The sequence below is a fragment of the Pseudomonas sp. 43mfcvi1.1 genome (assembly GCF_900115935.1).
Lineage (GTDB): Bacteria > Pseudomonadota > Gammaproteobacteria > Pseudomonadales > Pseudomonadaceae > Aquipseudomonas > Aquipseudomonas bijieensis.
In genome coordinates this window covers 228,700-459,385 of sequence record NZ_UETT01000001.1, presented here as the reverse complement: position 1 = coordinate 459,385, position 230,686 = coordinate 228,700, and the positions used below count along the sequence as shown (strand labels likewise).

Here is a 230,686-nt window from a genome sequence, read left to right as displayed (position 1 = left end):
TGATCGATGTCCAACTGGGCACGCTTCGCAACTGGGAGCAGGGACGACGCGAGCCTACCGGCCCCGCTAAAGCACTGCTGCGGGCGATTCATAATGATCCGAAACACGTGATCAGCGCCCTAGCCGTTTAAGCATTGCCGAAATGAACAGAACCTCTCAAGCACTGCTTCCATGGGCGAAGGTGCTCGCTCCCGACACCACCCCATGACCCAGCGCAAATGAACACCCCGCCCCATCAGCTAAGCTCAACCTATCATCACGACAGGGAATCGACATGAGCAAGGCAGACGAGCTAGCGGCCAAACTGCGGAGAACCCAGCAAACCCGCGCCGATACCGACAACTGCGCCGACCTGGCGATCGAGCATTGGCCCGCCCAGGTCTACGAACTGTACCGCCAGATCGAAATCTGGCTGGCGCCGGTGTGCGAGGCTGGCCTGGACATTCGGCGCAATCCCACCCACGTATTTGAAAGTCATTCCAGCGGTTCGACGTATAACTACGCCATCGATCAACTGGTGATCGAAGGCAATCATCACCGCATTTCATTCGATCCGATTGCGCGTTTTTCTCCCCAGGGAGAAGGATGCATCGAGGTCCATATGAAGGGACAGGAGCACTGCATCGTGCGCACACTCGGCGAGCATGGGGAATCGCTATGGCATCTCCAGCCGCTTCGGTTGACCGGGCAACAACCTGACCCAGTGACACTGGACGAGGACGCCCTGCTCTCCCTGATAGAGGAAGGTCTCGGGCTATAACGCCAATGGGCGACCTTAAGGTCGCCCATTGTTGACGGGTTTACGCCCGCGTGGATTCGCCTTCACGGGCACGCTTTTCCCGTATTCATCCCACCACGCCGTCAGCGCCTCCATCGTCGGCCCGAGCCCACGGGCCTTTTGCGTGATCTCGTATTCAACCCGCGGCGGTACTTCGGCGAAGACAGTGCGCGACACCAGGCCATCCCTCTCCAGTTCACGAAGCTGCGCCGTCAGCATGTGTTGAGTAACGCCGGGAATGGCCTTGCGCAGCTCCCCGAAGCGATAGATCCGCTGATGCAGCAACCACATGATTTCCAGCTTCCACTTGCCCGAGAGCAACGCAAACGCACGGCGCATTTCCTCGTGCATGTTGACCTCGGCATTTTCATTAGCCTGGTTTTCCATACTAACCATCACTTTTTCATCCTTCTTGCGGGCTTTCATGTTAGGCGACATTCTCGCTCTATGTCGATTCAACCCAGCCCACTCAGGAAAATACTCATGATTGAACACTCCCTCTATTGGATCAGTACGACGGCGCTGGCCCTGCTTTACCTGGCGTCCGCAACGCTATACGTCACCAAGAAGGCATGGGTAAGCCAAGCGCTGGCCGACCTCGGTTACCCCAGCTACCTGGTACCGATGCTCACCGTCCTGAAAATCCTCGGAGTAGTTGCCATTCTGTCGCGCACAAGCGTAGCGCTCAGCGACCTGGCCTATGCAGGCATGCTCTATCATTTGCTGCTGTCGGCGTCCGCGCACCTGAGTGTGCGCAAACCGCGCGGCGCCCTTCCGGCGGCAATAGGCATTCTGTTGCTGATCGCCTCCTTCCTGACCCAGAACACTGTCCGCGAAGTGCCGTCGCCCTATGCTCCTGGCGCGGCGCAGCACCAGGTCCTCCCCGACTGACGGACTTTGCCTCAACCCATCGTGCTATAGGGCGTTGCGTGCGAAGTCGATGAAGACTCCCGAACCGCTGACCGAGCGGCCAGCGCAGTAAGGACAGCGGCAACGCCCAGCACGGCCGCACTGGTTTCGAAGGTCGCACGATAGCCACTCAGATCAAACAGAACACCGCCCACTGTCGCGCCCGCCGCGATGGCGAGCTGGACGATCGCCACCATCAAGCCACCCCCGGCTTCGGCATCGTCCGGTAGCGTACGCGCCAGCCAGGTCCACCAGCCTACGGGAGCCGCGGTGGCCACCAGGCCCCAGAGGCCGAGCAACAGGGCCGTGATCGTCACTGAACCGCCGAACCAAACAAGGGCAATGGCGATGACGGCCATCAACAGGGGAATGACGACGAGCGTCCGATACAGACCGTTTTTCAGGAATGCGCCGATCAGGAATGTTCCCAGGAAGCCTGCCACCCCGATCACCAGCAACAGGATGGAAAGCATGGACACACTCACCTGTGTCACCGTTTCAAGGAACGGTCGCAGATACGTGAACAGCATGAACTGGCCCATGAAAAATGTGCTGACCGCCAGCATGCCCAGCGCGACCGGAGCCCGGGTCATCAACCTGAAGACATTGGTACTGCCCTGCTTCGCCTGCGAAGGCATGGCCGGCAGGCGTAACAGCAGCCAGACCAGAGCGACGGCAGCAACGGGCACGATGCAGAAAAACGCGCCACGCCAACCGATGATCGCCCCAAGGAAGCTGCCCAGCGGCGCAGCAATCACGGTTGCCAGGGCATTGCCACCATTGACGACGGCCAGTGCCTGCGGAACCTGGTCGTCCGGCACCAACCGCATGGCCGTGGCCGCCGACAGCGACCAGAAGCCACCAATCGCAACACCGATCAACGCGCGCGCCACCATGAATGTGGCGTAGTTGGGCGCCAGTGCGGCCACCGTTCCAGAAACGATCATCAACAGGGTCAATCCTGACAGTAACCACTTACGGTCGACCCGGGCGGCAATCGAAGCAATGAACAGACTGGTGATCAGGGCAAAGGCACCAGAGATGGCAATGCCTTGGCCGGCCTGCCCTTCGCTGACCTGCAGAGCAGCCGCGACCGGCGTCAGCAGGCTGACTGGCATGAACTCCGAAGCAACGAGCACGAACGCGGCAAGGGCCATGGCAAATACTGCGCCCCAGGCGGGCTGGCCTTGTGGCAATGAGTTATCGGTCATTGGGAGAAAATCCTGTGTTTCTTGTGTGGTAGCGAGCCTGCTCGCGATGACGAGGGCACAACCGACATCACCGTCTCAGGCAGGCTGCTTTCGCAAGCAGTTGGCGAGCGGTCCGGCGGCTGTCTTCAGCCGGCCAAGGTCGCGTTATCGATCACGAAGCGATACTGGACGTCGCCCTTGAGCATGCGCTCGTAGGACTCGTTGATCTGGTCGGCGCGCACCAACTCAATGTCGGCGACAATGCCGTGTTGCGCGCAAAAATCGAGCATCTCCTGGGTCTCGGGGATGCCGCCGATCATCGACCCCGCAAGGGTGCGTCGCTTCATGATCAGGTTGAAGACATTCGGCGAAGGATGCGCAGTGGCCGGGGCGCCCACCAGGGTCATCGTGCCGTCACGCTTGAGCAACACCAGCAACGCGTCGAGATCGTGAGGAGCCGCCACGGTGTTCAGGATGAGATCGAAGCTCTTGGTGTGCGCGGCCATTTCTTCGACATTGCGCGACACGACAACTTCGTCAGCCCCCAACTGTTTGGCCGCCTCGCGCTTGGACTCGGAAGTGGTGAACGCCACGACATGAGCGCCCATCGCATGAGCAATCTTGATGCCCATGTGACCTAGCCCACCGATGCCGACCACACCGATCTTCTTGCCCGGCCCTGCGTTCCAATGGCGCAGCGGCGAATAGGTGGTGATGCCGGCGCAGAGCAGTGGCGCAACGGCGGCCAGTTGCTCTTCGGGGTGACGAATGCGCAACACATAGCGCTCATGCACCACGATATTTTGCGAATAGCCCCCCAGCGTCCAGCCGGGCTCATCCGGGGTCGGAAAATTGTAGGTCCCGATCATCCCGTCACAGTAGTTTTCCAGGCCGCTGTCGCAGTCGTCGCAGTGCTTGCAACTGTCGACGATGCAGCCGACGCCGACCAGGTCGCCGGTCTTGAAGCCGGACACGTGGGCGCCGACCGCCGCTACCCGGCCGACGATCTCGTGGCCCGGCACGCAAGGGAATTGGGTACCCGCCCACTCGGCACGCACCTGGTGCAGGTCCGAATGGCAGATGCCACAGAACGCGATATCGATCTGGACGTCGTGCGCGCCCGGCGTGCGACGAGTGATCTGCAGGGGTTCAAGGGGCTTGTCGCCCGCGTGGGCGCCATAGGCTTGTACACGCATCATAAGACTCCATGCTGGATTGAGTGAGGTTCCATCTTCAGGGCCCAGCCTGGCCGACCAGTAGCGCATTACGCTGAGATGCTTGCCTGATCCTATGAGTTCTTCCATCGCGCGTAGGCAGCGCTTCGTTTGGCAGGTTAATGTTCTGCCTATTGCGCTTGAACCGAGATGACACCCGGACCCGACATGGCCACCCAACGCAGACCCGTACAAGAGACACTGGCGGCCATCATTGGCGCTCGGACCCCACACCCGGGCGACGTTGAAACGCCCATCGCCGGCCTCGCCTTCTTTCGACGGGAAGCGCCGGCCGCACCGGTCATTTGCATGATCGAACCGAGCATCGTGCTGGTGGCCCAGGGCGTGAAGCAGGTATGGATCGGTGGCGAGGCCTATGGCTACGACCCCGGACGATTCCTCATGACCTCCCTGGACATCCCGGCCAATTCCGAAGTGCTGCAGGCAAGCGCGGAACAGCCCTGCCTGGGTCTGGTCCTGAGACTCGACCTGCGCATGGTGGCCGATCTGATCGCCCAGGGCGGCCTGTCGCCGCCCCGTGATCGAGCGGTGGGGATCGGCGCAGGGATCGGCACCGCGACGCCTGACCTGCTGGCGCCGTTCGCACGCCTGCTGGCGTTGCTGGATGAACCCGAAGCGATTCCCATACTGGCACCGCTGATCCAGCGTGAGATTCACTACCGACTGTTGCTCAGCGACCAGGCGGCCCGGCTGCGGCAGATTTCCTCGGTCGATAGCCAGGGTTACCGGATCGCCAAGGCTATCGACTGGTTGAAATTGAACTACACCGAGCCCGTGCGCGTAGACGACCTCGCGGCGCGGGTGCAAATGAGCACGCCGACGTTTCACCACCACTTCCGTCAGCTCACGGCGATGAGCCCGCTGCAATACCAGAAGTGGCTGCGGTTGAACGAAGCCAAGCGCCTGATGCTCAACGAGCATGTGGACGTGGCGAGTGCAGCCTACAAAGTGGGCTATGAAAGCCCTTCCCAGTTCAGCCGCGAATACGCCCGTTTGTTTGGCCTGTCGCCCAAACGGGACATCGCCGCGTTGCGCGAGCCAGCCAAGGCTGTTTGATTCATCAGTGGGAGCAAAGCTTGCTCGCGATGCAGGCACCTTGGCCTTCGGGAGACCGCGTCGGCTTCATCGCGGGCAAGCCTTGCTCCCACAGAGCTGTGCCTTCTGCGCCAACGCCACACACTTCAACGCCAGGATCATCGTCGGGTCAACAAGCGCCACCGTGTGCCCATTGATATCGAACGCCTCGCAATGCTCCAGTACCAGCGGCAACTCTGTACACCCCAGGATCAATACCCCCGCCCCCAACTCGCACAGGTGCTCAGCCGCCAGCAACAATTGCTCCCTGCAGAGCCCTTGCGTGAAGCCAGCCTTGATACCGCGCGGTCCGTAGATGGCGTCCATGACCATCGCCTGATAGTCGACACCTGGCGTGAGCACCTGGAGCCCGGCGTGGCGCGCCGCCTGATGATAGACCTGGCTCTGCACCGTACCGGAAGTCGCCAGCAGGCCAATCGCCTTGCCCGAACCGTACTTGTGCACAATCCACTCCACCGTCTCGGTCAGCATGTTGACGATGGGTACCCTCAGGTGCGGCTGGATGCGCTCGACGAAGGCGTGGGCGGTGTTGCAAGGAATCGCGATGGCGTTGGCACCCGCGCTTTCAAGGCGCTTGCAGGTGGCGTACATCGCCATTGTCGGATCGGTTTCATCCCGTAGCAGGTTCGCCGTCCGGTCCGGTATCTGCGGGTTTTGCTCGACCACCATCTTGATGTGATCCTGGTCCTTTCCCGCTGGTGTATTGGCCACTACCTTGGCCATGAAATCTACCGTAGCGGCAGGACCGACACCGCCGACGATGCCCAATTTGAACGGCGGGCGCCTGGGCTGCTGCTGATCCAGCGTCGCGAAATCGGCGTAGATCTCGTTGATGTCCAGCACGGTAATTCCGCGGCGCTGCAAGTCGGCACAGACCAGGGAAAGCTCGGTCATGCCGGGCAGGATCACCGTCGCCCCCTGGGCCTGCAACGAGAGGCATGCCTGGTAGACCGCTTCAAGCGGCATGCCTTCGAGATGGCCGTCCTTGATGCCGTTGACGCCGTACATCGCCTCCATCAATCCTGCTTGAGCTTCTGGGTCGGGATAAACAATCTGGAAGTGCTGCCCAAAATGTTGTTCGAACAATCCGCAGTGGCGCACGAAGTCGGAGGCAATCACCCCCAACGTCGTCCGGGGCAGCACCGTTTGGCTGACGTACCGGGTCAAGGCGGCCATCATGTCCAGCACGGGAATGCCCAATTCCTCCTCGATTTCAGCGCGAAAGGTATGGCTGGCGAAGCATGGGAGCATCACCGCATCGAAGCCACTTTCCTCGAACGACTTGCACACCTGGAACACATAAAACTTGCGCGACGTCATGCTCGCCCCCTGGTCCAGTGGCAGCAGCACATCCTTGAACGGGTGCTGCTCGAACAGGAAGTGATAGCGGCCCTGGTCCTCGAGCACCGCCCGGGACTTGATCAACTTGTAGAACAGATCGCCTCCGGCCAGTGAGCCAAGCCCACCGACGATGCCCAACTTGCGCACAACAGAGGCCTTATGGCTCGACTTCACTTTAGCCTTCATGACCCTCTCCTCAAGCCACCGGCACCGGCTCGGATCGCGACCGAACGGGGGAATGTGCCCTTTCGTCCTCGGCGGCTTCTTCGTGTGGTTCGGACTTGGCGACCACCGCCGTCGCGATGCTGTTACCCACCACGTTGGTGGCCGTGCGGGCCATGTCGAGGAACTGGTCGATACCGATGATCAACAGCAGCCCCGCCTCGGGAAGATTGAACATCGGCAACGTGGCCGCGACCACGACCACCGAGGCCCGCGCGACACCGGCCATGCCCTTGCTAGTGATCATCAACGTCAGAAGAATCAGAATCTGCTGCGTGAAACTCAAATCAATGTTGTAGGCCTGGGCGATGAACAGGATGGCGAACGCCTGGTACATCATGGAGCCGTCGAGGTTGAACGAGTAACCCAGGGGCAACACGAAGCTGGACACCCGTTTTGGCGCACCGAACTTCTCCAGCGCCTCAATGGTTTTCGGGTAGGCGGACTCGCTGCTGGCGGTGGAAAAGGCCAGGAGAATCGGTTCGCGAATAAGCTTGCCGAGCTGGAAAACAGAGCGACCGAGAAACAGGTAGCCGGCGCCGAACAGCAGCGCCCAGAGGATCAGGATCCCCAGGTAGAACTCGGCAATCAGCTTGCCGTAATCCACCAGCAAGCCAAGCCCCTGAGTGGTAATGGCCGAGGCGATGGCGGCAAAAACCCCGATCGGCGCGAAGGCCATGACGTAGTCGGTGATCTTGAACATCACCTTCGCCAGCTCTTCGATGGAATCGGTGATCCGGGTGTAGCCCGCCCGTTTCACGCCCGCCAGCGCAAAGCCGAAGAACAGCGAGAACACCACGATCTGCAGGATCTCGTTGTTGGCCATCGCTTCGGCAATGCTGCGCGGAAACACGTGGCCGATAAACGCCTTGAGGCTGAAGTCGCCGGTGTTGACTGGCACCGCAGCGGTTGCGTGCTGGGCCACGTCCATATTCAGCCCGGCACCGGGTTGAAACAGGTTGACCAAGCCCATTCCGATCAGCAGCGATACCACCGAAGCGGTAACGAACCAGGCCATCGCCCGAGCACCAATCCTGCCTACGGAACGGGAATTACCCATGCTGGCGATACCACCGACCAGCGTCGCAAAGACCAGCGGCGCGATGATCATCTTGATCATGCGCAGGAAAATATCAGTGACCATCGAGAAGTAACTGGCGATCTCTTTGGCACTTTGCTCGCTCCCTGCGAAATGGTGACACGCCCAACCCACCAGCACGCCCAGGGCGATACCCATTGCAATTCGACGTGGGAGCTTATTCTTCTTCACGGTGCTGTCCTCAAGTAGTTATTGGAGTTTTTTACTTGGCAGGGATCAAGTGGATGTACCGATACTCTTGGCGGCATGGGTACTACGGTAATGATTCTAAGGAGCGGATCCGGGGAGATGATGAGTAATCCTGCTAGCTCCATGCGCTTTTGGAATAGTTAACGAAAAGCCGCGCTGGGCCGGGGAGTTGCGACATAAAATGGCGCTCTCACAGCGGGGATCCTGATATGCAACTCAAGTGGCTGGACGATCTACTGGCGATCGCCGAATGGAAAAACTTCTCCCGCGCCGCCGAAGTCCGCTGCGTGACGCAATCGGCCTTGTCGCGCCGAATCCAGTGCCTCGAGGAATGGGTGGGGGTCAAGTTGGTGGACCGGGGCACTTATCCCGTCCAGCTCACTGCCGCAGGCATCACCTTCTGCGACGAAAGCAGAGAAGCCCTCGCCGGCTTACTGAGATTGCGCTCGATGCTGCGTGACGTAGAACGGATGCCGGGACGCTCCATCCAGATCACCGCAGGTCACAGTCTCTCGATGACCTTTCTGCCGAAATGGCTCTCGCAGTTCCAGCAAAACACCGAGCAGTTCAACGCTCGGGTGGTCGCCGCCAATATTCATGACGCCGTTATCGCGCTGGAGGAAGGCAGTTGCGATTTGATGATGGTCTACCACCATCCGCTGGCACCGATCCTGCTGGACGCCGAGCGCTTCGGCAGCCTGACCCTCGGCCACGACGCGTTCATCCCCCTATGTGCACCCAACCCTAAAGGCGAACCGCTGTTCCCCTTGCCGGGCCGCTCCGGCAAACCCGTCCCTTACCTGGCCTACACGGCCACGACATTCCTGGGCCGCGTGGCCGATATCGTCATCAAGAACGGCCCGGCACCGACTGCGCTGGAGCGTTGCTATGAAGCCGACATGGCGATGCTGCTGATGCGCATGGCCATCGAGGGCTACGGCGTGGCCTGGCTGCCGCAAAGCGCGGTGGCCGATGAGTTGGAGCGTGGGTTGCTGGTTCGGGCTGGCAGCGAGGAATGGAGCACGCGGCTGGAGATTCGCTCGTATTGTGCGATTGCCAATCGGAATCCGACGATGCGCAAGCTGTGGAAGACGTTGGAGGGGGCTTCGTTGCATCGCTCGGGCAGCGTACCCGCTGCGCCAGAAGGTACGAACTGATCTTTGAAGGCTATGCGTACAAACCGATCCAGCCGTGGATACCCACGTAGAGACCGACGCCGATGATCAACACGCTGGACAAATAAGGTGCCCGACGCGCCACAGTGCTCAGCCAAGGCCAGCGATTGGAAGCCTGCCTTGCACCCATGGCCGCCGCAGCCCCCACGGTCACCAGGGTAATCGCCAGGCCGATGCTGAAGCACAGGACAAGCAGGCCGCCCAGCGCGACCTCTTTGACCTGCAGGCACAACAGCAGGACGGTAATGGCCGCAGGACAAGGAATCAGCCCGCCCGTCAGGCCGAACAGGATGATCTGGCCCGTGGAGACCTCCCGATTGGTGAAGCGCTTGCGGATGTCGTCGGCATGCGCCTGTTCGTGGGCATCCTGATAGCCCTCCAGCGACAGGCCTTTGGATTCGGGATGCTCGTGGTCGTGTTTGTGGTGATGATCGTGATGATGGTGGTGGTCATGACCTTGCGCGAATCTGAACATCTGCTCGCCACGCCAGGTACGCCACAGCATCCACAGCGCGATGGCAATGATCAGCGCGGAAGACGCCAGTTGGAAATAAGGCTCGGTGGTTTCGGCGTCCAACCCCTGGCCCAGATACATGCCACCCACGGCGACGAGCCACACCACGGCGGTGTGGGAAAGGGTCGCCGCCAAACCCAGCAACACCGCTTGTTTGACCGATCCCCGAATCGCCACGATAAACGCCGCCATCATGGTTTTTGAATGGCCCGGTTCAAGGCCATGCAAGGCGCCCAGCAAGATAGCGCTGGGGAAATACAGCCAGGCGTGAGCGCCACCCTGTTGCAGCAATTCAGCAAAATTGGGCATGTCTGGCCTAGAGGTACTTGGTGATTTGTTTGAAGGCTTCCAGCGGCGCGCGCTCACCCTTGTCCAGCGCCGAAACGGTGTCTTCCAGGCAGTGATCGATATGATCCTGGATCAACGTGCGCTTGGCCTGGCACACCGCTTTCTCCACCGCATGCAACTGCTGGGCGATATCCACGCACTCACGCCCTTCTTCAATCATGGCGATGATGCTGCGCAAATGGCCGTCCGCGCGCTTGAGACGCTTGATGATCGCCACATGGCTTTGGTGGGGATGTTCGTGGTCGTGCTCACTCATGACTTGAGCCCTGGATTTCGGTGAATCAACACCGCCATCCTATCCCCCCAAGGGGGATACAAGCAAACCCATCGAAACGCTGATTAACCTGTGGGAGCGAGCCTGCTCGCGATGACCGCAGCACATCCGACATTTTCATCAAATGACCCACCGCTATCGCGAGCAGGCTCACTCCCACAGAGGATTGAGGGTGTACGCAACATTTGTGTACCCACCAAACCCTGTGGGAGCGGGCTTGCTCGCGAAGGCGTCGGCACGGCCAGCATCCTGCAAACTGACACACCGCTTTCGCGAGCAAGCCCGCTCCCACAAATCGCTGCCTGCAAGGGATGGTGAGTCAGGCAGGAGACCTTATGAGATCACCCACTTCCCTTACGACGCCAAAACCTGTGCCTGCAATCGCCGCCCGATCACATCCAGCAAATCACACCCGTCGCGCAGGGGGATCGCTAGCACTTGGGCGAAATCATGGAGTACCACCGCGTCCGTACTGATGTCGGAACGCATGGCGAGGTTTTCCAGCAACTGCGTGACGGCGGCGATGCGGTAAGCGGCGGTGTCGTGCAGCACGTCCAGCGGCGCTTCCGTGTCGATCAGGAGCGCGTGGAAATTATTTTCGATACCGGTGATGGGCATGTAGCGGGACATGAGGGGTTACTCCTGCGGGGATGGAAAGTCAGTGGCGGATTGAAGGACCGCTGATGGAGGGGCCGAATCCGGATTCGGAGCTCGAGGATTGAGCAGGAGGTTGGAATTGATAGATTGGGTGAGGCTGGACGAGAGCCGCTTTTGATTGACTGCGGTACTCGGAGGATTAGGTGTGATCTTCTTCATTGGCAAACTTCCTGAGTTATAGAACGATCTGCCGACATCACTTCCACATGATGGGTGGCAGCTGCACGCGGGTGTGGAAGACCAGCACTCAGGATACCGGCGCGCCCTAGGACGCCCCGCGTACAGCCGCCATAATTTAACAGCAGACATAAGAAAAGCGCCTGCTTTAAATTTTGCGGCGCTACGCGCCTGAGAAGATAAGGGCTTCCACACCCTGTCGCTGAATTTGCAGCGACGGAGAGAACTTAGCGCACGGGTGATTGGGTGGATAGTCAGCGGGGAACGACACAGCGTGAGGGAAACTTCCGATGGGAATGTCCGGCGATGGATTCAGAACTTGTTTAATCCTCAACAACAGCACCAACAACTATCCGCTTACCCACTTGCGCCCCTACCTCCAACGCCTGCCCATCCCGCTGCTTGCCCCGCCGCGCCAAACCCACCAGTCGAGGAATCAATTCTCCCTCCGGCAAGTGCTGCCAGAATCGCCCCGGCATGTGCTGACGCAACGCCAGGGGATTGAGCCGCGCCGGGTTGAAGATGTGCTTGTAATAAGTTCGCCACAGCTCAGCGCCAGGATCTTCGGCGTGACGTGCCCAGTGCTGCCATTGCTCGGGACAACGTCGCTGGTAATCCAGCGACTGTCCATCAAAACGGATGCCGTCGCGCGGCGTTGCGATCAGCCAGCGTTGCTGTCCCAACCGCTCGGCAAAATGGCCACTGGCGCTTTCGAGGATGTCATGGGCCGGCTGGTGAAAGGCGACCAGGTCCAATTGCAGTTGCTCGGCCAATGCCGGCGGCAGGGGGATAAAGCGCACAAAAGCATGCAGGTGATGAGCCTCGCGCTGGACCTGCTTGATCCGCCGCTGCAGTTCACTGCCCAGGCGGTCGCCCGCGAGCATGGCTGTGCGGTCACCATGGGCAACCCGCCAAAGCACTTCGTACAGCAGGTTCCAACGCTGTTCGCCCTGGTAACGGCCAGCCTGTTCGAGCTGGCTCAGCAAGGCCGCGGGGACCCGTGTACGAAACGGACCCGGCCCTTGAGGCAGCGGCGTCGGCATGGCCAACAGGTCGGCCATCGGACCTTGGGCCCAGGTGACATCGCTCGGGTCGATGCCGTGGCCAAGCAGCGTTCGAGCCTGATCGCGCCAGGTGGAGAAATCATCGTCACAATCCAGGGCAATCATCACCAAAGCCCCATTTGCACCGGACGTTGGGGATCGCGCAACCGCGCCCGCAGCAGGCCACTGCGCACCTGATCGTCGGCCGGCCGGTAATCGCTGGTGACAATAAACGGTCGCGCCTTCTCCAGCACGCACCGCAACTGCACCAGGTCGTCATAACGCACCCGCCGCTCCCGGCGCAGTGCAACCAGACGCTGCACGCTACGCAGGCCGATACCCGGAATACGCGCCAGCAATGCGGGTTCGGCGCGATTGACGTCCAGCGGGAACACCTCACGATTGGCCAGCGCCCACGCCAGCTTGGGGTCGATGTCCAAGTCCAGGTTGTGGGTTTCGCTCAACAGCTCGCCTGCCTTGTAGCCGTATCCACGCATGAGAAAATCGGCCTGATAGAGCCGGTGCTCGCGCAGCAACGGCGGTGCTGCCAGGGGCACGCTGGCGGGGCTGTCGGGAATCGGGCTGAACGCTGAATAATAAACCCGTCGCAAACCGTACCCCAGGTAGAGCGACTCGGCGTTGCTCAGGATGGCGTGATCATCAGTGGCATCCGCCCCCACAATCACCTGCGTGCTCTGCCCGGCCGGGGCGAAGCGAGGCGCCCGCGGCTCACCGGCCACCGCCTGTTGCCCCTGGTGGATGGTGCCCATGGCCTGGCGGATGGTCGTCAACTGCTTTTCCGGTGCCAGACGCTTGAGGCTGATGTCGGAGGACAACTCGATATTCACACTCAAGCGATCAGCCAACCGCCCCGCCTCCTCGATCAACAGCGGATCGGCATCGGGAATGGTCTTGAGGTGAATATAGCCACGAAACTGGTGCTCCTCGCGCAACAACCGCGCCACCCGTATCAACTGCTCCATGGTGTAATCCGCCGAGCGAATGATGCCGGAACTCAAAAACAGCCCACTGATGCAGTTGCGACGATAGAAATCCAAAGTCAGCCGCACCACCTCCTCCGGCGTAAAACGCGCCCTTGGCACATTGCTGGAACGACGGTTGACGCAATACTGGCAGTCGTACAGGCAAAAGTTGGTCAGCAGCACCTTCAGCAACGAGACGCAACGCCCATCCGGCGTATAGCTATGGCAAATGCCCATGCCATCGGTGGCCCCCAGCCCCTCACGGCCTCGGGAGCTACGCTTGGGCGCACCGCTGCTGGCGCAGGAGGCGTCATACTTGGCAGCGTCGGCAAGAATGCCGAGCTTGGCGATAAGCTGCATGAAGTGATCTCAAATACTGGATATAAACACAGTATTTTGAGACGCGCCGCGATGCAAGCGCCATTGGTCAATTCAATGCCTCATATGAGTCGCCAGGCCACGACGTAGGCCATGCCAACGGGATGGGCTATAATCGGCCAATCAACGCGATTGAGGTCCAGCCCCATGGGCAATGTCAGCCTTGAAACCAAAAAGGCCTATGCCGCCAGGACGCGCAGATCCAACTACGCGGCCAGCCTTCGCCTGGAAGGCTTCAAAGTGACCTTCGCGGACGGCGAACGCAAAATGCCAACCCGTGAGGAGGTCTTGAAGGCCTTCACCCAGACCCGAACCTGATGCCTGACAAATATGGGGTCGGCGAGGACGCTTATTGCTATCCCGGCTCCACGGTCCTTCGCAACAAACTCGACATCCATGACGAAGCGACCCTAAGCGAAGCCGAACAACAACTCTCGGCCATCGCAGCGGACAACGTCGAATTCAGCCCTCCCCCCTACAGCCTGGCTTACCTTCAAAACATTCATCGAATTCTCTTTTCTGACCTGTTCGAATGGGCCGGAGAGCTGCGCACCGTCGGCATGTCCAAACAAGCCACCCGTTTTTGCCAACCCGAATACATGGAGAAAGAAGCCAGCAAGATCTTCACGGCCATGGCCGCGGCAAACTGGTTCGAGGGCATGGAACGGGCTGAGCTGATAGCTGCTGTGGCAGAGGCCTATTCCGACATCAACGTCGTACACCCCTTCCGCGAAGGCAATGGCCGTGCGCAACGCATCCTGTTTGAACACCTCATCATGAATGCCGGGTTTGAAATCAGCTGGTGGGGGATTGAGAAAGACGAATGGATTTTTGCCAACATTGCGGCTTACAACTGCGTCATGGAACCTATGGAACAGGTTTTTGAGAAGTGCATCGGGCAGATGATTCAACCTTGACCCCATGACGGCACGCTCAGCGCCTTACGGTTTATTTCGCCAAGTGATACAGTCGCCGTCAATTAACGTCTGCTAAAGCCGCTGAAAATGTACAGGACGAAATCATTCCCATCTAACAAGGAAGGTCGAGACTTTGTGGTGGGCGACATTCATGGGCATTTCAAACTTCTAACAACGGCCTTAGACAAACTAGACTTTAACACCGAACTGGATCGTATTTTTTCCGTGGGAGACCTCATCGACCGAGGCCCTGACTCCATAGACGTATTGAGTTGGCTTGAGAAGCCGTGGTTGCACGCCGTGCGCGGTAATCATGAGCAGATGCTTATTGACTGTCTCTCCGGCCATGGGGACATACCTCGACATATCCGAAACGGTGGTGCCTGGCTCTACGAGTTACAACCACCCATCCAACACGAACTTTTGAAAGCCTTGCAAGCACTCCCATTGATCATTGAAATCAATTTATCAAGCGATCAAACAATTGGAATAGTCCATGCCGAAGCCCCTGTCATCAGGAGTGACGATGGCTGGCAGGAAGCCAAAGACGCTATCACTGGAAGTTTTGGAGAGCAACATCAGCGGCAAGCCTTGAAAACTGCGCTGTATGCAAGAGAGAAAATCGAGCAGCAAGATCACACTTCCATTAAAGGAATAGACCGACTCTATGTAGGGCACTCTTCAGTACCCGGTGTTATACGCTTGGGCAATGTTGTCTATATCGACACCGGCTGCTCATTTTCTGATGGTGCGTTAAGCTTGGTAGAAATTCAAACCGAAACCATTATTAGTTTAAGCATGAGCCAGTGACGTAAGGACCAGTTTGTTATTTTGCCTCCCGACGCGAGATCAGTCGCGTTCACTCCATCCCATACCTGATAAACTGTGCCCCCTCCGCAATTTGCATCCCTGATCTCCCATGCCTCTACAAAAAACTCCACCTCAGCCCATCTCTCGACGTTTCTCCGTCGCGCCGATGATGGATTGGACCGACGCCCACTGTCGCTTCTTCCTCCGCATCCTCTCCAAACACGCCCTGCTCTACACCGAAATGGTCACCACCGGTGCCCTACTCAACGGTGACCACGAGCGTTTCCTGCGTCACCACGAGTCCGAACACCCCCTGGCCCTGCAACTGGGCGGCAGCGTCCCGGCTGACCTGGCCGCCTGCGCCCGTATGGCCCAGGAGCACGGCTACGACGAGGTCAACCTCAACGTCGGCTGCCCCAGTGACCGAGTGCAAAACAACATGATCGGCGCCTGCCTGATGGGGCATCCGGATTTGGTGGCTGACTGTGTGAAGGCCATGCGCGATGCGGTGTCGATTCCGGTGACGGTCAAGCATCGCATCGGGATCAATGGGCGGGACAGTTACGAGCAGTTGTGTGAGTTTGTCGGGACGGTGCGTGAGGCCGGGTGTACGAGTTTTACCGTGCATGCGCGGATTGCGATTCTGGAGGGGTTGTCGCCGAAGGAGAATCGGGATATCCCGCCGCTGCGTTATGACGTGGCCGCGCGGTTGAAGGCGGATTTTCCGGAGTTGGAGATTGTGCTCAACGGTGGAATCAAGACGCTGGAGGCCTGTCACGAGCATTTGCAGACTTTCGACGGCGTGATGCTGGGGCGCGAGGCCTATCACAACCCGTATCTGCTGGCCGAAGTGGATCAGCAACTGTTCGGCAGCACCGCGCCGATCATCACCCGGGCCGAGGCGCTGGCGCAGTTGCGGCCTTATATCGCCGATCACCTGGCGGCTGGCGGGGCGATGCACCACATCACCCGTCACGTGTTGGGGCTGGGGACCGGGTTCCCGGGAGCGCGGCGGTTTCGGCAGTTGTTGTCGGTGGATATTCATAAAACCAAGGATCCGCTGGCGTTGCTGGATCAGGCGGGACAGTTGCTGGAAGGACGCTGACCGTCACTTGCTTTGAACCTGCGAGCTGTTTTGGCATCGTATCTACCGATACCGCCCCGACCTTTCAAACAACCGTTTTCAGGTTGTTGCCACCGGGGCCGTCGATACCTATTCACGCCCTTGAGTGGCTGCCGGCCCTCGGGTAATGTCAACAGACCCATAGGACAGAGCACGCTCATGACTTCCAAGCTGGAACAACTCAAGCAATTCACCACCGTCGTGGCCGATACCGGCGACTTCGAGGCCATCGCCCGCGTCAAACCCGTGGACGCTACCACCAACCCTTCCCTGCTGCTCAAGGCCTCGGCCATTCAAGGTTATGCCGAGCAACTGAACGCCTGCGTGGCGGACTGCAAGGGCGATGTGGGCCTGGCCAGCGACCGTTTTGCCGTAGCGGTCGGGCAAGAGATTCTGAAAGTGATCCCGGGGCGTATTTCCACTGAAGTGGATGCACGTCTGTCATTCGACACCGAGGCCATGTTGAAGCGTGCGCATCGTCTGATCGATCTGTACGAAAAAGCCGGCGTTGGCCGGGATCGCGTGCTGATCAAGATCGCTTCCACCTGGGAAGGCATTCGTGCCGCCGAGCAACTGGAGCGTGAAGGCATCCAGTGCAACCTGACCCTGCTGTTCTCCTTCGCCCAGGCCGCGGCCTGTGCCGATGCCGGGGTGTTCCTGATTTCGCCGTTCGTGGGCCGTATCTACGATTGGTACAAGAAAGCCAATGGCAACGACTACACCGGCGCCGATGACCCGGGCGTGCAGTCGGTGACGCGTATCTATAACTACTACAAGGCCAATGACTACAAGACCGTGGTCATGGGTGCGAGCTTCCGCAACCTCAACCAGATCGAACAACTGGCCGGCTGCGACCGCTTGACCGTCAGCCCGGACCTGCTGGAAAAACTGGCCGCCGATGAAGGCAAGCTGGAGCGCAAGCTGGCGCCAGGGCAAGCCGGGGAAGCGCGCTTGATTCTCAATGAAGCGCAGTTCCGCTGGTTGTCCAACGAAGACGCCATGGCGACCGAGAAACTGGCCGAAGGTATTCGTCAGTTTGCCCGGGACCAGGAGAAGCTGGAGGCGTTACTGCAAGCCAAGCTTTGAGCGGATTCATGTGAAAAAGGGCGAACCTTGGTGGGTTCGCCCTTTTTATTGGTTTTGCGCACGGAATGCACTGGCCGGAACGGCCTCATCGCGAGCAGGCTCGCTCCCACAGGGGGTCAGGGTGAATCAGGTATTGCGGCAAAAACAAGTCCTTTGCGGGAGCGAGCCTGCTCGCGACGGGACCTGCTTAGCCGACACAAGACTCAAGCGTCAGGGCCGCTCCAGCGCATTCACCAAGTCGTGAAACGCTTCACGATTGGAGTCATTGAGCCCCATGAGAATCTTGTGGGCTTCGAGCACCTTGATCCGCACTTCTTCTTCAGACTGGTCCTGGTCAGGCAGGTCGTCCAGGCATTCAGGGCATGGCACGGGGTCGCCAACGATGTTGAACACCTGGTCAAAACCCATGGACTGCAGCAGACGGGTGATATCGTTGTGGGTGGTGACAACGGTCGGCAGCAAGCCGACCTTCTGCCGTGACAGGATCGACAACTTGGCCAGCAGGCCCAGGGTGGTGCTGTCGATGCTGCGGGTTTCGGTCAGGTCGATCACGATGGCGCTGAAGTTCAGCGCAGTGAAGATCCGCTCAATAGTCGCATCCAGCGCCGAACACAGGGTCAGGCGCACTTCACCGACAAACTTCAGGACAAAGGTGCCGTCCTGCTCGGCGAACTGGATTCTACCGGTACTCATCAAAGGTTCCTGCTCAACACTAACAGGGCGATATCATCCGGCATCTCCCCGAGCGTGGCTAATCCAAACACTTGACGCAAGCCTTCCAGGCTGCCGCCCGCTGCGCTTACCCGTTCAGGCAAGGCCGCTTCTTTCTCTTTGAGTGTAGGTTCTGTCAAAAGGTCCAAAATGCCATCAGACATCAGCGTCAGGCTGAATGTCGGTGGCAATTCCAGTACGTGGTCTTCGTAGGTGGCCTCGTTGAACAGGCCCACCGGCAAACCTCGCCCTTCCAGGTAACGAACGCTGTCTGGCGTATACAACACAGGCAAAGGCAGGTGACCGCCGATGCTATAGGTCAACAAACCAGTCTCCTCGTCGATGACTCCACCGACCATTGTGACGTGTTTGCCCAGCTTACAACTGATCAGGCCTCGGTTGATATGCCCAAGGACTTCTGACGGCTTGAATTCTGGCAATGTGCCATTGCGCTTGGATTCGAACAACAGGCGCGTGGTCATGAACTTCAACAACACCGTCACGAACGCCGAGGAAGCACCATGGCCGGAAACATCGGCCAGGTAAAAGGCCACTCGTCGTTCGTCGACCCGGAAATAGTCCACGAAATCGCCCGACAGGTACAACGACGGAATGATCTGGTGGGCAAACCGGAAATCGTCGACGGTCCAGGGGCTGACCGGCAGCATGTTCATCTGTACCTGGCGCCCGGCGTTCTGGTCTTCCTGCAACAGGTTCAGGCTGGCTTCCAGCTCGCGGTTGGCGGTTTCCAGCTTTTCACGATAGCGCTGGTTTTCCAGCAACAGCCGCGAACGGTCCAAGGCCCGGCGCACCGAGTGTTCGAGTACCGCGAGGTCTTCAAGGGGCTTGATCAGGTAATCCGCCGCGCCCAGGCGCAACGCCTCGACCGCGTCGTTCATTACGCCCGCGCCCGAAACCACGATCACCGGGGTCTGCGAGGAAATCTCGGTGACCTGGCGAATGAGTTCGAGTCCGCCCATCTGCGGCATGCGCAGGTCGCAGATGACCAGGTCGGGCTTGTCTTGCTCGAATACCTGAAGACCCTGTTGGCCATTGCTGGCCTGCAGGACGCTGAAACCACTGTCTTCCAAGTAGGCTGCGAGGCTGGCTCGCACCACTTCGTCATCATCGATTATCAGCAGCGTGGCACTGGTTTTTGGCATGTGGGCAAACGGCGCCAGAATTAGGTTGGCGTAGCGGGCTGGGCTGTCTGGCCTGGCACGCACTACTGGATTCGCTTTCTAGCCTCTCTGTCGTACCGGTTTCAGGCCTTTGCCCTACACGCAAATACATCAGAGGTGCCCTTCTAAGGCGCAGACGGTACTCCCATCCGCCGGGCGTTTCAAGCTCATGCAGATAGCCGCTTGCCGTCTTTATTTGTCAAAGTACAGAGAGTTATAAGAACCGAGCGAAGCGTAACTCAATGGAAGGATCAAACCACCTCCAAAGCACAGAAGGCGGCCTTTCGGGCCGCCTTCCAGATCTACGAGACGAAATCAGAAATCGTCTTCAACCTGGCCATCCTTGACTTTGAATTCGCGGTTTTGCAGGTAAGCGTTGCGGATGAAGACGTACTTGTCACCGCTCACCATCTTCTCGGCCGACAACAGGCTGGCACGGGTGTCGACGACGTTCAGGCCTCGAATGGAGTTACGCACCGAGACGTTATCGATATAACGATACGGAGCCGTGTAGTCATCGACCAGCTTGGCTGGCGCGTCACGCAGGGTGCTTGGCCCCAACAGCGGCAACATCAAATACGGACCACTGCCCAGGCCCCAGTAGCCCAGGGTCTGGCCGAAATCTTCATCGCTGCGCTGCAGGCCCATCTGGGTGCCCACGTCGAAGAAGCCCAGCAGGCCGAAGGTGGTGTTGAAGATCAATCGGGCGGTGTCGACACCGGCAGCGGCCGGCTTGGCTTGCAGCACGTTGTTGGCCAGGTTGCCCACGTCGCCGATGTTGCGGAACATGTTATGGATGCCGTCTTCGAGGAATTGCGGCGTCACGTATTGATACCCCTGGGCCAGTGGCTTGAGCGCATAGGTATCGAGGGTGTCGTTGAAAGTGAAGATTGGACGGTTGATGCTTTCCCAAGGATCTTCTTCCGTGGCGGCCTGGGCAGCGAACGGAACCAGCAAGACGCTGGCAGATAAACACAGCAGAGCTAGACGATGGCTCCAGCGCATAGGGAAAACTCCTTGGATTATTCAGGCAAGGGCGCCGAGCCCAGGCGGTAAGCTGGCTAGTATAAGACGGAACGCGTAGATAGGCAGCACCGAAAAGCACGCAGATCGTAGGACTTTTCCGCGACCGGCACCCTTCATCTCACTGTCACCGGACTGTCATCGAGGCCCATTAGGCTGCTGGTTATTTCAAGGACGTTCCCATGCCCCGCGCCGAAGCCCTGCCCCTCCCCGCCTCCAGCCTGACCGCCGTACTGTTTGGCCTGAGCGGATGCCTGGTGGATTTCGGCGCACGCATCCGTCAACCAGGGGCTGGGCCAGTCGAGCATGCGCAGCCCACACCTGGCGCCCTTGAGAGCTTGCAGCAGTTGCAGCGCCAGGAAATCCCCTGCGCCTGGCTCGACGAGTTGCCACCTGCCATCAGCCACGCCCTGGCGGCTTCATTGCCGACATGGATCAAACCACCGCAACTTCCTGCAACAAATAATCCTTGGCCGGCGCCGCATGCCTGCTGGCAAGCCTTGATGGCGCTGAACGTCCAGCAACTGGACGGCTGCGTATTGGTCAGTGGCGAACCCAGGCTGTTGCAGTCAGGGCTCAACGCCGGCTTGTGGACCATCGGCCTGGCGTCCTGCGGCTCGCTGTGCGGCTTGGCGCCTGACCAATGGCAGGCGCTGAGCCAACAGGAACGGGAAAACAAGCGCGCCAAGGCCACCGTGCAATTGTTCGGCCTGGGGGTGCATTCGGTGATCGATCACTTGGGCGAACTCGACACCTGCCTGGCGGACATCAGCCAGCGCCGACTCAAAGGCGAGAAGCCATGACCGGGATCATGCAGGGAGCGCGAGGGTAGATTACTCTTAAGGCAAGCCACGGATTTTTGACGCACTGTCGCGGTCCATGGCTGTGCCTATCAATAAAGGGAGTACGCCAATGCCTGCCCGCGAATTGCAAGAACAGCTCAACAAACTGCGCGAGCAATTGGAACAGAATCCACCACTTTCCGAAGCCGAGCGCGATGACCTGCAGGCGCTGATGCAACAGATCGAACTTGAGCTCGAGCTGGAGACCCAGACACAGGATGCCAACCTCGCCGATAATGTGAACTTGGCCGTCGAGCGCTTCGAACTGGAACACCCGACGCTGGCCGGGACCTTGCGCAACATCGTGCAGGCCTTGGGCAACATGGGGATCTGAACCCTTTAAATGCAAAAAGCCCTGCTATCGATAGCAGGGCTTTTTTATGTCGGCAATCTGAAATGCAATCCATTGTGGGAGCGGGCTTGCTCGCGAAGGCAGTGTGTCAACCAAATGGACGTCGACTGACACACCGCCTTCGCGAGCAAGCCCGCTCCCACATTAGATACTCATTGGCGGACCAAACGATGGTTCGGCAATTGCACCGCTTCAGTACTGCGATACGGGTTGATGTCCAGCCCACCACGACGCACATACCGCGCGTACACGGTCAACTTCTCCGGTTTGAGCAAGCGCTGCAGGTCGAGAAAAATCCTCTCCACGCATTGCTCATGGAAATCCGAATGCTGGCGGAAGCTGACGATGTAGGCCAGCAGGCTGGCCGGGTCCAGGGCCGGGCCGCGATACTCCACCACCACGCTGCCCCAGTCCGGCTGACTGGTCACCGGGCAGTTGGACTTGAGCAGGTGGCTGTGCAGGCTTTGCTCGACGATGCGCGATGCATCGCAACGCAACAGCTCCGGGCGCGGGTGCGCGTAGGAATCGACGCTGATGTCCAAATCGTCGATGCACGTACCGGGCAACGCCACGATGCCTTCGCTTTCCACATCCGTGAGGCTGCGGATCCGCACGCCCACCGCTTTGCCGGCGGCTGCCGACAGGTCCTGGCGCAGGGTCGCTTCCAGGCTCGCGGTATCGGCGAACGGCGTCTGGTTCAGGGAATTGAGGTACAGCTTGAAGGATTTGGACTCGATGATGTTCGGCGAGTCCGCCGGGATCGCGAACTCACCGATGGCCACCACCGGCTTGCCGGACGGCAACAGCCACGACAGCTCGAAACAGTTCCAGAAATCCACGCCCTTGTACGGCAAGGTCTCGGCCGTCAGGCCCAGTTCCGCCCATTTCGCGGTGCGCGGGATCGGAAACAGCAGTGACGGCGTGTACGTGGCGATGTATTCGCTGGACTTGCCCAGCGGCGAGTGTTCGGCTGCGGGATGCATGACAGAAACCTGACTGAAGAATCAGCGGATTCTATCAGCCTTTGCCGTAGCCTTTGAGTGCTTACTGACTGACTGTCAGGTCGCCCTTCATCCCGGCCTGGTAATGCCCGGGAATATTGCAGGCAAACTCCAGGCGCGTGGCCTTGCTGAAGGTCCAGGTCAGCTCGGCGGTTTTGCCCGGCTCCACCAATACGCTGTTGGGGTCATCGTGGCGCATGCTCGCCTGGTCGTGGCCCATGGCGCCATGGTCCATCCCCGGCTTCATCGCGGTCGGCATCAACTGGCCGCTCTGCTGCATCTTGAGCATTTCCTGTTGGTGGTCGGCGTGCATGGCGGCGTCGCCCAGGTTGAATTCGTGGAGCAACTGGCCTTTATTGATCAGCACGAACCGAACCGTCTCGCCGGCCTTGATATCAAGGGCACCGGGATCGAACGTCATGTCGCCCATCACCACCTCGATGCTGCGACTGGCCTTGGCTGCCGGTGCAGGCTGGCCAAAATCGAAATGGCCCGGCGATGCCCACGACGACGCACTGAGGGCCAGTGCGCAAGCGGCCAGGATCAAGCGGTTTCCCATCAACATGTCCATACTCCAATCAGTTTCAGCTTGTGGGAAACTCTATCGCTACAGGCCTGCCAGTCGGCTGACAGTTCGATTACAACTTTGTCAGGTTACACCACGAGCCCGCCTGCCACGGTATAACGCCCTCGTTCCAACCCAGCATTGAGCCGCCCATGAAACTGCTGATCGTCGAAGACCAAACCAAAACCGGCCAATACCTGCGCCAAGGCCTGGGCGAAGCCGGGTTCAACGCCGACCTGGTAGCCGACGGGATCACCGGCCAGCAACTGGCCTTGAGCGGTGAATACGCCTTGCTGATCCTCGACGTGATGTTGCCCGGCCGCGATGGCTGGCAGATCCTGCAAGCCGTCCGCGGAGCCGGGCTGGATACACCGGTGCTGTTCCTCACTGCGCGGGACGCGGTACAGGATCGGGTCCACGGCCTGGAGCTGGGCGCTGATGATTACCTGGTCAAGCCCTTTGCTTTTTCCGAGTTGCTGGCACGGGTGCGCAGCCTGCTGCGTCGAGGCAGCTCGACACAACAGGAAACCGCCCTGCAACTGGCCGACTTGCGCCTGGACCTGATCCGCCGCCGCGTCGAACGCAGCGGTCGGCGCATCGATCTCACCGCCAAGGAATTCGCCTTGTTGGAAATGCTCCTGCGCCGTCAGGGCGAAGTGCTGCCCAAGTCGCTGATCGCGTCCCAGGTCTGGGACATGAACTTCGACAGCGACACCAACGTCATCGAAGTCGCGATACGGCGCCTGCGAATCAAGATTGACGATGAGTTCCCCAGCAAACTCATCCACACCGTGCGGGGCATGGGTTATGTGCTTGAAGAGCGCAGCCTGTGAGGGGCCGGTGGTCACTGAGTAGCCGCCTGGCGCTGCTGTTCGCTGCCTGCACCGCCGTGGTGTCATTGTTCGCCGGCATCCTGTTCAGCCGTGGCAGCGAGGCGCACTTCATCGAGCTGGACCAGCAACTGCTCGAAGGCAAGCTGATCGGCCTGCGCCGGACCCTGCAAGATCTCGACGCCGAACAGATCCAGGGCCGCCTGGAAGATGAACTGAGCCGTCAGGCCGATCTGGCGCTGCGCATCAAGGGCAGTGATGGTGTGCGTTGGTACGACAGCTCGATCCGGATCCCGGCTCAATTGCCGGAGCGGCCCGGCCTGTCGACCCTCAGCGATGCCGACAACGACTACCGGGTGTTGAACGCGCCGCTGTATCCCGATCGAGCCAATTCACCACAACTGACCCTGTTGCTGGACATCACTCATCACCAGCATTTCCTGCAACGCATGCAGCGCCTGATCTGGCTGACCGTCGGCCTCTCAGCCCTGGCCACGGCCCTGCTCGGTGCCTGGGCCGCCCGGCGGGCCTTGCGCCCATTGCGACGCATGGGCGCCATCGCCGGCAGCGTCTCGGCCCGCTCTCTCAACGCCCGACTGCCCGAAGAGCAAATGCCTACGGAACTGGCGGAATTGGCCCACAGCATCAATGCCATGCTCGGACGCCTCGACGATGCGTTTCAGCGACTCTCGGCGTTCTCGGCCGACATCGCCCATGAGTTGCGCACGCCGCTGTCCAATTTGCTGACCCATACCCAGGTCACCCTCACCCGCGAGCGCTCCCTGGAGGATTACCGCGAGGCATTGCACAGCAATCTCGAGGAACTGCAATGGATGGCGCAATTGGTCAATGACATGCTGTACCTGGCCAAGGCCGACCACGGCCTGCTGGCGATCAATCGCGAACCGCTGCAATTGGCCGAAGAAGTGGACTTGCTGCTGGACTTCTTCTCGCCCCTGGCCGAAGACACCAACGTACGCCTGAACCGCGAGGGCGAGAGCCGCATCGAGGGTGACCGCAACATGTTGCGCAGGGCCCTTTCCAACCTGCTGGACAACGCCCTGCGCTTCACCCCCGTTGACGGCGAAGTGCGGGTACGAATTGTCGATGAGGTTCAAGGGGTGAGCGTAAGCGTGGAAAACAGTGGCGAGGGGATTCCAGCGGACCTGCTGCCGCGCCTGTTCGACCGTTTCTACCGCGCCGACCCGGCTCGCCAGGAAGGCAGCAGCGAACACGCGGGGCTCGGGCTGGCGATTACCCGCTCGATCATCCGCGCCCATGGCGGGCAGATCCACTGTGAGTCAGCCGATGGCTGGACGCGGTTTGTGATCGAGTTGCCGAAAGAGAATTGAAGGCAGCACACAAACCTGTGGCGAGGGGATTTAGCGAAACGTCGCACCGCCCCGCTGGGCTGCGAAGCAGCCCCAATACAGTCAACTCAACCTGCCTACTACCCCCAGGTGCCAGGGTTTAGGGTCGCTTCGCGACCCAGCGGGGATAAATCCCCTCGCCACAGAGAGCATCCATTTGACACGAGGTTGTGCGACCTCAAGAGTAGCGCAACGCCTGCGCCGGTTCGATCTTAGCCGCGCGCCACGCCGGGTACACGGTGGCGAGGAAGCTCAGGATGAACCCGGCCGAGCAGATCAACAGAACATCGGCGCGCTGAAGCTCCGACGGCAGGTTGCTGACAAAGTACACATCAGAACTGAAGATGTGCTGGCCACTGACCCGCTCCAGCCAGCCCACCAGCTCACTGACGTTCAACGCCGCGATCACCCCCAACACGCCGCCGATCAGCGTGCCGACGACGCCAATCACCGTGCCCTGGACCATGAAAATCGCCATGATCTGCCGCGGTGTGGCACCGATGGTGCGCAGGATCGCGATGTCCGCGCCTTTGTCGTTCACCACCATGATCAGCGTGGCGATGATGTTGAACGCCGCCACGGCGACGATCATCAGCAACAGCAAGCCGATCATGGTCTTTTCCATCTTCATGGCACTGAACAGGCTGCCCTGGGTGTGGGTCCAGTCGTCGGCCTTGTAGTTCGCGCCCAGACCGGTGGCGATGTCCCCGGAGACCTTCGGCGCCGCGTACAAATCTTTCACCGCCAGGCGCACGCTTTGCACCTGGTTCGGCTGCCAATGCTGCATCTGCGCGGCGTCGGCCACGTGGATCAGGGCCATGGAGCCATCCAGTTCGGCACCGACCTTGAATACACCCACCACGTTCAGCCGCTGCATGCGCGGAGTGATACCACCCGGCGCGGTGCTGACTTCCGGCACGATCAGGGTGATTTTATCGCCGACGTTCAGGCGAAAACGCCGCGCGGTGATTTCACCGATCACCACGCCAAACTCGCCCGGCTTCAAGGCATCGAGACGGCCCTGAACGATGTGCTGCGCGACGATGGACACCTTGCCTTCCTGGGCCGGATCGATGCCGCTGATCTGGATCGGCTGCATCGAACCCTTATGGCTCAACATCCCTTCCATCTCGGTGAACGGCACGGCGGCGGTCACCTCGGGATTTTTCAGCGCCGCGGCGGCCACTGGCTGCCAGTCGTCGATCGGATTGACGCCGACGATGGTGGCGTGGGGCACCATGCCGAGGATGCGCGAGCTCATTTCGCGCTGGAAGCCGTTCATCACCGACAACACCACGATCATCGCCAGCACACCCAGGGCGAGGCCGATCATCGAGGTCATGGAGATGAACGAAACAAAGCGATTGCGGCGCTTGGCGCGGGTATAGCGCGTGCCGATAAAGATCGATAACGGTCTGAACATTCGCGGGGCACCGTATGAAAATAAAAGACCCGGCACGGGTTTCAAGTGCCGGGTTTCGGTCGGTCAGATGGGCGTCAGGCAACCTTCCTGCAAGTGCAGGACGCGGTCCATCTGCCGGGCCAGGTTCATGTCGTGGGTCACCACCAGGAACGCCGTGCGCATCGAGGTGCTGAGTTCCAGCATCAGGTCCTGAATGCCTTGGGCGGTGTGGGAGTCGAGGTTACCGGTCGGCTCGTCGAGCATCACCAGGCCAGGCTTGTTGACCAGGGCGCGGGCAATCGCCACACGTTGGCGCTCGCCACCGGACAGTTCCGCCGGCTTGTGCTCCAGGCGATGGCCCAGCCCTACCCGCTCCAGCAACGCCGTGGCGCGCTGACGGGCTTCAGGAATCGCTGTGCGACCGATCAACAGCGGCATGCAGACGTTTTCCAGCGCCGTGAACTCTGGCAGCAAGTGGTGGAACTGGTAGACGAAACCGAGGGAACGGTTGCGCAGCAGGCCACGAGCCTTCTCGTTCAGCGCCGAAAGCTCTTCGCCGGCCAGCCAGACACTGCCGGCGGTCGGCGTGTCGAGGCCGCCCAGCAGGTTGAGCAAGGTACTCTTGCCCGACCCGGAGGTGCCGACAATCGCCACGCGCTCGCCAGGGTGCAACTCCAGTTGCAGGCCCGACAGCACCACCACCGACTCTGGACCTTCCTCGTAGGATTTGCCCAGGTTGCGGCAACTCAAGATAGCTTTTTCACTCATGCCCGACTCACTCATAACGTAACGCCTCCGCAGGCTGGGTGCGCGCGGCACGCCAGGCTGGATACAGGGTGGCGAGGAAACTCAGGACCAACGCAGCGCCGCAGACCATCAACACGTCATCGGCCTGCAATTGCGACGGCAGGTAGTCGATGAAGTACACGTCGGCGTTGAGAAACTTGTGCCCGATCAGGCCTTCGAGGGCAGCAATCGCGGCGCTGACATTCAGCGCGGCGAACATCCCGACCAGGGCGCCGACGAACGTGCCGATCACGCCGATGACCGTGCCCTGGACCATGAAGATCCGCATGATCTGCCCCGGCGTGGCGCCGAGGGTGCGCAGGATGGCGATGTCGCCCTTCTTGTCGTTCACCACCATCACCAGCGTGGAGATGATGTTGAACGCCGCCACGGCGACGATCAGCAACAGCAGCAGGCCGATCATGGCCTTTTCCATGCGGATCGCCTGGTACAGGTTGCCATGGGTGCGGGTCCAGTCCCGGGCGTAGTAACGGTCTTCGCCGAGCTGCTGGGCGATGGTCCATGCCACACGCGGGGCCTGGAACAGGTCGTCGAACTTCAACCGCAGGCCCTGGACCTGATCCGGTTTCCAACGATGCAGGCGCGCCAGGTCCTGGAGATTGGTGACGCCCAGGTAACCGTCCAGCTCGCCGGCGCCGACATGGAAAATACCAACCACGGTAAAGCGCTTCATGCGCGGGAACATGCCGCCCGGGGTCACGGTGACCTCCGGGGCGACGAAGGTCAGTTTGTCGCCAATGGCAACGCCGAGCTTCGCCGCGGCCTTGTCGCCAATGACGATGCCGAAACCGCCTGGCGCCAGGTCGTCGAGTTTGCCCTGCTGCATGAAGTTATCGATGATCGATACCTGCCGCTCGAGCTCTGGGTCGATGCCGTTGAGCAACACCTTGGACACCTTGCCGTCGTTGGTCAGCAGCCCCTGCATCTGGGTGAACGGCGCCACGGCCAGCACCTGCGGGTTCTGCTTGACCTTGGCGGCCAGGCTCGGCCAATCACTGATGGCTTCGCCGGTTTCGAGGGTCGCGTGGGGCACCATGCCCAGCACGCGGGTGCGCATCTCATGGTCGAAGCCGTTCATCACCGACAGTACGACGATCATCACGACCACGCCAAGGGCCAGCCCGATGATGGACGTCAGGGAAATGAACGATACGAAATGATTGCGACGCTTTGCACGGGTATAACGCGTGCCGATAAATACGAAGAGAGGTCTGAACATGTCGGGGCTTGTTCGGAGGGAAAAGGAACGTCCTTGTGGCGGGGGTCTCAAACCAGCTTTACACTCAGACCACCGCCGCTACCATGGGTTCGCCATGTCGACATTAGATGAAGAAGATCGCCGCGAATACTACCGTATCGAGGACACGATCGCACTGGAAATTCGGCCCCTGTCCATTCCTGAAGCTGCTGGCCAGGAAGTGTTGCAGGATGCTTCTCCATTGTTCAATCTGCTCAGCGAACTGCACCTGAGCGAATTCGAGTCACAGCACCTGCTGCGCCAGATCAGCGAGCGCGAACGCAGCATCGCGGCGTACCTCAAGGCAATGAACAAACGCATCGACCTGCTCAGCCAGGTCATTGCCCTGACGGTGCTCGGCGAAATCGGTGAACCGCAGCCGGTGATCATTTCCGAAGGCGGCGTCGACTTCCAGTACCCCACACCGATCGCGGTTGGCGCCCATCTGTCGATCAAACTGGTGCTGATGCCGCAAGCTCTCGGCTTACTGCTCCGGGCACGGGTCACCCACTGCGACCCCAAGGGCGACGGTTACGACGTGGGCACCGAGTTCGAACGCCCGACCGACGCCCAGCGCCAGTTGCTGGCCCGCTACATCCTGCAGAAACAGGCGCAAGAACGACGCCTGGCCCGGGAACTGAACGAATCAGGTATCAATAAGGAAGAACCGTGACCCTCATTTATGGCCACCGCGGCGCCAAGGGCGAAGCGCCGGAAAACACCCTGACCGGTTTTCAGGAGTGCCTCAAGCACGGCGTACGCCGTTGCGAGCTGGACCTGCATCTTTCGATGGACGGCGAGTTGATGGTGATCCACGACCCGACCCTCAAGCGCACAACGGATCGCCGGGGCAAGGTGGTGGAGCATTCCGCCGCCGAACTGGTGACCTACGATGCGCGCAAGGGTGGCCCGGGCTGGATCAAGCCGTGCCCGATCCCGCGCCTGGAAGAGTTGTTCGAGAAGTGTGATTTCGAGCATTGGCAACTGGAGGTCAAGAGCGCCTCGCGCACCCGCGCCGCAGCCACGGTATTGGGCATCCGTGAAATGGCCCAGCGTTTTGGGCTGCTGGACAAGATCACCATCACCTCCAGCTCCCGGGAAGTGCTCAAGGCGGCCCTGGACCTGACCCCGGACATCTCTCGCGGACTGGTGGCCGAGTACGCCTGGCTCGACCCGTTGAAGGTCGCCCAGAGTTACGGCTGCGAGATTCTGGCGTTGAACTGGACCCTGTGCACGCCGGAACGCCTGGCCAAGGCGCAGCGCCAGGGGCTGCATGTGTCGGTGTGGACCGTCAACGAGCCCGCGCTGATGCGCAGGCTCGCCGACTTTGGCGCTGACAGCCTGATTACAGACTTTCCCGGTTTGGCCACTGCCACGCTCGAGAACTGCTGAAATCGGTCTCCCCGGCCGGCTCAGGCCACCGGCCGGAGCCGCTCAAAAAAGCCGGTTGAGCCCGTCATAGGCCGCTACCCGATAGGCTTCGGCCATGGTCGGGTAGTTGAACGTGGTGTTGACGAAGTACTTCAGCGTGTTCAATTCGCCCGGCTGGTTCATGATCGCCTGGCCGATGTGCACGATCTCCGACGCCTGATAGCCGAAGCAGTGCACGCCCAGCACTTCCAGGGTCTCGCGGTGGAACAGGATCTTCAGCATACCTTGCGGCTCACCGGCGATCTGCGCCCGCGCCATGCTCTTGAAGAACGCCTTGCCCACTTCGTAAGGCACCTTGGCCTGGGTCAGCTCCTGCTCGTTCTTGCCGATCGAGCTGATCTCCGGAATGGTGTAGATGCCGGTCGGCACGTCGTTGACGAAGCGCCAGCTGCCATTGTCGACAATGCTGCCAGCGGCCGAACGGCCCTGGTCGTGGGCGGCACTGGCCAGGCTCGGCCAGCCGATCACGTCACCGGCACCGTAGATGTTCGGTACGCAAGTGCGGTAGTTCTCGTCGACTTCGATCTGGCCACGGCTGTTGACCTTCACGCCGATGTTTTCCAGGCCCAGGGTGTCGGTGTTGCCGGTACGGCCGTTACACCAGAGCAAGGCGTCGGCCTTGATCTTCTTGCCGGACTTGAGGTGCAGGATCACGCCATTGTCGACGCCTTCGACGCGGTCGTAGTCTTCGTTATGGCGCACGGTGATGTTGTTGTTGCTGAAGTGATAGCTCAGGGCCTGGGAGATTTCCGAGTCCAGGAAGCTCAGCAACTGACCACGGTTATCCACCAGCTCCACCAGCACACCCAGGCCGCTGAAGATCGAGGCGTATTCGCAACCGATCACCCCGGCGCCGTAGACGATCAGTTTGCGCGGGGTGTGGCCCAGGCTCAGGATGGTGTCGCTATCGTAGATGCGCGCGTGGTTGAAATCGATGTCGGCCGGGCGATACGGGCGTGAACCGGTGGCGATGATGATGTGCTTGGCCACCAGTTTCTCGACCACACCATTGCCGCAGACCACTTCAACCGTCTGCTCATCGGCGAAGCTGCCGGTGCCGAAGAACACGTCGACACGATTGCGGGCGTAGTAACCGGTGCGCGAGGCCACCTGCTTGGAGATCACCTTCTCGGCACTCTTGAGCACGTCCGGGAAGGAGAACCAGCGCGGCTCGCCGATGGCCCGGAACATCGGGTTGGTGTTGAACTGCATGATCTGCCGGACCGAGTGACGCAAGGCCTTGGACGGGATGGTACCCAAGTGGGTGCAGTTGCCGCCGACCTGCCGACGGCTGTCGACCATCGCCACCTTGCGCCCTGCCTTGGCCGCGTTCATTGCCGCGCCTTCCCCCGCCGGGCCGGAGCCCAGTACCACCACGTCGTAGTTGTAGACAGCCATGCGTACTCCTCAGAACAGGCCGTGGCGCCTCACTTGGCACCGACGGCTAAATCATGCCGGCCTGCGGCATGAAGGAACAATTTGGGGCCGGTTCACGAGCCCGGCCACAGTCTATAGAAGCGTCAACGCCGCGCACATTACCCCTTGGTCGCGTCGTAGGCTAGTTTTGCCTGCGCTATTTCGCCACAGGTAGCCTTTCACGGCGCTGTCATCATTGCATGACCTTATCTCAAGTTCGCCTGAATCAATGTGGCGAGGGAGCTTGCTCCCGCTTGAGTGCGAAGCGCTCAAAAAGAGGGTTGCTGCGCAACCCAGCGGGAGCAAGCTCCCTCGCCACGGATTATTTACGCCCTAAGCGAACAACATTGCTGGCATCACTGGTTTGTTCCACGAATGATCCGTTCAAACACATCGTTGGTGCGGGTGACAAAACGATTGCCATCGCGCACCACGAAAAATACCCCGATACCGTGCTTTTCGGCATAGTCCCAACCCCGTTCAGGCCCGAGAATCAACAACAGCGTCGATAGTCCATCGGCCATCAACGCCGAAGGATGAATCACTGTGACCGACGCGAGGTTGTGTAGGACTGGTGTACCGGTGCGCGCATCAAACGTGTGGGAATAACGCCTGCCACCCTGTTGGAAATATTTGCGGTAGTCACCCGAGGTGGAAACCCCGTAGCCATTGACCTCAATGACACGCTCGGCCACTTGCCGATCATCCCGGGGTTCTTCCAGGGCGATACGCCAGGCCGAGCCATCGGGTTTGCGCCCGACGGCCTTGAGCTCACCGGTGGCTTCGGCCAGGTAACTGTCGACGCCCAAGGCCTGGAGCCTGGCGGCGATGCGGTCGACGGTATAACCGGCGGCGATACTGTTGAAGTCGACCTCCACCGCGGCGTCCTTGCACAACCGGTCGCCCTCAATACGCAAATGACCGTGACCGACGCGCTGGCGCACCAAGGCCAACGCCTCGGTACTCGGCACTTGTTCTTCCCGGGACTGGGGCCCGAAGCCCCACAGGTTCAGCAACGGCTCCACGGTCAGGTCGAAAGAGCCATCGCTTTGAACCGACAACTGCTCGCCCACGCGGATCAACTCCAGGATCGGGCCAGGCATGATCTGACAGCTATTGGCCGGCAACGCATTGAAACGTTCGACGTCCGAGTCGCTGCGATAGGTCGAGAATTGCCGATCCACTTCGGCAAGGATGTTTTCCACCTCGGCCTGAACCTCTTTCGGACCCGGCCCGGCGGAATGCCTGACGTACTGAATGGAATAATGACTGCCCATGGTCGGCCCATCGAAGCGTTCCAGCGTGTCGCCGTTGCCGCAACCGGACAACACGCCGGCCAGCACCACAACCCCAATCCATCGTCCAGTTAACAAATCTTCATCTCCCCTCAAAACCGCGCCGGCCATTATGGGCTTCAGCGCACGCAAAAACCTGTGGGGGCCGATGGAACCTTGTGGGAGCAAAGCTTGCTCGCGATGAACGATGACACGGTCTCGCAGTTAAACCGTGTCGACTGCATCGCGAGCAAGCTTTGCTCCCACAGGTTCCCACAAGGCTTCCACTGGGGTACGGCGCTTTCATACAAGATTGTCAGAGTGAGTACCTACACATGCCTTCCAATACGAGCAACGGCAAGGCGATTTTTCGCGTTGTCAGCGGCAACTTCCTGGAGATGTTCGACTTCATGGTCTACGGCTTCTACGCCACGGCCATCGCCAAGACGTTCTTCCCCGCCGACAGTGCGTTCGCCTCGCTGATGCTGTCCCTGGCCACGTTTGGTGCAGGGTTCTTGATGCGCCCCCTCGGGGCGATTTTTCTCGGCGCCTACATCGACCGCCACGGACGCCGCAAAGGCTTGATCATCACCCTGATGCTGATGGCCATGGGTACCATACTGATCGCCTGCGTACCGGGCTACGCAGTCCTCGGCGTGGCGGCCCCCTTGCTGGTCCTGCTGGGCCGCTTGCTGCAAGGCTTCTCCGCTGGCGTGGAACTCGGAGGCGTATCGGTTTACCTGGCGGAAATTTCCACGCCCGGGCGCAAGGGTTTCTTTGTCAGTTGGCAATCGGCCAGCCAGCAGGCTGCCGTGGTGTTTGCCGGCCTGCTGGGGGTTGGCCTCAATCACTGGCTGAGTCCCCAGGAGATGGGCGACTGGGGCTGGCGCGTACCGTTCCTGGTGGGCTGCATGATTGTGCCGGCAATATTCATGATCCGTCGTTCACTGGAGGAAACACCTGAGTTCCAGGCGAGAAAACATCGTCCTAGCCTGTCAGAAATTGTCCGCTCCATCGGTCAGAACTTCGGCATCGTCTTGGCAGGCATGGCGCTGGTGGTGATGACCACCGTATCGTTCTACCTGATCACCGCTTACACACCGACCTTCGGCAAGGCCGAGCTGAACCTGTCGGACCTGGATGCACTGCTGGTCACGGTGTGCATCGGCTTGTCGAATTTCTTCTGGCTGCCGGTGATGGGGGCGTTTTCCGACAAGATCGGACGCAAACCCCTGTTGCTCGGTGCGACTGTCCTGGCGATCCTGACGGCCTATCCGGCACTGTCCTGGCTGGTGGCGAACCCCAGCTTCAGCCATTTGCTGATCGTCGAGCTGTGGTTGTCGTTCCTGTATGGATCCTACAACGGCGCCATGGTCGTGGCCTTGACGGAAATCATGCCGGTCGAGGTGCGCACCACCGGTTTCTCCCTGGCATACAGCCTGGCGACAGCGACGTTCGGCGGGTTTACTCCGGCGGCCTGTACCTACCTGATTCATGTGCTCGACAACAAGGCTGCACCGGGGATATGGCTCAGTGGCGCGGCGGTGCTGGGGTTGATTGCGACCCTGGTGCTGTTCAAGGGCAATCGGCATGAACTGCGCACTGAACAAGCCTCGATAGTCGGCCGCGCCTGAAAAATCGTCATCGCGAGCAAGCTCGCTCCCACAGGATGTACGCGTACAAACTGTGGGAGCGAGCCTGCTCGCGATGAGGCCAGCCCAGCCAACACAAAACCTGCAGACAAAAAAACGCCCCGACAAGTCGGGGCGTTTTCACAAGCGGCTAAGGCTTAGCGCGGGAACGCTGGCGGGTTGACCCCGGCCATGTCTTCCATCACGCGAACCACCTGGCAGCTGTAACCGAATTCGTTGTCGTACCAGACGTACAGGACAACGCGGTTGTCTTGGCTGATGGTGGCTTCAGCATCCACGACACCGGCGTGGCGCGAGCCCACGAAGTCGGTGGAGACCACTTCTTGGGAATTGACGAAGTCGATCTGCTTATGCAGCTCGGAGTGCAGCGCCATGTAGCGCAGGTACTCGTTCATCTCTTCACGGGTGGCGGCTTTCTCAAGGTTCAGGTTGAGAATGGCCATCGACACGTTCGGCGTCGGCACGCGGATCGCATTGCCGGTCAGCTTGCCGGCCAGTTCAGGCAGGGCCTTGGCGGCGGCGGTGGCGGCACCGGTCTCGGTGATGACCATGTTCAGCGCGGCGCTGCGACCACGGCGGTCGCCCTTGTGGAAGTTATCGATCAGGTTCTGGTCGTTGGTGTACGAGTGAACCGTTTCAACGTGACCGTTGACGATGCCGAACTTGTCGTTCACAGCCTTGAGCACCGGCACGATGGCGTTGGTGGTGCAAGAGGCGGCGGAGACGATCTTGTCGTCAGCGGTGATGTCGCCGTGGTTGATGCCGTGGACGATGTTCTTCAGCTTGCCCTTGCCAGGCGCGGTCAGGACAACGCGGTCGATACCCGGGCAGGCCAGGTGCTGGCCCAGGCCATCGGCGTCACGCCATACGCCGGTGTTGTCCACCAGCAGTGCGTCCTTGATACCGTACTGGGTGTAGTCCACCTCGGTCGGGTTCTTCGCGTAGATCACCTGGATCAGGTTGCCGTTGGCGGTGATGGTGTTGTTTTCTTCGTCGATGGTGATGGTGCCGTTGAACGAACCATGGACCGAATCGCGACGCAGCAGGCTGGCACGCTTGGTCAGGTCGTTCTCGGCGCCCTTGCGCACCACGATGGCACGCAGGCGCAGGCCGTCGCCACCACCGGTTTTTTCGATCAGGATGCGCGCCAGCAGACGGCCGATACGACCGAAGCCGTACAGGACCACGTCGGTGCCTTTGCGAGCCGAAACGTTCTGCTGGCCAACCACATCAGCCAACTCTTCACGAACGAACTGCTCGGCGCTACGGCCGTTGCCTTCGTTGCGGAACTTGAACGCCAACTTGCCCAGATCCACCGAAGCCGCGCCGAGCTTGAGCTCGCTCATGGCTTTGAGCAGAGGGAATGTTTCGTGGACGGAGAGTTCGCTGTCGTCGGAAGAACGGTGGCGAGCAAAGCGGTGGGCTTTGAGGATCGCGATGACAGACTGGTTGATCAGGCTGCGGCCATAGATCGAGCTCACCACGTTGTTATTGCGGTAGAGCTGACCGATGAGAGGGATCATCGCTTCTGCGAGAGCTTCACGATCAATCCATTCACCAAGACACTGGTCGGGCTTCTGAGTCACGGTAACCTTCCACATGTAGGGGCTGAAAAAAGGGGCTACATTATGCCGCCGAGTCCTCGGCTGAGCAATGCGCGCCTGTCGCACCGTGGTTTTCCTGTCTGCCTGGGTAGTCTGCGACTGACAGCAGCCCCCTTCCCCCGCTACAATTGCCGACTTTGTCGCAACGCTGGAGCTCAACCTTCCGTGCCCGTTCTGCGTCTTCCGCTTCTCCCTGCCGCGGCAGGTAAACAGCACTGGGGCAACCTGCCCGGTGCCGCCCTGAGCCTGGCCATCGCCGAGGCTGCCAGCGCTGCAAAGCGTTTCACCCTGCTGCTGACCGCCGACAGCCAAAGCGCCGAGCGGCTGGAACAGGAGCTGAGTTTCTTCGCTCCGGATTTGCCGGTCTTGCATTTCCCGGACTGGGAAACCCTGCCCTACGATCTGTTTTCGCCACACCAGGACATCATTTCCCAGCGAATCGCCAGCCTTTATCGGCTGCCGGAGCTCAGTCATGGCGTTTTGGTAGTGCCGATCACCACGGCCCTACATCGCCTGGCACCGACCCAGTTCCTGCTCGGTAGCAGCCTGGTGCTGGACATCGGCCAGAAGCTCGATGTCGAGCAAATGCGCACCCGCCTCGAGGCCAGTGGCTACCGCTGCGTCGACACGGTGTACGAGCACGGCGAGTTCGCGGTACGCGGCGCCTTGATCGATCTGTTCCCGATGGGCAGCAAGCTGCCTTATCGCATCGACCTGTTCGATGACGAAATCGAGACCCTGCGCACCTTCGATCCGGAAAACCAGCGCTCCATCGACAAAGTGCAGTCGATCCGCCTGTTGCCGGCCAAGGAATTCCCGCTACAGAAGGAAGCCGTGACCCGCTTCAAGGCACGCTTTCGCGAGCGCTTCGATGTGGATTTCCGCCGCTGCCCGATTTTCCAGGACCTGAGCAGCGGGATTACTCCCGCCGGCATCGAGTACTACTTGCCACTGTTTTTCGAAGAAACCTCCACCCTGTTCGATTACCTGCCCCAGGACACCCAGGTGTTCTCCCTGCCGGGCATCGAGCAAGCAGCGGAAAACTTCTGGAACGACGTGCGCAACCGCTACGAAGAGCGTCGCGTCGATCCTTCCCGGCCTTTATTGCCGCCAGCCGAGCTGTTCCTGCCGGTGGAAGACTGTTTTGCCCGCCTCAAGAGCTGGCCGCGGGTGGTGGCGAGCCAGCAGGACGTGGAAACCGGCGTCGGTCGTGAACGCTTCCCGGCCAAAGCGTTGCCGGACCTGGCCATCGAAGCCAAGGCCACGCAGCCACTGGCAGCGCTGGCTGGCTTTCTCGACACATTCCCCGGTCGCGTATTGTTCACCGCCGAAACCGCGGGTCGTCGCGAAGTGCTGTTGGAGCTGCTTGAACGCCTGAAGCTGCGACCGAAGACGGTGGACAACTGGCCGGACTTCGTCGCCGGCAAGGATCGCCTGGCGATTACCATCGCCCCGCTGGACGAAGGACTGGTACTCGATGACCCCGCCCTCGCGCTGGTCGCCGAAAGCCCGTTGTTCGGCCAGCGCGTCATGCAACGTCGCCGTCGCGAGAAACGCGCCGACGCCGCCAACGACGCCGTCATCAAGAACCTCACAGAACTTCGCGAAGGTGCGCCCGTGGTGCACATCGACCACGGCGTGGGCCGCTACCTGGGCCTGGCGACCCTGGAGATCGACAATCAGGCCGCTGAATTCCTCACACTGGAATACGCCGAGGGCGCCAAGCTCTATGTGCCGGTGGCGAACCTGCACCTGATCGCCCGCTACACTGGCAGCGACGACGCCCTGGCCCCACTGCATCGCCTGGGCTCGGAAACCTGGCAGAAAGCCAAACGCAAGGCGGCCGAACAGGTGCGCGACGTGGCCGCCGAACTGCTGGACATCTACGCCCGGCGCGCAGCTCGTGAGGGCTATGCCTTCGCCGATCCGAAAGCCGACTACGAAACCTTCAGCGCCGGTTTCCCGTTCGAAGAAACCGTCGACCAGCAGACCACCATCGAAGCAGTGCGCGCCGACATGCTCGCGCCCAAGCCCATGGACCGGCTGGTGTGTGGCGACGTCGGCTTCGGCAAGACCGAAGTGGCGATGCGCGCCGCGTTCATCGCCGTGCACGGTGGCAAGCAGGTGGCGATCCTGGTGCCGACCACCCTGCTCGCCCAGCAGCACTACAACAGTTTCCGCGACCGCTTCGCCGACTGGCCGGTGACCGTGGAAGTCATGAGCCGTTTCAAATCCACCAAGGAAGTGAATGCCGCCGTGGCCGACCTGGCCGAAGGCAAGATCGACATCGTCATCGGCACGCACAAGCTGCTGCAGGACGACGTGAAGATCAAAAACCTGGGGCTGGTGATCATCGACGAGGAGCACCGCTTTGGTGTGCGCCAGAAAGAACAGCTCAAGGCCCTGCGCAGCGAAGTCGACATCCTGACCCTGACGGCCACGCCGATCCCACGCACATTGAACATGGCCGTGTCGGGCATGCGCGACCTGTCGATCATCGCCACGCCGCCGGCCCGGCGCCTGTCAGTGCGCACGTTCGTGATGGAGCAGAACAAAAGCACGGTCAAGGAAGCCTTGCTGCGTGAGCTGCTGCGTGGCGGCCAGGTCTATTACCTGCACAACGACGTGAAGACCATCGAGAAATGTGCCGCCGACCTGGCCGAGCTGGTGCCGGAAGCCCGTATCGGCATCGGCCACGGGCAGATGCGCGAACGCGAACTCGAGCAGGTGATGAGCGACTTCTACCACAAGCGCTTCAATGTGCTGATCGCCTCGACCATCATCGAGACCGGCATCGACGTGCCGAGCGCCAACACCATCATCATCGAGCGCGCCGATAAATTCGGCCTGGCCCAGTTGCACCAGCTGCGCGGCCGGGTCGGGCGTAGCCACCACCAGGCCTATGCCTACCTGTTGACCCCGCCACGCCAGCAGATCACCCCGGATGCGGAAAAGCGCCTGGAAGCCATCGCCAATACCCAGGACCTCGGCGCCGGTTTCGTGCTGGCCACCAACGACCTGGAAATCCGTGGCGCCGGCGAATTGCTCGGCGACGGCCAGAGCGGCCAGATCCAGGCCGTCGGTTTCACCCTGTACATGGAAATGCTCGAACGGGCGGTCAAGTCGATCCGCAAGGGCGAACAGCCGAACCTCGACCAACCCCTGGGCGGCGGGCCAGAAATCAACCTGCGGGTGCCGGCACTGATCCCGGAAGACTACCTGCCGGATGTCCACGCGCGGCTGATTCTCTACAAACGCATCGCCTCGGCCAGCGACGAGGAAGGCCTCAAGGACCTGCAAGTGGAGATGATCGACCGCTTCGGCCTGTTGCCGGAACCGACCAAGAACCTGGTGCGCACCACGCTGCTCAAGCTCAAGGCCGAACAGCTGGGCATCAAGAAAGTCGATGGCGGCCCCAACGGTGGCCGGATCGAGTTCGAGGCCCAGACGCCGGTCGACCCACTGGTGCTGATCAAGCTGATCCAGGGCCAACCCAAACGCTACAAGTTCGAAGGCGCCACGATGTTCAAGTTCATGGTGCCCATGGAACGCCCGGAAGAGCGTTTCAATACCGTAGAAGCGCTGTTCGAGCGCCTCACTCCGACCACTGCTTGAAGGACGCCACATGCGCCTGTTTCGCTCACTGACCTTGCTGTTGACCCTGGTCGCCCCCCTGGCGTTTGCCGACGACCTGTATCAGGTTGAAATGATTCTGGTGCGCCAGAACGCCGAGCCGGCGATCATCAGTCGCGCCGCACCGGAAGACTGGGACGCCGGCGCGCAACGCCTGGGTGCCGATAGCCAGCGTACACCGGCCCTGGGCAACATCGTCGAGAAACTCAACGCCAGCGGCCAATACACGGTATTGATGCACAAGGCCTGGCAACAGACCCTCGGTGAACAGGGCCGCAAAGTCGCCATCAGCGACGGAGCCGAGCAGTTCGGGCAATTCCCTATCGAGGGCACCCTGGAGCTGAAACTGGGTCGTTTCACCGACGTGGATGCCGATTTCTGGGTCAACCAGATCAACACCAATGGCCTGGTCACCGCCAGCGAGCGCCTCAAGCAACAGAGCCACACCAAGAATGGCCAACTGAACTTCCTCGACAACGGTCATCTCGGCCTGTTGATCAAGATCACCTCGCTGACCGCGCCCGCGCCACGGCAGGCACCTGAAGTCATTCCGGACTGATTGGCGCGCCTATGCCCTCGCCCCTGAGCAAACCCCTGGCACCTTCCTGGGTCAATCGATTCAAGGAACAGAGCCTGGAGCGCGGGCGCCGTTATGCGCTGGAAAACCGCGTCAGGATCGTCGAGGCCGGCGACAGCACCATCACCGCCAGTTGCGAAGGCTCTGGCGGCAACGTCTACCGTCAGACCATTCGCCTTAAAGAGTCAGCCAAGGGCGCGCTGATTCTGCTCGAAGCCGCTTGCTCCTGCCCGGTGCGTATCAACTGCAAGCATTGCGCGGCAGTGTTGCTGCAAGTCCAGGAAACCCTGGCCTACCCGGCCGCCGAAAAAGACGCGCAGTTGCTGGAGAAACTCCAGGCGGTGCTGGACAACCGCAGCCCCAAGGCCCCGCCGCAAGTGCTGGTGGATAACGTGCAGCCGGTACCGCGGCTGTGGCTGGCCAGCATCGAGTTCAGCGCCTTCGAGCCACGCAACGGCAAGATGCAACGCTACATCCAACACCGCGCGGCCCTGTCCTTCAGTTACCTGGACGAATACGTCAGCGGCCAGCGCAACACCGACGTGCTGATTCGCCAGGAAACCCAGACGCTGCGGATAAAACGCCACACCGATGTGGAGCAGTCCTACCGCGAACAGCTGCGAATCCTCGGTTTCAAGGTCGCGACCCGACAAAGCAAGGCCTTGCCGGAAAGCGCCGGGGAACTGTACGAGATGGTCAACGACAGCGCCTGGTTGACCTTCACCCTCAACGACCTGCCGAAACTCCGTAGCCAGGGCTGGGAATTGCAGATCGACGAGGACTTCGGCTTCGACCTGACGGCGGTGGACGAGTGGTACGCCACTGTCGAGGAAACGCCGGAGCGGGACTGGTTCGACCTGGAACTGGGGATCATCGTCAACGGTGAGCGCCTGAGCCTGTTGCCGATCCTGCTGAACCTGATGCGTTCGCACATCGAACTGTTCAACCCGGAACGCCTGGCCCGGCGCCGTGACGACGAACTGATCCTGGTCAACCTGCCCAACCGCCCGAACTCGGAGTTCGGCCCACAGCAAGTGGCGCTGCCCTACGGCCGGCTGAAACCGGTGCTGGCGACCCTGGGCGAGTTTTACCTGCAAGAACCCGGCACCACCAAACTGCGCCTCAACAGTGCGGACGCCTTGCGCCTGAACCCACTGCAGGACATGCCGCTGACCTGGGAAGGTGGCGAACACATTCGCGGCCTGGCCCAACGCCTGCGGGATATCAAGGATTACACCGCCACCGCGCCAGAAGGCCTGAACGCGACACTGCGGCCTTATCAGCTCGAAGGCTTGAGCTGGATGCAATCGCTGCGTCAGCTGGAAGTCGGCGGTATTCTCGCGGACGACATGGGTCTGGGCAAAACCCTACAGACTCTGGCGCACATTCTCAGCGAAAAGAACGCCGGACGCCTCGACCGACCGTGCATGGTGGTCATGCCCACCAGCCTGATTCCCAACTGGCTCGACGAAGCGTCCCACTTCACGCCGCAACTCAAGGTGCTGGCGCTTTATGGGGCCGGGCGCAAAAAACACTTCGACCGACTGGCCGACTACGACCTGATCCTGACCACCTATGCGCTGCTGCCCAAGGATGTCGAACGTCTCGCCGCGCAGCCATTGCACGTGCTGATTCTCGATGAAGCCCAGTACATCAAGAACCCCACCAGCAAAGCCGCCCAGGCCGCCCGCGAGCTCAACGCCCGCCAGCGGTTGTGCCTCTCCGGTACACCACTGGAGAATCACCTGGGCGAATTGTGGTCGCTGTTCCACTTCCTGCTGCCGGGGTGGCTTGGGGACGTCAAGAGCTTCAACCGTGATTACCGTGTGCCTATCGAAAAACGTGGCAGCGATGTCAGACTCCAGCACCTCAACGGTCGGATAAAACCTTTCCTGTTGCGCCGGACCAAGGAACAAGTGGCGACGGAACTGCCACCCAAGACCGAGATCATCCATTGGGTCGAACTCAGCGATGCCCAGCGGGACGTCTACGAAACCATGCGCCTGGCGATGGACAAGAAAGTCCGTGACGAGATCACCCGCAAAGGCGTGGCCCGCAGCCAGATCATCATTCTTGAAGCGCTGCTCAAGCTGCGCCAGGTGTGTTGCGATCTACGCCTGATCAACGACGCCGCCCTGCCTGCCCGAGGCAGCACCTCGGGCAAGCTCGACAGCCTGATGGAAATGCTCGAAGAGTTGTTTGAAGAAGGCCGTCGGGTGCTGCTGTTTTCTCAGTTCACGTCCATGTTGGCGCTGATCGAAGATGAGCTGAAAAAGCGCGGGGTCGATTACGCGATCCTGACGGGTCAAACCCGGGACCGACGCACGCCAGTCAAGGAATTCCAGAGCGGCAAGCGTCAGATCTTTCTGATCAGCCTGAAGGCCGGGGGTGTAGGCCTGAACCTGACCGAGGCCGACACGGTGATTCACTACGACCCGTGGTGGAACCCCGCCACCGAAAACCAGGCGACCGACCGTGCCTACCGTATCGGCCAGGAAAAACCAGTGTTCGTCTACAAGCTGATTGCCCGAGGCACGGTGGAAGAGAAAATCCAGCTGCTGCAAAAGGAAAAATCCGACCTCGCGGCCGGCGTGCTGGACGGACGCGTGGCCGGGGATTGGAAATTGCAGAGCGACGATATCGAAGCGTTGTTCGCGCCGCTGCCGGACAAACTGGAAAAGCGCTGATTCACAGCGCTCCCCCATTGCTCAGCGCTAGTCGATCAGTTGGGCAGCTCTCAACGCGCCCAGTGCCGCCAGCCAGCGCGGGTCTTGGCGATATTCCGTGGAAGCGTAGGCCTGGCCGCGCATGCGGGCGATCCGCGCCGAAGGCTTGACCTTCAGGCGTTGGGCGGCGCTCAAGGCCAGCTCCGCGGCAGCGCGGTCATTGCACACAAGGCCCATGTCGCAACCCGCCGTCAACGCTGCCTCGATACGACTGGCAGCATCGCCGACCACATGAGCTCCAGCCATCGACAGGTCATCACTGAAGATCACACCCTCGAATTGCAACTCCCCGCGCAGGATGTCCTGCAACCAGCGACGGGAAAATCCGGCTGGATTGGTGTCAACCTGAGGATAAATGACATGGGCAGGCATGACCGCCGCAAGCTGCTTGCTCAGCTTGGCGAACGGCACCAGGTCGTTGGCGCGAATCTGCTCGAGACTGCGCTCATCGTTGGGAATAGCCACGTGGGAATCGGCCTCGGCCCAGCCATGCCCCGGGAAGTGCTTGCCGGTGGCCGCCATCCCCGCGGCGCTCATGCCACGGATGAAGGCACCGGCCAGCAACGCCGCGCGCTCGGGGTCGCCTTCAAAGGAACGACTGCCGACGACGGCGCTGCGCTGGTAATCGAGGTCCAGCACCGGGGCAAAACTCAAGTCGAGACCGACCGCCAGCACTTCGGTGGCCATGATCCAGCCACACTGCTCGGCCAGGTATTCGGCATTCGGGTTGTCGGCTATCGCCCGCATCGCCGGTAACCGCACAAACCCCTGGCGCAGGCGCTGCACGCGACCACCCTCCTGATCGACCGCCAGCAAAAGGTCGGGACGGATGGCACGGATCGAGGCGCTCAATTCGCGCACCTGCCGTGGATGTTCGATGTTGCGCGCGAAAATAATCAGGCCACCCACTTCGGGCTGGCGCAACAGGTGGCGATCTTCGGCCGTCAGCCAGGTACCGGCGACATCCACCATCAACGAGCCTTGCAGGCCAGCAGTCATAGTATTTCCTTAATAACGATGAACCCCACAGGCACGACCGTGCCGCCGGGCTGCAGGGCCGGCAGGCAACGATTGTGGAATAAAATACAAAGCAGGTTCGAAACGAGAGTCGGCATGGGCGGCTAGCTTAGCGGATGTAGGCTGTCGCGCCCACCCGTCAAGCCTTGGCCAACACCGGGGCCGGGGCCGATTTGCTACGAGGGCGTAATTGTGCGGCAGCCATGGCCTCATCGGTGACACCGCTTTCGGCACGCATGCCGGCCGCCAGGAACGGCACCATCAGGCGCATCACCTGCTCGATCGACGTGTTCACGCCAAAATCGGTTTCAGCGATGGCCCGCAATGCCTTGATACCGGACATGCTGAACGCTGCAGCACCGAGCATGAAGTGCACCCGCCAGAACAACTCGATCGGCGGAATGCGCGGCGCGGCCTCATTGACCAGCAGCATGTAGCGGCGGAACACCTTGCCGTACATGTCTTCCAGATAACGCCGCAAGTGGCCCTGGCTCTGGCTGAACGCCAAGCCTAGCAAACGCATGAAAATGGAAAGATCGTTACCACTGCGTGGCTGCACGGCAAGCGCTTGCTCGACCAGCATTTCCAGCAGTTCTTCCAGGGTCGGCTTGACGTCAGGCTTGGCCTGGCGCCGCTCCAGCTCGCGATCGAGGCTGAGGCAGAAAGGCCCGAGGAAACGCGAGAAAACCGCCTGGATAAGGGCTTTTTTCGAACCGAAGTGATAGTTCACCGCTGCCAGGTTCACCCCGGCCTTGCTGGTGATCAGACGCAACGAGGTTTCAGCGAAACCTTTTTCCGCGAACAACTGCTCGGCAGCATCGAGAATGCGTTCAACGGTTTCCGACTGGGCCATGGTTACTCCGCCTGACAAACACTTGTTTGAAACATACGTTTCAGACCATGGGTTGTCAAGCCTGCCGGGGCGTTTTGCGAACGCCCGGTCACGTATTTAACCACACCTTTTCACGGGTGGTAGCCATGTCGCGTCCAACAGTCCGACCGACCGTCCAGCGGCCTGTGAAAAAAGGAGGATTGCCAAGCGGCGTCCACTGTATATAATCCCAGTCACTGTATAAAAAGACAGAGCGATCAATATGCTAAAGCTGACGCCACGCCAAGCAGAGATTCTGGCCTTCATCAAACGCTGCCTCGAAGACAACGGCTACCCGCCAACCCGTGCGGAAATCGCCCAGGAACTGGGTTTCAAGTCGCCCAACGCGGCTGAAGAACACCTCAAGGCGCTGGCGCGCAAGGGTGCGATCGAAATGACCCCGGGCGCATCCCGTGGCATTCGCATCCCCGGCTTCGAAGCCAAGGCCGACGAAACCACCTTGCCAATCATCGGCCGGGTGGCGGCAGGCGCACCGATCCTTGCCCAACAGCATGTCGAGGAATCCTGCAACATCAATCCTTCGTTCTTCCATCCTCGGGCCGATTACCTGCTTCGTGTACACGGCATGAGCATGAAGGACATCGGCATCTTCGACGGTGACCTCCTGGCCGTCCACACCACCCGCGAAGCCCGCAATGGCCAGATCGTAGTGGCGCGAATTGGCGACGAAGTGACCGTCAAGCGCTTCAAGCGCGACGGCAGCAAGGTCTGGCTCATCGCCGAGAACCCTGAGTTCGCGCCCATCGAAGTGAACCTGAAAGATCAGGATCTGGTCATCGAAGGCTTGAGTGTCGGCGTCATTCGCCGCTAAAGGAGGCTTTATGCAGTTCCCTCACACACCACAACACACACAACTTCCGCTGTTCGAGGCATTCATGGCTCAACCGCTGGTTCCAGTCCTGAAAGAGGTCATCGAGTCGCCGTGGAGCGTCGAGCCCGAGGCTTTCAGCGAACTGTCGTTACGTGGTGCGGCTGGAAACTGCCTGAACCTGTTGGCGCCGATTCTGCGGGAACTCAGCCAGGACCAGGACGCTCGCTGGTTGACGCTAATCGCGCCGCCGGCCAGCGTTACCCAGGCCTGGCTGCGGGATGCCGGCCTGAACCGTGAACGCATTCTACTGTTGCAGCCGCGAGGCGCCCAAAGCGCCCAACAGTTGACCTGCGAAGCATTGCGCCTGGGCCGTAGCCACACCGTGGTCAGTTGGCTCAATCCACTGACCACGACCGCACGGCAACAGTTGATCAGCGCCGCCCGTATTGGGGACGCACAAAGTCTGAATATTCGATTGGGTTAAAACAAACGCGGGGCTTCTCCAAGACAGAGAAGCCGGCCAGTCATACTATTCAAAAAAGCCGACAGGCGGGATCAATGAAGAACCCGCGGCCCCTCTTCCTTGTTGAATTCGCCTTCAACCAGGCGACCTGCCATCTGGACGCCCACGCTCAGCATCGCCTTGGCGACTTCGACGTGTTGCCCCTGGAGGAATACCTTGGCATCTTCGGAGAAGTTCAGGGTAACCAGAGACCCCTCGTCCTCAGCCCTGCGCAGTTCGATGCGGCCATCAGGAAGTTCGACAATTTCTAGAAAGGACGTTGGCATAAAAGTCTGTTCTCCACGAAAGGCGAGGATTATATAGTCATCGGCCAGGCTCCGCTCGGGATCTTGACCAAGCGTCATCAACGAGCGTAACGGGCCGTGGGGAAACTCAGCACTCGTTCAACCCTTCACGAAAGCGTATCGCCAGGCTCTTGAGGTTCTGGCGCCAGCTCTCCAGCTCCTCCCGGCTCAACTCCTGCTCAGGTTCTTGCTCATCCAGATTGACCGCCACGATCAACGGCTGGGTCACGTCCCCCTTGGGCTTGCGCGGGGCTCGGGGCGGCTCGAACAGCGCCGCATGGGCCGCCAATAGCTTCGCCAGCCAGGTTTCCGGATTGTGCGCCAGCTCGACCATTTCGGCCAATTCCGGAATAGCGATGGTTTCCAGCACCTCGCGGGTCAACAACAACTCGGCCCGCGACGCGTTCGCTTGCGGCAGGCGATAGAAACCGGCGATTTCATGGCACAACCCCAACAGCGCACCGTAAAGGTGAAACAGCGCGGATTCGCGTCCTGCCTGGAGCAACGCCGGGGAATTCATCGCACGCCCATCCTCGGCCCTGGTGAGCGCTTCAAGCGACAGACCGGCGAAATAAATTTTCTGATTGGTGCGGGTATAGAGTTCGTGGGCCATGGTGGCGTCTCCCCAACGAAATGAAAGCTTCAAGCAAGTGGGACAGTGTCGTGGATCAACCGAGGCCACTGCAAGCCAAAAACAAGAAGGCCGCATGAAAACCTACGGGTTGTCATGCGGCCTTTTGCTCAGTTCAGGCTATAGGGACGGCTACGTCGCCCAGCGAGAGCAAGCTGCCTCGCCACGGGGAGCCCCCTAACTCAGGCAAGCGCCAGCGATCAGCGCTTGTCTTCAACCGTCCACTTACCGCCGTCGTAGTAGGCTTTCCAACCGGTCGGCTTGCCGTCGACTTCAGTCTGCACATACTGTTCCTTGGTCTTGCGGCTGTAGCGAATGACCGCTGGACGCCCTTCCGGATCCTTCTGCGGCGCGTCACAAAGAAAATGGTACTTCGGATCGATCTCGTCCTTGTGCGGCACGATCTCCATTACCAACGGTGCACGGGTCTCACGGTTTTTCGGGAACTGGCTGGCCGCCAGGAACAGGCCGGAGGCGCCGTCGCGCAGGATGTAGGTGTCATTGACCTTCTCGCACTTGAGTTCAGGCATCTTCACCGGGTCCATCTTCGGCGGCGCCGCGTCACCGCTCTTGAGCAGTTTGCGGGTGTTCTTGCAGGTCGGATTGGTGCACCCGAAGAACTTGCCGAAACGACCGGTCTTGAGCTGCATCTCACTGCCACACTTGTCGCATTCCAGACTCGGACCTTCGTAGCCCTTGATGCGATAGGTGCCCTCTTCAATCTCGTAGCCGGCACAGTCCGGGTTGTTACCGCAGATGTGCAGCTTGCGCTTTTCATCCAGCAAGTAGGCATCCATTGCCGTACTGCAGATCGGGCAGCGATGCTTGCCGCGCAGCACCAGGGATTCCGACTCGCCCTCGTCGTCCGCGGCGATTTCGTCGCCCGGTACCAGGTTGACCGTCGCCTTGCAGCGCTCCTTGGGTGGCAGGCTGTAGCCCGAGCAACCGAGGAAGACACCTGTCGATGCCGTGCGAATTTGCATCGGACGCCCGCAGGTCAGGCACGGAATGTCGGTCATGACCGGCTGATTGGCCCGCATGCCATTATCGGCGCTTTCAGCCACTTCGAGTTTTTTCTTGAAGTCGCCGTAGAACTCGTCGAGGACGTTTTTCCAGTCCCGCTCGCCCTGGGCCACATCGTCGAGGTTCTCTTCCATGCCGGCGGTGAAACCGTAGTCCATCAGGTTCGAGAAGCTCTCGGACAAACGTTCGGTAACAATGTCGCCCATCTTTTCCGAATAGAAACGACGGTTGTGCAGCGCTACATAGCCGCGATCCTGGATGGTGGAAATGATCGCCGCGTAGGTCGAAGGACGACCGATGCCGCGTTTTTCCATTTCCTTGACCAGGCTGGCTTCCGAATAACGAGCCGGTGGCTTGGTGAAGTGCTGGGTCGGATCAAGCTTGATCAGCTTCATCACGTCACCCTGGGCCATGTCCGGCAGGACGTCGTCATCCCCGGGCTTGGTGATTTGCGGCATGACGCGGGTGTAGCCGTCGAACTTCAAGATGCGGCCCTTGGCGCGCAGCTCGAAGTCGCCAGCACCGACGCTGACGGTAGTCGACAGGTATTGCGCCGGCAGCATCTGGCAGGCCAGGAATTGGCGCCAGATCAACTCGTAGAGACGCTCGGCGTCGCGCTCCATGCCCGACAGCTTGCTTGGCTCGGTATTGGCATCGGACGGACGAATCGCTTCGTGAGCCTCTTGTGCGCCTTCCTTGCTGCTGTAGACGTTCGGCGTGTCCGGCAGGTATTTCTTGCCGAACTCGCTTTCTATATAAGTGCGCGCCATCGCCACGGCATCGGCCGAGAGGTTGGTCGAGTCGGTACGCATATAAGTGATGTAGCCGGCTTCATATAGACGCTGGGCCATCATCATGGTTTTCTTCACGCCAAAACCCAGGCGGTTGCTCGCAGCCTGTTGCAGCGTGGAAGTGATGAACGGCGCCGACGGTTTGCTGCTGGTCGGCTTGTCCTCGCGCTTGACGATGCTGTAGCTGGAAGCCTTGAGCTTCTCCAGCGCAGCCATGGCCTGGGCTTCGTTGAGCGGCTTGAAGGCCTCACCCTTCTCGCGGGCCACCTCGAAACGCACGGTAGCGCCCTTGGCAGTGCCAAGGTCGGCGTGGACTTCCCAGTATTCTTCAGGGATAAACGCGCGGATCTCCCGCTCGCGCTCCACCACCAGCTTCACCGCGACCGACTGCACACGACCGGCAGACAGCCCGCGGGCGATCTTGGCCCACAACAGTGGCGAGACCATGTAGCCCACCACGCGATCGAGGAAACGACGCGCCTGCTGGGCGTTGACCCGATCGATATCCAGCTCGCCCGGCTGAGAGAAGGCTTCCTGGATGGCTTTCTTGGTGATTTCGTTGAACACCACGCGCTTGTAGCGGCTGTCGTCCCCACCGATGGCTTCGCGCAGGTGCCAGGCAATGGCTTCCCCTTCGCGGTCCAAGTCCGTTGCGAGATAGATGGTGTCAGCATCCTTGGCGAGCCGACGCAGCTCTTCGATGACCTTTTCCTTGCCTGGGAGGATCTCGTACTTGGCTTTCCAGCCATGTTCCGGATCGACCCCCATGCGTGAGACCAGCTGCTTGCGCGCCTTGTCTTTCGGCGACAGCGCCGGCGCTTCACCGGCAGCAGCCTTGCCGCGCTTGGCGGCTGGCTCCTTGCTGGCGCTAGCCGAACCGCTGGTGGGCAGGTCTCGGATATGGCCGATACTCGACTTCACCACGTATTGGTTGCCCAGATACTTGTTGATGGTCTTGGCCTTAGCCGGGGATTCCACAATGACCAGCGATTTGCCCATGGATCAGAAAATTCCTGAATTCTAAAAAGTGAAAGGCGGTTGGCGCCTGACGCGGCACCGCTATATATAGTGGCTGCAAGGTGAGGTCAAGCGCAGGGTTGCCCGCATACCGGCCTCAAGGCTTGGAAAAAATGCTCTCCTCGGCCTGCACCAAAGCAAAGCGTGGCACCTGTTCGCCGTCAACCTCGACGGACTCCTGGAACATGCTCAAGGGACGTACCCAAAAGCCGTAATCGCCATACAGGGCTTGATAGAAGACCACTTCTTCCTCGGTCTCGGAATGCCGCGCAATGCTGAATACGCGGTACTGCGGACCTTTATAATGTTGGTAGAGCCCAGGTTGTATCGGCATGCTTTGGCCCTCACTGAAATCTTTTCAAAATAAAAACAAAAATCTTTTTTACTAAACCCGGAAAAACAAAAACCGGGGCACTTGGCCCCGGCTTCCATCGACGCAACGCTTAGACGCGTTCGAAGACAGTGGCGATGCCCTGGCCGAGGCCAATGCACATGGTGGACACACCAAAGGTGCCGCCATTCTGCTTCATGACGTTGAGCAGCGTGCCGGAGATACGCGCACCGGAGCAACCGAACGGGTGACCCAGGGCGATCGCGCCGCCGTGCAGGTTAACCTTCTCGTTCATCTTGTCGAGCACTTTCAAATCTTTCAGCACTGGCAGGGCCTGTGCGGCGAAAGCTTCGTTGAGCTCGAAGAAGTCGATATCAGCAATACCCAGGCCTGCACGCTTCAAGGCTTTCTGCGTGGCCGGTACTGGACCATAGCCCATGATCGCCGGATCCACACCCGCCACGGCCATCGAACGAATCACCGCCATCGGCTGGATACCCAGGTCCTGGGCGCGCTGGGCCGACATCACGATCATGCACGAGGCACCGTCGGTGATCTGCGACGAAGTACCGGCTGTCACGGTGCCGCCCTTTGGATTGAATGCCGGCTTGAGGGCCGCCAGGCTTTCCAGGGTGGTTTCCGGACGAATGGTTTCGTCGTAGTCGAACAGTTTCAGGAAACCGTTCTCGTCGTAGCCCTGCATCGGGATGATCTCATCCTTGAACTTGCCTTCCACGGTCGCCTTGTGGGCGAGCTGGTGGGAGCGCACGCCAAAGGCGTCCTGCTGCTCGCGGGTGATGCCGTGCATCTTGCCAAGCATTTCCGCGGTCAGGCCCATCATGCCCGAAGCTTTTGCCGCGTACAGCGACATGTGTGGGTTCGGGTCGACACCATGCATCATGCTCACGTGGCCCATGTGCTCGACCCCGCCGACGACGAACACGTCACCGTTGCCAGTCATGATCGCCTGGGCGGCGGTGTGCAACGCACTCATGGACGAACCGCACAGGCGGCTGACAGTCTGGCCGGCCGCCGTGTGAGGGATCTGGGTCATCAGCGAGGCCATGCGGGCGATGTTCCAGCCCTGCTCCAGGGTCTGGTTCACACAGCCCCAGATCACGTCTTCGACTTCGTTGGGGTCGACCTTGACGTTGCGCTCCAGCAGCTTGCTGATCAGGTGCGCCGACATGTCTTCGGCGCGGGTGTTGCGGTGCATGCCGCCCTTGGAGCGGCCCATCGGCGTACGACCGAAGTCGACAATCACGACGTCTCTAGGATTCAAGCTCATAAATGTTCTCTCGCTCTAGTCGTTGGGCGCTTAACCGAAGAAGCTCTGGCCGTTCTTGGCCATTTCACGCAGCTTCGCAGTCGGGTGGTACAGCGCGCCCAGATCAGCGTACTGGTCAGCCAGGGCAACGAACTCGGCCACACCGATCGAATCGATGTAGCGCAGCGCACCGCCACGGAATGGAGGGAAACCGATACCGTAGACCAGACCCATGTCGGCTTCGGCGGCGGTTTCGACAATGCCGTCTTCCAGGCAACGCACGGTTTCGAGGCACAGCGGGATCATCATCCAGTTGATGATGTCCTCGTCGGTGACTTCGCGCTGCTCGTAGACGATCGGCTTGAGCACTTCCAGTACCGACGAGTCGGCGACTTTCTTCTGCTTGCCGCGCTTGTCGGTCTCGTAGGCGTAGAAGCCCTTGCCGTTCTTCTGGCCCAGGCGCTTGGCCTCGTAGAGCACGTCGACGGCCGAACGGCGGTCGTCCTTCATGCGATCCGGGAAGCCTTCAGCCATGACGTCGCGACCGTGGTGGCCGGTGTCGATGCCGACCACGTCCATCAGGTACGCCGGGCCCATCGGCCAGCCGAATTTTTCCATGATCTTGTCGATGCGCACGAAGTCCACACCGGCGCTGACCAGCTTGGCGAAACCGCCGAAGTACGGGAATAGCACACGGTTGACCAGAAAGCCCGGGCAGTCGTTGACGACGATCGGGTTCTTGCCCATTTTCTTCGCGTAGGCGACGGTGGTGGCAATCGCATGTTCGCTGGACTTCTCGCCACGGATCACTTCCACCAGCGGCATCATGTGCACCGGGTTGAAGAAGTGCATGCCGACGAAGTTTTCCGGACGCTTGAGGGCCTTGGCCAGCAGCGAAATGGAAATGGTCGAGGTGTTCGAGGCAAGGATAGTGTCCTCCTTGACCTTGTCTTCGACTTCGGCCAGTACCGCTTGCTTGACCTTCGGGTTCTCGACAACGGCTTCGACCACCAGGTCGACATGGCCGAAATCGCCATATGACAGGGTCGGACGAATGCCATTGAGCACTTCGGCCATCTTCGCAGCGGTCATGCGACCTTTGTCGACGCGGCCGACCAGCAGCTTGGCGGCTTCGGCCAGGCCCTGCTCGATCCCGTGTTCGTTGATGTCCTTCATCAGGATCGGCGTGCCCTTGGACGCCGACTGGTAGGCGATACCGCCACCCATGATGCCGGCGCCGAGCACGGCAGCCTGCTTCACATCACTGGCGATTTCGTCGTAGGCCTTGGCCTTTTTCTTCAGTTCCTGGTCATTGAGGAACAGACCGATCAGGCTTTGCGCAGCCGAGGTCTTGGCCAGTTTGACGAAGCCTGCGGCCTCGACTTCCAGGGCCTTGTCGCGACCGAAGCTCGCGGCTTTCTGGATGGTCTTGATCGCTTCGACTGGTGCCGGGTAGTTCGGGCCTGCCTGACCGGCCACGAAACCCTTGGCGGTTTCGAAGGCCATCATTTGTTCGATGGCGTTGAGCTTGAGCTTCTCCAGCTTCGGCTGACGCTTGGCCTTGTAGTCGAACTCGCCGCTGATAGCGCGCTTGACGGTTTCAAGGGCTGCTTCCTGAAGCTTGCCAGGTTCGACCACGGCATCCACGGCGCCGACTTTCAGCGCGTCTTCAGCACGGTTTTCCTTGCCCGCGGCAATCCATTCGATGGCGTTGTCGGCACCGATCAGGCGCGGCAGGCGCACGGTTCCGCCGAAGCCCGGGTAAATGCCCAGTTTGACTTCCGGCAGGCCGATCTTGGCCGTGGTGGACATGACGCGGTAATCCGCCGCCAGGCACATTTCCAGGCCGCCACCCAGGGCGATGCCGTTGATGGCCACGACGGTCGGTACGTTGAGGTCTTCGAAGTCGCTGAAAATACGGTTGGCTTCGAGGTTGCCAGCGATCAGTTCGGCATCGGGCAGCTTGAAGTTGTCGACGAATTCGGTGATGTCGGCACCGACGATGAATACGTCCTTGCCGCTGCTGACGATCACACCCTTGATCGAAGCATCTGCCTTGATAGTGTCCACGGCCTGACGCAGTTCATTCAGGGTTAGACGGTTGAACTTGTTGACGGACTCACCCTTGAGGTCGAATTTCAGTTCGACGATGCCACTTTCAAGAGCCTTAACCGTGATGGCTTTACCTTCGTAAATCATCAACTGATCTCCACGATATGGAAGCTGAACAGTACACGTTGAACGCTGACCGCAGGTATGGCATTGACGTTTACCGTCGATGCTACGCCAATCCGCCAGGCACACCCGTCAACGCGATAGTCGGGGTCTGTAGGAGCATTCTGAAAATACAAACGCTCAATTCATACGCCCGTTTGATTTGGGTACGTCACCTTCACGGAATTTCCGACAATTGTCAATCGCCCTAAACACAGGCATGAACGCGACTTTACGGTCATTTCCGTACCGTACGGATCCGCAACACGGCCCCGCATGAGCAGCTATTCATAGAATCAATAATTAGAAAAATCGCCCTAATTCCACACATAACGGATCCAACCGACTACGCTGTCGGGTGCGCGATTGAAAATTCAGGAATGAAGGGCGTTACGAACGCACGCCCTGGCACAGCTTGATTACCGGCCTGCCTGGCCAACCCGCCCGATGAGACTGTCGGGCTTTTTTATGTCTCAGGCCAATGCCTTGAGCACATCGGCAATGGCCAGCAACACACTGGCTTCGCCCTTCTCGCCCCAGTACAAGGCAATCATTTGTCGGTCGGCTTCGACCTTGTAGACGTTGGCCGGCAATTTTTCGAAATGATTGAGCAGAGATTCATCCAGGCAGACTTCCCGCCACTGATTGACCCAGACGCCCGGCGCAGTTTGCCAGTAGCTCCAACAGGCTGGTTGGCTGCCTCGCCGAGGCCGGTGGTACTGGGCGCAGGGGTTGGGCGGCTGCTGGCCCAGCCAGTGCGGCCACTCCTGCGGCGCCAGTTGCATGGCCAGGCCCAGGCGTCGTGCTTCCATGCGCAAGGCCATGCGCCCGCTCTGGACACGGGACGGACGCAACCATGCCAGTGGACTTAACACCACCAACAGGATTGACAGCACTATCCAGACCGTCATATTCGTACTCCCCGATTCTGATGAGCCCATTGACCCAGGTCGCGTCAATGCGCTTGAAACCAGCCATACTTACCGTATCGCAATTCTCTGGAGTGCTTTCCATGTACTACAACCACATCCTGGTCGCCGTTGACCTCACTGAAGAATGCGATCCGGTCGTCAAGCGCGCCCTCGCCCTTTGCGAAGGCCGAGACACCCAGCTGTCACTGGTGCACATCGTCGAACCGATGGCCATGGCCTTCGGCGGCGATGTACCGATGGACCTTTCCCAGTTGCAGCAGCAGCAATTCGACCAGGCCAAGGAACGCCTTGACCGACTGATCGTGAAATACCCGGCCCTGAAGAAGGAGTTCAGCCACCTGACCTACGGCCAGCCACGCCAGGAAATCCATCACCTGGCCAAGGAACAGGGTTGCGACCTGATCGTCGTCGGCAGTCATGGCCGCCACGGCCTGGCACTGTTGCTAGGCTCGACCGCCAACGACGTACTGCATGGGGCGCCTTGCGATGTGTTGGCGGTGCACCTGGTCAAGCGCACATAACCCCATACCCTGTGGGAGCGAGCCTGTGGGAGCAAAGCTTGCTCGCGATGAAGGCATCCCAGCCTGTCGAATGACCGCGTTATCGTTCATCGCGAGCAAGCTTTGCTCCCACTGGCTCACCCCTACAGGGGAATAGCGTTTCAAGTAAAAATCCCGGCGTCCATTGCTGAACGCCGGGATTTTTCTCAACGATGGATCAAGCGTCCAGTTCAGCCCAACGCTCGACCAGCGCGTCCAGCTCGGCCTGCAATTGCTCCAGATGCGCGATCACCTTGGCGGTTTCGGCGGCAGGTCGCTGGTAGAACCCGGTGTCGGCCATTTCGGCTTCTACCGCTGCGATCTGCTGTTCCTTCGCGTCAATATCACCCGGCAAGGCTTCCAGTTCACGCTGCAGCTTGTAGCTGAGCTTTTTCTTCGCCGGAGCCGGGGCCGCTGCGGCGGTAACCGGGGCTGGCTCAGCCTTGACCACGGCCGAATTCAGGTCGGCCTTGCCGGACTTGCTTTCGGTCACGCCCAAAAGACGCGGCGAGCCGCCCTGGCGCAGCCAATCCTGATAACCACCCACGTATTCGCGAACCAGGCCTTCGCCTTCGAATACCAGGGTGCTGGTAACCACGTTGTCGAGGAATGCCCGGTCGTGACTGACCATCAGCACAGTGCCGTTGAAGGTCAGCAGCACCTCTTCCAGCAACTCGAGGGTTTCCACGTCCAGGTCGTTGGTCGGTTCGTCGAGCACCAGCAGGTTCGCCGGCTTACTGAACAACTTGGCCAGCAACAGACGGGCGCGCTCACCACCGGAGAGCGCCTTGACCGGCGTGCGGGCCCGCTGGGGGCTGAACAGGAAATCGCCGAGGTAGCTCAGCACGTGGCGGCTCTGGCCGTCGATATCGATGAAATCGCGACCTTCGGCCACGTTGTCGATCACGGTCTTCTCCAGGTCCAACTGATGGCGCAACTGGTCGAAGTAGGCGACGTCGATCTTCGTGCCCTCTTCCACCTTGCCACTGGTCGGTACCAGGCCACCGAGCATCAGTTTGAGCAAGGTGGTCTTGCCGGTGCCGTTGGCGCCCAGCAGGCCGATGCGGTCGCCACGTTGCAGGACCATGGAGAAGTCCTTGACCAGGAACGGACCGCCTGGATGGGCGAAGCTGACGTTCTCCAGCACCATCACCTGCTTGCCAGACTTGTCAGCCGTTTCCAGCTGGATATTGGCCTTGCCAGTGCGTTCGCGTCGTTCGCTGCGCTCCACGCGCAAGGCCTTGAGGGCCCGTACACGGCCTTCGTTGCGGGTGCGACGGGCCTTGATGCCCTGGCGGATCCAGACTTCTTCCTGGGCCAGACGCTTGTCGAACAGCGCGTTGGCGGTCTCTTCCGCCGCCAGTACCGCTTCCTTGTGCACCAGGAAACTGGCGTAGTCGCCGTTCCAGTCGATCAGCCCGCCGCGATCCAGCTCGAGGATGCGGGTCGCCAGGTTTTGCAGGAAGGACCGGTCGTGGGTGATGAACAGCACCGCCCCCTGGAAGTCTTTCAGGGCCTCTTCAAGCCAGGCGATGGCGCCAATGTCCAGGTGGTTGGTCGGCTCGTCGAGCAGCAGCAGGTCCGGCTCGGACACCAGGGCCTGGGCCAGCAGGACGCGACGACGCCAACCGCCGGACAACTCGGCGAGGGTCTTGTCGGCCGGCAATTGCAGGCGGCTCAGGGTGCTGTCGACCAGCTGCTGCAGGCGCCAGCCATCGCGGGCTTCGAGGTCGTGCTGCACGTGCATCAACTTGTCCAGGTCGGCATCGGTGACGATGTTCTGGCTCAGGTGGTGATACTCGGCCAGCAGCGCGCCGACACCGTCCAGGCCTTCGGCAACCACGTCGAACACGGTCCGCTCGTCGGCCACCGGCAGTTCCTGGGGCAATTCGCCGATTTTCAGGCCTGGCGCGCGCCAGACCGAGCCGTCGTCGGGCTTCTGATCGCCCTTGACCAGCTTCATCATGCTGGACTTGCCAGTGCCGTTGCGGCCGATGATGCACACCCGCTCACCACGGGCGATCTGCCAGGACACCTTGTCCAACAACGGCATAGCGCCGAAAGCAAGGGACACATCGCTGAATTTGAGCAGGGTCATGAGCTTCTCCAAAAACTGGGCGCGCATTCTACCTGAGATGAGCCCTCAAGGGTCCGCCAATTTCGCCACTGAAGCACTCTGCACAACAAATGTTGCGAACTTGCGCCGACAGCCCCGCAAAGCTTTCGCCGGCTGCTGGCAAAAGGCTAAGCTACAGGCAGTTACCCTGGGTTAACCCTTGGGCTTGTCATGTTTTTTTCTGCCCGGACGTATCATGCGCAGTCGCCTTTTCAGTGCTTTATCTTGTCTTTTCATCTGTGCCACTGCCTTTCAAACCGCTCAGGCGGTGGATATTTCCACCCAGCGCCAGTATTACGACGAAGCCAAGCGCGCCTTGGCCAAGGGTGATTCCGGCCCCTATTTTCGCTACAGCCAGGCCCTGCGCGATTATCCGCTGGAGCCCTATCTTGCCTATGACGAATTGACCGCTCGCCTCAAGAGCGCCAGCAACGCCGAGATCGAGAAATTCCTCGCCGAGCATGGCGACCTGCCCCAGGCCAACTGGATGAAGCTGCGCTGGTTGCGCTGGCTGACCGAACGCGGCGACTGGGAAACCTTCGTCAAGTACTACGACCCCAAGCTCAATTTCACCGAACTGGACTGCCTCAACGCCCAGTACCAGCTCACCCATGGGCTGAAGGCCGAGGGCTACGCCAACACCGAGAAGTTGTGGCTCACCGGCAAATCCCTGCCCCAAACCTGCGATGCGTTGTTCGGCCTGTGGGCCGGCCAAGGTCAGTTGACCGAACAGAAACGTTGGGAGCGGACAAAACTGGCCGCCCAGGCGCGCAATTATCCCCTGGCCAACAGCCTGGTCAGCGGCCTGACCACCCTCGCCCCCCGTGGCAAGTTGCTGGTGGACGTGGCGCAAAAGCCCGAGTTGCTCAACCAGCCCTCGCGCTTTAGCCCGGCCGATGAACCGATGTCCGACATCGTCAGCCTTGGCCTGCGTCGCCTGGCCCGCCAGGACCCGGAAAAAGCCATGGCGCTGTTGGATGGCTACGCCAGCACCATGCATTTTTCCCGGGATGAAAAAGTCGCGATTGCCCGGGAGATCGGCCTGACCCTGGCCAAGCGCTTCGACGGTCGGGCCCTGGACGTGATGACGAAATACGACCCGGAACTGCGCGACGACACCGTTTCGGAGTGGCGCCTGCGCCTGCTGCTGCGCCTGGCCCGTTGGGACGATGCGTACCAATTGACCCGCCGCCTGCCCGAGTCGCTGGCCAGCACCAACCGCTGGCGGTACTGGCAAGCCCGCACCCTGGAGTTGGCGCAGCCGCAGAACCCCGAGGCCCTGACGCTCTACAAGCACCTGGCCCGTGAGCGGGACTTCTATGGTTTCCTGGCCGCCGACCGTTCCCAGTCGCCGTATTCGTTGGTGAACAAGCCGCTGGTGATGAGCCAGGCATTGATCAATAAGGTGCGCAACACCCCCGGCGTGCGTCGGGCGCTGGAGTTCCATGCCCGCGGAGAGATTGTCGACGGACGCCGCGAGTGGTATCACGTCAGCCGGCATTTCAACCGGGACGAGATGGTCGCCCAGGCGAAGCTGGCCTACGACCTGAAATGGTATTTCCCGGCCATTCGCACCATCAGCCAGGCCAAGTACTGGGACGACCTGGACATCCGCTTCCCGATGGCCCACCGCGACACCCTGGTGCGCGAAGCCAAGATCCGTGGCTTGCATCCAAGCTGGGCGTTCGCCATTACCCGGCAGGAAAGTGCGTTCATGGATGATGCCCGCTCCAGCGTCGGCGCCGCCGGCCTGATGCAATTGATGCCAGGCACCGCCAAGGAAACCGCGCGCAAGTTCAGCATTCCCCTGGCCTCCCCCCAACAAGTGTTGAACCCGGACAAGAACATCCAGTTGGGCGCGGCCTACCTGAGCCAGGTTCACAGCCAGTTCAACGGCAACCGCGTCCTGGCCTCGGCGGCCTACAACGCCGGCCCCGGTCGCGTGCGCCAGTGGCTGCGCGGCGCCGACCACTTGAGTTTCGACGTCTGGGTCGAAAGCATCCCGTTCGACGAAACCCGCCAATACGTGCAGAACGTGTTGTCGTACTCGGTGATCTACGGCCAGAAACTCAACTCGCCGCAACCGCTGGTGGATTGGCATGAGCGGTATTTCGATGATCAGTGAGGGTTAGCGGCAAGCGTTGAGCTTCAAGCGGCAAGCTGTTCCTGAAAAACAAAAAAATGCCCGTTTCGAAAGATACGGGCATTTTTTGTCGGTTACTTGGCCGGGTGCTGGACCCTGTGGGAGCGAGCCTGCTCGCGATAGCGGTGTAACAGTCGACATCATTGTCACTGATCTGACGCTATCGCGAGCAGGCTCGCTCCCACATTGGTTTCGACTCGTCAGGATCTCAACATCAGACTCACTGAACCGCATCACTCTGCTGATTGAACTGCAACGCCGCCAACCGCGCATACAGCGCATTGCTGGCGACAAGTTCCTGGTGAGTGCCCACGGCAACCACCTTGCCCTGGTCCATCACCGCAATCCGATCGGCGTTTTTCACCGTGGCCAGGCGGTGGGCGATCACCAACGTCGTACGGTTTTTCATCAGGCTGGGCAAGGCTTGCTGGATCAGGTGTTCGCTTTGCGCATCGAGGGCGCTGGTGGCTTCGTCCAGCAGCAGGATCGGCGCGTCCACCAGCAAGGCCCGGGCGATGGCCAGGCGTTGACGCTGGCCGCCGGATAGCCCGAGGCCACCGTCACCCAGGTGAGTCTGGTAGCCGTCGGGCATTTTTTCGATGAAGTCGTGGGCGTAGGCGATCTGCGCGGCCTCGCGCACCTGCTCCGACGACGCCTGCGGGTTGCCATAGCGGATGTTCTCTTCGACCGTGCCGAAGAACAGTGCCGGGTTTTGTGAAACCAGGGCGAAGTGGCGGCGCAGGTCCAGTGGATCGAGTCGAGTCAATGGCACATCGTCGATCAGGATCTGCCCTTGCACCGGATCATAGAAACGCAGCAGCAAATCGTAGACCGTCGACTTGCCCGCACCGGAAGGCCCGACCAGGGCCAGGGTCTCACCGGCCTTGATACTCAGGTCGAGACCGTCGACCGCGTAACTGTCCGGCCGGGACGGATAGGAAAAACGCACGCCTTCGAGGCGCAAATCGCCGCGGACCCGCGCCGGCAAGGTCACCAGGCCTGAAGCCGGCGGCTGGATGATGTTTTCCGAACGCAGCAACTCGGCAATACGCTCAGCCGCACCCGCCGCCCGTTGCAGCTCGCCGATCACTTCACTCAGGGTACCGAAGGCGCTGCCGACGATCAGGCTGTAGAACACGAATGCCGCCAGCTCACCGCCGGAAATCCGTCCGGCGATCACATCCATGCCGCCGACCCAGAGCATCACCCCCACCGCGCCCAGCACCAGCACGATCACCAGGGTGATCAGCCAGGCCCGCTGGGCGATGCGTTTGCGAGCGGTATCGAAGGCCTGCTCCACCGTCACGGAGAATCGCTGCTCGTCCTGGACCTGGTGGTTATAGGCCTGCACGGTCTTGATCTGGCCGAGGGTTTCGGAAACGTAGCTGCCTACGTCGGCAATGCGGTCCTGGCTCTGGCGCGACAAACTGCGCACCCGGCGACCAAATACCAGGATCGGCGCCAAGACCAGCGGCAGGGCAATCACCACAATGCTGGTCAACTTGGGATTGGTGATGAACAGCAGCACGATGCCGCCAACCACCATCAAGGCGTTGCGCAAAAACAACGACAGCGACGAACCGATCACCGATTGCAGCAAGGTCGTATCGGCGGTCAACCGCGACTGGATTTCCGAACTGCGGTTGTTTTCGTAGAACCCCGGGTGCAAGTACACCAGATGGTTGAAGACCTGCCGCCGGATATCGGCCACCACCCGCTCGCCGATCCAGGACACCAGGTAAAAACGCGAAAACGTACCGATCGCCAACCCAACCACCAGCACCATGAACAGGCCGATGGATTGATTGAGCAGGTGTGGTGAACGGGTCATGAAGCCCTGGTCCACCAGCAAGCGGATACCTTGGCCCATGGACAAGGTAATACCGGCGGTGACAATCAGGGCCAGCAAAGCGCCGGCGACCTGTTTGCGATAGGGGGCGATGAAGCCGCTGGCCAGGCGTATGGCACGGCGATGTCGGGAAGAAAGCATCAAGAGCATCCGTTAATGCAGCAGGGAAAAGGCCGGCCAGCGACGCCAAAGCGCAGCGGAACCTATTTGAATCAGAATGAGTCAGGTTAAATATGACCACAACGACTAGGGGCTAGATGTTATCGGTCTAAAGTCTGGCTGGAAACGCAACTGTGTTTCTGATTGAGTGGAGGTGTCGCCATGAACCTACAAGGAGTGTCATGGCTCGGTCACCTGGCGACATTAAAGTAGGCACACAACCTGATGAGGAGACAGGCCATGTCCTTGCAACACAGCAGCGACGACAAGATTCAAGTAATCCGCACGCAACCGGATCAGTCTCTGGGCTGCTCGTTCATCGATGCCCAAGGGCGCGAAGTACCGATCACCGAGGACATGATCCAGAAAGCCTGCAGCGAGCTGGAAAAACGACTGGTCAAGCCTGCCGAACAAAAGTGATACAGCCCGTCTCGATTGAACCCGACCTTGATGTCGGGTTTTTTATGCCTGGAAGACAAGGCTGCCATTGATCTCTGGTCCGACACAAAACCTGTGGCGAGGGGATTTATCCCCGCTGGGGTGCGAAGCACTCCCTGAAATCTGACGAATCCGGTGTGTCAGTTTTGAACCATGGGGCTGCTGCGCAGCCCAGCGGGGATAAATCCCCTCGCCACAAAAGGCGTCTAGACGATGGTGGCGCCCAGCGCGGTGACGATCTGCTGCAAGGTCGGGGACTGCCCTTCGATACGAACCTTCAAGCTGTCGATCTCCCGCCGTGGCGGATAATGCTTGCGCAAAGCATCGAACGCGCTGCGTTGCTCGCTGACCGTGCCCACCAGACTGCGACGAAAGTTCGCGTCGTCAACACGCGGGTCGTACACGCTCCGGCACAGCGCCGCCAAGGCCCAGGCCGGGTCGGTTTCGGCGTCCAGGGTGATACCGCCCAGCCAGGGCCGAGGCAACAGGTCGCTGAGGCTGACTTCAACCGGCCGCTCCAGGAAAGCACACAAGGCCTGGTAGATCTGGGCGGTGCCACGCTGGCGACCATCGAGGCTGTAACCGGCAATATGCGGGGTGGCGATCACGCACAAGTCCGCCAGGTCCACGTCCACGGTGGGCTCCTGCTCCCAGACATCCAGCACCGCCTGCAAGTCTTCGCGCTCCAGCAACACCTCGCGCAGCGCAGCGTTATCGATCACCGGCCCACGGGCCGCATTGATCAGCCAGGTCCCGGGCTTGAGTTGGTTCAGACGCGCTTCGTCGAACAGGTGCCAGGTCGGTTGCTCGCCGTCGCGCGTCAACGGTGTGTGCAGGCTGATCACATCGCACTGTTCGATGATCTGTTCCAGGCTCACATAGTCGCCCCCTTCGGCAGCCTGACGCGGCGGATCGCAGACCTTCACGGTCCAGCCAAGCCCCTTAAGCACCTCGATCAACCGCCCGCCCACCTGGCCTGCACCGACCACGCCGAATGTGCGCTGCTTAAGCTGCACGCCTTCGATTTCCGCCAGGGTCATCAGGCTGCCCAGCACATAGTCCACCACGCCACGGGCATTGCAGCCGGGTGCGCTGGCCCAGCGAATGCCGGCCTCGGCCAGATAATCCAGGTCCAGGTGATCGGTGCCGATGGTGCAGGTGCCGACAAAGCGCACTTTGCTGCCTTCCAGCAAGGCTCGATTGACCTGGCTGACCGAACGCACCAGCAGCACATCGGCTTGCTCGACCATCGTCCGGTCGATCCCCCGGCCCGGAACCCGGCGAATTTCGCCGAACCCTTGGAAAAATGCATCGAGCAGGGGAATGTTTTCGTCGGCGACGATCAGCATGGCGAAGCTCCTTTGGCGGGATGGGCAGTGTAGGCGTTCCGTTGGACCTGTGCATTACCCGGAGCGAATGATGTTGTGGCGAGGGATTATGTGGGAGCAAAGCTTGCTCGCGATGCAGGCGCCTCGGTTCCTTGGGAGGCCGCATCAGCTTCATCGCGGGCAAGCCTTGCTCCCACAGGTGCTCGAAAACTGAAAAAGCGATTACAAATCCACAACACAGGTTTTTTCCTGACCACTGCGTCAAAGCGTAGAATTCGCCGCCTTGCGCTTAACCTTTTCGGACGCTTGCCCTGTGAATCCTGTGATCGACACCCCCACCACCCTCTCCCGCCCGGCCCGGGTTCACCTGGAATTCAAGACGTTGCTGGCCCTGGCCCTGCCGATCATGGTCGCGCAGTTGGCGACCACCGCCATGGGCTTCGTCGATGCGGTGATGGCCGGTCGGGTCGGTCCACGAGACCTGGCGGCGGTGGCACTGGGCAACTCGATCTGGGTGCCGGTGTTCCTGTTGATGACCGGCACATTGCTGGCGACCACGCCAAAAGTTGCCCAGCGTTTCGGTGCCGGGACGTTCAACGAGATCGGGCCGCTGGTACGCCAGGCGCTGTGGTTGGCATTGGTGGTGGGGTTGATCGCGACGCTGGCGCTGTTCAGCGCCGAACCGATCCTGCACGTCATGAAGGTCGATCCTGAATTGATCGGCCCGTGCATGGAATACCTGCGAGGCATCGGCACGGGCCTGCCGGCCGTGGCGCTGTATCACGTGCTGCGCTGCTTCAGCGACGGCCTGGGTCGCACGCGGCCGGCGATGGTGCTGGGGTTGTGCGGGCTGGCGCTGAACATTCCGCTCAATTACATCTTCATCTATGGGCACCTGGGCGTGCCCGCCATGGGCGGCGTCGGGTGTGGCTGGGCCACGGCCATCGTGATGTGGGTCATGGCCCTGGGCATGGCCGGTTGGGCCCGGTGGGCACCGGCCTATCAGTCGAGCCGGTTGTTCAGCCGTTTCGACTGGCCGCAATGGGCCGTCATCAAGCGCCTGCTGGGCATCGGCTTGCCGATCGGCATCGCGGTGTTCGCCGAATCGAGTATTTTCGCAGTGATCGCGTTGCTGATCGGCAGCCTCGGCGCCACGGTGGTGGCCGGGCACCAGATCGCGCTGAACTTCAGTTCATTGGTGTTCATGATCCCCTATTCCCTGGGCATGGCTGTCACCGTGCGGGTCGGCCAGGCGCTGGGCCGGCGCCAGCCCCGCGAAGCGCGCTTCGCCGCCGGGGTGGGGATGGGCACGGCCTTGGCGTACGCCTGTCTGTCGGCAAGCCTGATGTTCGCACTGCGCGGACCTATCGCGGCGATCTATACCGCCGATCCGGTGGTGATCGAGGTGGCGTCGATGCTGATCGTCTACGCGGCGCTGTTCCAGTTTTCCGATGCGATCCAGGTCACGGCGGCGGGCGCGTTGCGCGGCTACCAGGACACCCGGGTGACGATGATCCTGACCTTGTTCGCCTATTGGGGCATCGGCCTGCCGGTAGGTTACGCCTTGGGCCTGACCGACTGGCTCGGCGCAGCCAGCGGCCCGAGCGGGTTGTGGCAAGGCCTGATAGTGGGCTTGAGCTGCGCGGCGCTGATGCTGTCGATCCGCCTGGCACGTAGCGCGCGCAAGCAGATCCGCCTCAGCCGCTCGATGGATTAAGCGAGTTTCTTACGGATCCAGTAGAGGTAAGTGCCCGCCTCTTCCTGCTGGGCCACCAGTTCGTGGTCCAGGAACACGCAAAACTTGGGGATGTCGCGGCGAGTCGAGGGGTCGGTGGCGATCACTTTCAGCAGCCCACCGGGAGCCAGGTCGCGGATATGCTGGTGCAACATCATCACCGGTTCCGGGCAATTGAGACCGGTGGCATCCAGCGTGCCGTCGACCGGCGTGTTGTTCATTTCACTCATGTTCTACTCCTGAAACTGGCCGGTATTGTCGCGCAATGTCGGGTGAGAGCAAAGCCTGTGGAATCGCAAACATGTGAAAGCCAAACTGTGGGAGCAAGGCTTGCCCGCGATGCAGGCACCTCAGTTGCCAGACCGTGTCACCGTTCATCGCGAGCAAGCTTTGCTCCCACAGCTTTGCTCCCACGGGGCTTATTGGTATCCAACCGCCGCAGATGGCACGTCACTTCCTCGCGGTCGTGGTACAGCTGCTTGCAACCGATCTCGACCTTGATACCCCGGGCCTTGAAGCCCTCGGCGATGCGTTCGAGCAGGCGTTTGACCTCGGCGTAGCGCTGTTTCATCGGCAGCTTGAGATTGACCACCGCCTCGCGGCAATGCCCTTCGCCAATCCACTCTTCCAGCATCGCCGCGTTGCGCGCCGGTTTCTCGACGATGTCGCAGACCATCCAGTCCACCGGCTGCTTGGGCTTGAATGTGAAGCCATCCGCCATCAGATGCTGCACCAGGCCGGTGTCCATCAGGCTTTCGGCCATCGGACCATTGTCGATGGCCGTCACCAACATGCCCCGGTTGACCAGTTGCCAGGTCCAGCCACCCGGCGCGGCACCAAGGTCCACACCGGTCATGTCACTGTGCAGGCGCTCGTCCCACTGGTCCCGGGGGATGAAATGGTGCCAGGCTTCTTCGAGCTTGAGGGTCGAGCGGCTCGGCGCTTCCCTGGGGAACTTCAAGCGCGGGATGCCCATCGGCCACATCGCCGAATTATCCGCGTCCGCCAGGCCCAGGAAGACTTCGCGGCCACTCTTGAAGGTCAGCAGCAGGCGCGGCTTGCACGGATCGTCCATCAACTTGCCGGCGCCACTCAATGCCTTGCGCAGCGGGCCTTCGAATTTCTTGCAGAAGTTCGACAGTTCCTTGCCGTCGTTGGTGTCTACCACCTCCAGCCAGAGGCTGCCGCAGGTCGGGAAGTCAGCCATGTGAGCCAGAATCACGCTGATACGGTCGGTTTCCGGTAAATCAATGAACGTGCCACGGGCCCACTGGCGCGGAAAAATCAGCTCGGCAAAACGCTGCCCACGCATCAACCGCTCGGCGCCGTCCTCCTCAGTGCAGACAAATTCGGCGCAGGCGCTGGCCGGTTTGGCCTTGGCGTAGCCGGCCACGTTGAGCCGGGCCGCGTGTTCGGCGATCTCGGAACAGACCTCGCCTTCGAAGCCCGGCCGGCAGTGCATAAAAAGCGTGTTCATTGAAACTCCGTAGCAAAGCCTGTCACGAAAACCGGCGCATCATAGCGGAGTTCGGAACCCCGAACCTGCCTATAGAGTCCAGTGATTAGTCATACGCTCAAAACAGGGCTAGGTTAAAGGCTCTGTCCGTTCCGTCAGTCCGTAGCCGTGCGGACTCAAAGGAGTCATTTCAATGCCGTCCCTCGATAGCCTGAAAACCCTTAAAACCCTGCAAGTCGACGCCAGGACCTACCACTACTTCAGCCTGCCGGATGCCGCCCGAAGCCTGGGCGACCTGGACAAACTGCCCATGTCATTGAAGGTACTGCTGGAAAACCTGCTGCGCTGGGAAGATGAAAAAACCGTCACCGGCACCGACCTCAAGGCCCTGGCCGGGTGGCTCAAGGAACGTCGTTCCGAGCGCGAGATTCAATACCGCCCCGCCCGGGTGTTGATGCAAGACTTCACCGGGGTTCCCGCCGTGGTCGACCTGGCCGCCATGCGCGCCGCCGTGGAAAAGGCCGGCGGCGATCCCCAGCGGATCAACCCGCTGTCGCCGGTGGACCTGGTGATCGACCACTCGGTGATGGTCGACAAGTTCGCCAGCAGCCAGGCGTTCGAGCAGAACGTCGACATCGAAATGCAACGCAACGGCGAACGCTACGCCTTTCTGCGCTGGGGCCAGAGCGCCTTCGACAATTTCAGCGTAGTGCCGCCGGGCACCGGCATCTGCCATCAGGTCAACCTCGAATACCTGGGCCGCACCGTGTGGACCAAAGAGGAAGACGGCCGCACCTACGCCTTCCCGGACACGCTGGTGGGCACCGACTCCCACACCACCATGATCAACGGCCTCGGCGTACTGGGCTGGGGCGTCGGCGGGATCGAGGCGGAAGCCGCCATGCTCGGCCAACCGGTGTCGATGCTGATTCCCGAGGTCATCGGCTTCAAACTCGTCGGCAAGCTGCGCGAAGGCATCACCGCCACCGACCTGGTGCTGACCGTCACGCAGATGCTGCGCAAGAAAGGCGTGGTGGGCAAATTCGTCGAGTTCTATGGCGACGGTCTTGCCGACCTGCCCCTGGCCGACCGCGCCACCATCGCCAATATGGCCCCGGAATATGGCGCCACCTGCGGTTTCTTCCCGGTGGACGATGTGACCCTGGACTACTTGCGCCTGTCGGGGCGGCCAGCGGAAACGGTGAAACTGGTGGAAGCCTATTGCAAGGCCCAGGGCCTGTGGCGCCTGCCCGGCCAGGAGCCGGTGTTCACCGACACACTGGAGCTGGACATGGGCAGCGTAGAAGCCAGCCTCGCCGGCCCCAAACGCCCTCAGGACCGAGTCTCGCTGCCGAATGTCGGCCAGGCTTTCAGTGATTTCCTGGGGTTGCAGGTCAAACCCACCAGCAAGGAAGAAGGTCGTCTGGAAAGCGAAGGTGGCGGTGGCGTCGCGGTAGGCAACGCCGATCAGGTGGGAGAAACCGAATACGAGTTCGAAGGCCACACTCATCGCCTGAAAAACGGCGCGGTGGTGATCGCAGCCATCACTTCCTGCACCAACACCTCCAACCCCAGCGTGATGATGGCCGCCGGACTGCTGGCGAAAAAAGCCGTGGAAAAGGGCCTTACCCGCAAGCCTTGGGTCAAGAGTTCCCTGGCGCCGGGTTCCAAGGTGGTCACCGACTACTACAAGGCGGCCGGCCTGACCGAGTACCTGGATAAACTCGGCTTCGACCTGGTGGGCTATGGTTGCACCACCTGCATCGGCAACTCCGGGCCGCTGCCAGAGCCCATCGAAAAGGCCATCCAGAAAGCCGACCTGACCGTGGCCTCGGTACTGTCGGGCAACCGCAACTTCGAAGGCCGGGTGCATCCGCTGGTGAAGACCAACTGGCTGGCCTCGCCGCCGCTGGTGGTCGCCTATGCCCTGGCCGGCACCGTGCGCATCGACATCAGCAGCGAGCCGCTGGGCAACGACCGGGACGGCAACCCGGTGTACCTGCGGGACATCTGGCCCAGCAGCCAGGAAGTGGCTGCCGCCGTGGCCCAGGTCAACACCAGCATGTTCCACAAGGAATACGCCGCCGTGTTTGCCGGTGACGAACAATGGCAGGCCATCGAAGTGCCGCAAGCGGCGACTTACGTCTGGCAGGACGACTCGACCTACATCCAGCACCCGCCATTCTTCGACAACATCGACGGGCCGCCACCGGCCGTGAGGAACGTCGAGGGCGCCCGGGTCCTGGCCCTGCTGGGCGATTCAGTGACCACCGACCATATCTCCCCGGCGGGCAACATCAAGACCGACAGCCCCGCCGGTCGCTACCTGCGCGAACAGGGCGTAGAGCCGCGAGACTTCAACTCCTATGGCTCCAGACGCGGCAACCACCAAGTGATGATGCGCGGCACCTTCGCCAATATCCGCATTCGCAACGAAATGCTCGACGGCGAAGAAGGCGGCAACACGATCTACATCCCCAGCGGCGAACGAATGCCGATCTACGATGCCGCCATGCTGTACCAGGCCACGGGCACGCCACTGGTGGTGATCGCCGGCCAGGAATATGGCACCGGATCGAGCCGGGACTGGGCAGCCAAGGGCACGAACCTGCTGGGGGTCAAGGCGGTGATCGCCGAAAGCTTCGAGCGCATCCATCGCTCCAACCTGGTGGGCATGGGCGTGCTGCCGCTGCAGTTCAAGCTCGACCAGAACCGCAAGAGCCTGAACCTTACGGGCAAGGAAACCCTGGACATCCTGGGACTCAATGACGTCGAACTGACCCCGCGCATGAACCTGCCCTTGGTCATCACCCGCGAGGACGGCAGCCAAGAGCGAATCGAAGTGTTGTGCCGGATCGATACCTTGAATGAAGTGGAGTATTTCAAGGCCGGCGGGATCCTTCACTATGTCCTACGGCAATTGATTGCAGCGTAAAAAGACCTGTCCTACGAAAACACCGCCGCTTAAGGGCGGTGTTTTCGTTTGGGCCTGCCTATAATCCCGCCGGTTCCGACCGCCCTGCCCGCTACAACTGTTCATCAGCCTCAAAAGGATGTGATATGCCTGCCCTACCCTGGCCCTACCTGGCCCTCCTCTCCATTGGCTATACCCTGGCCCTGGCCTACGGCCAGCTGGCCTGGACCGCGGTCATTTCCATTGCGCTGTTGCTGTTTGCCGGGTATGCGGTTCGTCAGCAGCAAATGCCGGTGGGTCGGTTTCTCGGACACGTCCTTTTCGCGGTGATGGCATTGGCGTTGGCCATGCACTGGATGCCCGGGTTCTTCAATGGGCGCGTGATCCCGGCGCAACGCCTGACCGACGATGCCGCACCGTTCGCGATGTACCTGAACCAGGACAAGCCGCTGATCGGTTTCTGGCTGTTACTGGCCTGCCCCTGGATCGTCGGCCGGCGCCCATTGCGCCTGTCGGTCCAGGCCACGGCGCTGGGCCTGGCGGTGAGTGCGCTGCTGGCCCTCGGCGGAGCCGTGCTGCTGGGCATGGTCCACTGGGCGCCGAAGTGGCCGGATCACGCCTGGTTGTGGATGCTCAATAATCTTTTATTGGTGACGCTCGTGGAGGAAGCGCTGTTTCGTGGCTACATTCAGGGGAGCTTGATCCAGCGCTTCAAACATTTGGCCCATGGCGACACTCTGGCGTTGCTCCTGGCCTCGCTGCTGTTCGGCCTGGTACACGCCGGCGCAGGGTGGCAATGGGTGCTGCTGTCGGGCTTGGCGGGGGTCGGTTATGGCCTGGCGTATCGTTTTGGTGGCCTGGGAGCGGCGATTGCCACGCACTTTCTGCTCAACCTGCTTCATTTCGCCCTATTTACCTACCCGATGCTCGCGTGATAGCGACAGGCAAAAATAACTTCAACTAAAACCTGACGACGCCGACAACCTTTCATAGCCTTTCAAAGCCTTGCGGATCTACACACCATGCGTAATAACCAACCCGTCACACAACGCGAAAGGACCTTCCCGGCCCAGCAACGACTTATTTCTACCACCGACACCAAGGGCGTAATCACCTACTGCAACGACGCGTTCGTCGAGATCAGCGGGTATTCGAAGGAAGAACTGATCCGTTCGCCGCACAACCTGGTGCGCCATCCCGATGTCCCATCCGCTGTGTTCGCGCACATGTGGGGCATGCTCAAACAAGGCTTGCCATGGATGGGCATCGTCAAGAATCGCAGCAAGAACGGTGACCATTACTGGGTCAACGCCTACGTCACGCCCGTGTTCGAGGGCAATCAGGTGGTCGGCTACGAATCGGTGCGGGTCAAACCTTCCGCCGAGCAGATCAGCCGCGCCGAAGCCCTTTACCTACGCATCAACCAAGGCAAGTCCGCGGTTCCGGGCAGCGACAAATGGCTGCCGATGCTACAGGACTGGCTGCCGTTCATTCTGGTCAGCCAACTGAGCTTCGTCGTGGGTGCCTTCCTGAATTCCCACTGGGGCTTTGCCCTGGCGGCCGTGCTGTCAGTGCCCTTGGGGCTGATGGGCCTGCAATGGCAGCAACGCGGGATCAAGCGCCTGCTGCGCCTGGCCGAACAAACCACGTCCGACCCGCTGATCGCCCGGATGTACACCGACAGCCGCGGCGTCCAGGCACGCCTGGAGATGTCGATCCTCAGCCAGGAAGCGCGCCTGAAGACCTGCCTGACCCGTCTGCAGGACACCGCCGAGCACCTTAACGAACAGGCTCGCCAGTCCAACAACCTGGCCCATGACAGCTCCAACGGCCTGGAGCGCCAGCGGGTAGAGACCGAACAGGTCGCCACGGCTGTCAACCAGATGGCGGCAACGACCCAGGAAGTCGCCAGCCACGTGCAGCGCACCGCCGATGCCACCCAGGAAGCCAATCGCCTGACCAGCCGCGGCCGCGATATCGCCGGGGAAACCCGTGACGCCATCGAGCGTCTGTCGGTGGTGGTCGGCGAAACGGGCCAGACCGTGACCCAACTGGCCAAGGACAGCGACGAGATCGGCGGCGTGGTGGACGTGATCAAAGGCATCGCCGACCAGACCAACCTGCTGGCCCTCAACGCCGCCATCGAAGCGGCCCGCGCCGGGGAAATGGGCCGCGGCTTTGCCGTAGTGGCCGATGAAGTGCGGCAATTGGCGCAACGCACCAGCGAATCCACCGGGCAGATCCACGCCCTGATCGCCAAGCTCCAGCAGACCGCCACCAACGCCGTGCAGACCATGGACGCCGGCCATCGGCAGGCCGAAGAAGGCGTGGCGCGGGTCATGGAGGCGGACGCGGCGCTGGTGGGGATCAGCGAAGCAGTGGCCAACATCACCGACATGACCACACAGATCGCTGCCGCTACCGAAGAGCAGAGTTCGGTGGCCGAAGAGATCAGCCGCAACATCAGCAACATCTCGGAACTGGCCGACCAGACCTCGGGCCAGGCCCACAGCTCGGCGCTGCTCAGCGAAGAACTGACCCGCACGGCCAATACGCAGTATTCGTTGGTGGAGCGGTTTAACCGCTGATCGTTGGCTGGAACAGAAAAACCCGGACAGCGAAAGCGTCCGGTTTTTTTATTGCCTGGCGGGCCGCCATCGCGAGCAGGCTCGCTCCCACAGGGGTTGTGAGTCGCTCATTCAAATGCATTCCACTGCGGGAGCGAGCGTGCTCGCGATGAGGCCATGACTGGCAGCATCAGTCTTGAGACAGGAACCCGGCCACTCCCTGCGCCGCCGCCTCCAGATGCTGCTCATGGCTAAACCCCGAAGCCTTCAGCGGTTTCAAATCATGATCGCCCGCCACCAACCACATCACCTCGATGCTGGGTGACAATGTATATCCCTGCACCGCCCCACGATTGCCCAACGCATCGCGCTCGCCCTGGACGATCAAGGCCCGGGTCTTCAACGTCGCCAGGTGCTCGACTCGCGGTTTCTGCGGCTTGCCCACCGCATAGAAGGGATAGCCCAGGCACACCAACGCGTCGGCCCCCAATTCGTCGGCCAGCAAACTCGCCATCCGCCCGCCCATGGACTTGCCGCCAATGGCCAGCCGTCCAGCGACATAAGGCCGCACCGTGGCGTACACCTCACGCCAGCATTCCAGCAGCTTAGGTGTCGGGTTGGGTGGGCGCCGGCCCCCATCCAGGCGCCGCAGGGCCATGTAGGGGAACTCGAAACGCAACACGTTGACCCCATGCGCGGCAAGGCGCGCGGCCATTTCTTCCATGAAACCGCTGTCCATCGGAGCACCGGCACCGTGGGCCAGGATCAGGGTCGCGGGCGTGGCGCGAACGCCCGGCTGCGCGGCCGTCCACAGCCAGCCATGTTCTTCCACGCACCGCACCCATTGATCCCCGTCAATACTGGCCTTGTGCTGTTTGTCCATGCTTGCCTCGCTTTTAGTCTGCCTATAACTCCAGGCGAAGACGCCGCACTGCCTTGCGCAGGCGCTCACTTCGGCTGAACCGTGGATGGGGAACCATGAACACTTCTATCAGTACCGCCTACAACTACAAGGTGGTCCGCCAATTCGCCATTATGACGGTGGTGTGGGGCATCGTCGGCATGGGGCTCGGGGTTTTTCTCGCCGCCCAATTGGTCTGGCCACAGCTCAACTTCGATTTGCCCTGGACCAGCTTCGGCCGACTGCGCCCACTGCACACCAACGCAGTGATCTTCGCCTTTGGCGGCTGTGCGTTGTTTGCCAGTTCGTTCTACTCGGTGCAACGCACCTGCCAGACACAGCTGTTCGCGCCGAAAATCGCCGCGTTCTGCTTCTGGGGCTGGCAACTGGTGATCCTGCTGGCGGCCATCAGCCTGCCACTGGGCTACACCAGTTCCAAGGAATACGCCGAACTGGAATGGCCGATCGACATCCTGATCACCATCGTCTGGGTGGCCTACGCCATCGTGTTCTTCGGTACCGTGGCCAAGCGCAACACCAAGCACATCTACGTCGGTAACTGGTTCTTCGGCGGCTTCATCCTGACTGTGGCGATCCTGCACATCGTCAACAACCTGGAACTGCCGGTGAGCTTCACCAAATCCTACTCGGTGTACGCCGGGGCCACGGATGCGATGGTGCAATGGTGGTACGGCCACAACGCCGTGGGCTTTTTCCTCACCGCAGGCTTTCTGGGGATGATGTACTACTTCGTGCCGAAGCAGGCCGAACGTCCGGTGTATTCCTATCGCCTGTCCATCGTCCACTTCTGGGCGCTGATCACCCTGTATATCTGGGCCGGCCCACACCACCTGCACTACACCGCGCTGCCGGACTGGGCACAGTCCCTGGGCATGGTGATGTCGCTGATCCTGCTGGCGCCAAGCTGGGGCGGCATGATCAACGGCATGATGACCCTGTCGGGTGCCTGGCATAAGTTGCGCAGCGACCCGATCCTGCGATTCCTGGTGGTGTCCCTGGCGTTCTACGGCATGTCGACCTTCGAAGGTCCGATGATGGCGATCAAGACCGTCAACGCCCTCTCCCACTACACCGACTGGACCATCGGCCACGTACATGCCGGTGCACTCGGCTGGGTGGCGATGATTTCCATCGGTGCGCTGTACCACATGATCCCGAAAGTCTTCGGCCGGCCACAGATGCACAGCATCGGCCTGATCAATGCGCACTTCTGGCTCGCGACCATCGGCACCGTGCTCTACATCGCCTCGATGTGGGTCAACGGCATCGCCCAGGGCCTGATGTGGCGCGCAGTGAACGAGGACGGCACGCTCACCTACTCCTTCGTCGAAACCCTGGTGGCCAGCCACCCTGGCTTCATCGTACGGCTGGCGGGCGGGGCGATCTTCCTCCTCGGCATGCTGCTGATGGCCTACAACACCTGGCGCACCGTGCGGGCCTACCAGCCTGCCGAAGCCGCCGCTGCCGCGCAGATGGCCTGAGGAGTCCACCATGAAACACGAAACAATCGAAAAAAACGTCGGCCTGCTGATGCTGCTGATGGTCCTGGCCGTGAGCATTGGTGGCCTGACCCAGATCGTCCCGCTGTTCTTCCAGGACGTGACCAACAAGCCGGTGGACGGCATGAAGCCCTACACCGCCCTGCAACTGGAAGGCCGCGACATCTACATCCGCGAAGGCTGCGTCGGCTGCCACTCGCAGATGATCCGTCCGTTCCGCGCCGAGACCGAGCGCTACGGCCACTACTCGGTGGCCGGCGAAAGCGTCTGGGACCACCCGTTCCTGTGGGGTTCCAAGCGGACCGGACCGGACCTGGCCCGGGTCGGCGCGCGTTACTCCGATGACTGGCACCGCGCCCACTTGTACAACCCGCGCAACGTCGTGCCCGAATCGAAAATGCCGGCCTATCCGTGGCTGGTTAGCCAAGCGGTGGACAGCAGCCACACCGAAGGCAAGCTGCGCGCCATGCGCACCCTGGGCGTGCCGTACACCGACGACGACATCACGGGCAGCGTGGCCTCGCTCAAGGGCAAGACCGAAATGGACGCGCTGGTGGCCTACCTGCAAGTGCTCGGCACTGCCATCAAGAGCAAGAGGTGAGCCATGGTTCTTGAAATGAGTACAGGAATGATCCGCGGCCTGGGCACCGTCGTGGTGTTCATCGCCTTCATCGGCCTGACCCTGTGGGTATTCAGCAGCAAGCGCGGGCCGGAATTCGCCCAGGCGCGCCTGCTGCCGTTCGCCGACGAGCCGTCCGCCGATATCGCCACCCCCCAAGACCCTGCAACAAGGAGTACCCGGCCATGACCACCTTCTGGAGTACGTGGATCTGCGTACTGACCATCGGCAGCCTCATCGGCCTGACGTGGCTGCTGATCGGCACTCGCAAGGGCGAGACCAAGGGCAGCGTCGACCAGACCATGGGCCACAGCTTCGACGGCATCGAGGAGTACGACAACCCGCTGCCGCAGTGGTGGTTCCTGTTGTTCGCCGGCACCCTGGTGTTTTCCGTCGGCTACCTGGTCCTCTATCCAGGCCTGGGCAACTGGAAAGGCATCCTGCCAGGCTACGAGAACGGCTGGACTGGCGCCCATGAATGGGAAAAGGAAATGGCCAAGGCCGACGCCAAGTTCGGGCCGATCTTCGCCAAGTTCGCCGCCATGCCCGTGGAAGAAGTCGCCAAGGACCCACAGGCCCTGAAGATGGGTGGCCGTTTGTTCGCCTCCAACTGCTCGGTCTGCCACGGCTCGGACGCCAAGGGCGCCTTCGGCTTCCCGAACCTGGCCGACAGCAACTGGCGCTGGGGCGGCGCTGCCGACACCATCAAGACCACCATCATGGGCGGTCGCATGGCGGCAATGCCGGCCTGGGGCGAAGTGCTGGGGGAAGCCGGAGTCAAGAACGTGGCCGCGTACGTACGCCACGACTTGGCCGGCCTGCCGCTGCCAGCGGACAGCAGTGCCGACCTGCAAGCCGGCCAGCAGGCCTTCAACACCACCTGTGTCGCCTGCCACGGGGCCAATGGCCAAGGGACCGAAGCCATGGGTGCGCCGAACCTGACGCAACCGGCCGGCTTCATCTACGGCACCAGCCTGGCCCAATTGCAGCAGACCATTCGCCATGGTCGCCAGGGCCATATGCCGGCGCAGAGTGAGTTGTTGGGCAATGACAAGGTGCAACTGCTTGCCGCCTACGTCTACAGCCTGTCCCACACGGCCGGTGCAGAGCGCCTGCAAGCCGAACACAAAAGCGAATAAATCCTGACCGCATAAACAGCCGCATTCATCTGGATGCGGCTGTTTTGTGTCCCTGCGCGACGCATTGTCGCACCCCTCCCATAGTCTTCCTTTCGGTTCCCCGCAATCGCGTCTAAGCTTGCCTTTGCGTGCGCTGGCGACTGCCGGTTTCAGGTCGACCCGACCCGATGCGTTCGACAATCGTTCGTCAAAAAGGCCGCAAAGGCAGGTGAATACCGGCTGTTGCGACAGTTGCCTGGCATCACCCGAACGTTGTGTTCGAACACACCCCGTTACAACCGACCTGCCCCCCTCGCCTCTTTCCTTCGTTGCGACATTTTGCCGTGGGCCATTTTTGTCCCTACACGGAACATGGAAAGGCCGCAGAATCAGCTTCGGAAAGCATTGACCCAGGTCATGGCGCGTTGCAATGACCCCCCGCTTTCTCCATACTTGCGACCGATTTTTATCCTAATAAAACACCCAAACCGTGGAACCTTAGAATGAGCACAGCAATCAGTCCGACTGCTTATAACTATAAGGTAGTCCGCCAGTTCGCCATCATGACGGTGGTCTGGGGGATCCTTGGCATGGGGCTCGGTGTCTTCATCGCCTCGCAACTGGTCTGGCCGGAGTTGAACTTCGATCTGCCATGGACGACATTTGGACGCCTGCGCCCGCTGCACACCAACCTGGTGATCTTCGCCTTCGGTGGTTGTGCATTGTTTGCCACTTCTTACTACGTCGTGCAGCGAACCTGCCAAACGCGACTGATCTCCGACAGCCTCGCCGCCTTCACCTTCTGGGGCTGGCAAGCGGTTATCGTGGGTGCGATCGTGACCCTGCCACTGGGTTATACCACCACCAAGGAATACGCTGAGCTGGAATGGCCCCTGGCTATCCTGCTGGCCATTGTCTGGGTGACCTACGGTCTGGTGTTCTTCGGCACCATCGTCAAACGCAAGACCAAGCACATCTACGTCGGTAACTGGTTCTACGGTGCCTTCATCGTCGTGACTGCCATGCTGCACATCGTCAACCACGCTTCCCTGCCGGTCAGCTTCTTCAAGTCGTACTCGGCCTACTCGGGCGCGACGGATGCGATGATCCAGTGGTGGTATGGCCACAACGCCGTGGGCTTCTTCCTGACCACCGGCTTCCTGGGGATGATGTACTACTTCGTGCCGAAACAGGCCGAACGTCCGATCTATTCCTATCGCCTGTCCATCGTGCACTTCTGGGCGCTGATCACCCTGTACATCTGGGCCGGTCCCCACCACCTGCACTACACCGCACTGCCAGACTGGGCCCAGTCCCTGGGCATGGCGATGTCGATCATCCTGCTGGCACCAAGCTGGGGCGGCATGATCAACGGCATGATGACCCTGTCGGGCGCCTGGCATAAGCTGCGCACCGACCCGATCCTGCGCTTTTTGGTGGTGTCGCTGGCGTTCTACGGTATGTCGACCTTCGAAGGTCCGATGATGGCGATCAAGACCGTCAACTCCCTGAGCCACTACACCGACTGGACCATCGGCCACGTACACGCCGGTGCGCTCGGCTGGGTGGCGATGATCTCCATCGGCGCCATCTACCACATGATCCCGAAACTGTTCGGTCGTGCGCAGATGCACAGCACCGGCCTGATCAACGCGCACTTCTGGCTCGCAACCATCGGCACCGTGCTCTACATCGCCTCGATGTGGGTCAACGGCATCACCCAGGGCCTGATGTGGCGTGCGATCAACGACGACGGCACCCTGACCTACTCGTTCGTCGAAGCGCTGCAAGCCAGCCATCCTGGCTTCATCGTCCGTGCCCTGGGCGGCGCGTTCTTCGCCAGCGGCATGCTGTTGATGGCCTACAACGTGTACCGCACCGTTCGTGCCTCTGACCCGGCTGAAGCTGAAGCCGCCGCCAAGATCGCCGTAGTTGGAGCTCACTGATGAAGCACGAAGCAGTAGAGAAGAATATCGGCCTGCTGGCCTTCTTCATGGTCATCGCCGTGAGCATCGGCGGCCTGACCCAGATCGTCCCGCTGTTCTTCCAGGACGTGACCAACAAGCCGGTCGAAGGCATGAAGCCGCGGACCGCCCTTGAACTGGAAGGCCGCGACATCTATATCGCCAACGGTTGTGTCGGCTGCCATTCGCAGATGATCCGTCCGTTCCGCGCCGAGACCGAACGCTACGGTCATTACTCGGTGGCCGGTGAAAGCGTCTGGGACCACCCGTTCCTGTGGGGTTCCAAGCGTACCGGTCCGGACCTGGCCCGCGTTGGCGGCCGCTACTCCGACGACTGGCAGCGTGCGCACTTGTACAACCCGCGCAACGTGGTGCCCGAGTCGAAAATGCCGGCCTACCCGTTCCTCGTAGAAAACAAGCTCGACGGCAAAGACACCGCCAAGAAAATGGAAGTCCTGCGCACCCTGGGCGTGCCTTACACCGACGAAGACATCGCCGGTGCCAAGGATGCGGTCAAGGGCAAGACTGAAATGGACGCGCTGGTGGCCTATCTGCAAGGCCTGGGCACCATCATCAAAAGCAAACGGTGATTTAGATGGATATCGGGATGATTCGTGGCCTGGGCACCGTCGTCGTGATGGTGGCCTTCATCGGTCTGGCCCTGTGGGTGTTCAGCCCCAAGCGCAAGTCGGAGTTTGACGACGCGACCTTGCTGCCGTTCGCGGACGATCCCGAAGCCATCAAGCACGTCGAGCAAGCTTCTAGGAGTAACAAAGAATGACTACATTCTGGAGTCTGTACGTCACAGTCCTCAGCCTGGGAACGATCTTCGCCCTGACCTGGCTGTTGCTGTCGACCCGCAAGGGCCAGCGCGCCGAGCAAACGGACGAGACCGTCGGTCACTCGTTCGACGGGATCGAGGAGTACGACAACCCGCTGCCGAAATGGTGGTTCATGCTGTTCGTGGGCACCATCGTGTTCGCCCTCGGTTACCTGGTGCTCTACCCTGGCCTGGGCAACTGGAAAGGCCTGCTGCCCGGCTATAACTACCTGGACACCGAAAAGCAGACCGCCTTCGCCAACGGCCAGACCGGCTGGACAGGCGTTCATGAGTGGGAAAAGGAAATGGCCCGCTCGGACGCCAAGTTCGGGCCGATCTTCGCCAAATTCGCCTCCATGCCGATCGAAGAAGTCGCCAAGGACCCGCAAGCCCTGAAGATGGGTGGCCGCCTGTTCGCCTCCAACTGCTCGGTCTGCCACGGTTCCGACGCCAAGGGTGCCTATGGCTTCCCCAACCTGACCGACGCCGACTGGCGCTGGGGCGGTGAGCCGGAAACCATCAAGACCACCATCATGGGCGGCCGTCACGCCGTGATGCCGGGCTGGGCTGCCGTGGTTGGCGAACAGGGCGTGGCCGACGTGGCTTCCTACCTGGTGACCAGCCTGCACGGTCGCAAACTGCCGGAAGGCGCCAAGGCCGATCCGGCCAATGGCCAGAAGCTGTTCGCGGCCAACTGCGTGGCCTGCCACGGTCCAGCCGGCAAGGGTACGCCTGCCATGGGCGCACCTGACCTGACGCATCCGGCGGCGTTCATCTACGGTTCGAGCTTCGCTCAACTGCAGCAGACCATCCGCTACGGCCGTCAGGGCCAGATGCCGGCCCAGGCCGACCTGCAAGGGAACGACAAGGTCCACCTGCTGGCGGCCTATGTCTACAGCCTGTCACACGGCGAAAAGGCTCCGGCCGCTGACGCCCAGTAAGGCAAGTAGCTGATACACCAAAGGCCCCGCCAATCCGATTGGCGGGGCCTTTTTGTTGCCGGCTGAAAAACCTGGGCAAATCTGTTGCGCTTGCCGCCCCTCCACACGAGTAGTAACGTGCCTACATTGGAATTCAAAACGAGGGCACCCCATGTCCATCACTACTATCTCCAGCCGCGAATTCAACCACGACACAAGTGGTGCCAAAAAAGCCACCCGTGAAGGGCCGGTTATCATCACCGACCGTGGCAAGCCGGCCCATGTGCTGCTAAGCATTGAGGAGTACCAGAAACTGACCGGCATCGGCACCAGCATTGTCGAGTTACTGGTCATGCCCGATGCGTCGGATATCGACTTCGAGACCGAGCGCGCCGTCATCACTCCCCGCTCGGTAGACCTGTCCTGAATGTTTCTACTCGATACCAATGTCATTTCCGAACTGCGCAAATCCCAGGCAGACAAAAACGTCCAGGCCTGGGCACGCAGCGTTCCCGCTCCCAGCCTGTATGTCTCGGCGATTACCGTACTGGAACTGGAAACCGGTGTGCTGCGCTTCGAACGCAAGGACCCGGCGCAAGGCAGCCGCCTGCGGGCATGGCTGGACAATCACGTGATGCCTGCCTTTGCCGGCAGGATCCTGGCCGTTGACCGCGCCGTCGCACTGCGCTGCGCTCGCCTGCATGTGCCTGACCGCAGCAATGAATGTGACGCTTTGATTGCCGCTACCGCCCTGGTCCATGGGCTGACCGTGGTGACCCGCAACGTGAGCGATTTCCAGAGCAGCGGCGTGGCGGTACTCAACCCGTGGTCAGGCGATGAAAAGAACCAGATCTGAAGCTTCAGCAAACCGAACTTGAGGGCTTCTCCTGTCTACTAACTGGCCCACAATCACCCTTTCGTTTTTCGCCAGAGCAACGGGCTGTCTATAGTCAATTGATCTGGGTCATGAACTTGTTACATCCGCTACACCATTCTATGCACCGCCCCAACGCGACCAAAGGTCGCACCCTTGGGCCAGAGCGACAGGCGTATCATTGCGCCACCGCAACACCCTTTCTGACCGTGGTCGGCACGTACTGGCCCCGGCACTTTTCCACTGCCGTGGGATGCATTTGATGAGCAACCAGATTCCGGTACATGACGTTACCCCGCCTGCCAAGGACGCGACCAAAAGCGTCGACCTGTATGCCTCCCGGGAAAAAATCTACACCCGCGCCTTCACCGGCCTGTTCCGTAACCTGCGGATGCTTGGCGGAGCGTTCCTGTTCCTGCTGTATTTCGGTACGGTATGGTTGAACTGGGGCGGTCACCAGGCCGTCTGGTGGAACCTGCCGGAACGCAAGTTCTTCATTTTTGGCGCGACCTTCTGGCCCCAGGATTTCATCCTGTTGTCCGGGATGCTGATCATTGCGGCATTTGGCCTGTTTTTCATCACGGTCTATGCCGGACGAGTGTGGTGCGGCTATACCTGCCCACAGAGCGTGTGGACCTGGATCTTCATGTGGTGCGAAAAAGTCACCGAAGGCGATCGCAACCAACGCATCAAGCTCGACAAGGCCCCCATGGGCGCCAACAAGTTCCTGCGCAAGTTCGCCAAGCACAGCCTGTGGTTGCTGATCGGCTTCGTCACCGGCATGACCTTTGTCGGTTACTTCACACCAATCCGTGAACTGGTGTTCGAGTTCTTCACCGGCCAGGCCGATGGCTGGTCGTACTTCTGGGTCGGTTTCTTCACCCTCGCCACCTACGGCAATGCCGGCTGGCTGCGTGAACAGGTGTGCATCTACATGTGCCCTTACGCGCGCTTCCAGAGCGTGATGTTCGACAAGGACACCTTGATCGTTTCCTACGACCCGCGCCGTGGCGAAAGCCGTGGCCCCCGCAAGAAGGGCGTTGACTACAAGGCCCTGGGCCTTGGCGATTGCATCGACTGCACCATGTGCGTCCAAGTCTGCCCTACCGGCATCGACATCCGCGACGGCCTGCAGATCGAGTGTATCGGCTGCGCAGCCTGCATCGATGCCTGCGACAACATCATGGACAAAATGGATTATCCACGCGGCCTGATCAGCTACACCACCGAACACAACCTCTCGGGGCAGAAAACCCATAAACTGCGCCCGCGCCTGATCGGTTATGCCGTGGTGCTGCTGGCCATGATCAGCCTGCTGGCGGCGGCGTTCTTCATGCGCTCGCTGGTGGGTTTCGACGTCAGCAAGGACCGCGTGCTGTACCGCGAAAACGCCGAAGGCCGGATCGAGAACGTCTACAGCCTGAAGATCATGAACAAAGACCAACGCGACCATACGTACGTCCTGGAAGCCGCCGGCCTGCCCGACCTCAAGTTGCAAGGCCGCCGGGAGATCAAGGTCGCGGCCGGCGAGATCTACAGCCAGCCGGTCGAGCTGTCCAGCGCACCTGAGCAACTGCCATCGAGCACCAACGAGGTGACCTTCATCCTCAAGGACGCCGATGACAGCAGCGTACATGTCGAAGCCAAGAGCCGGTTCATCGGCCCACAAACTCGTTGAGAGAAATGAACATGCCTGCAGCAACCGCCACCAGCCCTTGGTACAAGCACCTCTGGCCGTGGATCATCATCGCGATCCTGACCTGTTCGGTGACACTGAGCCTGACGATGGTGACCATTGCGGTGAAGAATCCGGACAACCTGGTCAACGACAACTATTACGAGGCCGGCAAGGGCATCAACCGCTCTCTGGAGCGCGAACTGCTGGCCCAGACCCTGCAACTGCATGCCAACGTGCAACTGGATGATGTGACCGGCGAAGTGAACCTGCGCCTGAACGGCGACAGCCGCCCCCAGACCCTGGAACTGAGCCTGATCTCGCCAACCCAGCCGGAGAAAGATCGCAAAATTGTCCTGACCCGCAACGACAGCGAGCCGGGGCGCTACGTCGGCCAGTTGACGGACAAGATCGAAGGCCGGCGCTTTGTCGAATTGCTGGGCGTGGAGAACGACAAGACCTGGCGCCTGTTCGAAGAAGAACAGATCAGCCACGACCAGGACATCCTGCTCGGCGATGAACCGCTGCAAGGCGCTGAAGACCTGAAGAAATAGCGGCTGCGTTTCGCGCAATCGCGAGCAGGCTCGCTCCCACATCAGGTTTATGTCACCACGACATTCCAATGTGGGAGCGAGCCTGCTCGCGAAGAGGCCTTCAGATGCCAGCAAGTTTCAATATGTGAATACCCATGACCACTCCACAGCCCTGCTACCACTGCGCCCTGCCCGTTCCTCCCGGCAGCCGCTTCACCGCCGTTGTCCTCGGTGAAACCCGCGAGCTGTGCTGCCCGGGCTGCCAGGCGGTGGCCGAGGCGATTGTCGCCGGCGGCCTGGAAAGCTATTACCTGCATCGCAGCGAAGCGTCAGCCAACCCCGACACCCTGCCTGTCCAACTGACCGATGAACTGACGCTGTACGATCGCCCCGACGTGCAGCAATCGTTCGTGCGCCATGAAGGCGAACTGGCCGAAACCACCTTGTTGATGGAAGGCATCAGTTGCGCCGCCTGTGGCTGGTTGATCGAAAAACAGCTGCGCAACCTGCCGGCCGTGGCCGAAGCACGGCTGAACCTGTCCAATCATCGCCTGCATGTACGCTGGGCCGACGCCCAATTGCCGCTGAGCACGTTGCTCGCCGAGTTGCGCCAGATCGGCTACGTCGCCCACCCGTACCAAGCCGACCAGGCTTGCGAGCAACTCGCCGCACAAAACCGCCTGGCCCTGCGCCAATTGGGCGTGGCCGGCCTGTTGTGGTTCCAGGCAATGATGGCGACCATGGCCACCTGGCCGGAATTCAACATCGACCTGAGCCCGGAGATGCACACCATCCTGCGCTGGGTCGCGCTGTTCCTCACCACCCCTATCGTCTTCTACAGCTGCGCGCCATTCTTCAAAGGCGCCATGCGCGACCTGCGCACCCGGCATCTGACCATGGACGTTTCGGTGTCCCTGGCCATCGGCAGCGCCTACATTGCCGGGATCTGGACATCGATTACCGGCGTCGGCGAGTTGTACTTCGATGCCGTCGGCATGTTCGCCCTGTTCCTGCTGGCCGGCCGCTACCTGGAACGCCGCGCCCGGGAGCGCACCGCCGCCGCCACCGCCCAATTGGTCAACCTGCTGCCGGCCTCGTGTCTGCGCCTGGAGGCGAACGGCCAGAGCGAACGCATCCTGCTCAGCGAATTGCGCACAGGTGACCGGGTACTGGTGCATCCGGGGGCGGTCCTGCCGGCCGACGGCAAGATCCTCGATGGGCAGTCCAGCATCGACGAGTCGCTGCTGACCGGCGAATACCTGCCACAACCTCGCCAAGTGGGCGATGCGGTCACTGCGGGCACGCTGAACGTCGAAGGGGCCCTGACGGTCGAGGTACTGGCCCTCGGGCAAGACACCCGATTGTCGGCCATCGTGCGGCTTTTGGAGCGGGCCCAGGCCGAGAAGCCGCGGCTGGCGGAAATCGCCGATCGTGCCGCCCAATGGTTCCTGTTGTTCTCACTGGTCGCGGCGGCGGCCATCGGCCTGTTGTGGTGGCAGCTGGATGCCTCGCGGGCCTTCTGGATCGTACTGGCGATGCTCGTCGCCACCTGCCCTTGCGCGCTGTCCCTGGCTACACCGACGGCCCTCACCGCTGCCACCGGCACCTTGCACAAACTCGGCCTGCTGCTGACGCGCGGTCATGTGCTGGAAGGCCTGAACCAGATCGACACGGTCATTTTCGACAAGACCGGCACCCTCACCGAAGGCCGCCTGGCGTTACGCGCGATTCGGCCATTGGCGGTCCTCGACAGCGATCAATGCCTGGCCTTGGCCGCAGCCCTGGAAAACCGTTCGGAACACCCCATCGCCCGCGCCTTCGGCCGCGCGCCCTTGGCCGCCGAGCAAGTGCAGAGTACCCCGGGGCTGGGGCTGGAAGGGCTGGTGGCCGCACAACGCCTGCGCATCGGCCAGCCCGGTTTTGTCTGCGAACTGAGTGGCGCTTCCGTACCGCTGATGCCGGACGAACCCGGGCAATGGCTGTTGCTGGGCGATGAGATCGGGCCGCTGGCCTGGTTCGTCCTCGATGACCGCTTGCGCGTCGATGCCCCTGCCCTGCTGGCGGCCTGCAAGGCGCGGGGCTGGCGCACGCTGCTGTTGTCGGGTGACAGTTCGCCGATGGTTGCCAGCGTCGCTGCCGAACTGGGTATCGATGAAGCCCGGGGCGGCCTGCGCCCGGACGACAAACTGGCCGTGTTGCAACAGTTGCACCAACAGGGCCGCAAGGTGCTGATGCTCGGTGATGGTGTGAATGACGTGCCAGTGTTGGCGGCGGCGGACATCAGTGTCGCCATGGGCTCGGCCACCGACCTGGCCAAGACCAGCGCCGACGCGGTGTTGCTGTCCAACCGCCTCGACGCCCTGGTCCATGCCTTCAGCCTGGCCCGACGCACCCGCCGGGTGATCATCGAGAACCTGGTGTGGGCAGGGCTGTACAATGGCCTCATGTTGCCGTTCGCCGCCCTCGGCTGGATTACGCCGGTGTGGGCCGCGGTCGGCATGTCCATCAGTTCGTTGACCGTGGTGTTGAATGCGCTGAGACTGACCCGTCAGCCCAAGGTGCAGGTTATCGACGCCACGCCCGATACCCGCCCGCTGCCGGCCTGAGCCGCGCGGGCATGGAGTTCCGACATGCCAGCTCTCTACGTGATGATTCCGGCCGCGCTGCTGATCGTGGCCATCGCCGTGTACATTTTCTTCTGGGCCGTGGACAGCGGGCAGTACGACGACCTCGACGGCCCGGCCCACAGCATTCTGTTCGACGATCAGGACCCGAACCACAAGGCGGCGGTGGACGAAGCCAGTGGCGAGCCCCGCAAGCCGGACGACAAGGCCCCACCCCATGCTTGACCTGGCGCCCCTGTTGGTTTCGGCGGTCATCCTCGGCCTGCTCGGCGGCGGCCATTGCCTGGGCATGTGCGGCGGCCTGATGGGCGCCCTGACCCTGGCAATTCCCAAGGAACAGCGCAGCCGGCGCTTCCGGTTGCTACTGGCGTACAACCTGGGGCGGATCCTGAGCTATGCCACCGCCGGGTTGTTGATCGGCCTGGCCGGTTGGGCCGTCTCCAACAGCCCGGCAGCGATGATCATGCGGGTGCTGGCCGGCCTGCTGTTGATTGCCATGGGCCTGTACCTGGCGGGTTGGTGGAGCGGCCTGACCCGTATCGAAAGCGTCGGGCGTGGCTTGTGGGGGCACATCCAGCCTGTCGCCAACCGTTTGCTGCCGGTGTCGAGCCTGCCCCGGGCCTTGCTGCTTGGCGCGCTGTGGGGTTGGTTGCCGTGTGGGTTGGTCTACAGCACCCTGTTGTGGTCCGCCAGCCAGGGCAATGCCCTGGACAGCGCATTGCTGATGCTCGCCTTCGGCCTCGGCACCTGGCCGGTGCTGCTCGCCACCGGGCTGGCCGCCGAACGCGTCACCGCCCTGCTGCGCAAACGCAGCGTGCGCATGGCCGGTGGCTTGCTGGTGATTATTTTCGGGATCTGGACACTGCCCGGGCCGCATCAACATTGGCTCATGGGGCATTGACCGAGTCGCCGCCAATCGCGAGCGGGCTCGCTCCCACAGTCTCCTGTGGGAGCGAGCTTGCTCGCGATGAGGCCAGCACCGATGCCCCGTTGACGCAAATCAAAACGGCCTTGCCCACAGCCCCCTAGACTCGCCCCATGCCAGTCTATCCGGGAAATGCCCGCATGCTCGACACCATTCGTTGGGACTCAGATCTCATCCGCCGTTACGACCTGGCGGGACCACGCTACACCTCGTACCCCACCGCCGCACAGTTCGGCGGCCAGGTGGGCACCTTCGACCTGCTCCACGCCCTGCGTGACAGCCGCAAGGCCCTGCGGCCGCTGTCGCTGTATGTGCACATACCGTTCTGCGCGAACATTTGCTACTACTGCGCCTGCAACAAAGTCATCACCAAGGACCGTGGCCGCGCCCACGCCTATCTGCAACGCCTGGAACAGGAAATCCAGCTGATCGGCTGCCACCTGGACCCCACCCAACGCGTGGAACAGTTGCACTTTGGCGGTGGCACCCCGACGTTCCTCAGCCACGACGAACTGCGCCAACTGATGGCCAAGTTGCGCAAGCATTTGAACCTGTTGGATGACGATTCCGGCGACTACAGCATTGAAATCGACCCCCGGGAAGCCGATTGGTCGACCATGGGCCTGCTGCGTGAATTGGGTTTCAACCGGGTCAGTATCGGCGTGCAAGACCTTGACCCGGCGGTGCAACGAGCCGTCAATCGCCTGCAAAGCCTGGAAGAAACCCGTGCCGTGGTCGAAGCCGCCCGGACCTTGCAGTTCCGCTCGATCAATATCGACCTGATCTACGGACTGCCCAAGCAGACGCCGGAAAACTTCGCTCGCACCGTCCAGGAAGTCATCCATCTGCAACCGGACCGGCTCTCGGTATTCAACTACGCCCACCTACCGGAACGCTTCATGCCCCAGCGGCGCATCGACAGCCAGGACTTGCCGAACCCGGAGCAGAAACTGGCGATGCTGCAAGGCACCATCGAACAACTGACCGCCGCCGGTTACCGCTACGTAGGCATGGACCACTTCGCCCTGCCCGACGACGAACTGGCAATCGCCCAGGAAGAGGCCACGCTGCAGCGCAACTTCCAGGGCTACACCACCCATGGTCATTGCGACCTGATCGGTCTGGGCGTTTCAGCCATCAGCCAGATCGGTGATTTGTACTGCCAGAACAGCAGTGACCTGAACCATTACCAGAACACCCTCGCCGACGGGCAACTGGCGACCAGCCGCGGACTGATATGCAACGCCGACGACCGCCTGCGGCGCGCGGTGATCCAGCAGTTGATCTGCCATTTCCACCTGGCTTTCGCCGAGATCGAACAAGGCTTCAACATCGATTTCCGTGGCTATTTCGCGTCGTTGTGGCCGCAGTTGCAAGCCATGGCCAAGGACGGCCTGATCGAACTGGACAGCACACATATCAAAGTACTGCCGGCGGGTCGCCTGCTGGTGCGATCCGTGTGCATGGTGTTCGATGCCTATCTGGAGCAACAAAACCGACAGCGCTTCTCCCGAGTCATCTGAGCGCGACAATTTGACGACGAAAGCACACTGGTCGGGGCGACTACGCTGGGGTACCCTTACGCCTTATGTGTGATTTCCCACAAGGATTTAAGAAATGTCCGAGCCAGTCAAACTGCGCGCCCATAACCAGGCCCATTGCAAGGATTGCAGCCTGGCGCCCCTCTGCCTGCCACTTTCGCTGAACCTGGAGGACATGGATGCGCTGGACGACATCGTGAAGCGGGGCCGACCTTTGAAAAAAGGTGAGTTCCTGTTTCGCCAGGGCGACGCCTTCGACTCCGTTTATGCCGTGCGCTCGGGCGCCTTGAAAACCTTCAACTTGAGCGATGGCGGCGAAGAGCAGCTCACTGGCTTCCACCTGCCCAGCGAGCTGGTAGGCCTATCCGGCATGGACACCGAGAGCCATCCGGTCTCGGCCCAAGCGCTGGAAACCACCTCGGTGTGTGAAATCCCCTTCGATCGCCTGGACGAGCTGGCCTTGCAACTGCCGCAGCTGCGCCGCCAGTTGATGCGGGTCATGAGCCGGGAAATCCGTGACGATCAGCAAATGATGCTGCTGCTCTCGAAAAAAACCGCCGACGAGCGTATCGCCACGTTCCTGGTCAACCTCTCGGCACGCTTTCGCGCCCGCGGGTTCTCAGCCAACCAGTTCCGCCTGAGCATGTCGCGCAACGAAATCGGCAACTACCTGGGCCTGGCGGTGGAAACCGTGTCCCGAGTGTTCACCCGTTTCCAACAGAACGAGCTGATTGCCGCCGAAGGCAAGGAAATTCACATTCTCGACCCGATCCAACTGTGCGCCCTGGCCGGCGGTTCGATCGAAGGCTGATGGACCCGCGCGGCTGAGGGATTTGTCTCGCCGCGCTATACTGCCGCGTTTGCAGCCCTGCCAGGACACCTCCACGATGGTCTTTGACTCCTTCGACATCAAATCCCTGATCCGCCCCGTGATCGATTTCCCCAAGCCCGGCGTGATCTTTCGCGACATTACCCCACTGTTCCAATCCCCGACCGCCCTGCGGCTGGTCATGGACAGTTTCGCCCACCGGTATGTCGAGGCCGAGTTCACTCACATCGGCGCGATGGATGCCCGAGGCTTCCTGATCGGCTCGATCCTGGCCTATCAGCTGAACAAGCCGCTGGTCTTGTTCCGCAAGCAAGGCAAGCTGCCGGCCGATGTGCTGGCCGAGGGTTACCAGACCGAGTACGGCGAAGCCTTCCTGGAAGTACACGCCGATAGCTTGTGCGAGGGGGACTCGGTGGTGATGTTCGATGACCTGATCGCCACTGGCGGCACGCTGATCGCCGCCGCCAACCTGATCCGCCGCATGGGCGCCAAGGTCCACGAGGCCGCGGCGATCATCGACTTGCCAGAATTGCTCGGCTCCCAGCGCCTGGAGGACATGGGGATCCCGACGTTCTGCCTGACGCAGTTCTCGCTCAGCGAAAAATAATCCTCACCCACAACACATAACCCTTGTGGGAGCGAGCCTGCTCGCGATAGCGATAAATCAACCAGTATTGATGTTGACTGACACACCGCTATCGCGAGCAGGCTCGCTCCCACAAGGATTGTTGGGTTGATGTTATAAGGCGATCGGCTTGCGCCCCGCAAACGAATGCGCCAACGTCCCGCCATCCACCAACTCAAGCTCCCCACCCAGCGGCACGCCATGGGCGATGCGCGAGGCGACCAGGCCTTTGTTGTTCAGCAGTTGGGCGATGTAATGGGCGGTCGCTTCGCCTTCGACCGTCGGGTTCGTGGCGAGGATAACCTCCGTGAACGTACCCGCCTCTTCGATCCGCGCGATCAACTGTGGAATGCCGATGGCTTCAGGCCCCAAGCCATCGAGCGGTGACAGATGGCCCTTGAGCACGAAATAACGACCGCGAAAACCGGTCTGCTCCACCGCATACACATCCATCGGGCCTTCCACGACGCACAGCAGGCTGTCGTCCCGACGCGGATCGGCGCATTGCGGGCAAAGATCGTCTTCGGTGAGGGTTCGGCATAAACGGCAATGCCCTACACCTTCCATGGCCTGGCTAAGAGCCTGGGCCAGGCGCGAACCGCCGCTGCGATCACGCTCGAGCAATTGCAACGCCATGCGCTGGGCAGTTTTCTGACCCACACCCGGTAACGTTCGCAGGGCATCGATCAGTTGGCGAATCAAAGGGCTGAAGCTCATGGAGGAAATGTCCGACATAACAACGAGACGCGGTTTATACCCGCGCCTCCGATTAGCGTCAAATACTCAATCCTGCGCGACCCGAACCACCAACTTGCCGAAGTTGCGCCCTTCCAGCAGGCCGATAAACGCCTGTGGCGCATTCTCGAGGCCATCGACCACGTCCTCGCGGAACTTGACCTTGCCATCGCGCACCCAAGGCGCCATGGCACTGATGAACTCCGGCTGACGATCACCGTAGTCGTCAAACACAATGAATCCCTGGATCCGCACGCGCTTGGTCAGCAAGGTGCGCTGCAGTTGTGGCAAACGGTCCGGGCCGCTCGGTGCCTGTTGATCATTGTAGGACGCGATCAGGCCACAGAGCGGGATCCGGGCCTTGGCATTGAGCAACGGCACGACGGCATCGAAGACTTTGCCCCCGACGTTTTCGTAATAGATGTCGATGCCCTTGTCGCAGGCCTGCGCCAGTTCCTCGGCAAAATTCGCGCTTTTATGATCGACACAGGCGTCAAAGCCCAGTTCGTCGACCACGTACTTGCATTTTTCGCGGCCGCCCGCAACGCCGATGACACGCAGGCCCTTGATTTTCGCCACCTGGCCGACCACCGAGCCCACCGCACCGGAGGCGGCCGCGACCACCAGGGTTTCCCCGGCCTTGGGTTGGCCAATGTCCATCAATCCCATGTAAGCGGTCATGCCCGGCATGCCCAGCACCCCAAGGGCCATCGACGGGCTAGGCAGCCCGGCGGGGATGGGCATCACATTGCGCCCATCGCTGATGCTGTGGCTCTGCCATCCCGTGGCGCCCACCACCAGATCACCCTCCTGGAATTTCGGGTGCAGCGAGCGCTCCACGCGGCTGACGGCGCCTCCGGTCATCACCCCATCGATTTCCACCGGCGCGGCGTAGGAAGGCGCGTCGCTCATTCGTCCGCGCATGTAGGGGTCCAGGGACAGGAACAGCGTCTTGAGCAGGATTTGCCCGTCCACCAGGTCCGGTAGGTTGATCTGCTCGAAGCGAAAATTGTCCGGGGTGGGTGCGCCTTTGGGTCGGGAGGCGAGGACGATGCGTTGGTTGGAGGTCGACGCTTGTGACATGGAAAGGTCTCCTTGATCGTTGATCGGCTCTTTATTAAGGAGCAGACCCTTTTGAAGGGGGTGTGTTCGATGCTCTTGCCGTTGGACCGCGGTGCCAGCATCGCGAGCAGGCTCGCTCCCGCAGGATGACGGTGGCAGACCTGGATTTTGTTAGTACCTTCAGACACTGTGGGAGCGAGCCTGCTCGCGATAGCGGTTTAACAGCCACCGAGGCTTTGGAGCAGAAACAAAAATGCCAGGCGCGATGCCTGGCATTGTGTGTAGCCCATCCCGACCGGGATGGCGAATCAGAACGGCAGCTTCATGCCCGGCGGCAGCTGCATGCCGGCGGTCATGCCGGACATCTTGTCCTGGCTGTTGGCTTCGATCTTGCGCACCGCGTCATTGACGGCGGCGGCGAACAGCGCTTCGAGCATTTCCTTGTCGTCTTCGCTCAGGCCTTCGACCACGCTTGGGTCGATGCTCACGCGCTTGATGTCGTGGCGACCGGTCATGACCACGGTCACCATATCGCCGCCGGACTTGCCGGTGACTTCGGCGTTGGCCAGTTCTTCCTGCATCTTGGCCATTTTTTCCTGCATCTGCTGCGCCTGCTTCATCAGGCCGGCCATGCCACCTTTCATCATGGGAATCACCTCGAAAGTACTTGGATAAACAACGCGCCCGGCCCGTTGGGCCCGACGCCTTCAGTTATGAGCCCTGGATGACCGGGGCCTCGACAGGTTCGATAGTATCGTGACGGACCACGGCGCCGAACTGTTGCATCATCTGCTGGATGAATGGATCACTGTGGATCGACTCTTCGGCTTCGCGCTGACGGTCGGCACGGCGACGGGACGCGGCCTGGGCCGGGGTCTCCTGCTCGGGCTTGATCAGCTCGATGGTCAACGTCAGGGTGCGCTGGTGGTACTGGTTCAGTGCATCGTTGAGGCGACGCTGCTGGGTCGCGTTGAACAATGCGCTGTGGGCCGGGTCCAGGTGCAACAGCCAGTGGTCGCCTTCCACGGAGATCAGCGTGCAGTTGGCGGCGATGCTACCGGTCATGCCGCTGATCGGCAGTCGAGGGAACAGTTCCAGCCATTGCAGGGCCAGCCCGGTGGCCGGCATCGCCGCCGGTTCCGGCTCGGGCTCCGGGGCCGGCTCGGCGGCGTGCTCGCTGGCCAGGTCGTCCAGGTAGCTGTAGGCCGAATCCATGTCCGGCTCGATGTAATCCTCGTCCAGCGGCGGCTCATCGTCCAGGTCGATGCCCGGCGTGGCGACGTCGACGTCGGCCACTGTTGGCTCGGGCACTGGCGCGACGACCCACTCCGGCGCATCGGGTACCACGCTGTCGGGCGTTGGCAATGGCATCGGCGGCAACTCAGGCTGCTCGGCGATGGTCTCCAGGACCGGCTCCACGGCGGGTTGCTGGACAACCTCCGGCTCGACCGGATCGTTCCAGGGCAGGTCGACCACGGCTTCGACGACAGGTTCGGGCGCCGCCTCGACGACCGGTTCGGGTTCTGGCTCAGGGGCCGTGACAACGGGTGTCGGGGTCGGTTGTGCCACAGGCGCGTCCGGAGCCGAAGCCACTGCCGGCGCAACGACGGGCGCGGCAGCCACTGGCTTGGCGGAATCAGCTGTGGCCTGGCTGATCCCCACTGGCTTTAGCGGCTGCCTCGGGGCGTCCGCCGTGTCGGCTGGCCGGAATGCCAGCATTCGCAACAGGACCATTTCGAAGCCGCCGCGCGGATCCGGCGCCAGGGGCAGGTCGCGACGGCCAATCAGGCCCATCTGGTAATAGAACTGCACGTCTTCGGCCGGCAGTGCCTGGGCCAGGGCCAGTACGCGATCACGGTCGCCATGGCCGTTGTCGACGCCATCCGGCAAGGCCTGGGCGATGGCGACACGGTGCAGCACGTTGAGGATTTCCGAGAGCACGCCATTCCAGTCCGGCCCCTGCTCGGCCAGGTGACGCACGGCCTCGAGCAGCGCCTTGGCGTCGCCTTCGATCAGCGCCTGCAACACGTCATAGACCTGACCGTGATCGAGAGTGCCGAGCATGGCCCGGACATCGGCGGCCATGACCTTGCCTTCACCGAAAGCGATGGCCTGGTCGGTCAGGCTCATGGCATCGCGCATCGAACCATCGGCGGCGCGGCCCAGCAGCCACAGTGCATCGTCCTCGAAGGGCACGTTCTCGACGCCCAGTACGTGCGTCAGGTGCTCGACGACCCGTTCCGGCGTCATGTTCTTGAGGGAGAACTGCAAGCATCGCGACAAAATCGTTGCAGGAAGTTTCTGCGGGTCAGTGGTCGCCAGGATGAACTTGACGTAGGGCGGCGGCTCCTCGAGGGTCTTGAGCAGCGCATTGAAAGAATGGCTGGAGAGCATGTGCACTTCGTCGATTAGGTAGACCTTGAAGCGCCCACGGCTCGGCGCGTACTGCACGTTATCGAGCAGCTCGCGGGTGTCTTCGACCTTGGTGCGGCTGGCGGCGTCGATCTCGATCAGGTCGACGAAACGGCCCTCGTCGATTTCCCGGCAGACCGAGCACTCGCCGCAAGGCGTCGAGGTGATGCCGGTTTCACAGTTCAGGCACTTGGCGATGATCCGCGCGATGGTGGTCTTGCCCACGCCGCGGGTACCCGTGAACAGGTAGGCATGGTGCAGCCGCTGGCTGTCCAAGGCATTGATCAGAGCCTTGAGCACATGGGTCTGGCCGACCATTTCGCGGAACGAGCGCGGACGCCATTTACGTGCAAGAACCTGATAACTCATCGAAAACCGTCGCAACGAAGGAACATAAGCGGCTAATGCTAGCGGAGCAGGGGCGAAATTGCATCCGGTGTGCTCGTCTAATCTGACTAAGATTGGTCAAGGACTCGGTTGTCGACGCGGTTTTGTACAGTCAGGAGAGTTTATGCGCTCAGCCATGGGGGCTTTGCTGTTGTTGGGTACCAGTTGCTTTGCCGAGGAAGGCCCCTTGCGCTTCGCCGTTACCGACGGCTGGGCGATGCCCATGGTGCAGATCGAACGAGGTCGGCCGACTCAGGGCATCATTCCCGACATCATGACAAGCCTGGCGACCCAGGTAGGGCTGCCGGCGCAATTCCACGTCCTGTCCCGCGCCCGGCTGGACGGCGCCATGAAACACGGCGAAATCGACCTGCGCTGTTATGTCAGCCCCGACTGGGTGAAGGACAGTGGCGATTATTTGTGGAGCATCCCGTTGTTTTTCCAGCGTGACCTGCTCGTCGCCACGGCAAGCACCCCTGCGGCGGTCACACCCGCAACGTTGCCGGAACAAGCCATCGGCACGGTGCTCGGCTATACCTACCCGACCTTGCAACCCTTGTTCGACAGCGGCCAACTGCACCGCGACGACGCCCGCAGCCAGGAACAAGTGCTGGCGAAACTGCTGGCCGGACGTTATCGCTACGGGATCAGTAACCAATGGGCACTGGACTGGTTCAATCAACGCCATACCGCCGATCGACAACTCCATGAAGTGGCGGTACTCCAGGAACAGCAGTTGAGCTGTTACGTGCGCAACGATCCGAGCATCCCGGCGCAACGCATCCTGAGGACATTGCTGACCATGAAGACATCCGGGGAGATCGACGCAATCATCCAGCTTTATACCGGTCGCAGTGACGTATCGCCGGCCAGCAGCAACACACCCTCTCCCTGATCGCCGGGTCGCTGCCGCCATTGCGCCGGCGGGATGAACCCCAGGACCCAGTCGGGGATCTGTTCGGGCGGCATGGGCCGGGCGATGAAGTAACCTTGGGCCACCTCACAGCCCAGGCGCAGCAGCAACTGGCCATGCTCCAGGCTGTCCAGGCCCTCGGCGACCACCTCACGGCCAAACGCCCGGGCCAGGCCGATCACCGCTTCGGTCAGCGCCAGGTCGTCCTGGTCGTCGAGAATGTCGCGGACAAAGGTCTTGTCGATCTTGATGGTCTGCGTGCGCAGGTGCTTGAGGTCGTTGAGCGAGCAGTAGCCGGTGCCGAAACCACCCAGTGAAAAACCCACGCCCAACGCCTGGCAGGCCTGGAGGCAAGCGCTGACGTGTGCAAGGTTCTCCACCGCGACGGATTCGACAATCTGCAGATCCAACAGCCGTGGCGGTACCGCCGGATGCCGCTCCAGCACCTGACGCAACCGCTCGACAAAATCCGCCCGCTGGAAATGCCGCGCCGAGATATTGATGCTCACCGGCCAGCCCTGCCCCGCCTGCTGCCATTGCTGCAATTGGATGAGTACCTGCTCCATGACCCACTCGCCGATCTCGACGATCAGGTCAGTCTCTTCCACCAGGGGCAGGAACTCCCGAGGCGGCACCAGGCCACGTTGCGGGTGCTTCCAGCGCAGCAGCGCCTCGAGGCCGACCACGGTGCCATGACGCATATTGACCTTGGGCTGGAAATGCAGCCGCAGCTCATTACCGGCCAATGCCTGGCGGACCCGCTCGACAGTCTGGTAAGTGGCTCGCACTTCCTTGTCCCGGGACACATCGAACAAGTGGAAACGATTGCGACCGCTTTGCTTGGCCACGTACATCGCCTGGTCAGCGTGGCGCAACAAGGTCTCGGCGTCTTCGTTGTCCCATGGGAACAGCGTGACACCAATGCTGGCGAAAACCTTGATGTCCTTGCCGTCGATGCCATAAGGCATGGAAACGGCGATCAACACCCGGTTCAAGGCAGCATGTAATTCATCCATCCCACGCACATGGCGCAGCACCAGCACGAACTCGTCCCCACCCAGCCGTGCTACCACGTCCTCGCCACGCACAATGCTGCGCAGGCGCCTGGCAACTTCCACCAGCAGCCGATCGCCGCTGGCATGACCATAGCCGTCATTGACGGCCTTGAAGCCATCGAGGTCGAGCATGCACACCGCCAGGGGCAGGTTCTCCGCGCGTGAAAACTCCAGGGCCTGGTCCAGCAGTTCGGACAGATAAGTGCGGTTGGGCAGCCCGGTCAGCACATCGTGCCCTACCCGCCATTGCAGCGAATGCAGCAGGCGACGCTTTTCGCTGACGTCGAAGCGAATCGCCAGGTAGCGTTCAATTTGCCCGGTCTCGTCGTCGATCACCGGCACCAACGTGGTGTCGACCCAGTGCAGCGTACCGTCCTTGGCCCGGTTGCAGATCTCCCCTTTCCAGACCTGGCCCAGGGCAATGGTGCGCCACATGGCGCTGAAGAACTCGTCAGGGTGTTGGCCGGAATTGAGCAGGCGATGGTTCGCTCCCAACAACTCATCGCGCCGGTAACCAAAAAGGCTGCAAAATTGATCGTTGACGTAGGTGATGCGCCCGCTCAGATCGGTTTCGGAAAAAATCGCGGCGGCGTCAACGGCTCTGCGGTACTTCTTATCCATCGAAGCAGTCATCCATGAGTCAGGCTCATTTGTCGCGCGCGGTTGCACCGCCTTCAAGACAGGCGAAAATCAACTAGGCTCAAACACTTTGAGAAAAGCCGGAGCGCGGGTCCTGGTGGTGCCAAGGTAAGGCTTCAGCCCTTGCCTTGTATCGCGGCAAGAAACGCAAGGACCGGTCTGCGCGCACACCCAGGCTTCTGAAGCAGGTCACCAAATGCCCGTGCCAAAGGCCGATTCTACGAAACACATCACACTTTGCAAAGCAAGGTGATGGATCACGCGGTTGCCTAATGCGAAAATCTATCGTTAAGTTCTTGATTCTAAATGGGAATTAAGCGATGCAAATTTCAAGTTTGGGTCCAGCCATCAGACGCTACCGCAAAGTAGCGGGGCTTACTCAGGCTGAACTTGGCGAAAAAACCGGTTTTGACCCCAAAACCATCAGCCGTTTCGAAACCGGCACCTACACCCCCAGCGTCGAAGCCTTGTTCCTGCTTGCCAATGTGCTGGATGTACAACTGAAAGCCTTTTTTGCCGACATGGGCGATGAGGACGAACAGCGGGCGTATCTATTCGGTGTCATACACAGAGCCACCCCGAAGGATCTGGGAAAGCTGATCGCAGCGGTCGACCAGGCCTTGTCCAAGCCTTGACGCCATGAAAGAGAAGCCTGGCCTGTCAATGCGAGACAGGCCAGGCTTCTCTTTGCTCGCTTGCCCAATTCCGAGGGCGACGCAAGACATAATGTCACGTTGACATCGTCCACCACGAACCCGGACTATCAACGCGCTGATTCCTGCGTCCCTATGACGCCTACGACTCGTCTACACAATAAAATCCCAGGGGACACCGTGCATAAACTTTCGATCATTCTTGTTTCGATACTCGCCACCGGCTGCACCGCCAAATACGCGCAACAAGAAGTATTCCCCAACCCTGGAAAACTTGATCGGCAAATGCCAGTCACCATCGCCACACCAGTTGACGGCCGCTATGAAACGACACCCTATACTGCCTCCGGAGATATGACAGCTGCCGCCATCAAGACGGCATTCTCTTATTACACCAACCGTGTGACGGTAACGGGCACGTGCCATGAATTGAACTGCCTGAGGCAGAACAACCCTTCGGGCTACTACGTCATCCCGGAAATCCTCCATTGGGAAGAACGCGCCACAGAATGGTCGGGCCTCCCCGACAAGATTGAAGTGAAGCTCGCCATTTATGGCTCGACTGGAGCACAGCCGCTGGGGTCTGCGATCCTGTCCGGTAAAAGCAAGTGGGCGACTTTCGGCGGGGATCATCCACAGGATCTTTTACAAGAGCCGATTAATGAGTATGTGAAAGCTCAGTACTGACTGTAGGGGCCCGTCCTGCCGGTGCACAGGGCCGCCCTCCTTATCGACGCTCGATTGCCCTGCCCGGCCAAAACCCGGACAGCAGAAAGCACCGATCGATATCGATCAGCAAAACGAAAGGAAATTTTGAATTTGGCAAACCTTGCGAACGAAGGCTTGGGCGTTATGGAGGCAACCCCACCAGCCACACCCCGGCACACAATGTTCCCGCTGTGGCTGCTTCCTTCCGGATCTGACCAGGTTCACGGGTAATCGTTGCGGGGGGACCGATGGGGTCACCATAACGACGCCCGCCTGACGGCGAGCCGCGCCATTGTACCTATCTGACGAGAAGTTACAACCGTTCATACCAGATAAAAAAACTGAAGATGTTCAAGCACTTGCTGTGGGGTGCTTGCTATGGCGTCGGCACATCCGACAGGAAGGCAAGCTAACCTGTCGCCATCGTGAGCAAGCTCGCTCCCACATGAGTTCTCTAGTGTTCACAGATCCAGCGCTCTGCCCAGTTCCCTTGTGGGAGCGAGCCTGCTCGCGATAGCGCTGGATCAGCTTGCATTGATGTTGAATGAACTCCGTCATCGCGAGCAGGCTCGCTCCCACGGAAAAACTGCGGTAAAGCTTTAATCGATTGAATCTTTTAACCAATACTTACGAACAACTACAAATATTGCATCATTGTCGATATTAAATGGCCGGTCATGACGACGTATTACAAACCACCACTGGACAGAACGGCCCATACTCACCATTGGAAGCTTGAGCCCGAACTTGAACATTGAAATAAACAGGCCGGGATCCCCCACTGACGCCTATCTCATGCCGGTACCAGCCGCGTCCGTCCGGCTTCACTTGGGTTGCGGGAACGAACTGCGGCTGTCCAGTGGCCACCGCGGTTACTTTAAACGTGTGAGCCGCAACCTGATCGGGCCGGACATTATCCGAGATTTGCCAAGCCAATATAATGGTGTATCGGCTTTGACCGACCTGGGAAAGCCTGCGCGGCGCATTGGGAATTGTCGCTGCTTTATTCACTTCATCATGTTTCATAGTATTTTCCATAATAAATATAGCCATCATCCATGGCGGCCTTAGAGTAAAGGAAAGCCTGAATACAAAACCACTATCAAAACAAATGGCATCACTTTAACGCTGCCCGCCCCCCCTATCGAGGCAAGCAAAATTTAGTGTGGGAGCAAAGTTACATCAGAACCTTATCCGCCCGACCACCCTCCTCCTGAATAACCAGATGGATGAAATGCAGCTTGGTGATAACGGCGGCGGGTACGACGAACGGATAGAAATCCGGCTGGCCCATGCTGCGGGACAGTTCGTTGAGCATGCCAGCCAGCTCGATCCAGGCGTTGACGAATGACAGGAAGGCCGTCCCCCCAGTGTGCTCGGGGTCGTACAAGGTCTCGGGCGGAAAAGGCTGGTAGTCGATATCCATTTCCCGAGCACTCATGCCAAAACCCAGCGCCGTGTCCACCGCATCCATCATGTGCAGATAGTGAGCCCAGGTTTCCGCCCAGTCTTCCCAGGGATGCATGGTGGCGTAGGCGCTGACGTAATGGGTTTGCCAGTCCAGCGGCGCTCCCTGCTGATAATGCCGCTCCAAGGCTGCGGAATAACTGGCGCGCTCATCGCCGAACAGCTCACGAAACGCCTCGAGCCAGTGAGTGTTGGCGATCAGCCGATCCCAGTAGTAGTGCCCCACCTCATGCCGGAAATGTCCGAGCAAGGTGCGATACGGTTCGCGCATCTGCTGGCGCACGTACTCGCGATGGGCATCGTCGGCTTCTTTGATATCGAGGGTGACCAGTCCGCTGGCGTGACCTGTGGTCGGAGGCGTGCCATCGGGATCGACGCCAATGAAATCGAAAGCCAGGCCGATATGTTCATCGACGGTTTTCGGGATCACCGGCAAGCCAAGGGTGATCAGTTGCGCCACCAACCGGCGCTTGGCGGTTTCGACCTTGCGCCAGCGCTCGGGGTTTTCCGGGATCGACAAATCGGGGATGGTGCGATTCAGGCTGCAGGCAATGCACAAGGCATCATGTCCATTGGCTGGCAACAGCCAGTTGCACGCCGCCGGGGTGTCGAGGTTGGCGCAGCGGCGGAACAGCCCGGCTTGCGGGTCGGCGTCCAGCGTCCAGGTGTCGGGGTGCTCGCCCGGTTGCAAGGACGACAGGCGACTTTGTTCAGGCTGATAGCCCAGCGCCGCCAGGCAAGCCAGGCATTGGCTGTTGCGAAAAAACAGCGACTGGCCGCAGCGACACGACCAGATTTTGCTATTGCGCGAACGATCACCCATGAAAGGCGCGGCAATGCGTGAGGTCAGTTGTTCGAAGAAGCGGTACATGGCGATCTCTCCCTGGAGCCTGCAAGACTAGATCATCCTCTGCCCACGATCGTTCCCATGCATTGCCTGACCGGTGCTGCCGAGCGGGAGCAAGCTCCCTCGCCACAAAAAACCAGAGTATTGCCCGAAGGAGCGCTCACGGTTAAACCGTGATGCCATGCTTACTCAAGAAAGCGACAAACGCCTCTTCGTCGAGCACCTTGAGCCCCAGCTCATTGGCCTTGGTCAGCTTCGACCCCGCCCCCGGCCCGGCTACCACGCAATGGGTTTTCGCCGATACGGAACCGGCGACCTTGGCCCCCAGGCTTTCCAGCTTGTCCTTGGCAACATCGCGGCTCATCAGCTCCAACGACCCGGTCAACACCCAGGTGTGCCCCGCCTCGGGCAAGCCTTCGACGACTTTCTTCTCGCTCTGCCAATGCATGCCGAAGTCCCGCAGCTGTTGTTCCGCAGCTTGGGCCTGCTGGCGATTGGCGGCGACAGCGAAGAACTCGCGTACGGCGTTGGCCTGTTTTTCCGGCAGGGCCTGGCGCATCTCCAGCCAGTCGGCGTTCATCACGGCTTCGAGTGAACCGAACTTGTCCGCCAGTTTCTGTGCCCCGCCCGGCCCGACCGAGGGAATGTGCAGTTTGTCTAGAAAGCCGCCCAGGGTGGTGCTGGCGGAGAATTCGGCGCCCAACTCGCCCTGATCCTGGATATCGAGACCATGGCGTAGCAGATCCTTGATCACCTCGCGATTGTGCGGGTCTTCGAAGAAGCTGTGGATCTCGTGGGCCACTTCCAGGCCGACGTCGGGCAAGTAGGTGAGCACCTGAGGCAAGGCCGCCTGCACGCGCTCCAGCGAACCGAGGGAGCGGGCCAGGACCTTGGCGGTCTCCTCGCCCACGTCGGGGATGCCGAGGGCGTAGATGAACCGCGCCAGGCTTGGCTTCTTGCTGTCGACGATGGCCGCCAGCAGGTTTTTGCTCGACAGTTCGGCGAAGCCTTCCAGGTCGACCACCTGCTCGAAAGTCAGGGCATACAGATCGGCAGGCGAACCCACCAGCCCCTCGTCCACCAACTGCTCCACGCTCTTTTCACCCAGGCCCTCGATGTCCATGGCCCGGCGCGACACGAAGTGAATGATCGCCTGCTTGAGCTGTGCGCCGCAGGCCAGGCGACCGACGCAACGGTACACCGCGCCTTCGCTGATGGTTTCACGACCCTTGCTGCGCTTGATCAGTTGCGTGCGCTCGACATGGGAGCCGCAGACTGGACATTGCTGGGGAATTTCAACGGGACGGGCGTTTTCCGGGCGACGTTCGGTGACCACTTGCACCACTTGCGGGATCACGTCCCCGGCACGACGGATGATCACGGTGTCGCCGATCATCAGGCCCAGGCGCGCCACTTCGTCCATGTTGTGCAGGGTGGCGTTGGCCACGGTCACGCCTGCCACCTTGACCGGCTTGAGCCGCGCCACGGGTGTCACGGCGCCAGTGCGACCGACCTGGAACTCGACGTCCAACAGCTCGGTGAGCTCTTCAGAAGCCGGGAATTTATGGGCGATGGCCCAGCGCGGCTCCCGGGCGCGAAAACCCAGTTCGCGCTGGGAGGCGATGCTGTTGACCTTGAACACCACGCCATCGATTTCATAAGGCAACGCGTTGCGCCGTTCGCCAATGTCGCGGTAGTAATCCAGACATTCATCGATACCGTGGGCCAGTTTCAGTTCGCGACTGATGGGCAGGCCCCAGGCCTTGAGCTGCTTGAGATTGCCGATGTGGGTATCGGCAATGTCCGCGGTCACCTGGCCGATGCCGTAGCAGCAGAATTCCAGCGGGCGGTTGGCGGTGATCCTCGAATCCAGCTGGCGCAGGCTGCCGGCCGCCGCGTTGCGCGGGTTGGCGAAGGTCTTGCCGCCCGCCTCCAGTTGCGTGGCGTTGAGGCGCTCGAAGCCGGCCTTGGACATATACACTTCGCCGCGCACTTCCAGCAGCGGTGGCCAGCCGCTGCCCTGTAACTTGAGGGGGATGTTGCGCACGGTGCGCACGTTGACGCTGATGTCTTCGCCGGTAGTGCCGTCACCGCGCGTGGCACCGCGCACCAGCATGCCATCCTGGTACAGCAGGCTGACCGCCAGGCCATCGAGCTTCGGCTCGCAGCTGTATTCCACCGCCGCGCCGCCGCCCAGCAAGTCGCCCATGGGCAGGTCGAGACCTTCGGTCACCCGGCGGTCGAACTCGCGCATGGTGGTTTCGTCGAAGGCGTTGCCCAGGCTGAGCATCGGGATCTCGTGACGGACCTGACTGAAGGCCGACAGCGCCACGCTGCCGACCCGCTGCGTCGGGGAATCGCTGGTCACCAGCTCCGGATGCTGCTCCTCCAAAGCCTTGAGCTCGTGGAACAAGCGGTCGTACTCGGCGTCCGGGATGCTCGGCTCATCGAGGACGTGATAGCGATAGTTGTGCTGGTCCAGCTCGGTGCGCAGCTGTTGGATGCGGGTTTCAACGGCATTCATGGGTGTTCTCTCATAAAGCAAAAGAGCAGCCGAGGCTGCTCAATCTCTTGAAATCATCGGCAGTCGGACCTGAGCCCGCCGAACATACAACCTGTGGCGAGGGGATTTATCCCCGCTGGGCTGCGAAGCAGTCCCAAAGCTAACGACTCAACTAGCTGATAAGGCCAAGGCGCCAGGATTTAGGGCCGCTGCGCAGCCCAGCGGGGATAAATCCCCTCGCCACAAAAGCCCTTCAGCCAGAAAAATTCGCCGACTTTAGCGCTTCTGGGTCAGCGCCCGGCGCTCGAATTCGACGATACGCTGGCGGTAGTGTTCGATGGTCTGGGCGGTCAGCACGCTGCGCTGGTCGTCCTTCAACTCGCCATTGAGCTCCTGGGACAGCTTGCGCGCCGCGGCCACCATCACGTCGAAGGCTTGCTTGGGATGACGTGGGCCTGGCAGGCCGAGGAAGAAGCTGACGGCTGGGGTACTGAAATGGTCGATGTCGTCCAGGTCGAACACGCCTGGCTTGACCGCGTTGGCCATGGAGAACAACACCTCGCCATTGCCGGCCATGCTCTCGTGACGGTGGAAAATGTCCATCTCGCCGAAACGCAAGCCACTTTCCAGGATGTTCTGCAACAACGCCGGCCCCTTGAAGCCAGCCGGGTCGCGGCAGATCACGCTGATCACCAGCACTTCCTCAGCCTGGGCCTGGTCTTTGTCGGCGCTCGATGCCTTGTTCTCGTCCGGGAAATCGTTGTCGCGACTGCTGAAGCTCGGGCCACCATCCAGGTCGAGGTTCAGGTTCAAATCCCCCTGGGACGGCTCGCTGTTGCGCTTGCCGCGCTTGGAACCCGACTCCCGCGGCTCACGTGCAGGCGCGCTCATCGACGGCAGGTCGTGCTCGTCCAGCTGTGGCTCCTTGTGGGTGTCCAGCACCCGGGGCGGGCCCAGCAGCTCGGCGTTGTCATCCTCATCGGGCAGGTTCGACAGGCTGCGATCCAGGCGAAACTTCAGTTTCCCCTTGCCGCCGCGCATGCGACGCCAGCCGTCGAAAAGAATACCGGCAATGACAATGATGCCGATGACGATCAGCCACTCGCGCAGACCGATTTCCATGTAATCCCGTGCCTCTATAAAAATGCTGAAAAATAAGGGGTTTAGCTATTTGCAAACCGCTTTAAAACGTGGCGCCAACTCTATGTTCTGAATGGCGTTTTGCCCACGCACACGAAAAATTGACATTAAACTAGCACGACCAAAGATAACTTTACACCGTCTGTCGCACAGGCTCGTGCCCAATCTGTGAATTGAACAACAGGCGCAAGGGTAAAAAATACCTACATCGTTCCCGGTAAATGCCCTACAACACGTGCCTCAGGCATCCACCATGGCCATGGCCTCCTCCACATCCACCGCCACCAGCCGCGAACAGCCTGGCTCATGCATCGTCACGCCCATCAGCTGATCGGCCATTTCCATGGCGATCTTGTTGTGGGTGATGTAGATGAATTGCACCGTTTCGGACATCTCCTTCACCAGCCGTGCGTAACGGCCTACGTTAGCGTCATCCAACGGTGCATCGACTTCGTCGAGCATGCAGAACGGCGCCGGGTTCAATTTGAAGATGGCAAATACCAGGGCCAATGCGGTCAGCGCCTTCTCGCCACCGGAGAGCAAATGGATGGTGCTGTTCTTCTTGCCAGGAGGACGCGCCATGATGGTCACCCCTGTATCGAGTAAATCTTCGCCCGTCAGTTCCAAGTAGGCGCTGCCTCCACCGAAAACTTTTGGGAAAAGTGCCTGCAAACCGCCGTTGATCTGATCAAAGGTATCCTTGAAGCGGTTGCGGGTTTCCTTGTCGATCTTGCGAATGACGTTTTCCAGGGTCTCCAGCGCCTCGACCAGATCGTCGTTCTGGGCATCCAGGTAGCGCTTGCGCTCGGACTGTTGCTGGTATTCGTCGATGGCCGCCAGGTTGATCGCCCCCAGGCGCTGGATGCGCTGGGCAATGCGCTCCAGTTCCTCCTCGGCTTCCTTTTCGTTCGCCCCGGCCACCAGGGTGGCGAGTACGCCATCAAGGTCGTAGCCGTCTTCCAGCAATTGGTCCTGCAAGGCTTTGCGCCGCACCGTCAGCGCCTGCCATTCCATGCGCTGCTGCTCCATCTGGCCGCGGATCAGTTGCGATTGCTGCTCGGCCTGGCTGCGGCGCTTCTCGGCGTCGCGCAGTTCGCGGTCGGCGTCCTCCAGAGCGATCTGCGCCGTCTTGAGCTCCTCGTCGACGCTCATGCGTTTGTCGAGCAACTCTTCGAGCTTGAGACGCAGCTCTTCCAGCGGCGCTTCGCCCTCTTCCAGATTGAGGCTCAACTGCTCGCGCTTTTCAGTAAGACGCTCGGACTGCATTTCCAGCCGCTCCAAAGCCTGGCGCGTGGAATCGTGCTGGGCCTTGAGCGAGCCCAGGCGCACCGCCAACTGATGGGCATGATCCTTGTGCTGGCGTGCTTCCTGACGTACCCGGTCAAGGCGTTCGCGCAGGCTGTCGCGCTGGGCCAGCAGCAGTTCGCGTTGTTCGGTGTCCAGGGCCATGGCATCGAGGGCTTCCTGCAATTGCAGGCGCGCCTCGCCGATCTGTTCGTGTTCCAGCGCCCGCTGCTCGCCCAACTCGGCAATTTCTTCTTCGAGACGGGTGCGGCGCAGCGCCAGCTGTTCGACCTTGGCCTTGCCAGCCGACAACTGCGCCTTGAGCTCGCCTTGCTGGCGCGCTTCGTCCTGCAACAGCCGCCGCAAGTGTTCGCGGCCGTTCTCCTGTTGACGCTGTTGCGCCCGCAGGTTCTGCAATTCGGTTTCCAGGGCTTCGACGCTGGCCTCGCGCTCTTCGCGCTCGGCACTCAGGTGTTGGATTTCCTGGCCGCGGGCGAGCATGCCGCTCTCGGCTTCGCTGGCCCGGCGCACCCGCAGGAAATGCCGACCAACCCAGTACCCGTCGCGGCTGATCAGGCTTTCACCAACGGCCAGTTGCCCGCGCAAGGCCAAGGCCTGTTCAAGACTGTCCACCGGCTTGACCTGCCCCAGCCACGGTGACAGATCGACCTGGGCCTCGACCTTGTCCAGCAGACTCCCGGGGATTCGTACCCCGTCGCCAGCCGGGCTGAGCAGACGCAGATCGCCCTGGGTGAAACCTGACAGGTCGAAGCCGCCAAAATCATCCACCAGCACCGCTTGCAGGTCAGCCCCCAGCACGGTTTCCACCGCCAGTTCCCAACCGGCATCGACCTTCAAACCTTCGGCCAGTCGCGGACGTTCGGCCAGGTGCTGGTCGCGCAGCCATTCGGCGGTGCCGGTGCCCGGGTCCAACGCGGCTTGTTGCAAGGCCTCCAGCGAGGCCAGGCGCCCGTTGAGCCGCTGCAATTCGCCCTGTGCCTGTTGTTGGTTCTGCAAGGCCAGTTGCAAGGCCTGGCGAAGCTGCTCAAGCCGTTCGACCTGGGCATCCTCACTGGCCTGCAAGTCTTCGAGGGTGGCTTCGCTGGTCGCCAGTTGCTCGCTCAGATCCAGAATCGCGGCGTCTTCCGGGTCCGCCGCGAGCAAGGCGCGTTCTTCGGCCAGGCGACGCTGACGTTCGGCCAGGCGCTCCATGCTGGTTTCCAACTGCTGGATACGCGACTGCTGGACTTCAGCCTGACGCCGCGGCTCGGCCGAGGTCAGGTTGAAGCTGTCCCATTGTTCTTGCCAGCCGTGCATGCTCAGCTCAGCTTCTTCCAGGGCCGCGGCAGCCTCTTCAGCGGCGGCACTGGTGATTTCCTGTTCCGGTGTGAGCCGGTCCAGTTCCTCGCCAAGGGTCAGCAGCAGCGTACGGTCGTGGCCCAGGTGCGATTCGGTCTCCAGACGCGCCCGCTCGGCTTCCTTCAAATCATCCTGCAACTGCCGCAGCCGTTGCTGGCCATGCTGGATGCTCTGCTCGACCCGGGCGATGTCGCCGCCCACGGAATAGAAGCGCCCCTGCACCAGATTGAAGCGTTCGGACAGGTCATGGTGCCCGTCACGCAGGCGCTCGATGGCGGCATCGGCGTTACGCTGCTCAGCCACCAGCGCTTCGAAGCTGACCTCCTGGTTGCCGATGATCGCCTCACGCTGGCCGACCTGCTCATTCAACGCCTGCCAACGCAGGGCCGAGAGCTGCGCCTTGAGCTGGCGCTCCTCGCCCTTGTACTCCTGATACTTCTTGGCCGCCTCGGCCTGACGGTGCAGACGCTCCAACTGGCGCTCGAGCTCTTCGCGCAGGTCGGTCAGGCGCGCGAGGTTTTCGTGGGTGCGACGAATACGGTTTTCAGTCTCGCGGCGGCGCTCCTTGTATTTGGAGATGCCGGCGGCTTCTTCGATGAAGTTGCGCAAGTCCTCGGGCTTGGCCTCGATCAGCTTGGAGATCATGCCCTGTTCGATGATCGAGTAGCTGCGCGGGCCCAGGCCGGTGCCGAGGAAAATATCGGTGATGTCGCGACGTCGGCACTTGGCACCGTTGAGGAAATAACTGTTCTGGCTGTCGCGGGTCACTTTGCGACGAATGGAGATTTCCGCATAGGCCGCGTACTCGCCCACCAGGGTGCTGTCGGAGTTGTCGAACACCAGCTCGATGCTGGCCTGGCTCACCGGCTTGCGGCTGGTGGAGCCGTTGAAGATGACGTCGGTCATCGACTCGCCGCGCAGGTTCTTGGCCGAGCTCTCGCCCATCACCCAACGCACGGCGTCGATGATGTTCGACTTGCCGCACCCATTGGGCCCGACCACCGCCGCCATGTTACTGGGGAAGTTCACCGTGGTCGGGTCGACGAAGGATTTGAACCCCGCCAGCTTGATGCACTTGAGCCGCACGTCAGGCCGCCGTCAGGGCAGAAACCACCAGATCGCAGCTGCGCTGGGCGTAGGCCGTGAGCACGATGCGGATCTGCGGCAAATCACGGGCCAGCACGGCGGCAAGCAGGCGCTGGAACAGGTCGAGGAACTCGCTCATTTCCGCCTTGCGCTGCTCCAGAGCCAGGAAATAGGCACGGCTCATGGCCGGCTGCAGGTTCTCGACGGTTTCCTGCAGGTACGGGTTGTTGGCAAAGGGATAGGCGGCGCGCATCACGCTGAAGCTTTCATCGACGAAGGTGCGGATGTCCTGACGCGCGTAGGCCTCGTTGAGACGCTGCTGGATCGCCACGAACGGCGCCATGTCGGCTTGTTCTTTCCAACCATGGGCCACGGCGTTGCCCAGCAGGATGTACAGCTCGCTCATCAACGCGCAGAGGCTGCGCACCTTGTGTTCGGTGAGCTCGGTGACGTGGGCGCCACGGCGCGGCAGGATCGCGATCAAATGGCGTCGCTCCAGGATCAGCAAGGCCTCGCGGACCGAGCCGCGGCTGACGTTGAGCGCCAGCGTGACCTTCTGCTCCTGGATGCGCTCTCCCGGTTTCATTTCGCCGCGAATGATGCGTTCGGCGAGGTGATGGGCGATTTGCTCGGCGAGGCTGTCCGGGGCCTTGAACGTCATGGTTGTCCTTCAAACTCTTCGATCTGCACAAGCGGCGCAGTGTAGCGCACTCGACACGTCATGGCGCAGGGCCTGCACCGGGTTTTTGGCACGATTCAAGCAAAAAGTTTGAGCCTCATCCTGAAACAGAACCTGTGGAAGAACCTGTGGGAGCGAGCTTGCTCCGGGCGGCGTTCCGACGATAGCGGCCTGTCAGCTTGCATCCATACTGAATGTACCGCCGTCATCGCGAGCAAGCTCGGCTCCCACAGGGTTCTACAGTATCCATAGAGCGCTGTTCATCGACCAAATGAACTTTCCTGACCTTTAAGTCAGAAAATCGTTGACCGAAAAGTCAGACCTGATAAATTCAGGCCCAGTCGGTACAACAATAATGAGTCTGCGAGGCCTTCCGTGATCCAGTTTTTACTCAACCAGGAACTCCGTAGCGAGCACGCCCTGGACCCGAACCTGACCGTGCTCAACTATTTGCGCGAACACGTTGGTAAACCAGGCACCAAGGAAGGCTGCGCCAGCGGCGACTGTGGCGCGTGCACTGTGGTGGTGGGCGAATTGCATACGAACGAAAAAGGCCAGGCGCGCATTCGCTATCGCAGCCTCAATTCGTGCCTGACTTTCGTCTCGTCCTTGCACGGCAAGCAACTGATCAGCGTCGAAGACCTCAAGCACCAGGGTCAACTGCACAGCGTCCAGCAGGCGATGGTCGATTGCCACGGCTCGCAATGCGGTTTCTGCACACCGGGCTTCGTCATGTCGCTGTTCGCCCTGCAAAAAAACAGCGAACAACCCGATGCCCACAAGGCTCACGAAGCCCTGGCCGGCAACCTCTGTCGTTGCACCGGCTACCGGCCGATCCTGGCCGCCGCCGAGCAGGCCTGCTGCGGCAAGCCAGCGGACCAGTTCGACGCCCGCGAGACCGAGACCATCGCCCGTCTCAAAGCCATCGCCCCGACCGAGACCGGCGAGCTCAATAGCGGCGACAAGCGCTGCCTGGTGCCGCTGACCGTGGCCGACCTGGCCGATCTCTACGACGCTTACCCCCAGGCACGGCTGTTGGCCGGTGGTACCGACCTGGCCCTGGAAGTCACGCAGTTCCACCGGACCCTGCCGGTGATGATCTACGTAGGCAACGTCGCTGAACTCAAGCGCATCGAGCGTTTCGACGATCGCCTGGAGATCGGCGCCGCCACTCCGCTTTCCGATTGCTACGAGGCCTTGAAAGCCGAATACCCGGACTTCGGCGAACTGCTGCAGCGCTTCGCCTCGCTGCAAATCCGCAACCAGGGCACCCTGGGCGGCAACATCGGCAACGCCTCGCCGATTGGCGACTCGCCGCCCCTGCTGATCGCCCTCGGCGCGCAGATCGTGTTGTGCAAAGGCCAGACCCGTCGCACCCTGGCCCTGGAAGACTATTTCATCGATTACCGGGTCACCGCCCGCCAGGAAAGCGAATTCATCGAAAAGATCATCGTGCCCCGGGCCAGTGCCGAACAGGCGTTCCGCGCCTACAAGGTATCCAAGCGCCTGGATGATGACATTTCCGCCGTGTGCGCGGCGTTCAACCTGCGCATCGACAACGGCGTGGTCCGCGACGCCCGCGTGGCCTTCGGCGGGATGGCCGCGACACCCAAGCGCGCCACGCATTGTGAAGCCGCCTTGATCGGCGCCCAGTGGAACGACAGCACGGTCGAGCGCGCCTGCGCGGCCCTGGCCGAGGATTTCACACCACTGTCGGATTTCCGCGCCAGCAAGGAATACCGCCTGCTCAGCGCCCGCAATCTGTTGCGCAAGTACTTCATCGAACTGCAAACACCGCACATCGAGACTCGGGTGACCGCTTATGTCTAACCATCACGCCGTAGAAAAGACCCAAGCCGACCTGGCCGAGCTGTTTGCCCGCGACCTGACCACCGGCGTGGGCCGCAGCGTCAAGCATGACAGCGCCGCCAAGCATGTGTCCGGCGAGGCGCAGTACATCGATGATCGCCTGGAATTCCCCAACCAGTTGCACGTCTATGCCCGGCTGTCGGACCGCGCTCACGCCCGGATCCTGCGCATCGACACCACGCCCTGCTACGCCTTCGAAGGCGTGCGCATCGCCATCACCCACGCAGACATTCCGGGCCTGAAGGACATCGGCCCGTTGCTGCCCGGCGATCCGCTGCTGGCCATCGATGACGTGCAGTTCGTCGGCCAACCGGTGCTGGCCGTCGCCGCCAAGGATCTGGAAACCGCGCGCAAGGCCGCGATGGCGGCCATCGTCGAATACGAAGACCTGGAACCCGTGCTCGACGTAGTCGAAGCCTTGCGCAAACGACACTTCGTGCTCGACAGCCACACCCACCAACGGGGTGATTCGGCCACGGCCCTGGCAAGCGCCGAGCACCGTATCCAAGGCTCGCTGCACATCGGCGGCCAGGAACACTTTTACCTGGAAACCCAGATTTCCTCGGTGATGCCCACCGAAGACGGCGGCATGCTCGTCTACTGCTCGACCCAGAACCCCACCGAGGTGCAGAAGCTGGTGGCCGAGGTACTGGGCGTGTCGATGAACAAAGTCGTGGTGGACATGCGCCGCATGGGCGGCGGCTTTGGCGGCAAGGAAACCCAGGCCGCCAGCCCGGCGTGCCTGTGCGCGGTCATCGCCCACCTCACCGGCCAGCCGACCAAGATGCGCCTGCCGCGTGTGGAAGACATGCTGATGACCGGCAAGCGCCACCCGTTCTACATCGAATACGACGTGGGCTTCGACCGCACCGGGCGCCTGCATGGCATCGCCCTGGAACTGGCCGGCAACTGCGGTTGCTCGCCGGACCTGTCGGCGTCGATCGTCGACCGGGCGATGTTCCATGCCGACAACGCCTATTACCTGGGCGACGCGACCATCAACGGCCACCGCTGCAAGACCAACACCGCGTCGAACACCGCTTACCGAGGTTTCGGCGGGCCGCAAGGCATGGTCGCCATCGAAGAGGTGATGGACGCCATCGCCCGGCACCTGGGCCTCGATCCGCTGGCGGTGCGCAAGGCCAACTACTACGGCAAGACCGAGCGCAACGTCACTCACTACTACCAGACCGTCGAGCACAACATGCTCGAGGAAATGACCGCCGAACTTGAGCAAAGCAGCCAGTACGCCGAACGCCGCGAAGCGATCCGTCGCTACAACGCCAACAGCCCTGTGCTGAAAAAAGGCTTGGCGCTGACCCCGGTGAAATTCGGTATTTCGTTCACCGCCAGTTTCCTCAACCAGGCAGGTGCCTTGATCCACGTCTACACCGACGGCAGCATCCACCTGAACCATGGCGGCACGGAAATGGGCCAGGGCCTGAACACCAAGGTCGCGCAAGTGGTGGCCGAGGTATTCCAGGTGGAAATGGACCGAGTGCAGATCACCGCGACCAACACCGACAAGGTGCCAAACACCTCGCCCACCGCCGCATCCAGTGGCGCCGACCTGAACGGCAAGGCCGCGCAGAATGCCGCCGAAACCATCAAGCGGCGCCTGGTGGAGTTCGCCGCGCGGCAATACAAGGTCAGCGAAGAAGACGTGGAATTCCACAACGGCCATGTGCGGGTGCGCGATCACATCCTGACGTTCGAGGCGCTAGTGCAGCAGGCGTATTTCGCCCAGGTCTCGTTGTCGAGCACCGGTTTCTACAAGACCCCGAAAATCTACTACGACCGCAGCCAGGCCCGTGGTCGGCCGTTCTATTACTACGCCTTTGGCGCGGCCTGCGCCGAAGTGATCGTCGACACCCTCACCGGCGAGTACAAGATGCTGCGCACCGACATCCTCCACGACGTCGGCGCCTCGCTGAACCAGGCCATCGACATCGGCCAGGTCGAGGGCGGCTTCATCCAGGGCATGGGCTGGCTGACCATGGAAGAGCTGGTGTGGAACGACAAGGGCAAGCTGATGACCAACGGTCCGGCCAGCTACAAGATTCCCGCCGTGGCCGACATGCCACTGGATCTGCGGGTCAAGCTGGTGGAAAACCGCAAGAACCCCGAAGACACGGTGTTCCATTCCAAGGCCGTGGGCGAACCGCCGTTCATGCTTGGCATCGCCGCGTGGTGCGCGATCAAGGACGCCGTGGCGAGCCTGGGGGATTACCAGCACCAACCGAAAATCGACGCCCCGGCGACACCGGAGCGGGTGTTGTGGGGGTGTGAGCAGATGCGCGGGTTGAGGGTGGCGAAGGTTGGGGAAGCTGAAACCGAGTTGGCTTCGCTCTAAGACCGCGGCGCAGCCAATCGCGAGCAGGCTCGCTCCCACAGAGAATTGTGAACACCAGCCAATGTGGGAGCGAGCCTGCTCGCGATGAGGCCGGAACAGACAACAGAGATGTCGAGGTGAATATGTACAACTGGATCAGCGCCCTCGCCGACCTGCAGGATCGCGGCGAACCCTGCGTGCTGGTGACGATCATCGAAGAGCTCGGCTCCACCCCGCGCAACGCCGGTTCGAAGATGGTCATCAGCGCCAGCCAGGCGTTCGACACCATCGGTGGCGGGCACCTGGAATACAAGGCCATGGAGATTGCCCGGGACATGCTCGCCAGCGGCCAGCAAAGCACCCATCTGGAACGCTTCAGCCTCGGCGCCAGCCTGGGCCAGTGCTGCGGCGGTGTGACCGTGTTGTTGTTCGAACCCATGGGTCAGGTCCAGGCGCAGATCGCCGTGTTCGGCGCCGGCCATGTCGGTCGTGCCTTGGTGCCGTTGCTGGCGAGCCTGCCCTGCAAGGTGCGCTGGATCGACTCACGGGAAGCCGAGTTTCCCGACCACCTGCCCCACGGCGTGCGCAAGATCGTGACTGAAGACCCGCTGGATGAAGTCGACGAATTGCCCGCTGGCAGTTACTGCATCGTCATGACCCACAACCACCAGCTCGACCTGGAGCTGAGCGCCGCGATTCTCAAGCGCAACGATTTTGCCTACTTCGGCCTGATCGGCTCGAAGACCAAGCGGGTCAAGTTCGAACATCGCCTGCGTGATCGGGGTTTCGACAGCACCACCTTGCAGCGCATGCGCTGCCCGATGGGCATCGGCGAAGTCAAAGGCAAATTGCCTGTGGAAATCGCCATCTCTATCGCCGGCGAAATCATCGCCACCTATAACGCCGATTTCGGCCAGCACACCGCCCGCGCCGAACCGATTGCCAAGCTGCTACCGGCCTCGCGCCGTAGCCAGGCGAACCGTTGAACAATCGTTGAGTATCCCCATGCCCCTGACACGCAAAGCCTACCGCGCCGCCCTGCTCCACAGCCTCGCCGACCCCGCCGAAGTCGGCATCGAGGCGTCCTATGAATATTTCGAAGACGGTTTGCTGGTGGTGGAAAACGGCCAGATCAGCGCCATCGGCCACGCCCACGACCTGCTGCCGACCCTGGCGGCGGACATCGAAATCAAGCATTACCCGGATGCGCTGATCACCCCCGGCTTCATCGACACCCACATTCACCTGCCACAGACCGGCATGGTCGGTGCCTATGGCGAGCAATTGCTCGACTGGCTCAATACCTACACTTTCCCCTGCGAAAGCCAGTTCGCCGACCAGGCCCACGCCGATGCGGTGGCCGATATTTTCGTCAAGGAACTGCTGCGCAACGGCACCACCACCGCACTGGTGTTCGGCAGCGTGCACCCGCAATCGGTGAACTCGTTTTTCGAAGTGGCCCAGAAGCTCGACCTGCGCATGATCGCCGGCAAAGTGATGATGGACCGCAACGCCCCGGACTACCTGGTCGACACCGCCGAATCGAGCTACACCGAAAGCAAGGCGCTGATCGAGCGCTGGCACGGCAAGGGCCGGCTGCACTATGCCGTGACCCCGCGCTTCGCGCCTACCAGCACGCCGGAACAATTGGCCCTGGCCGGTCAGTTGCTGGGGGAATATCCAGACCTGTACATGCAGACTCACATCAGTGAAAACCTGCAGGAAGTGCAGTGGGTCAAGGAACTCTTTCCGGAGCGCAAGGGTTACCTGGACGTCTATGATCATTACCAACTGCTCGGCGAGCGCTCGGTGTTCGCCCATGGCGTGCATTTGTGCGACGACGAATGTGCGCGCCTGGCCGAGACCGGTTCGGCCATCGCCTTCTGCCCGACCTCGAACTTTTTCCTCGGCAGCGGCCTGTTCAATCTGCCTATGGCCGAGAAGCACAAGGTGAACGTAGGGTTGGGCACGGACGTGGGCGGCGGCACCAGTTTTTCGCTGCTGCAAACTTTGAACGAAGCCTACAAGGTGATGCAGTTGCAGGGCGCGCGGCTGAGCCCGTTCAAGTCGCTGTACCTGGCCACCCTCGGCGGCGCCCGGGCCCTGCGCCTGGAGGACAAGATCGGGACTTTGCAGCCGGGTACCGATGCGGACTTTCTGGTGCTGGATTACAACGCCACGCCGCTGCTGGGCTATCGCCTCAAGCAGGCCCGGGACATTGCCGAGAAGTTGTTTGTGTTGATGACGCTGGGGGATGACCGGACGGTGGCGCAAACTTATGCGGCTGGCCGGTTGGTGCATCAGCGCTAGATTCTTGTTGCCTGTCAGATCGCCAATCGCGAGCAGGCTCGCTCCCACAGGGGAATGTGAACGACACAAATCCACTGTGGGAGCGAGCCTGCTCGCGATAGAAGGCGACTCGGTATAACTGGCTCAATCCATCAGAGTTTGGCCGTCGACCGCCCCGGCTTCTTGCTCTGCAACAAATGCGAGAACACCGCATGCAAGTCATCCGACGCGCTTTCCTCGTCGAGGTTGAGCTTGCTGTCGATGTGATCCATGTGATGCATCATCAGATCCACGGCCAGCGTGGCGTCGCGGGCCTCGATGGCGTCGATCAGCTGGGTGTGTTCGTCGTAGGAACAGTGGGAACGGTTGCCGCTTTCGTATTGGGCAATGATCAACGAAGTCTGCGACACCAGGCTGCGTTGGAAGCTGATCAACGGCGCGTTCTTCGCCGCTTCGGCGAGCTTGAGGTGGAACTCGCCCGACAGGCGGATGCCCGCGCCGCGGTCGCCACGGGAGAAGCTGTCGCGTTCGTCGCTGACCATCTGCCGTAACTCAGCCAATTGTTCGGCCGTGGCGTGCTGCACCGCCAGTTCAGTGATCGCCCTTTCCACCAGGCGACGGGCCATGAACACCTGGCGCGCCTCTTCGACACTCGGGCTCGCCACCACGGCACCGCGATTGGGCCGCAGCAGCACCACGCCTTCGTGGGCCAGGCGTGACAGCGCCCGGCGAATGATCGTGCGGCTGACCCCGAAAATCTCCCCCAGTGCCTCTTCGCTCAACTTTGTACCGGGCGCCAGGCGTTGTTCGAGGATGGCCTCGAAGATATGCGCATAGACAATATCGTCCTGGGTTCCGCTGCGGCCGGCTTTACCTGCTCGCGGTTGTTTCTTGAGGGGCTGCAACTGTTCGTTCATGGGCACTCGAGTCGGGAGAACTGCGGCGAATTGACCGTGACTGTAATACGGCACAGCGGGTCGCTGGCAAGTATCGCGTAAAAAACAGCTCGATTGTACACAACCTCTGATGGCAACACGACTGTATGGCTGTTTGCGGGCATGGCTGTATTGCAATCGGTGACTTCGTTGAGTTTAGGCTTAAACCCGCAATCCGTGGCTCCACCAGGCCAGGCAAATCTACAATAAGGACCACTCTGCACCATGACCGAAGTCACGACCACGCCACTTCGCCCGCTGGCCGATACCTCGCCCTCGGCCATCGTCGCCGGGTTCATCGCAATGATGACCGGCTACACCAGTTCCCTGGTACTGATGTTCCAGGCAGGGCAGGCAGCAGGGTTGAGCAGCGGGCAGATTTCCTCGTGGATCTGGGCGATTTCCATCGGCATGGCGGTGTGCTCCATCGGCCTGTCGTTGCGTTATCGCACACCGATCACCATCGCCTGGTCGACACCCGGCGCGGCGCTGCTCATCACCAGCCTGGGCGGCGTGAGTTACGGCGAGGCCATCGGCGCCTACATCACCTGTGCGGTATTGGTGACGGTCTGCGGCCTGACCGGCAGTTTCGAGCGCCTGGTCAAGCGGATTCCGGCCTCACTGGCGGCGGCGTTGCTGGCGGGGATTCTGTTCAAGATCGGCAGCGAAATCTTCATCGCCACCCAACATCGCACCGGCCTGGTACTGGGGATGTTTTTCACCTACCTGTTCGTCAAGCGCCTGTCGCCGCGCTACGCGGTACTGGCGGCACTGTTGATCGGTACGGCGTTGTCGGGCCTGATGGGGTTGCTGGACTTCAGCGGCTTTGTCCTGGAAGTCGCGACGCCCGTCTGGACCACACCACACTTTTCCCTGGCGGCCACCATCAGCATCGGCATTCCGCTGTTCGTGGTGGTGATGACCTCGCAGAACATGCCCGGCATCGCCGTGCTGCGGGCCGACGGCTACAACGTGCCGGCCTCGCCGCTGATCACCAGCACTGGCATCGCTTCGTTGCTGCTGGCGCCGTTCGGTTCCCATGGTATCAATCTGGCGGCCATCAGTGCGGCCATCTGCACCGGGCCGCATGCCCACGAAGATCGCAACAAGCGCTACACGGCGGCGCTCTGGTGCGGGGTTTTCTACGGGATCGCCGGAGTGTTCGGCGCAACGCTGGCGGCGTTGTTCGCGGCGCTGCCCAAGGAATTGGTGCTGTCCATCGCGGCCTTGGCGCTGTTCGGGTCGATCATCAACGGCTTGAGCATCGCCATGAGCGAAGTGAAGGAACGGGAAGCGGCGCTGATCACCTTCATGGTCACGGCGTCGGGGATGACGCTGTTTTCCATCGGCTCGGCGTTCTGGGGGATTGTGGCGGGGGTGTTGACCTTGCTGATCCTGAACTGGCGCAACGCTTAAAAGCATCGCGAGCAGGCTCGCTCCCACAGGGTTGTTGTGAACGACACAGATCCCTCTGTGGGAGCGAGCCTGCTCGCGATGGCGGCCTGAAGGACAACATCTACCCAACAGACAGGCACAAAAAAACCGGCGCCCGGAAGGGCTGCCGGTTTTTTTACATCAAGCGACCGGATTGATCGGCTTTTCCGGGTACCAGACGTCCATCAGCGGGCTGACTTCCACGCTGGTCAGCTCAGGACGTGCCTTGAGCCAGGCTTCAACGGCAGCACGTTGCTCCTGGGTGACCGAACCACGCTTCTGCAGGCAAACCAGACCGTAGTCGTCACCGCCGACATAGCCCAGGCCGTTGGCTTCCATGGCTTCTTTCAGGAAAGCGTCGAGGAAAGCGTCAATAGCCTCATCGGCCAGATCTTCTTTGAAATCCAGGTTCAGTTCGAAACCCAGCTCTTGAAATTCATCCACGCACAGTTTTTTGCGCAGACGCTGGGAACGGTTAGTCGCCATTGGAACAATCCTCATAAGTAATAACGGCCGGCACTTTACCAGTTTGGTGCGTCGATTGCCCGACTGATCGGGCGTATCGGCCTACCGTCGGTAAAAAATAGCATTCGAAGGGCTCAGGCACGGCCCAAGCCGTTGCGGCTTGGGGCATAATGCCGACACTTTCATGACCGTTGAGGACGTTCATTTTCATGTCCTCGTCTTTTCCCCCTCGCCCGTAGGGTTTTATTTCAAATGATCAAATCTTTGCGTCCACTGCTTCTGGCCAGCCTTCTTCTTCCCCTGGCCCTCCCTGTCACCACCCACGCCGCCACGATCAATACCGCCCTGTCGCCCAACGTGCAAAAGGCCCTCAAGGCCAGCAAGCTGCAGGATGACGCCCTGTCCCTGGTAATGATCCCGCTCAACGGCCCCGGTACCCCGACCCTGTACAACGCCGACGTTTCGGTGAACCCGGCGTCCACCATGAAACTGGTGACCACCTACGCGGCCCTGGAAATGCTCGGTCCCAATCACCAGTGGAAAACCGAGTTCTACACCGACGGCACCCTCAGCGGCGGGATTCTCAACGGCAACCTGTACCTCAAGGGCGGCGGCGACCCCAAGCTGAACATGGAAAAACTCTGGCTGCTGATGCGCGACCTGCGGGCCAACGGCGTGCAGCAAGTCACCGGCGACCTGGTGCTCGATCGCGGCTTCTTCATCCAGCCGCAACTGCCCGAGTTCAACGACGACGGCAACGACGAAAACAAACCGTTCCTGGTCAAGCCCGACTCGCTGTTGGTCAACCTCAAGGCCCTGCGCTTCGTCGCCCGCAATGACGGCGGCCGGGTGCTGGTGTCGGTAGAGCCACCGATTGCCAGCATTCGCATCGAAAACCAGGTCAAGGCCGTCAATTCCAAGCAATGCGCTGGCGGCGTGCGCTACAACCCGGTGACCCAGCCGGACGGCAGCGTGACGGTGACCGTCGGCGGCCAGCTCGGCGACGGTTGCAGCTCGCAGACTTATCTGTCGCTGCTGGACCACGCCACCTACACCGCCGGTGCGGTGCGGGCGATCTGGAAGGAACTGGGCGGCAGCATCCAGGGCCAGGACCGCCTGGCCGCGACCCCAAGCAACGCCAAGGTGCTGGCCCGGGCGTTCTCCCCGGACCTGGCGGAGATCATCCGCGACATCAACAAATACAGTAACAACACCATGGCCCAGCAGCTGTTCCTGAGCCTGGGCGCGCAGTTCCGCAACGAAGCCGACGGTGACGACGCAAAGGCGGCGCAACGGGTGGTGCGCCAGTGGTTGGCGAAGAAAGGCATCACCGCGCCACACCTGGTGATGGAGAATGGCTCCGGGCTGTCCCGCGCCGAACGGGTCAGTGCCCGGGAAATGGCCGCCATGCTGCAAGCCGCCTGGCGCAGCCCGTACTCGGCGGAGTTCATCAGTTCGATGCCGATTGCCGGCACCGACGGCACCATGCGTAAACGCCTCAAGACCACTGCCATGGCCGGTGAAGCCCACGTCAAGACCGGTACCCTGAACACCGTCCGCGCCATCGCCGGCTACAGCCGCGACATCAACGGCAATACCTGGGCGGTGGTAGCGATTCTCAACGATCCGAAGCCTTGGGGCGCATCTTCGGTACTGGACCAAGTGCTGCTGGACCTGTACCGCCAGCCGAAACTGCCGCAGACGGCTTCGGTGCTCTGACCCGGCACAAACCCAATGTGGGAGCCTTCTCGCGATTCGGTCGGTCAGCGAACATCGATGTTCAATGACACACCGCTATCGCGAGCAGGCTCGCTCCCACAGGGAATCTGTGTCATACACGCACTTGTGCCCGCAGAAGATCAATCGGGGCTAGCCCAACTGCACTTCGACCCGATCCCGCCCGGCCTGCTTGGCTGCATAAACGCCAGAGTCAGCCCTTAGCAGCAACGCATCGGCGCCCTCCCCGGCGCGCCAGGTGGCGATACCGAAGCTGGCGGTGACAAAACCCACATCCTCGATGGGCGCTGCCCGCAAGCCTTCCCACAGCCCCAGCGCCAGGGAATAGGCACTGTCGCTGTCGGTGTCCGGGCACAGCACTACGAACTCTTCGCCACCCAGCCGGCAGAACACATCGGTGCGACGCAACCGTTGGGCGACGCGCTGGCAGACCACCTGCAGCACCCGGTCGCCCACCGCGTGGCCATGCTGGTCGTTGATGCGCTTGAAGTGATCGATGTCGAGCATGATCACCGCCAGCCCCCCGGAACCGCGTTCGACTCGGGCCATCTCCGAGGTCAGGCGTTCCTGGAAGTAGCGGCGGTTGCGGATGCCGGTCAAGGCGTCGGTCACGGACAAGGCTCGCAGCTCTTCCTCCACCCGCTTGAGATCGGAAATATCCGAGATATAGCCGTGCCACAACACCCCGCCGCCGGGCAGTTCCTCGGGCGTGGCCTCGCCGCGCACCCAGCGCAGGCCGCGCAAGGGCAACTGCACCCGATACTCTTCCCGCCACGGGCTCAAGGTGTGAGCCGAAGAACGGATCGAAGCGCGAACACGCGTGCTGTCCAGTGGGTGGATGCGCGAGAAGATCGCCTCGGCGTTCTGCACCAGCACATCGGGCTCCAATTCATAGATGTCGCGAATGCCGTCGCTGGCATAGATCACACTGAAACGGCCGTTGAAATCCATTTTGAACTGGTAGATGCCTCCGGGCACATGGGCGCTGAGCTTTTTCAACAACAGGTCTCGGGCGGCCAATGCTTCGTGGACACGCTTGCGTTCGGTGATGTCAATACAGATTGCCAGGTGCCCGACCCACAGCCCCTGGTCATCGAGCATCGGAGTGGCGAGCATGTTCACGGTCAGGTGGCTGCCATCGCGGCGCACCAGGGTCCACTCCCGCGCCTGTTGTCCGCCCTGCTCGCCGCCCTCGAGCAGCATCGCATGACACGTGGGAATCGGTTTGCCAAAGCGCGCGCCGAGTTGCGCGGCGCGGGCCTGGAGTTCGCGCGGTACATGCAGGCCTTCCAGGGTCATGCTTTGCAGGACCTCGCAGCTTTGGTAGCCGAGCATCTGCTCAGCACCGGCGTTAAAGGTGGTAATGACGCCGCGCAGGTCAGTGGCGATGATCGCGACCTGGGTCGCGGCATCCAGCACACCGCGCAATTGGCCGTGGGTACCGCGCAGTTCCTGCTCCCGGGCGCGCAACTCAAGGGTGCGTTGCTCCACCAGTTTCAAGGCTCTTTGCCGTTGGCTGACCAGCACATAAAGCAAGGCGCTGAGCAGCAGACTGAGCAAGCCGCCGAGTATCACCATGCTGGTGACCGACGAATGATTGGTCGACAGGAACACCCGGCTGGGACGCAACTCCACCCGGTAGTCGCGATCGGCCAAGCGCAATAGACGGGTCGCCGACAAATCACTACGGCCCACAGGGTTGTGGGACTCGAACAGCGCCTCTTCCGCGTTTTCGACAGACAGGTCCATGATCCGCATCGACAGATTGTCGTGACCGGACGCTGGCAGTCCGTCACCTACCAGTTGCCGCATGCTGATGGCCGCCACCACGTATCCGAACGGTTCGCTGGCCGATTCCCGGATAACCGGCGCAACCAGCAGTACTCCGCGGGTAAACACCGGGTCGGCGCCCATCAGGTCCACGGGTTGCGAGACCACCAGTCCGCCGCGCTGACGGGCACGTTCGAGGGTGGCACGGCGCAAGGGTTCGGAAAGCAGATCCAGGCCCAGTGGTGCCCCGTAGGGAGTCCGATTGTGGATGTAGAGCACCGGTGCGTATTCGTCCCGCTCGGCGGCCTGCCGCAAGCCACCGTTGTCATCCGCCTCGCGGATCGCAAATTGGCTGGCCACTTCGGCCCGCGCCTGCTGTTCGAACGCTTGCCGTTCGTCGCGTAGCACCCTGGGTGCCCAGGCGAAGGCCCGGGTACGGCGCAACAGTGCGTCGGCGTAACCATGGAATTCGCTGTCGGAGACATCTTCGGAGTTGGCAAAGAAGCGTCCCAGGCTGTCGAGGAGTAGCTCCTCGTCCTGGAAATGTTCCTCGATGCGGCTGAAACGCTCCTCTGCTTGCAGTTCGAAGCGCTGGCGCAATTGCTGATTGAACAGGTTCATCATCGCCCAGGTCAGCAAGCCGGTCAGGACCGTACCGGCCAGCAGGACCAGCGAAGCCACCAGCCAGGCCGACACATCTTCGCTGATAAAGCCCAGTATTCTGGGGCGCACCTGATGCAATGCCATAAATACAACTCAGAAAGGAGCCAGGCATGGGCACAACCCTGGACACAGCCTAAGTTATAGCTATTAGCCATTACTTTGACCAGTCCCCAAATGAGGCCAGAAGCCTTGAAATACAAGGCTTCGTGGATCCAATCAGCTACGAGTCAACGAGACATGATCTTCCAGGCACGGTGGATCTTACCGTTGCGTGCAAAATCCGGATCAATGGTCTTGGCTGTGATCTCTTCCACCGCATAACGCTCGCCGAGGTTATCTTCGAGCTGGAACTTGCGGAAGTTGTTGGAGAAGTACAGCACACCGCCCGGTGCCAGGCGCGCCATGGCCAGGTCCAGCAACTGGACATGATCGCGCTGCACGTCGAACACTCCCTCCATGCGCTTGGAATTGGAGAAGGTCGGCGGATCGATGAAAATCAGGTCGTACTCATCACAGCTGGCTTCAAGCCAGGCCATCACATCGCCCTGTTCCAGACGGTTCTTGTCGGAAAAACCATTGAGCGACAGGTTGCGCCGCGCCCAATCCAGGTAAGTTTTCGACAAATCGACACTGGTGGTGCTCCGGGCACCACCCTTGGCAGCGTGGACGCTTGCGGTCGCGGTGTAACAGAACAGGTTGAGGAAACGCTTGCCAGCCGCTTCCTTCTGGATCCGCAGGCGCATTGGCCGGTGGTCGAGGAACAGGCCAGTGTCCAGGTAGTCGGTGAGGTTGACCAGCAGCTTCACCCCGCCTTCGTTGACCTCGGTGAACTTGCCCTGGGCGCTCTGGCGCTCGTACTGCTTGGTGCCGCTCTGACGCTCGCGGCGCTTGATCACCACGCGGCTCTTGTCGATGTTCAGTGCCTGGGGAATGGCCGCCAGGGCGTCGAACAAACGGGCCGAGGCTTTTTCCGGGTCGATGGACTTTGGCGCAACGTACTCCTGAACGTGCACCCAGTCGTGGTACAGGTCAATGGCCATGGAGTATTCCGGCATGTCGGCATCGTAGACCCGGTAGCACTCAACGCCTTCACGCTTGGCCCACTTACTCAGCGACTTGAGGTTTTTTTGCAGGCGATTGGCGAACATCTGCCCGCCTTCGCTCAACCGCGCCTGCTCGACCACAGGGGCTGGCGACGGGGCCGGTTTGATCGGGTTGCCGTTCTTGTTGTACTGGCGCTCTTGCGGCACTTCCGGGGTTTGATCGTAGGCGGCCTGCTCACGCTCGGCCTGACGCTGTTCCGGGCTACGGCGCTCGCCGGTGACGAACTGATCCGGCAACACCTTGATCAGCAGTAACTTGCACGGCAAGGCCCCGTTCCAGAACGAATACTGCTTGTGGCTGCGAATGCCCATGCGCTTGCCCAGGTCCGGCGCACCAGTAAACACCGCCGCCTCCCAATTCAGGCAGGCCTGGCGCAGGCGTTCGCCCAGGTTCTGGTAGAGGTAAAGCAGGCTGGCTTCATCGCCCAGACGCTCACCGTACGGAGGGTTGCAGATCACCAGGCCCTTCTGGTTCTGGTCCGGACGGGGTTCAAAGGTGGCGACTTCGCCTTGATAGATCTTGATCCACTCGCTCAAGCCTGCCCGCTCGACGTTGTTGCGGCCCGGCTGGATCAGCCGTGGGTCGGCTTCGTAGCCGCGAATCCACAACGGCGGCTTGGCCAGCCCGGCGGCGGCGCGGGCGGTCGCCTCTTCGTGGAGCTTCTTCCACAGCGCCGGCACGTGGCCGAGCCAGGCGGTGAAGCCCCATTGCTGGCGGCGCAGGTTCGGCGCCATGTCGGCGGCGATCATCCCGGCCTCCACCAGGAACGTGCCAACACCGCACATCGGGTCGGCCAGCGCCCCGCCTTCAGCGGCAATACGCGGCCAACCGGCGCGGATCAGGATCGCGGCGGCGAGGTTTTCCTTCAGCGGCGCAGCGCCCTGCTGCAAACGATAGCCGCGCTGGTGCAGGCTGTGGCCAGAAAGATCCAGGGAGAGGATCGCTTCGCCACGGTCCAGGCGCAGGTGGATGCGCAGGTCCGGGTTGAGCTTGTCGATGGACGGTCGCTCGCCTGTCGGGGTGCGCAGCTTGTCGACGATGGCATCCTTGACTTTCAAGGCGCCGAAGTGAGTGTTGTCGATGCCCGAGCCGTGGCCGCTGAACTCCACCGCCAAGGTGCCATCAGCGAGCATGTGGTCTTGCCAGTCGACGTCCAGCACGCCGTGGTACAGGTCTTCGGCGTCCTTCATCGGGAAACGCTTGAGTACCAGTAACACGCGGTTGGCCAGGCGCGACCACAGGCACAGGCGATAGGCCGTTTCCATGTCGGCCATGCCGCGCACGGCGGAGGTGTGCTCGCGCGCCTCTTCAAGGCCAAGCCCGACGGCTTCCTCGATGAGCAGGCCTTCGAGGCCCTTGGGGCAAGTGAGGAAGAGTTCGAAACGATCGGACATGGGATTTCCAGAGCCTTTGGCTAAGTGGACCGGGCAACGCATTGCCGGGTCGGGTTCAATCAGGTGCTTTTCTCAAGAGCACCCGCGTGGCACGAGAGTGTGCCGTCCCGCCCTCGCCGCTCAGGTTAGAAGAGCTTGGATGCGAAGGCAGATAAAAAATTCTGTGCAACAAATTGTGAAAACTCGACCCTTTCGTCGAATAGTACCTGAGTGCAACAGGGGGACATTCTCATTCGAAGGAAGACTGCCCCTTTGGCGCAGGGCCGATCATACAGGGGTCTTGCTCAAAAGCGGTCAACGAACATCAAGTTACTTATCGCCCTAACATCTTTATTGTTACGTGCTTATGACAAAACGATCATTCCATCCATGTGACGCTTTGGTTAGAACTCAACACAGGTTGACGTCGCAACGGCGCCAACACCTTGGCTCGTCACGCCGGCAACGAGCCACCAACGGCAGAATGATTCTGCCCCGGCCTCGATAGAGGTCGACGCGAAGCAACAGTCAACAAGTGAGGGAAACACCCTATGAGAAGACTTAAGCGTGATCCGTTGGAAAGAGCATTTTTACGTGGTTACCAATATGGCGTTGGTGGTAAATCCCGTGAGCTTTGCCCCTTTACTCTACCGTCGGTACGTCAAGCCTGGATCAATGGCTGGCGAGAAGGACGCGGCGACAATTGGGACGGTATGACCGGCACTGCGGGTATCCATAGACTCAACGAACTTCACGCCGTCGGCTGACACAGGGCTTAATACTCAAGAACTCGACAATTTGACACCCATATCGATTTAACCACGCACGTCCCATCCGGACGGCGGGCTACGGCCCAGGGGGCTCCTTCGAGGAGCCCTTTTTAATGCCTGGGTTTTCTGAACACTGTGAATACCTGGACTGCAAACACTCTTGTGGGCGAGCCCCACCTTCTGTGGGAGCAAGGCTTGCCCGCGATGAAGACGACACGGTCTATCTGGAACCGAGGTGCCCGTATCGCGAGCAAGCTTTGCTCCCACAAAAAAACCTGCTCGCCACAATAGAGCCGAGCGCGCCTGAATCAACGCAACGCCGCAATCGCATCCACTGATTCACGAATCAGCGCCGGCCCTTTGTAGATAAAACCCGAATAAATCTGCACCAGGCTCGCCCCGGCGGTGATTTTCTCGGCGGCATGCCGGCCCTCGGTGATGCCTCCCGCCGCAATGATCGGCAAACGCCCTGCCAACTCATCAGCCAGCACTTTCACGGTGTGAGTGCTCTTGTCACGCACCGGCGCACCGGACAAACCGCCCGCCTCGTCACCGTGCTCCAGCCCTTCGACACCTTCGCGACCCAGGGTCGTGTTGGTGGCAATCACCGCGTCCATGCCGGTCTCGATCAGGGCCTGGGCGACTTGGATAGTCTCTTCGTCGGTCATGTCCGGGGCGATCTTGATCGCCAGTGGCACGTGCCGGCCGTGGGTCAACGCCAGCTCCGCGCGACGCTGGGCCAGGTCGGCCAGCAGTTGCTTGAGGGAATCACCGAATTGCAGGCTGCGCAGGCCCGGGGTGTTGGGGGAGCTGACGTTGACGGTCACGTAGCTGGCGTGGGCGTAGACCTTGTCCAGGCAGATCAGGTAGTCGTCGACGGCACGCTCCACCGGGGTGTCGAAATTCTTGCCGATGTTGATGCCCAGCACGCCTTTGTACTTGGCGGCGGCCACCCGGGCCAGCAGGTTGTCGACGCCCAGGTTGTTGAAGCCCATGCGGTTGATGATCGCCTCGGCTTGCGGCAGGCGGAAAAGCCGTGGCTTGGGGTTGCCGGGCTGTGGGCGCGGGGTAACGGTACCGATCTCCACGAAACCGAAACCCAGCTGGGCGAACCCGTCGATGGCCGCGCCATTCTTGTCCAGGCCCGCCGCCAACCCGACCGGGTTGGGAAACTCCAGGCCCATGACCGTCACCGGTAACTTCGCCGGGGCCTTGCACAGTAAACCGTTGAGGCCCAAACGTCCGCCCGCGCCGATCAGGTCCAGGGACAGATCGTGGGAGGTTTCCGGGGAAAGTTTGAACAGCAGCTCACGGGCCAGGGTGTACATGGGTGGGTTTGACTCAGGGTAATAAAAAGTGACGGGATTATACCGAGCAGGAGCGCTAGCGGCGAGAACCGCTTTGATTGCGGGCTCCATCTTTGCGCCAACGCGCCGCGCCCCTTTGCCTTGGAGCGTTATTTGATAGTTGCGAGCGCCAAAAGCCTGCAAAAGAGCGATGCAGCTGCAACGGCAGCAACCAGAAAGCCCTTCGCATCCAGGATCAAAAATGCAAATTTCATCCCTGCCTTTAACTCGCCCCATTCCAAATGAATCCGTTCGCACCGATAGACCGGACACTGTCATCAATATTGAAGGGGGCTCGTCCCACACCATTTTAGAGATGCTCAATGAAAGCATTCCTGCTGAGCAGAAAAGCCAGCTGTCATCAGAAAATTTAAAAATCGCACTGATGAGCGTCGACGAAGCCCTTCATGAACTCATTACAGAGCAAATGAACAGCGCCGACATGCCCACTCGGGCAATCGTCAAAGACGTCGAATCGAAGCTAAACGGCGCCACTGACGGCGACGGTGATAGCGTTTTAGAGATTGACCTGAGTATGTTCGAAGGCTCAAGCCATTCATTAGATTCCGACTCGTTCATACAACGCGGCCAAATCATCCTGGAATACCTCGGCGAGCAACTGGGCAAGCTGGTCAACAACGAATTCGAGGGCGATCTCGGACGCTGGGCCAGCAACCTGACGATTTCCGGCCTGCGCACCGGCCTGGTCACCGGCACCCTCACGGTGATCAGGCAACTGGTCGGGTTCGCCCTGGAAAAAACACTCCAGTCCGCTGCCGCTTCGCCACTGACACGCAGTGTGATCGGCGCGGTTGCCCAGTGCATCGGCCCACTGCTGAACATTCTCGGCGCCATCAGGGACGAGTGCAATGGAACCGCGAACGCCGAAACGCGCATGGCTCGCCTCATCACCCTCACAGTATCGGCCCTAGCCCTGACAGCCGCTGTAACCGTTCCAACCGCGCTGCCGGCATTGGCCTCCTTCGGCTCGCAAATGGCGTTCTACACGTTTGCCCAGGACCTGGTGAGCCTGTTCTGCCCCACTGGCGACAATGCAAAAGCCACCCCCGGCGGTACGGCAGCCGCTGGCGCGCTGAACGGAGTGCTCCAGTTCCTGTCCTTCACCGGCATGAACTACACCGCACCACACTCAGGTCCCGGGTATGTCATGGCGCAGGGCAGCAAGCCCCCACCCTCCGAAGCGGAAAGCTTTGCCTTTCAACTGTCGACTTGGGCGGAGCAACAGGCCAATGCCCGGCCCGATACAAATCTGCCGATTGAGGCCCAGGCCGAGCAAATTGTCGACTCCCTGGTTCCGATATTGGGACACGATGTATTGCGGGGCGCCTACAACGCCGGGGCCGACGTCTTCGGCCAAGTACTCATGGGCGAAGCGATGCACGCCCTGCAAGAAAATCCTTCCGAAAAGGGTTTTCGTATCGACCCCATGTCTTTCCGAATACCCACTTCCGGCATCGTGGCCAACCAACTCCTGTCCACCAATGCGATACGAACCTCCGTAGGACAGATAATCATGGACGTCGTCATCGCAGCATCCCGATACTTTTCGAGCCTGCCCATCCCGAAGGAAATGGTCGACCATATGGTCAATTCATTGGTCGCTGCCGTCGTGTTCGCTGTGCGTCCCGGCACGACGTACGTCAACGCGCGCACCCAACCCGCATAGATTTTCTTGCTATCAAACGGTAAGCGGATACCGCAAAAAGCACTCGAAGTGTGGCGAGGGAGCTTGTTCCCTCGCCACAAGGTCAATCACTGAACAGCATTGTGCGCCTGGCTTTCTTGCCAAGGCGCACGCCGTGTCACCACTCACTCTTCTCCCAAGCGTCATCCCCCATCGGCTGCATCACATCGCGCATCACGCCCAAGACAAAGACTTCCATGGCGAACGCCAGGCCATTGGCCCCGACGACTTCCTTATAGAGCTGCGACTTTTCCAGCCCGTCCTCCTTCAATCGATACAGAACCTGTTGCGTAATCGCCTTCAACGCCTTGGCGGTGGGGTACGCAGCGGTTGCTCCATCCGCTCCCCGCAGCGTGCGTAAAAATTCATGGATCGCCTTCTCCCCCTGCCCTTCCATGGCCAGCAGCAATTGATACAAGTGCTCGAACTCAGGGTCCGGACGCTTGCTGCCAGCCGCTTCCTGGCGGGCGGCCAGCAACCTCGATTCCAGCCTCTCGACCGACGCGCTGGCGCCGTGCTCAACGGGGCTGGAAACGCTCATGGATTCAATCTTCATGGTGGACTTCTCCAGAGGCGGTCTGCGGGGTGTCGACGAAGCCCAAGCACAGATCCTTCAACGCCTGCTGCGAAGCCTGGTCCAGGACACGGACCGATTCCGGCAGATCAGCGATGCTCGCCAACAGCCTTGGCGCCAGCCGTTGTCGGGTCGTTTCAACATCGAACTCCAGCAGTTGATCCGCCAACCGCAGCACATAGCGGTCTTGCCGGTGATATTCGACAATCAGCTCGCCAGCCCAACGCTCGCGCAAGCTGTCGCGCAGTTCATCGCCGCGCGGGCGACAATGCAGCGGCAGCAATACGTGCAGTACCGCGCCCGGGTCGCCCGTTTGCCCGGCCAGCCAATGTTCGAGCATTTCGTCCAGCCATTGCGAACGGCTCAAGGCTTGCGCGAGCAAATCACCCGCAGCCTGTGCAAGGTCGTTGCGCAATTGCAGCGCCAGGTTCTGTGACTTCAGCAAGCCGTCGGCCAGATGCCCGGTTGCCCGCAGGATGCCTTCGGCATAGCCTTGTTGAAACGCTTGTGCATGAACCGCCGCGGCCTCGCGCTGGGCCTGCTCGATGCACTCACGCGCCCGGCGCTGGGCCTCGCGCTGCAAGGCTTGACGGCGGCGGGCGGCGGCGATGTCCTCGCGGGCCAGGCGCACGTCCTCGGACGCCGGCAGGTCACTCAGGGAGCGGATGGAATCGAGCATGCTGCACCGCCAAAAAGAAAAGAACGGGATCAGGTTTCGAGACTGGCCATTGCTGGTGCAAGCGAACCACTGGCGCGGAGAACTGCAACGCCAGGCGTTCGAGCAACATCGGCGGGACCTGCCCTTCCCAGCTCCACAGTGCATTGAGGCCGGCCGCTTCGACCTGTTCCACGGCGACAGGCGAGCCCTCGATTGGCAGGCCGCTTCGCGCGCCGAGGCTGTAGCCGGCGAACCGCCGAACCGACACGGGCAAGCAGCCCAGGGCCGCGCCACGCGCCAGGTCGGGCATCAAGCGATAGGCGCCTATCAACAAGGCGATACAGGGCAATTGGCGCCAATGACGAACCCACTGTTTCACCACGCCGGTCAGCGGCACCGCCGGCCACGGCCCTTGCAGTTCCAGCCCCTCCAGCACTATTCGGTTGAGCTGGCGGCGTGCCGCGTCCCCTTCGAATCCTGCCGGTATCACCAGGCGTTGAGGGTGCAGATAAGCCAAGGGCTCAGCGAAGATCTGCTGTAGATGTTCAAGGTCCGACATCACGCCGCCCTGGGTTTGACTGGAGATAGGCCCAGGCTGCGCCGCCACCGCCGATCACGGCGAACAACCAAGGCCAGCGCGACGGTCCCTGCGGTACGGCCAGCGACGGCGCGACATGCTGGGTCGGCGAACGCTTGGACAGCACCACCGAGATGTTCTCGTACTCCACCGCTGCAAAACTGTTCTTGAGGAAACGCTTGATGTCAGTGATCAGCAATTGCGCTTCGATATCGCGCTCATGCAGCACCAACGCCGAAAGATGGATAGGCGCCGGCTTGCGTCCACCCTCGCCGGCGTCCAGGTCGTAACTGACATGCACCCGTGCGGAAACCACGCCTTCGAGTACCCCCAAGGACTGTTCGATGCGCTGCTCCAATGCCGAATACAAGCGGGCCTTTTCCGCGCGGGGTGAAGCCACCAGGGAGTCGGACGGGAACATCTCGGCGACTTGCAGGCGTGGCCGGGACGGCAAGGAATAGAGGTTGAGCAGATCGACCGCGGCGGAAAAATCCAGCTGATCGATTTTCACCGCGTAGCCGGCTTTGCCGCCGTCGACTTTCACCGCCGCGATGTTGTTGCGTTGCAGCACCGAAAGCACTTCGTTGGCCTGCTGCTGATCCAGCCCTTCCAGCAGACTCGGCTGGCGACACCCCACCAGCGCCAGACAAAACAGCAGCCACAACAGGCCTGGCTTCAACTTCATGACGCACGCAACAAGGTTTCTGCCGTGCCCACCGCTTTGCGCACCAGCACGTTGAGCAAGTTGATGTCGACGTTGTATTGCCCGGTCAACTCCTGCAACTGGGTCAACACTTCAGGGGCGGTGATATCCGGGCGCTGGATCAGCTGGTTGATCGCCGAGACGTCTTGCGCGCTGTCGACGACGGAACCGGCAAACGCTTCGATCAAGCGCGATTCCAAAGAAACGATCGGGCCTTCCTGCGGCCCGCGCAATTCAACGAAGGCTGACCGCGCGACAAGCAACGGGGAAATACTCTGGATGGGCATACTCAGGCACTCATGAAAATGGCCATCGTCACGAGCGATGGCTAGCCAAAAGAGGAAGCGTCAACGAGCCGCCTGGATGATCGCCATGTCGATATCCTTGAAGCCCTTGATCGTGTTGGTCTGGGCGTTGCGAAAGACCGTGTATGAGGAAAACGCGGTTTGGTAGGCCGCTAGTTTTCCAGGGTCCGAGGCATCGAGCTTAAGGTCCTCCAGCGCTTGATCCAGTGCCGCTTTAAGGCCTTGGGCGCCACGCTCGAACGCAGCGGCCTGCTCTCCGAGAAAGTCATCGGGAAATTCGGGAAACACGATCGGGATACCAGCCATACGTCACCTGCTCTGCTTGTTTGAAAAAAGCCAGGACGAAGGACTCGTCTTGACATAGCCCTGGGGGCCGGTTTGAAACGACTTGCCCTTGAGCGCGTCGTCCCTGAGCTCGACAGTGAAATGCACGTAGCGGCCACCCCACTGCCGGTAAAAATCATCGACGTACTGACGAGCGGCGGCCAGCTCGGCATCCTGCAGGTTGCCCTCGACGGCAAACGTTACGCTGTCTTGGTGTTCGACCCGGCTGAAGGCCAGCGAAAGACGCTGCAAACCGCCCTGGGCGAGATCGGCGAGCAGCTTGTCATCCTGCATCTGCACCACGACGTCGCGGGCATAAGGTGCTGCCGCGAGCAACGTATCGAGCAGTTGGGCTTGCTTGCCGGGCGTCAGCAGATTGCGTTGGGTGCTGAGCAGCAGTCGCGGCACCGACGGGTCCTTGAGGTCCAGGAAATGCCAGGCCAGTTGCGGATCGTGGTCGACCAGCACCTGCTCCAGCCGGCGACGCTCCTGGTCGATCATCAGCACCTGGCCGTCCAGGTTGTTGTGGCGGGTCAACACCTGGCGACTCCAACCGGCATCACGCTCGGAAGACACCAAGACGTAGACCGACTGATCACGACCGCGCAACACCTGAACCTGGGCACTGGCGCCATTGATCAGCGCACGGATATCGGCTTCCGGCGCGGGCCCCGGCGTTGACCAAAAGCCAATCGCAACGAACAGCACCACCAGCGCCAGACCGCCAGCGATCCATCGCGTCAACGCGACACGTCCCTTCATGTAATGGGTTGGCTTGGCTGAAGCGCCGGGCCCATGGCCGAGAAGCTCCGGCGCCCATGGCTGGTCATCAGGACGTAAGGCGATGTGCAGGCCGCCGATCTGCACCCTGGCTTGAAAGGCACAGTGGCGCACTTCCACCGAATCACCGAGCAGCCGCAGCGGCAAGCCGTCCGGCGCGGCCTGATCGGCCAGCACCTCGAAATTGCATCCATCTTGTTCCAGAGGAACGAAGATCGCATCCGCCGGAACACTGGCCGACAACGCGCCATCCCCAAGCAACTCCACCGCACCGACCACGAACAAGGTGGAGCCTTGACCAAGCGCGAATTCACAGCCCTGCAACGGACCATTGAGGATCCGCAGGACACAAGGCTGTAGGGTGGGGGCCGTCGGGACTGTCACCGTCCAAACTCCAGGGCAGTCGAATGAGCACTCAGGGTAGAAAGGCCGGCGGCAGGATTCCTGATCGAATTCTGCCGATTGCCCGGGGCAAAGGATCAGAATCCTGCGCCTGCCTGCTTAACGCACCGCTTGCCGAGCCTGGGTGAGCACTCTATAGCGCTGCCAGACTTTGCGCGCATAACGAAGCCGCGCGGCTTGCCGATGGGGTGAGTTACCTGCGTTGTAGGCACCGACCGCCGTCCAGTTGTAGCCATGACGGGCGATAAACTCGGCCAGCACCGACGCACCGACCTCCACCGACAGGCACGGCTCATCCAGCAAGCGTTGCTCGGTAATGCCCCGGGCACGCAATCGAGGTAAATGAATGCTGTTGATCTGCATCAGCCCGATATCGCGGGTGCCGTTGCGGTTGTGGTTGATCGCATCGGGCCGCTGCCCGGATTCGACATCGGCAATCGCTTGCAGCAGTTCCGGTTCGATGGCGTGCAACTGCCCCGCCCTGCTCCAGCACCAGGCGTGCGCCTGGGCCATGCCAAGCCCCAGGCCCAGGCCCAGACACACCGGCCAGCACAACCATTTGCTCCTGCGCCGCTTCATGCCAGGCGCCGCTCGCGGATCCACGTCAGTTGTTCGTGAATGCGCACCCGCATGATCTGCGCCCGCACACAACCCGGGTCATGTTCCAGGCATTGGTCGATCATCTGCGCCGCCAGCTCATTGCGCCGCCAGAACCAGTGATGCCAGGCATGGAAATACAGCACGTCAGCCTGATCGGCCGACAACAGGCAGCGCCGGAACAACACCTGGGCCGCCTGCTCGCAGCCGCGCAAACTGGTGAGCAACGCCAGGCGCGTCAAGGCAGGGATGCTGCCGGGGTCCAACGCCAAGGCCTTGGAAACCGCCGAATGCGCCTCTTCGATGGCCCGCTCCGGGTCACCCAGGCCCATCATCGCCTGTCCCAGCCACACATCCGCCAAACCACACCAGGGCGGCGCATAGCCGGGATCGAGTTTCAAACACTGCCTGAACAGCACCAGGGCATCGCGCAGGCTTTGCGCCGTGTGCTGCTGCACACTGCACAAGCCATTGAGATACGCCACCGCCACCGCATAAGACCCACAGAGCTCACCGACCGGACGCAACCCGGGTACACGCTGCGCCACCAGACACGTCAACGCGCCCAGCGCCTCCCCCGGATCCCAGGCATCCAACGTCTGTCCATGCAGCAGCGCCTGGTCGCGTCCACGAATCAACTCGATCGACCAGTGTTGCAACCCGCCCGCACCGATAAAACGACCGTTCAAGCAATAATCCGCCGACAACCGCCCGGCCAACGAGCGCACATCGCCCGACGCCCCGCAGGCCGCGATCAGCCCCGAGGGAATGACATGCAGCGCCTCACCGAACGCCGCGGTCAGTTGGCGGATCATCAGATCCTGCAGATCCAGCGCCGCGATCTCGTCCAGATTGCGAAAAGGCAAGACCGCCAGCGAAGGCGCCATCACCCTCGCCTGGCTCGGCACGTCGAGCTCGACCACGGAACCGGTAAACCTATAACCCTGGCCGTAAACCGTCGCAATGTAGCCCTTGTTCTCCTTGAACAACTTGCGCAAGGCATAGATACACCGGGTCAACGACTCCTCCGCCGCATCCATCCTTGGCCAGACATGATCAAGCAGATAATCCTTACTCACGACCGTACCCGCCGACGTCAACAACAGGCGCAGCACGTGCAGCTCTTTGGGAGGAACATGAACTCCTTGTCCATCTCGCATCAGCGTTCCATCGCTTTGCAATAGCCAGTGGTCAAAAACGAATGACTTCACCGGCGGTTGATCAGTTGCACTGTCCATACTCAGGGATTTCTCTATAGAAAGTTACTGAAGCGCGATTGAGCCTGTGGTGTGACAGGCTCGGGATGACGAGCTTCGTGACTATAGGAAGATGCGTAGGAGGATTCCGTAGGGTACTGAATGCTATTAACGTAGGAAACAGAGACGAGAACCGTAGGAAGGAACTCAATAAAATCAAGCTAGAACACTTAACCAGACCGGGATGGGCGAATAAACACAGCGATGCACTTAAAAAAGCGCTGCCCACCCGAACAGGTACCCATCAAGGGCTACTCTCCATGTGCCTGCGCACCGAATCGACGACATCCTGCATCGTCCTCCATTCCTCCACTTCAGCTTCGGACAACTCAATACCGAAAGCGTTATTCAGCTCCAAAACAAGCTCGACCAGACTCATGGAATCGATAGACAGGTCTTCGACCAACCGCGAACCACCGCCAATGACCCGACCACGAAGGGGCATACCCACCACCAACGACTTGATGATCGCGTGGATACTTTCAAACCGATCAATTGGATTTTCTGACATTTTTTCTTTCCTAAGAAATCTGGCGGACGTGGAACATGTACACGCCAAGCCAGACTCAATATCGTCGCTGTCGCTAATCCTAGAAATTCAACATCGCCCTCAACATATCCGCAAACTGATTCAAATGCGCCGACAAGGTCTTATTGAAATTGTCATGATACGAATTGGCATTTGAGTACTTCTGCGTCAACGACTGCAGCATGTTTTTCAAGCGTTCCTCCTGGGCGTTGAAGCCGGTTTGCCATTGGTTGTATTTGGCGGTATCCCAGGTCACCGTGCCACTGGACGGCAGGTCTTTTTTCATTAACGTCAGCGGCCCGGTATCGATGACCACGCACCAAGTACCGTCGCCGTTTGGTTTAAGGCAATTAGCAGGCAAGCCCAGTGCTTGACGCCATTTGTCTGCTTCTTCCTCGCTGGCTTCTTCGCCCGGTTTCGGAAACAGAATGGAGGCCGGGTTCGGATGGCTGTAATCGGCGATCAGTTGCGTCAACGCAGCGTGCAGTGCACCCGCGTTCAACCTGACATCTTTACCGTCGTTCGCCCCTTCGACCCAATTTTTCATCATCGCGGTGATTCGGGCATTGAAGGCGGCGAAGAAGTCCGTATAGGCCGAGATGATATGTTCGTAACCGGCGAGGTAGCCGTTCTTGATCAGGTCGATCAGTTCAAGGAGTTTTTCGAAGAAGTCATTCGATGAATTTATCGTTGCATCCAAGGCCTCTGCGATCTCAAGGGGCTTGTGCTCTTCCAAATGTCGTTCGAGGGCGTGGAGGATTTGGTTGTGTTCGTCATCGACCTGCTGGAGTTGGCTTTCGTCCAACAGCCCGGCTTTCAGACTGTGGGTCATCACGGCACAGCACTGGCGCAGCTGCATGGCCAACATTTGCGCTCGGTCACGCTTGGCGTGGATCTGTTCGACAAACTCCGCGATGAACGGCTGCGCTGTCGCCTCGCTGGTCATGCCGTCCATCTGCTTGGCGGTGATTGACGGGCACTTGAGCATTTGGCCGAGGCCGCGATTCATGGCGTTCATGGACCGGTCCAGCAGATGGGTCAGGGAACTGACCGTTTGAACTTCAACGGGTACCTCGAGAGGCGGTGCCGTATCAGTGATGGTCTCCACGTTCGGCAGCAATACGATAGGGGGACGAGTAAATGGCGCGATCTCCATGGGGCTCTTCTCCTCAAGCCGTCAGGGCGCGAATGACATCGCTGCGCCCTTGAAAAAGCTGCATCACCATGTCCATCAGTTTTTGCAAGAGCGCCGCATCGGCCGCGTCTTTCTGGCCGACTTCATCGCTCAGGCTCTTCTGGCTGTTCTGCGCACTTTGCTGCAGCACTTCTTTTTCCCGGGCGGCGTGCTCGGTCAGGCGCACCATGCTCGCCACCACCTGACTCAAGCTCATCGACATGGCGCTGAGCGCGCGGCCGATTTCCAGTTTCTTGTCGATCCCCTTGCTGCCCATCTGGCTCAACCAATCAGAGGTCTCACTGACCTTTTGCGCGTTGAGGATTTGCTTGTCGAACCAGGCTTGATCCTGGGATGACAGGGACGAAGCCTTGGGTTTGAAATCGACCGTTGTCGGGCGACCGAAGTCATCCACGGTCTTGATCTTGTAGGTGGTCTGCGGATTCCACTCGGTACGGTTGCGCTCAAGCTTGAGGTCGCGTTCGATATCGCGAGCGTCCATGGCGTTGCGCTTGTGCAAGTCGATGTCCGCATGCCTCAACTTCTGGCCCTGGAAAGTCTTGAGCAGGGCGAATCCGGAAATGGCTCCGGACACGATTGCCCCAGTGATGGCGCTGTACATCGCCGCCTTGCCGGACTCGACAATCGCCGCGCCTTGGGCCTTGGCCGCATCGGAGGCCATGACGCTGAAATGCCCGCGCAGTTGCGCGTTGGCCACTCGGGCGATGTTCAGCGCGATGATCGCGGCCACCAACACGTTGGCGTGTTTCTCCCATGCACCGGGGTCGAATATCAGGTCGTTGCGCACGTCATCGCTGAGCATCATCAAGGCCTCACCGAAGTCCTCCCAGTCCGATTCGGTGGGTGGGTAGGCGTTGATTTCACTCTCGAGCTCCGCAGCCGAGGGCGCTGCGAAGCCGTCGTGCTTGAGTACTTGCTTGGCGATGCTGTTGTCGGAAATCCGAGCCCCCAAGAGGGACTTGGCCTTGAGATCCTTTGAAAACTGCTCTTGAGCGACCAGCTCGCTCAACCCTGCGTCGTTGGTCAAATCGTGGTCAATGGCAACGGGGGCGATTCTGATTGGAGCGTGAATAGTGGTCATCATGGATACCTGTTGTAGGTGATTTCAAACATGCCGAACCATTTGCAGGCTGACGGAATGGCTGCGTTGCATGTCGGCAAATAGCTGCTCGATCTGGCGGGTTCGTTCGTGCATCGCCTGACCGTAGTGCTCGACCACCTGAGTCAGGTAGGCGCTGATTTCCTCGCTGATTGCCATGCGTACCCGCACATTGGCCAGGTGCACGGCAGCCTGGGCCTGGTGTTGGCCGCTTTTGATTTGCAGCCCGCCTTGTACCGCGACATTGCCGAACTCGGTGACGGCCTGGGCGATCTCCAGGTTGGCGGCATAACGGGCCAGGGATACCGCATCGGCACCATTGGTGATGAACCCGCGCAACTGCGTGAGTAGCTGGGTCAGCGAGTTGCCCACTGACGTTGCCATCTGCTTCATGGCTTGCATCGCGACAGGCGCGGCCTGGGCGGCCACCGATGCCAGTTTCGAGGCGACGGCGCTGATCATCGGCCCGATCACCTGCGCTCCGACCACGGCCACCAGCGCGACGGCGGCCAGCGTCGAAACGACGCCCTGGATCATGCCGGCGATCTGCCCGATTTCCTTGGCCTTGTCTTCATCGACGCCCAGGTCTATCAGCATTTGGGTGTACATCTCGGAGAACCGCTTGATGGCTTCCTGCATGACGAAGGTCAGCGGTTTCATCGCTTCGGCCATGAACGACTTGCCGGTTTTTTCCTCGACCACCGCATCGGCAATCATCACCCCCGCGCCAATCACACCCACCACAATCAGCACCGGGTTGGCGGTCAACACCCCGGCAACAATGGTTGCCGCGCTCAAGATCGCCCCGACGATCTTGCCGATGCAGCCCATGGTTTTCTGCAATGCCTCGGCCTTGCGGACTTCTTCCAGGTATTTATCCGACTCCCGCTTCATGTGTTCCTGAAGCTTGACCTGCAACGCTTGGAACAACTCCTGGCTGAGTTCCTCTTTGTTCTGCGCCGCCTCGCCGAGCAGTTCGATGATCTTCAAGCGATTGAGCAACGCCAGGGCACTGCTGCTGAGGGCTTTTTCATCGGTGTCCTTGAGGGCGGGGCCGCTGGTGCCGGACACCACCAGCACCTTCGCGACCACCTCGCTCAGGGTTTTGGCAAAGGCATTGGCGATCTCGATCAGCTTCAGATGAGCGTCGACTGCCACATTGAAGGCTTGGGTATGGCTCGCCAGTTCGCCTTTGAGCTGATCGCGACGGGCCAGCTCCTGGGCGTATTCCGGCGATTCAGGGTCCAACTGCGCCAGGCGCGCTTCGCTTTCTTCCAGCAAGCCCTGGACCTGCAGGACTCTCTCTCGCAACTGTTCGAGGTGTCCCTGGCTGCTGCCGACCTGGCCCTCGGCAGCCTCCAAGGCCTGGACGGCTGCGGCGTATTCAGCCGAGAGGTTGGCATAGCCCTGCTGCTTGGCACCGGCCATGCTCTGCAACATCGCCAAGCGGTTGCTCAGTTTCTTGACGTCGACCTCGCCGATCAGCTCACTGATCATCGCCATCAACAGTGTGAACAGGTCACCGTTGGTTTCCTGTTTGTTGCCATCGGCGCGCAGCGCTGGCGCATGCAGCGCGGGCCGACCGGTAGCGGCGGCGGACGGGCCATTTTGACCTTCGTATTTCACCGACATCAGGTCCGCCAGGGCTTGCTTGCCGGCCGCCTGAAAATCGGCGGTCCTGGCGGCCTTGCTGGCCGCCGCACCATATTTTTCAAAGGCTTCGCTGCGACTCATCCGCCCCTGGAATGCGGGGCTTGGGGTGCTTCTGATTTCACTCATGTTCAGTCCTCCGAACATTGCTGTTCCATGTGGGCCAAGGTGTCGAGATACACCTTGGCCTGCTCTCGCAGATCGTCTTGCGTGGCTTGCTCAAGCACGTATTCGAAACACAACCGGGCCTTGCCGATCTTGCCCAGGGCCAGATGGCACTGGCCGGTGTACAACATCGGTCGGTAGTCGTTGTTGCCTTGGGCAAAAGCGATCGCATACAGGTCGATGGCCTTCTGGTGGTTTTGCTTGAGCTGGTGCACCGCAGCCAGTCCCATCCAGTAATGGCTGTTGTAGAAGTCGTAGATGCACAGGAAGTGAAAGAACTTCTCGGCATCGTCCAGTCGCCCCTGTTCGTAGAACTGGAAGGCGAAGGCATAGAGACTGTCCATGTGCTCGTCACTGAGGCCTTGCACATCCTTCAACGCCGCGCCACCGAGCACCGCGTCGACGACGTCCTGGGCTACCTGCTCGTCTTGTTTGTTGTCGCGACTCATCAGCCACACTCCCTGAAAAAAAGTCAGCGTCGCTGACCGGTGCCATTGAGCCAAAACGTCGGGAGGCCCGCTGCCAAATTGCGCTCATGCCGTTGTTGAAACGCGCAAGAACCTCCTGCCTGGCGAGAATGCTTTTGTGGCTAGGGGATTTCTGTGGGAGCAAGGCTTGCCCGCGATGAGGACCGCGCGGTCTCAGGGGAAACGAGGCGCCTGCATCGCGGGCAAGCCTTGCTCCCACAGCCCCTCCTTGCCACCAGGGTTGGGCTGGGCCTCAAGCCTGTTCAACCTGCTCCAGCCAGATCAACAACCGCAGCACTTCCTCGATCTCCTGCACCTGCAGAAAGCTGTAGCGCTGGTGGGTCTTGAAAATCCGCCGGGCCAGTGCGACGTCGTTGATCACCGGCACCCCGACCTCCTTGGCATACGCCCGTACGGCCAGTGCGCGCTGGTTGGTTTCCATCAGGGAGATGAACGGCAGCAGGGTGATTTCCGGGCGGAAATACACGCCGATGGCAATGTGGGTGGGGTTGGCGATGATCATGCGTGAGCTGCGCACATCGGACTTGACCTGCTCCGACAGCAGCTCCATGTGCAGGTCACGGCGGCGGCCCTTGATCTGCGGGTTGCCGTCCTGCTCCTTGTGTTCGCGCTTGACCGAATCCTTGTCCATCATCTGGTCTTTCATGAACAACCAGTATTCGCTGAGGGCATCGAGCACGACGATCAGCAGGATACAGGCCAGAAATGCCAGCACCAGCACCAGCAACAAGTGTCCCCAGATCGCGAACAGGTCCGGCGCCTGGGCGAACAGTTGGGCGAATAGCAATTGCCGCTGGGTGACCCAGACGAGCCACAGCGCCATGGCGAAACTGCCCAGGTACAACAGCGCCTTGAAGGTGTCCTTGACGGTGCGCAGGCTGAACAGTTTCTTGAAGCCATTGATCGGGTTCAGCGCACCGAGGTTCAGCTTCAATGCTTCGCTGGCCAGGGCAAAACCGCTTTGCAGCAGGGCCGGCAAGGCACTGGTCAGCACACACACCAGCAACAACGGCAGCAACGCCTTGAGACCGAGCTGCACCAGCATCGCCGAGTAGGCTTGCAGATCCGCGTCAAAGTCGCTGGCGATGATGCGCCGGTAAACCTCCATGATCTCACCCAGCGAGCTGTTGAAAACCATGTAGCTGATGCCGCACAAGGTCAGACAGGTGATGACCAGGTCCTTGGCCTTGAACGTCTGGCCTTTGCGCGCGGCATCCCGGAGACGCTTGGCAGTGGGCTTTTCAGTTTTCGAGGCGCTGGACGACATGCCCGCCCTCCCCGCCACCCAGATACCGGGCCAACCCATCGGACATCATGCCCATGCGCAGGACTTCATCCGGCAGATGCACGCCGAAATACAACATCAACACCACCAGCGCCACCAGGCTCTTGACCGTCAGCGACACCGAGAAGGCGTTCATTTGCGGCGCATACCGCGAGAGCAAACCGAGCAATGCTTCGCTGACCAGCAAGGTAGCGACCACCGGTGCGCTGATCACCAGGGTCTTGCTCACCAACCCATCGAGCAAACCATAGAGGGCCGGCAGGTGCATCTGGCAGTCGTTCGCCGGCGTGCAAATGCGATAACTGTGACCGACGGTTTCGAGCATCAGCAACATGCCGCCACCTTCGAGGTACACCGCCGCCGCAAACAGCTGGAGAAAATTCGCCAACTCCGAGGTATCGACACCGTTGGCCGGGTCCACCGTGCTGCTGAGCATGGCCCCGCGCTGGTTGTCGATCAGGTTGCCCATCGCGTGAAGCACCCAGAACGGCCAACACAGCAGCACCCCCAGCAACACGCCGATACCCGCCTCGCGCAACACCAGGCCAAGAAAGGCCACGCTGTCGAGGGCCGGCGCGGGCACGCCAACGTAGCGCCAGAACCCCAGCGCGACCAAGACGATCACCGCTTGGCGCGCCACGCCGGTCAGCACACCGCTGTTGAGAAACGGCAACATGAAGAAAATCGGCGCCAGGCGCGCCACGCCCAACAGCGCTGCAGCGAACCAGGCGTACAGCTCGAAGAACAACGTCACCGACATCGCCTAACCCAACGCCAGGCGAATGACTTCACGACTGAAATCCAGCAGGGTTTCGCCGTACCAGCCCGAGAGCAAAAACAGGCACGCGGCGACCGCCACCAGCTTGAAGCCGAATGGCAAAGTCTGCTCCTGCAACTGGGTCACGGTCTGGATCAAGCCGACCACCAGGCCGACCACGGTGGCGACAATGATCGGCCAGGCCACCATCAGCAGGATCAGGTACAGGGTCTTGTTACCGGCATAGACCAGTTCATTCATGGGCGTGGGCCTATGCCAGCAAAGTCAGGTATTGCTTGACCAGCCCGGTGGACAGCAGTGCCCAGCCGTCGAGGGCGACAAACAGAACCAGTTTGATCGGCACCGAAATGATCACCGGGCTCATCATCATCATGCCCAGCGCCAGCAGGATGCTGGAGATCACCAGGTCGACGATCACGAAGGGCAGGTACAGGTAGAAACCGATCCTGAAGGCGCTCTTGATTTCGCTCAGGGCATAGGCCGGCAGCAGCGAAAACAACGACGGCGCCAGTTCTTCATCGGCGGGCCAGTCGGCGTCGGTTTCATCCTGGACCACCTGGGCCCGTTCGAAAAACAGCGCCAGCTCCGGGTCGGTGTACTTGCGCAGGTAGTCCTTGTAGCTGCCCAGGCCGTTCTCGGCGAAATTCACCACCGACTCGATGTCGGTGAAGGCCACCGCCTCGCGCTTGTAGTAGTCATGGCCCTGTTTCATGACCGGCGTCATGACGAAAATCGCCAGCATCAGCGCAATCGCATTGAGCGCCATGTTCGACGGCACTTGTTGCAGGCCCAAGGCGTTGCGCACGATGACGAAGACGATGGAGAACTTGAGGTAGCAGGTGCCCGCCGCCACCAGGAACGGCAACAGCGAAGCGAATGCCAGCAGCGCGATCAGCGAGACGTCATTCATCGCCGTCGTTCCGATAGACCTTCAGCAGCTCGACGCCCAACTGGTCGTCCAGCTGCACCAACTCTCCCAGGGCAATCGGCTTGCCGTTGGCGCGAACCTCAATGTGTCGCACGGCGTTCTCAGCCAACGGGATCAGTTGCCCGGCGATGATGTGCGACAACGTCGCCAGGTCGGTGTCGTGGGTCGCGAGCAGGAACTCCAGGCGTACCGGGAGCGCACTGAAATCGATGTCCACGTCAGGTTCGGGCGTGTTCTCTGGATGGGCATCGGCCACGGTCGATTGCATGTGTAAACCCTCTTCGCTAAAGGTAAAAACGCCAAGGCAGCGGCCCGCCAGAAAACAGCGTTGAGCCCGCTGGGTGATGCGCAGCACATCGCCTTCACCCAGGCGCATTCGACTGGCAAGACTCAGGTGGCTGACGCCGAGCATCAGCGCCAGGCGCACCGGCAAGTCCCTCAGCCATGAGTCGGCACCCAACGGAGCACGCACGGCGGTGCGGGACGGCAATTGGGTCAACCACACGCGCCCTCGCGGTGTGTCGAGCCACGGCAAGTCGTGCGTTGGCAATCGCGTCGGGGCCACGCATTCGACGTCCGTCAGCGTGCGGTAACGCAACTCCTCCACCTCCAGCAACAAGGGCCGTGGCACCGCCTGGAACAGTTCGACGATGCTCGGCAACGGGCATTCGAGCACCAGCAACGATTGCAAGGTCGGGAGCGTGTGATGCAGCCAGTCGCGGGCGAGGATCAGCCCCCGCCAATCCGCGCCATCAGCCGCTGCGCAAAAACCCAGGTAGCCGGAGCGCACCGGCACCTTGCCCAACCCCGCGTCCCGACCGGTGCGCCGCCAGCGTTGAATCGCCTGCGCGCGGGCATGGGCGACAGAATCGATCCGACGGAGCCGCAATGCGCTCACGCTTCAAACCCGGACTGTTCATCCTGATCTTCATCCGGCTGCTGCTGTGAACCCTGGCGCTGCTGCTCGCCACCACTATCAGCCAACCGCCAGGCAGGTTCCCGGGCCAGTTCGAAAGGCGCCTTGAGTTGCTCGAACACCTGGGCATTGCTGGGGCTGAGCGTCAGTTGCCGAGTGGGTTCCTCGGGCAACCGACTGATCGTTACTTGGCCGCTGGCCGCCCCTCTGTTGAAAGGCACTTGCAGCAAGCCCCGGTCGGCACCCGACAAGGGCTCGACCATGACCTCGGGCGTTGGCAGCGCTACCGATGTCGCCGCTGGCGGGATCGATACAGGGGCAACCGCAGGCGCATGGCGCATGCTGTGAAGGCTCTGCGGCGCTTGGGGCAATGGCTCATCGAAGCCCGATATCGAGCGCGCATCGGCAGCGGTGAAAGGATCGAGCGCCATCGGCTCGACCGACGCTGGGGATGTCGGCGCCGCCAGGTGATCGCGGGTGGAAGCACCCGGCTCCAGGCGTTGGGGCAACGCCTGTTGCATCGCTTTATTGAACAGCAGATCGGCGTGTGGAAAAGGCATCGCATTGCGGGCTGCCGGTCGTGCTCTATCAGGTTCCAGGTCCGTCGTTATCGGGACAATCGATCGTGCTTCATCGTGATCGACATCCACCGCCGCCTGGGCCATGTTCATCGAATGCCCCGTCACTGCCCGGGCGTTCTCCATCGTCGGTTGTCGCTGCCGAATCAGCGCAACCACAAGATCCAGCACGCCTTGCGGCAGCTCATCCTCTTGCACTGGGACGAGCGGGTCTTGCAGCTCGTCGATTGGGCCTTCATCGACGGGGTCCAGGGTTTGCACCGGTCGAGCAGGCACCACAGATATTTCTTTCATCGCCGAACCCCAATCGTCTCTTCCAACTCTCGTTCTTCCCGGCGCACCGCCTCGAGCCGTTGCGCACGCAACAATTGCTGGACTGAACGCACGTACTTGTCATGCTTGCGCTGGAGCAAGCGCAGGTGTTCATGCTGCTCCTGCAACTGCTGCTCGACCTGCCGGCACTGCTGCTCCAAGCGGCCGCGCTCGACACGCAGCAGATCGATCCGCCGCCGGATCACCGCCTGGGTGCGCAACAGCGCCAATAGCTGCCCGTGATCCAGCACACAGTCATTGGCCCGATGACTGGTCAACAAGCGTTGCAGCGCGGCCTCCTGTTCCTCGAAGCCAGCGCGCTCGGCAAGCAGCGGCTGCAACTGGCGCTGGACCCGCAGCACGGCCTGTTCGCCGCGTTGCCGGCGGAACTGACTGAAGGCCAACAGGCGCCGCTGGTCAGGCAATGATTTCATGCAGGCTCCGCAAGGTTTCGTCCGGCGCGCAACACTCGCCCGTTGGCTGGCGCAACCACTGACTGAGGGCTTCGCGACGCTGCATGGCGTGGTCATTGGCCGCGTCCGCGCCCGGGCTGTACTCGCCCATGTCGAGAAAGACCTGCAGTTGCTCAAGACGCGCCAGGGTTTCCCGGGTCGACGCAGCCAGTTGCTGGACCTGCGGCGTAGTGACTTGCGTCGCCACGCGGCTAACGCTGCGCAACACATCGATGGCCGGATAATGCCCTCTGGCCGCCAGGGCGCGACTGAGGTAGACGTGGCCGTCGAGAATCGAGCGGATTTCCTCGGCAATCGGGTCCGGTTCATCGTCACTTTCCAACAGCACCGTGTACCAGGCGGTAATGCTGCCGCTCGCCGTCACGCCGGGGCGCTCCAGCAAGCGCGGCAAGGCATCGAACACCGAGGCCGGATAACCGCGCCGCGCCGGCGCTTCACCGGCCGCCAAGGCCAGGTCGCGGCGAGCGCGGGCGTAGCGGGTCAACGAGTCCAGCAGCAACACCACGCGCTTTCCCTGGTCGCGGAAATACTCGGCGATAGCCGTGGCTTGCAGCGCCGAGTTGCAGCGGTCCACCGAGGAAAAATCCGAAGTGGCGTACACCACCACACACCGGGCGCACTTGGGCGACTGGCGCAAATGCTCGATGAACTCGGTCACTTCACGGCCGCGCTCGCCAATCAGGCCAATCACGAACACATCCGCGTCCGTGTGTTCGATCAGCATATTGATCAAGGTGGTCTTGCCGGACCCGGCGGCGGCAAAAATGCCGATGCGCTGGCCGACACCGCAGGTCAGCAAGCCGTCGATCACGCGAATGCCGGTGCTCAAGGGTTCCGCCACCGGGCGCCGTTGCTGGTACGTCGGCGGGTCGGCGTCCACTGGACGGTCCTGTTGCGCCACCGCCGTCGACGGTGCCAGGCGCTCGACAACCGTGCCCTGGGGATCCACCACACTGCCGAGCAAGGCATCACTACAAGTCATCTGCAGGATCGCGCCCGTGGGCACGATCATCGATTCCCGGGACAAGCCTTTTGCATCGCCCAGCAAACTGAGCAGGACCGCGCCGGGTTTGAAACCGATCACCTGCGCCCGTGCCGTGACCTCGGGCAAACGCCAATGCCGGCGCACGTCACAGACTTCGCCGATCACCACCCCGTCCAGCGCCGCTTCGATCAAGGGCCCGCTCAAACGCAAGGGATGGGCGGCCTGCTTTTCCAGTCGCAGGTTCATCGCCCGGCGATATCCATCGGTAGCATTTTCAACCTCACAGGGTCTTGATGACATTGACCGAGACCGTCTCGGAGATTTCGCCGAACGACATCACGTCCAGCTCCCGGAAGCGTCCCTCGATCAGTTTCTTGATATAGCGCCGCACATCCACCGAACACAGCAGCACCATGTCCTTGTGGGCGATGTGCACACTGTCCAGGCCGACGCTGAGGCGGTCCATCAGCTCTTCGGACTCGGCCGGTTCCAGGTTGAGGAAACTGCCGCCCGAGGTTTGCCGGATGCCCCGGCGTACCACGTCTTCGAACTCCGCCGACAGCAACAGCACCCGCAGGTCGTTGCCCTGGGCAAACTTGTTGCTGATGTAGCGGGCCATCGCGCCGCGTACGTGCTCGACCAGCGCCAGCACGTCCTTTTCCCGGGAGGCCCAATGGGCGAGGGATTCGAGGATGAGCTTCATGTTGCGCACGGAGATACGCTCGCCAATCAGGCGTTGCAACACTTCGGCGATCTTCTGCACCGTGACGTGGCGATAGACTTCCTTGAGCAGGTCGGGGTAGCGCACCTCCATTTCGTCGAGCAACTGCTTGGTTTCCTGCACACCGAAAAACTCCTGGATGTTGCGCGCCAGCAACGTGACCAGGCAGCGATAGCATTCTTCATCTGCCGCACGCAGGTGATAGCCCAACTGCTGCACCCGCTCGCGGTCGGCTGCGGTGACCCAGACGCCGCCCAGGCGATTGCTGTCGTTGCCGCGCACCAGGGCAAAACCCAGGGGTTCCAGTTCCGGGGAATAGTCCAGCAGGCGCCAGTGCTCGAAATGAATATCGAACTGCTCGGCACGCACTTCATTGATCAGCACCGCCACTTGATGGACCGGCAGTGCCTCGCTGGCCCGTAGCTGCGGTTCGGGAATGCGCAGTCCGTAATCGACGAAGAACTGGCTGCGAAAGCGCGCCGCCCAACGGTCCTTCTCCAGCGCTTGCAGGCGCGCAGAGGGCACCAGCAGCATCAGGGCGACGGTTTCGGTGGCAATGTTGTCGACATCCTCCAGCAGCCCGGAATCGCTCGGCAACGCGTCCTGCTCGGCGGATGCGGTACGGCTTTCCCCCGAGCCGGCCGGGCGCGAGGATCGGCGGTGGCGCACAAACACCACCAGCCCCAGCACACAAGCGATCGAGAGAAAGGTCAACAGCGGAAACCCCGGCAACAGGCCCACGCCCACCGCCAGCAACGCGGTGACGCCGAGGACGAACGGGTTGCCCAGCATCTGGGCGAGCATGTTGCGCCCCAGGTTGCTGTCATCGCCGTTGACCCGGGTGACGATGAAACCGGCGCCGATGGCGATCAGCAACGCGGGGATCTGCGCTACCAGGCCATCGCCGATGGTCAACAGGGTGTAGGTCGACAGGGCCGTGGACATGTCCATGCCCAGTTGCCCGACGCCGATGGCCATGCCGCCGATGAAGTTGACGAAAATAATGATGATGCCGGCGATGGCATCGCCCTTGATGAATTTCATCGCGCCGTCGAAAGAGCCGTACAACTGGCTTTCACGCTCCAGCACGCTGCGTTTTTCCCGGGCCTGGGCCGCGTCGATGGCGCCGGCCTTGAGGTCACCGTCGATGCTCATCTGCTTGCCGGGCATGCCGTCCAGGGAGAAGCGCGCCGCCACCTCAGCGACCCGTTCCGAGCCTTTGGTGATGACGATGAATTGGACAATGGTGACGATGGAAAAAATCACGAAGCCCACCACCAGGCTTTCGCCGATGACAAAGTCACCGAACGACGCGATGATCTCGCCGGCATCGGCCTGGCTGAGAATCAAGCGGCTGGTGCTGATCGACAGCGCCAGGCGAAACAACGTCGTCAACAGCAGCAACGCCGGGAACGTCGAATAGCTGAGGATGCGCTCGATGTAGAACGAGCCCATGAACACCAACAGCGAGATGACGATGTTCAGGCCGATGAGAAAATCCACCAGCACGGTCGGCAGGGGGATGATCAGCATGGCGATGATCATCACCATCAAGGTCAGGATCAGCAGTTCCGGGCGAGCGCCGACGTTGCGCAAAAATACATTGAGCATTCAGGACTGGCTCCGGGACAACATCATGGATGACCGTCGGCGCGGCGTTGGTCGATGCACTCGTGGGCATAGGCCACGTCCGCCAGGCGCGTGAATTGTGTGGCCAGGCGCAACGGAGCCTCTTCGTCGGCAAACAGCGGCGGCGGTAATCGCAGGCTGAGCCGGCGCAGGGTCTGCAGCACTGTCGAACGTTCACGGTGGGCACTGAGCAGCACACCCTCCCCCAACGCGCCGAGCAACAGCTGGTCGAGTTCGTCGGGATAGGTCAACACGCCGAACAGGAACACCAGCCAGTCGGACTCATCGGGGTTGTGCCGACAGATGAGTGCATCGTCGAGCAGCGCGCCGATAAACAGTTCATCGGCTGAGCGCAGGCGCTTGAGGTCGGTCACCCGGCCCAGCAGTTGGCCGAACTCGGTGCGCGAGCAGCTGGGGTCCTGGGCGCTGATATCAGTGAGCAGCGCGGCTTCGATGAAGGCCAACACGCTCATGCGCTGTGCCGGGCCGTACAGGGCAATCCAGTCCTGGTAGCAACTGAGCGGACCGTCGTCGGACTCGAGAAAATCCCGGTAGGTCTCACGCAACAGGCCGGCCCGTACCGCCATGCTCTTGCCGAACAGCCTGGCCTTGAGCGCGGCGTTGATCCCGGCGTTCATGCGCTTGGGAGAGCCTTGGGCAATCACCGTCTGCAAGAGCGTTTCGAGCCGCTGCCGTGTGCGCGCCTCCAATGTCCTTCGGCGCAGCAACGCCCGCAGCACCAGCGCCAGGTCGCTGTCATCGGGGAACAGTTGTCGCGTCATTTGCAGCAACCAGGTGACGGGTTTATCCGCCAGCCGCGCCAGGCTCAGCACCTGCCGGGCCTTGGGCACGGTGTCGTCCTCCAGTACGCGTTCGAAGGTGTCGGTCAACCCCTCGGACTTTTGCTCGAACAAGCGCCGGCCACGAAATTGCGTCAGCGCCGCTGACAACTCGTCGCTGATCTGCACGAGGCGCTGCGCCACCGCCGCCGTTGCGCTGTCGTCCAGCCCTGTCTCGGCCTCCATTTGCGGCTGGGGATGTTCGGCGGCCTTCTCGGCATTCAGGCGGGCCTGGGCCGCTCGCCCTCCCAGGGAGATCGGCGGCAGGATCATGGTTCTGACAATCGGAAATAGGAGCGGCGCAGGCGCTCGTACTGCTCCGGGCTCAGCAACTGCGCGCCGTGTTCGACGGTGGCAGGCTCAAAGCCGTCGCGAATCTCCTTGGGCTGGATCAGGAACACCCGCACGGTGTTGGCCGAACGGTTCTGGCGATAGCTGAACAAGCGTCCGATCCACGGAATCGAACCCAACACCGGTACGCGTCCAATCTGTTCGCCGTGGTCATCGCGGGTGAAGCCGCCCACCAGCAGGCTCTTGCCCTGGGGCACCCGCGCCACCGTACTGATGCGGGTACGGCCAACCGTCGGCAACGCACCCAGGCGCTCGCCCTGCCCCGAGTCGACTTCGCTGCCGTCCTCTATATTGAGCGACATCTCGATCTCGTCCGCCTGGGCGAAACGCGGCAGCACGCTCACCAGGGTGCCGTAGGTCACGTGTTGCAGATCGACACTGCGCTCGCCGACCAGCGGGGCATAAAACGTGCGGTTGTTGTCGAAGATCGCCGGCACGTTCTCCTGGGTCAGGATGACCGGGCGCGAAACCACATTCGCTCGCTGGGTCCGCTCCATCGCCATGACCTGGGTCACGAACGATGCGCCATCGAGGGTGGTCGCCGAGCCGGCGTTGAGCGATGCGCTGAAGGTGCCCCCGGACTTCACGGCGCCTTGCCAGTTGATGCCCAACTGGTTGAGTTCATCCTTGTGCAGATCGATGATCCACAACGACAACTCGACATGTCGTTTCGGCGTATCCAGGGCATTGACCAGGTTTTCGATAAAACGCACCTGCTCCGGCAAGCCCTTGACCAACAGGCTGTTGGTGTCCGGATAGGCCACCACGCGGATGTTGCCGGCGGCCACTTCTCGGGCAATGACCCGCGGCGCCGTCGGGTCTTGCTCCGAGGCGGTGCTCGCCAGGCCCTCCAGGGGAAATACCGGCATCGCTCCCCGCACTCGCGGCTCGGGGGCCTGCGCCACCGACGGCTCGACCTCGTGCTTTTCGCCGCGCAACAATGCCTCGATCACCGTGGCCAGCCCGGGAATGGTCACTTTATCGTCGCGCAGTTCATATTGACGGTCGTTGACGAAGGTATTGCGCACATGGATGACGCCAATCTGTTGCTTGCCGAGCAACAGTTCGGAGCGCTGGTTGTCCATCAACCCCGCCGCTTGCAGCACCAGGTCGACGTAGATGGGCGGCCCGGAGACGTGAAAGGTGCGCAACCCATCAGTGCGTAGCGGATAGCGCACATCATGCAATCCGGACTGCTTGAGAAACCCCAGCAACTTGGCCACGGTCAAGGTCTGCAACGAGGCCATGGCACTTTTGATTTCCGAAGCGTCATACAGGTAAATCGCCTGGCCATCGCTGTACCAGATCAGCCCCATCTGCACGCTGATGCGTTCAAAAGTCTGTTGCGGCGTGCGCAGATCGAACGTACCGCCAATCCGCTTGGTGGCGGCGGCCTTGCTGACAATGACCGGCTTGCCCAACGACCCGGACAGTTCGCTGAAGAAGGTGCGCGCGCTCTGTTCACGGGCTTCGAAGGTATAGACATCGGCCCGCGCGGCAACGGGTACGAGCAGCGACACGGTACTCAAGCAGACGGATAAAAGGGACAGGAATATCCATCGGCGGCTCATCGGATCAATGACCGGAAAGGCAGGTGATGTCGGCGAGATTGCTGGGGGCAAAGCCCACCAATTCGCGGACTTCCTTGGAGAAATGCGAAGAAGAGGCAAAACCGAACTCCAGTGCCACATCAGTCAGCGAGCCGCCTTGAAGGCTCATGTTCAACAGCGCCTGGGCTGTGCGCCAGCCACGCAGGGCCGGCTTGGCCGCACTGCCCAGGGCCTGACGGCAAAGCCTGCGAAAATGCGAAACCGATACGCCATAACGCTGCGCCAGGGTCTGCAGTTTTTCGCTGCGGGTGCCCTGCTCCAACAAAAACCGCACGAGCCCGTAGCTCTCGTGATGCCGCAGCAGGTTGGCGACTGCGTGATAATCCGGGGTACCGCCCATCGCTTGCTCGATGTACCAGCGCTCGAGTCGTTCCCCGGATCCAACGATCTCATCTTCCAACGGCAACACCGCCCACGGCGCAACCTCCGTTCTCTGGCTGGCGAAGGCATCGCTCATGTCGAAAAAAGCCTGCAGCTTCACCAGCGGCGCTGCGCAAACCGGCAATACGTGTAGCTCGCCGCCGGTGAATTGCAGCGAATCGCGCAACACCAGCAATCCTTGCCAGCCGACCGGCAGGCAGCGATCGAGCCCAAGCCCCGCGGCGTCCAGTCGAACCGGGCTTTGGGCGACACGCAGGTACAGCACGCGTTCGCGCAGATCAGGCCATGCCGTGGCGCGAATGGATTTGTTTTGCACAGCCGTCTCCTTTGCTACGTGGCGGTGGAAGCAGCGACAGGATGAAAGACAGGGCGCCTTGAATCTTGATGGAAAGGTGATGAGCAACCGGGCTGGCATATGCCTTGCACCATTACTGTTCATCGGTGCTCATGCCAATGGCGGAATGAGTGCCACACTGTTTTTAGGGACAACGGCGTCGTCATCCGGCCCTGCTCTGGCAATCGGCCGGGTACGGCGCTTTTTTTATGTAGAAGGTGATGCGCGATGAATGAAGTTCCAGCCAATCCCCTGGCCTGGGTCAACGGCAGCGATGCCCCGGAAAAGAGCGCGGTCAACCTTGGTTTCATGGCTTTGAGCGACTGCGCCCCGGTAGTCGTGGCCGCGACCCAAGGTTTCGCCCAACCCTACGGCCTGACCCTGAACCTCAAGCGCCAGGCGTCCTGGGCCAACCTGCGGGACAAGCTGGTGAGCGGTGAAATCGACGCCGCCCATAGCCTGTACGGCCTGATCTATGCCGTGCACCTGGGCATCGGCGGCGTCGCATCGACCGACATGGCCGTGCTGATGGGGTTGAACCAGAACGGCCAGAGCATCAACCTGTCCCATGGCCTCCAGGCCCAGGGCGTGACCAGTCCTGAAGCACTGGAACGGCACGTGCACCAAACTCGCCCGAAACTGACCTTCGCCCAGACCTTCCCCACCGGCACCCACGCCATGTGGCTGTATTACTGGCTCGCCGCCCAGGGCATCCACCCCTTGTCGGATGTCGACAGCGTGGTGGTGCCGCCGCCGCAGATGATTGCGCACCTGCAAGCCGGGCGTATCGACGGGTTTTGCGTCGGCGAGCCTTGGTGCGCCAGCGCGGTGAAGCAGAACCTCGGTTTCACCCTGGCGACCACCCAGACCATCTGGCCCGATCACCCGGAAAAAGTCCTGGGCTGCACCCGCGCGTTCGTCGAGCAGTACCCCAATACCGCCCGGGCCTTGGTCATGGCGATCCTCGAGGCCAGTCGTTTTATCGAACAAAGCAGCGAAAACCGCCGCAGCACCGCACAATTGTTGAGCGCGCCCGAATATCTCGACGCGCCGCTGGACTGCATCGAGCCGCGCCTGCTGGGCATCTATGCCGACGGCTTGGGCAATAGCTGGCAGGATCCTCACGCGATGCGCTTCCATGGCAACGGCGAGGTGAACCTGCCGTACCTGTCCGACGGCATGTGGTTCATGACCCAGTTCCGTCGCTGGGGCCTGCTGCGCGAAGACCCGGATTACCTGGCCGTGGCGCAGGAAGTCCAACAACTGAAGCTGTACCGTGAAGCCTGCGCGGCGCTGGATATCGCGTCCCCGCGCCAGGACATGCGCAGCAGCCAACTGATCGACGGCACTATCTGGGACGGCTCGGACCCGGCCGGGTACGCCAAGAGCTTCAAACTGCACGCCTTGAGCGATGCGGCTCCCCTTCTCGCCAGCCGCTGACAGGAGCCACGACCATGCTGCGTATCCTGCTGATCAACGACACGGCGAAAAAAGTCGGCCGTCTCAAGGCCGCCCTGATTGAGGCCGGCTTCGAAGTCATCGATGAATCCGGCTTGACCATCGACCTGCCAGCGCGCGTCGAAACGGTGCGTCCGGACGTGATCCTGATCGATACCGAGTCACCCGGGCGCGATGTGATGGAGCAAGTGGTGTTGGTCAGTCGCGACCAACCACGACCGATCGTCATGTTTACCGACGAGCACGACCCCAATGTGATGCGCCAGGCGATCAAGTCAGGCGTGAGCGCCTACATCGTCGAAGGCATCCACGCCGCGCGCCTGCAACCGATCCTCGACGTCGCCATGGCCCGCTTCGAAAGCGACCAGGCCCTGCGCGCCCAACTCCTGGCCCGCGACCAGCAACTGGCCGAACGCAAGCGCATCGAACTGGCCAAGGGCATGCTGATGAAAATGAAGGAATGCAACGAGGAACAGGCCTACACCCTGATGCGCCGCCAGGCCATGAGCCGCCAGCAGAAGCTGATCCAGGTGGCGGAACAGATCATTGCCATGAACGAGTTGCTCGGCTGAAGGCCTTGTGCCGCCTGGCTTGGCGCCATCGCGAGCAGGCTCGCTCCCACAGGTCCTGTAGCCACTGAAGTTCCAATGTGGGAGCGGGCTTGCTCGCGAAAGCGGCTTTCCATTCAACATCGATGTCGACTGACCGGACACCTTCGCGAGCAAGCCCGCTCCCACAGGTATTGTGTCCACTAACGATCCATTGTGGGAGCGAGCCTGCTCGCGATAGGCCTCCCCACAATCTCCGGGTTGGCACAGATCTCGCTTAAGCAATCCCACAGGTAACCAACGGCGGTTGCCCCACCTACGACAAAGACGTCGCATACCCTCCTTGCCTCTCTGGCAATCCGGGTTGCGGCGTTTTTTTGTTTTGGCCTCTCGGGGCCGGTGGTGCGACCACAGATGGCGCACTGCTCAAAGCACTGACTCATTTCTCGAGACTTTTACAGCTGAGGTGCGCGATGAATTCAAGCTTCTGGAAATCCGGCCACACCCCGACACTGTTCGCGGCCTTCCTTTATTTCGACCTGAGCTTCATGGTCTGGTACCTGCTCGGCCCACTGGCGGTACAGATCTCCGCCGACCTGCACCTGACTACCCAGCAACGCGGCCTGATGGTCGCTACGCCGATCCTGGCCGGCGCCGTACTGCGCTTGTTCATGGGCTTGCTGGCCGACCGGATCTCGCCAAAGACCGCCGGCATGGTGGGCCAGGTGATCGTGATCGGCGCGCTGTTCTGCGCCTGGAAACTGGGCATCCACAGCTATGAACAAGCCTTGCTGCTGGGCCTGTTCCTCGGTGTGGCCGGCGCTTCGTTTGCCGTGGCGCTGCCGCTGGCCTCCCAGTGGTATCCACCACAACACCAAGGCAAGGCCATGGGCATTGCCGGTGCCGGTAACTCGGGCACCGTGCTCGCGGCGCTGATCGCACCGGTCATGGCGGTGGCCTTCGGCTGGACCAATGTGTTCGGCTTCGCACTGATCCCGCTGGTGCTGACCCTGGTGCTCTTCGCCTGGCTGGCCAAGAACGCCCCCGAACGGCCAAAAGCCAAATCGATGGCCGACTACCTCAAGGCCCTGGGCGACCGGGACAGCTGGTGGTTCATGTTCTTCTACAGCGTGACCTTCGGCGGTTTCATCGGCCTGGCCAGCGCCCTGCCCGGCTACTTCAACGACCAGTACGGCCTGAGCCCGGTCACCGCCGGCTACTACACCGCCGCCTGCGTCTTCGGTGGCAGCCTGATGCGGCCATTGGGCGGCGCCTTGGCGGACCGTTTCGGCGGTATCCGCACCTTGCTCGGCATGTACACCGTTGCTGCCGTCTGCATCGCGGCGGTGGGCTTCAACCTGCCGAGCTCCTACGCAGCCCTGGCCCTGTTCGTCTGCACCATGCTCGGTCTCGGTGCAGGCAATGGCGCGGTGTTCCAACTGGTGCCACAGCGCTTTCGTCGCGAAATCGGCGTGATGACCGGGCTGATCGGCATGGCCGGCGGCATCGGTGGCTTTGCCCTGGCGGCGGGCATGGGCGCGATCAAGCAGAGCACCGGCAGCTATCAACTGGCCCTGTGGTTGTTCGCCAGCCTCGGGGTCCTGGCCTGGTTCGGCCTGTACGGCGTCAAGCGTCGCTGGAGAACCACTTGGGGTTCGGCCGCTGTCACCGCTGCCCGGGTATAACCTGCAACCATGAGCCTGCAATTGAGCTTCGCCGAAGCCAGTGCCATCGGCCCGCGGGAAGAAAACCAGGACGCCCTGCGCCTGGTCACCCCGGCCCCGGCCCTGGCCGCCAGCAAGGGTTACCTGTTCGCCATCGCCGACGGCGTGAGCCAATGCGCCGATGGCGGGCTGGCGGCCCGTTCGACCTTGCAGGCCTTGGCCCTGGATTACTACTCCACACCGCAGACCTGGGGTGTGGCCCAGGCGCTGGACCGCTTGCTGCTGGCGCAGAATCGCTGGCTGCAGGCCAACGGTGGCGGGCAACCGCTGCTCACCACCGTCAGCGCCCTGGTGCTGCGGGGCCGACGCTTCACCCTCGCCCATGTCGGCGATTGCCGGGTCTACCGCTGGCACGCCGATCACTTGCAACGGGTCAGCGAGGATCACGTCTGGGAACAACAGGGCATGCAGCATGTGCTCAAGCGTGCCCTGGGCCTGGATCAACACCTGATCCTGGACTTCCTCGACGGTGAGTTACGCACCGACGAAACCTTCGTGCTGCTCAGCGACGGCGTCTGGGCAGTCCTGGGGGACACGGCCATCGCCGGCATTCTTCGCGACCAGCCGGACCTGGACCTTGCGGCGCAGACGCTGGTCAATGCCGCGCACCTGGCCGGTAGCCAGGACAACGCCAGCGCCTTGTTGGTGCGGGTCGATGCCGTGGGCGAAGCGAGCATCGGCGATGCCCTGATCCAACTGCAGCAATGGCCCCTGCCGCCGGCATTGAAACCGGGCCAGGTGTTCGAAGGCTGGCAGATCGAAGGCCTGCTCGGCCAGAGCCAACAATCGTTGCTCTATCGGGTACACGACGGTCAGGACCAGCCCTGGCTGCTGAAAACCTTGCCGACTCAGTTGCGCGACGATAGCCGGGCCGGACAGGCATTGCTCTCGGAAGAATGGTTTCTCAAACGGGTCGCCGGGCGACAATTTCCCGAGGTCCATGGCGTTCCCCAGCGTCAGCATCTCTACTACGTGATGCGCGAATATTCGGGCGTGACCCTGGCCGAGCTGTTCAACCAGGACGGGCCACTACCTCTCGCCCAATGGTTGGAGCTGGCGCAGCGGCTGGTGCGGGCGGTGGGCCTGTTGCATCGAAGGCAGATCTACCACCGCGACATCAAGCCGGAAAACCTGCACCTGGGTGACGACGGGGAGTTGCGCTTGCTGGATTTCGGCCTGGCGTACTGCCCGGGCTTGTCCGAGGACCAGGCCAACGTGCTGCCCGGCACGCCCAGTTACATCGCTCCGGAAGCCTTCGCCGGCACCGCGCCAACCGCGCAACAGGATTTATATGCCGTTGGTGTGACCTTGTACTTCCTGCTGACCGGGCATTATCCCTACGGCGAAATCGAAGCCTTCCAACGCCCGCGTTTTGGCGCGCCGGTCGGTGCCAGCCGCTATCGGCCGGACTTGCCCGAATGGCTCGGGCAGAGCCTGGAACGGGCCGTCGCGGCGGATCCGGATCAACGCTTTGAAACCGCCGAGGAATGGTTGTTGCTGTTGGAACAGGGCGAACGCCGCAGTTTGAGCGTCAGGCCCCGGCCATTGTTGGAAAGAGAACCGCTGAAGGTCTGGCGAACGTTGGCGCTGGTATCGTTGGTGGTGAATGTTGTGCTGCTGTTTTTGGTGTTTCACGGCTGAGATCCAGTCACGCCTATCGCGAGCAAGCTTTGCTCCCACAGAGGATTCGCTCCACAGGGAATCGGCTGTGGGAGCAAAGCTTGCTCGCGATAGCGGCTTGGCTGTCACTACACATCCACCGCGACCACGCTCCATTACCGGGCAACACGCTTTGATTCGGTGCAATAAATCCCTCCCCCAATCGTGCAATCAGTCGTTCCCCCACTAAATCCGCGCCCTCAAGCCACTTGGCACAACCACTGCATAACCTCTCTCACCATACATACAGCAACGCCTCCAACGATGAAGGCGGTGCTTCCCGAGAGAACGGGACCAGGACAAAGGCGTCCTCGCTAGGCAACTAGCGGGACGCCTTTTTTTGTTTTCGAAAAAATTGCCGAGCCAGCCCGATCACCGTGATGAAACGGGCCTGAACTTGCGGAGAACCCTGATGAAAAAACTCAAACTGGTAATGATCGGCAACGGCATGGCCGGGGTTCGAACCCTCGAGGAGCTGCTCAAGCTGAGCAACGAGCTGTACGACATCACGGTGTTCGGCGCCGAGCCCCACACCAACTACAACCGCATCCTGCTTTCGCCGGTGCTGGCCGGCGAGCAGACCTTCGAAGAGATCGTACTCAACGACCTGAGCTGGTACCTGGACAACAACATCAAGCTGCTGCTCAACCGCAAGGTGGTGGAGATCGATCGGGTCAAGCGCCGGGTCATCGCCGAAGACGGCAGCGAAGCCGAATACGATCGCCTGCTGATCGCTACCGGCTCCACGCCTTTCATCCTGCCGATCCCCGGCAACACCCTGGACGGAGTGATCGGCTACCGCGACATCGCCGACACCCAGGCCATGATCGACACCGCCAAGACCCACAAGCACGCCGTGGTGATCGGTGGCGGCTTGCTCGGCCTGGAAGCGGCCAACGGCCTGAAGCTGCGGGGCATGGACGTGACCGTGGTGCACCTGGGTGAATGGCTGCTGGAGCGGCAACTGGACAAGACCAGCGGCCAACTGCTGCAAACCGCCCTGGAAAATCGCGGCCTGAAATTCCGCCTCAGCGAACAGACCCAGGCCCTGCACGACGCCGGCAATGGCCGGGTCGGCTCGGTCCAGTTCAAGAACGGCGACATCATCCCTGCGGACCTGGTGGTGATGGCCGCCGGCATCCGCCCCAACACCGAGCTGGCGGAAAAGTCCGGCATCCCGTGCAACCGCGGGATCCTGGTCAACGACACGATGCAGACCTACGATCCGCGCATCTACGCCATCGGTGAATGCGCCAGCCACCGTGGCACCGCCTACGGCCTGGTAGCACCGTTGTTCGAACAGGCCAAGGTCTGCGCCAACCACCTCGCACAACTGGGCTTCGCCACTTACAAGGGCTCTGTCACTTCGACCAAGTTGAAAGTCACCGGCATCGACCTGTTCTCCGCCGGCGACTTCATGGGCGGCGAAGGCACCGAAACCATCACCCTCTCCGACCCCATCGGCGGGGTCTACAAAAAGCTGGTGATCAAGGATGACGTGCTGGTCGGCGCCTGTCTGTACGGCGATACGGCGGACGGTGGTTGGTATTTCCGCCAGATCCGTGAGAACCATGCCATCGGCGAGATCCGCGATCACCTGATGTTCGGGGAAAACGCCCTGGGCGATGTAGGCCACCAAGGCCAGGACAAAGCCATGAGCATGGCCGACAGCGCCGAAGTCTGCGGCTGCAACGGCGTGTGCAAGGGCACCATCGTCAAGGCGATCCAGGAACACGGGCTGTTCAGCGTCGATGACGTGAAGAAACACACCAAGGCCGCCAGCTCCTGCGGCTCCTGCGCCGGCCTGGTGGAGCAGATCCTGATCAACACCGTCGGCGGCGCGGCGGACGTCAAGCCGAAAAGCGAAAAAGCCATCTGCGGTTGCAGCGACCTCAACCATGGCCAGATCCGCCAGGCAATCCGCGATCAGCACCTGCTGACCATCGCCGGGGCCATGAGCTACCTGAACTGGCGCACGCCGAACGGCTGCGCCACCTGCCGGCCAGCGCTTAATTACTACCTGATTTCCACCTGGCCCGGCGAGGCTCAAGACGATCCACAATCACGCCTGATCAACGAACGCGCCCACGCCAACATCCAGAAAGATGGCACCTACTCGGTCGTCCCGCGGATGTGGGGCGGCGTGACCAACCCTTCCGAGCTGCGGCGCATCGCCGACGTGGCCGACAAGTACAACGTGCCGATGGTCAAGGTCACCGGCGGGCAGCGCATCGATTTGCTGGGGATCAAAAAGCAGGACCTGCCCGGCGTGTGGAAAGACCTCGACATGCCCTCCGGCCACGCCTACGGCAAATCCATCCGCACCGTGAAAACCTGCGTGGGCAGTGAGTTCTGCCGCTTCGGCACGCAGAACTCGACCCAACTGGGCATCGAGCTGGAACACGACCTGTTCAACATGTGGTCGCCGCACAAGGTGAAGCTGGCCGTCTCCGGTTGCCCACGCAACTGCTCGGAAGCCGGCATCAAGGACGTTGGCATCATCGGCGTCGATTCCGGCTGGGAGATGTACATCGGCGGCAACGGCGGGATCAAGACCGAAGTGGCCGAGTTTTTCGTCAAGCTCAAGACCGCCGAGGAAGTGCGCGAATACAACGGCGCCTTCCTGCAGCTGTACCGCGAGGAAGCTTTCTACCTCGAACGCACCGTGCACTACATGCAGCGGGTCGGCATGGAGCACATCAAGAAAGCCGTGCTGGAAGATCCCGAGCGGCGCAAGGCCCTCCACGAACGCCTGAAGTTTTCCCTCTCGCTGGAGCAAGACCCCTGGAAACAGCGCCTGGAACAGCCACTGCTGAAAAAAGAGTTTGAAGTCATCCCCGTGAAAAACCTGGAGGTGCCGGCATGAACTGGTTGGATATCTGCGCACTGGAAGAAATCAACATCCTCGGTTCGCGCATCATCAGTGGCCCCAAAGGCGATATCGCGATATTCCGCACCAGCGACGATGAAGTGTTCGCCCTCGATGACCGTTGCCCGCACAAGGGCGGCCCGTTGTCCCAAGGCTTGGTCTACGGCAAGCGCGTGGCCTGCCCGCTGCACAACTGGCAGATCGACCTGGAAAGCGGCCAGGCCCAGGCGCCGGATGTGGGTTGCGCCCATCATCATTCGGCCCGGGTCGAAAACGGCCGAGTGCAACTGGCCCTGCGGGACGCAAGCTGATGAACCGCCAGATCACTGCCTCGACCTGCTGTTATTGTGGGGTCGGTTGCGGCGTGCTGATCGAGCATGACGACGAGCGCATCCTCGGCGTCAGTGGCGATCCCGCCCATCCGGCCAACTTCGGCAAACTGTGCAGCAAGGGCTCCACCCTGCACCTGACCGGCGACCTCGCCGCACGCGCCCTCTACCCCGAACTGCGCCTGGGCAAAGGTCTGGCCCGGGCCCGCAGCGACTGGGACAGCGCCCTGGATCACGCCGCCAGCGTCTTCGCCGAGACCATCGCCGAACACGGCCCCGACAGCGTGGCGTTCTACATCTCCGGCCAATTGCTCACCGAGGATTACTACGCCTTCAACAAACTCGCCCGGGCATTGGTGGGCACCAACAACATCGACAGCAATTCGCGGCTGTGCATGTCCTCCGCCGTGGTGGGCTACAAGCGCAGCCTCGGCGCCGACGCCCCACCTTGCAGCTACGAAGACCTGGAACTGAGCGACTGCGTGATGATCGTCGGCAGTAACATGGCCTACGCCCATCCCATCCTGTTTCGCCGTCTCGAAGAGGCCAAATCCCGCCGACCGCAGATGAAAATCATCGTCATCGACCCGCGGCGCACCGACACCTGCGACCTGGCGGACCTGCACCTGGCGATCCTGCCCGGTACCGATGTCGCCTTGTTCCATGGGATTTTGCACCTGCTGCTGTGGGAAGACTGGGTCGACCGCGACTTCATCAAGGCCCATACCGAAGGCCTGGCGGACCTGAAGAACCTGGTACGCGACTACACCCCGGCGATGGTCGCGCAGTTGTGCGGCATCAGCGTCGAACAACTGCACCAGTGCGCCGAATGGGTCGGTACCTCGCCGAGCTTCCTGTCCCTGTGGTGCATGGGCTTGAACCAGTCCACCGCCGGCAGCGCCAAGAACAGCGCGCTGATCAACCTGCACTTGGCCACCGGGCAGATCGGGCGGCCGGGCGCGGGGCCCTTCTCGCTGACCGGTCAACCCAACGCCATGGGCGGACGGGAAACCGGCAGCCTGTCGAACCTGCTGCCGGGCCATCGCGAAGCCGCCAACCCGGAACATCGCGCCGAAGTCGCCCGCTATTGGGGCGTCGAGCAATTGCCCGCCACCATCGGTTTGAGCGCCATCGAGCTGTTCGAGCAGGTTCGCAGTGGCAAGATCAAGGCCTTGTGGATCGCCTGCACCAACCCAGCCCAATCGATGCCAGACCAGACGGCGGTACGTGAAGCGCTGCAAGCTTGCCCATTCGTGGTGTTGCAGGAAGCCTTCCGCACCACCGAGACCGCTGCCTTTGCCGACCTGCTGCTGCCGGCGGCCAGTTGGGGCGAGAAAGAAGGCTCGGTGACCAACTCCGAACGGCGTATTTCCCACGTCCGTCGGGCCATCGGCGCACCGGGGGAGGCTCGTGCGGACTGGGCAATCACAGTGGATTTCGCACAACGCCTGGAGAAACGCCTGCGGCCGGGGCAGCCCAGCCTGTTTGCCTTTGCAGCCCCAGCCGAACTGTTCGATGAATACAAACAACTGACCCGCGGCCGTGACCTGGACTTGTCTGGCATCAGCCATGCCCTGATCGATCAACTCGGCCCGCAACAATGGCCCTTCCCCGAGGGTGCGACGGTCGGAACGGCTCGCCTGTACATGGACGGGATTTTCCCTACCGACAGCGGCCGGGCACGGTTTGTGGCCGACCCCTATCGCGCCGCCAAGGAACTGCGTGACGCCCGCTACCCATTGACGCTGAACACCGGTCGCTTGCGTGACCAGTGGCACGGCATGAGCCGCACCGGTACCGCCGCGCAGTTGTTCGGTCATGTGAACGAAGCGGTACTCAGCCTGCATCCCGACGAACTGCTCCGGCATCGCCTGCAGGCGGGCGACCTGGTCAACCTCAAGAGCCGTCGCGGCAGCGTGATCGTGGCCGTGGACAGCGACGACAGCGTGCGCCCTGGCCAGGCGTTCCTGCCCATGCACTGGGGCGATCGGTTCCTCAAGGGCGGGGTCAATACCCTGACTCAACCGGCCTTCGATCCGTTGTCGAAACAACCGGAACTCAAGCACAGCGGTGTGCGCCTGGAACCGGTGAACCTGCCTTGGCAGCTTTTCGCCCTGATCGAAGGCGATGTTCAACAGCATCTGGAGGCGCTGCGCCCCCTGTGTGAGGCGTTTTCCTACGTCAGCCTGAGCCTGACCGGCCGTGAGCGTCCCGCGTTGCTGATTCGCGCGGCCAGCGCTGTTGCCCCCGAACCGCAGCTGCTCCAGGCGATCGACGAGCAATTGGGCCTGATCGATGGGCCGGTACTGGCCTATGACGACCCCCGTCGCTCTATCGGTAAACGGGTTCGAATCGAAAACGGCCGCATCACCGCCATTCGCCTGGCTGGCGAAACCCTGGCTCGGCACTGGCTGCAGAACCTGTGGCTGGAAGGTCGTGCCGATGAACAACTGCGACGCTGGCTGCTGGCGCCTCTGAGCGCGCCGCCGGGCAATGTCGGCGCCACGACGGGGGGCAGCAAAACGCTGTGCAACTGTATGAACGTCAGCCAGCGTGCGATCTGCGCAGGCATTGAACGTGGCCTGGACTTGCAGGGACTCAAACAGGAACTGGGCTGTGGCACGCAATGCGGCTCCTGCGTACCGGAAATCAAGCGCCTGCTGGTTGCCACTGCGCAACCACTGGCGGCTATCTCGTGAGGAAAACGCTATGAACGCAAAAGTCTGGCTGGTGGGTGCGGGTCCCGGTGACCCTGAGTTGCTGACCCTCAAAGCCGTGCGCGCCCTGGGTGAGGCCGACGTGGTGTTGATCGACGATCTGGTCAATACCGCAGTGCTGGAACATTGCCCCGATGCGCGCATCATTGCCGTCGGCAAGCGCGGCGGCTGCCGCTCCACGCCCCAGGCGTTCATTCATCGATTGATGCTGCGCTATGCTCGCCAGGGCAAATGCGTGGTGCGTCTCAAGGGCGGCGACCCCTGCATCTTCGGTCGCGGCGGTGAAGAAGCCCAATGGCTGCGCGAGCATGGCGTCGAGGTCGAACTGGTCAATGGCATCACCGCCGGCCTCGCGGGGGCGACCCAGTGCGATATTCCACTGACTCTGCGCGGGGTTGCCCGGGGCGTGACGTTGGTGACGGCCCACACTCAGGATGGCAGCAGCCTGAACTGGCAAGCCTTGGCACAAAGCGGCACGACGCTGGTGGTGTACATGGGCGTGGCGAAACTGAGCGAGATTCGTGAGCAATTGCTGGCCGGCGGCCTGGCGGCGAATACGCCAGTGGCCATGATCGAAAACGCCTCCCTGCCCCATCAGCGTGATTGCCGCAGTGACCTGGCTTCGATGGAAGCCGATGCAGGCACCTTTCAACTCAAGAGCCCGGCAATCCTGGTGATTGGCGCAGTGGCAGGCGCGACCGAATGTGCAGGGTCGCAGCCTTCGTGGGTTCAGGCTTCGGCGCTGTAACAAACAACACCCAACCACCGAACCTGTGGGAGCAAAGCTTGCTCGCGATAGCGGTGTGTCAGCCCATATGAATGTTGCTGGCCCTACCCCATCGCGAGCAAGCTTTGCTCCCACAGGTTCGGTGTTTTAAGCAGCCACACTGTGGCGACACCAAGGCTCTTTCAATAAATCGCAGGCAAAGAAAAGCCCGGCCTAAGCCGGGCTTTTCCAAAGCTGTGGGCTAATTACTTAGCTTGGGCTTCAACCTGCGCTTCTACGCGACGGTTAACTGCACGACCAGCTTCAGTGGCGTTGTCAGCAACTGGGCGGGATTCGCCGTAGCCAACAGACTGAACGCGGGACGATTCAACACCGTACTGGTTGGTCAGAACTTGCTTAACGGCGTTTGCACGACGCTCAGACAGTTTCTGGTTGTAAGCGTCAGGACCGACGGAGTCAGTGTGACCTTCAACAGTAGTGGTGGTGGATGGGTACTGCTTCATGAAGTCAGCCAGGTTCTTGATATCGCCGTAGCTGTTAGGCTTGACGACCGACTTGTCGAAGTCGAACTTGACGTCCAGCTCAACACGAACGACTTCAGCAACAGCTGGGCAGCCATCAGCGTCAACGGTTACGTTGGCTGGGGTGTCAGGGCACTTGTCGACGTTGTCGCACACGCCATCGTTGTCGCTGTCGGAGCAGACTTCAGCCGGAGCTGGAACTGGAGCAGCGGCAGGCTTGGAACCGCCACCGAAGTTCACACCGATACCGACGCTTGGAGCCCACTCGGTGTCGCCCTGGTCGATGTTGTACTGAGCTTCAACGCCAGCACGGGCGTAGAAGTTCTCGGTGAAGTACAGCTTGGCACCGCCGCCAACGTTGGCGAAGGTGGAACGGTTACGACCGTTGCTGCCATTCTGGTCGATGCTCTGGTCCGAGAAACCGGCAGAGACGTAAGGACGCAGCATGTCGCCTGGGTTGTTGAAGTGGTACAGAGCGTCCAGAGCGGTGTTGGCGCCTTTGACGTTGGTGCCGTCGTCAGTACGGGCGTTGTGCACTTCGTCGTAGGCCAGACGCAGTTCAACGTCGTCGGTCAGGAAGTAACCAACCGAACCGCCGAACAGGTTGCCGTTGTTCTTGAAGTTACGAGCGCTGTCGAATTGTTCTTTCTTGGCGAAGCCTTCGATTTCAACTGCGCCTTGGCCTTGTGCCAGAGCGCCGAACGAAGTGGCAGCAATCAGAGAACCAATGGCAAAGCCCAAGGTGTTTTTCAGTTTCATCCGTTAAATCCCCATCTGGTGATTGTGAAGCAGTCCCGCAAACCGGGGGACAACTCGGCGGCAAGTCTATCAGAACTTGCCTACACGTAAGAGATATTTGCGCCGAACTAAGTTTCAGCAATGCCCGCAAATTTCTCACGCAATTTGTCTAGAGCGCGCTTGTAACGCATTTTTGTCGCGCTCAAACCCATATGCATTATGTCTGCGATCTCCTGGAATTCCAGCTCTGCGACAAATCGTAGCACCAGAATCTCCCGATCGATCGGGTTCACATGGACCAGCCAGCGATCGAGTCCACCCTTTTCCTCGGGCTTGGGCGCCTTGTCTTCAGACGCTTCCTCGAGAGGGTCCAGGCTCAACGCGTCCATCAAGCGACGCTTTCGCCGTTCCTTGCGATACTGCGTGATGCATTCGTTGTACGTGATGCTGTAGAGCCAGGTCTTGAACTTCGATTTCCCCTCGAAGTTCTTCAGGCCATACAGCACCTTCAACATCACCTCCTGACAGACATCATCAGCGTCGCGATCGTTCCCGAGATATCGTGCACAAACGTTAAATAATGTCCTCTGGTAACGGCGCATCAATTCTTCGTATGCACGCGTTACGTGGAATAACTCCGTATGCGCGCGCGCGACCAACTCCTCATCGGAGAGATCACGGGGGTCGTAGCGCGTGGATAGCGATTGGGGTTTGTTCAAAACAAGTCGGGCCGACAGTCTAGGTCAATGTGCGCCGCAGCCTGCCGTATCGGGCATTTTGCGGCGGCATACATTAGCAGGGTTTGCCGGGTTAGCGGCTACTCACATGCTGTTCCAGCAGGATCCGATTGGAAAGCGACACCAGTTCGCCCTCCTCGGTCAGCAATGTGGTTTTCACCGTGCCGATCTCTTCGATCTGGCCTTCGACCTCGCCAACACGCACTTGTTGCCCAACCTCATACAATTCACGCACATAGATTCCCGCCAGGATCTGCCCGGCGATTTCACGACTTCCCAACCCCATTGCCAGCGCAATCGCCAGACCAACGGTAATCAATACGATCACGATCACGTGGTTGAGCAGGTCAGTCTTGACCTCCAACTGGCTGATCGCCACCGAAATACTGATGATGATCACCAGGCCCTGGGCAATTCGCCCCACGCCAGCGGCGTAGTCCAGCCCAACGCCCTCGGCCGCGCCGCGCACCAGCCCGTTGGCCAGTTGCGCCAGCAGAACGCCGACCAGCAACACCAGCGCGGCACCAAAAACCTTCGGCAAATACAGCGCAAGCATGTCGAGCGTGGCCGAAACTCGCTCGAGGCCAAGGGATTCTGCAGCGGAAACCAGGAAAATCAGCAGTACGAACCAATACACGATCTTGCCGACCAGGGTCGAGATCGGTACCTGGATGCCGCCACGGGACAACAGTTTGGTCAGGCCGGTGCCCCCCATCAGGCGGTCGAGACCCAATTTGGCGAGCAGCTTGGACAGCAGCGTGTCCAGCAGCTTGGCCACGACAAAACCCAGTAACAGCACCACCAGAGCGCCGAACAGGTTCGGGATGAAGTTAGCCACCTTGGTCCACAACGCAGTCATTGCCGTGACGAGGCTCTGGGTCCAGAGATCAAGTTCCATATTCAATCAGCCTTATCAGCGGTGCGAGTAACAGGTTTACGGCGGGAAACCGGCGAGACATGGGCCGATCCGTTATTCAGGGCGATCATCAGCGCGGGCAACCAGCGGCCCAGCAGGCTGAACAGATCGCCCGCACCGACCTGACGGTTGGCGGTTTTCAGTACACGTCCCAGGCACGCATCATCGTCCCGGCTGGACGGCGAAGCCTTGAGCATGTCGCGCAAAGACTGTTCAAACGGATCGTGCATACGCACCTCTCGTGATGTCTGTGGAAGACGCGATCAAATTTCGTCGGGTCACATGAAACCCCATCACACCCAGCGCAAGCGGCGGAACAACCACCACTGCCCGAGCGCCACGCAGATCATCAACAGGCAGGCAATCATGAAACCGTAGGGGCTTTCGGAAAACGGAATGCCGCCGACATTGATGCCCAGAAGGCCGGTGAGAAAACTCATCGGCAGGAAAATCCCGGTGACGATGCCGAAGCGGTACATGGTGCGGTTCATCCGCACCGAAAGGCGCCGGTCTTCGGCCTCCAGCACAAGCCCCACGCGCTCTCGGGTCAATTCCAGTTCCTCGAGGTAACGGGTCAGGCTGTTGTTCAATTCGTTCCAATAGTCGCTGTCATCGTCGAAAAACCACGGCAGCTTGAGTCGCGTCATCTGGCCGAAAATGTCCCGCTGTGGCGCCAGGAAGCGCTTGAGTCCGGCGGCCCGTCGCCGGATGTGCAAAATGGCGTCGTGCTCGGGGGTATACCGTTCGTCGGTATCAAGTTTTTCTTCCTCGGTATCGACGATCTCAGAGAGACAAGTGACCAGGTCCTGCACTTTGTTGGTGAGGTACTGCGCCATATAAAGGATGAGTTCCGACGCGTTTTTCGGTCCTTTGCCCTCGGCCAACTGCGCCAGCAGTTCATCGGTAGCGCGCAACGGACGCAGGCGCAGAGAGATCACCCGCTGGGCGGATGCGAAGATCCGTACCGAGACCATGTCTTCCGGCTCGGCACCCGGGTTGAGGTTGATGCCTCGAAGAAACAGCAGCAACTCGGCGTTGGGCAATGGCAACAGGCGCGGACGAGTATTCTCCTCGAGCAGCAGGTCGCAGTTGAATTCGCTCAAGCCGCTGGATTTGCGCAGCCAGGTGTGGGTTTGCGGATGACTGCGATCCCAGTGCAGCCACAGGCTTTCATGGGCCTGCAACTGCAAATCGTCGAGTTCGGTCCGGGCTATGGAACGCGCGCCGCCTTTACCGTCCAGCACCAGGGCATGCACCAGCCCCCACTGCGCGTTTTCTTCCTCGAACATCCTCATCCCTTATGGCAGTGGTGCTTCATTCAGGCATTTTCAGCGGGCTAGGCGAGACGATCACGCCGTTGTTGTCCGCGTAGACATACTCGCCTGGACGAAACGTCACGCCGGCAAAGGTCACCGGCACATTGAGTTCGCCGACGCCACGCCGGTCGGTTTTCATCGGGTGGCTGGCCAGGGCCTGGACCCCGAGGTCGGTCTGGGCAATAACGTCTACGTCACGGATGCAACCGTAGATCACCAGCCCTTCCCAACCATTTTTCGCGGCTTTTTCCGCCAGCATGTCCCCCAGCAGCGCCCGACGCAGGGAGCCGCCGCCGTCGACGACCAGCACCTTGCCGTTGCCCTCGAGTTCAACCTGCTCCTTGACCCGTGAGTTGTCTTCGAAGCACTTGATGGTCACGATTTCGCCGCCGAAGGAGTCGCGGCCACCAAAATTGCTGAACATCGGCTCCAACACCTGCACCAGTTCCGGGTAGGCGTCGCACAGGTCGGGCGTGAGGTAATGGTTCATCGAACAACTCCTGAAAGGCTGGAACGTCGGACTGAATGAGCAACCGTTTGTGACTGGAACCGCGTCAAGCGTCATATCTTAGCCGCAAGCCGACCAGAGCGAAATGCCCATGTCAGAGCCTTTCCCTCAAACCGCCTCGGCCAGGGCGGGCAGACTTTCCAGCAACGGCGCCTGCTGATCTTGCAGCCAACGGGCTACCAGAGGCCAGACCTCAGCCTGTGCCGCTTTGCTGACCAGCATCTCGACGTGGCCGAAATCGCCCTTGAAACCCTGCTCCTGGCCCAGGCAGACAAACTGCTTGTGCTCGGAACCGATCTGCTCGAAGAGCTTGCGGCAAGCCCAGGTAGGGTCCTGGTGATCGCCAGCGGCACTCACCGCCAGCACCGGCAACTGGACATCGGCCAGCCCGGCCCACCAGTTCTTCTCGGCATCGCCGAACCGTCCGAACAGGCCGTACCAGCGCATGCTTTCCAGCGCCAGGCCGATGGGCTCGTCCTCGGGGCCGCGCTTGAGCCTTGAGCCGGACAACTGGGCAAAGCGCTTGAGGATGAACCGGCCGCTCCACTCCACCGGCGGGATCTTCAACGGCCAGTAGGTGCGGCTGACCTGGGTACCGAAAAACGCCGCCGAAGCCACCGCAGGTTCGCCCAGGTAATGGCCACCCAAGGCTGCCGCGAGGGTAATACCTCCCAAGGAGTGACCGATCCAGTGGGGCACTTGCCCGCTCTGCTCACGCACGAAGGCACCGATGGCCGGCAAGTCGTAGCGGGCATAGTCGGCCACCCGATTGTTGCGATAGGCCTGGTTGCGCTGGGATAACCCATGGCCGCGCATCTCGGGAATCCACACATCGAAGCCCAGGCGTGCCAGGTAGGCTCCCAGCCCCAGGCCCTTGGGCGAATACCAGAAGCGTCGATTGGAAAAACTGCCGTGCAACAGGATCACCGGGACGCCACGGATTTCGCTGGCATCGGCCATGCCCAGCCGGGTGACGGCCAGTTCGACGCTGGCGTCGGGGCTGTTGCCGGGTTTCAAGCGATAGACATCTTCACTCAGATCACCGCGCCGCTCGGCGCTGATCAGAGCGACAGGAAAGAGGTTGCTGCTGCTTTGCATAATACTCTTGCACAAAAAAGGGCGGCATCCGTCAGGAGCCCGCCCTACTTCAATCAAAAGGGACCGGGGAGTTTGATAGCCGCGGACCTGTGGGAGCGAGCCTGCTCGCGATCGCAGAGTGTCAGCCGAGACTAATCTTGCTGATCCAACGCTATCGCGAGCAGGCTCGCTCCCACAAGGTCGTCCGGCTTACATTACCGGTGAGGCCCCTTCACTCAATCAGACCGCAGCCTGTCCCTCAGCCAGGAAGAACCAGGTTTCCAGCACAGAGTCCGGGTTCAACGAAACGCTTTCGATGCCCTGCTCCATCAGCCATTTGGCCAGGTCCGGGTGGTCCGAAGGACCCTGGCCGCAGATGCCGATGTACTTGCCGGCCTTGTTGCAGGCGGCAATGGCGTTGGCCAGCAGCTTCTTGACCGCCGGGTTACGCTCGTCGAACAGGTGGGCGATGATCCCCGAGTCGCGGTCCAGGCCCAAGGTCAGTTGGGTCAGGTCGTTGGAACCGATGGAGAAACCGTCGAAGAACTCGAGGAATTCTTCCGCCAGGATCGCGTTGGACGGCAGCTCGCACATCATGATCACGCGCAGGCCATTGTCGCCACGGGCCAGGCCGTTTTCCGCCAGCAGGTCCACGACCTGGCTCGCTTCGCCCAGGGTCCGGACGAACGGCACCATGATCTCGACGTTGGTCAGGCCCATCTCGTTACGCACGCGCTTGAGGGCACGGCATTCGAGCTCGAAGCAGTCGCGGAACGATTCGCTGATGTAGCGCGAAGCACCACGGAAGCCCAGCATCGGGTTTTCTTCTTCCGGCTCGTAGAGCTTGCCGCCGATCAGGTTGGCGTATTCGTTGGACTTGAAGTCCGACAGCCGCACAATGACCTTTTTCGGCCAGAACGCCGCCGCCAGGGTGCTGATGCCTTCCACCAGCTTCTCGACATAGAAGCCGACCGGATCGTTGTAGCCGGCAATACGCTTGTCGACGCTGTCCTTGATTTCCTGCGGCAGGCCGTCGTAGTTCAGCAATGCCTTGGGGTGCACGCCGATCATGCGGTTGATGATGAACTCCAGGCGGGCCAGGCCCACGCCAGCGTTCGGCAACTGTGCGAAGTCAAAAGCACGGTCCGGGTTGCCGACGTTCATCATGATCTTGAACGGCAGGTCCGGCATGGCGTCCACGGAGTTCTTCTTGATGTCGAAGCCCAGTTCGCCTTCGAAAATGTAGCCGGTATCGCCTTCAGCGCAGGAAACGGTCACGCCCTGGCCGTCCTTGAGCAATTCGGTGGCGTTGCCGCAACCCACCACTGCCGGGATACCCAGTTCACGGGCAATGATCGCCGCGTGGCAGGTACGACCACCACGGTTGGTGACGATGGCGCTGGCGCGCTTCATCACCGGTTCCCAATCCGGGTCGGTCATGTCGGAAACCAGTACGTCACCGGCCTGGACCTTGTCCATTTCCGAGACGTCCTTGATGATCCGCACCTTGCCGGCGCCGATGCGCTGGCCGATGGCACGGCCTTCCACCAGCACGGTGCCGGTTTCCTTGAGCAGGTAGCGCTCCATGACGTTGGCCTGGGTGCGGCTCTTCACGGTTTCCGGACGGGCTTGCACGATGTACAGCTTGCCGTCGTCACCGTCCTTGGCCCACTCGATGTCCATCGGGCACTTGTAGTGCTTCTCGATGATCATCGCCTGCTTGGCCAGCTCGCTGACTTCGGCGTCGGTCAGGCAGAAACGCGCGCGCTCGGCCTTGTCCACGTCGACGGTTTTCACCGAACGACCGGCCTTGGCTTCGTCGCCGTAGATCATCTTGATGGCCTTGCTGCCCAGGTTGCGCCGCAGGATGGCCGGGCGGCCGGCTTCCAGCGTGCCTTTGTGGACGTAGAACTCATCCGGGTTCACGGCGCCCTGCACGACGGTTTCACCCAGGCCATAGGCGCCGGTGATGAACACCACGTCACGGAAGCCCGACTCGGTGTCGAGGGTGAACATCACGCCGGCGGTGCCGGTTTCGGAGCGGACCATGCGCTGCACACCCGCGGACAGGGCAACTAGCTTGTGGTCGAAGCCCTGGTGCACGCGGTAGGAAATGGCACGGTCGTTAAAGAGAGAGGCGAAGACTTCCTTGGCGGCACGGATGACGTTTTCCACGCCACGAATGTTCAGGAAGGTCTCCTGCTGGCCAGCGAAGGAGGCGTCCGGCAGGTCTTCGGCGGTGGCCGAGGAACGCACGGCGACGGCGACATCGGGATTGCCCTCGGACAACTTGGCGAACGCGGTGCGGATCTCGGCATTCAGTTTCTCGGGGAACTCGGCTTCCATGATCCATTGGCGGATCTGGGCACCGGTCTTGGCCAAGGCATTGACGTCATCGACGTCCAGGGCATCGAGCGCATCGTGGATCTGCTTGTTCAGGCCGCTCAGTTCCAGGAAATCACGATAAGCCTGAGCGGTCGTGGCGAAGCCACCTGGCACCGATACGCCGGCACCGGCGAGGTTGCTGATCATCTCGCCCAGGGATGCGTTCTTGCCCCCCACATGCTCCACATCATGGACGCCGAGCTTATCGAGGGAAACTACGTACTCTACCAAGGTGATCTCTCCACTAACTGTGTTGGAAAAGCTCAAGGCACCGGAGGCTCCAGGGGAGCGATTACCGGCGATATGGCCTGGACCTGGAAAATAAGTGAGAATGCGGGCCACTGGCGGCCAGCAAATCGCGCCTATCATATCCAAGAATCGTTACTAGCTTAAGGCCCAAGGCGCAAATGAAACGATCTGCTTTCTTTATCTCCGACGGCACCGGCATCACGGCCGAAACGCTAGGCCAAAGCCTGTTGGCGCAATTCGAAAACATTACCTTCACCAAAGTGACACGTCCGTACATCGACAACGTCGACAAGGCGCGGGCCATGGTACAGCAAATCAATAAAGCCGCCGAAAACGACGGTTTCCGCCCGATCATCTTCGATACCATCGTCAATCAGGACATCCGTGAGATTCTCGCAACGTCCAATGGTTTCATGATCGACATTTTTTCCACCTTCCTGGCCCCCCTGGAGCAGGAACTGAGCGAGCACTCGTCCTACTCGGTCGGCAAGTCCCATTCCATTGGACACAACTCCAACTACATGGAGCGGATCGAGGCAGTCAATTTCGCGCTGGACAACGATGACGGCGCGCGCACGCATTATTACGACAAGGCCGACCTGATCCTAGTGGGCGTGTCGCGCTGTGGTAAGACACCGACGTGCCTATACATGGCGATGCAATTCGGTATCCGCGCGGCCAACTATCCGCTGACCGAAGACGACATGGAGCGCCTGCAACTACCTAGCGCCCTGCGCGCCCACCAGCACAAGCTGTTCGGCCTGACCATCGACCCGGACCGCCTTACCGCGATCCGCAACGAGCGCAAGCCCAACAGCCGCTATTCGAGCTACGCCCAGTGCGAATTCGAAGTGCGCGAGGTGGAAAACCTGTTCCGGCGGGAGAACATTCCCCATATCAATTCCACGCATTTTTCCGTGGAAGAGATTTCGGCGAAGATCCTGGTGGAGAAAGGGGTGGAGCGGCGGTTCAAATAAACCCGTCCCCCCTGTGGGAGCGAGCCTGCTCGCGATAGCCGAGTGTCAGCCAACATTAATGTTGCTGATCCACCGCAATCGCGAGCAGGCTCGCTCCCACAAAAGAACCTGTGGCGTTCCTGGTCAGCGCTTCAACCGCTTGACCAACGCCTGCCCCACCTCCAGCGCCGACGCCGGGTTTTGTCCCGTGATCAATTCCCGATCCGTCACCACATGGGACGTCCACGGCGCGGTGTTGCTGCTGTAGTGCCCACCGGCCTGCTCCAACGCGGTTTGTGGATAGAACTTCATGCTCCCGCCGCCCAGCAGCCCCTTGGCCAGCTCTTCTTCCTGATTGCTGATCACCGTCATCTTGTACCCCGCGTAGATCCAGTCGGCCTGGGCCGAGGCCTGACCATTGGCGGCCAACTGGCCAGTGAAGCCCTTGGCGTCGGCCAGGGTCGACAGCAACGCTATCGGCCCGTGGCAAACCAGCGCGGTGGTCTTGCCCTGGGCATGGAAGTGCGTCAGCACCCGGCCCAGCGGTGCGCTCGTGAGCAAATCCTGCATCGGTGCATGCCCACCGGGGATGTACAGGGCGTCGAACTGCTCCAGGCCGATCTGCTCGGCACGAGCCAGACTGATCACCGGAGAGTCCTTGGCCGACGTGATGTTCAACTGCGCCAGCAACGCCTGGTAGCGCCCCAGCTCCGCCGAGTCGTTATTGAAGTACATCTTGTCCAGCGAGGACCGATCCAGCGTCGGCGCCTTGCCCTCGGGCGTCGCGAACGTCACCTGGTGACCGGCATCCAGCAGCAGTTTCACCGGTTGCAGCAATTCGTTGAGGTAAAACCCGGTGGAGAAGACCTTGCCATTTTTCAGATCCAGATGATCGGAATCGGACAGGACCACCAGCACGTTATCGGCATGGGCCACGACACTGATGCCTGCCAGTACAACAGATGTTGCCAAGGACGTGAGCTTTTTCATGATGACTCCAGGACGCTTCGATAAAAGATGCGCCCACTGTATTGATGCGCCTACCGGCGATAAACTGGCGCCTCGGAACATCACCTGGCCCCTGGAGGCAACAATGCCCCGTCGATTCGATTACCTGGCCGACGTGGAAGCCTTCGTCACGGTCGTGGAAAAAGGCACCCTCAGCGCCGGAGCCGTGACGCTGGGGACCACGCCTTCGGTCCTGAGCCGCGCCATCTCCCGCCTCGAAGCCCGGCTCGGGGTGCAACTGCTACGACGCACGACACGGCGGCTGAACCTGACCGATGCCGGTGCCCTGTACCTGGAACAGTCGCGCTCGGCCTTTGCCCTGATTGACGATGCCGAGCGACGAATCCAGGGCCAGGACGGCGTCCTGTCCGGTCGCGTGCGCTTGAGCGTGCCGACCACCTACGGCCATTACCGCTTGCCATCGCTGCTGTCGCGCTTCGGCCAGGCTTTTCCACAGGTACGGGTCGAGCTGAGCATTACCAACCGCAATGTCGATCTGGTGGCTGAGGGGTATGACTTGGCGATTCGTCTCGGGCCGCTGCCGGACAGCGGATTGGTCGGCCGCAAGCTCGAAGACGCCCGCCTTTGCCTGGTAGCCGCGCCGCAATACCTGGAACGCGCCGGAACGCCCCGGCACCTCGACGAATTGGCAACCCACGCCTGCCTGCCCTTCGTGATGCCCAGCAGCGGACGCATCGCACCCTGGCTGTTTCGCATAAACCATGAAGATCGGGAATGGCTGCCGGCGGGCAATGTCCAGGTGTCCGACGATGTGCTGGGTATCGTGTCCCTGGCCCAGGCCGGGATGGGGATCTGCCAGACCTATGACTTCATCGTCCGGGAACGAATCGCGCGGAGGGAATTGGTGGCGTTGCTGGAGGACGTTGGCGGACGCAGCCGACCGTTTTCAATCATTTACCCGCCCCATCGACAATTGCCGGCGGCGGCGCGGGCGTTGATTGACTTTATAGCAAGAGCGGACGCCACCTGCGGGAGCGAGCCAGCTCGCGATAGCATCACCTTGGCCTGACTGACAGACCGAGGTGCCTGCAGCGCGAGCTGGCTCGCTCCCACAACATCCCTGACCTACTGGGCCAATGCCGCCTGCTCTTCCATCTTCTTGCGCAAGCTCAACGGGCGCATGTCGGTCCAGACTTCTTCGATGTAGGCCAGGCAGTCCTTCTTGAATCCGCTTTTGCCGACGGTACGCCAGCCTTCGGGGACGGCCTTGTAGTCTGGCCAGATCGAGTACTGTTCTTCGTGGTTGACCACGACCTGAAAGACGATGTCCTCGCGGTCGAATACTGAAGTCATGGGTGTTTCTCCATCGTTGCTCGAGGTTCGCTACGTCGTATGCGCAGCGGGATATGAAAGGAACGTACGGGACCGGGTGAAAATTAGGCGCCAGCGACAGCAGCAGCCAAGGCGCGTCCGAAAATCTCGGCGACCCGGTCGATTTCCGCTGCCGTGATGATCAGCGGCGGCAGAAACCGCACCACGCCGCCCTGCCGGCCACCCAGCTCCAGGATCAGCCCGCGCTTGAGGCATTCGCGTTGCAGCCGTGGTGCCAGTCGCGCATGCACCGGCGGATGGCCCAGGGCATCCGACTTACCCGTCGGCTCCACCAGTTCGACCCCGAGCATCAGCCCGCGACCACGGATATCGCCCAACTGCGGGAAATCCCGCTGCAGGATGTGCAGGTGCTCACTCAAGCGCTCGCCCATGGCGGCGGCGTGAGCCGACAGGTCGTGCTCCAACAGATAGCGCATTACCGCGGAACCGGCGGCCATGGCCATCTGATTGCCGCGGAAGGTCCCGGCATGGGCGCCCGGCAGCCAGGTGTCGAGCCAGTCGCGATAAACCACCACCGCCAGCGGCAGGCTGCCGCCGATGGCCTTGGACAGCACCACCACGTCCGGGATGATCCCGGCATGCTCGAACGCAAACATTTTGCCGGTACGGCCGAAGCCGCTCTGGATTTCGTCGACGATCAACGCCACTCCCGCCTGCTCGGTGATTCGCCGCAAGCCACGCAGCCAATCCAGATCAGCCGGAATCACCCCGCCCTCGCCCTGCACCACCTCGACGATCACCGCCGCCGGCAATTGCACGCCAGCCTCGGGGTCATTCAGCAGGTTTTCCAGGTAATGCAAGTTGGCCTTCACGCCCGCCACACCGCCCAGCCCGAACGGGCAGCGGTAATCGTAGGGGTATGGCATGAACTGCACACCGCTGCTGAGCAAAGCGCCCAGGGGTTTCTTCGGCCCCAGGCTGCCCATCAGGCTCAACGCCCCCTGGCTCATGCCGTGGTAGCCGCCCTGGAACGACAGCACGGTGCTGCGTCCGGTGGCGGTGCGCACCAGCTTGAGGGCGGCTTCCACCGCGTCGGTGCCGGTGGGACCGCAGAACTGGATCTTCGCCTCGGCGGCCAATTGCGCCGGCAACAGGCCGAACAGGTCCTGGACGAAACGGTCCTTGACCGGCGTGGTCAGGTCCAGGGTATGCAAGGGCAGCTCGTCGGCCAGCACCTGCTGGATCGCTTCGATCACCACCGGGTGGTTATGCCCCAGCGCCAGTGTGCCGGCACCAGCCAGGCAATCGATGAAGGTGCGGCCCTCGACGTCCTCGACATACACCCCCTTGGCGCGCTTGAGGGCCAGGGGAATGCGCCGTGGATAACTGCGGGCATTGGACTCCTGCCGACTCTGGCGAGCCAGCAACGGCGACTCATTGAACTGGTAGAGCGTCTCGGCCGGTGCCGGGCTGACCCGGGCCGGTTGTGCTTCGATAAGGCTGTTGGCGACTGACATCTCTCGACCCCGCAATAATGACCCAAACGACACACCGGGCAGGTGCGCATCCGGTCGAGGCGCACGTGCAGGTTTCCTGTTGTGGAAACGCATCAGCCGCGAAGGGATTTACTCTCGGCCAGAACTTTCGCCGTCGGCGCGATCAATGGCTTGTGCATCGCAATGGCCTTGACCCCGCCGATGGCGAAGGCGTCCGAGCTCTGCTCGAACCCCAGGCGTCGATAGAAGGCACGGCTGGTACGCGTGCTGTTGAGGCGCACCCGGGTCACCCCACGCCCGCGCAGCCACGCCTCGATATCCCGCACCAGCGCCTCGCCGACACCACGGCGAAAAGACTCCGGCTGCACGTAGCAGAAGGCGATCCGGCCGCTGACCGAAGCCATGGCGACACCCACCGGCCGCCCCTGCAAACGCGCCACGGTCAGGCGCAACCGTGGATTGGCCAGCCAGGGGTGGATATGAGCGAAGGTGTTGTTGCGTACCCAGGCGGCCACGATGCCGGGGTCGTTACGGTGTTCGGCGGCACACCCGACCCGGATGGAGCGCTCGGCGATCCGGCTGATGATGCCGGCATCGCTGGGGGTGGCCGTGCAGATTTCGATGAAGGTATCCATGGCGCGGTTTTCCTCAGTCCTTGAGTCGAGCTGAAAAAAACATAGACCCGGATCAGGTGGGCGCGCCAATGGCAGGTCGTTACAGCAGATGTATGCGAAGGAGCAAAACGAGGGGGAATTGAACCTGTGGGAGCAAAGCTTGCGCGCGATGGCATCACCTTGCTCAGCAATCAGACCGAGGTGCCTGCATCGCGAGCAAGCTTTGCTCCCACAGGTTTGGCACCGGCAGGTTGTGTTTGCACAGGGGATTAACCCGGCAACACCTGCACCGGCATCGTCAGCTCGACCCGCAACCCATCCGGGCGGCTATCGAAATGCAGGCCGCAGCCGCAACGCTGGACGATGGCCTGGACGATCGCCAACCCCAGCCCGCAGCCGGTGCTCTGGCCGTTGCGCCAGAAGCGTTGGGTCAGGTGCTGGATGTCGTCGGCGGCGATGCCGGGGCCATGATCGCGGACCTGGAAGCGCACGCGCTGGCCGATCATCTCCAGGCTCAATTCCACGTCGGTATCGACCGGGGTATGGCGCAGGGCGTTATCCAGCAGGTTGCGCAAGGCGGCGATGGAGAGCACCGCTGGCATCTGCACCGGTGCGTCGGACACCCCTGGAGAAAGATGCAGCTTGATTCGCCGGGAATCACTGCTGGCCGCATCCTGAATCGCCAACCGCGCCACCTGTTCGGCATTGCATTGCACGCCATCGTCGAACGACAGGCTGCCTTCGACCCGGGCCAGCAGCAGCAATTGTTCGAGCGTGCGGTGCAAGCGGTCGGCCCCCTCCTCGGCCCTGGCCAGGGATTGGTCGCGGGCGACGCCCTCGGTCATACGCGCCACTTGCAGGTGGGTCTTGATGGCGGTCAACGGGCTGCGCAGCTCGTGGGCGGCATCGCCAGTCAGCCGGCGCTCGCGCTCGATGGTCTTGCCGATGCGCTGGAACAATTGGTTCTGGGTTTCCAGCAACGGTCGCAACTCACTGGGCAGCGGATGGATCTGCAAGGGTTCCAGTGAATCGGCATTGCGCCGCATCAACGCATCGCGCATGCGATTGAGTGGCGCCAGGCCCTGTCCGATGCCCAGCCAAAGCAAGCACAGGCAACCGAGCAACGCCACGCCCACCGGCACCGAGGCGGCCAGCAGTATCGACATGTTCAAGGCTTCGCGTTCGATCTGGCGGTCGGCGGTGGTGATGCGCAGATCGCCCCGGGCCAGGGTGAAGCTGCGCCAGGGCGCGCCGTCGATCATCTGGTCGTGAAAGCCCATTTTCTCGGCTTCCAGGGTCTGTTCCGGGGTGCCATGGCTGCGAGCCAGGATCTCGCCGCGCAAGGAGCTGACCTGGCAGGCCATGCCACCGGGAATGCTCAATTGCTCGGAGCTCAAATGCGTGCCGTCGCCCTTGCTGGGCAACGGCGGCATCTGCTCCAGCAACCCGGCGACCATCCGCGCCGAGGCCACCAGGCGCTGATCGAGGGAAAACATCATCTGGTTGCGCAGGTCGCTGAGCATCCACGCCGCGGCCAGCGCCCAGATCAAGGCAAAAGCCGCGCCGAGGGTCAGGCTCAGGCGCAGTCGCAGGCTCATCACTTGGAGGTTTCTCCACCGTCGGCCGGCCCCAGGCGATAGCCCAGGCCGCGCACGGTCTCGACAATCCCGTTACCCAACTTGCGCCGCAGGTGATGGATATGGACATTGAGGGCGTTGCTTTCCAGTTCGTCGTTGAACCCGTAGACACTGTCCTTGAGTTGCTCGGTGGACAGCACCCGGCCACGACTGTGCAGCAGTGCCTGCAACAGCGATTGCTCGCGCCGGGACAGATCCACCGGTTGGCCGTCCAGGGTGGTTTCCCGGCTGCTGGGATCGTAGGTCAGGCGACCGTGCTCGATCAGGTTGACGCTGCGCCCCGCCACGCGCCGCAGCAATGTGTGCAGGCGCGCCGCCAGTTCGCGCAGGTCGAAGGGCTTGAGCAGATAGTCGTCGGCACCGGCCTGCAAGCCGTCGACCCGGTCGGTCACCGAGTCCCGGGCGGTGAGGATCAGCACCGGTGTCTCCAGCCCCTGCTGGCGCAGTTGCCTGAGCAGCTTGAGACCGTCCTCGTCGGGCAGGCCCAGGTCCAGCACCATGACATCAAACTCCGCCACGCCGACCATCGCCCGCGCCGCCGATGCGGTGGCGACGTGTTCGACAGTCAGGCCCTGCGCCGTAAGGCCGGCAACGATCCCGCTGGCAATCAACTCATCGTCTTCGCAAACCAGTACGCGCATGGGTAAGCCCCGTGGAAAAAGGTACATTAGGCCGCCGGCCGATTAAGCCGACATTATGCGACGAGTACGGCAAACATGGGCGATCATCGCTACCTGCCGGTCGTCGTCGGGTTAATCGACGGTTAATCGCCAGCCGCCATTGTGTTTTCCACTCGCTTCGTTCTAAGGCTTTATCCATGCGTCGATTGTTTTTGCTGTGGCTGTTCCTGATCTCGGGCCTGGCCCAGGCCGCCAATCCCTTCGAAACCAAACCGGACTTCCTGCCGGTGGAAAAGGCATTCGTGTTTACCTCCGAACGCCTGGATTCCGGTGAAACCCAGCTGTTCTGGCAAATCGCCGATGGGTACTACCTGTATCAGCAGCGGCTCAAGTTCGATGGCCTGGCCGAGGCCCAGAAACCGAAATTGCCCGAGGGCGAGGCCCACAGCGACGAGTTTTTCGGCGACCAGCAAGTCTACCGCCAAGCGCTGGAGCTGAAGATACCCGCCGGTGCCACGGGCAAGATCAAGGTTGGCTTCCAGGGCTGCGCCGACGCGGGCCTGTGCTATCCCCCCCAAACCCAGGTGGTAGACCTGGGTGGCAACGCACCTGTGGCGGCCACTGGCGAGGCGCCAGACCAGGCCCTGGCCAGCGGCCTGCAACAACGGGCCTTGGGCTGGAGCCTGCTGGTGTTCTTCGGTTTGGGCCTGCTGCTGGCGTTCACCCCTTGCTCGCTGCCGATGCTGCCGATCCTGGCCGGGCTGGTGGTGGGCAGCGGCGCCGGGCCAAGACGCGGCCTGGCCTTGGCCGGCAGCTACGTGATCAGCATGGCCCTGGTGTATGCGGCTATGGGCGTGCTCGCCGCGCTGCTGGGGGCCAACCTTCAGGCGCTGCTGCAACAACCGTGGCTGCTGGGCAGCTTCGCGGCCGTGTTCGTGTTGCTGGCGTTACCCATGTTCGGCTTCTTCGAATTGCAATTGCCGGCAGCCCTGCGTGACCGCCTGGAAAACGCCGGACGCCGGCGGCGCGGTGGCAGCCTGGTGGGTGCTGGCGTTCTCGGGGCCCTGTCCGGCCTGTTGGTGGGCCCGTGCATGACCGCCCCGCTGGCCGGCGCGCTGCTGTATATCGCCCAGAGCGGCAATGCACTGCACGGCGGGCTGATCCTGTTCACCATGGGCATCGGCATGGGCCTGCCGCTGTTGCTGCTGGTGACCGTGGGCAACCGCTTCCTGCCCAAGCCCGGCGCCTGGATGAACCTGCTCAAGGGCGTGTTCGGCTTCCTGTTCCTGGGTACGGCGCTGCTGATGATTCGCCCGATCATCGATGGCTCGTTGTGGGTCGGCCTGTGGGGCGTGCTGTTGCTGATCGCCGCCTACAGCGCCTGGCGCCAGACCGAAGGGTTCGGTCGCATCGCCTACGTCTGCGGCAGTGCTTCGCTGCTGTTCGGCCTGTGGGGCAGCCTGCTGGTGATTGGCGCCGCGGGCGGTGGCGATGATTTCTTCCAGCCCCTGAAGGTGTACGCCGGTACCAAGGGCAGTGCGACCGTCAGTGCCCATGACGCGTTCGTCACGGTCAGCGAGCCCGCCGCCCTGCAACGGGAACTGGACGCCGCCAAGGCCCAGGGCCAATGGGTGCTGCTGGACTACTACGCCGACTGGTGCGTGTCCTGCAAGATCATGGAAAAACAGGTATTCGGCCGCGCCGAGGTGCTGGACGCCCTGAAAGGCGTGCGCCTGGTGCGTCTGGACGTCACCGCCGACAGCCCCGCCAGCCGCGAACTGCTGAGCCGTTACCAGGTGCCGGGGCCGCCGAGCCTGCTGTGGATCGGTGCCGACGGTGCAGAGCGCCGCAGCCAGCGGATCACCGGGGAAGTCGATGCCAAGGTGTTCCTGGAGCGCTGGAACCTCACTCGGGACGCGCGCTGATGCTGACGCTCACCCTGGGCACCTTTGCCATCGCCCTTAACCACCTGTTGCTGATCAGCGCCCTGGCGCTGGCGACCTTCGTGGGCTGGCGGGTGGCCAAGCGTGGTGGCGAAAACCCCGAGTCGGTGCTGTTCGTGCTGTTTTTGCTGGGCCTGCTGGCGGCGCGGATCGGTTTCGTCGCCGCCTATTGGCAACATTACCGGGATGACCCGTGGCAGATCGTCGACCTGCGCGACGGCGGCTTCCTGGCCTGGCCGGGCATCGTGGCGCTGCTGATTGGCGCCTTGTCGTGGGCCCGGCACCGCCCGGCCCTGCGTCGACCGTTGGGCTTCGGCGTCGGCAGCGGCCTGCTGTTCTGGCTGGTGGCGACCCTGTCGCTGACGATTTATGAACAGGGCACCCGACTGCCGGACATCAACCTGCGCACCGCCACCGGCGAGACCGTAAAGCTCACCGATTACCAAGGTGGCCCACTGGTGATCAATCTATGGGCCACCTGGTGCCCGCCCTGCCGGCGTGAAATGCCAGTGCTGGAAGAAGCCCAGCAACAGCGTCCGGACCTGACGTTCCTGTTCGTCAATCAGGCCGAAAGCATGCAAAGCGTCAGCACCTACCTCGCCACCCAAGGCTTGAGCCTGACCAATGTGCTGTTCGATGGCAGTGGCCGCCTCGGCCAGGCCGTCGGTTCCATGGCCCTGCCGACCACCCTGTTCTACAGCGCCGATGGCCGCCTGCTGGGCAGCCACCTGGGTGAATTGTCGGAAGCGAGCCTGGCTCGTGCCCTGGAAAACTTCGAAGCGCCGGACTCGTCCACGAAGCCCCACTCCGCCACAAGGAAACTGCCATGCCCCGCCTCCGCCACCTGCTGACCCTGGCCGTTGCCGCCACCCTGTCGCAGGCCCCGCTGCTCCAGGCCGAAGAATTGCCTGCGGCCATCAAGAAGATCGAAGCCAAGGGCGCGAAAATCGTCGGCACCTTCGAGGCGCCGGACGGGTTGCGCGGTTACGCGGCGCAATACCAGAACCGAGGCATGGCGCTGTACCTGACCCCGGATGGGCAGCACGTCCTGTTGGGCAACCTGTACGACGCCGACGGCAAGGACCTGAGCGCCGAGCCACTGCAAAAACTGGTCTATGCACCGATGGCCAAGCAAATCTGGGCGAAGATGGAAGCCAGTAACTGGATCGCCGACGGCAACAAGGACGCACCGCGCACGGTGTACCTGTTCAGCGACCCGAACTGCCCTTACTGCAACATGTTCTGGGAGCAGGCCCGACCCTGGGTCAAGGCCGGCAAGGTGCAGTTGCGGCACATCATGGTGGGCATCATCCGCGAAGACAGCCCAGGCAAATCCGCCGCCTTGCTGGCGGCCAAGGACCCGGAAAAAACCCTGGCCGAGCATGAAAAGGCCGGCAAGGGCAGCCCGCTCAAACCGCTCAAGGACATACCACCCGCCATCCAGGCGAAACTGGACGCCAACCAGCAGTTGATGGACGAACTGGAACTTTCCGCCACCCCGGCGATTTTCTATCTGGATGAAAAAGGCGACCTGCAGCAGCAACAAGGCGCGCCGTCGCCGGACAAGCTGGTGAAGATTCTCGGGCCGAAGTGATACAAAAGCCCAAAACAGCTCTTGTGGCGAGGGAGCTTGCTCCCGCTGGGGTGCGAAGCATCCCTTGGGTTTCTCGCAGCGGTTCGTCAGGTTGACTGCATTTGTTTTTTGGGGCCGCTACGCAGCCCAGCGGGAGCAAGCTCCCTCGCCACAGTTAGCCAGCCATCAGTGTTTGCGCGCCAGGAACTCCAGCAATGCCTCGGTCACGAATTCCGGGTTCTCCAGGTTGGAGATATGCCCCGCCTCCGGAATCAACACATGGGGGCAGCCGATCAGCTCGGCCATTTCCAACGCCTCGGACGGTGGACGTGGCTTGTCCTGGTCGCCGCACATCACCACTGTACGCTTGGCATCCAGCGCATGCAGGCGCGGCAGGATGTCGTCCCGACCGAAAATGATCCGCCCCAGCGGCACGATGCTGTCGCGCAGGCGATCGGTCGGCAACGCGGCCAATGTGGCGCGGAACTGTTGATAGAGCGCCGACTGCGGGTCGATACCCGGCCGGAAGAAGATCGGCACGACGATGTCCAGCAACGGCTCGGGAATGCTGCCACTGGCTTCGATCTTGTCGAACAGTGAAAAATAATAAAGGCGGGTCGGCTCCGGCTCGACGCCGACGTAGGTGTCCATCAATACCAGCGACTGCACGCGCTCAGGTGCCGCCAGCGCCAGCCGAGCGCCCCACATCCCGCCCACCGAAAGCCCCACCAGGTGGAAGCAGTCGATGTCCAGGTGATCCATCAACGTCAATGCCTGGTGGGCCAGGTCGTCCAGGGAGGTCATGCCCTCAGGCAACTGCCCGGACTGACCGTGGCCCCATAGATCCAGGGCAATGACCCGAAAATGCCGGGACAACACCTCGATCTGCGGCGCCCACATGGTGTGGTCCCACAGATAGCTGCTGCCCAGCAACACCACCGGGCCTTGGCCTTGGTCCAGGTAGTGAAGCGGTTGTCCGTCGATCGTTGCAAAGGGCATGGGTGACCTCCTTGTTTGAGTCTGGAAAAAAAGCCTTGGAAGACTGAGCTGCGCAGGCTGAGCAGTCAACCTTTGAGCCGGCAGTGCCTGTGCTGTCCCCATCGCGGGCAAGCCTTGCTCCCACAGGGATTGCTGCTTGAACACAAACAATCTGCTCGCAGCCGATCCCTGTGGGAGCAAGGCTTGCCCGCGATGAGGTCTTCATAGACGCCGCAAAACTACAATCCTTCCAATTGCGCCATCAAATCATTCAACCGATCCACCTTCTCCTCAGTGATCTCACTGGCCGCCAACCCATCGATGTACTCGGCCAGTTCCTGCACCGTGCTGCATTCGAACATCGCCCGCAGCGGCATGTTGCGTTGCAGGGCCTTTTGTACCCGCGAGGCGATTTGTGTCGCCAGCAAGGAATGACCGCCCAGCTCGAAGAAGTTGTCCCGCACCCCCACCCGCTCGACTTTCAGCACCTGGGCCCAGATGTCCGCCAGGGTCTGTTCCAACTCATTGCCGGGGGCTTGATAGTCCTGGCTTTGCAACTGGCCGATCTCCAGGGCTGGCAAGGCCTTGCGGTCGAGCTTGCCGTTGGCGTTGAGGGGCAGGCGATCGAGCCACAGCCAGTGCAGCGGCACCATGTATTCCGGCAGCTCGGTCCGCAGGCGCTGCTTGATACGCTCCAGGCGTTCGGCGGGCTTCAGCGCCGAGTCGGTGGCAACGAGGTAGCCCACCAGATGCTTGCCATTGGCGCCCTCCTGCACACCCACCGCCCCATCGCGCACTTCCGGTTGTTCATGCAAGCGCGCTTCGATTTCCCCCAGTTCGATGCGGTAGCCGCGGATTTTCACCTGATGGTCGATACGCCCGACGTACTCCAGAATCCCGTCGCTGCGCCGCCGCGCCAGGTCACCGGTGCGGTATAGCCGTTCTCCCGGCGCCCCGAACGGGTTCGGTACAAAGACCGGGGCGGTGCGCAACGGATCGCTGACATAACCGCGCCCTACCCCGGTGCCGGCCACGCATAACTCACCCACCGCGCCCAACGGCACCAGGTCCAGCGCGCCATCGAGCAGGTACAGGCGATTGTTGTCGGTGGGCGTGCCAATCGGCAGGTAAGTGCCACGGGTCGAGGCCAGGTCGACCCGGAAAAACGCCACGTCATCGGAGCATTCCGCCGGGCCGTAGGCGTTGACCAGGCCAATGTCCGGGTAACGCAACAACCACTGATGGGCCAGTTCCGGCGGCATCGCTTCGCCGGTGGGCAACATCCAGCGCAGGCCATCCAGGCCGATGCGCTCCTGGGCGAGCATGCCCTGGATCAGCGACGGCACGCTTTCCAGCACGGTGATGCCTTGCTGCTGCACATGCTCGAGCAGCCCTTGCGGATCGTGAGCGATGGCGTTGGGCACAATGTCGACCCGGGCACCGAACAACGGCGCGGCCAGGAACTGCCACACGGAAATATCGAAGCTCTGGGACGCCGTCTGGGCGATCACATCCGCCTCGCTCAGCGCCAGGTACGGCACTTTGCTGAGCTGGTTGTTGAGCATGCCCCGCTGTTCCACCATCACGCCTTTGGGCAGGCCGGTGGAGCCGGAGGTGTAGATCACGTAGGCGAGGTTGTCCGGCCCGCTACGGACGCCAGGGTTTTGTGGTGAAAAGTCGCCGGCCTGGACGTTTTCCCATACCAGCAACTTTGGCCGCCCGGCACAGGCGAACTCGTCCAGCAACGCCTCGGCCTGGGCCTGGCAGGCCTGAGTGCAGACCAACAACGGCGTGCGGCTCAGTTCGATGATGCGGCTCAGGCGCTGGCTCGGCAGCCCCGGATCCAGCGGCAGGTAGCCGGCACCGGCCTTGAAGCTGCCGATGATCATGCCCAGCAGGTCTGCATCCCGTTCAGCCAGCAGTGCCACCGGCTGATCCAGGCCGACGCCGACAGCGATCAAGGCGTGGCCGAGGCGGTTGCTGCGGGCATTCAACTCGGCGTAGCTGTAGCTCGCCTCCAGGCAGCTGACGGCGATGCGTTGCGGATGGGCGGCAACCCGGGCCTCGAACAGCTCGACGTAACTTTGCTCCAGCGGATAGGCATGCTCGCTCTGGTTGCAGCCGTCGATCAGGAAATCCTGTTCTTCGGCACCGATCAGCGGCAGCTCGGCCATGTCACCGTGCAAACCTTCCATCAGCGCCAGCAGCAAGCGCTTGAACTCGCCGAGCAAACCCTGGACGGTGGACTCATCGAAGTAGCGCTGGTCATACGAAAGGTGCAGCCCCAGGTCATCCCCCGGATAGCAGACCGCCGTCAGCGGGAAGTTGGTGTGGGTACGGCCCGAGTCGGAGGTGGCGTTGAGGCTTTGGGCGCGGTCCAGCACCGAGACTTCCACTGGGGCGTTCTCGAACACGAACAGGCTGTCGAACAGCGGCTGGCCCTTGGGCAGTTCGCTGACCTCCTGGATACTCACCAGCGGCAGGTATTCGTACTCGCGCAGTTGCATGTTGCTGTCCAGCAAAGTGCTGAGCCATTGGCGCACGCTGCACGGCTGATGGTCTTCAGGCATCCGCACCCGCAAGGCGATGCTGTTGATGAACAGCCCCACGGTGCGTTGCATCTGCGGCAGCTCCACCGGACGCCCGGCGACGGTGACGCCGAACAGTACGTCGCGATCACCGCTGACTCGCCGCAGCACCAACGCCCACGCCGCCTGGGCGAAGGTGTTGACCGTCAGTTGATGGGCCGGGGCCAGTTCCCGCAACCGCGCACCGTCCCGGGCATCGAGACGGGTGTAGCAGTCACCGACGATCATGCCGCCGCTGTCACCGGCGTGCTCACGCAGGAACGGCCGGTCGCTGGGGATCGGGGTGGTCCGCTCGAAGCCTTGCAGGTTGTGCTTCCACCACTGCCGGGCTTCGGCCAGGCTCTGGTGTTGCAGCCAACCGATGTAGTCGCGATAGCGCGGCGGCACGGCCAACTGTGGTTCGCGGTTTTCACCCTGGGCGGTGTAGATCTCGAAGAAGTCGTCCATCAGCAGCGAACGGCACCAGGCATCGATCAGGATGTGATGGTTGCTCATCATGAACCAGTAGCGTGCCGCGTCGACCCGGATCAGCCGCAGGTGGAACGGCGCCTGGTTCAACAGATCGAAACCTGCCTCGCGCTCGTTCTTGAGCAGCGCCTGGAGCTTGGCTTCCTGGGCGTCTTCGGGCACTTGCGACCAGTCGAGATACTCCACCGGCGAGCTGCCAGGCTTGTGGATGATTTGCAGCATGTCTTCGCCGACGTTCCAGCAGAACGAGGCGCGCAAGGCTTCATGCCGGGCGATCACCGCCTGCCAGGCCCGGGCGAAACGCTGCGGGTCCAGTTCGCTGTTGATGCGGTAGCGGTCCTGCATGTAGTACAGGCCCGTGCCCGGCTCCAGCAAGGTGTGCAGGAGCATGCCTTCCTGCATCGGTGTCAGCGGGTAGACGTCTTCGATTTGCCCGGCCGGTACGGGCAGGCTGTCGAGCTGGCCCTGGGTCAGCTTCGCCAGGGGGAAGTCCGATGGCGTCAGACCGCCCGCCTCGTCCGTCAGGCAATGTTCGATCAGGCGTTGCAGCTCGTCGAGGTAGGCCTCGGCCAATGTGGCAATGACTTGTCGATCATGGCGCTCGGCACTGAAGGTCCAGCGCAGCACCAGCTCGCCACCGCTGACCTGGCTGTCGACGCTCAGTTCATTGGGCAGCGGCGCGGCGGGATCGTGGATCGCGCCCAACGGCGCATCCAGCGGCTGGAGCAGCGCAGCTTGACCCAGGGTCTGGTCGAGTTGGCCCAGGTAGTTGAAGGTGATCGCCGCTTGCGGCAGGCCGGCCATCGCTTCGCGAGTCGCCGCGTCCGCCAGGTAGCGCAGCACACCATGGCCGAGGCCCTTGTGGGGCACTGTGCGCAGTTGCTCCTTGATGGCCTTGATCGAGGCACTCAAGCCTTCGGCCGCCGGACTCAGGCGCACGGGATAGACGCTGGTGAACCAACCCACGGTGCGGGTCAGGTCGATGTCGTCGAACAGAGCTTCACGGCCATGGCCTTCGAGCTGGACCAGGACCGATGCATGGCCGCTCCAATGGCACAGCACCCGGGCCAACGCGGTAAGCAGCAAGTCGTTGACCTGGGTACGGTAGGCACTCGGCGCCTGTTGCAGCAGTTGCCGGGTACGCTCGGCGTCCAGGCGCACACTGACGGTTTGCGCGTGACGCTCCTGGAGCCCGCCGTCGGGATTCGCGCACGGCAGCGCCCCCTGCGCGCCACTCAACTGCGCTTGCCACCAACCCAGTTCCTCGCGCAGGGATTCGCTGCCGGCGTAGGCCTGCAAGCGCGCGGCCCAATCCCGCAAGGGGCTGGTCTTGGCCGGCAACTGCGCCTCCCGCCCAGCGGTGAGCTGGCGATAAATGGTTTGCAGATCGTCCATCAGCACCCGCCACGACACGCCATCCACCACCAGGTGATGGATGACGATCAGCAACCGTTGCTGACCATCAGGGAGCTGCGCCAGCACTGCGCGCAGCAATGGCCCGGTCGATAGATTGAAACGGCTTTGCGTCTCGGCAAACAACGCTTCACAAGCCTGCACGGTGTCTACCGACAGGTGCTGCAACAGCGCAACGTCAGACAATGGTTGGTGCTCGGCGCGCCAGTGCCCGGCGGTTTCGCCGAAGCCCAGGCGCAGGGCATCGTGGTGCTGGAAGACAGTGCGCAGCGCCTGCTCCAGGAGTTGCGGCTCCAAGGCCGAGGTCGGTTCCAGCACCAGCGCCTGGTTCCAGTGATGCCGGTTGGGGATCTGGCGCTCGAAGAACCAGTGCTGGATCGGCGTCAACCCCGATTCACCCTGCAACAGGCCCTGCTCGGCGTGCACCTGCTGGCTGCGCGTGGCAACGGCGGCCAGGGTCTGTACGGTCTGGCGCTGGAACAAGTCCCGGGGCGTGAAATGAATGCCTTGCTGCCGGGCGCGGCTGACCACCTGGATGGACAGGATCGAATCGCCGCCCAGCTCGAAGAAGTTATCGTTGAGGCCCACCTGCCCCACGTTCAGCACCTCGCACCAGATCGCCGCCAGGGTCTGCTCCAGGGCGTTGCTCGGCGCCACGTAGTGTTGGCGATTGAGCTCAGGATCAGGCATTGGCAAAGCGCGGCGGTCGAGCTTGCCGTTGGCGGTCAGCGGCATGCTCGCCAGCAGGATCAGATGGGTGGGCACCATGTAGTCCGGCAACTGGGCCTTGAGGTGATTTTTCAACGCTTCGCGCAGGGCTGCTTGTTGCTCGCCATCCTGGCTGGCGATGTCGCTCACCAGGTAGCCGGCCAGTTGCTTGCCTCCGGGCGCGTCGAGGGCCAGTACCACGGCTTCGCGCACCACCTCATGTTCCAGCAGGCGGCTTTCGATTTCCCCCAGTTCGATACGGAAACCACGGATTTTCACCTGATGGTCGATGCGTCCGAGGTATTCCACCAAGCCATCGGTACGCTGGCGCACCAGGTCGCCGGTGCGATAAAGGCGTCCGCCGGCGGTGGCGAACGGGTCGGCAACGAAGCGCTCGGCAGTCATGCCCGGACGCAGGTGATAACCCTGGGCCAATCCCGCGCCGCCGACGTACAACTCACCCGTGGCGCCTTGCGGCACCAGCGCCAGGTCGGCGTCGAGGATGTACGCCACCCGGGCGCCAATCACACTGCCAATCGGCACACTGGCCGCGCCCTCTTCCAGTTGCTCCGGGGCCAGGCTCGCCAGTGGCATGACCACGGTTTCGGTCGGGCCATAGGCATTGAAGAACTGACTCGGGCTGAATGCCGCGCGAATGCGTTGCAAATGCTCACCGGTCAGGGCCTCGCCGCCGGTGATGCACATGCGCACCGGCAGGGTTTGCCCTTGGGTCGTCAACCATTGCGCCAACTGGCTGCCGTAGCTGGGGGTAAAACCGAGGATGTTGACGCGATGCTGGCGAATCAGCCCGCAGATTTCCTCAGCATCCCATTGGCCCTGGGCCCGCAGCACCACCTGGGCACCAGTGAGCAGCGGCACCAGCAGGCGCTCGGTGGCGGCGTCGAAGTTGATGGAATAAAAATGCAGCTCGCAATCGTCCGGGCGCATGCCGAAACGCTGGATCACTGCCTGGCAATGCATGGCGATTTCACCGTGGGACACCACCACGCCCTTGGGCTTGCCGGTGGAACCGGAGGTGTAGATCAGGTACGCCTGGTGCTGCGGCAGATTGATCAATGGCAACGGTTGATCCGGGTATTGCGCCAGGGCCGCCGAATCGTCTTCCAGGCACCAGCAACCCAAACCCTCGGGCAACGCACCGAGGGCCTGGAACATCGCCCGGTCACTGAGCAGCAAACCGACGCCGCTGTCCTCGATCATGTAGCTCAAGCGGTCCAGCGGGTATTCCGGGTCCAGCGGCACATAGGCACCGCCGGCCTTGAGGATCGCCAGCAGACCGATGACCATCTCCAGCGAGCGCTCCAGGGCCAGGCCGACCCGCACCTGCGGCCCGACGCCTCGCTCACGCAGCATCCAGGCCAGGCGATTGGCGCGGCTGTTCAGTTGCCCATACGTCAGGGTCTGTCCGGCGAAGGTCAGGGCCGGCGCGTCGGGTCGAGCCTTGGCCTGTTCGTCGAACAGTGGGTGAATGCATTGATCCAGGCGATGCGCACCGGGCTCGACACCCAGGCTATCGAGCATCCGTTGCTGTTCGCCAGCGTCCAGCAATGGCAGCTCGCTCAGTCGTCGGCTTGGATCGACCAGCAAGGCTTCCAACAAATTGCGCCAGTGCCCGGCCATGCGCGCGATGCGCGGTTCGTCGAACAGGTCGGTGCTGTAGGTCAGACAGCAGCCCAGGCGCTGGTCGAGGTCGGTGACTTCAAGGTTGAGGTCGAACTTCGTCGCGCAGGCGTCGTTGACCAGGTATTCAACCGTCATGCCGGCCAGCGTACGGCTCTGCTGAAACTCCCAGCGCTGCACGTTGCACATCACTTGGAACAGCGGGTTATAGGCGGCGCTGCGCGGTGGTTGCAGGGCTTCCACCAGATGATCGAAGGGCAAATCCTGATGGGACTGGCCTTCGATGACGGTGTGGCGCACTTGTTCGAACAGTTCGCCCACCGACATCTGTCCGTCGAGCTGGCAACGCAACACCTGGGTGTTGAGGAACGCCCCGATCAGCCCTTCGCTTTCCGGGCGGATACGGTTGGCCACCGGCGCGCCGATGCGCAGGTCGGTCTGGCCGCTGTAGCGATAGAGCAGCACGGCCAGGGCGGCGGTCATGGTCATGAACAGGGTCAGGCCCTGTTGCGCGTTGAAGGCGCGGACCCGCGCGGCCAGGTCATCGCTGAGGTCGAAACGGAACAGTTCACCGCGGTGGCTTTGCACCGGCGGGCGCGGGCGGTCGCCGGGCAGTTCCAGCAACGGATGTTCGCGGCCCAGTTGCGCGGTCCAGTAGTCCAACTGCCGCTGGCGCTCGCCCGACTCCAGCCACTGGCGCTGCCAGACGCTGTAGTCCAGGTACTGCACCGGCAAGGGTTCCAGCGGCGATTCGCGGTCGTCGATAAAGGCCTCGTACAGCGCGCTCAATTCACGAGCGAAAATGTCCATCGCCCAGCCTTCGGTGACGATGTGATGCAGCGTCAGCACAAAGTAATGCTCATGCTCGGCGGTCTTGACCAGGCAGGCTCGCAGCAGCGGCCCGGTTTCCAGGTCGAAGGGCTTGTGAGCCTCGCTACCGGCCAATTGCTGGACCCGCTGTTCGCGGATGTCAGCAGCCAGCATCGAGAAATCCTTCCAGTCCATGCGCAGGCCTGTCTCGCTGTGCACCTGCTGGCGGGCCACGCCGTCGACGCTCGGGAACGTGGTGCGCAGGGTCTCGTGGCGCAGGATCAACGCCTGCAACGCGGCCTCGAAACGCCCGACATCCAGCACCCCGCGCAAGCGCGCCATGCCACCGACGTTGTAGGCCGGGCTGTCGGGCTCCATCTGCCAGAGGAACCACATGCGCTGCTGGGAATACGACAGCGGCACCGGTTGGCTGCGGTCGACCATCTCGATGGGCGGCTGGCGGTTGGTCTGGCCACTGGCCTGGATCAAGCGCACCTGTTCGGCGAACGCCCCCAGTTCACTGGCCTCGAACAGCGCCCGCAACGGCAGCTCGACATCACAGGCCTGGCGGGTACGGGAAATGATCTGGGTCGCCAGCAGCGAATGGCCGCCGAGGGCAAAGAAATCGTCCCGCAGGCCGATACGCTCCAGCCCCAGCACGTCGCGCCAGATGCCGGCGATTTGCTGCTCCAGGGCGCTGGCCGGCTCGACGTGCTCGCGCACCTGCCACTGCGGCTCGGGCAAGGCGCGACGGTCGAGCTTGCCGCTCGGGCTCAGGGGCATGGCGTCCAGGCGCAGCAGTTGGGCAGGCACCATGTAATCCGGCAGTTCGGCGGCCAGGGCGGTCTTGAGCCGGCGGTTCAACTCGTCCTGGTCTTGAGCGACCTCCGGGGCGGTGTAGTAGCCGATCAACTGCGGGCCGGCCGAGGTGGCGCGCACCAGCACCGCCACTTGGGCGACGCCGTCCTGGGCCAGCAGGCGCGCTTCGATTTCCTGCGGTTCGACCCGGAAGCCGCGCAGCTTGACCTGCTGGTCGAGACGGCCGAGGTATTCGATCACGCCGTCGGCATTCCAGCGTGCCCGGTCACCGGTCCGGTACAACCGTGCACCGGCCAGCCCCAATGGGTCGACGACGAAACGCTCGGCGCTCAGGCCAGGACGGCCGAGGTAACCCCGGGCCAGGCCCAGGCCGCCGATGCACAGCTCGCCCGGGACACCGGCCGGTACGGGATTGAGGTCGCTGTCGAGCACCCGGCACAGCACGTTGCCCAGGGGCCGACCGATCGGCGAGCGCTCGCCATCGGCTTCGGTGCAATGCCAATGGGTGACGTTGATCGCGGTTTCGGTCGGGCCATAGCGATTGTGCAGCTCTGCCAACGGCAGTTGCGCCAACACCCGGTTGCGCAACTCGGCCGGCAAGGCTTCGCCGCCAGAGAACACCCGGCGCAGGCTGGTGCAGCGGGCGCTCAGCGGTTCATCGACAAACAGGTTGAGCAACGGCGGCACGAAGTGCAGCGTGGTGACGCCAAACTGCTGGACCAACTGGGCGATGCGGTGCGGGTCACGGTGTTCGCCAGGGCCGGCCAGTACCAGTTGGCTGCCGGTGATCAGTGGCCAGAAGCACTCCCATACCGACACGTCGAAGCTGATGGGGGCTTTTTGCATCAGCACGTCGGTTTCATCCAGCGCGTAAGTGGCCTGCATCCATTGCAGGCGCTCGGCCAGGGCGGCGTGGGTGTTGCCGACGCCCTTGGGTTGGCCGGTGGAGCCGGAGGTGTAGATCACGTAGGCCAGGTGATCGCCGTGCAAGTGCAGGCCCGGCGGATTGCTCGGCCATTGCTCCAGGTGCAGGGCGTCCATGGCGATGACACTGACGCCCTCGCAGGCCGGCAAGCGTTCGAGCAACGCGGTTTGCGTCAGCAGCAGATCGACACCGCTGTCGGCCAGCATGTAGGCCAGGCGCTCGGCCGGATAGTTGGCATCCAACGGTACGTAGGCACCACCAGCCTTGATGATCGCCAGCACACCGATAAGCAGTTGCGGCGAGCGCTCGGCGGCAATCGCCACGCACACGTCCGGGCCAACGCCCTTGTCCCGCAGGTAATGAGCCAGGCGATTGGCCTGGGCATGCAGCTCGGCATACTCGAGTTGACCACCGTCCCAGCGCAGGGCGAGCCGTTGCGGCGTGCAGCGGGCCTGCTCGTTCAACAATTCCGGCAGCCATTGGCTGGCCGACACGCACGGAGCCGCGCCCCACTGACGCTGTTGGCTGTGTTCATCGGCGGTCAATAACGGCACGTCGCCGATCGCTTGTTGCGGATCCGCGCAGACTGCCCGCAACAGGTTGCAGTAATGCACCGCCAGCCGCTCGATGGTCGCCGCCTCGAACAGTTCATCGGCGTAGTCGAACGACAGCGTCAACCGGCCGTTGCGATCTTCTTCGCTGTGCAGTTGCAGGTCGAACTTGGCTTCGCGGCTGTGCCACGGCAACTCCTCGGCCAGCAACCCCGGCAGGCGCCGCAACGCCCCCAGGTCACGTTGCTGGTGGTTGAACATCACCTGGAACAGGCCTTGCTCGCGCGCCTGGGGAAACGCTTCGAGCAGTTGTTCGAACGGCAGGTCCTGGTGGGCCTGGGCACCGAGCGTGGCTTCCCGGGCCTGGGCCAGCAGCGCAGCGAACGGCTGACGCGAATCGACCTGCCCGCGCAGGACCTGGGTGTTGATGAAGAAGCCGATCAACCCCTGGGTCTCCAGGCGCGGACGGTTGGCGTTGGGCACACCGATGCGAACGTCGGATTGCCCGGTGTAACGCTGCAACAGCGCCTGGAAGGCTGCCAGCAACAGCATGAACGGGGTTGCGTCATGGGCTTGGGCCACTTGGCGCAAGGCATCACCGAGACCTTTATCCAGACGCAGGCTATGGCGTGCGGCGCTGCGCTGGTGTTGCGCGCTACGGGGATGATCCGTGCTCAGCGCCAGGGCCGGATGTTCGTCGCCCAGTTGTTGCTTCCAGTACGTCAGCTGACGCTCGGCCTCCCCTTGGGCCAGCCACTGGCGCTGCCAACTGCCGTAGTCGGCGTATTGCAAAGGCAACGGCGCCAGCCCGGCGACCTGGCCTTGGGATGCAGCGGCGTACAACCGGGAGAACTCTTCGATCAACACATTCATCGACCAGCCATCGGCGATGATGTGGTGCAGCGTCACCAACAACTGATGGTCATCCTCGTCGCGGCGCAACAGGGTGACGCGCAGCAGGGGCCCCTTCTCCAGATCGAACGGCATGGCCGCTTCGTCTTCTCGAATCTGCTGCGCCCGGGTTTCACGCACGTCGTCAGGCAGGTCGCCGAGGTCGATTACATGCAGCTTGAATTCGCCCGCCGGATCGACCTGTTGCAGGGCCACGCCGTCACGTTCCAGGAAGCGCGTGCGCAAGGACTCATGACGCTCGATTAGTTGCTGGAAGCTGGCGCGCAGCGCGTCTTCGTCCAGTTCGCCGCGCAGGTGCAAGGCGCCGGGAATGTTGTAGGCGAGGCTCGTCGGATCAAGCTGCCAGGTGATCCACAAACGGTTCTGCGCCAGGGATTGCGGCAGTGGCGCATGGCGCGGCAACGCACTGATCGCGCCCAGGGCCTGGCCACCGCCCTGTTGCAGGTTCGCCACCGTCGCCGTGAACGCGGCCAGGGTCGGGGCTTCGAACAGCAGGCGCAAATTGAGCGTCAGCCCCAAGGTTTCGCTCAGGCGTGCGATCACCTGGGTGGCGGCGATGGAGTTACCGCCCAGCAGGAAGAAATGGTCATCAGCCTGGACTCGCTCGATCTGCAATTGCTCACGCCAGACTTGGCCGATAAGGGTTTGCAATTCAGAGGACGGCGCAGGTTCATCGGCCACGTCCACGTCCACGTCCACGTCGGCTGACGGAAACTGTGCATAGCTGTCCAAGCTGCCGTCGGCCAGTCGGGTGCGGCAGGCCGAACGCTGCAACTTGCCGCTGGAGGTCTTGGGCAATGCGCCGGGATTGAGCAGCACCACCACGCCAGGGGCTTGCTGACAGGCCTCGGCCACGGCCTGGCGAATGGCTTTGATCAAGGCTTCCGGCGGCAGGATTTTCTGCACGCTGCGGCTGATTTCCGCAGCGATGCCGATGCCTTCCTCGCCATTGTCGGTGACCGCGAACGCCGCCACCCGGCCCTTGCGCACCACCTCCACTTCGCGCTCGATGGTTTGCTCGATGTCCTGGGGATAAAGGTTATGCCCACGCACGATCAACAAGTCTTTCAGGCGACCGGTGATGAACAGCTCGCCGTCGCGCAGGAAACCCAGGTCGCCGGTGCGCAACCAGGTCCGGCCATCATGCTGGACAAAGGTCTTGGCGCTGGCTTCGGGGTTGCGCCAATAGCCCAGGGCAATGCTCGGGCCGGCGGCCCAGACTTCACCGACCTGATTGTCGGCCAGCGGCTGCAACGTGGCCGGCTCAACGATCAGCACCGCGTGCCCGGGCTGGCTGACACCACAACTCATCACCGCACTGCCCTGCCCAGGCTCGGCACGGTTTTGCGCCAAGGCCGCGTCATCCACCCGCAGCGAAGGAATGCCCTGGCGACGTGGCGTGCCGGCGACGAACAAGGTCGCTTCGGCCAGGCCGTAGGAAGCCATGAAATTGTCCGGCGTGAAGCCGCACGGGGCGAACTTCTCGGCAAAACGCTCCAGTGTGTCGAGGCGGATCGGCTCGGAGCCGGAATAGGCCACGCGCCAGCCGCTCAGGTCCAGACGCTGGAGGGCCGAGTCACTGACTCGTTCGCTGCACAATCGATAGGCGAAGTCCGGTCCGCCGCTGATGGTGCCACCGTATTCGCTGATCGCTTCGAGCCAGCGCAGGGGCCGGGCCAGGAAGTAGGCCGGCGACATCAATACGCATGGGACGCCGCTGAACACCGGCTGCAACAAGCCGCCGATCAAGCCCATGTCGTGGTACAGCGGCAGCCAGCTGACGATGACGTCATCGGGGTTCAGGTCGATGCCGAAGCCGTGGCGGATCAGCAATTCGTTGGCTACCAGGTTGCCGTGGCTGACCTGCACCCCCTTGGGCAATGCGGTGGAGCCGGAGGTGTATTGCAAAAAGGCAATGTCATCGTCCTGCAGCACCGGCATCCGCCAGTGCCCGGCACGGGCCGGGTCGAGGGTATCGACGCACAACACCGGCGGCGCCGCTTCGATGGCTTGCAACGGCTCGCGCAGATCGCTGCTGGTGAGCAGCAGGCGCGGTTCGGCGTCTTGGATGATCGACAGCAAGCGCTCCTGATGATGGCGACGGGCGGACTCCGGTGGATAGGCCGGCACCGCAATCACCCCGGCATAGAGGCAGCCGAAGAATGCCGCGACGTAATCCGGGCCGCTGGGGAACAGCAGCACGGCGCGATCGCCCAGCGCCGCTTCGGCTTGCAAGGCGGCGGCGATAGTTCGGGCACGCAGGTCCAGGTCGCGATAACTCAACACCACACCCTGCCCGGGGGTGTCGGCGAGGAAGCGCAGGGCCACCCGGTCCGGCGTCAACGCGGCGCGGCGCTGGAGGGCATGAGCCAGGGTGCTGGGGAGTTCGAACGCGTCGGTCATGGGGGTTTCCTGCCTGAATTCGGCTTGCAAGTTGTCACCCATGGGAACGGATAGCGCCGGCAAATAATTAGTCGGGGCGCCCTCTCACCGAAGCCTGCGGCGCAGCAGCCAACCGCCATGCGCCGCGGCAATGGGTCGCGGCACCGAGGCTGGACTTTATTGCATCAATAATTCTTCTTCTCAATTGACAATCATTATCATTAAGCCTAATTTGGCCGTCGATGTGTAGGACGGGTCCGGCATCCGGCCGTCCTGCTAACTTTTTGCAGCAAGGTGAATTCCATGACGGAACAAGTATCCACAAGCAGGTGCGACTCACCGTTACTCCAGGCATTCGTCGATAATCGAATGATTCTGGTCAAGATCGCGGCGCGCATTACCGGCTGCCGGTCCCGCGCGGAAGATGTAGTGCAGGACGCGTTTTTCCGGCTGCAATCGGCGCCCCAGATCACCTCCTCGTTCAAGGCACAGCTCAGCTACCTGTTCCAGATCGTGCGCAACCTGGCGATCGATCACTACCGCAAGCAGGCGCTGGAACAGAAATACTCGGGGCCGGAAGAGGAAGGGTTGAACGTGGTGATCCAGGGTGCTTCGCCAGAAACCTCCCACATCAACTTCTCCACCCTGGAGCACATCGCTGACGCGCTGACCGAACTGCCCAGCCGCACCCGCTATGCCTTCGAGATGTACCGCCTGCACGGCGTGCCACAGAAGGACATCGCCAAGGAACTGGGCGTCTCGCCGACCCTGGTGAATTTCATGATCCGCGATGCCCTGGTGCATTGCCGCAAGGTGTCGGGGGTTCGGGGGGATACCTTCGCCCGGCGGTAATGCGGGCAGCAGTTCCGGCCCCATCGCGGGCAAGCCTTGCTCCCACAGGTTACCTGTTCACAAAAAGGTGCCTGATAGAGCTCCTGTGGGAGCAAGGCTTGCCCGCGATAGCGTCCTGACGGCCGCCACTTGTGCCGAGCTGAACCTCACATCAACCCACACCGATCAAAAAACCGCTCACGCCCCAGGATCATCAGCGCCGCGCGCTTGTGGGGAAAATCGAATTCCTTTTCACAATGGAAACACTGGTTGTGCAGGTGCCCAATCATCCTGGCATTGTCGGCCCGGGGCTCGGCCACCACGCGCTGGGTGCGCGGGTCGTCCAGGAACAGGTAATGCACCAGCGCCGACAGCCAACTCGCCACCTTGTGCGGCCCCCGGTGTTGCTCTTCGCCCACCAGCATGTGGATACCGCGGTCATAGTTCCCGGCGTCATAGAACGGCGCGATGCGGTCTTCCTTGGCCCAATAGGCTTCGAAATAAGCGAACGGTTGATCATCGAAACAACCGATCAGGGTCAAGACCCGGGGATCGGCCTGCAATTTGCCCAGGTACTCGCGATGCTGTTCCAGGCTGCCCTCCTCCTGCCAGAAGCTCGCCACCCGAGGGCTGTTTTGCCAGCGGTTGAAACGCTCCAGGTCCTGCTCGATTTCCAAGGTACGCAAGGACACCCAGGCCCCCAGCCGCGCATCAAAACGCCGATACACCTCGCCACGCGGCTTCATGGGCCGGCGTGGATGACGCTGGCCATCGGTGATGATCATGTGCTGTGGGTAACTGCCGTTGAACGATTCCCCCAGCCAGGGCTGCGGCAGTTGCCAGAACATCGTGCGCTCGCAAATGTATTCACCGGCGCGCTCGGTGCCCGTCAACAAACCGCTCAGCAAGGCTTCGCCAGGACGCTCGTCGAGGTGCCAGGTCAGGCGCTGGCAGTCGGGATCGCGAGCAAACAGCCAATAGCAGGCCGCCCACAGCGCCGGGCCTACCGGGCGGTCATGGATTTCCTGCAAGTGCACATGCAACTGCGGGCCACGCACAAGGCGCAGCCGGATCAGCGGCGCACCTTCGAGCATCAGGCTCAGGTGGCGTTCGGTTTCATCGGCGCCGAGACGACGACCGCCAGGCAAAGGCAGCGTTGTCGGCTGATTGAGGTTGGACATGGAAGGGGCTCGCGTATTCGTCGGTAGTCAACGTGGGACGTGAGCCGGGAAGGGAAATTTAGTGTCACCTTCAATGGGAGTGCGCGGGCACCAGATGAATCTGGTAGGGCTGGAAAATTTTCAGCAACTGACCGTCATCTCGCAGCTTTTGCAGCAACTGTGCAAACGCCTCACTGGAGATGGGCGCCTGCGGCCGGATCAGCGCGTAATGGTGGTAAATCTGATCGATACGTTCCGATACCAGCAATTGCGGGCCGACTTCAGGATTGCGCAACACGTAATCGTTGAGGTACGAACGGGTCACCAGGGCGATATCCGCGCGCCCTCGCAACACCATCAACAAGTTGCTGTCGTGGGAATAGGTCAGCGTGGCGTTGTATTGGCCAGCGAGGAACTTGGGGTCGGCGTTGAACTGGGCGAAGGCGTAGTGATAGCCGCTGAACAGGGCCAGGCGCTTGCCCCTGAGGTCTTCGAAATAACTTTGCTGGCGATCCGCCTGGCGCTGGGAGACGAAGACTTCCGCATCTTCCAGGCCCATGTCTACCGAGGTATGCGGCACATCCTGCCAACCCCATTCGGGGTTTTCGAAAATCGCCATGTCGACCCGGCCCTGCTTGAAATCATTGAACCGGCGCGGGATCGACGTCGGCACCAGCACGAACTGATAGTCGGTTTGCGACTGGTTCAAGGCCTCCACCATTTGCGGCAACAGGCCCGTGTCGGCGCCGTTCTCGGGACGAACGGTATAAGGCGGAAAATGTGCCGCGCCGATCCGCACCAGTTGCGCCGCCTCGATGGGCAACGCCAGGAAAACGGCCAGAGCAGCCAGCAGCAGACGCGAGGTCATCCCCATCGATGAAAACGTCAAGATAACCCACTCCCCAAAAGTCCCCATCAATACAATCAAGCTAGGCGGTTTCAGCCACTTAGCCAGCCACACGATCGTTTAAGGCACTGTTCGACTATTGTTTTTTTCAAGCACCAGGATCAAGGCTTGCTCGGCCAGCTCATCGAGACTCAGGCTGCCTTCGGTGCGAAACCAGGTGGTGGTCCAGGATAGCGCTCCCGTGAGGAACCGCCGGGTAATGAACACGTCCCCGCGAATATACCCGGCCTCCTTGGCCTGGCCCAGGACCTCGAGCCACAAGTCTTCATAAATATCACGCAGGGCCAACACCTGCCGTTGCCCTTGCTCCGATAGCGAACGCCATTCATAGACCAGCACCGCCATGGCCTCGCCGGTGCCGCCCATGATCGACTGCAATTCGCAGCGGATCAGCGCCAGTACCCGCTCGCGCACGCTATCGGCCTCGGCCAGGGCGGCGCGCATCAGGGCGGTGTTGTAGCGGATGGTTTCTTCCATCACCGCCCGCAGGATCTCATCCTTACTCTTGAAATGGTGAAAGATGCTTCCCGATTGAATGCCCACGGCACTGGCCAGGTCACGCACCGTGGTGCGCTCGAAGCCTTTGTTGCGAAACAGGTGGGCGGCGGTCTGGAGCAGTTTGCCGCGAGCACTGTCCGGGTCGGTCAGTTGCCCGTTGTCGACCAGCTCACGCATCACGCCCAGGGCTTTTTGCTCGTCCACCCATTCTCTCCTACAGTCGATCAACCAACGCGCGGGCATTGCACACCAAATCATCAGTGGCGCGGGCAATTTAAGCCGAGCGAGCCAACCAAGCAAGCGCTCGGCAGAAGAACCCGCGGTCGTTTACATACCAAGCGCTTGCTTGGTAGTCTCGATCCACCTTTGCCGGAGGCAACGCCATGCCAAAAACGATCCGTATCGGTTGCGCCAGCGCCTTCTGGGGCGATACCTGTACCGCGGCGGCGCAACTGGTCGAGGGCGGGGCTCTGGATTACCTGGTGTTCGACTATCTGGCCGAGGTGACGATGTCGATCATGGCCGGCGCGCGCCTGAAGGACCCGCTGAGCGGCTATGCCACGGACTTCATCGAGGTCCTTACACCGCTGCTGCAGCGTTTGCATGCCGATGGGATCCGCGTCATCAGCAACGCCGGCGGGGTCAACCCCCAAGCCTGTGCGAAGGCCCTGCAAGCGGCCTGCGACCAGGCGGGCGTGCCGTTGAAGATCGCCGTGCTGCTGGGCGATGACCTGCAACCGCAATTCGAACAACTCGCCGCCCAGGGCATCCGTGAAATGTTCAGTGGCGAGCCCCTGCCATCAGCGTGCGTCTCCATCAACGCCTACCTCGGCGCGCCCGGCATCGTCGAAGCGTTGCGCCTGGGAGCCGACGTCGTGATCACCGGCCGCGTGGTGGACAGCGCCGTGGTCAGCGCCGCCCTGATACATGAGTTCGGCTGGGCCTGGCACGATTACGACAGATTGGCCCAGGCCGCGCTGGCCGGGCATCTGATCGAATGCGGCGCCCAGTGCACGGGCGGCAACTTCACCGACTGGCAGGACGTACCGGATTACGAACACATCGGCTTTCCCATCGTCGAGGTCAGCGCCGACGGCCAGTTCCTGGTCACCAAGGCCGAAGGCAGCGGCGGGTTGATCACGCCGTTGACCGTTGCTGAGCAGTTGCTTTACGAAATCGGCGACCCGCAAGGCTATCTTCTGCCGGACGTGATCTGTGATTTCAGCCAGGTCAGGTTGGTCCAGCAAGGCAGGCACGCCGTACGGGTCCACGGGGCCAAGGGCCTGCCACCCACCGACCAGTACAAGGTTTGCGCCACCTGGCCGGACGGCTGGCGCTGCACCGCCACCTGCCTGATCGCCGGCATCGATGCGGTGGCCAAGGCTGGCCGGGTCAGTCAGGCGATCATCGACAAGACTTCGCAAATGTTCGACCAGCGTGGCTGGGCGCCCTACAGCGAAGTGAACATCGAACTGCTGGGCAGCGAAGCCACTTACGGTCAGCACGGTCGGCGCCGGGACAGCCGTGAGATCGTCATCAAGCTGGCGGTACGGCACCCGGACAAGCAGCCGCTGACGCTGTTTTCCAGGGAAATCGCCCAAGCCGCCACCGGCATGGCGCCAGGGCTGACCGGCCTGGTCGGCGGCCGGCCGACGGCGTCCCCATTGATTCGCCTGTTCTCGTTCCTCATCGACAAAGCCAATTGCCAGCCCGAAATCGAAATCGACGGCCAACGCCACCCTTGTCCCCTGCCCACTTTCGAACCACTGGACACCGCCGACCTGCCAGTCGCCCCGGACCTGCCCAAACCCCAGGGCCGGGCCGATGCCAGCGTGCCGCTGGTCAAACTGGCGGTGGCGCGCTCCGGCGACAAGGGCAACCACAGCAACATTGGCGTGATCGCCCGCAAGCCCGAATACCTGCCCTGGATCGCCGAAGTGCTGACGCCGCAGGTGCTGGTCGACTGGATGAGCCACGTGCTCGACCCGCGATTGGGCCGAGTCGAACGCTGGTACCTGCCGGGCACTCACAGTTTGAATTTCCTGCTGGAAAACGCCCTTGGTGGCGGCGGTGTCGCCAGCCTGCGCATCGATCCCCAGGGCAAGGCGTTCGCCCAGCAGTTGCTGGAGATCCAGATACCGGTGCCGCAGCACATTGCAGACCGGGTCAACTAAGGGATGGTCGCCATGGCCTATGTCAGTCACACATGATGAGCAGGTTGAATTGAATCTGTGGCGAGGGGATTTATCCCCGCTGGGCTGCGCAGCAGCCCCCAAAACAGTCAACTCAAACCATTGCACGCATTTAGGGCCGCTTCGCGCCCCAGCGGGGATAAATCCCCTCGCCACAGGGTTCTGCGCTAATCCGTTTGAAAGGAGGCTGCATGCCGGTCATCGAATCGCACCTGGATCCCCACAGCGCTGACTTCGCGCGCAACCACGCGGCGATGCTGGCCGGCGTCGAACAGTTGCGCCAGCTCGAACAGGCCGTGGTGGACAAAGCCACCCAGGCCCAGGGCAAGTTCGACCAGCGCGGCCAACTGTTGCCGCGCCAGCGCCTGAACCTGCTGCTCGACCCTGGCGCCCCGTTCCTCGAGCTGGCGAGCCTGGCCGGCTACAAACTTCATGACGACAAGGATGGCAGCCAGGCCGGCGGCGGCCTGATCGCCGGGATCGGCTACGTGTCCGGGGTGCGGGTGCTGGTGGTGGCCAACAACAGCGCGATCAAGGGCGGCACTATTTCCCCCAGTGGCCTGTACAAGACCCTGCGCCTGCAACAGATCGCCATGGAAAACAAACTGCCGGTCATTACCCTCGCCGAAAGTGGCGGTGCCAATCTCAATTACGCCGCGCAGATTTTCGTCGAAGGCGCGCGCTGCTTCGCCAATCAGGCGCGGATGTCGGCCATGGGCTTGCCGCAGATCACCGTGGTGCATGGCTCGGCCACCGCGGGCGGTGCCTATCAGCCGGGTCTGTCGGATTACGTGGTGGTGGTGCGCGACAAGGCGCGACTGTTCCTGGCCGGGCCGCCATTGCTCAAGGCCGCAACCGGCGAAGTCGCCACCGAGGAAGAACTGGGCGGCGCACAAATGCATGCGCAAGTGGCGGGCACCGCCGAATACCTGGCCGAGAACGATGCCGACGGCATCCGCCTGGCCCGGGAAATCCTCGGCATGCTGCCCTGGAACAGGCAACTGCCGCCACAGTCCGAACCACGCTGGGCGGAGCCACTGTATCCAACCGAAGAACTGCTGGGATTGATCCCCGAAGACCCGAAGAAGCCCTACGACGTGCGGGAAATCATCGCGCGCATTGCCGACGGCTCGAATTTCCTCGAATTCAAAGGCGAATTCGATCCACAGACCATCTGCGGCCACCTGCACATTCGCGGTCATGCCTGCGGCCTGATCGGCAACAACGGACCGATCACGCCCCAGGGCGCGAGCAAGGCCGCACAGTTCATCCAGTTGTGCGACCAGAGCCGCACGCCGTTGCTGTTTTTGCACAACACCACCGGGTTCATGGTCGGCACCGAGTCGGAACGCCAGGGGGTGATCAAGCACGGTGCCAAGATGATCCAGGCCGTGGCCAATGCCCGGGTGCCCAAGCTGACCGTCGTGGTGGGCGGCTCCTATGGCGCCGGCAATTACGCCATGTGCGGTCGCGGGCTCGACCCGCGCTTCATCTTCGCCTGGCCCAACAGCCGCACCGCCGTGATGGGTGGTGCCCAGGCCGGCAAGGTGCTGCGCATGGTCACCGAAGCTACCCAGCTCAAAAACGGCCTGACCCCGGACCCGAAGATGCTGGACCTGCTCGAACAGACCACTGCGCAGAAACTCGACAGCCAGTCCACCGCCCTCTACGGCAGCGCCAACCTGTGGGACGACGGGCTCATCGACCCGCGGGACACCCGCACGCTACTGGGCTATTTGCTGGACATCTGTCACGAGGCCGAGCACCGGCCACTGCAAGCCAACAGCTTCGGCGTGGCCCGTTTCTGAGGACGCTCCACGACTCACAGGAGAACAATAAAAATGATCTTCACCCAGGAACACGAAGCACTGCGGCGCACCGTTCGCCAGTTTGTCGAGCATGACATCAACCCCTACGTCGACGAATGGGAGAAGGCCGGGCGTTTCCCCATCCACGAGATTTTCCGCAAGGCTGGCGAGCTGGGCCTGTTGGGTATTTCCAAGCCACCGGCATTCGGCGGCATGGGCCTGGACTACAGCTATTCGATCGTCGCAGCCGAGGAATTCGGCACCATCCATTGCGGCGGCGTACCGATGTCCATCGGCGTGCAAACCGACATGTGCACCCCTGCCCTGGCCCGCTTCGGCTCCGATGAACTGCGCGAAGCATTCCTGCGCCCGGCCATCCGCGGCGAACAGGTGGGCTGCATCGGTGTCTCGGAGGTCGGCGCCGGCTCCGATGTCGCCGGACTCAAGACCACGGCGCGCAAGGACGGCGACGACTACGTCATCAACGGCAGCAAGATGTGGATCACCAACTCACCAAGCGCCGATTTCATTTGCCTGCTGGCCAACACCTCGGATGACAAACCCCACGTCAACAAATCGCTGATCATGGTACCGATGCACAGCCCCGGCATCAGCCTCGGTCAGCACCTGGACAAACTCGGCATGCGCAGCTCGGAAACCGCCCAAGTGTTTTTCGATGACGTGCGGGTGCCGCAACGCAATCGTATCGGCCAGGAAGGGGCCGGATTCATGATGCAGATGCTGCAGTTCCAGGAAGAACGCCTGTTCGGCGCGGCCAACATGATCAAGGGCCTGGAGCATTGCATCGACAGCACCATCGAGTACTGCAAGGAGCGCAAGACCTTCGGCACGGCCCTGATCGACAACCAGGTGATCCATTTTCGCCTGGCGGAACTGGCCAGCGAGATCGAATGCCTGCGAGCGCTGGTCTACCAGGCCACCGAGCAGTACATCAACGGCCAGGACGTCACGCGGCTGGCGTCGATGGCCAAGCTCAAGGCCGGGCGCCTGGCCCGGGAAACCACCGACAGTTGCCTGCAATACTGGGGCGGCATGGGCTTCATGTGGGACAACCCGGTGGCCCGTGCCTATCGCGACGTGCGACTGGTGTCCATTGGCGCCGGTGCGGACGAGATCATGCTGGGGATCATCTGCAAACTCATGGGGATTTTGCCGGGGAAAAAATAATGAATACATCGCCTGCCAGGCTGCCATCGCGAGCAAGCTTTGCTCCCACAATGCCTGGTGAGTGCATTCGCCTGTGGGAGCAAAGCTTGCTCGCGATGAGGCCCTGATAGCCACCGCAAACCCCAGGAGTGACCATGCCCACCTTCAGCAAGATCCTCATCGCCAACCGCGGCGAAATCGCCTGCCGGATCCAGCGCACCGCCCAGGCCCTGGGTTATCGCACGGTGGCGGTATTCAGCGAAGCCGACGCCGACGCGCTGCACGTGCGCATGGCCGATGAAGCCGTGCTGATCGGCCCGGCTCCGGTGCAGCAATCCTACCTCGACCCTTCGGCCATTCTCGATGCAGCCCGGCGCTGCGGTGCCGATGCGATCCATCCCGGCTATGGCTTGCTCTCGGAAAATGCCGGCTTCGCCAAGGCCTGCGCCGAGGCAAGTCTCGTGTTCATCGGCCCCAGCCCCGAGGCCATCGACCTGATGGGCAGCAAACGTCGCTCGAAAATCGCCATGATCGAAGCCGGCGTTCCCTGTATCACCGGCTACCAGGGCGCCGCCCAGGACGATGACACGCTGCAGCGCGAAGCCGGGCGCATCGGCTACCCGTTGATGATCAAGGCCAGCGCCGGTGGCGGAGGCCGAGGGATGCGCCTGGTCCAGCGCGCCGAGGATCTGCTGGAGCAGTTACGCAGCGCGCGCTCGGAGGCCTTGCACGGCTTCGGCAACGACGAGTTGATCCTCGAACAGGCCTTGCTCGATCCGCGTCATGTGGAGGTACAGATTTTCGGCGACCACCACGGCCAACTGATCCACCTGGGCGAACGCGACTGCTCGATCCAGCGTCGCCACCAGAAAATCATCGAGGAAGCGCCCTGCCCGGTCATGACCGCCGAACTGCGCCAGGCCATGGGCGACGCGGCGCTCAAGGCGGGGCGCGCGATGAGTTACGTCGGTGCCGGCACCGTGGAGTTCCTGCTCGCTGGGGACGGCCGGTTTTACTTCCTGGAGATGAACACGCGCCTGCAGGTCGAACACCCGGTCACCGAGCTGATCACCGGCCTGGATCTGGTGGCCTGGCAATTGGACGTCGCCGCCGGCAGGCCCCTGCCCCTGCGCCAGGACCAGGTGACGCTCAGCGGCCATGCCATGCAAGTGCGGCTGTACGCCGAAGACCCGGCGGCGGATTTCCTGCCCCAGACCGGTCGACTGATCGGCTGGGAGCCGCCCATACGGGACGGCGTGCGAGTCGACCATGGCCTGTTGGAGGGCCAGGCCATCACCCCGTTCTACGATTCGATGCTGGGCAAACTCATCGTTCACGGCGCCACACGCGAGGAGGCCCGGCGCAAATTGTTGCGAACGGTGGAAGATTGCGTATTGCTTGGCGTCCAGAGCAACCAGCGATTGCTCGCCGCGTTGCTGGCACATCCGCAGTTCATCGACGGCGACTTCGGCACCGGCTTCATCGGGCAGCACTTGGCCAATCATCCGGCGCTCCTGCCTCTTGAGCCCTCGGCCGAACAGCTCGCCATCGCCGCGGCGGCGTTTTATCAAGCCTCACAGGCACGCTATGCCCCTGGCCTGGGCGGATGGCACAACAACATCGGCGCGGCGCTGCACTACCGGATCGGCGCTGGGGAGCACGACTGGGTGCTGAGCCTGGTGGCCGAAACCGGCGGGAGGCTCAGCATCCGCAGTGCCGGGCGCTTGATCGAACTGAAACTGCTCGACGTTGACCTCCATGGCGCAACGCTGGTCATCGACGGGATTCGCCGCCGGCATGGGTGGCGCCTCGATGGCCACGATCTTTGGCTGTCTACCCGCCCCGGCGGCCTGCACTTGCAAGACCGGACCCACGCCCCCATCGCCGCCAAGGCCAGTGCCAGCGACGGGACGCTCGAGGCGCCAATGGACGGCGCCATCGTCGAGCTGCTGGTCAGTGAAGGCAGCACGGTGCGCCAAGGCCAACTGCTGATAGTGCTTGAGGCGATGAAAATGGAGCACCCGCTCAAGGCCGGCATCGACGGCGTGGTCAGGCAATTGCAGGTCATGCGGGGTGATCAGGTGAAAAACCGTCAGGTTTTGTTGCGTGTCGAAACAGGCCACTAGTCGGATGCCAAGGGTTTGACTACGCTCAAACCCATCAGCACGCCGACACCGGGAACCCTGCGATGCCTCACTGGCTGGTGATTGATCTGGAGGCCACCACCGATGAAGGTGGCTGGCCGGTAACCGAAATGGAAATTATCGAAATCGGCGCCACGCTGGTGAATCGTGACGGCCGCGAGGTGGATCATTTCCAGCGCTTCGTGCGGCCCTTGAGACGACCGCTGCTGACGCCTTTCTGTCGCGAACTGACCCACATTACCCAGGCCAATATCGACGGTGCCGCGCCCTTGACCGAGGTCTGGCCGGCATTCGAGCGCTGGCTGGCGCCGTATCACCCGAATCTGGAAAGCTGGGTCAGTTGGGGCGATTACGACCGCAAGCAACTGCTTCAGGAATGGCAGCACCAGCAATTGCACAGTGTCCTCGGCCAGGTACCGCATATGAACCTCAAGCAACGCTTCGCCAAGGCCCGTCGGCTGGAACGACCACTGGGGCTCAACGGCGCGTTGCAACTGGCTGGCCTGCAGTTCTGCGGTCAACAGCACCGTGCGCTGGAAGATGCCCGCAATACCGCACGGTTATTGCCCCTGGTACTTCCCGGTTGAGCGGCAACCACCTACCGGCCGACAGATGACGAATGTTGAAGCCTTGTGCATACTGGCCGGCCTTTTTCAGCCCCTTTTTCGAGGAATCGCCCATGTTCAAAGTCAACGAGTACTTCGACGGCACCGTCAAGTCGATCGCTTTTGGCACTGCCGAAGGCCCTGCGACCATCGGCGTCATGGCACCGGGCGAATATGAGTTCGGCACGGCCCAACGTGAAATCATGCACGTCGTCTCCGGCGCCCTGACCGTGAAGCTGCCTGACAGCACCGACTGGGAAACCTACGAGGCCGGCAGCCAGTTCAATGTGCCGGCCAACAGCAAGTTCCAGCTCAAAGTGGCCGTCGATACCGCCTACCTGTGTGAATACCGCGGCTGATTCGGCAGATAACCCTGCGGCGAGGGGATTTATCCCCTCGCCACAAAAGCCCTGGCATGGCATCGGGGTAATGAAAAATGCCCGTGTCCAACGACACGGGCATTTTTGTTCACGGATTTTTTTATTCGAGCACTTCAACCGGCATGCCGACTTCAAGCCGACCGTCGCTGTCGTTGACCAGGTTCTGGCCGAACATCGCACCGTCCGGTGTCGAACGGTATCGCTGCAACGTGGCAAAGGGTTCGCGATTCGGATCGCGCTCGCCGGTCTGCGGATCGACCGTGGTCATGATGCAACGCGAACATGGCTTGACCAGGCGGAATTCCACCTCGCCGATACGAATACGCTTCCAGCCGTCCTCGGCAAACGCCTCGCTGCCCTCGACCACCAGGTTGGGACGAAAGCGCAACATTTCCAGCGGGCGACCGACCCGGCTCGACAGGTCCTGCAAGGACGCCTGACCAATCAGCAGCAGCGGGAAACCATCGGCAAAGGCGACCTTGTCGTCATCCTTGCCATAACCGGCTGCCGTGGTGCGCGCCAGTTCCACAGGCACGTGCACCAACCGGGTAGGATTGCCGATGAACTCGCTGACCCAGGCCGCAGCCTCGTCACCGGCATCCGGCACACGCAAAGTGTCACGCCAGATGATCACCCCGCGCCGCTGCTCCTCCAGGACCGGCGGCAGCGGCACATCGATGGCCTCATGGCCCGGCGCACTGAGCGTCAGGCCGCCGGCCTCGTTCCACAGGGCCGAAAGCTGGCTCATCTTCGCCACGGCGCGCTGGGTCAGGAAACGACCGGTGCCCTCATCCACCAGCATCCAGCGCCGGTCACCGTCCAGCCCGAGCTTGTCCAGGCCGATCCCTTGCAAGGGCTGGCCCTTGCCGGACTTCAACGGATACCGATACAGCGCGCTCAGCCGCAACATGGTCAACTTCCCTGGTGGCGAAAAAATGCCACCTTATACGAGCCGGCCATTGAAGCAAACCACCATCAGCTTCAGTCGAGCATCAGCCGCTGACGCACCACATCGACCAGCTTGTCCGGCTGGAATTTGGAGAGGAAATTGTCGCAACCGACCTTCTTGACCATCGAATCGTTGAAGCTGCCGGACAGCGAGGTGTGCAGTACCACATAGAGCCCACGCAAGCGCGGATCGTTGCGGATTTCGGTGGTCAGGCGGTAGCCGTCCATTTCCGGCATTTCCGCATCGGTGAAGATCATCAGCAATTTATCGGTCATCACCTCGCCACTATCGGCCCAGGCCTTGAGCATGTTCAGCGCTTTCAGGCCGTCGCTGGCGATGTGCATCTTCACGCCCAGTTGACCCAAGGTATCGCGCAGTTGCGAGAGCGCGACGTTGGAGTCATCCACCAGCAACACTTCGCGGCCACGAGCGCGCTCCAGCACCGGGTCTTCGAGTTTGTCCCGGGAGACCTTGGCGTTGTATGGCACGATTTCGGCCAGGACTTTTTCCACGTCGATGATTTCCACCAACTGATCGTCCACCTTGCTGATGGCCGTCAGGTAATGCTCGCGACCAGCGCTGGTCGGCGGTGGCAGGATGGCTTCCCAGTTCATGTTGACGATGCGGTCGACTCCACCCACCAGGAATGCCTGAACCGAGCGGTTGTATTCGGTCACGATAATCGTGCTGTTCGGACCCGGCACCAGCGGACGCATGCCAATGGCCTGGGACAGGTCGATCACAGGCAACGTCTGGCCCCGTAGATTGACCACACCGCACACGAACGGGTGACGCTGCGGCATGAGGGTCAGCTTGGGCAGTTGCAGGACTTCCTGGACCTTGAACACGTTAATGGCGAACAACTGTCGACCCGCGAGGCGGAACATGAGAATTTCCAGGCGATTCTCACCCACCAGTTGGGTTCGCTGATCTACTGTGTCGAGAATGCCGGCCATCGATGACTCCTGGGCTTGTTCGGTTGAATCCAATAAAAGAGATATCGGCTGCACGAACCGAATCTTGACCCCGGATAAAATACGAGCGAGGGGCATTGATGTCACATTAACATCATGCTTTACTGGCTTCATGATTTTCACCTGCAATTTCCCCTGCCGCGCGACCCTGGTTCGCGTGCAAAGTTCCCTTGTCTAAGGGATTCCCCTAGGCACAATCAGGTCCAACCTGATATTCCCGTTATCCAATAGCCATTAATGTGACGCCATTCTCATTGCTGAACGGAGTCAGGCTTTTGTGCGCGACCACAGGATATCGGACCTGCAGCCTCTCGGCCGATCCCGCCCGTGCAATCGTTAGCGAATTTGCCTTCGCTGAACGGCCCGGGCATGTCGCCGTGCGTCCGTTCGCGGTCGTCCTTGAGATCCAGCCGTTCGCCATACGCGGTTTTCTTTCGCCTGACATGATGTTGTGGAGATAAGCATGCCGAACGATCGTAGAAACTGGAGTCAGCGTCTTCCCGAGCTTCTGATCGAGGCCGAGACGCTGTTGGCCAAGTCGGAGGAATGCCTGAGCCATCTGCAATTGATCAACAACGACAAGGATGCCATCGATTGCATGCTCAGCACCTTGCTGAAACTCTCGAACAAGGCCAATGCCCTGGCGCTGGAAGCCGTTTCGGAGTTTTCGCTGCACATCCATGGCTTGCTCAGCCACGCGCAGAACCACATGCAGTTGCATGACCAGGCCCTGGATGCCCTGAAGGATTGCCTCACCCTGATGGCCTGGCAATTGGAACTGGTCGATCACACCACCGGCCAGCTGAGCCTGGACAGCAGCGAACAGATCTCGTTGATCGAAGCATTTGCCTTCCAGGTAGGCCAGAGTCCTGGCCAGGCATTGGCAGCGTCACGTCCGCTGGCGTTGGTACCCTACTCCCAGAAACAAGCCTGATACGATGATGCCGGCTCAATGCGGAGTGCCTGGTCCATAGCGCTTTCGTCGCGCCATGCCGAACGCGACCAACGAAATGTGAAGTGGTACTATCTCCCGCGTCAGCCACTTCAAGACAGCGCCGTAAAAGCCGCCAACCGAAGCAGCCCTCGACCTGAAACGTTTACCCGACCCGGCCTGTCAGATGCGCTGACCGGCCAGCCCGCAGCGAACATTCATTGGCTCCATCCGCTATGCACGCCAGCCTCAAGTCATTTATCACCTGGCCTCCCTCCCGAGAAAACGCCCGTCGCTTCACATTATTATTGTGCATCTGCTCGACCCTCGGCTGCCTGTTGACCTACCTGTACGCCCATACGGTGCCGTTGAGCTTGCTGGCATTGAATGTCGCGGCAATGACCTGTGTCTGGATCCACCATCGATTGTCGCGCAAATCCATCAAGTTCCAGCCGCAGGAACTGGCCGAGCGGTTGCTCGAGGTCCAGGAAAACGAGCGTCATCGGCTCAGCCGCGAACTGCACGACGACATTGGCCAGTTGCTGACCGCGGCGAAACTGCAAGGCGAATGGCTCAAGCGCCGGGTACCGGAAGAACTGCAGGGCCAGTGCGAGCTCCTGTGCGAGACCCTGGACGAAACCCTCAACAAGGTCCGCGATGTATCGGCGATCCTCAACCCCAGGGAACTGGCCAGCCTCGGGCTTGAAGCCAGCCTGCGGGCGCATTTGCTCAAGACCCTGGCCAATGCCCCGGTAAAATGGAGCCTCGATTGCCAACAGCGCATGACAGGCATCCCCGAGGAGATGTCGGTCGCGGTGTTCCGGATCACCCAGGAGGCGGTCACCAACATCTTGCGCCATGCCCGGGCGACGAATCTGCTGGTACGCTTGCAACGCCTGCCCGACGGCCTGACCCTGCTGATCAGCGACGACGGCCAGGGGTTTGTCCCGGCCACCCACCCCGCTCGTGAAGGTCAACGGGGCATGGCCGGCATGTCGGAGCGGGTCGAACAATTGGGCGGCACCCTCAAGGTCATCAGCGAGGCCGGCAAAGGCACGCACATCGAAGCACGCTTTCCCTGGGCGCCGCGCGCCCTGGAACGAGCCAGTAAGAATAAGGTTCTCCTTTGATTTGTAATTTGCTTCTGGTAGATGACCACTCCCTGATCAGGGCTGGCGTACGCGCGCTGGTCACGGACATCCCGGGCTATGCCGTGATCGGCGAAGCCAATGACGGCACGCAATTGGTGGAATTGGTAGAACGGCTGAACCCCGACATCGTGCTGCTGGACATTTCCATGAAGGACACCAGCGGCCTGGATGCCTTGCAACAGCTCAAACGGGTGCGTCCCCATAGCAAGGTGCTGATCCTGTCCATGCATACGGATCCAGCACTGATCATGCAGGCGCTGGAATCCGGAGCCCATGGCTACCTGCTCAAGGACACCACCGTCAATGAGCTCAAACACGCCCTGGAGGCGCTGCGCAACAACGAACGCTACCTGAGCCCGGCCATCGCCCATACCGTGATCAACCAGGCACTGATCCGCGTCCAGAAGCAGCAGCCGGACCCCGCCCAGGCCCATAACCTGACCGCACGCCAACTGGAAATATTGCGGCTGATCGTGCGCGGCAAGTCCACCCGGGAAATTGCCAACGGCCTGAACCTGAGCATCAAGACCGTCGAAACCCACCGGGCGCAAATCATGAAGCGCCTGCAGATCCACGACGTGGCCGGACTTGTGCTGTTCGCCGTGCGCGAAAAAATCATCAGCCTGGACGATTGAGCGCCGCCGCAGCGCCCAACAGCGGCGAATCGGACGGCAAGTGCACGCGCAGTGCCTTCGGGCGGACAGTGAAACGCAGGGTGTCCACCTGCAACGGCTCACCATCGAGATTGATATCCAGGCCTTGGGCGACCTTGATCTCCACCCATGGCAAGCGTGCGCGGACAAACATGTTATCGATGCCCAGGCCTCCCGCCAGCAAGTCCTTCAACGTACTGACCACTTCCTGAGGCGCCGGCAGGATGCTGATGTCCAGCAACCCATCATCGGCCAAGGCCTGCGGGCACAGCACATGACCTCCCCCCGCCTGCCGGCCATTGCCGATACCCAGCGCGAGCAAATCGCCTCGCCAGTGAAAATCGGGACCCTGCAACTCGCCATAGGCGGCACTCAGCTCACTGAATCGCGATAGGCCGGTGAACAGGTAGGCCGCGCCCCCCAGGACTTTCTTGAGGTCCTCGGAGGTATTCGCCGTCACCTGGCTGCCAAAACCGCCGGTGGCCATGTTCAGGAAAATCCGGCCGCAGACTTCACCCACATCCACGGCCTGCGGCGCAACGTCGAGCAAATCCAGGGCCTGCGCAGGCTCCAACGGAACACCGGCGGCCCGGGCAAAATCGTTGGCAGTACCCAACGGCAGCAGTACCAGGCTGGCATCGCTCGACTTGAGGACGATCGCTTCGGCGATATCACGCAAGGTTCCATCACCGCCGCCGGCGATCAGTCGCGTGTAACCGGCCCGCAGCGCCTCATCGACGCATCGTTGGGCATCACCGGCCTCCCAGGTCAACCGTACCGCCAGGTCCCAGCCCTGCTCGCGCTTGAGCATCACGGCCGTGCGAACCTCTTCGTTGAGCGCTTGCTTGCCATGCAAAATCAACAGTGCCTTGCCTTTGCTCATCGTTGTCTCCGTCATTGGAAGGTTCAGGAAATGGGACCGCTCATTTGACCGAAAAAGTCTCGGTGCACCTCAATTTATTAAAAAGGGCAGGAGGTTTGCCCCAGGAGAGAACCCGTTGGGCCGCTCGCCTGATCGGTACGCCTTGATTCGAAGAGTTTTCTTACAAGACCTGGCGAATCAGCTCAATTGACCCTCTAGCGGTATTGAGACACCTTGGCCCTCTGTTTTGCTGGAACGCTAAAACCTCATCACACAAGGAAGCACTTACCCATGGATGGATACATCACGGCTCGCCGGGGCCGGCTCAGTCGTTCGAACAGTTATGGCCAAAGGGATGAACCGTCCCATGCATAACCGTGAATACAAGCTGCTGCCCCGGCAGCGCGCGCCCTTTGAGGGCGGGCAGGCCGATACTCGAAACGAATGCAAAAGTTGCAGTAATCCCGTTGGAGGAATTGATTTGGAACCGCGCGTCGTTGAGCTGGAAACCCACCTCAAATACATCCGCAAAGACATGGATGAAATTCGCACCGATGTAAAGGTGATCCGCCACAGGCTGGCCTATTCGGCTGGCGCCGCAGCGGTGGTGCTCGGCCTGTTGGGCTGGATTGCCAACAATCGATTCGATCAACTGGTGATGCTGCTCACGCGCTGAAGGTGAGGTGCATGAAGGCCCGGGTACCCGACTCGGGCCGGAGAACAGCTAACCCAGGACTTCGCTCAAGGGAATGAAACCCACTTCATCGCCCTCAACCAGCGTCTGCCCCTCGAGCACTTCGACCAGCCCCTCGGCCCAGGCCGCGCTGCGTAGGACACCCGAGCTTTGATTGCGGTAGATGATCGCTCGACCATTCTCCATGCGACCGCGCAAATACTCTCGTCGACTGCCCGCCTTCGGCCAGGCGAAACCGGCCGGCACCTTGAACTTGAGCGGCGCCACCGACTGGACGCCTTGGCGCCTTAGCAGGTAGGGCCTTGCCAACAGCGCGAAAGTCACGAGGGTCGAGGCAGGGTTTCCAGGCAGGCCTATGACTGGCACGCCACGGTAATGCCCGAACGTCAGCGGCTTACCCGGCTTGATAGCGAGCTTCCAAAGCGCCAGCTCGCCGTCCTCGCGCAAGGCGATGCCCAGGAAGTCCGCCTCGCCCACCGATACCCCGCCGGTGGACAGGATCAGATCGACATCTGACAACTGTGCCAGGCGCTCACGGGTGGCCGATAAATCGTCGGGGAGGATACCCGCGTCAACCACTTCACAGCCCAGGTGTTGCAGCCAGCCACACAGCAGCACGCGGTTGCTGTTATAGATCTGGCCTGGGCCCAGCGCCTGACCGGGTTCGACCAGTTCATCCCCCGTGGACAGGACCGCAACGCGGACCTTGCGCACCACTTCCAGCGTTGCACAGCCCAAGGATGCCGCCAGCCCCAGCTCGATCGGCCCCAAGCGAGTGCCGGCAGCAAGAACCTGCTCCCCAACGGTAGCCTCCTGTCCCTGGGGGCGAATGTTCTGTCCGCTGACCATGGGCTCGGTAAACCGCACGCGCTGGTCGCTTTCAACCACGGCGTTTTCCTGCATCTCGACGCAATCGGCGCCGGCCGGGACTGGCGCCCCCGTGAAGATCCGCGCACACGTGCCAGCGGCCAGCGGTTCCGGTGCCTGCCCGGCAAAAACCCGCTGGCTGACCCTCAACGGCTCGCCATTCCAGTCAGCCAGCCGCAAGGCATAGCCGTCCATGGCGCTGTTGGGCCATGGCGGCAAATCAAGGGTCGACACCAGGTCCTCAGCCAGCACTCGCCCTAGCGCTGCGGCCAAAGGCAAATGCTCACGCTGGACAATCGGTGTGGCCGCCGCCATCTCCAGCAGCCGCTCCAACGCAACCTCAACGGCCATCAAGGCACCGCCCTTGCCCGGTTTACCCACGGGATTCACACGGATCTGCCTGTTTCAAATGAGCCACGAAATTGCACGGCCGATGCCGCACATCCAGCTGTTCAGCCAGGATGCCATCCCATCCGGTACGCACCGCGTTGGTCGAACCCGGCAGGCAACATACCAGCGTGCCATTGGCCAGGCCTGCCAGCGCGCGGGACTGCACGGTGGAAGTGCCGATGTCAGCCACGGATATCTGCCGGAACAACTCGCCGAAGCCATCGACCTGCTTGTCCAGCAGGCAGGTGACGGCTTCCGGCGTGCTGTCACGCCCCGTGAAGCCGGTGCCGCCAGTGATCAGCACCACCTGCACCACGTCCTCGGCAATCCAGGTCGCGACTTGCGCACGGATCTTGTACAAATCATCTTTGAGCAGGACCCGCGCTGCCAGGTTGTGGCCGGCCGCCGTGAGCCGATCGACGAAGACCTGCCCGGACGTATCGGTTTCCAGGGTACGGGTATCACTGACAGTCAGCACCGCGATATTGAGCGGCACGAAAGGTACATCAGCCTTGGCTTTCATAGGCTCGTCCAGTTGTGGAGGAAACAGCCCGGTGTTATATCACAGCGCTTCATTTTTTCGCCCGTGCGGAGACACGCCATGACCTCGAACACGCCACTGCCCTCCTGCTCCATCCTGCTCTTGGCGGGCGGACGCGGACAACGCATGGGCGGCCAGGACAAAGGCCTGGTGCACTGGCAGGGCGAACCGCTGATAGCCCATCTCCATCGCCAGACCCGCGCCATGAGCGACGACCTGATCATCTCTTGCAACCGCAATAGGCAACATTATGCGATGTATGCCGATCAGTTGGTGCATGACGAGGAAGGCGACTTCCCCGGGCCGCTGGCGGGCATCCGGGCAGGCCTCAAGGCAGCGAAGCATCCATATTTGCTGGTGCTGCCATGCGACGTACCGCAAATCGACTCAAGCCTGCTCGACAACATGCGCAAGATGGCCAGCCAACACCCCGACAAACCACTGATGGTGCGGCACGGCGAGCACTGGGAGCCGCTGCTGTGCGTCATTCCGTTGGTCCTGGCAGGAAGCTTCGAACACGCCTGGAGCGAAGGCGAACGCAGCCCCGGCCGAATCATGCGCGCACTCCACGCCGTTGCATTGCAATGCCCGGCCGACGATCCCCGGCTGGCCAACCTGAACACGCCGGAGTTACTGGCCCAACATAAAGGCGTGTCAGATTGACACTAGCCAGGAACTTGCGCGCGATGTATACGTCTGAAGGTCAGTAACTTGAAGAATCCATTTCGGAGAAACACCATGATACAACGGACCCTCGCCACGTTCATGCTCGCTCTGGGCCTCGCCACCCTTGCCGGGTGCGCATCGCCAACAGTGATCACCTTGAATGACGGTCGCGAAATCCAGGCCGTCGATACTCCACATTACGATGAAGAAAGCGGCTTCTACGAATTTGAGCAACTGGATGGCAAGCAGACTCGTGTGAACAAGGATCAGGTTCGTACCGTTAAGGATTTGTAATCTGTAACGTTGCTGCCCGATGTTGCTGGAAAAACCGGCGCTTCCTGAAGAGGGAAGCGCCGGTTTTTTTTGGGGCTTGGGGCTTGGGTGTATATCCGTTGCTGCGGTAACGGCCACTTAGGGTTCCGCCCTTACGTGGGGCGGAACCCTAAGCCGCCGTTACCTAAATAACGGATATACACACCATACCCTGAACAAAAAAACTACCACTGCAACGAAATACCGCTCTCGAACACCCGCTCCTGCCCCGTAACCGGATCAACGAAACGCAACCCCTGAGCCAGCAGCTTAAGCGGATTAGCGTAATCATCCTCAACATCCCGAAGCACATCAGGATAAAACGGATCGTTGCAAATCCCCGCCCCAAGGGCATTCATGTGAACCCGCAACTGATGCTTCTTGCCCGTAACCGGATACAAGCCATACCGCCACAGCTCGCCATTGCGCTCCAGCACTTCGATGGCCGTTTCGGTATTGGGCTCGCCCGGCCCTTCCTGCATCCGGAAGAACGGCTCGCCATCGATCATCCGGCTTTTATGCACCCGGGGAAAGGTCAACCCGGGCAATGCACGGGCAATGGCCTGGTAGCGTTTCTCGATCTGCCGCGTCGGGAATAACGACTGATAGGCCGAACGTGTGTGCGGGTTGGCCGAAAACAACACCAGCCCGGCCGTATGCCGGTCGATGCGGTGCAAGGGCACCAGATGCGGATTGTCCAGCCGCCGGATCAATCGCCGCAACAAGGTTTGCTCGACGTATTCGCCCGCCGGGGTGACAGGCAGAAAATGCGGTTTGTCTGCCACCACCAAGTGCTCGTCGACATACAGGATCGACTCCACCACCGGGATCGGCTTCTCGTCGGGCACTTCACGGAAGTAGTGAATGCGCAGGCCTTCGCGGTACGGCAAATCGACAGGGATGGCCTTGCCCTCCCCATCCAATACCCGGCCCCGGGCGATCCGGTCCAACCACTGCTCGCGACTGATGGCGCTGAAATGCTCGCACAGGCACTCCAACACCGTCGACCAGGAACCGGGCGGCAGATACAGCGTACTGGCCTGATGATGAGCGGCGGAAAACGATGGACCGGACATTGAAAACTCTTAGGCATTTTTTTGCAGGGCGGCATTATCCGACAGTCGCACCAGCCAGCCCAGCGATGATTGCTTTACGCCGAGACTGACGTCGATTTTGCCGCCGCTTCGGTGAACTCCTTCAACCAGCGCAGCACCTCCACCGGCTCCCAGCGACCTGGATCGTACAGCGCGTAGAGCAAGCCCTGGTAACCCACCACATCCAATTGTTTGTGATAGCCGGCGCGCTGGAACAACGCTTCGATCTCGGCAAAACAGGTGTTGAAATGCAGCTTATTGAACGGCGTCTTGCCTTCGGTCACCAGGCCATCCAGGCGCAGCTCCAGGACTGCCTCACGCACAACGTCCGCGGACATCCTGTTTACACTGCTTTTCAGTTGTTCGACATTGACCAAGGGGGAACACTCCAGATAGCTGTATGCACATACAGTAACCGAAGCACGCTAGTTTCGCTAACCGCCGTATCAGGAACTGACGGACGAACCGCTCAACGGAGGAAGGTCACGATCTGTTCGGCCTCAAAGGGCCATTCCAGCTCGGCACCGGTATCCAGCCTGCGCAGCACGGGGATACGCAGCGCATAATCGTCCACCCAGTCTTCACGCTCCGAAATGTCTACCAGCTCCACCAACAATCCATGTTCGACGAAAGGCATCAGCACCCCTTCTGCAACTTCACATAGATGACACCCCAGGGTGCCGAACAGCTGGCATTCAGGAAGCATGGTGGGTAGACCCAAAAAAGTTAGACGGTCATTCTAGGCCCGCCCCGGGAAACCGTCGAGTCGCTGGCTCGCTCCAGGGTGTTTCGGTAAAACGCTGATGCAAATCACTGAACACAAATGCTTTTCCAGCGACGCTTGGCGCATTTTCCCCTCTACGCTGTAGGTTGTAGCCTTGAAACGGAGTTCCCCTTGTTCGCCAATCTGCTGATCATCCTTGCCTCGTCCCTGGTGGTCATCGCCTTGTTCAGGCGGCTGCGCCTGCCACCCGTGCTGGGTTATCTCTGCGTCGGGTTGGCGGTCGGGCCTACCGCGCTGGACTGGGTGAACGACAGCGAAGAATTGCCAGACCTGGCCGAGCTCGGGGTGGTGTTCCTGCTGTTCTCGCTGGGGCTGGAGTTTTCCCTGTCGAAAATGCTCGAACTGCGTCGGGTCGTGTTCGGCCTGGGCAGCCTGCAGGTGCTGTGCTCGGGAGCGGTCCTGGCGGGATTGCTGGCATTGTGTGGCGCGCCGGTGATCGCCGCGTTGCTGCTCGGCGCAGGCCTGGCGTTGTCCTCCACTGCTATCGTCAGCAAGGAATTGACCAGCCTGGGAGAGATCTTCAGCAGCCACGGCCAGAACGCCATCGGCGTGTTGTTGTTCCAGGACGTTGTCGCGGTGCTGTTGTTGACCTTGGTGCCGGTATTCGCTGGCAGCAGCGAGCACCCGTGGTACTGGGCGCTGCCCTTGACCCTGGGCAAGACCCTGGTTTTGTTCGGTGGCCTGCTGCTGACCAGTCGGCTGCTGTTGCCCAGGCTGTTCCATGAGGTGGCTGCGTCCCGGTCCGCCGAACTGTTCGTGCTGCTTGCCCTGGTAATCGTGTTGCTGACGGCGTGGCTGACCCATCTGCTCGGTTTGTCGCCGGCCCTGGGGGCTTTCCTGGCGGGCATGTTGCTGGGGGAAAGCCACTATCGGCATCAGATCGAAGCTGACATACGCCCGTTTCGCGACATCCTGCTGGGGCTGTTCTTCGTCAGCATCGGCATGCTGATCGACCTGCAGCTGTTCCTCGATGACGGCTTGTTGATCCTGGGTTTGACCCTCGGCTTGATGCTCATCAAGGGCTGCGTGGTCGCCGCCCTGGTTAAATGGCGCGGCAGCGACGGTGAAACGGCCTGGCGCAGCGGCCTGGCCCTGGCCCAAGGTGGTGAGTTCTGCTTTGCCCTGATGGCACAGATGCAGCAAAACCGCCTCATGCCCGCCGACATCAGCGGCCTGCTGCTGGCCGCGACATTCTGCTCGATGCTACTGACCCCGCTGTTGCTGCGCGCGGCACCACGCATCGCTGCGCGCCTGCATCGCAAACCCAACGAAGAAGCACAACTGGACCAGATCAGCGCACTCAATGCCGGCTTGTCGGGTCATGTAGTCATTTGCGGCTACGGTCGCGTCGGCCAGTCCATCGGGCGCTTCCTGCGCCGCGAAGGCCAGGCGTTCGTCGCCCTGGATGACGACCCGGTGATCATCCAGGAAGCCACCGTCGGGGAAAACTGCGTGCATTATGGAGACTCGCGACGAAGTGACCTGCTTGCGGCCGTTGGCTTGAGCCGCGCCAGGTTGCTGGTGATCGCGGTGGACAAGACCGACATTGCTATCACCGTGCTCAAGGCGGCTCGACAGGTCAACCACCAGATACCCATCCTGGTACGTACCCGTGACGACAGCCAACTGGCCGAGTTGCAGGCTGCCGGGGCCAGCGAAGTGGTCCCGGAACTGTTGGAGTCGAGCCTGATGCTGGCCTCCCACGCCCTGATCATGCTGGGCCTGCCCGAGCAACAGGTCCGGCATCATGTGGATCAGGTGCGTCACGACCGTTACCGTCTGCTCCATGGCTTTTATCCCGGTAACCAGGACAAGGAGCCTTAGTGGCCTGTGTGGTTAGTTCGTTAGTGCGACGATCAGTCCTGGCTGACCGCGCCGATCTTGTGAATCGACAGGTCGGCGCCGTAATACTCTTCTTCCTGGGTCAGGCGCAGCCCCAGCACAGCCTTGATCACCCCATAGACCGCAAAGCCTCCGGCCAGGGCGACGACAACACCCAGCACCGTGCCGAACAACTGGCTGATCAGGCTGACCCCACCCAGGCCACCCAGGGCAGTCTGGCCAAAGATGCCACAGGCAATACCGCCCCAGACCCCGCACAATCCGTGCAATGGCCAGACGCCGAGCACATCGTCGATCTTCCACTTGCCCTGGGCCGCAGTGAAGCACCAGACAAACAAGGCACCGGCAATGGCACCGGTGGCCAGCGCACCGACCGGGTGCATCAGGTCGGAACCGGCACAGACGGCCACCAACCCGGCCAGCGGGCCGTTGTGCAGGAAACCTGGGTCATTGCGCCCGACAATCAATGCCGCCACGGTACCGCCCACCATGGCCATCAACGAATTGACTGCCACCAGCCCGCTCACCCCGGGCAAGGTCTGGGCGCTCATCACGTTGAAACCGAACCAGCCGACAATCAGGATCCACGAACCCAAGGCCAGGAATGGAATGCTCGAAGGCGCGAATGCCACCAGGCGACCGTCCCGGTAGCGGCCGTTACGCGGCCCCAGCAAGAGCACGGCAGCCAGCGCCAGCCAGCCGCCCATGGCATGCACCACCACGGAGCCGGCGAAGTCATGGAAACTGGCGCCGAACCGGGCTTGCAGCCAGGCTTGCAGACCCAAATTGCCGTTCCAGACCAAGCCTTCGAAAAACGGATAGACAAACGCCACGATCAGCACCGTGGCACACAACTGCGGTGCGAACCGCGCACGCTCGGCAATACCGCCGGAGATGATGGCTGGGATCGCGGCGGCAAAGGTCAGCAGGAAGAAGAACTTCACCAGGCTGTAGCCATGATCGGTACTGAGCGCCGCCGCCGGTTGCAGGAAAGTCACACCGTAGGAAATCCAATAGCCTATGAAGAAATAGGCCAGGGTCGAGACCGCGAAATCGCTGAGGATTTTCGACAGCGCATTGACTTGGTTCTTTTGTCGGACCGTTCCCACTTCAAGGAACGCAAAGCCGGCATGCATGGCCAGAACCATGACTGCGCCAAGCAGGATGAACAGCGTGTTGGAGCTGTGGACCAGACTGTCCACGGCACTTTGCATATTTTCCATGGTATTGGCAGACCTGAAAAAGTTGAAAAAAGCACCAAACCGGCTCGCTCACCCCGCAAGCGCACCAAGTTGAAACAGCTCATCTGCCGAACGCAGGCCGACGAACCGCTTTGGTGCGCAAGAACGGGCAAAACGAAATCCCGCCTGGAGGTGCTTCGCGGGTTTTGATTATTTGGGTTAAGGTTTTGCGGGCTTTCGCCCAGCTTCAGCGCACTGGCGCAGGCTGACGCACCAGTACATGGCAAAAGCCTGAGCAAAAGTTGTACCAGTCACTTGTACTGAACCTTCCCGCAAGGCTCATACTCGAACGTTTCAGACGTCACTTACGGAGATCCACCGATGGCCAGAACCCAGGCAAAGACTGCTCAAGAAATCCTGATGGAAGATTTCCAGACGCTGGTCAGCGACACGGAGCGGTTGCTCGATCACACCGCGACGCTGGCAGGCGATCAAGCCGATGCACTGCGCAGCCAGATCCACGAAACCCTCTTGCGCGCCCGCGAAACACTAAAGCTGACGGAAGATTCCATGCGTGAACGCGGCCAGGCTGCCGTGGTCGCCACCGAGGAATACGTACAGGCCAACCCTTGGCAATCGGTAGGCATTGCCGCGGGCGTTGGCTTTCTGATTGGTTTGCTGGCGACACGGCGCTGATGATGGGTATCGACGAATCCGGCTCGTCCGAAGCGGGCACCCAACCGACTGCACGCCGCCTCGGCGCGGCGTTTCTTGGCTTGTTGCACAGCCACGTCGAATTGTTCGGCATGGAGCTGCAGGAACAGAAGGCACGCACCGTCAGCCTCCTGCTGTTCGCCGGCCTGGCGCTGGTGTTCGGCTTGCTGCTGTTGGTCGGGCTTTCGGCGTTGGTACTGATCCTGGTATGGGACACCTATCGCCTGGCGGGCATTATCGGCCTGTGCCTGTTCTATCTGCTGGCGGCGCTGTTCTGCGGTCTGCGGCTCAAGGCAGCGATCTATGACGAGTCCTCCCCTTTCAACGCCACCCTCGAAGAATTGGCCAATGACCGGGAGCGCCTGCTGCCATGAGCCTGCCTGATATCCCTCAAGCCCGGACACGACAGGAAATGCGCAAGGCGCTGGTGCGTCTGCGCATGGAAATGCATCGCCAGGAAATCCGTCAGGAAACCCGCCAGTTGCTGCAACCCTTGCAGCGGGTGCGCGGCTTGACGCAAAGCTGGCACGAAGGTTTCGGCATCAAGCACGCGCCACTGTGGGGCGTGGCCGCAGTGACCTTACTCGGCTTCATCACCGGCAAACGCAGTCGCAGCGGCGGCTTGACCAGCCTGATCCGGTTGGCAACGACGCTGTTGCCGTTGATCAAGCTGGCCAAGAGTGTGCGCAAGCCCTGAGGCTCGCGCCACAGGGTTTTGTACTTGACCATCTTGCGACCCTGCACAAGCCCTTGGACCTTGCAGGACGCCCCACGAACCGGGAAGCTAGGGCATCGACCTCATCACACGGAGTAACCGGCCTTGGATTGGCACACCCTGCTGACTCGCGAACGCCTCGGAAAACCGCTGCACAGTCCGCAAGAGCTGGGCCGCAGTCCCTTCCACAAGGACCACGACCGCATCATCTTTTCCGGCGCCTTCCGCCGTCTCGGACGCAAGACACAAGTGCATCCGGTCTCCAGCAACGACCACATCCACACACGCCTGACCCACTCCCTGGAAGTCAGTTGCGTCGGGCGTTCCCTGGGCATGCGCGTGGGAGAAACCATTCGCAGTGCCCTGCCTGACTGGTGTGAGCCCAGCGACCTGGGCATGGTCGTGCAATCGGCCTGCCTGGCCCACGACATCGGCAACCCACCGTTCGGTCATTCCGGCGAGGACGCTATTCGTTATTGGTTCCAGCAGGCCGCCGGCCGTGGTTGGCTTGATGCCATGAGCGAAGCCGAGCGCAACGACTTCCTCAACTTCGAAGGCAACGCCCAGGGATTCCGCGTCCTCACGCAGCTTGAATACCATCAGTTCGACGGCGGGACCCGGCTGACCTACGCCACCCTCGGCACCTATTTGAAATACCCCTGGACCGCCCGCCACGCCGACTCGCTGGGCTACAAGAAACACAAGTTCGGTTGCTACCAGAGCGAACTGCCGCTGTTGGAGCAGATTGCCCACAAGCTCGGCCTGCCACAGATCGAGGATCAACGCTGGGCGCGGCATCCCCTGGTGTACCTGATGGAAGCCGCCGATGACATCTGCTACGCGCTGATCGACCTGGAAGACGGCGTGGAGATGGATCTTCTGGAATACCCGCAGGTGGAGTCGCTGCTCCTGGACCTGGTGGGCGACGATCTTCCGGACACCTACCGGCAGCTTGGGCCACTGGATTCGCGGCGGCGCAAACTGGCGATCCTGCGGGGCAAGGCCATCGAACACCTGACCAACGCCGCCGCCCGGGCTTTTGTCGAACAGCAGGAAGCGCTGCTTGCCGGCACGCTGCCAGGGGATCTGGTGGAGCATATGCATGGCCCGGCAAAACGCTGCGTGTTGAATGCCAAGGACATGGCGCGGCGGAAAATTTTTCAGGACAAGCGCAAGACCCTGCATGAAATCGGCGCCTACACCACGCTGGAAATCCTGCTCAACGGATTCTGCGGAGCCGCCCTCGAACAGCACGGTGGCCGCACGCCTTCGTTCAAGAACCGTCGCATTCTCGACCTGCTGGGGAATAACGCGCCGGATCCCAACGGCCCCTTGCATGGCGCTTTCCTACGCATGATCGATTTCATCGCCGGGATGACCGACAGCTACGCCAGCGAAATGGCTCAGGAGATGACAGGCCGCACGCGCCAATAATAGGTGGGAGCGGGCTTGTTCGCGAAAGCGGCGGGTCAAGCTGCGACGATGTTGAATGAGCCTGCGCCTTCCCGAGCGAGCCCGCTTCCACAATGGCTTCATCGTACAAGTTCCACGGCATGAAACTTTCCACGCAATATTGAACAAATCCGTCACACTTGTTTGGATAAACATCCCGTCGAAAGAAATATCCTTTCACAAACGGCCAGTAACCCTCACCGTCTTATTTCAATCGCCTACTAAAAACCCGATTACATCGTAATATCTTGCCTCTTTTTTTGTAGGAAACTTCTGAAATTGAAGTTGCATGCCTGTCTCTTCGTACGGCCCGGGTGGTAAGTGGGCTAAGGTGCGCGCTTTATTCAAGTTCGCAGGGTAATTTATTCATGAACTCCGTTTTCATTGTCGACGATCATCCGGTCATCCGCCTCGCCGTTCGCATGCTTCTGGAGCATGAGGGCTATAAGGTCGTAGGAGAAACTGACAACGGCGTCGACGCGATGCAAATGGTGCGCGAATGCATGCCAGACCTGGTTATCCTGGACATCAGCATTCCCAAACTCGATGGACTGGAAATCCTTTCGCGCTTCAACGCCATGACGACTCCGCTCAAGACGCTGGTGCTCACGGCCCAGTCGCCGACGCTCTTCGGCATTCGATGCATGCAATCCGGTGCCTCTGGTTACGTTTGCAAACAAGAAGACCTCAGCGAACTTGTCAGCGCGATCAAAGCGGTATTGTCCGGCTATAACTATTTCCCCAGCCAGGCGCTGAATCCGGTGCGCCCGGATGATCCACGCAGTATCGAGCTGGACCTTTTCAAAAGTGTCAATGATCGGGAACTGATGGTGCTGCAACTTTTTGCACAGGGACGTACCAACAAGGAAATAGCCAAGGGAATGTTTCTCAGCAATAAGACCGTCAGTACTTATAAGAAACGGCTGATGCAGAAACTCAAGGTCAAGTCCCTGGTCGAGTTGATTGAAATGGCGAAGCGCAACGCGCTGGTGTGAGAAAAAAGGATGCTCAGACGCCTATCGGAATGCCTCTTGCTGATCAGCGCAGCGTTATATACGGGAGTACTCGCGGCGGCACCGGATACGCCCGAGCGATACACGCTGCTGGGTCGTTCCTCCATGACCCATACCGAGATCAAGCTCGATGATGTTCAGCGCGCCTGGCTACAGGATCGACAGAACCTGGTCCTGGGAACTTCCGCCCCGGATTACCCGCCCTTCGACCTCTCCACCAGTGGACGCGACTACGAGGGCCTGACCGCCGATTATGCCGATATCATCGCCAAGGCCACCGGCCTGCCCATCAGCGTCCTGCGCTTTGGTTCCCGCGAGGCGGCCATGGCCGCACTCATGGAGGGGCAAATCGATATGCTTGGCACCGCCAACGGTTTCGAAGCCCGCAACCCCGACATCGTGCTGTCGACGCCGTACGCCGTGGACCAACCTGTTCTCGTCACCCGAACGAATGAAAGCCGATCCCTGACCGACGATCTCGAGGGGTTGCGGCTGAGCATGGTCTATCACTACCTGCCGCTACAGGAAATTGAAAAACTCTACCCCAAGGCACTCATCACCACCTACCCTTCCTACCAGAACGCCATCAACGCCGTCGCCTTCGGCCAGGCCGATATATTTCTCGGCGATACCCTTTCCACCCATTACATGATCAACAATGGATACTTGGGCAATATCCGCATGGCCAGCTTCGGCAAGCATGAATCCCACGGGTTCGGGTTCGCCGTACGACGCAGCGATACCCGCTTGCTGGACGTCATCAACGCTACGTTGAACCAGGTCCCCATTGCCGAGCAGGCAGCCATCTCCAAGCGCTGGAGCGCAGGTAGCGACCTGTACCTCACGGACCACAGGATACAACTGACCGAACGCGAGCAACGCTGGCTGGCGAAGCATCCGGTGGTCCGGGTGGCGGTGAACGAAACGTCCGCGCCCTTCACCTTCTTCGATTCGGACGGCGACTTTCGCGGCATCAGTGCCGATCTGCTGGAACTGATCCGGCTGCGCACCGGCCTGCGCCTGGACATCCAGCGCCGCCAGAACGACAGCGAAATGATTGCTGCGGTCCTGAACGATCAAGCCGACATGATCGCTGCACTGTTGCCCAGCAATGAACGACAACTCCAACTGAAATTCAGTCGCCCCTACATCACCAGTTCATTCGTCCTGCTGACCCGCAAACAGTCCGATACGCCCACGACACTCGATCAGTTCGGCCACGCAAGCCTGGCAATCGCCAAAGGCAACCCGGTCATTGAATGGTTACGCAACCAGTACCCGAGCATCCAAATCATCGAAACGGACGGCCCCTTGCGCGCCGTGGAAATGCTCGCCCATGGCCAGGTCGACGGCAGCGTGAACTCACAAGTGATGGCCAACTATTTCATCGCCTCCCACGTGTTGCGGGACCGGTTGCAAATCAGCAGCACGGTGGGCACCCAACAGGCCATGTTCGCGCTGGCCACGGCGAAAAACGCCACCGAGTTGAATGCCATTCTCGACAAGGCCCTGACCAGCATCGACCCCGACGAACTGGGCGTCATCAACAACCGTTGGCGCGGTTATGTCTCACCCTCGGAACACACCTGGCGCACCTACAACCGTCTGTTCTTCCAGATCGTCGCGGGCGTCGGCCTGTTGCTGCTGCTTTCCCTGGCGTGGAACGCCTACATGCAGCGCCAGATCAGGCAACGCCAGCGGGCGGAACTGGCCCTCAATGATCAACTCGAGTTCATGCATTCGCTGCTCAACGGCACCCCTCATCCCATCTACGTAAGGGATCGCAACGGCATCCTGCAAAGTTGCAACGACAGTTACCTGCAAGCGTTCGCCGCAAAACGCGAAGACGTCATTGGCAAGAGCCTGATGCCGGGCTCCATGAGCAACGCCTTCGAAGCGCAGGAGTACCAGGCGGACTACCAGCGCGTCATGGCCGAAGGCACCGCCCTGATCGTGGATCGTCCCCTGCACATCGGGGACAGGAAACTGACGATCTATCACTGGATCCTGCCCTACCGAAACTCCGCCGGCGAAGTGCAAGGCATCATCGGCGGCTGGATCGACATCAGTGAACGGCGCCAGCTGTTCGAGGAACTGCGCGCGTCCAAGCAACAGGCCGATGACGCCAACCGCGCCAAAAGCACGTTCCTGGCGACCATGAGCCATGAAATCCGCACCCCCATGAACGCGGTGATCGGCATGCTCGAACTGGCCCTCAAACACGCCGACAAGGGCCACGTCGACCGCTCGACCATCGAAGTCGCGTACGAGTCGGCCTCCGGCATGCTCGAGCTGATAGGCGATATCCTGGACATCGCGCGTATCGAATCAGGCCATCTGAGCCTGGCCCCCGAACGAGTCAACCTCAGGGCCCTGCTGCAATCGGTGATACGGGTATTCGAGGGCGTGGCCCGGCAGAAAAACCTGGCGTTGACGCTGCAATTCGACACTGCCGAGGGCAACCCTGACGTATTGATCGACCCGTTGCGATTCAAGCAGGTGCTGTCGAACCTGATCAGCAATGCCCTCAAATTCACCGAGCAGGGCCAGGTTCTGATCAAGGTCCGGCTGTCTCCAACCGACCGGGACGACGTGCTGCAAATGCACCTGGAGGTCAACGACAGCGGCATCGGCATCAGCCCGGCGGACCTGCAACGTTTGTTCGAGCCTTTTGCCCAGGTCGACAATAGCGGCCGGATGGCCCGTACGGGTGCGGGACTGGGGCTGGTGATCAGTCGCAACCTGTGCCGGATGATGGGCGGCAGCCTGCACATGAACAGCCAGCCCGGCACCGGAACCCAGGTCCGGATCTGCCTGCACCTGAACATCCTGGCGCCGACAAACGCTTGCGCTGCGCTTGAGCCGGCCATCGAAACGGCCGAAGCCGCCTTGAATGTGCTGGTCGTGGACGATCATCCGGCCAACCGCCTGCTGATGTCGCAGCAACTGGAGTATCTGGGTCACCACTACCAGGTCGCCTACGATGGTGCGCATGGGCTCAAGGTTTGGCAGGATGGGCATTTCGATCTGGTCATCGCCGATTGCAACATGCCCATCATGAGCGGCTACGATCTGGCCCGGTCGATTCGTCGCAACGAGTCCGAGCAGCAACGGCCGCCCTGCACCGTCCTGGGCTTCACGGCCAATGCCCAACCGGAGGAAAAACAACGCTGCCAGGACGCTGGAATGGACGATTGCCTGTTCAAGCCGATCAGCCTGAGCGCCTTGAGCCAATGGATCAAGGCGGTCAAACCCGCCGGCCACCCCGCGATTTTCAGCGTACAAAGCCTACAGGCATTGACTGGCGGCGACCCTTCGTCCAACCGGCGCCTGTTGGCCGAACTGCTCAGTAGCAGCCGCTCGGACCGCCAGGAGTTGCTGGGCGTCGCCCACGGCACAAACCGGCAAGCATTGACTGAAACGGCACACAAGATAAAAGGCGTCGCCCGCATCGTCCAGGCGACCTCGCTGATCCAGCGGTGCGAGGCTTTGGAACAGGCTTGTCAGCAGGCACAGGCGCCTGAGCGAATCAGCGCTTGCGCCGACGCCCTCGACCGCGCCATGAGCGAACTGGAGCGGGCCCTGGAAACGGAGATCGCCAAGGCAAAATA

Annotated in this window: 197 protein-coding genes and 1 other RNA gene (2 of these 198 running past the window's edge); 91 read left to right on the top strand and 107 right to left on the bottom strand. The window is 61.4% G+C overall.

Annotated elements, in window-relative coordinates:
- Both DTP52_RS02085 and DTP52_RS02080 read left to right on the top strand, forming a co-directional pair.
- Window positions 1-131, top strand: partial view of a DNA-binding transcriptional regulator gene (locus DTP52_RS02085; protein WP_058545613.1) — the 3' portion only. The gene continues 157 nt to the left of window position 1, outside the view; 131 of the gene's 288 nt are visible here — the last part of the coding sequence; its start codon lies beyond the left edge, outside the window; the stop codon is at window positions 129-131.
- Window positions 132-274: 143 nt separating this feature from the next.
- Window positions 275-760 carry a hypothetical protein gene (locus DTP52_RS02080; protein WP_109751617.1) on the top strand — a complete coding sequence of 162 codons (486 nt, stop codon included), beginning with the start codon at window positions 275-277 and terminating at the stop codon, window positions 758-760.
- 15 nt (window positions 761-775) lie between these two features.
- Here the strand turns inward: DTP52_RS02080 and DTP52_RS02075 are convergent, their stop codons facing one another.
- Window positions 776-1,174, bottom strand: coding sequence for a helix-turn-helix domain-containing protein (locus DTP52_RS02075; protein ID WP_218278347.1), 399 nt, complete (start codon window positions 1,172-1,174; stop codon window positions 776-778).
- Between the two features lie 87 nt (window positions 1,175-1,261).
- On the opposite strand from DTP52_RS02075, the gene DTP52_RS02070 reads away from it, so the two are divergent.
- The gene (locus DTP52_RS02070; RefSeq protein ID WP_109751616.1) at window positions 1,262-1,669 is read left to right on the top strand and encodes a DoxX family protein; all 408 of its coding nucleotides are present in this window, start codon (window positions 1,262-1,264) and stop codon (window positions 1,667-1,669) included.
- Window positions 1,670-1,680: 11 nt separating this feature from the next.
- Here DTP52_RS02070 and DTP52_RS02065 read toward each other — a convergent pair whose 3' ends face one another.
- Window positions 1,681-2,898 carry an MFS transporter gene (locus DTP52_RS02065; protein ID WP_109751615.1) on the bottom strand — a complete coding sequence of 406 codons (1,218 nt, stop codon included), beginning with the start codon at window positions 2,896-2,898 and terminating at the stop codon, window positions 1,681-1,683.
- A gap of 125 nt (window positions 2,899-3,023) precedes the next feature.
- A complete protein-coding gene (locus DTP52_RS02060) occupies window positions 3,024-4,073 on the bottom strand; it encodes an NAD(P)-dependent alcohol dehydrogenase (protein WP_109751614.1) in 1,050 nt (349 codons plus the stop codon).
- Between the two features lie 186 nt (window positions 4,074-4,259).
- On the opposite strand from DTP52_RS02060, the gene DTP52_RS02055 reads away from it, so the two are divergent.
- Entirely contained in the window at window positions 4,260-5,168 is a 909-nt protein-coding gene (locus DTP52_RS02055) for an AraC family transcriptional regulator (RefSeq protein WP_109751613.1), read from the top strand.
- 66 nt (window positions 5,169-5,234) lie between these two features.
- Here the strand turns inward: DTP52_RS02055 and DTP52_RS02045 are convergent, their stop codons facing one another.
- Together DTP52_RS02045 and DTP52_RS02040 are read right to left on the bottom strand one after the other, a co-directional pair.
- Window positions 5,235-6,734, bottom strand: a complete 1,500-nt coding sequence (locus DTP52_RS02045; RefSeq protein WP_109751612.1) for an amino acid racemase — start codon at window positions 6,732-6,734, stop codon at window positions 5,235-5,237.
- Window positions 6,735-6,744: 10 nt separating this feature from the next.
- Window positions 6,745-8,040, bottom strand: a complete 1,296-nt coding sequence (locus DTP52_RS02040; RefSeq protein ID WP_109751611.1) for a dicarboxylate/amino acid:cation symporter — start codon at window positions 8,038-8,040, stop codon at window positions 6,745-6,747.
- Window positions 8,041-8,267: 227 nt separating this feature from the next.
- On the opposite strand from DTP52_RS02040, the gene DTP52_RS02035 reads away from it, so the two are divergent.
- A complete protein-coding gene (locus tag DTP52_RS02035; RefSeq protein WP_109751610.1) occupies window positions 8,268-9,215 on the top strand; it encodes a LysR substrate-binding domain-containing protein in 948 nt (315 codons plus the stop codon).
- A 10-nt stretch (window positions 9,216-9,225) separates the two neighbouring features.
- Here DTP52_RS02035 and DTP52_RS02030 read toward each other — a convergent pair whose 3' ends face one another.
- From DTP52_RS02030 to DTP52_RS02005, 5 genes are all read right to left on the bottom strand, one after another.
- Window positions 9,226-10,056, bottom strand: a complete 831-nt coding sequence (locus DTP52_RS02030; protein WP_109751609.1) for a nickel/cobalt efflux protein RcnA — start codon at window positions 10,054-10,056, stop codon at window positions 9,226-9,228.
- Between the two features lie 7 nt (window positions 10,057-10,063).
- The gene (locus DTP52_RS02025) at window positions 10,064-10,351 is read right to left on the bottom strand and encodes a metal-sensing transcriptional repressor (RefSeq protein WP_109751608.1); all 288 of its coding nucleotides are present in this window, start codon (window positions 10,349-10,351) and stop codon (window positions 10,064-10,066) included.
- Between the two features lie 372 nt (window positions 10,352-10,723).
- Complete coding sequence (locus tag DTP52_RS02015) at window positions 10,724-10,999, bottom strand: hypothetical protein (protein ID WP_025212783.1); 276 nt, start codon at window positions 10,997-10,999, stop codon at window positions 10,724-10,726.
- 527 nt (window positions 11,000-11,526) lie between these two features.
- Complete coding sequence (locus DTP52_RS02010; RefSeq protein ID WP_109751607.1) at window positions 11,527-12,372, bottom strand: TIGR03915 family putative DNA repair protein; 846 nt, start codon at window positions 12,370-12,372, stop codon at window positions 11,527-11,529.
- A complete protein-coding gene (locus tag DTP52_RS02005; RefSeq protein WP_109751606.1) occupies window positions 12,372-13,589 on the bottom strand; it encodes a putative DNA modification/repair radical SAM protein in 1,218 nt (405 codons plus the stop codon). The genes DTP52_RS02010 and DTP52_RS02005 overlap by 1 nt, the downstream gene beginning before the upstream one ends.
- Window positions 13,590-13,754: 165 nt before the next feature.
- Here DTP52_RS02005 and DTP52_RS02000 point away from each other — a divergent pair, with 165 nt between their 5' ends.
- The 5 genes from DTP52_RS02000 (at window position 13,755) to tal (ending at window position 17,543) form a co-directional block, all read left to right on the top strand.
- Window positions 13,755-13,925 (top strand): YhfG family protein, encoded by a 171-nt coding sequence (locus DTP52_RS02000; RefSeq protein ID WP_109751605.1) that lies wholly within the window; start codon window positions 13,755-13,757, stop codon window positions 13,923-13,925.
- The gene (locus tag DTP52_RS01995) at window positions 13,925-14,524 is read left to right on the top strand and encodes a putative adenosine monophosphate-protein transferase Fic (protein ID WP_109751604.1); all 600 of its coding nucleotides are present in this window, start codon (window positions 13,925-13,927) and stop codon (window positions 14,522-14,524) included. Before DTP52_RS02000 ends, DTP52_RS01995 begins: the two co-directional genes overlap by 1 nt.
- Window positions 14,525-14,611: 87 nt before the next feature.
- Window positions 14,612-15,334 carry a metallophosphoesterase gene (locus DTP52_RS01990; RefSeq protein ID WP_109751603.1) on the top strand — a complete coding sequence of 241 codons (723 nt, stop codon included), beginning with the start codon at window positions 14,612-14,614 and terminating at the stop codon, window positions 15,332-15,334.
- 109 nt (window positions 15,335-15,443) lie between these two features.
- A complete protein-coding gene (dusA, locus tag DTP52_RS01985) occupies window positions 15,444-16,439 on the top strand; it encodes a tRNA dihydrouridine(20/20a) synthase DusA (RefSeq protein ID WP_109751602.1) in 996 nt (331 codons plus the stop codon).
- Between the two features lie 177 nt (window positions 16,440-16,616).
- Window positions 16,617-17,543 (top strand): transaldolase, encoded by a 927-nt coding sequence (gene tal, locus DTP52_RS01980; protein WP_109751601.1) that lies wholly within the window; start codon window positions 16,617-16,619, stop codon window positions 17,541-17,543.
- A gap of 210 nt (window positions 17,544-17,753) precedes the next feature.
- Here tal and rssC read toward each other — a convergent pair whose 3' ends face one another.
- From rssC to DTP52_RS01965, 3 genes are all read right to left on the bottom strand, one after another.
- Window positions 17,754-18,236 (bottom strand): anti-sigma factor antagonist RssC, encoded by a 483-nt coding sequence (rssC, locus tag DTP52_RS01975; protein WP_025212773.1) that lies wholly within the window; start codon window positions 18,234-18,236, stop codon window positions 17,754-17,756.
- Window positions 18,236-19,417, bottom strand: coding sequence for a two-component system response regulator RssB (gene rssB, locus DTP52_RS01970; RefSeq protein ID WP_014339338.1), 1,182 nt, complete (start codon window positions 19,415-19,417; stop codon window positions 18,236-18,238). The genes rssC and rssB overlap by 1 nt, the downstream gene beginning before the upstream one ends.
- A gap of 333 nt (window positions 19,418-19,750) precedes the next feature.
- Entirely contained in the window at window positions 19,751-20,440 is a 690-nt protein-coding gene (locus DTP52_RS01965) for a VacJ family lipoprotein (RefSeq protein ID WP_109751600.1), read from the bottom strand.
- A gap of 200 nt (window positions 20,441-20,640) precedes the next feature.
- Here DTP52_RS01965 and DTP52_RS01960 point away from each other — a divergent pair, with 200 nt between their 5' ends.
- Together DTP52_RS01960 and DTP52_RS01955 are read left to right on the top strand one after the other, a co-directional pair.
- Window positions 20,641-21,261, top strand: coding sequence for a phosphatase (locus DTP52_RS01960; protein ID WP_109751599.1), 621 nt, complete (start codon window positions 20,641-20,643; stop codon window positions 21,259-21,261).
- 109 nt (window positions 21,262-21,370) lie between these two features.
- On the top strand, window positions 21,371-21,634 hold the full coding sequence (locus DTP52_RS01955; RefSeq protein WP_109751598.1) for a DUF4404 family protein: 264 nt from the start codon (window positions 21,371-21,373) through the stop codon (window positions 21,632-21,634).
- Window positions 21,635-21,804: 170 nt separating this feature from the next.
- On the opposite strand, the gene queF is transcribed toward DTP52_RS01955, so the two are convergent.
- A complete protein-coding gene (gene queF / locus DTP52_RS01950) occupies window positions 21,805-22,635 on the bottom strand; it encodes an NADPH-dependent 7-cyano-7-deazaguanine reductase QueF (protein WP_109751597.1) in 831 nt (276 codons plus the stop codon).
- Window positions 22,636-22,696: 61 nt separating this feature from the next.
- Window positions 22,697-23,218, bottom strand: a complete 522-nt coding sequence (locus DTP52_RS01945) for a plastocyanin/azurin family copper-binding protein (RefSeq protein ID WP_109751596.1) — start codon at window positions 23,216-23,218, stop codon at window positions 22,697-22,699.
- 152 nt (window positions 23,219-23,370) lie between these two features.
- Here DTP52_RS01945 and DTP52_RS01940 point away from each other — a divergent pair, with 152 nt between their 5' ends.
- Complete coding sequence (locus tag DTP52_RS01940; RefSeq protein ID WP_109751595.1) at window positions 23,371-24,051, top strand: heavy metal response regulator transcription factor; 681 nt, start codon at window positions 23,371-23,373, stop codon at window positions 24,049-24,051.
- On the top strand, window positions 24,048-25,400 hold the full coding sequence (locus DTP52_RS01935; RefSeq protein WP_109751594.1) for a heavy metal sensor histidine kinase: 1,353 nt from the start codon (window positions 24,048-24,050) through the stop codon (window positions 25,398-25,400). The genes DTP52_RS01940 and DTP52_RS01935 overlap by 4 nt, the downstream gene beginning before the upstream one ends.
- 196 nt (window positions 25,401-25,596) lie before the next feature.
- Here DTP52_RS01935 and DTP52_RS01930 read toward each other — a convergent pair whose 3' ends face one another.
- The 3 genes from DTP52_RS01930 to DTP52_RS01920 form a co-directional block, all read right to left on the bottom strand.
- Window positions 25,597-26,841, bottom strand: coding sequence for a lipoprotein-releasing ABC transporter permease subunit (locus DTP52_RS01930; protein ID WP_109751593.1), 1,245 nt, complete (start codon window positions 26,839-26,841; stop codon window positions 25,597-25,599).
- A 63-nt stretch (window positions 26,842-26,904) separates the two neighbouring features.
- Window positions 26,905-27,588 (bottom strand): lipoprotein-releasing ABC transporter ATP-binding protein LolD, encoded by a 684-nt coding sequence (lolD, locus tag DTP52_RS01925; RefSeq protein WP_162843734.1) that lies wholly within the window; start codon window positions 27,586-27,588, stop codon window positions 26,905-26,907.
- 7 nt (window positions 27,589-27,595) lie between these two features.
- Complete coding sequence (locus DTP52_RS01920) at window positions 27,596-28,846, bottom strand: lipoprotein-releasing ABC transporter permease subunit (protein ID WP_109751592.1); 1,251 nt, start codon at window positions 28,844-28,846, stop codon at window positions 27,596-27,598.
- 94 nt (window positions 28,847-28,940) lie between these two features.
- Between DTP52_RS01920 and DTP52_RS01915 the strand changes: the two genes are divergently transcribed.
- Window positions 28,941-29,537, top strand: a complete 597-nt coding sequence (locus DTP52_RS01915) for a PilZ domain-containing protein (RefSeq protein WP_109751591.1) — start codon at window positions 28,941-28,943, stop codon at window positions 29,535-29,537.
- The gene (locus DTP52_RS01910; RefSeq protein ID WP_109751590.1) at window positions 29,534-30,256 is read left to right on the top strand and encodes a glycerophosphodiester phosphodiesterase family protein; all 723 of its coding nucleotides are present in this window, start codon (window positions 29,534-29,536) and stop codon (window positions 30,254-30,256) included. The genes DTP52_RS01915 and DTP52_RS01910 overlap by 4 nt, the downstream gene beginning before the upstream one ends.
- A 42-nt stretch (window positions 30,257-30,298) precedes the next feature.
- On the opposite strand, the gene sthA is transcribed toward DTP52_RS01910, so the two are convergent.
- Together sthA and DTP52_RS01895 are read right to left on the bottom strand one after the other, a co-directional pair.
- Window positions 30,299-31,693, bottom strand: coding sequence for a Si-specific NAD(P)(+) transhydrogenase (gene sthA / locus DTP52_RS01905; protein ID WP_003183399.1), 1,395 nt, complete (start codon window positions 31,691-31,693; stop codon window positions 30,299-30,301).
- Window positions 31,694-32,067: 374 nt separating this feature from the next.
- A complete protein-coding gene (locus DTP52_RS01895; protein WP_371925580.1) occupies window positions 32,068-33,117 on the bottom strand; it encodes an FAD:protein FMN transferase in 1,050 nt (349 codons plus the stop codon).
- Window positions 33,118-33,320: 203 nt separating this feature from the next.
- Between DTP52_RS01895 and DTP52_RS01890 the strand changes: the two genes are divergently transcribed.
- Window positions 33,321-34,619: an MFS transporter gene (locus DTP52_RS01890; protein WP_109751587.1), complete on the top strand. Its 1,299-nt coding sequence runs from the start codon at window positions 33,321-33,323 to the stop codon at window positions 34,617-34,619.
- 155 nt (window positions 34,620-34,774) lie between these two features.
- Here the strand turns inward: DTP52_RS01890 and DTP52_RS01885 are convergent, their stop codons facing one another.
- The gene (locus DTP52_RS01885) at window positions 34,775-36,238 is read right to left on the bottom strand and encodes a glyceraldehyde-3-phosphate dehydrogenase (protein WP_109751586.1); all 1,464 of its coding nucleotides are present in this window, start codon (window positions 36,236-36,238) and stop codon (window positions 34,775-34,777) included.
- 168 nt (window positions 36,239-36,406) lie between these two features.
- On the opposite strand from DTP52_RS01885, the gene mfd reads away from it, so the two are divergent.
- From mfd to DTP52_RS01870, 3 genes are read left to right on the top strand one after another with little or no spacing between them, the layout of a single operon-like run.
- Window positions 36,407-39,856, top strand: coding sequence for a transcription-repair coupling factor (gene mfd, locus DTP52_RS01880; protein ID WP_109751585.1), 3,450 nt, complete (start codon window positions 36,407-36,409; stop codon window positions 39,854-39,856).
- A 10-nt stretch (window positions 39,857-39,866) separates the two neighbouring features.
- Window positions 39,867-40,433, top strand: coding sequence for a CsiV family protein (locus tag DTP52_RS01875; RefSeq protein ID WP_109751584.1), 567 nt, complete (start codon window positions 39,867-39,869; stop codon window positions 40,431-40,433).
- Window positions 40,434-40,444: 11 nt separating this feature from the next.
- Window positions 40,445-43,138 carry a DEAD/DEAH box helicase gene (locus DTP52_RS01870; RefSeq protein ID WP_109751583.1) on the top strand — a complete coding sequence of 898 codons (2,694 nt, stop codon included), beginning with the start codon at window positions 40,445-40,447 and terminating at the stop codon, window positions 43,136-43,138.
- 27 nt (window positions 43,139-43,165) lie between these two features.
- On the opposite strand, the gene nagZ is transcribed toward DTP52_RS01870, so the two are convergent.
- Together nagZ and DTP52_RS01860 are read right to left on the bottom strand one after the other, a co-directional pair.
- Window positions 43,166-44,164, bottom strand: a complete 999-nt coding sequence (gene nagZ, locus DTP52_RS01865) for a beta-N-acetylhexosaminidase (RefSeq protein WP_178082457.1) — start codon at window positions 44,162-44,164, stop codon at window positions 43,166-43,168.
- 169 nt (window positions 44,165-44,333) lie between these two features.
- Complete coding sequence (locus tag DTP52_RS01860; protein WP_109751581.1) at window positions 44,334-45,047, bottom strand: TetR/AcrR family transcriptional regulator; 714 nt, start codon at window positions 45,045-45,047, stop codon at window positions 44,334-44,336.
- Between the two features lie 241 nt (window positions 45,048-45,288).
- On the opposite strand from DTP52_RS01860, the gene lexA reads away from it, so the two are divergent.
- Entirely contained in the window at window positions 45,289-45,897 is a 609-nt protein-coding gene (lexA, locus tag DTP52_RS01855) for a transcriptional repressor LexA (protein WP_003199651.1), read from the top strand.
- Window positions 45,898-45,907: 10 nt separating this feature from the next.
- Window positions 45,908-46,381, top strand: a complete 474-nt coding sequence (gene sulA / locus DTP52_RS01850) for an SOS-induced cell division inhibitor SulA (protein WP_109751580.1) — start codon at window positions 45,908-45,910, stop codon at window positions 46,379-46,381.
- Window positions 46,382-46,452: 71 nt separating this feature from the next.
- Here the strand turns inward: sulA and DTP52_RS01845 are convergent, their stop codons facing one another.
- The 7 genes from DTP52_RS01845 to DTP52_RS01815 all read right to left on the bottom strand — a co-directional run bounded on the left by DTP52_RS01845 (window position 46,453) and on the right by DTP52_RS01815 (window position 54,889).
- Window positions 46,453-46,686 carry a hypothetical protein gene (locus DTP52_RS01845; protein ID WP_003183419.1) on the bottom strand — a complete coding sequence of 78 codons (234 nt, stop codon included), beginning with the start codon at window positions 46,684-46,686 and terminating at the stop codon, window positions 46,453-46,455.
- Between the two features lie 106 nt (window positions 46,687-46,792).
- Window positions 46,793-47,317 carry a DUF6586 family protein gene (locus tag DTP52_RS01840; RefSeq protein WP_109751579.1) on the bottom strand — a complete coding sequence of 175 codons (525 nt, stop codon included), beginning with the start codon at window positions 47,315-47,317 and terminating at the stop codon, window positions 46,793-46,795.
- Between the two features lie 218 nt (window positions 47,318-47,535).
- Entirely contained in the window at window positions 47,536-50,148 is a 2,613-nt protein-coding gene (gene topA, locus DTP52_RS01835; RefSeq protein WP_109751578.1) for a type I DNA topoisomerase, read from the bottom strand.
- A 115-nt stretch (window positions 50,149-50,263) separates the two neighbouring features.
- Window positions 50,264-50,500: a DUF1653 domain-containing protein gene (locus DTP52_RS01830; protein ID WP_025212748.1), complete on the bottom strand. Its 237-nt coding sequence runs from the start codon at window positions 50,498-50,500 to the stop codon at window positions 50,264-50,266.
- 109 nt (window positions 50,501-50,609) lie between these two features.
- Complete coding sequence (gene fadA, locus DTP52_RS01825) at window positions 50,610-51,785, bottom strand: acetyl-CoA C-acyltransferase FadA (RefSeq protein WP_024618393.1); 1,176 nt, start codon at window positions 51,783-51,785, stop codon at window positions 50,610-50,612.
- A 30-nt stretch (window positions 51,786-51,815) separates the two neighbouring features.
- On the bottom strand, window positions 51,816-53,963 hold the full coding sequence (gene fadB, locus DTP52_RS01820; protein WP_109751577.1) for a fatty acid oxidation complex subunit alpha FadB: 2,148 nt from the start codon (window positions 53,961-53,963) through the stop codon (window positions 51,816-51,818).
- 488 nt (window positions 53,964-54,451) lie between these two features.
- On the bottom strand, window positions 54,452-54,889 hold the full coding sequence (locus DTP52_RS01815; RefSeq protein WP_109751576.1) for a hypothetical protein: 438 nt from the start codon (window positions 54,887-54,889) through the stop codon (window positions 54,452-54,454).
- Between the two features lie 101 nt (window positions 54,890-54,990).
- Between DTP52_RS01815 and DTP52_RS01810 the strand changes: the two genes are divergently transcribed.
- A complete protein-coding gene (locus DTP52_RS01810; protein WP_109751575.1) occupies window positions 54,991-55,431 on the top strand; it encodes a universal stress protein in 441 nt (146 codons plus the stop codon).
- Between the two features lie 196 nt (window positions 55,432-55,627).
- Here DTP52_RS01810 and DTP52_RS01805 read toward each other — a convergent pair whose 3' ends face one another.
- Entirely contained in the window at window positions 55,628-57,547 is a 1,920-nt protein-coding gene (locus DTP52_RS01805; RefSeq protein WP_109751574.1) for an ATP-binding cassette domain-containing protein, read from the bottom strand.
- Window positions 57,548-57,761: 214 nt separating this feature from the next.
- On the opposite strand from DTP52_RS01805, the gene DTP52_RS01800 reads away from it, so the two are divergent.
- Window positions 57,762-59,690 carry a transglycosylase SLT domain-containing protein gene (locus DTP52_RS01800; RefSeq protein WP_109751573.1) on the top strand — a complete coding sequence of 643 codons (1,929 nt, stop codon included), beginning with the start codon at window positions 57,762-57,764 and terminating at the stop codon, window positions 59,688-59,690.
- 238 nt (window positions 59,691-59,928) lie between these two features.
- On the opposite strand, the gene DTP52_RS01795 is transcribed toward DTP52_RS01800, so the two are convergent.
- Entirely contained in the window at window positions 59,929-61,707 is a 1,779-nt protein-coding gene (locus tag DTP52_RS01795; protein WP_162893807.1) for an ABC transporter transmembrane domain-containing protein, read from the bottom strand.
- 249 nt (window positions 61,708-61,956) lie between these two features.
- Between DTP52_RS01795 and DTP52_RS01790 the strand changes: the two genes are divergently transcribed.
- Window positions 61,957-62,136: a PA1571 family protein gene (locus tag DTP52_RS01790; RefSeq protein WP_003199629.1), complete on the top strand. Its 180-nt coding sequence runs from the start codon at window positions 61,957-61,959 to the stop codon at window positions 62,134-62,136.
- A 224-nt stretch (window positions 62,137-62,360) separates the two neighbouring features.
- On the opposite strand, the gene pdxB is transcribed toward DTP52_RS01790, so the two are convergent.
- Entirely contained in the window at window positions 62,361-63,503 is a 1,143-nt protein-coding gene (pdxB, locus tag DTP52_RS01785; protein ID WP_109751571.1) for a 4-phosphoerythronate dehydrogenase PdxB, read from the bottom strand.
- Between the two features lie 292 nt (window positions 63,504-63,795).
- On the opposite strand from pdxB, the gene DTP52_RS01780 reads away from it, so the two are divergent.
- Window positions 63,796-65,199, top strand: a complete 1,404-nt coding sequence (locus DTP52_RS01780) for an MATE family efflux transporter (protein ID WP_109751570.1) — start codon at window positions 63,796-63,798, stop codon at window positions 65,197-65,199.
- On the opposite strand, the gene tusA is transcribed toward DTP52_RS01780, so the two are convergent.
- Together tusA and rlmM are read right to left on the bottom strand one after the other, a co-directional pair.
- Window positions 65,196-65,447, bottom strand: a complete 252-nt coding sequence (gene tusA, locus DTP52_RS01775) for a sulfurtransferase TusA (protein ID WP_109751569.1) — start codon at window positions 65,445-65,447, stop codon at window positions 65,196-65,198. The two genes, DTP52_RS01780 and tusA, sit on opposite strands and share 4 nt — an antisense overlap.
- Window positions 65,448-65,584: 137 nt before the next feature.
- Complete coding sequence (gene rlmM / locus DTP52_RS01770; protein ID WP_109751568.1) at window positions 65,585-66,694, bottom strand: 23S rRNA (cytidine(2498)-2'-O)-methyltransferase RlmM; 1,110 nt, start codon at window positions 66,692-66,694, stop codon at window positions 65,585-65,587.
- Window positions 66,695-66,866: 172 nt separating this feature from the next.
- Between rlmM and acnA the strand changes: the two genes are divergently transcribed.
- From acnA to DTP52_RS01755, 3 genes are all read left to right on the top strand, one after another.
- A complete protein-coding gene (gene acnA / locus DTP52_RS01765; protein ID WP_109751567.1) occupies window positions 66,867-69,608 on the top strand; it encodes an aconitate hydratase AcnA in 2,742 nt (913 codons plus the stop codon).
- 125 nt (window positions 69,609-69,733) lie between these two features.
- Complete coding sequence (locus DTP52_RS01760; protein ID WP_109751566.1) at window positions 69,734-70,522, top strand: CPBP family intramembrane glutamic endopeptidase; 789 nt, start codon at window positions 69,734-69,736, stop codon at window positions 70,520-70,522.
- A gap of 87 nt (window positions 70,523-70,609) precedes the next feature.
- Window positions 70,610-72,175, top strand: a complete 1,566-nt coding sequence (locus tag DTP52_RS01755; RefSeq protein WP_109751565.1) for a PAS domain-containing methyl-accepting chemotaxis protein — start codon at window positions 70,610-70,612, stop codon at window positions 72,173-72,175.
- Window positions 72,176-72,344: 169 nt separating this feature from the next.
- Here DTP52_RS01755 and DTP52_RS01750 read toward each other — a convergent pair whose 3' ends face one another.
- Window positions 72,345-73,037: an alpha/beta family hydrolase gene (locus DTP52_RS01750; RefSeq protein ID WP_109751564.1), complete on the bottom strand. Its 693-nt coding sequence runs from the start codon at window positions 73,035-73,037 to the stop codon at window positions 72,345-72,347.
- Between the two features lie 95 nt (window positions 73,038-73,132).
- Here DTP52_RS01750 and ccoN (DTP52_RS01745) point away from each other — a divergent pair, with 95 nt between their 5' ends.
- The 18 genes from ccoN (DTP52_RS01745) to DTP52_RS01660 all read left to right on the top strand — a co-directional run bounded on the left by ccoN (DTP52_RS01745) (window position 73,133) and on the right by DTP52_RS01660 (window position 89,624).
- Window positions 73,133-74,557, top strand: a complete 1,425-nt coding sequence (gene ccoN, locus DTP52_RS01745; protein ID WP_047227191.1) for a cytochrome-c oxidase, cbb3-type subunit I — start codon at window positions 73,133-73,135, stop codon at window positions 74,555-74,557.
- A 10-nt stretch (window positions 74,558-74,567) separates the two neighbouring features.
- A complete protein-coding gene (gene ccoO, locus DTP52_RS01740) occupies window positions 74,568-75,176 on the top strand; it encodes a cytochrome-c oxidase, cbb3-type subunit II (protein WP_109751563.1) in 609 nt (202 codons plus the stop codon).
- Window positions 75,177-75,179: 3 nt separating this feature from the next.
- Window positions 75,180-75,383 (top strand): cbb3-type cytochrome c oxidase subunit 3, encoded by a 204-nt coding sequence (locus DTP52_RS01735; protein WP_109751562.1) that lies wholly within the window; start codon window positions 75,180-75,182, stop codon window positions 75,381-75,383.
- A complete protein-coding gene (gene ccoP, locus DTP52_RS01730) occupies window positions 75,380-76,333 on the top strand; it encodes a cytochrome-c oxidase, cbb3-type subunit III (RefSeq protein ID WP_109751561.1) in 954 nt (317 codons plus the stop codon). Before DTP52_RS01735 ends, ccoP (DTP52_RS01730) begins: the two co-directional genes overlap by 4 nt.
- Before the next feature lie 482 nt (window positions 76,334-76,815).
- On the top strand, window positions 76,816-78,258 hold the full coding sequence (gene ccoN, locus DTP52_RS01725; protein WP_063322203.1) for a cytochrome-c oxidase, cbb3-type subunit I: 1,443 nt from the start codon (window positions 76,816-76,818) through the stop codon (window positions 78,256-78,258).
- A complete protein-coding gene (gene ccoO, locus DTP52_RS01720; RefSeq protein ID WP_018925301.1) occupies window positions 78,258-78,866 on the top strand; it encodes a cytochrome-c oxidase, cbb3-type subunit II in 609 nt (202 codons plus the stop codon). Before ccoN (DTP52_RS01725) ends, ccoO (DTP52_RS01720) begins: the two co-directional genes overlap by 1 nt.
- A gap of 5 nt (window positions 78,867-78,871) precedes the next feature.
- A complete protein-coding gene (locus DTP52_RS01715; protein WP_003183474.1) occupies window positions 78,872-79,057 on the top strand; it encodes a CcoQ/FixQ family Cbb3-type cytochrome c oxidase assembly chaperone in 186 nt (61 codons plus the stop codon).
- Window positions 79,054-80,037 (top strand): cytochrome-c oxidase, cbb3-type subunit III, encoded by a 984-nt coding sequence (gene ccoP / locus DTP52_RS01710; protein ID WP_109751560.1) that lies wholly within the window; start codon window positions 79,054-79,056, stop codon window positions 80,035-80,037. Before DTP52_RS01715 ends, ccoP (DTP52_RS01710) begins: the two co-directional genes overlap by 4 nt.
- Before the next feature lie 151 nt (window positions 80,038-80,188).
- Window positions 80,189-80,443 (top strand): type II toxin-antitoxin system Phd/YefM family antitoxin, encoded by a 255-nt coding sequence (locus tag DTP52_RS01705; RefSeq protein ID WP_109751559.1) that lies wholly within the window; start codon window positions 80,189-80,191, stop codon window positions 80,441-80,443.
- Window positions 80,444-80,872 (top strand): type II toxin-antitoxin system VapC family toxin, encoded by a 429-nt coding sequence (locus tag DTP52_RS01700; RefSeq protein ID WP_109751558.1) that lies wholly within the window; start codon window positions 80,444-80,446, stop codon window positions 80,870-80,872.
- A gap of 280 nt (window positions 80,873-81,152) precedes the next feature.
- Window positions 81,153-82,568, top strand: a complete 1,416-nt coding sequence (gene ccoG / locus DTP52_RS01695; protein WP_109751557.1) for a cytochrome c oxidase accessory protein CcoG — start codon at window positions 81,153-81,155, stop codon at window positions 82,566-82,568.
- An 11-nt stretch (window positions 82,569-82,579) separates the two neighbouring features.
- Window positions 82,580-83,119 (top strand): FixH family protein, encoded by a 540-nt coding sequence (locus tag DTP52_RS01690; RefSeq protein WP_109751841.1) that lies wholly within the window; start codon window positions 82,580-82,582, stop codon window positions 83,117-83,119.
- A 134-nt stretch (window positions 83,120-83,253) separates the two neighbouring features.
- A complete protein-coding gene (locus tag DTP52_RS01685; RefSeq protein ID WP_109751556.1) occupies window positions 83,254-85,704 on the top strand; it encodes a heavy metal translocating P-type ATPase in 2,451 nt (816 codons plus the stop codon).
- A 24-nt stretch (window positions 85,705-85,728) separates the two neighbouring features.
- Window positions 85,729-85,947, top strand: a complete 219-nt coding sequence (gene ccoS, locus DTP52_RS01680) for a cbb3-type cytochrome oxidase assembly protein CcoS (protein ID WP_047227179.1) — start codon at window positions 85,729-85,731, stop codon at window positions 85,945-85,947.
- Window positions 85,940-86,623: a sulfite exporter TauE/SafE family protein gene (locus tag DTP52_RS01675; RefSeq protein WP_109751555.1), complete on the top strand. Its 684-nt coding sequence runs from the start codon at window positions 85,940-85,942 to the stop codon at window positions 86,621-86,623. Before ccoS ends, DTP52_RS01675 begins: the two co-directional genes overlap by 8 nt.
- A 164-nt stretch (window positions 86,624-86,787) precedes the next feature.
- Entirely contained in the window at window positions 86,788-88,170 is a 1,383-nt protein-coding gene (hemN, locus tag DTP52_RS01670) for an oxygen-independent coproporphyrinogen III oxidase (RefSeq protein WP_109751554.1), read from the top strand.
- Window positions 88,171-88,264: 94 nt separating this feature from the next.
- Window positions 88,265-88,999 (top strand): fumarate/nitrate reduction transcriptional regulator Fnr, encoded by a 735-nt coding sequence (fnr, locus tag DTP52_RS01665; RefSeq protein ID WP_109751553.1) that lies wholly within the window; start codon window positions 88,265-88,267, stop codon window positions 88,997-88,999.
- Between the two features lie 76 nt (window positions 89,000-89,075).
- Window positions 89,076-89,624: an adenine phosphoribosyltransferase gene (locus DTP52_RS01660; RefSeq protein WP_003183509.1), complete on the top strand. Its 549-nt coding sequence runs from the start codon at window positions 89,076-89,078 to the stop codon at window positions 89,622-89,624.
- 132 nt (window positions 89,625-89,756) lie between these two features.
- Here the strand turns inward: DTP52_RS01660 and recR are convergent, their stop codons facing one another.
- The 4 genes from recR to dnaX all read right to left on the bottom strand — a co-directional run bounded on the left by recR (window position 89,757) and on the right by dnaX (window position 94,220).
- Entirely contained in the window at window positions 89,757-90,359 is a 603-nt protein-coding gene (gene recR, locus DTP52_RS01655) for a recombination mediator RecR (protein WP_053183983.1), read from the bottom strand.
- Between the two features lie 66 nt (window positions 90,360-90,425).
- The gene (locus tag DTP52_RS01650) at window positions 90,426-91,460 is read right to left on the bottom strand and encodes an NADP-dependent oxidoreductase (RefSeq protein WP_109751552.1); all 1,035 of its coding nucleotides are present in this window, start codon (window positions 91,458-91,460) and stop codon (window positions 90,426-90,428) included.
- A 287-nt stretch (window positions 91,461-91,747) separates the two neighbouring features.
- A complete protein-coding gene (locus DTP52_RS01645) occupies window positions 91,748-92,086 on the bottom strand; it encodes a YbaB/EbfC family nucleoid-associated protein (protein ID WP_003183512.1) in 339 nt (112 codons plus the stop codon).
- A gap of 64 nt (window positions 92,087-92,150) precedes the next feature.
- The gene (gene dnaX, locus DTP52_RS01640; RefSeq protein WP_109751551.1) at window positions 92,151-94,220 is read right to left on the bottom strand and encodes a DNA polymerase III subunit gamma/tau; all 2,070 of its coding nucleotides are present in this window, start codon (window positions 94,218-94,220) and stop codon (window positions 92,151-92,153) included.
- Between the two features lie 142 nt (window positions 94,221-94,362).
- Between dnaX and DTP52_RS01635 the strand changes: the two genes are divergently transcribed.
- A complete protein-coding gene (locus DTP52_RS01635) occupies window positions 94,363-95,133 on the top strand; it encodes an ABC transporter substrate-binding protein (protein ID WP_109751550.1) in 771 nt (256 codons plus the stop codon).
- Here DTP52_RS01635 and DTP52_RS01630 read toward each other — a convergent pair.
- A complete protein-coding gene (locus DTP52_RS01630) occupies window positions 95,079-96,827 on the bottom strand; it encodes a bifunctional diguanylate cyclase/phosphodiesterase (protein WP_109751549.1) in 1,749 nt (582 codons plus the stop codon). The genes DTP52_RS01635 and DTP52_RS01630 overlap by 55 nt on opposite strands.
- 338 nt (window positions 96,828-97,165) lie before the next feature.
- Here DTP52_RS01630 and DTP52_RS01625 point away from each other — a divergent pair, with 338 nt between their 5' ends.
- Together DTP52_RS01625 and DTP52_RS01620 are read left to right on the top strand one after the other, a co-directional pair.
- Complete coding sequence (locus tag DTP52_RS01625) at window positions 97,166-97,480, top strand: helix-turn-helix domain-containing protein (RefSeq protein WP_063322219.1); 315 nt, start codon at window positions 97,166-97,168, stop codon at window positions 97,478-97,480.
- Window positions 97,481-97,678: 198 nt separating this feature from the next.
- Complete coding sequence (locus tag DTP52_RS01620) at window positions 97,679-98,185, top strand: DUF4823 domain-containing protein (protein ID WP_109751840.1); 507 nt, start codon at window positions 97,679-97,681, stop codon at window positions 98,183-98,185.
- Between the two features lie 175 nt (window positions 98,186-98,360).
- Here the strand turns inward: DTP52_RS01620 and ffs are convergent.
- The 7 genes from ffs to DTP52_RS01590 form a co-directional block, all read right to left on the bottom strand.
- Window positions 98,361-98,457: signal recognition particle sRNA small type (ffs, locus tag DTP52_RS01615), an RNA gene on the bottom strand.
- A 424-nt stretch (window positions 98,458-98,881) separates the two neighbouring features.
- On the bottom strand, window positions 98,882-99,232 hold the full coding sequence (locus DTP52_RS31000) for a hypothetical protein (protein WP_146206831.1): 351 nt from the start codon (window positions 99,230-99,232) through the stop codon (window positions 98,882-98,884).
- A gap of 151 nt (window positions 99,233-99,383) precedes the next feature.
- Window positions 99,384-100,544, bottom strand: coding sequence for a putative zinc-binding metallopeptidase (locus tag DTP52_RS01610; protein ID WP_109751548.1), 1,161 nt, complete (start codon window positions 100,542-100,544; stop codon window positions 99,384-99,386).
- Window positions 100,545-100,686: 142 nt separating this feature from the next.
- Complete coding sequence (gene ligA / locus DTP52_RS01605) at window positions 100,687-103,044, bottom strand: NAD-dependent DNA ligase LigA (protein ID WP_109751547.1); 2,358 nt, start codon at window positions 103,042-103,044, stop codon at window positions 100,687-100,689.
- Between the two features lie 255 nt (window positions 103,045-103,299).
- Window positions 103,300-104,145 carry a cell division protein ZipA gene (gene zipA, locus DTP52_RS01600; RefSeq protein WP_109751546.1) on the bottom strand — a complete coding sequence of 282 codons (846 nt, stop codon included), beginning with the start codon at window positions 104,143-104,145 and terminating at the stop codon, window positions 103,300-103,302.
- Between the two features lie 258 nt (window positions 104,146-104,403).
- Window positions 104,404-107,892 carry a chromosome segregation protein SMC gene (gene smc, locus DTP52_RS01595; protein WP_109751545.1) on the bottom strand — a complete coding sequence of 1,163 codons (3,489 nt, stop codon included), beginning with the start codon at window positions 107,890-107,892 and terminating at the stop codon, window positions 104,404-104,406.
- A gap of 1 nt (window position 107,893) precedes the next feature.
- The gene (locus DTP52_RS01590; RefSeq protein WP_109751544.1) at window positions 107,894-108,553 is read right to left on the bottom strand and encodes a GntR family transcriptional regulator; all 660 of its coding nucleotides are present in this window, start codon (window positions 108,551-108,553) and stop codon (window positions 107,894-107,896) included.
- Between the two features lie 393 nt (window positions 108,554-108,946).
- Here DTP52_RS01590 and xdhA point away from each other — a divergent pair, with 393 nt between their 5' ends.
- From xdhA to guaD, 4 genes are all read left to right on the top strand, one after another.
- Window positions 108,947-110,401, top strand: a complete 1,455-nt coding sequence (gene xdhA, locus DTP52_RS01585; RefSeq protein ID WP_109751543.1) for a xanthine dehydrogenase small subunit — start codon at window positions 108,947-108,949, stop codon at window positions 110,399-110,401.
- On the top strand, window positions 110,394-112,793 hold the full coding sequence (xdhB, locus tag DTP52_RS01580; RefSeq protein WP_109751542.1) for a xanthine dehydrogenase molybdopterin binding subunit: 2,400 nt from the start codon (window positions 110,394-110,396) through the stop codon (window positions 112,791-112,793). The genes xdhA and xdhB overlap by 8 nt, the downstream gene beginning before the upstream one ends.
- A gap of 122 nt (window positions 112,794-112,915) precedes the next feature.
- Window positions 112,916-113,758: a xanthine dehydrogenase accessory protein XdhC gene (xdhC, locus tag DTP52_RS01575; RefSeq protein WP_109751541.1), complete on the top strand. Its 843-nt coding sequence runs from the start codon at window positions 112,916-112,918 to the stop codon at window positions 113,756-113,758.
- Between the two features lie 19 nt (window positions 113,759-113,777).
- The gene (gene guaD / locus DTP52_RS01570; RefSeq protein WP_109751540.1) at window positions 113,778-115,082 is read left to right on the top strand and encodes a guanine deaminase; all 1,305 of its coding nucleotides are present in this window, start codon (window positions 113,778-113,780) and stop codon (window positions 115,080-115,082) included.
- 131 nt (window positions 115,083-115,213) lie between these two features.
- Here guaD and DTP52_RS01565 read toward each other — a convergent pair whose 3' ends face one another.
- A complete protein-coding gene (locus DTP52_RS01565) occupies window positions 115,214-115,978 on the bottom strand; it encodes a GntR family transcriptional regulator (protein WP_003183531.1) in 765 nt (254 codons plus the stop codon).
- Between the two features lie 243 nt (window positions 115,979-116,221).
- Between DTP52_RS01565 and DTP52_RS01560 the strand changes: the two genes are divergently transcribed.
- Window positions 116,222-117,412: a benzoate/H(+) symporter BenE family transporter gene (locus DTP52_RS01560; protein ID WP_109751539.1), complete on the top strand. Its 1,191-nt coding sequence runs from the start codon at window positions 116,222-116,224 to the stop codon at window positions 117,410-117,412.
- A gap of 159 nt (window positions 117,413-117,571) precedes the next feature.
- Here DTP52_RS01560 and DTP52_RS01555 read toward each other — a convergent pair whose 3' ends face one another.
- Window positions 117,572-117,916, bottom strand: coding sequence for a YggL family protein (locus tag DTP52_RS01555; RefSeq protein WP_025212695.1), 345 nt, complete (start codon window positions 117,914-117,916; stop codon window positions 117,572-117,574).
- A 231-nt stretch (window positions 117,917-118,147) separates the two neighbouring features.
- Here DTP52_RS01555 and dacB point away from each other — a divergent pair, with 231 nt between their 5' ends.
- Entirely contained in the window at window positions 118,148-119,614 is a 1,467-nt protein-coding gene (gene dacB / locus DTP52_RS01550; RefSeq protein ID WP_109751538.1) for a D-alanyl-D-alanine carboxypeptidase/D-alanyl-D-alanine-endopeptidase, read from the top strand.
- Window positions 119,615-119,764: 150 nt separating this feature from the next.
- On the opposite strand, the gene DTP52_RS01540 is transcribed toward dacB, so the two are convergent.
- Together DTP52_RS01540 and rlmKL are read right to left on the bottom strand one after the other, a co-directional pair.
- Window positions 119,765-122,149 (bottom strand): GGDEF domain-containing protein, encoded by a 2,385-nt coding sequence (locus DTP52_RS01540; RefSeq protein WP_109751536.1) that lies wholly within the window; start codon window positions 122,147-122,149, stop codon window positions 119,765-119,767.
- A 143-nt stretch (window positions 122,150-122,292) separates the two neighbouring features.
- Window positions 122,293-124,563, bottom strand: a complete 2,271-nt coding sequence (gene rlmKL / locus DTP52_RS01535; protein ID WP_109751535.1) for a bifunctional 23S rRNA (guanine(2069)-N(7))-methyltransferase RlmK/23S rRNA (guanine(2445)-N(2))-methyltransferase RlmL — start codon at window positions 124,561-124,563, stop codon at window positions 122,293-122,295.
- Window positions 124,564-125,093: 530 nt separating this feature from the next.
- On the opposite strand from rlmKL, the gene rmf reads away from it, so the two are divergent.
- Window positions 125,094-125,309 (top strand): ribosome modulation factor, encoded by a 216-nt coding sequence (gene rmf, locus DTP52_RS01530; RefSeq protein ID WP_003223300.1) that lies wholly within the window; start codon window positions 125,094-125,096, stop codon window positions 125,307-125,309.
- Between the two features lie 311 nt (window positions 125,310-125,620).
- Here the strand turns inward: rmf and DTP52_RS01520 are convergent, their stop codons facing one another.
- Window positions 125,621-126,640 carry a quinone-dependent dihydroorotate dehydrogenase gene (locus tag DTP52_RS01520; RefSeq protein ID WP_109751534.1) on the bottom strand — a complete coding sequence of 340 codons (1,020 nt, stop codon included), beginning with the start codon at window positions 126,638-126,640 and terminating at the stop codon, window positions 125,621-125,623.
- Between the two features lie 220 nt (window positions 126,641-126,860).
- Between DTP52_RS01520 and DTP52_RS01515 the strand changes: the two genes are divergently transcribed.
- Window positions 126,861-128,345, top strand: a complete 1,485-nt coding sequence (locus tag DTP52_RS01515) for a hypothetical protein (protein WP_256594240.1) — start codon at window positions 126,861-126,863, stop codon at window positions 128,343-128,345.
- A gap of 136 nt (window positions 128,346-128,481) precedes the next feature.
- On the opposite strand, the gene DTP52_RS01510 is transcribed toward DTP52_RS01515, so the two are convergent.
- The 26 genes from DTP52_RS01510 to DTP52_RS01385 form a co-directional block, all read right to left on the bottom strand.
- The gene (locus DTP52_RS01510; RefSeq protein WP_178082446.1) at window positions 128,482-128,919 is read right to left on the bottom strand and encodes a hypothetical protein; all 438 of its coding nucleotides are present in this window, start codon (window positions 128,917-128,919) and stop codon (window positions 128,482-128,484) included.
- On the bottom strand, window positions 128,909-129,616 hold the full coding sequence (locus DTP52_RS01505) for an oxygen-regulated invasion protein (protein WP_025569710.1): 708 nt from the start codon (window positions 129,614-129,616) through the stop codon (window positions 128,909-128,911). Before DTP52_RS01505 ends, DTP52_RS01510 begins: the two co-directional genes overlap by 11 nt.
- Entirely contained in the window at window positions 129,588-130,154 is a 567-nt protein-coding gene (locus DTP52_RS01500) for a secretion system protein (protein ID WP_109751533.1), read from the bottom strand. Before DTP52_RS01500 ends, DTP52_RS01505 begins: the two co-directional genes overlap by 29 nt.
- Entirely contained in the window at window positions 130,141-130,851 is a 711-nt protein-coding gene (locus DTP52_RS01495; protein WP_178082455.1) for an EscJ/YscJ/HrcJ family type III secretion inner membrane ring protein, read from the bottom strand. Before DTP52_RS01495 ends, DTP52_RS01500 begins: the two co-directional genes overlap by 14 nt.
- A gap of 2 nt (window positions 130,852-130,853) precedes the next feature.
- Window positions 130,854-131,162, bottom strand: a complete 309-nt coding sequence (sctI, locus tag DTP52_RS01490) for a type III secretion system inner rod subunit SctI (protein ID WP_025569742.1) — start codon at window positions 131,160-131,162, stop codon at window positions 130,854-130,856.
- Window positions 131,163-131,222: 60 nt separating this feature from the next.
- The gene (gene sctF, locus DTP52_RS01485; RefSeq protein ID WP_025569740.1) at window positions 131,223-131,486 is read right to left on the bottom strand and encodes a type III secretion system needle filament subunit SctF; all 264 of its coding nucleotides are present in this window, start codon (window positions 131,484-131,486) and stop codon (window positions 131,223-131,225) included.
- Window positions 131,487-131,489: 3 nt separating this feature from the next.
- Entirely contained in the window at window positions 131,490-132,668 is a 1,179-nt protein-coding gene (locus tag DTP52_RS01480; protein WP_109751531.1) for a PrgH/EprH family type III secretion apparatus protein, read from the bottom strand.
- A 117-nt stretch (window positions 132,669-132,785) separates the two neighbouring features.
- On the bottom strand, window positions 132,786-133,265 hold the full coding sequence (locus tag DTP52_RS01475) for a transglycosylase SLT domain-containing protein (RefSeq protein ID WP_025569737.1): 480 nt from the start codon (window positions 133,263-133,265) through the stop codon (window positions 132,786-132,788).
- The gene (locus DTP52_RS01470; RefSeq protein WP_178082445.1) at window positions 133,262-134,521 is read right to left on the bottom strand and encodes a winged helix-turn-helix domain-containing protein; all 1,260 of its coding nucleotides are present in this window, start codon (window positions 134,519-134,521) and stop codon (window positions 133,262-133,264) included. Before DTP52_RS01470 ends, DTP52_RS01475 begins: the two co-directional genes overlap by 4 nt.
- Window positions 134,522-134,783: 262 nt before the next feature.
- Entirely contained in the window at window positions 134,784-135,050 is a 267-nt protein-coding gene (locus tag DTP52_RS01465) for a phosphopantetheine-binding protein (RefSeq protein ID WP_109751529.1), read from the bottom strand.
- Window positions 135,051-135,129: 79 nt separating this feature from the next.
- Entirely contained in the window at window positions 135,130-136,224 is a 1,095-nt protein-coding gene (locus DTP52_RS01460; RefSeq protein ID WP_109751528.1) for an IpaD/SipD/SspD family type III secretion system needle tip protein, read from the bottom strand.
- Window positions 136,225-136,237: 13 nt separating this feature from the next.
- Window positions 136,238-137,344 (bottom strand): cell invasion protein, encoded by a 1,107-nt coding sequence (locus DTP52_RS01455; RefSeq protein WP_109751527.1) that lies wholly within the window; start codon window positions 137,342-137,344, stop codon window positions 136,238-136,240.
- 24 nt (window positions 137,345-137,368) lie between these two features.
- Complete coding sequence (sctE, locus tag DTP52_RS01450) at window positions 137,369-139,141, bottom strand: type III secretion system translocon subunit SctE (protein WP_109751836.1); 1,773 nt, start codon at window positions 139,139-139,141, stop codon at window positions 137,369-137,371.
- Between the two features lie 2 nt (window positions 139,142-139,143).
- Window positions 139,144-139,626 carry a type III secretion system translocator chaperone SicA gene (sicA, locus tag DTP52_RS01445; protein ID WP_109751526.1) on the bottom strand — a complete coding sequence of 161 codons (483 nt, stop codon included), beginning with the start codon at window positions 139,624-139,626 and terminating at the stop codon, window positions 139,144-139,146.
- A gap of 271 nt (window positions 139,627-139,897) precedes the next feature.
- The gene (locus DTP52_RS01440; protein WP_109751525.1) at window positions 139,898-140,932 is read right to left on the bottom strand and encodes an EscU/YscU/HrcU family type III secretion system export apparatus switch protein; all 1,035 of its coding nucleotides are present in this window, start codon (window positions 140,930-140,932) and stop codon (window positions 139,898-139,900) included.
- Window positions 140,907-141,710 (bottom strand): type III secretion system export apparatus subunit SctT, encoded by an 804-nt coding sequence (gene sctT, locus DTP52_RS01435; RefSeq protein ID WP_109751524.1) that lies wholly within the window; start codon window positions 141,708-141,710, stop codon window positions 140,907-140,909. The genes DTP52_RS01440 and sctT overlap by 26 nt, the downstream gene beginning before the upstream one ends.
- Before the next feature lie 3 nt (window positions 141,711-141,713).
- On the bottom strand, window positions 141,714-141,968 hold the full coding sequence (locus tag DTP52_RS01430; RefSeq protein ID WP_109751523.1) for an EscS/YscS/HrcS family type III secretion system export apparatus protein: 255 nt from the start codon (window positions 141,966-141,968) through the stop codon (window positions 141,714-141,716).
- Window positions 141,969-141,978: 10 nt separating this feature from the next.
- Window positions 141,979-142,638 (bottom strand): EscR/YscR/HrcR family type III secretion system export apparatus protein, encoded by a 660-nt coding sequence (locus DTP52_RS01425; RefSeq protein ID WP_109751522.1) that lies wholly within the window; start codon window positions 142,636-142,638, stop codon window positions 141,979-141,981.
- The gene (locus DTP52_RS01420; RefSeq protein ID WP_109751521.1) at window positions 142,631-143,554 is read right to left on the bottom strand and encodes a FliM/FliN family flagellar motor switch protein; all 924 of its coding nucleotides are present in this window, start codon (window positions 143,552-143,554) and stop codon (window positions 142,631-142,633) included. The genes DTP52_RS01425 and DTP52_RS01420 overlap by 8 nt, the downstream gene beginning before the upstream one ends.
- Window positions 143,551-144,444, bottom strand: a complete 894-nt coding sequence (locus tag DTP52_RS01415) for a type III secretion effector protein (RefSeq protein ID WP_109751520.1) — start codon at window positions 144,442-144,444, stop codon at window positions 143,551-143,553. Before DTP52_RS01415 ends, DTP52_RS01420 begins: the two co-directional genes overlap by 4 nt.
- Entirely contained in the window at window positions 144,441-144,896 is a 456-nt protein-coding gene (locus tag DTP52_RS01410; protein WP_109751519.1) for a type III secretion protein, read from the bottom strand. The genes DTP52_RS01415 and DTP52_RS01410 overlap by 4 nt, the downstream gene beginning before the upstream one ends.
- Window positions 144,880-146,166, bottom strand: coding sequence for a type III secretion system ATPase SctN (sctN, locus tag DTP52_RS01405; RefSeq protein ID WP_109751518.1), 1,287 nt, complete (start codon window positions 146,164-146,166; stop codon window positions 144,880-144,882). The genes DTP52_RS01410 and sctN overlap by 17 nt, the downstream gene beginning before the upstream one ends.
- A 34-nt stretch (window positions 146,167-146,200) precedes the next feature.
- On the bottom strand, window positions 146,201-148,252 hold the full coding sequence (locus DTP52_RS01400) for an EscV/YscV/HrcV family type III secretion system export apparatus protein (protein WP_109751517.1): 2,052 nt from the start codon (window positions 148,250-148,252) through the stop codon (window positions 146,201-146,203).
- A 23-nt stretch (window positions 148,253-148,275) separates the two neighbouring features.
- Complete coding sequence (gene sctW, locus DTP52_RS01395; protein WP_109751516.1) at window positions 148,276-149,382, bottom strand: type III secretion system gatekeeper subunit SctW; 1,107 nt, start codon at window positions 149,380-149,382, stop codon at window positions 148,276-148,278.
- Complete coding sequence (gene sctC, locus DTP52_RS01390; protein ID WP_109751515.1) at window positions 149,379-151,031, bottom strand: type III secretion system outer membrane ring subunit SctC; 1,653 nt, start codon at window positions 151,029-151,031, stop codon at window positions 149,379-149,381. Before sctC ends, sctW begins: the two co-directional genes overlap by 4 nt.
- 4 nt (window positions 151,032-151,035) lie before the next feature.
- Window positions 151,036-151,767, bottom strand: coding sequence for a helix-turn-helix domain-containing protein (locus tag DTP52_RS01385; RefSeq protein WP_109751514.1), 732 nt, complete (start codon window positions 151,765-151,767; stop codon window positions 151,036-151,038).
- A 246-nt stretch (window positions 151,768-152,013) separates the two neighbouring features.
- Between DTP52_RS01385 and DTP52_RS01380 the strand changes: the two genes are divergently transcribed.
- The 8 genes from DTP52_RS01380 (at window position 152,014) to cobA (ending at window position 163,837) form a co-directional block, all read left to right on the top strand.
- The gene (locus DTP52_RS01380) at window positions 152,014-153,225 is read left to right on the top strand and encodes a CmpA/NrtA family ABC transporter substrate-binding protein (protein ID WP_109751513.1); all 1,212 of its coding nucleotides are present in this window, start codon (window positions 152,014-152,016) and stop codon (window positions 153,223-153,225) included.
- Window positions 153,226-153,239: 14 nt separating this feature from the next.
- Entirely contained in the window at window positions 153,240-153,815 is a 576-nt protein-coding gene (locus DTP52_RS01375; RefSeq protein WP_003199539.1) for an ANTAR domain-containing response regulator, read from the top strand.
- 449 nt (window positions 153,816-154,264) lie between these two features.
- Complete coding sequence (locus tag DTP52_RS01370; RefSeq protein WP_053120618.1) at window positions 154,265-155,476, top strand: NarK/NasA family nitrate transporter; 1,212 nt, start codon at window positions 154,265-154,267, stop codon at window positions 155,474-155,476.
- A gap of 9 nt (window positions 155,477-155,485) precedes the next feature.
- Window positions 155,486-157,156, top strand: coding sequence for a bifunctional protein-serine/threonine kinase/phosphatase (locus DTP52_RS01365; protein WP_109751512.1), 1,671 nt, complete (start codon window positions 155,486-155,488; stop codon window positions 157,154-157,156).
- 430 nt (window positions 157,157-157,586) lie between these two features.
- Window positions 157,587-160,040: a nitrite reductase large subunit NirB gene (gene nirB, locus DTP52_RS01360; protein WP_109751511.1), complete on the top strand. Its 2,454-nt coding sequence runs from the start codon at window positions 157,587-157,589 to the stop codon at window positions 160,038-160,040.
- Window positions 160,037-160,354 (top strand): nitrite reductase small subunit NirD, encoded by a 318-nt coding sequence (gene nirD, locus DTP52_RS01355; protein WP_109751510.1) that lies wholly within the window; start codon window positions 160,037-160,039, stop codon window positions 160,352-160,354. Before nirB ends, nirD begins: the two co-directional genes overlap by 4 nt.
- The gene (locus tag DTP52_RS01350) at window positions 160,354-163,071 is read left to right on the top strand and encodes a nitrate reductase (protein ID WP_109751509.1); all 2,718 of its coding nucleotides are present in this window, start codon (window positions 160,354-160,356) and stop codon (window positions 163,069-163,071) included. The genes nirD and DTP52_RS01350 overlap by 1 nt, the downstream gene beginning before the upstream one ends.
- A gap of 10 nt (window positions 163,072-163,081) precedes the next feature.
- Entirely contained in the window at window positions 163,082-163,837 is a 756-nt protein-coding gene (gene cobA / locus DTP52_RS01345) for a uroporphyrinogen-III C-methyltransferase (RefSeq protein WP_109751508.1), read from the top strand.
- Between the two features lie 224 nt (window positions 163,838-164,061).
- On the opposite strand, the gene DTP52_RS01340 is transcribed toward cobA, so the two are convergent.
- From DTP52_RS01340 to ppsA, 8 genes are all read right to left on the bottom strand, one after another.
- Window positions 164,062-165,096: an OmpA family protein gene (locus DTP52_RS01340; RefSeq protein WP_109751507.1), complete on the bottom strand. Its 1,035-nt coding sequence runs from the start codon at window positions 165,094-165,096 to the stop codon at window positions 164,062-164,064.
- A 107-nt stretch (window positions 165,097-165,203) separates the two neighbouring features.
- The gene (sigX, locus tag DTP52_RS01335; RefSeq protein ID WP_092197526.1) at window positions 165,204-165,794 is read right to left on the bottom strand and encodes an RNA polymerase sigma factor SigX; all 591 of its coding nucleotides are present in this window, start codon (window positions 165,792-165,794) and stop codon (window positions 165,204-165,206) included.
- Window positions 165,795-165,885: 91 nt separating this feature from the next.
- Complete coding sequence (locus DTP52_RS01330) at window positions 165,886-166,710, bottom strand: mechanosensitive ion channel domain-containing protein (RefSeq protein WP_053183230.1); 825 nt, start codon at window positions 166,708-166,710, stop codon at window positions 165,886-165,888.
- A gap of 2 nt (window positions 166,711-166,712) precedes the next feature.
- Window positions 166,713-166,958 (bottom strand): hypothetical protein, encoded by a 246-nt coding sequence (locus tag DTP52_RS01325; RefSeq protein ID WP_014337331.1) that lies wholly within the window; start codon window positions 166,956-166,958, stop codon window positions 166,713-166,715.
- Window positions 166,959-167,021: 63 nt separating this feature from the next.
- Window positions 167,022-168,017 carry a zinc transporter ZntB gene (locus tag DTP52_RS01320; RefSeq protein WP_109751506.1) on the bottom strand — a complete coding sequence of 332 codons (996 nt, stop codon included), beginning with the start codon at window positions 168,015-168,017 and terminating at the stop codon, window positions 167,022-167,024.
- Window positions 168,018-168,042: 25 nt separating this feature from the next.
- On the bottom strand, window positions 168,043-168,534 hold the full coding sequence (gene rraA, locus DTP52_RS01315) for a ribonuclease E activity regulator RraA (RefSeq protein WP_109751505.1): 492 nt from the start codon (window positions 168,532-168,534) through the stop codon (window positions 168,043-168,045).
- A gap of 126 nt (window positions 168,535-168,660) precedes the next feature.
- Window positions 168,661-169,650, bottom strand: coding sequence for an alpha/beta fold hydrolase (locus DTP52_RS01310; protein WP_109751504.1), 990 nt, complete (start codon window positions 169,648-169,650; stop codon window positions 168,661-168,663).
- Between the two features lie 219 nt (window positions 169,651-169,869).
- On the bottom strand, window positions 169,870-172,245 hold the full coding sequence (gene ppsA / locus DTP52_RS01305) for a phosphoenolpyruvate synthase (protein WP_109751503.1): 2,376 nt from the start codon (window positions 172,243-172,245) through the stop codon (window positions 169,870-169,872).
- Between the two features lie 176 nt (window positions 172,246-172,421).
- On the opposite strand from ppsA, the gene DTP52_RS01295 reads away from it, so the two are divergent.
- Entirely contained in the window at window positions 172,422-173,240 is an 819-nt protein-coding gene (locus DTP52_RS01295) for a pyruvate, water dikinase regulatory protein (protein WP_109751501.1), read from the top strand.
- A gap of 123 nt (window positions 173,241-173,363) precedes the next feature.
- Here the strand turns inward: DTP52_RS01295 and DTP52_RS01290 are convergent, their stop codons facing one another.
- Complete coding sequence (locus tag DTP52_RS01290) at window positions 173,364-174,209, bottom strand: type 1 glutamine amidotransferase domain-containing protein (RefSeq protein ID WP_109751500.1); 846 nt, start codon at window positions 174,207-174,209, stop codon at window positions 173,364-173,366.
- Window positions 174,210-174,312: 103 nt separating this feature from the next.
- Between DTP52_RS01290 and DTP52_RS01285 the strand changes: the two genes are divergently transcribed.
- Entirely contained in the window at window positions 174,313-175,257 is a 945-nt protein-coding gene (locus DTP52_RS01285; RefSeq protein ID WP_109751499.1) for a LysR family transcriptional regulator, read from the top strand.
- A gap of 56 nt (window positions 175,258-175,313) precedes the next feature.
- On the opposite strand, the gene DTP52_RS01280 is transcribed toward DTP52_RS01285, so the two are convergent.
- The 5 genes from DTP52_RS01280 to DTP52_RS01260 form a co-directional block, all read right to left on the bottom strand.
- A complete protein-coding gene (locus tag DTP52_RS01280; RefSeq protein WP_109751498.1) occupies window positions 175,314-175,541 on the bottom strand; it encodes an MbtH family protein in 228 nt (75 codons plus the stop codon).
- Between the two features lie 83 nt (window positions 175,542-175,624).
- On the bottom strand, window positions 175,625-177,037 hold the full coding sequence (locus tag DTP52_RS01275) for an aspartate aminotransferase family protein (RefSeq protein WP_109751497.1): 1,413 nt from the start codon (window positions 177,035-177,037) through the stop codon (window positions 175,625-175,627).
- 92 nt (window positions 177,038-177,129) lie between these two features.
- A complete protein-coding gene (locus DTP52_RS01270) occupies window positions 177,130-177,651 on the bottom strand; it encodes a GNAT family N-acetyltransferase (RefSeq protein ID WP_109751496.1) in 522 nt (173 codons plus the stop codon).
- A gap of 248 nt (window positions 177,652-177,899) precedes the next feature.
- On the bottom strand, window positions 177,900-179,231 hold the full coding sequence (locus tag DTP52_RS01265; protein ID WP_109751495.1) for an ATP-binding protein: 1,332 nt from the start codon (window positions 179,229-179,231) through the stop codon (window positions 177,900-177,902).
- Window positions 179,228-179,908 carry a response regulator gene (locus DTP52_RS01260; protein ID WP_109751494.1) on the bottom strand — a complete coding sequence of 227 codons (681 nt, stop codon included), beginning with the start codon at window positions 179,906-179,908 and terminating at the stop codon, window positions 179,228-179,230. Before DTP52_RS01260 ends, DTP52_RS01265 begins: the two co-directional genes overlap by 4 nt.
- 176 nt (window positions 179,909-180,084) lie before the next feature.
- Here DTP52_RS01260 and dsbD point away from each other — a divergent pair, with 176 nt between their 5' ends.
- From dsbD to dsbG, 3 genes are read left to right on the top strand one after another with little or no spacing between them, the layout of a single operon-like run.
- On the top strand, window positions 180,085-181,812 hold the full coding sequence (gene dsbD, locus DTP52_RS01255) for a protein-disulfide reductase DsbD (RefSeq protein ID WP_109751493.1): 1,728 nt from the start codon (window positions 180,085-180,087) through the stop codon (window positions 181,810-181,812).
- The gene (locus DTP52_RS01250) at window positions 181,812-182,681 is read left to right on the top strand and encodes a TlpA disulfide reductase family protein (protein ID WP_109751492.1); all 870 of its coding nucleotides are present in this window, start codon (window positions 181,812-181,814) and stop codon (window positions 182,679-182,681) included. The genes dsbD and DTP52_RS01250 overlap by 1 nt, the downstream gene beginning before the upstream one ends.
- A complete protein-coding gene (gene dsbG, locus DTP52_RS01245) occupies window positions 182,657-183,424 on the top strand; it encodes a thiol:disulfide interchange protein DsbG (protein WP_109751491.1) in 768 nt (255 codons plus the stop codon). Before DTP52_RS01250 ends, dsbG begins: the two co-directional genes overlap by 25 nt.
- A gap of 165 nt (window positions 183,425-183,589) precedes the next feature.
- Here dsbG and DTP52_RS01240 read toward each other — a convergent pair whose 3' ends face one another.
- Together DTP52_RS01240 and DTP52_RS01235 are read right to left on the bottom strand one after the other, a co-directional pair.
- Entirely contained in the window at window positions 183,590-184,402 is an 813-nt protein-coding gene (locus tag DTP52_RS01240) for an alpha/beta fold hydrolase (protein WP_109751490.1), read from the bottom strand.
- Between the two features lie 218 nt (window positions 184,403-184,620).
- A complete protein-coding gene (locus DTP52_RS01235; RefSeq protein WP_109751489.1) occupies window positions 184,621-197,619 on the bottom strand; it encodes a non-ribosomal peptide synthetase in 12,999 nt (4,332 codons plus the stop codon).
- Between the two features lie 282 nt (window positions 197,620-197,901).
- Between DTP52_RS01235 and DTP52_RS01230 the strand changes: the two genes are divergently transcribed.
- Complete coding sequence (locus DTP52_RS01230; RefSeq protein ID WP_025212663.1) at window positions 197,902-198,450, top strand: RNA polymerase factor sigma-70; 549 nt, start codon at window positions 197,902-197,904, stop codon at window positions 198,448-198,450.
- A gap of 146 nt (window positions 198,451-198,596) precedes the next feature.
- On the opposite strand, the gene DTP52_RS01225 is transcribed toward DTP52_RS01230, so the two are convergent.
- From DTP52_RS01225 to DTP52_RS01215, 3 genes are all read right to left on the bottom strand, one after another.
- Entirely contained in the window at window positions 198,597-199,610 is a 1,014-nt protein-coding gene (locus DTP52_RS01225) for a GNAT family N-acetyltransferase (protein ID WP_109751488.1), read from the bottom strand.
- 70 nt (window positions 199,611-199,680) lie between these two features.
- The gene (locus DTP52_RS01220) at window positions 199,681-200,457 is read right to left on the bottom strand and encodes an ABC transporter substrate-binding protein (RefSeq protein WP_109751487.1); all 777 of its coding nucleotides are present in this window, start codon (window positions 200,455-200,457) and stop codon (window positions 199,681-199,683) included.
- 99 nt (window positions 200,458-200,556) lie between these two features.
- Window positions 200,557-201,198, bottom strand: a complete 642-nt coding sequence (locus DTP52_RS01215; RefSeq protein ID WP_109751486.1) for a TetR/AcrR family transcriptional regulator — start codon at window positions 201,196-201,198, stop codon at window positions 200,557-200,559.
- A 179-nt stretch (window positions 201,199-201,377) separates the two neighbouring features.
- Between DTP52_RS01215 and DTP52_RS01210 the strand changes: the two genes are divergently transcribed.
- The 6 genes from DTP52_RS01210 to DTP52_RS01185 all read left to right on the top strand — a co-directional run bounded on the left by DTP52_RS01210 (window position 201,378) and on the right by DTP52_RS01185 (window position 209,269).
- Window positions 201,378-203,168, top strand: coding sequence for an acyclic terpene utilization AtuA family protein (locus DTP52_RS01210; protein WP_109751485.1), 1,791 nt, complete (start codon window positions 201,378-201,380; stop codon window positions 203,166-203,168).
- A gap of 209 nt (window positions 203,169-203,377) precedes the next feature.
- Complete coding sequence (gene atuC, locus DTP52_RS01205; protein ID WP_109751484.1) at window positions 203,378-204,994, top strand: geranyl-CoA carboxylase subunit beta; 1,617 nt, start codon at window positions 203,378-203,380, stop codon at window positions 204,992-204,994.
- Window positions 204,995-205,027: 33 nt separating this feature from the next.
- Window positions 205,028-206,182, top strand: coding sequence for a citronellyl-CoA dehydrogenase (gene atuD, locus DTP52_RS01200; protein WP_109751483.1), 1,155 nt, complete (start codon window positions 205,028-205,030; stop codon window positions 206,180-206,182).
- 134 nt (window positions 206,183-206,316) lie between these two features.
- Window positions 206,317-208,287: an acetyl/propionyl/methylcrotonyl-CoA carboxylase subunit alpha gene (locus DTP52_RS01195; RefSeq protein WP_109751482.1), complete on the top strand. Its 1,971-nt coding sequence runs from the start codon at window positions 206,317-206,319 to the stop codon at window positions 208,285-208,287.
- A gap of 62 nt (window positions 208,288-208,349) precedes the next feature.
- Window positions 208,350-208,892 (top strand): exonuclease domain-containing protein, encoded by a 543-nt coding sequence (locus tag DTP52_RS01190; protein WP_109751481.1) that lies wholly within the window; start codon window positions 208,350-208,352, stop codon window positions 208,890-208,892.
- A gap of 92 nt (window positions 208,893-208,984) precedes the next feature.
- Window positions 208,985-209,269 (top strand): pyrimidine/purine nucleoside phosphorylase, encoded by a 285-nt coding sequence (locus DTP52_RS01185; protein ID WP_109751480.1) that lies wholly within the window; start codon window positions 208,985-208,987, stop codon window positions 209,267-209,269.
- 121 nt (window positions 209,270-209,390) lie between these two features.
- Here DTP52_RS01185 and DTP52_RS01180 read toward each other — a convergent pair whose 3' ends face one another.
- Window positions 209,391-210,200, bottom strand: a complete 810-nt coding sequence (locus DTP52_RS01180; RefSeq protein WP_109751479.1) for an MOSC domain-containing protein — start codon at window positions 210,198-210,200, stop codon at window positions 209,391-209,393.
- Between the two features lie 71 nt (window positions 210,201-210,271).
- Window positions 210,272-211,195 (bottom strand): chemotaxis protein CheV, encoded by a 924-nt coding sequence (locus DTP52_RS01175; protein ID WP_039588994.1) that lies wholly within the window; start codon window positions 211,193-211,195, stop codon window positions 210,272-210,274.
- A gap of 481 nt (window positions 211,196-211,676) precedes the next feature.
- Between DTP52_RS01175 and DTP52_RS01165 the strand changes: the two genes are divergently transcribed.
- From DTP52_RS01165 to DTP52_RS01155, 3 genes are all read left to right on the top strand, one after another.
- A complete protein-coding gene (locus tag DTP52_RS01165; RefSeq protein ID WP_109751477.1) occupies window positions 211,677-212,147 on the top strand; it encodes a hypothetical protein in 471 nt (156 codons plus the stop codon).
- Window positions 212,148-212,380: 233 nt separating this feature from the next.
- Window positions 212,381-213,274, top strand: a complete 894-nt coding sequence (locus tag DTP52_RS01160; protein WP_109751476.1) for a sensor histidine kinase — start codon at window positions 212,381-212,383, stop codon at window positions 213,272-213,274.
- Complete coding sequence (locus tag DTP52_RS01155) at window positions 213,271-213,930, top strand: response regulator transcription factor (protein WP_109751475.1); 660 nt, start codon at window positions 213,271-213,273, stop codon at window positions 213,928-213,930. Before DTP52_RS01160 ends, DTP52_RS01155 begins: the two co-directional genes overlap by 4 nt.
- Here the strand turns inward: DTP52_RS01155 and yegS are convergent.
- Window positions 213,914-214,831 (bottom strand): lipid kinase YegS, encoded by a 918-nt coding sequence (gene yegS / locus DTP52_RS01150; RefSeq protein WP_109751474.1) that lies wholly within the window; start codon window positions 214,829-214,831, stop codon window positions 213,914-213,916. The genes DTP52_RS01155 and yegS overlap by 17 nt on opposite strands.
- A gap of 346 nt (window positions 214,832-215,177) precedes the next feature.
- On the opposite strand from yegS, the gene DTP52_RS31285 reads away from it, so the two are divergent.
- On the top strand, window positions 215,178-215,486 hold the full coding sequence (locus DTP52_RS31285; protein WP_232200418.1) for a hypothetical protein: 309 nt from the start codon (window positions 215,178-215,180) through the stop codon (window positions 215,484-215,486).
- A gap of 48 nt (window positions 215,487-215,534) precedes the next feature.
- Here DTP52_RS31285 and glp read toward each other — a convergent pair whose 3' ends face one another.
- Both glp and moaB read right to left on the bottom strand, forming a co-directional pair.
- Window positions 215,535-216,722 carry a gephyrin-like molybdotransferase Glp gene (gene glp, locus DTP52_RS01140; protein WP_178082453.1) on the bottom strand — a complete coding sequence of 396 codons (1,188 nt, stop codon included), beginning with the start codon at window positions 216,720-216,722 and terminating at the stop codon, window positions 215,535-215,537.
- Between the two features lie 22 nt (window positions 216,723-216,744).
- A complete protein-coding gene (gene moaB / locus DTP52_RS01135; protein ID WP_109751472.1) occupies window positions 216,745-217,284 on the bottom strand; it encodes a molybdenum cofactor biosynthesis protein B in 540 nt (179 codons plus the stop codon).
- Between the two features lie 78 nt (window positions 217,285-217,362).
- Here moaB and mobA point away from each other — a divergent pair, with 78 nt between their 5' ends.
- Both mobA and DTP52_RS01125 read left to right on the top strand, forming a co-directional pair.
- Complete coding sequence (gene mobA / locus DTP52_RS01130; RefSeq protein WP_109751471.1) at window positions 217,363-217,965, top strand: molybdenum cofactor guanylyltransferase MobA; 603 nt, start codon at window positions 217,363-217,365, stop codon at window positions 217,963-217,965.
- A 75-nt stretch (window positions 217,966-218,040) separates the two neighbouring features.
- On the top strand, window positions 218,041-218,262 hold the full coding sequence (locus DTP52_RS01125; RefSeq protein WP_092197592.1) for a YgdI/YgdR family lipoprotein: 222 nt from the start codon (window positions 218,041-218,043) through the stop codon (window positions 218,260-218,262).
- Window positions 218,263-218,465: 203 nt separating this feature from the next.
- Here the strand turns inward: DTP52_RS01125 and DTP52_RS01120 are convergent, their stop codons facing one another.
- The 3 genes from DTP52_RS01120 to DTP52_RS01110 all read right to left on the bottom strand — a co-directional run bounded on the left by DTP52_RS01120 (window position 218,466) and on the right by DTP52_RS01110 (window position 220,080).
- Window positions 218,466-219,356, bottom strand: a complete 891-nt coding sequence (locus DTP52_RS01120) for a pseudouridine synthase (RefSeq protein WP_109751470.1) — start codon at window positions 219,354-219,356, stop codon at window positions 218,466-218,468.
- A 74-nt stretch (window positions 219,357-219,430) separates the two neighbouring features.
- The gene (locus DTP52_RS01115) at window positions 219,431-219,751 is read right to left on the bottom strand and encodes a transcriptional regulator (RefSeq protein WP_109751469.1); all 321 of its coding nucleotides are present in this window, start codon (window positions 219,749-219,751) and stop codon (window positions 219,431-219,433) included.
- A 92-nt stretch (window positions 219,752-219,843) separates the two neighbouring features.
- Window positions 219,844-220,080, bottom strand: a complete 237-nt coding sequence (locus DTP52_RS01110) for a glutaredoxin family protein (RefSeq protein ID WP_109751468.1) — start codon at window positions 220,078-220,080, stop codon at window positions 219,844-219,846.
- Window positions 220,081-220,269: 189 nt separating this feature from the next.
- Between DTP52_RS01110 and DTP52_RS01105 the strand changes: the two genes are divergently transcribed.
- Window positions 220,270-221,982 (top strand): monovalent cation:proton antiporter-2 (CPA2) family protein, encoded by a 1,713-nt coding sequence (locus tag DTP52_RS01105; RefSeq protein WP_109751467.1) that lies wholly within the window; start codon window positions 220,270-220,272, stop codon window positions 221,980-221,982.
- A 32-nt stretch (window positions 221,983-222,014) separates the two neighbouring features.
- On the opposite strand, the gene DTP52_RS01100 is transcribed toward DTP52_RS01105, so the two are convergent.
- Window positions 222,015-223,223: an ammonium transporter gene (locus tag DTP52_RS01100; RefSeq protein ID WP_109751466.1), complete on the bottom strand. Its 1,209-nt coding sequence runs from the start codon at window positions 223,221-223,223 to the stop codon at window positions 222,015-222,017.
- 339 nt (window positions 223,224-223,562) lie between these two features.
- On the opposite strand from DTP52_RS01100, the gene DTP52_RS01095 reads away from it, so the two are divergent.
- The 6 genes from DTP52_RS01095 to DTP52_RS01065 form a co-directional block, all read left to right on the top strand.
- Complete coding sequence (locus DTP52_RS01095; protein WP_092166820.1) at window positions 223,563-223,877, top strand: YqjD family protein; 315 nt, start codon at window positions 223,563-223,565, stop codon at window positions 223,875-223,877.
- Window positions 223,878-223,879: 2 nt separating this feature from the next.
- A complete protein-coding gene (locus DTP52_RS01090) occupies window positions 223,880-224,269 on the top strand; it encodes a phage holin family protein (protein WP_024618372.1) in 390 nt (129 codons plus the stop codon).
- Window positions 224,266-224,592: a hypothetical protein gene (locus tag DTP52_RS01085; RefSeq protein ID WP_109751465.1), complete on the top strand. Its 327-nt coding sequence runs from the start codon at window positions 224,266-224,268 to the stop codon at window positions 224,590-224,592. Before DTP52_RS01090 ends, DTP52_RS01085 begins: the two co-directional genes overlap by 4 nt.
- Before the next feature lie 123 nt (window positions 224,593-224,715).
- On the top strand, window positions 224,716-226,044 hold the full coding sequence (locus DTP52_RS01080; RefSeq protein ID WP_109751464.1) for a deoxyguanosinetriphosphate triphosphohydrolase: 1,329 nt from the start codon (window positions 224,716-224,718) through the stop codon (window positions 226,042-226,044).
- A gap of 386 nt (window positions 226,045-226,430) precedes the next feature.
- Window positions 226,431-227,057 carry a response regulator transcription factor gene (locus tag DTP52_RS01070; protein ID WP_014337291.1) on the top strand — a complete coding sequence of 209 codons (627 nt, stop codon included), beginning with the start codon at window positions 226,431-226,433 and terminating at the stop codon, window positions 227,055-227,057.
- 9 nt (window positions 227,058-227,066) lie between these two features.
- Window positions 227,067-230,686: the 5' portion of a transporter substrate-binding domain-containing protein gene (locus tag DTP52_RS01065; RefSeq protein WP_109751462.1), read on the top strand. 1 nt of this gene lie beyond the right edge of the window; the window shows 3,620 of its 3,621 coding nt (coding positions 1-3,620); it begins with the start codon at window positions 227,067-227,069; the stop codon is cut by the window's right edge — 2 of its three bases fall inside, at window positions 230,685-230,686.

Excerpts from the sequence above, each read along its gene's own strand:
- DTP52_RS01440 (WP_109751525.1), bottom strand. The coding sequence starts at position 140,932 with ATGTCGTCCAGCGCCTCGAAAACTGAAAAGCCCACTGCCAAGCGTCTC.
- DTP52_RS01185 (WP_109751480.1), top strand. The coding sequence starts at position 208,985 with ATGTTCAAAGTCAACGAGTACTTCGACGGCACCGTCAAGTCGATCGCT.
- DTP52_RS01430 (WP_109751523.1), bottom strand. The coding sequence starts at position 141,968 with ATGAATGAACTGGTCTATGCCGGTAACAAGACCCTGTACCTGATCCTG.
- DTP52_RS01160 (WP_109751476.1), top strand. The coding sequence starts at position 212,381 with ATGCACGCCAGCCTCAAGTCATTTATCACCTGGCCTCCCTCCCGAGAA.
- DTP52_RS01410 (WP_109751519.1), bottom strand. The coding sequence starts at position 144,896 with ATGAAATCATTGCCTGACCAGCGGCGCCTGTTGGCCTTCAGTCAGTTC.
- DTP52_RS01165 (WP_109751477.1), top strand. The coding sequence starts at position 211,677 with ATGCCGAACGATCGTAGAAACTGGAGTCAGCGTCTTCCCGAGCTTCTG.
- DTP52_RS01830 (WP_025212748.1), bottom strand. The coding sequence starts at position 50,500 with ATGCCGATACAACCTGGGCTCTACCAACATTATAAAGGTCCGCAGTAC.
- DTP52_RS01870 (WP_109751583.1), top strand. The coding sequence starts at position 40,445 with ATGCCCTCGCCCCTGAGCAAACCCCTGGCACCTTCCTGGGTCAATCGA.
- DTP52_RS01370 (WP_053120618.1), top strand. The coding sequence starts at position 154,265 with ATGAATTCAAGCTTCTGGAAATCCGGCCACACCCCGACACTGTTCGCG.
- dusA (WP_109751602.1), top strand. The coding sequence starts at position 15,444 with ATGCCTCTACAAAAAACTCCACCTCAGCCCATCTCTCGACGTTTCTCC.
- DTP52_RS01940 (WP_109751595.1), top strand. The coding sequence starts at position 23,371 with ATGAAACTGCTGATCGTCGAAGACCAAACCAAAACCGGCCAATACCTG.
- fadA (WP_024618393.1), bottom strand. The coding sequence starts at position 51,785 with ATGAGCTTGAATCCTAGAGACGTCGTGATTGTCGACTTCGGTCGTACG.
- DTP52_RS01365 (WP_109751512.1), top strand. The coding sequence starts at position 155,486 with ATGAGCCTGCAATTGAGCTTCGCCGAAGCCAGTGCCATCGGCCCGCGG.
- DTP52_RS02010 (WP_109751607.1), bottom strand. The coding sequence starts at position 12,372 with ATGATTGCCCTGGATTGTGACGATGATTTCTCCACCTGGCGCGATCAG.
- DTP52_RS01085 (WP_109751465.1), top strand. The coding sequence starts at position 224,266 with ATGAGCCTGCCTGATATCCCTCAAGCCCGGACACGACAGGAAATGCGC.
- recR (WP_053183983.1), bottom strand. The coding sequence starts at position 90,359 with ATGAGCTTCAGCCCTTTGATTCGCCAACTGATCGATGCCCTGCGAACG.
- ligA (WP_109751547.1), bottom strand. The coding sequence starts at position 103,044 with ATGAATGCCGTTGAAACCCGCATCCAACAGCTGCGCACCGAGCTGGAC.
- DTP52_RS01475 (WP_025569737.1), bottom strand. The coding sequence starts at position 133,265 with ATGAAGCGGCGCAGGAGCAAATGGTTGTGCTGGCCGGTGTGTCTGGGC.
- DTP52_RS02080 (WP_109751617.1), top strand. The coding sequence starts at position 275 with ATGAGCAAGGCAGACGAGCTAGCGGCCAAACTGCGGAGAACCCAGCAA.
- DTP52_RS01190 (WP_109751481.1), top strand. The coding sequence starts at position 208,350 with ATGCCTCACTGGCTGGTGATTGATCTGGAGGCCACCACCGATGAAGGT.
- ccoN (WP_063322203.1), top strand. The coding sequence starts at position 76,816 with ATGAGCACAGCAATCAGTCCGACTGCTTATAACTATAAGGTAGTCCGC.
- DTP52_RS01705 (WP_109751559.1), top strand. The coding sequence starts at position 80,189 with ATGTCCATCACTACTATCTCCAGCCGCGAATTCAACCACGACACAAGT.
- DTP52_RS01425 (WP_109751522.1), bottom strand. The coding sequence starts at position 142,638 with ATGAATGACGTCTCGCTGATCGCGCTGCTGGCATTCGCTTCGCTGTTG.
- dnaX (WP_109751551.1), bottom strand. The coding sequence starts at position 94,220 with ATGAGTTATCAGGTTCTTGCACGTAAATGGCGTCCGCGCTCGTTCCGC.
- DTP52_RS01760 (WP_109751566.1), top strand. The coding sequence starts at position 69,734 with ATGCCTGCCCTACCCTGGCCCTACCTGGCCCTCCTCTCCATTGGCTAT.
- DTP52_RS02070 (WP_109751616.1), top strand. The coding sequence starts at position 1,262 with ATGATTGAACACTCCCTCTATTGGATCAGTACGACGGCGCTGGCCCTG.
- sctW (WP_109751516.1), bottom strand. The coding sequence starts at position 149,382 with ATGATCCTGCCGCCGATCTCCCTGGGAGGGCGAGCGGCCCAGGCCCGC.
- DTP52_RS01800 (WP_109751573.1), top strand. The coding sequence starts at position 57,762 with ATGCGCAGTCGCCTTTTCAGTGCTTTATCTTGTCTTTTCATCTGTGCC.
- DTP52_RS01270 (WP_109751496.1), bottom strand. The coding sequence starts at position 177,651 with ATGGATACCTTCATCGAAATCTGCACGGCCACCCCCAGCGATGCCGGC.
- DTP52_RS01520 (WP_109751534.1), bottom strand. The coding sequence starts at position 126,640 with ATGTACACCCTGGCCCGTGAGCTGCTGTTCAAACTTTCCCCGGAAACC.
- DTP52_RS01790 (WP_003199629.1), top strand. The coding sequence starts at position 61,957 with ATGTCCTTGCAACACAGCAGCGACGACAAGATTCAAGTAATCCGCACG.
- DTP52_RS01100 (WP_109751466.1), bottom strand. The coding sequence starts at position 223,223 with ATGGAAAATATGCAAAGTGCCGTGGACAGTCTGGTCCACAGCTCCAAC.
- tal (WP_109751601.1), top strand. The coding sequence starts at position 16,617 with ATGACTTCCAAGCTGGAACAACTCAAGCAATTCACCACCGTCGTGGCC.
- DTP52_RS01195 (WP_109751482.1), top strand. The coding sequence starts at position 206,317 with ATGCCCACCTTCAGCAAGATCCTCATCGCCAACCGCGGCGAAATCGCC.
- DTP52_RS01960 (WP_109751599.1), top strand. The coding sequence starts at position 20,641 with ATGCCCCGCGCCGAAGCCCTGCCCCTCCCCGCCTCCAGCCTGACCGCC.
- topA (WP_109751578.1), bottom strand. The coding sequence starts at position 50,148 with ATGGGCAAATCGCTGGTCATTGTGGAATCCCCGGCTAAGGCCAAGACC.
- DTP52_RS01415 (WP_109751520.1), bottom strand. The coding sequence starts at position 144,444 with ATGAAAGAAATATCTGTGGTGCCTGCTCGACCGGTGCAAACCCTGGAC.
- ccoO (WP_018925301.1), top strand. The coding sequence starts at position 78,258 with ATGAAGCACGAAGCAGTAGAGAAGAATATCGGCCTGCTGGCCTTCTTC.
- lolD (WP_162843734.1), bottom strand. The coding sequence starts at position 27,588 with ATGAGTGAAAAAGCTATCTTGAGTTGCCGCAACCTGGGCAAATCCTAC.
- DTP52_RS01675 (WP_109751555.1), top strand. The coding sequence starts at position 85,940 with ATGCTTGACCTGGCGCCCCTGTTGGTTTCGGCGGTCATCCTCGGCCTG.
- DTP52_RS01125 (WP_092197592.1), top strand. The coding sequence starts at position 218,041 with ATGATACAACGGACCCTCGCCACGTTCATGCTCGCTCTGGGCCTCGCC.
- DTP52_RS01280 (WP_109751498.1), bottom strand. The coding sequence starts at position 175,541 with ATGACTTCAGTATTCGACCGCGAGGACATCGTCTTTCAGGTCGTGGTC.
- xdhC (WP_109751541.1), top strand. The coding sequence starts at position 112,916 with ATGTACAACTGGATCAGCGCCCTCGCCGACCTGCAGGATCGCGGCGAA.
- DTP52_RS01180 (WP_109751479.1), bottom strand. The coding sequence starts at position 210,200 with ATGTTGCGGCTGAGCGCGCTGTATCGGTATCCGTTGAAGTCCGGCAAG.
- DTP52_RS01320 (WP_109751506.1), bottom strand. The coding sequence starts at position 168,017 with ATGTTCGAGGAAGAAAACGCGCAGTGGGGGCTGGTGCATGCCCTGGTG.
- fnr (WP_109751553.1), top strand. The coding sequence starts at position 88,265 with ATGTCCGAGCCAGTCAAACTGCGCGCCCATAACCAGGCCCATTGCAAG.
- DTP52_RS01635 (WP_109751550.1), top strand. The coding sequence starts at position 94,363 with ATGCGCTCAGCCATGGGGGCTTTGCTGTTGTTGGGTACCAGTTGCTTT.
- DTP52_RS01250 (WP_109751492.1), top strand. The coding sequence starts at position 181,812 with ATGCTGACGCTCACCCTGGGCACCTTTGCCATCGCCCTTAACCACCTG.
- ccoO (WP_109751563.1), top strand. The coding sequence starts at position 74,568 with ATGAAACACGAAACAATCGAAAAAAACGTCGGCCTGCTGATGCTGCTG.
- sthA (WP_003183399.1), bottom strand. The coding sequence starts at position 31,693 with ATGGCTGTCTACAACTACGACGTGGTGGTACTGGGCTCCGGCCCGGCG.
- ccoG (WP_109751557.1), top strand. The coding sequence starts at position 81,153 with ATGAGCAACCAGATTCCGGTACATGACGTTACCCCGCCTGCCAAGGAC.
- rraA (WP_109751505.1), bottom strand. The coding sequence starts at position 168,534 with ATGAACCATTACCTCACGCCCGACCTGTGCGACGCCTACCCGGAACTG.
- DTP52_RS01325 (WP_014337331.1), bottom strand. The coding sequence starts at position 166,958 with ATGCACGATCCGTTTGAACAGTCTTTGCGCGACATGCTCAAGGCTTCG.
- DTP52_RS01350 (WP_109751509.1), top strand. The coding sequence starts at position 160,354 with ATGAACCGCCAGATCACTGCCTCGACCTGCTGTTATTGTGGGGTCGGT.
- xdhB (WP_109751542.1), top strand. The coding sequence starts at position 110,394 with ATGTCTAACCATCACGCCGTAGAAAAGACCCAAGCCGACCTGGCCGAG.
- moaB (WP_109751472.1), bottom strand. The coding sequence starts at position 217,284 with ATGAAAGCCAAGGCTGATGTACCTTTCGTGCCGCTCAATATCGCGGTG.
- hemN (WP_109751554.1), top strand. The coding sequence starts at position 86,788 with ATGCTCGACACCATTCGTTGGGACTCAGATCTCATCCGCCGTTACGAC.
- DTP52_RS01930 (WP_109751593.1), bottom strand. The coding sequence starts at position 26,841 with ATGTTCAGACCGTTATCGATCTTTATCGGCACGCGCTATACCCGCGCC.
- DTP52_RS01260 (WP_109751494.1), bottom strand. The coding sequence starts at position 179,908 with ATGCGCGTACTGGTTTGCGAAGACGATGAGTTGATTGCCAGCGGGATC.
- DTP52_RS01625 (WP_063322219.1), top strand. The coding sequence starts at position 97,166 with ATGCAAATTTCAAGTTTGGGTCCAGCCATCAGACGCTACCGCAAAGTA.
- DTP52_RS01750 (WP_109751564.1), bottom strand. The coding sequence starts at position 73,037 with ATGGACAAACAGCACAAGGCCAGTATTGACGGGGATCAATGGGTGCGG.
- dsbG (WP_109751491.1), top strand. The coding sequence starts at position 182,657 with ATGCCCCGCCTCCGCCACCTGCTGACCCTGGCCGTTGCCGCCACCCTG.
- DTP52_RS01885 (WP_109751586.1), bottom strand. The coding sequence starts at position 36,238 with ATGTGGAAGGTTACCGTGACTCAGAAGCCCGACCAGTGTCTTGGTGAA.
- DTP52_RS01290 (WP_109751500.1), bottom strand. The coding sequence starts at position 174,209 with ATGAAAAAGCTCACGTCCTTGGCAACATCTGTTGTACTGGCAGGCATC.
- DTP52_RS01875 (WP_109751584.1), top strand. The coding sequence starts at position 39,867 with ATGCGCCTGTTTCGCTCACTGACCTTGCTGTTGACCCTGGTCGCCCCC.
- sctE (WP_109751836.1), bottom strand. The coding sequence starts at position 139,141 with ATGAGTGAAATCAGAAGCACCCCAAGCCCCGCATTCCAGGGGCGGATG.
- sctI (WP_025569742.1), bottom strand. The coding sequence starts at position 131,162 with ATGCCCATCCAGAGTATTTCCCCGTTGCTTGTCGCGCGGTCAGCCTTC.
- DTP52_RS01470 (WP_178082445.1), bottom strand. The coding sequence starts at position 134,521 with ATGGACAGTGCAACTGATCAACCGCCGGTGAAGTCATTCGTTTTTGAC.
- DTP52_RS01815 (WP_109751576.1), bottom strand. The coding sequence starts at position 54,889 with ATGACGGTCTGGATAGTGCTGTCAATCCTGTTGGTGGTGTTAAGTCCA.
- DTP52_RS01965 (WP_109751600.1), bottom strand. The coding sequence starts at position 20,440 with ATGCGCTGGAGCCATCGTCTAGCTCTGCTGTGTTTATCTGCCAGCGTC.
- DTP52_RS01505 (WP_025569710.1), bottom strand. The coding sequence starts at position 129,616 with ATGCTCGATTCCATCCGCTCCCTGAGTGACCTGCCGGCGTCCGAGGAC.
- rlmM (WP_109751568.1), bottom strand. The coding sequence starts at position 66,694 with ATGAACACGCTTTTTATGCACTGCCGGCCGGGCTTCGAAGGCGAGGTC.
- sctC (WP_109751515.1), bottom strand. The coding sequence starts at position 151,031 with ATGAGCCGCCGATGGATATTCCTGTCCCTTTTATCCGTCTGCTTGAGT.
- lexA (WP_003199651.1), top strand. The coding sequence starts at position 45,289 with ATGCTAAAGCTGACGCCACGCCAAGCAGAGATTCTGGCCTTCATCAAA.
- DTP52_RS31000 (WP_146206831.1), bottom strand. The coding sequence starts at position 99,232 with ATGAAACATGATGAAGTGAATAAAGCAGCGACAATTCCCAATGCGCCG.
- DTP52_RS01995 (WP_109751604.1), top strand. The coding sequence starts at position 13,925 with ATGCCTGACAAATATGGGGTCGGCGAGGACGCTTATTGCTATCCCGGC.
- DTP52_RS01070 (WP_014337291.1), top strand. The coding sequence starts at position 226,431 with ATGAACTCCGTTTTCATTGTCGACGATCATCCGGTCATCCGCCTCGCC.
- DTP52_RS31285 (WP_232200418.1), top strand. The coding sequence starts at position 215,178 with ATGCATAACCGTGAATACAAGCTGCTGCCCCGGCAGCGCGCGCCCTTT.
- DTP52_RS01660 (WP_003183509.1), top strand. The coding sequence starts at position 89,076 with ATGGTCTTTGACTCCTTCGACATCAAATCCCTGATCCGCCCCGTGATC.
- DTP52_RS01915 (WP_109751591.1), top strand. The coding sequence starts at position 28,941 with ATGTCGACATTAGATGAAGAAGATCGCCGCGAATACTACCGTATCGAG.
- DTP52_RS01330 (WP_053183230.1), bottom strand. The coding sequence starts at position 166,710 with ATGGAACTTGATCTCTGGACCCAGAGCCTCGTCACGGCAATGACTGCG.
- yegS (WP_109751474.1), bottom strand. The coding sequence starts at position 214,831 with ATGAGCAAAGGCAAGGCACTGTTGATTTTGCATGGCAAGCAAGCGCTC.
- ccoP (WP_109751561.1), top strand. The coding sequence starts at position 75,380 with ATGACCACCTTCTGGAGTACGTGGATCTGCGTACTGACCATCGGCAGC.
- DTP52_RS01295 (WP_109751501.1), top strand. The coding sequence starts at position 172,422 with ATGAAACGATCTGCTTTCTTTATCTCCGACGGCACCGGCATCACGGCC.
- DTP52_RS01890 (WP_109751587.1), top strand. The coding sequence starts at position 33,321 with ATGCCTTCCAATACGAGCAACGGCAAGGCGATTTTTCGCGTTGTCAGC.
- sctF (WP_025569740.1), bottom strand. The coding sequence starts at position 131,486 with ATGGCTGGTATCCCGATCGTGTTTCCCGAATTTCCCGATGACTTTCTC.
- ccoS (WP_047227179.1), top strand. The coding sequence starts at position 85,729 with ATGCCAGCTCTCTACGTGATGATTCCGGCCGCGCTGCTGATCGTGGCC.
- DTP52_RS01090 (WP_024618372.1), top strand. The coding sequence starts at position 223,880 with ATGGGTATCGACGAATCCGGCTCGTCCGAAGCGGGCACCCAACCGACT.
- rssC (WP_025212773.1), bottom strand. The coding sequence starts at position 18,236 with ATGAGTACCGGTAGAATCCAGTTCGCCGAGCAGGACGGCACCTTTGTC.
- DTP52_RS01735 (WP_109751562.1), top strand. The coding sequence starts at position 75,180 with ATGGTTCTTGAAATGAGTACAGGAATGATCCGCGGCCTGGGCACCGTC.
- DTP52_RS01955 (WP_109751598.1), top strand. The coding sequence starts at position 21,371 with ATGCCTGCCCGCGAATTGCAAGAACAGCTCAACAAACTGCGCGAGCAA.
- DTP52_RS01840 (WP_109751579.1), bottom strand. The coding sequence starts at position 47,317 with ATGGCCCACGAACTCTATACCCGCACCAATCAGAAAATTTATTTCGCC.
- DTP52_RS01095 (WP_092166820.1), top strand. The coding sequence starts at position 223,563 with ATGGCCAGAACCCAGGCAAAGACTGCTCAAGAAATCCTGATGGAAGAT.
- DTP52_RS01715 (WP_003183474.1), top strand. The coding sequence starts at position 78,872 with ATGGATATCGGGATGATTCGTGGCCTGGGCACCGTCGTCGTGATGGTG.
- DTP52_RS01375 (WP_003199539.1), top strand. The coding sequence starts at position 153,240 with ATGCTGCGTATCCTGCTGATCAACGACACGGCGAAAAAAGTCGGCCGT.
- pdxB (WP_109751571.1), bottom strand. The coding sequence starts at position 63,503 with ATGCTGATCGTCGCCGACGAAAACATTCCCCTGCTCGATGCATTTTTC.
- DTP52_RS01220 (WP_109751487.1), bottom strand. The coding sequence starts at position 200,457 with ATGACCTCGCGTCTGCTGCTGGCTGCTCTGGCCGTTTTCCTGGCGTTG.
- nirB (WP_109751511.1), top strand. The coding sequence starts at position 157,587 with ATGAAAAAACTCAAACTGGTAATGATCGGCAACGGCATGGCCGGGGTT.
- DTP52_RS01690 (WP_109751841.1), top strand. The coding sequence starts at position 82,580 with ATGCCTGCAGCAACCGCCACCAGCCCTTGGTACAAGCACCTCTGGCCG.
- DTP52_RS01990 (WP_109751603.1), top strand. The coding sequence starts at position 14,612 with ATGTACAGGACGAAATCATTCCCATCTAACAAGGAAGGTCGAGACTTT.
- DTP52_RS01845 (WP_003183419.1), bottom strand. The coding sequence starts at position 46,686 with ATGCCAACGTCCTTTCTAGAAATTGTCGAACTTCCTGATGGCCGCATC.
- DTP52_RS01240 (WP_109751490.1), bottom strand. The coding sequence starts at position 184,402 with ATGCCCTTTGCAACGATCGACGGACAACCGCTTCACTACCTGGACCAA.
- DTP52_RS01340 (WP_109751507.1), bottom strand. The coding sequence starts at position 165,096 with ATGAAACTGAAAAACACCTTGGGCTTTGCCATTGGTTCTCTGATTGCT.
- DTP52_RS01560 (WP_109751539.1), top strand. The coding sequence starts at position 116,222 with ATGACCGAAGTCACGACCACGCCACTTCGCCCGCTGGCCGATACCTCG.
- zipA (WP_109751546.1), bottom strand. The coding sequence starts at position 104,145 with ATGGAAATCGGTCTGCGCGAGTGGCTGATCGTCATCGGCATCATTGTC.
- DTP52_RS02045 (WP_109751612.1), bottom strand. The coding sequence starts at position 6,734 with ATGAAGGCTAAAGTGAAGTCGAGCCATAAGGCCTCTGTTGTGCGCAAG.
- DTP52_RS01460 (WP_109751528.1), bottom strand. The coding sequence starts at position 136,224 with ATGGAGATCGCGCCATTTACTCGTCCCCCTATCGTATTGCTGCCGAAC.
- DTP52_RS02075 (WP_218278347.1), bottom strand. The coding sequence starts at position 1,174 with ATGGTTAGTATGGAAAACCAGGCTAATGAAAATGCCGAGGTCAACATG.
- DTP52_RS01920 (WP_109751592.1), bottom strand. The coding sequence starts at position 28,846 with ATGTTCAGACCTCTCTTCGTATTTATCGGCACGCGTTATACCCGTGCA.
- DTP52_RS01630 (WP_109751549.1), bottom strand. The coding sequence starts at position 96,827 with ATGGATAAGAAGTACCGCAGAGCCGTTGACGCCGCCGCGATTTTTTCC.
- DTP52_RS01540 (WP_109751536.1), bottom strand. The coding sequence starts at position 122,149 with ATGGCATTGCATCAGGTGCGCCCCAGAATACTGGGCTTTATCAGCGAA.
- DTP52_RS01515 (WP_256594240.1), top strand. The coding sequence starts at position 126,861 with ATGCAAATTTCATCCCTGCCTTTAACTCGCCCCATTCCAAATGAATCC.
- DTP52_RS01555 (WP_025212695.1), bottom strand. The coding sequence starts at position 117,916 with ATGGCGACTAACCGTTCCCAGCGTCTGCGCAAAAAACTGTGCGTGGAT.
- DTP52_RS01275 (WP_109751497.1), bottom strand. The coding sequence starts at position 177,037 with ATGTCAGTCGCCAACAGCCTTATCGAAGCACAACCGGCCCGGGTCAGC.
- tusA (WP_109751569.1), bottom strand. The coding sequence starts at position 65,447 with ATGAGTGAAATGAACAACACGCCGGTCGACGGCACGCTGGATGCCACC.
- DTP52_RS02035 (WP_109751610.1), top strand. The coding sequence starts at position 8,268 with ATGCAACTCAAGTGGCTGGACGATCTACTGGCGATCGCCGAATGGAAA.
- DTP52_RS01685 (WP_109751556.1), top strand. The coding sequence starts at position 83,254 with ATGACCACTCCACAGCCCTGCTACCACTGCGCCCTGCCCGTTCCTCCC.
- queF (WP_109751597.1), bottom strand. The coding sequence starts at position 22,635 with ATGCATCCCGCAGCCGAACACTCGCCGCTGGGCAAGTCCAGCGAATAC.
- acnA (WP_109751567.1), top strand. The coding sequence starts at position 66,867 with ATGCCGTCCCTCGATAGCCTGAAAACCCTTAAAACCCTGCAAGTCGAC.
- ccoP (WP_109751560.1), top strand. The coding sequence starts at position 79,054 with ATGACTACATTCTGGAGTCTGTACGTCACAGTCCTCAGCCTGGGAACG.
- DTP52_RS01310 (WP_109751504.1), bottom strand. The coding sequence starts at position 169,650 with ATGCAAAGCAGCAGCAACCTCTTTCCTGTCGCTCTGATCAGCGCCGAG.
- DTP52_RS01805 (WP_109751574.1), bottom strand. The coding sequence starts at position 57,547 with ATGACCCTGCTCAAATTCAGCGATGTGTCCCTTGCTTTCGGCGCTATG.
- DTP52_RS01700 (WP_109751558.1), top strand. The coding sequence starts at position 80,444 with ATGTTTCTACTCGATACCAATGTCATTTCCGAACTGCGCAAATCCCAG.
- DTP52_RS02025 (WP_109751608.1), bottom strand. The coding sequence starts at position 10,351 with ATGAGTGAGCACGACCACGAACATCCCCACCAAAGCCATGTGGCGATC.
- DTP52_RS01565 (WP_003183531.1), bottom strand. The coding sequence starts at position 115,978 with ATGAACGAACAGTTGCAGCCCCTCAAGAAACAACCGCGAGCAGGTAAA.
- rmf (WP_003223300.1), top strand. The coding sequence starts at position 125,094 with ATGAGAAGACTTAAGCGTGATCCGTTGGAAAGAGCATTTTTACGTGGT.
- atuD (WP_109751483.1), top strand. The coding sequence starts at position 205,028 with ATGATCTTCACCCAGGAACACGAAGCACTGCGGCGCACCGTTCGCCAG.
- nirD (WP_109751510.1), top strand. The coding sequence starts at position 160,037 with ATGAACTGGTTGGATATCTGCGCACTGGAAGAAATCAACATCCTCGGT.
- DTP52_RS01455 (WP_109751527.1), bottom strand. The coding sequence starts at position 137,344 with ATGACCACTATTCACGCTCCAATCAGAATCGCCCCCGTTGCCATTGAC.
- sctT (WP_109751524.1), bottom strand. The coding sequence starts at position 141,710 with ATGTCGGTGACGTTGTTCTTCGAGCTGTACGCCTGGTTCGCTGCAGCG.
- DTP52_RS01945 (WP_109751596.1), bottom strand. The coding sequence starts at position 23,218 with ATGTTGATGGGAAACCGCTTGATCCTGGCCGCTTGCGCACTGGCCCTC.
- cobA (WP_109751508.1), top strand. The coding sequence starts at position 163,082 with ATGAACGCAAAAGTCTGGCTGGTGGGTGCGGGTCCCGGTGACCCTGAG.
- DTP52_RS01285 (WP_109751499.1), top strand. The coding sequence starts at position 174,313 with ATGCCCCGTCGATTCGATTACCTGGCCGACGTGGAAGCCTTCGTCACG.
- DTP52_RS02065 (WP_109751615.1), bottom strand. The coding sequence starts at position 2,898 with ATGACCGATAACTCATTGCCACAAGGCCAGCCCGCCTGGGGCGCAGTA.
- rssB (WP_014339338.1), bottom strand. The coding sequence starts at position 19,417 with ATGCCAAAAACCAGTGCCACGCTGCTGATAATCGATGATGACGAAGTG.
- DTP52_RS02000 (WP_109751605.1), top strand. The coding sequence starts at position 13,755 with ATGGGCAATGTCAGCCTTGAAACCAAAAAGGCCTATGCCGCCAGGACG.
- DTP52_RS01510 (WP_178082446.1), bottom strand. The coding sequence starts at position 128,919 with ATGAAGATTGAATCCATGAGCGTTTCCAGCCCCGTTGAGCACGGCGCC.
- mobA (WP_109751471.1), top strand. The coding sequence starts at position 217,363 with ATGACCTCGAACACGCCACTGCCCTCCTGCTCCATCCTGCTCTTGGCG.
- rlmKL (WP_109751535.1), bottom strand. The coding sequence starts at position 124,563 with ATGTCCGATCGTTTCGAACTCTTCCTCACTTGCCCCAAGGGCCTCGAA.
- DTP52_RS01235 (WP_109751489.1), bottom strand. The coding sequence starts at position 197,619 with ATGACCGACGCGTTCGAACTCCCCAGCACCCTGGCTCATGCCCTCCAG.
- DTP52_RS01810 (WP_109751575.1), top strand. The coding sequence starts at position 54,991 with ATGTACTACAACCACATCCTGGTCGCCGTTGACCTCACTGAAGAATGC.
- DTP52_RS01230 (WP_025212663.1), top strand. The coding sequence starts at position 197,902 with ATGACGGAACAAGTATCCACAAGCAGGTGCGACTCACCGTTACTCCAG.
- DTP52_RS01210 (WP_109751485.1), top strand. The coding sequence starts at position 201,378 with ATGCCAAAAACGATCCGTATCGGTTGCGCCAGCGCCTTCTGGGGCGAT.
- DTP52_RS01120 (WP_109751470.1), bottom strand. The coding sequence starts at position 219,356 with ATGTCCGGTCCATCGTTTTCCGCCGCTCATCATCAGGCCAGTACGCTG.
- DTP52_RS01860 (WP_109751581.1), bottom strand. The coding sequence starts at position 45,047 with ATGGCCCAGTCGGAAACCGTTGAACGCATTCTCGATGCTGCCGAGCAG.
- dacB (WP_109751538.1), top strand. The coding sequence starts at position 118,148 with ATGATCAAATCTTTGCGTCCACTGCTTCTGGCCAGCCTTCTTCTTCCC.
- sulA (WP_109751580.1), top strand. The coding sequence starts at position 45,908 with ATGCAGTTCCCTCACACACCACAACACACACAACTTCCGCTGTTCGAG.
- DTP52_RS01895 (WP_371925580.1), bottom strand. The coding sequence starts at position 33,117 with ATGGCCGGCGCGGTTTTGAGGGGAGATGAAGATTTGTTAACTGGACGA.
- DTP52_RS01610 (WP_109751548.1), bottom strand. The coding sequence starts at position 100,544 with ATGTACCGCTTCTTCGAACAACTGACCTCACGCATTGCCGCGCCTTTC.
- dsbD (WP_109751493.1), top strand. The coding sequence starts at position 180,085 with ATGCGTCGATTGTTTTTGCTGTGGCTGTTCCTGATCTCGGGCCTGGCC.
- atuC (WP_109751484.1), top strand. The coding sequence starts at position 203,378 with ATGCCGGTCATCGAATCGCACCTGGATCCCCACAGCGCTGACTTCGCG.
- DTP52_RS01380 (WP_109751513.1), top strand. The coding sequence starts at position 152,014 with ATGAATGAAGTTCCAGCCAATCCCCTGGCCTGGGTCAACGGCAGCGAT.
- DTP52_RS01110 (WP_109751468.1), bottom strand. The coding sequence starts at position 220,080 with ATGCTTCCTGAATGCCAGCTGTTCGGCACCCTGGGGTGTCATCTATGT.
- DTP52_RS01175 (WP_039588994.1), bottom strand. The coding sequence starts at position 211,195 with ATGGCCGGCATTCTCGACACAGTAGATCAGCGAACCCAACTGGTGGGT.
- sctN (WP_109751518.1), bottom strand. The coding sequence starts at position 146,166 with ATGAACCTGCGACTGGAAAAGCAGGCCGCCCATCCCTTGCGTTTGAGC.
- glp (WP_178082453.1), bottom strand. The coding sequence starts at position 216,722 with ATGGCCGTTGAGGTTGCGTTGGAGCGGCTGCTGGAGATGGCGGCGGCC.
- ccoN (WP_047227191.1), top strand. The coding sequence starts at position 73,133 with ATGAACACTTCTATCAGTACCGCCTACAACTACAAGGTGGTCCGCCAA.
- DTP52_RS01225 (WP_109751488.1), bottom strand. The coding sequence starts at position 199,610 with ATGTCCAACCTCAATCAGCCGACAACGCTGCCTTTGCCTGGCGGTCGT.
- DTP52_RS02005 (WP_109751606.1), bottom strand. The coding sequence starts at position 13,589 with ATGCAGCTTATCGCCAAGCTCGGCATTCTTGCCGACGCTGCCAAGTAT.
- DTP52_RS01755 (WP_109751565.1), top strand. The coding sequence starts at position 70,610 with ATGCGTAATAACCAACCCGTCACACAACGCGAAAGGACCTTCCCGGCC.
- DTP52_RS01645 (WP_003183512.1), bottom strand. The coding sequence starts at position 92,086 with ATGATGAAAGGTGGCATGGCCGGCCTGATGAAGCAGGCGCAGCAGATG.
- DTP52_RS01400 (WP_109751517.1), bottom strand. The coding sequence starts at position 148,252 with ATGCTCAATGTATTTTTGCGCAACGTCGGCGCTCGCCCGGAACTGCTG.
- guaD (WP_109751540.1), top strand. The coding sequence starts at position 113,778 with ATGCCCCTGACACGCAAAGCCTACCGCGCCGCCCTGCTCCACAGCCTC.
- fadB (WP_109751577.1), bottom strand. The coding sequence starts at position 53,963 with ATGATTTACGAAGGTAAAGCCATCACGGTTAAGGCTCTTGAAAGTGGC.
- DTP52_RS02060 (WP_109751614.1), bottom strand. The coding sequence starts at position 4,073 with ATGCGTGTACAAGCCTATGGCGCCCACGCGGGCGACAAGCCCCTTGAA.
- DTP52_RS01590 (WP_109751544.1), bottom strand. The coding sequence starts at position 108,553 with ATGACGTTCAAGGCCCCGGACAGCCTCGCCGAGCAAATCGCCCATCAC.
- DTP52_RS01465 (WP_109751529.1), bottom strand. The coding sequence starts at position 135,050 with ATGTCAGAAAATCCAATTGATCGGTTTGAAAGTATCCACGCGATCATC.
- DTP52_RS02030 (WP_109751609.1), bottom strand. The coding sequence starts at position 10,056 with ATGCCCAATTTTGCTGAATTGCTGCAACAGGGTGGCGCTCACGCCTGG.
- DTP52_RS01650 (WP_109751552.1), bottom strand. The coding sequence starts at position 91,460 with ATGTCACAAGCGTCGACCTCCAACCAACGCATCGTCCTCGCCTCCCGA.
- DTP52_RS02015 (WP_025212783.1), bottom strand. The coding sequence starts at position 10,999 with ATGTCCCGCTACATGCCCATCACCGGTATCGAAAATAATTTCCACGCG.
- DTP52_RS01500 (WP_109751533.1), bottom strand. The coding sequence starts at position 130,154 with ATGTCGGACCTTGAACATCTACAGCAGATCTTCGCTGAGCCCTTGGCT.
- DTP52_RS02055 (WP_109751613.1), top strand. The coding sequence starts at position 4,260 with ATGGCCACCCAACGCAGACCCGTACAAGAGACACTGGCGGCCATCATT.
- DTP52_RS01795 (WP_162893807.1), bottom strand. The coding sequence starts at position 61,707 with ATGCTCTTGATGCTTTCTTCCCGACATCGCCGTGCCATACGCCTGGCC.
- sicA (WP_109751526.1), bottom strand. The coding sequence starts at position 139,626 with ATGAGTCGCGACAACAAACAAGACGAGCAGGTAGCCCAGGACGTCGTC.